This is a genomic window from Mesorhizobium sp. LjNodule214 (assembly GCF_964252735.1).
Lineage (GTDB): Bacteria > Pseudomonadota > Alphaproteobacteria > Rhizobiales > Rhizobiaceae > Mesorhizobium.
Map to the genome: position 1 here is coordinate 2,415,782 of NZ_CAXUPE020000001.1, position 224,790 is coordinate 2,640,571.

Annotated in this window: 210 protein-coding genes, 1 pseudogene and 1 riboswitch (2 of these 212 only partly in view); of the genes and pseudogenes, 112 read left to right on the plus strand and 99 right to left on the minus strand. The window is 64.4% G+C overall.

Features of this window, described 5'->3' with window-relative positions; translation table 11 throughout:
* The 3 genes in view from ACSQ3Z_RS11265 to ACSQ3Z_RS11275 are tightly spaced (at most 3 nt apart) and all read right to left on the minus strand, a layout consistent with a single transcriptional unit that may run on beyond the window.
* Positions 1-437 carry the 5' portion of a carbohydrate ABC transporter permease gene (locus ACSQ3Z_RS11265; RefSeq protein ID WP_436171340.1) on the minus strand. It extends 400 nt beyond the left edge of the window, so the window shows 437 of its 837 coding nt (coding positions 1-437); its start codon is at positions 435-437; the stop codon falls past the left edge of the window.
* Entirely contained in the window at positions 434-1,363 is a 930-nt protein-coding gene (locus tag ACSQ3Z_RS11270; protein WP_436171341.1) for a carbohydrate ABC transporter permease, read from the minus strand. Before ACSQ3Z_RS11270 ends, ACSQ3Z_RS11265 begins: the two co-directional genes overlap by 4 nt.
* A gap of 3 nt (positions 1,364-1,366) precedes the next feature.
* The gene (locus ACSQ3Z_RS11275) at positions 1,367-2,728 is read right to left on the minus strand and encodes an ABC transporter substrate-binding protein (RefSeq protein ID WP_436171342.1); all 1,362 of its coding nucleotides are present in this window, start codon (positions 2,726-2,728) and stop codon (positions 1,367-1,369) included.
* A 174-nt stretch (positions 2,729-2,902) separates the two neighbouring features.
* Here ACSQ3Z_RS11275 and ACSQ3Z_RS11280 point away from each other — a divergent pair, with 174 nt between their 5' ends.
* Together ACSQ3Z_RS11280 and ACSQ3Z_RS11285 are read left to right on the plus strand one after the other, a co-directional pair.
* The gene (locus ACSQ3Z_RS11280) at positions 2,903-4,051 is read left to right on the plus strand and encodes a Gfo/Idh/MocA family protein (protein ID WP_436171343.1); all 1,149 of its coding nucleotides are present in this window, start codon (positions 2,903-2,905) and stop codon (positions 4,049-4,051) included.
* 13 nt (positions 4,052-4,064) lie between these two features.
* A complete protein-coding gene (locus ACSQ3Z_RS11285) occupies positions 4,065-5,063 on the plus strand; it encodes an alpha/beta hydrolase (RefSeq protein ID WP_436171344.1) in 999 nt (332 codons plus the stop codon).
* Here ACSQ3Z_RS11285 and ACSQ3Z_RS11290 read toward each other — a convergent pair.
* Positions 5,044-6,066 carry a LacI family DNA-binding transcriptional regulator gene (locus ACSQ3Z_RS11290; RefSeq protein WP_436171345.1) on the minus strand — a complete coding sequence of 341 codons (1,023 nt, stop codon included), beginning with the start codon at positions 6,064-6,066 and terminating at the stop codon, positions 5,044-5,046. The genes ACSQ3Z_RS11285 and ACSQ3Z_RS11290 overlap by 20 nt on opposite strands.
* A 358-nt stretch (positions 6,067-6,424) precedes the next feature.
* On the opposite strand from ACSQ3Z_RS11290, the gene ACSQ3Z_RS11295 reads away from it, so the two are divergent.
* From ACSQ3Z_RS11295 to ACSQ3Z_RS11305, 3 genes are all read left to right on the plus strand, one after another.
* Positions 6,425-7,375, plus strand: a complete 951-nt coding sequence (locus ACSQ3Z_RS11295) for a sugar kinase (RefSeq protein ID WP_436171346.1) — start codon at positions 6,425-6,427, stop codon at positions 7,373-7,375.
* Positions 7,372-8,658: a D-tagatose-bisphosphate aldolase, class II, non-catalytic subunit gene (locus ACSQ3Z_RS11300; RefSeq protein ID WP_436171347.1), complete on the plus strand. Its 1,287-nt coding sequence runs from the start codon at positions 7,372-7,374 to the stop codon at positions 8,656-8,658. The genes ACSQ3Z_RS11295 and ACSQ3Z_RS11300 overlap by 4 nt, the downstream gene beginning before the upstream one ends.
* A gap of 87 nt (positions 8,659-8,745) precedes the next feature.
* The gene (locus ACSQ3Z_RS11305) at positions 8,746-9,234 is read left to right on the plus strand and encodes a nucleoside deaminase (protein ID WP_436171348.1); all 489 of its coding nucleotides are present in this window, start codon (positions 8,746-8,748) and stop codon (positions 9,232-9,234) included.
* Between the two features lie 126 nt (positions 9,235-9,360).
* Here the strand turns inward: ACSQ3Z_RS11305 and ACSQ3Z_RS11310 are convergent, their stop codons facing one another.
* Entirely contained in the window at positions 9,361-9,900 is a 540-nt protein-coding gene (locus ACSQ3Z_RS11310; protein ID WP_436171349.1) for an Lrp/AsnC family transcriptional regulator, read from the minus strand.
* Positions 9,901-9,948: 48 nt separating this feature from the next.
* Between ACSQ3Z_RS11310 and ACSQ3Z_RS11315 the strand changes: the two genes are divergently transcribed.
* Both ACSQ3Z_RS11315 and ACSQ3Z_RS11320 read left to right on the plus strand, forming a co-directional pair.
* Positions 9,949-11,139: an MFS transporter gene (locus ACSQ3Z_RS11315; RefSeq protein ID WP_436171350.1), complete on the plus strand. Its 1,191-nt coding sequence runs from the start codon at positions 9,949-9,951 to the stop codon at positions 11,137-11,139.
* 173 nt (positions 11,140-11,312) lie between these two features.
* Positions 11,313-11,738, plus strand: a complete 426-nt coding sequence (locus ACSQ3Z_RS11320) for a GNAT family N-acetyltransferase (protein ID WP_436171351.1) — start codon at positions 11,313-11,315, stop codon at positions 11,736-11,738.
* On the opposite strand, the gene ACSQ3Z_RS11325 is transcribed toward ACSQ3Z_RS11320, so the two are convergent.
* Entirely contained in the window at positions 11,735-12,850 is a 1,116-nt protein-coding gene (locus ACSQ3Z_RS11325; RefSeq protein ID WP_436171352.1) for an anhydro-N-acetylmuramic acid kinase, read from the minus strand. The two genes, ACSQ3Z_RS11320 and ACSQ3Z_RS11325, sit on opposite strands and share 4 nt — an antisense overlap.
* A 259-nt stretch (positions 12,851-13,109) precedes the next feature.
* Between ACSQ3Z_RS11325 and ACSQ3Z_RS11330 the strand changes: the two genes are divergently transcribed.
* The 6 genes and pseudogenes from ACSQ3Z_RS11330 (at position 13,110) to ACSQ3Z_RS11355 (ending at position 17,889) form a co-directional block, all read left to right on the plus strand.
* Positions 13,110-13,799: an SDR family NAD(P)-dependent oxidoreductase gene (locus ACSQ3Z_RS11330; protein WP_436171353.1), complete on the plus strand. Its 690-nt coding sequence runs from the start codon at positions 13,110-13,112 to the stop codon at positions 13,797-13,799.
* A gap of 18 nt (positions 13,800-13,817) precedes the next feature.
* Positions 13,818-14,009, plus strand: a complete 192-nt coding sequence (locus ACSQ3Z_RS11335) for a hypothetical protein (protein ID WP_436171354.1) — start codon at positions 13,818-13,820, stop codon at positions 14,007-14,009.
* A 24-nt stretch (positions 14,010-14,033) separates the two neighbouring features.
* A complete protein-coding gene (locus ACSQ3Z_RS11340) occupies positions 14,034-14,888 on the plus strand; it encodes a MetQ/NlpA family lipoprotein (protein ID WP_436171355.1) in 855 nt (284 codons plus the stop codon).
* A gap of 83 nt (positions 14,889-14,971) precedes the next feature.
* The gene (locus ACSQ3Z_RS11345; protein WP_436171356.1) at positions 14,972-16,057 is read left to right on the plus strand and encodes a methionine ABC transporter ATP-binding protein; all 1,086 of its coding nucleotides are present in this window, start codon (positions 14,972-14,974) and stop codon (positions 16,055-16,057) included.
* Positions 16,038-16,694 (plus strand): methionine ABC transporter permease, encoded by a 657-nt coding sequence (locus tag ACSQ3Z_RS11350; protein WP_436171357.1) that lies wholly within the window; start codon positions 16,038-16,040, stop codon positions 16,692-16,694. Before ACSQ3Z_RS11345 ends, ACSQ3Z_RS11350 begins: the two co-directional genes overlap by 20 nt.
* 175 nt (positions 16,695-16,869) lie before the next feature.
* Positions 16,870-17,889: pseudogene (locus ACSQ3Z_RS11355) on the plus strand (isopenicillin N synthase family dioxygenase).
* A gap of 327 nt (positions 17,890-18,216) precedes the next feature.
* Here the strand turns inward: ACSQ3Z_RS11355 and hpaH are convergent.
* Genes hpaH through ACSQ3Z_RS11380 form a run of 5 tightly spaced genes read right to left on the minus strand, consistent with a single transcriptional unit; the run spans position 18,217 to position 22,858 of the window.
* On the minus strand, positions 18,217-19,020 hold the full coding sequence (gene hpaH / locus ACSQ3Z_RS11360) for a 2-oxo-hept-4-ene-1,7-dioate hydratase (RefSeq protein ID WP_436171358.1): 804 nt from the start codon (positions 19,018-19,020) through the stop codon (positions 18,217-18,219).
* On the minus strand, positions 19,020-19,889 hold the full coding sequence (locus tag ACSQ3Z_RS11365) for a fumarylacetoacetate hydrolase family protein (protein WP_436171359.1): 870 nt from the start codon (positions 19,887-19,889) through the stop codon (positions 19,020-19,022). The genes hpaH and ACSQ3Z_RS11365 overlap by 1 nt, the downstream gene beginning before the upstream one ends.
* Before the next feature lie 25 nt (positions 19,890-19,914).
* Positions 19,915-20,895, minus strand: coding sequence for a 3,4-dihydroxyphenylacetate 2,3-dioxygenase (hpaD, locus tag ACSQ3Z_RS11370; protein WP_436171360.1), 981 nt, complete (start codon positions 20,893-20,895; stop codon positions 19,915-19,917).
* Between the two features lie 16 nt (positions 20,896-20,911).
* Positions 20,912-22,429 carry a 5-carboxymethyl-2-hydroxymuconate semialdehyde dehydrogenase gene (gene hpaE / locus ACSQ3Z_RS11375; protein ID WP_436171361.1) on the minus strand — a complete coding sequence of 506 codons (1,518 nt, stop codon included), beginning with the start codon at positions 22,427-22,429 and terminating at the stop codon, positions 20,912-20,914.
* 42 nt (positions 22,430-22,471) lie between these two features.
* A complete protein-coding gene (locus tag ACSQ3Z_RS11380) occupies positions 22,472-22,858 on the minus strand; it encodes a 5-carboxymethyl-2-hydroxymuconate Delta-isomerase (protein ID WP_436171362.1) in 387 nt (128 codons plus the stop codon).
* A 239-nt stretch (positions 22,859-23,097) separates the two neighbouring features.
* On the opposite strand from ACSQ3Z_RS11380, the gene hpaR reads away from it, so the two are divergent.
* A complete protein-coding gene (gene hpaR, locus ACSQ3Z_RS11385; protein ID WP_436171900.1) occupies positions 23,098-23,502 on the plus strand; it encodes a homoprotocatechuate degradation operon regulator HpaR in 405 nt (134 codons plus the stop codon).
* Positions 23,503-23,556: 54 nt separating this feature from the next.
* On the opposite strand, the gene ACSQ3Z_RS11390 is transcribed toward hpaR, so the two are convergent.
* Positions 23,557-24,066 carry a flavin reductase gene (locus ACSQ3Z_RS11390; protein WP_436171363.1) on the minus strand — a complete coding sequence of 170 codons (510 nt, stop codon included), beginning with the start codon at positions 24,064-24,066 and terminating at the stop codon, positions 23,557-23,559.
* 11 nt (positions 24,067-24,077) lie between these two features.
* On the minus strand, positions 24,078-25,622 hold the full coding sequence (locus ACSQ3Z_RS11395) for a 4-hydroxyphenylacetate 3-hydroxylase N-terminal domain-containing protein (RefSeq protein WP_436171901.1): 1,545 nt from the start codon (positions 25,620-25,622) through the stop codon (positions 24,078-24,080).
* 92 nt (positions 25,623-25,714) lie between these two features.
* On the opposite strand from ACSQ3Z_RS11395, the gene ACSQ3Z_RS11400 reads away from it, so the two are divergent.
* On the plus strand, positions 25,715-26,584 hold the full coding sequence (locus ACSQ3Z_RS11400; RefSeq protein ID WP_436171364.1) for a helix-turn-helix domain-containing protein: 870 nt from the start codon (positions 25,715-25,717) through the stop codon (positions 26,582-26,584).
* 140 nt (positions 26,585-26,724) lie between these two features.
* Here the strand turns inward: ACSQ3Z_RS11400 and ACSQ3Z_RS11405 are convergent, their stop codons facing one another.
* Genes ACSQ3Z_RS11405 through ACSQ3Z_RS11420 form a run of 4 tightly spaced genes read right to left on the minus strand, consistent with a single transcriptional unit; the run spans position 26,725 to position 30,839 of the window.
* The gene (locus tag ACSQ3Z_RS11405) at positions 26,725-28,077 is read right to left on the minus strand and encodes an aminotransferase class III-fold pyridoxal phosphate-dependent enzyme (protein ID WP_436171365.1); all 1,353 of its coding nucleotides are present in this window, start codon (positions 28,075-28,077) and stop codon (positions 26,725-26,727) included.
* Positions 28,078-28,103: 26 nt separating this feature from the next.
* A complete protein-coding gene (locus ACSQ3Z_RS11410) occupies positions 28,104-28,766 on the minus strand; it encodes an HAD-IA family hydrolase (protein ID WP_436171366.1) in 663 nt (220 codons plus the stop codon).
* On the minus strand, positions 28,763-30,025 hold the full coding sequence (locus ACSQ3Z_RS11415; protein WP_436171367.1) for a Tm-1-like ATP-binding domain-containing protein: 1,263 nt from the start codon (positions 30,023-30,025) through the stop codon (positions 28,763-28,765). The genes ACSQ3Z_RS11410 and ACSQ3Z_RS11415 overlap by 4 nt, the downstream gene beginning before the upstream one ends.
* Positions 30,026-30,065: 40 nt before the next feature.
* Positions 30,066-30,839: an IclR family transcriptional regulator gene (locus ACSQ3Z_RS11420; RefSeq protein WP_436171368.1), complete on the minus strand. Its 774-nt coding sequence runs from the start codon at positions 30,837-30,839 to the stop codon at positions 30,066-30,068.
* A gap of 178 nt (positions 30,840-31,017) precedes the next feature.
* Here ACSQ3Z_RS11420 and ACSQ3Z_RS11425 point away from each other — a divergent pair, with 178 nt between their 5' ends.
* The 16 genes from ACSQ3Z_RS11425 (at position 31,018) to ACSQ3Z_RS11500 (ending at position 51,133) form a co-directional block, all read left to right on the plus strand.
* Positions 31,018-32,463 carry an APC family permease gene (locus tag ACSQ3Z_RS11425; protein ID WP_436171369.1) on the plus strand — a complete coding sequence of 482 codons (1,446 nt, stop codon included), beginning with the start codon at positions 31,018-31,020 and terminating at the stop codon, positions 32,461-32,463.
* A 57-nt stretch (positions 32,464-32,520) separates the two neighbouring features.
* On the plus strand, positions 32,521-33,714 hold the full coding sequence (locus tag ACSQ3Z_RS11430) for a cytochrome P450 (protein WP_436171370.1): 1,194 nt from the start codon (positions 32,521-32,523) through the stop codon (positions 33,712-33,714).
* The gene (locus tag ACSQ3Z_RS11435; RefSeq protein WP_436171371.1) at positions 33,711-35,198 is read left to right on the plus strand and encodes an aldehyde dehydrogenase; all 1,488 of its coding nucleotides are present in this window, start codon (positions 33,711-33,713) and stop codon (positions 35,196-35,198) included. The genes ACSQ3Z_RS11430 and ACSQ3Z_RS11435 overlap by 4 nt, the downstream gene beginning before the upstream one ends.
* A gap of 162 nt (positions 35,199-35,360) precedes the next feature.
* Complete coding sequence (locus tag ACSQ3Z_RS11440; RefSeq protein WP_436171372.1) at positions 35,361-36,755, plus strand: transaminase; 1,395 nt, start codon at positions 35,361-35,363, stop codon at positions 36,753-36,755.
* A 3-nt stretch (positions 36,756-36,758) separates the two neighbouring features.
* Positions 36,759-36,947 (plus strand): hypothetical protein, encoded by a 189-nt coding sequence (locus ACSQ3Z_RS11445; protein WP_436171373.1) that lies wholly within the window; start codon positions 36,759-36,761, stop codon positions 36,945-36,947.
* Positions 36,948-37,061: 114 nt separating this feature from the next.
* Positions 37,062-38,105 carry a substrate-binding domain-containing protein gene (locus tag ACSQ3Z_RS11450; protein WP_436171374.1) on the plus strand — a complete coding sequence of 348 codons (1,044 nt, stop codon included), beginning with the start codon at positions 37,062-37,064 and terminating at the stop codon, positions 38,103-38,105.
* A 37-nt stretch (positions 38,106-38,142) separates the two neighbouring features.
* Positions 38,143-39,414, plus strand: coding sequence for an ABC transporter substrate-binding protein (locus ACSQ3Z_RS11455; RefSeq protein ID WP_436171375.1), 1,272 nt, complete (start codon positions 38,143-38,145; stop codon positions 39,412-39,414).
* 85 nt (positions 39,415-39,499) lie between these two features.
* Positions 39,500-40,345 (plus strand): carbohydrate ABC transporter permease, encoded by an 846-nt coding sequence (locus tag ACSQ3Z_RS11460; protein ID WP_436171376.1) that lies wholly within the window; start codon positions 39,500-39,502, stop codon positions 40,343-40,345.
* A complete protein-coding gene (locus ACSQ3Z_RS11465) occupies positions 40,342-41,187 on the plus strand; it encodes a carbohydrate ABC transporter permease (RefSeq protein WP_436171377.1) in 846 nt (281 codons plus the stop codon). Before ACSQ3Z_RS11460 ends, ACSQ3Z_RS11465 begins: the two co-directional genes overlap by 4 nt.
* Positions 41,188-41,208: 21 nt before the next feature.
* On the plus strand, positions 41,209-42,249 hold the full coding sequence (locus ACSQ3Z_RS11470) for an ABC transporter ATP-binding protein (protein ID WP_436171378.1): 1,041 nt from the start codon (positions 41,209-41,211) through the stop codon (positions 42,247-42,249).
* A gap of 22 nt (positions 42,250-42,271) precedes the next feature.
* Positions 42,272-43,552, plus strand: a complete 1,281-nt coding sequence (locus tag ACSQ3Z_RS11475; protein ID WP_436171379.1) for an amylo-alpha-1,6-glucosidase — start codon at positions 42,272-42,274, stop codon at positions 43,550-43,552.
* Between the two features lie 176 nt (positions 43,553-43,728).
* Positions 43,729-45,114 carry an SWIM zinc finger family protein gene (locus tag ACSQ3Z_RS11480; RefSeq protein WP_436171380.1) on the plus strand — a complete coding sequence of 462 codons (1,386 nt, stop codon included), beginning with the start codon at positions 43,729-43,731 and terminating at the stop codon, positions 45,112-45,114.
* 285 nt (positions 45,115-45,399) lie between these two features.
* The gene (locus tag ACSQ3Z_RS11485; RefSeq protein WP_436171381.1) at positions 45,400-46,539 is read left to right on the plus strand and encodes a DUF5691 domain-containing protein; all 1,140 of its coding nucleotides are present in this window, start codon (positions 45,400-45,402) and stop codon (positions 46,537-46,539) included.
* 19 nt (positions 46,540-46,558) lie between these two features.
* Positions 46,559-47,638, plus strand: coding sequence for an ATP-binding protein (locus tag ACSQ3Z_RS11490; RefSeq protein WP_436171382.1), 1,080 nt, complete (start codon positions 46,559-46,561; stop codon positions 47,636-47,638).
* Between the two features lie 5 nt (positions 47,639-47,643).
* The gene (locus tag ACSQ3Z_RS11495; protein ID WP_436171383.1) at positions 47,644-49,899 is read left to right on the plus strand and encodes a DUF5682 family protein; all 2,256 of its coding nucleotides are present in this window, start codon (positions 47,644-47,646) and stop codon (positions 49,897-49,899) included.
* Positions 49,892-51,133 carry a VWA domain-containing protein gene (locus ACSQ3Z_RS11500; protein WP_436171384.1) on the plus strand — a complete coding sequence of 414 codons (1,242 nt, stop codon included), beginning with the start codon at positions 49,892-49,894 and terminating at the stop codon, positions 51,131-51,133. Before ACSQ3Z_RS11495 ends, ACSQ3Z_RS11500 begins: the two co-directional genes overlap by 8 nt.
* Before the next feature lie 25 nt (positions 51,134-51,158).
* On the opposite strand, the gene ACSQ3Z_RS11505 is transcribed toward ACSQ3Z_RS11500, so the two are convergent.
* Positions 51,159-51,884, minus strand: coding sequence for an MgtC/SapB family protein (locus ACSQ3Z_RS11505; protein ID WP_436171385.1), 726 nt, complete (start codon positions 51,882-51,884; stop codon positions 51,159-51,161).
* Between the two features lie 196 nt (positions 51,885-52,080).
* Between ACSQ3Z_RS11505 and ACSQ3Z_RS11510 the strand changes: the two genes are divergently transcribed.
* The 11 genes from ACSQ3Z_RS11510 (at position 52,081) to ACSQ3Z_RS11560 (ending at position 65,005) form a co-directional block, all read left to right on the plus strand.
* Positions 52,081-53,055: a sugar-binding transcriptional regulator gene (locus ACSQ3Z_RS11510; protein WP_436171386.1), complete on the plus strand. Its 975-nt coding sequence runs from the start codon at positions 52,081-52,083 to the stop codon at positions 53,053-53,055.
* 45 nt (positions 53,056-53,100) lie between these two features.
* On the plus strand, positions 53,101-54,546 hold the full coding sequence (locus ACSQ3Z_RS11515; RefSeq protein ID WP_436171387.1) for an ABC transporter substrate-binding protein: 1,446 nt from the start codon (positions 53,101-53,103) through the stop codon (positions 54,544-54,546).
* Between the two features lie 155 nt (positions 54,547-54,701).
* Complete coding sequence (locus tag ACSQ3Z_RS11520; protein ID WP_436171388.1) at positions 54,702-55,625, plus strand: carbohydrate ABC transporter permease; 924 nt, start codon at positions 54,702-54,704, stop codon at positions 55,623-55,625.
* 9 nt (positions 55,626-55,634) lie between these two features.
* Positions 55,635-56,492 (plus strand): carbohydrate ABC transporter permease, encoded by an 858-nt coding sequence (locus ACSQ3Z_RS11525; protein ID WP_120014111.1) that lies wholly within the window; start codon positions 55,635-55,637, stop codon positions 56,490-56,492.
* Positions 56,493-56,497: 5 nt separating this feature from the next.
* Positions 56,498-57,616, plus strand: coding sequence for an ABC transporter ATP-binding protein (locus ACSQ3Z_RS11530; protein ID WP_436171389.1), 1,119 nt, complete (start codon positions 56,498-56,500; stop codon positions 57,614-57,616).
* On the plus strand, positions 57,613-58,737 hold the full coding sequence (locus ACSQ3Z_RS11535; RefSeq protein ID WP_436171390.1) for an ABC transporter ATP-binding protein: 1,125 nt from the start codon (positions 57,613-57,615) through the stop codon (positions 58,735-58,737). Before ACSQ3Z_RS11530 ends, ACSQ3Z_RS11535 begins: the two co-directional genes overlap by 4 nt.
* The gene (locus tag ACSQ3Z_RS11540) at positions 58,737-60,293 is read left to right on the plus strand and encodes an FGGY-family carbohydrate kinase (RefSeq protein ID WP_436171391.1); all 1,557 of its coding nucleotides are present in this window, start codon (positions 58,737-58,739) and stop codon (positions 60,291-60,293) included. The genes ACSQ3Z_RS11535 and ACSQ3Z_RS11540 overlap by 1 nt, the downstream gene beginning before the upstream one ends.
* 10 nt (positions 60,294-60,303) lie before the next feature.
* Positions 60,304-61,344: a 2-hydroxyacid dehydrogenase gene (locus ACSQ3Z_RS11545; RefSeq protein WP_436171392.1), complete on the plus strand. Its 1,041-nt coding sequence runs from the start codon at positions 60,304-60,306 to the stop codon at positions 61,342-61,344.
* 45 nt (positions 61,345-61,389) lie between these two features.
* The gene (locus tag ACSQ3Z_RS11550) at positions 61,390-62,907 is read left to right on the plus strand and encodes a glycerol-3-phosphate dehydrogenase (RefSeq protein ID WP_436171393.1); all 1,518 of its coding nucleotides are present in this window, start codon (positions 61,390-61,392) and stop codon (positions 62,905-62,907) included.
* Positions 62,907-63,980, plus strand: coding sequence for a class II aldolase/adducin family protein (locus ACSQ3Z_RS11555; protein WP_436171394.1), 1,074 nt, complete (start codon positions 62,907-62,909; stop codon positions 63,978-63,980). Before ACSQ3Z_RS11550 ends, ACSQ3Z_RS11555 begins: the two co-directional genes overlap by 1 nt.
* A gap of 83 nt (positions 63,981-64,063) precedes the next feature.
* Positions 64,064-65,005, plus strand: coding sequence for a sugar phosphate isomerase/epimerase family protein (locus tag ACSQ3Z_RS11560; protein WP_436171395.1), 942 nt, complete (start codon positions 64,064-64,066; stop codon positions 65,003-65,005).
* Positions 65,006-65,073: 68 nt separating this feature from the next.
* Here the strand turns inward: ACSQ3Z_RS11560 and fba are convergent, their stop codons facing one another.
* Positions 65,074-66,138, minus strand: a complete 1,065-nt coding sequence (fba, locus tag ACSQ3Z_RS11565; RefSeq protein ID WP_436171396.1) for a class II fructose-bisphosphate aldolase — start codon at positions 66,136-66,138, stop codon at positions 65,074-65,076.
* A gap of 272 nt (positions 66,139-66,410) precedes the next feature.
* On the opposite strand from fba, the gene ACSQ3Z_RS11570 reads away from it, so the two are divergent.
* From ACSQ3Z_RS11570 to derI, 3 genes are all read left to right on the plus strand, one after another.
* The gene (locus tag ACSQ3Z_RS11570; protein ID WP_436171397.1) at positions 66,411-67,181 is read left to right on the plus strand and encodes a DeoR/GlpR family DNA-binding transcription regulator; all 771 of its coding nucleotides are present in this window, start codon (positions 66,411-66,413) and stop codon (positions 67,179-67,181) included.
* A 76-nt stretch (positions 67,182-67,257) separates the two neighbouring features.
* Entirely contained in the window at positions 67,258-68,016 is a 759-nt protein-coding gene (locus ACSQ3Z_RS11575) for a triose-phosphate isomerase (RefSeq protein WP_436171398.1), read from the plus strand.
* A gap of 26 nt (positions 68,017-68,042) precedes the next feature.
* Positions 68,043-68,486 carry a D-erythrulose-4-phosphate isomerase gene (gene derI, locus ACSQ3Z_RS11580; RefSeq protein WP_006201963.1) on the plus strand — a complete coding sequence of 148 codons (444 nt, stop codon included), beginning with the start codon at positions 68,043-68,045 and terminating at the stop codon, positions 68,484-68,486.
* Positions 68,487-68,686: 200 nt separating this feature from the next.
* On the opposite strand, the gene dhaL is transcribed toward derI, so the two are convergent.
* The 5 genes from dhaL to mtnK form a co-directional block, all read right to left on the minus strand.
* Positions 68,687-69,325 (minus strand): dihydroxyacetone kinase subunit DhaL, encoded by a 639-nt coding sequence (dhaL, locus tag ACSQ3Z_RS11585; protein WP_436171399.1) that lies wholly within the window; start codon positions 69,323-69,325, stop codon positions 68,687-68,689.
* A gap of 8 nt (positions 69,326-69,333) precedes the next feature.
* A complete protein-coding gene (locus tag ACSQ3Z_RS11590; protein WP_436171400.1) occupies positions 69,334-70,347 on the minus strand; it encodes a dihydroxyacetone kinase subunit DhaK in 1,014 nt (337 codons plus the stop codon).
* Positions 70,348-70,415: 68 nt separating this feature from the next.
* Positions 70,416-70,889, minus strand: a complete 474-nt coding sequence (locus ACSQ3Z_RS11595; RefSeq protein ID WP_436171401.1) for a 6,7-dimethyl-8-ribityllumazine synthase — start codon at positions 70,887-70,889, stop codon at positions 70,416-70,418.
* Positions 70,890-70,964: 75 nt separating this feature from the next.
* Positions 70,965-71,111, minus strand: a riboswitch (FMN riboswitch).
* 79 nt (positions 71,112-71,190) lie between these two features.
* Positions 71,191-72,285 carry an S-methyl-5-thioribose-1-phosphate isomerase gene (mtnA, locus tag ACSQ3Z_RS11600; RefSeq protein ID WP_436171402.1) on the minus strand — a complete coding sequence of 365 codons (1,095 nt, stop codon included), beginning with the start codon at positions 72,283-72,285 and terminating at the stop codon, positions 71,191-71,193.
* A complete protein-coding gene (gene mtnK / locus ACSQ3Z_RS11605) occupies positions 72,282-73,553 on the minus strand; it encodes an S-methyl-5-thioribose kinase (protein WP_436171403.1) in 1,272 nt (423 codons plus the stop codon). The genes mtnA and mtnK overlap by 4 nt, the downstream gene beginning before the upstream one ends.
* A 136-nt stretch (positions 73,554-73,689) precedes the next feature.
* Here mtnK and ACSQ3Z_RS11610 point away from each other — a divergent pair, with 136 nt between their 5' ends.
* The 3 genes from ACSQ3Z_RS11610 (at position 73,690) to ACSQ3Z_RS11620 (ending at position 77,364) form a co-directional block, all read left to right on the plus strand.
* Positions 73,690-75,201, plus strand: a complete 1,512-nt coding sequence (locus ACSQ3Z_RS11610) for a sugar ABC transporter ATP-binding protein (protein ID WP_436171404.1) — start codon at positions 73,690-73,692, stop codon at positions 75,199-75,201.
* Between the two features lie 66 nt (positions 75,202-75,267).
* Positions 75,268-76,263 (plus strand): ABC transporter permease, encoded by a 996-nt coding sequence (locus tag ACSQ3Z_RS11615; protein WP_436171405.1) that lies wholly within the window; start codon positions 75,268-75,270, stop codon positions 76,261-76,263.
* A gap of 48 nt (positions 76,264-76,311) precedes the next feature.
* A complete protein-coding gene (locus tag ACSQ3Z_RS11620) occupies positions 76,312-77,364 on the plus strand; it encodes a substrate-binding domain-containing protein (protein WP_436171406.1) in 1,053 nt (350 codons plus the stop codon).
* 70 nt (positions 77,365-77,434) lie between these two features.
* On the opposite strand, the gene ACSQ3Z_RS11625 is transcribed toward ACSQ3Z_RS11620, so the two are convergent.
* From ACSQ3Z_RS11625 to ACSQ3Z_RS11635, 3 genes are all read right to left on the minus strand, one after another.
* Positions 77,435-78,505 carry a D-alanine--D-alanine ligase family protein gene (locus tag ACSQ3Z_RS11625; RefSeq protein WP_436171407.1) on the minus strand — a complete coding sequence of 357 codons (1,071 nt, stop codon included), beginning with the start codon at positions 78,503-78,505 and terminating at the stop codon, positions 77,435-77,437.
* Between the two features lie 238 nt (positions 78,506-78,743).
* Entirely contained in the window at positions 78,744-80,798 is a 2,055-nt protein-coding gene (locus ACSQ3Z_RS11630; protein WP_436171408.1) for a bifunctional aldolase/short-chain dehydrogenase, read from the minus strand.
* A gap of 93 nt (positions 80,799-80,891) precedes the next feature.
* Positions 80,892-81,857, minus strand: a complete 966-nt coding sequence (locus ACSQ3Z_RS11635) for a sugar-binding transcriptional regulator (RefSeq protein ID WP_436171409.1) — start codon at positions 81,855-81,857, stop codon at positions 80,892-80,894.
* Positions 81,858-82,045: 188 nt separating this feature from the next.
* Between ACSQ3Z_RS11635 and ACSQ3Z_RS11640 the strand changes: the two genes are divergently transcribed.
* From ACSQ3Z_RS11640 to ACSQ3Z_RS11660, 5 genes are all read left to right on the plus strand, one after another.
* A complete protein-coding gene (locus tag ACSQ3Z_RS11640) occupies positions 82,046-83,686 on the plus strand; it encodes an acyl-CoA synthetase (RefSeq protein WP_436171410.1) in 1,641 nt (546 codons plus the stop codon).
* A gap of 201 nt (positions 83,687-83,887) precedes the next feature.
* Positions 83,888-84,496, plus strand: coding sequence for a TetR family transcriptional regulator (locus ACSQ3Z_RS11645; RefSeq protein WP_436171411.1), 609 nt, complete (start codon positions 83,888-83,890; stop codon positions 84,494-84,496).
* Positions 84,497-84,571: 75 nt separating this feature from the next.
* Positions 84,572-85,708, plus strand: a complete 1,137-nt coding sequence (locus ACSQ3Z_RS11650; RefSeq protein ID WP_436171412.1) for an efflux RND transporter periplasmic adaptor subunit — start codon at positions 84,572-84,574, stop codon at positions 85,706-85,708.
* 255 nt (positions 85,709-85,963) lie between these two features.
* A complete protein-coding gene (locus ACSQ3Z_RS11655) occupies positions 85,964-89,107 on the plus strand; it encodes an efflux RND transporter permease subunit (RefSeq protein ID WP_436171413.1) in 3,144 nt (1,047 codons plus the stop codon).
* Complete coding sequence (locus ACSQ3Z_RS11660; protein WP_436171414.1) at positions 89,104-89,283, plus strand: hypothetical protein; 180 nt, start codon at positions 89,104-89,106, stop codon at positions 89,281-89,283. The genes ACSQ3Z_RS11655 and ACSQ3Z_RS11660 overlap by 4 nt, the downstream gene beginning before the upstream one ends.
* 12 nt (positions 89,284-89,295) lie before the next feature.
* Here ACSQ3Z_RS11660 and ACSQ3Z_RS11665 read toward each other — a convergent pair whose 3' ends face one another.
* The 17 genes from ACSQ3Z_RS11665 to ACSQ3Z_RS11745 form a co-directional block, all read right to left on the minus strand.
* Entirely contained in the window at positions 89,296-91,008 is a 1,713-nt protein-coding gene (locus tag ACSQ3Z_RS11665; protein ID WP_436171415.1) for an APC family permease, read from the minus strand.
* 326 nt (positions 91,009-91,334) lie between these two features.
* Positions 91,335-91,595, minus strand: a complete 261-nt coding sequence (locus ACSQ3Z_RS11670) for a hypothetical protein (RefSeq protein WP_436171416.1) — start codon at positions 91,593-91,595, stop codon at positions 91,335-91,337.
* A gap of 134 nt (positions 91,596-91,729) precedes the next feature.
* Entirely contained in the window at positions 91,730-94,099 is a 2,370-nt protein-coding gene (locus ACSQ3Z_RS11675; RefSeq protein WP_436171417.1) for a DUF1989 domain-containing protein, read from the minus strand.
* Between the two features lie 154 nt (positions 94,100-94,253).
* Positions 94,254-94,880, minus strand: coding sequence for a sarcosine oxidase subunit gamma (locus ACSQ3Z_RS11680; RefSeq protein WP_436171418.1), 627 nt, complete (start codon positions 94,878-94,880; stop codon positions 94,254-94,256).
* Positions 94,873-97,857 carry a sarcosine oxidase subunit alpha gene (locus ACSQ3Z_RS11685; RefSeq protein ID WP_436171419.1) on the minus strand — a complete coding sequence of 995 codons (2,985 nt, stop codon included), beginning with the start codon at positions 97,855-97,857 and terminating at the stop codon, positions 94,873-94,875. Before ACSQ3Z_RS11685 ends, ACSQ3Z_RS11680 begins: the two co-directional genes overlap by 8 nt.
* Complete coding sequence (locus ACSQ3Z_RS11690; RefSeq protein WP_436171420.1) at positions 97,857-98,132, minus strand: sarcosine oxidase subunit delta; 276 nt, start codon at positions 98,130-98,132, stop codon at positions 97,857-97,859. Before ACSQ3Z_RS11690 ends, ACSQ3Z_RS11685 begins: the two co-directional genes overlap by 1 nt.
* 16 nt (positions 98,133-98,148) lie before the next feature.
* Entirely contained in the window at positions 98,149-99,402 is a 1,254-nt protein-coding gene (locus ACSQ3Z_RS11695; protein WP_436171421.1) for a sarcosine oxidase subunit beta family protein, read from the minus strand.
* A 36-nt stretch (positions 99,403-99,438) separates the two neighbouring features.
* Positions 99,439-100,746, minus strand: coding sequence for a type III glutamate--ammonia ligase (gene glnT, locus ACSQ3Z_RS11700; RefSeq protein ID WP_436171422.1), 1,308 nt, complete (start codon positions 100,744-100,746; stop codon positions 99,439-99,441).
* A 35-nt stretch (positions 100,747-100,781) separates the two neighbouring features.
* A complete protein-coding gene (locus ACSQ3Z_RS11705; protein ID WP_436171423.1) occupies positions 100,782-102,110 on the minus strand; it encodes an FMN-binding glutamate synthase family protein in 1,329 nt (442 codons plus the stop codon).
* 6 nt (positions 102,111-102,116) lie between these two features.
* The gene (locus ACSQ3Z_RS11710; RefSeq protein WP_436171424.1) at positions 102,117-102,848 is read right to left on the minus strand and encodes a protein GlxC; all 732 of its coding nucleotides are present in this window, start codon (positions 102,846-102,848) and stop codon (positions 102,117-102,119) included.
* A 4-nt stretch (positions 102,849-102,852) separates the two neighbouring features.
* Positions 102,853-103,749: a class II glutamine amidotransferase gene (locus tag ACSQ3Z_RS11715; RefSeq protein WP_436171425.1), complete on the minus strand. Its 897-nt coding sequence runs from the start codon at positions 103,747-103,749 to the stop codon at positions 102,853-102,855.
* Between the two features lie 84 nt (positions 103,750-103,833).
* On the minus strand, positions 103,834-104,163 hold the full coding sequence (locus tag ACSQ3Z_RS11720; RefSeq protein WP_436171426.1) for a hypothetical protein: 330 nt from the start codon (positions 104,161-104,163) through the stop codon (positions 103,834-103,836).
* Positions 104,160-104,849: a hypothetical protein gene (locus tag ACSQ3Z_RS11725; RefSeq protein WP_436171427.1), complete on the minus strand. Its 690-nt coding sequence runs from the start codon at positions 104,847-104,849 to the stop codon at positions 104,160-104,162. The genes ACSQ3Z_RS11720 and ACSQ3Z_RS11725 overlap by 4 nt, the downstream gene beginning before the upstream one ends.
* 51 nt (positions 104,850-104,900) lie before the next feature.
* Positions 104,901-106,304: an APC family permease gene (locus tag ACSQ3Z_RS11730; RefSeq protein ID WP_436171428.1), complete on the minus strand. Its 1,404-nt coding sequence runs from the start codon at positions 106,302-106,304 to the stop codon at positions 104,901-104,903.
* Positions 106,305-106,320: 16 nt separating this feature from the next.
* Entirely contained in the window at positions 106,321-106,482 is a 162-nt protein-coding gene (locus ACSQ3Z_RS11735) for a hypothetical protein (protein WP_006204489.1), read from the minus strand.
* A 16-nt stretch (positions 106,483-106,498) separates the two neighbouring features.
* Positions 106,499-106,876, minus strand: a complete 378-nt coding sequence (locus tag ACSQ3Z_RS11740) for a hypothetical protein (RefSeq protein ID WP_006204490.1) — start codon at positions 106,874-106,876, stop codon at positions 106,499-106,501.
* Positions 106,877-106,888: 12 nt separating this feature from the next.
* Positions 106,889-107,176: a hypothetical protein gene (locus ACSQ3Z_RS11745; RefSeq protein WP_436171429.1), complete on the minus strand. Its 288-nt coding sequence runs from the start codon at positions 107,174-107,176 to the stop codon at positions 106,889-106,891.
* A gap of 284 nt (positions 107,177-107,460) precedes the next feature.
* Between ACSQ3Z_RS11745 and ACSQ3Z_RS11750 the strand changes: the two genes are divergently transcribed.
* The 4 genes from ACSQ3Z_RS11750 to ACSQ3Z_RS11765 all read left to right on the plus strand — a co-directional run bounded on the left by ACSQ3Z_RS11750 (position 107,461) and on the right by ACSQ3Z_RS11765 (position 111,346).
* The gene (locus ACSQ3Z_RS11750) at positions 107,461-108,594 is read left to right on the plus strand and encodes an aminomethyltransferase family protein (protein WP_436171430.1); all 1,134 of its coding nucleotides are present in this window, start codon (positions 107,461-107,463) and stop codon (positions 108,592-108,594) included.
* A 40-nt stretch (positions 108,595-108,634) separates the two neighbouring features.
* Positions 108,635-109,231 carry a dimethylamine monooxygenase subunit DmmA family protein gene (locus ACSQ3Z_RS11755; RefSeq protein ID WP_436171431.1) on the plus strand — a complete coding sequence of 199 codons (597 nt, stop codon included), beginning with the start codon at positions 108,635-108,637 and terminating at the stop codon, positions 109,229-109,231.
* Entirely contained in the window at positions 109,228-110,193 is a 966-nt protein-coding gene (locus tag ACSQ3Z_RS11760; protein WP_436171432.1) for a PDR/VanB family oxidoreductase, read from the plus strand. The genes ACSQ3Z_RS11755 and ACSQ3Z_RS11760 overlap by 4 nt, the downstream gene beginning before the upstream one ends.
* Before the next feature lie 112 nt (positions 110,194-110,305).
* Positions 110,306-111,346, plus strand: a complete 1,041-nt coding sequence (locus tag ACSQ3Z_RS11765) for a heme-dependent oxidative N-demethylase family protein (RefSeq protein ID WP_436171433.1) — start codon at positions 110,306-110,308, stop codon at positions 111,344-111,346.
* Between the two features lie 162 nt (positions 111,347-111,508).
* Here the strand turns inward: ACSQ3Z_RS11765 and ACSQ3Z_RS11770 are convergent, their stop codons facing one another.
* Positions 111,509-112,234, minus strand: a complete 726-nt coding sequence (locus ACSQ3Z_RS11770) for a helix-turn-helix domain-containing protein (protein WP_436171434.1) — start codon at positions 112,232-112,234, stop codon at positions 111,509-111,511.
* Between the two features lie 261 nt (positions 112,235-112,495).
* Here ACSQ3Z_RS11770 and ACSQ3Z_RS11775 point away from each other — a divergent pair, with 261 nt between their 5' ends.
* On the plus strand, positions 112,496-113,854 hold the full coding sequence (locus ACSQ3Z_RS11775) for an NAD(P)-binding domain-containing protein (protein ID WP_436171435.1): 1,359 nt from the start codon (positions 112,496-112,498) through the stop codon (positions 113,852-113,854).
* A 15-nt stretch (positions 113,855-113,869) separates the two neighbouring features.
* Here ACSQ3Z_RS11775 and ACSQ3Z_RS11780 read toward each other — a convergent pair whose 3' ends face one another.
* The 9 genes from ACSQ3Z_RS11780 to ACSQ3Z_RS11820 all read right to left on the minus strand — a co-directional run bounded on the left by ACSQ3Z_RS11780 (position 113,870) and on the right by ACSQ3Z_RS11820 (position 124,100).
* Entirely contained in the window at positions 113,870-115,849 is a 1,980-nt protein-coding gene (locus ACSQ3Z_RS11780; RefSeq protein ID WP_436171436.1) for an ABC transporter permease, read from the minus strand.
* Positions 115,846-116,925, minus strand: coding sequence for a quaternary amine ABC transporter ATP-binding protein (locus ACSQ3Z_RS11785; protein WP_436171437.1), 1,080 nt, complete (start codon positions 116,923-116,925; stop codon positions 115,846-115,848). Before ACSQ3Z_RS11785 ends, ACSQ3Z_RS11780 begins: the two co-directional genes overlap by 4 nt.
* A gap of 77 nt (positions 116,926-117,002) precedes the next feature.
* Entirely contained in the window at positions 117,003-117,977 is a 975-nt protein-coding gene (locus ACSQ3Z_RS11790; RefSeq protein ID WP_436171438.1) for an ABC transporter substrate-binding protein, read from the minus strand.
* A 396-nt stretch (positions 117,978-118,373) separates the two neighbouring features.
* Complete coding sequence (locus tag ACSQ3Z_RS11795) at positions 118,374-118,619, minus strand: hypothetical protein (protein ID WP_436171439.1); 246 nt, start codon at positions 118,617-118,619, stop codon at positions 118,374-118,376.
* A 163-nt stretch (positions 118,620-118,782) separates the two neighbouring features.
* A complete protein-coding gene (locus tag ACSQ3Z_RS11800) occupies positions 118,783-119,568 on the minus strand; it encodes a glucose 1-dehydrogenase (RefSeq protein WP_436171440.1) in 786 nt (261 codons plus the stop codon).
* An 8-nt stretch (positions 119,569-119,576) separates the two neighbouring features.
* Positions 119,577-120,341 (minus strand): SDR family oxidoreductase, encoded by a 765-nt coding sequence (locus tag ACSQ3Z_RS11805; protein WP_436171441.1) that lies wholly within the window; start codon positions 120,339-120,341, stop codon positions 119,577-119,579.
* Positions 120,342-120,469: 128 nt separating this feature from the next.
* Positions 120,470-121,978, minus strand: coding sequence for a sugar ABC transporter ATP-binding protein (locus ACSQ3Z_RS11810; protein ID WP_436171442.1), 1,509 nt, complete (start codon positions 121,976-121,978; stop codon positions 120,470-120,472).
* Between the two features lie 65 nt (positions 121,979-122,043).
* The gene (locus tag ACSQ3Z_RS11815; protein ID WP_436171443.1) at positions 122,044-122,982 is read right to left on the minus strand and encodes a sugar ABC transporter substrate-binding protein; all 939 of its coding nucleotides are present in this window, start codon (positions 122,980-122,982) and stop codon (positions 122,044-122,046) included.
* Positions 122,983-123,116: 134 nt separating this feature from the next.
* Positions 123,117-124,100 (minus strand): ABC transporter permease, encoded by a 984-nt coding sequence (locus ACSQ3Z_RS11820; RefSeq protein ID WP_436171902.1) that lies wholly within the window; start codon positions 124,098-124,100, stop codon positions 123,117-123,119.
* Between the two features lie 239 nt (positions 124,101-124,339).
* Between ACSQ3Z_RS11820 and ACSQ3Z_RS11825 the strand changes: the two genes are divergently transcribed.
* Positions 124,340-125,302 carry a sugar-binding transcriptional regulator gene (locus tag ACSQ3Z_RS11825; RefSeq protein ID WP_436171444.1) on the plus strand — a complete coding sequence of 321 codons (963 nt, stop codon included), beginning with the start codon at positions 124,340-124,342 and terminating at the stop codon, positions 125,300-125,302.
* A gap of 24 nt (positions 125,303-125,326) precedes the next feature.
* On the opposite strand, the gene ACSQ3Z_RS11830 is transcribed toward ACSQ3Z_RS11825, so the two are convergent.
* The 5 genes from ACSQ3Z_RS11830 to ACSQ3Z_RS11850 all read right to left on the minus strand — a co-directional run bounded on the left by ACSQ3Z_RS11830 (position 125,327) and on the right by ACSQ3Z_RS11850 (position 131,658).
* Complete coding sequence (locus ACSQ3Z_RS11830) at positions 125,327-125,929, minus strand: hypothetical protein (protein WP_436171445.1); 603 nt, start codon at positions 125,927-125,929, stop codon at positions 125,327-125,329.
* Positions 125,930-126,024: 95 nt separating this feature from the next.
* A complete protein-coding gene (locus ACSQ3Z_RS11835; protein ID WP_436171446.1) occupies positions 126,025-127,518 on the minus strand; it encodes a xylulokinase in 1,494 nt (497 codons plus the stop codon).
* A 21-nt stretch (positions 127,519-127,539) separates the two neighbouring features.
* On the minus strand, positions 127,540-128,862 hold the full coding sequence (locus ACSQ3Z_RS11840; RefSeq protein ID WP_436171447.1) for an NAD(P)H-dependent oxidoreductase: 1,323 nt from the start codon (positions 128,860-128,862) through the stop codon (positions 127,540-127,542).
* A 247-nt stretch (positions 128,863-129,109) separates the two neighbouring features.
* Positions 129,110-130,000, minus strand: coding sequence for a DUF427 domain-containing protein (locus ACSQ3Z_RS11845; RefSeq protein ID WP_436171448.1), 891 nt, complete (start codon positions 129,998-130,000; stop codon positions 129,110-129,112).
* A 2-nt stretch (positions 130,001-130,002) separates the two neighbouring features.
* The gene (locus tag ACSQ3Z_RS11850) at positions 130,003-131,658 is read right to left on the minus strand and encodes an ABC transporter substrate-binding protein (protein WP_436171449.1); all 1,656 of its coding nucleotides are present in this window, start codon (positions 131,656-131,658) and stop codon (positions 130,003-130,005) included.
* Positions 131,659-131,771: 113 nt separating this feature from the next.
* Between ACSQ3Z_RS11850 and ACSQ3Z_RS11855 the strand changes: the two genes are divergently transcribed.
* Positions 131,772-132,668 (plus strand): LysR family transcriptional regulator, encoded by an 897-nt coding sequence (locus ACSQ3Z_RS11855; protein ID WP_436171450.1) that lies wholly within the window; start codon positions 131,772-131,774, stop codon positions 132,666-132,668.
* Positions 132,669-132,686: 18 nt separating this feature from the next.
* Here the strand turns inward: ACSQ3Z_RS11855 and ACSQ3Z_RS11860 are convergent, their stop codons facing one another.
* The 9 genes from ACSQ3Z_RS11860 to ACSQ3Z_RS11900 all read right to left on the minus strand — a co-directional run bounded on the left by ACSQ3Z_RS11860 (position 132,687) and on the right by ACSQ3Z_RS11900 (position 144,869).
* Positions 132,687-134,717 carry a dipeptide ABC transporter ATP-binding protein gene (locus tag ACSQ3Z_RS11860; RefSeq protein WP_436171451.1) on the minus strand — a complete coding sequence of 677 codons (2,031 nt, stop codon included), beginning with the start codon at positions 134,715-134,717 and terminating at the stop codon, positions 132,687-132,689.
* Positions 134,710-135,594: an ABC transporter permease gene (locus ACSQ3Z_RS11865; RefSeq protein WP_436171452.1), complete on the minus strand. Its 885-nt coding sequence runs from the start codon at positions 135,592-135,594 to the stop codon at positions 134,710-134,712. The genes ACSQ3Z_RS11860 and ACSQ3Z_RS11865 overlap by 8 nt, the downstream gene beginning before the upstream one ends.
* Positions 135,591-136,544, minus strand: a complete 954-nt coding sequence (locus tag ACSQ3Z_RS11870; RefSeq protein ID WP_436171903.1) for an ABC transporter permease — start codon at positions 136,542-136,544, stop codon at positions 135,591-135,593. The genes ACSQ3Z_RS11865 and ACSQ3Z_RS11870 overlap by 4 nt, the downstream gene beginning before the upstream one ends.
* Before the next feature lie 11 nt (positions 136,545-136,555).
* Positions 136,556-138,898, minus strand: a complete 2,343-nt coding sequence (locus tag ACSQ3Z_RS11875; protein ID WP_436171453.1) for a molybdopterin guanine dinucleotide-containing S/N-oxide reductase — start codon at positions 138,896-138,898, stop codon at positions 136,556-136,558.
* 133 nt (positions 138,899-139,031) lie between these two features.
* Positions 139,032-140,696 (minus strand): ABC transporter substrate-binding protein, encoded by a 1,665-nt coding sequence (locus ACSQ3Z_RS11880; RefSeq protein WP_436171454.1) that lies wholly within the window; start codon positions 140,694-140,696, stop codon positions 139,032-139,034.
* Between the two features lie 268 nt (positions 140,697-140,964).
* A complete protein-coding gene (locus ACSQ3Z_RS11885; RefSeq protein ID WP_436171455.1) occupies positions 140,965-142,149 on the minus strand; it encodes a mandelate racemase/muconate lactonizing enzyme family protein in 1,185 nt (394 codons plus the stop codon).
* Between the two features lies 1 nt (position 142,150).
* Positions 142,151-143,254 (minus strand): mandelate racemase/muconate lactonizing enzyme family protein, encoded by a 1,104-nt coding sequence (locus ACSQ3Z_RS11890; protein ID WP_436171456.1) that lies wholly within the window; start codon positions 143,252-143,254, stop codon positions 142,151-142,153.
* Positions 143,255-143,288: 34 nt separating this feature from the next.
* Positions 143,289-143,981 carry a GntR family transcriptional regulator gene (locus ACSQ3Z_RS11895; RefSeq protein ID WP_436171457.1) on the minus strand — a complete coding sequence of 231 codons (693 nt, stop codon included), beginning with the start codon at positions 143,979-143,981 and terminating at the stop codon, positions 143,289-143,291.
* 99 nt (positions 143,982-144,080) lie between these two features.
* Entirely contained in the window at positions 144,081-144,869 is a 789-nt protein-coding gene (locus ACSQ3Z_RS11900) for a HalD/BesD family halogenase (RefSeq protein ID WP_436171458.1), read from the minus strand.
* Positions 144,870-144,973: 104 nt separating this feature from the next.
* On the opposite strand from ACSQ3Z_RS11900, the gene ACSQ3Z_RS11905 reads away from it, so the two are divergent.
* Positions 144,974-145,882 (plus strand): LysR substrate-binding domain-containing protein, encoded by a 909-nt coding sequence (locus ACSQ3Z_RS11905; RefSeq protein ID WP_436171459.1) that lies wholly within the window; start codon positions 144,974-144,976, stop codon positions 145,880-145,882.
* A 38-nt stretch (positions 145,883-145,920) separates the two neighbouring features.
* On the opposite strand, the gene ACSQ3Z_RS11910 is transcribed toward ACSQ3Z_RS11905, so the two are convergent.
* The 3 genes from ACSQ3Z_RS11910 to ACSQ3Z_RS11920 are packed head-to-tail and all read right to left on the minus strand — an operon-like array spanning position 145,921 to position 150,505.
* Positions 145,921-147,072, minus strand: a complete 1,152-nt coding sequence (locus tag ACSQ3Z_RS11910; protein ID WP_436171460.1) for an efflux RND transporter periplasmic adaptor subunit — start codon at positions 147,070-147,072, stop codon at positions 145,921-145,923.
* Positions 147,073-147,089: 17 nt separating this feature from the next.
* Entirely contained in the window at positions 147,090-150,260 is a 3,171-nt protein-coding gene (locus tag ACSQ3Z_RS11915; protein ID WP_436171461.1) for an efflux RND transporter permease subunit, read from the minus strand.
* On the minus strand, positions 150,254-150,505 hold the full coding sequence (locus tag ACSQ3Z_RS11920; protein ID WP_436171462.1) for a hypothetical protein: 252 nt from the start codon (positions 150,503-150,505) through the stop codon (positions 150,254-150,256). Before ACSQ3Z_RS11920 ends, ACSQ3Z_RS11915 begins: the two co-directional genes overlap by 7 nt.
* 246 nt (positions 150,506-150,751) lie before the next feature.
* Here ACSQ3Z_RS11920 and ACSQ3Z_RS11925 point away from each other — a divergent pair, with 246 nt between their 5' ends.
* Entirely contained in the window at positions 150,752-151,333 is a 582-nt protein-coding gene (locus ACSQ3Z_RS11925) for a TetR/AcrR family transcriptional regulator (protein ID WP_436171463.1), read from the plus strand.
* Between the two features lie 312 nt (positions 151,334-151,645).
* On the opposite strand, the gene ACSQ3Z_RS11930 is transcribed toward ACSQ3Z_RS11925, so the two are convergent.
* From ACSQ3Z_RS11930 to ACSQ3Z_RS11950, 5 genes are all read right to left on the minus strand, one after another.
* Complete coding sequence (locus ACSQ3Z_RS11930) at positions 151,646-152,668, minus strand: LacI family DNA-binding transcriptional regulator (RefSeq protein WP_436171464.1); 1,023 nt, start codon at positions 152,666-152,668, stop codon at positions 151,646-151,648.
* A gap of 55 nt (positions 152,669-152,723) precedes the next feature.
* Positions 152,724-153,518 carry an ATP-binding cassette domain-containing protein gene (locus ACSQ3Z_RS11935; protein WP_436171465.1) on the minus strand — a complete coding sequence of 265 codons (795 nt, stop codon included), beginning with the start codon at positions 153,516-153,518 and terminating at the stop codon, positions 152,724-152,726.
* Between the two features lie 3 nt (positions 153,519-153,521).
* On the minus strand, positions 153,522-154,508 hold the full coding sequence (locus ACSQ3Z_RS11940) for an ABC transporter permease (RefSeq protein ID WP_436171466.1): 987 nt from the start codon (positions 154,506-154,508) through the stop codon (positions 153,522-153,524).
* Positions 154,509-154,625: 117 nt separating this feature from the next.
* Positions 154,626-155,558, minus strand: coding sequence for a substrate-binding domain-containing protein (locus tag ACSQ3Z_RS11945; protein WP_436171467.1), 933 nt, complete (start codon positions 155,556-155,558; stop codon positions 154,626-154,628).
* A gap of 315 nt (positions 155,559-155,873) precedes the next feature.
* Entirely contained in the window at positions 155,874-157,031 is a 1,158-nt protein-coding gene (locus ACSQ3Z_RS11950; RefSeq protein ID WP_436171468.1) for a fumarylacetoacetate hydrolase family protein, read from the minus strand.
* A 243-nt stretch (positions 157,032-157,274) separates the two neighbouring features.
* Between ACSQ3Z_RS11950 and ACSQ3Z_RS11955 the strand changes: the two genes are divergently transcribed.
* The 7 genes from ACSQ3Z_RS11955 (at position 157,275) to ACSQ3Z_RS11985 (ending at position 164,914) form a co-directional block, all read left to right on the plus strand.
* Entirely contained in the window at positions 157,275-158,558 is a 1,284-nt protein-coding gene (locus tag ACSQ3Z_RS11955) for an NAD(P)/FAD-dependent oxidoreductase (RefSeq protein ID WP_436171469.1), read from the plus strand.
* A gap of 86 nt (positions 158,559-158,644) precedes the next feature.
* Positions 158,645-159,532, plus strand: a complete 888-nt coding sequence (locus ACSQ3Z_RS11960) for an ABC transporter permease (RefSeq protein ID WP_436171470.1) — start codon at positions 158,645-158,647, stop codon at positions 159,530-159,532.
* The gene (locus ACSQ3Z_RS11965) at positions 159,529-160,362 is read left to right on the plus strand and encodes an ABC transporter permease (protein WP_436171471.1); all 834 of its coding nucleotides are present in this window, start codon (positions 159,529-159,531) and stop codon (positions 160,360-160,362) included. The genes ACSQ3Z_RS11960 and ACSQ3Z_RS11965 overlap by 4 nt, the downstream gene beginning before the upstream one ends.
* A gap of 27 nt (positions 160,363-160,389) precedes the next feature.
* On the plus strand, positions 160,390-161,460 hold the full coding sequence (locus tag ACSQ3Z_RS11970) for an ABC transporter substrate-binding protein (protein ID WP_436171472.1): 1,071 nt from the start codon (positions 160,390-160,392) through the stop codon (positions 161,458-161,460).
* A gap of 308 nt (positions 161,461-161,768) precedes the next feature.
* Positions 161,769-162,377 (plus strand): cupin domain-containing protein, encoded by a 609-nt coding sequence (locus ACSQ3Z_RS11975; RefSeq protein ID WP_436171473.1) that lies wholly within the window; start codon positions 161,769-161,771, stop codon positions 162,375-162,377.
* A complete protein-coding gene (locus tag ACSQ3Z_RS11980; protein ID WP_436171474.1) occupies positions 162,367-163,452 on the plus strand; it encodes an ABC transporter ATP-binding protein in 1,086 nt (361 codons plus the stop codon). Before ACSQ3Z_RS11975 ends, ACSQ3Z_RS11980 begins: the two co-directional genes overlap by 11 nt.
* A gap of 34 nt (positions 163,453-163,486) precedes the next feature.
* A complete protein-coding gene (locus ACSQ3Z_RS11985) occupies positions 163,487-164,914 on the plus strand; it encodes an aldehyde dehydrogenase family protein (protein ID WP_436171475.1) in 1,428 nt (475 codons plus the stop codon).
* Positions 164,915-164,964: 50 nt separating this feature from the next.
* Here ACSQ3Z_RS11985 and ACSQ3Z_RS11990 read toward each other — a convergent pair whose 3' ends face one another.
* The gene (locus ACSQ3Z_RS11990; protein WP_436171476.1) at positions 164,965-165,666 is read right to left on the minus strand and encodes a GntR family transcriptional regulator; all 702 of its coding nucleotides are present in this window, start codon (positions 165,664-165,666) and stop codon (positions 164,965-164,967) included.
* 218 nt (positions 165,667-165,884) lie between these two features.
* On the opposite strand from ACSQ3Z_RS11990, the gene ACSQ3Z_RS11995 reads away from it, so the two are divergent.
* The 8 genes from ACSQ3Z_RS11995 to ACSQ3Z_RS12030 all read left to right on the plus strand — a co-directional run bounded on the left by ACSQ3Z_RS11995 (position 165,885) and on the right by ACSQ3Z_RS12030 (position 174,964).
* Complete coding sequence (locus ACSQ3Z_RS11995; protein ID WP_436171477.1) at positions 165,885-166,925, plus strand: ABC transporter substrate-binding protein; 1,041 nt, start codon at positions 165,885-165,887, stop codon at positions 166,923-166,925.
* Positions 166,926-167,012: 87 nt separating this feature from the next.
* Positions 167,013-168,095 (plus strand): ABC transporter ATP-binding protein, encoded by a 1,083-nt coding sequence (locus ACSQ3Z_RS12000; protein ID WP_436171904.1) that lies wholly within the window; start codon positions 167,013-167,015, stop codon positions 168,093-168,095.
* A complete protein-coding gene (locus tag ACSQ3Z_RS12005; RefSeq protein ID WP_436171478.1) occupies positions 168,095-169,024 on the plus strand; it encodes an ABC transporter permease in 930 nt (309 codons plus the stop codon). Before ACSQ3Z_RS12000 ends, ACSQ3Z_RS12005 begins: the two co-directional genes overlap by 1 nt.
* Entirely contained in the window at positions 169,021-169,821 is an 801-nt protein-coding gene (locus ACSQ3Z_RS12010) for an ABC transporter permease (RefSeq protein WP_436171479.1), read from the plus strand. Before ACSQ3Z_RS12005 ends, ACSQ3Z_RS12010 begins: the two co-directional genes overlap by 4 nt.
* Before the next feature lie 19 nt (positions 169,822-169,840).
* A complete protein-coding gene (gene ggt, locus ACSQ3Z_RS12015; protein WP_436171480.1) occupies positions 169,841-171,427 on the plus strand; it encodes a gamma-glutamyltransferase in 1,587 nt (528 codons plus the stop codon).
* Positions 171,428-171,504: 77 nt separating this feature from the next.
* Positions 171,505-173,034, plus strand: a complete 1,530-nt coding sequence (locus ACSQ3Z_RS12020; RefSeq protein WP_436171481.1) for an acyl--CoA ligase — start codon at positions 171,505-171,507, stop codon at positions 173,032-173,034.
* Entirely contained in the window at positions 173,034-174,017 is a 984-nt protein-coding gene (locus ACSQ3Z_RS12025) for a 2-dehydropantoate 2-reductase (protein ID WP_436171482.1), read from the plus strand. Before ACSQ3Z_RS12020 ends, ACSQ3Z_RS12025 begins: the two co-directional genes overlap by 1 nt.
* 593 nt (positions 174,018-174,610) lie before the next feature.
* Entirely contained in the window at positions 174,611-174,964 is a 354-nt protein-coding gene (locus tag ACSQ3Z_RS12030; RefSeq protein ID WP_436171483.1) for a SnoaL-like domain-containing protein, read from the plus strand.
* An 81-nt stretch (positions 174,965-175,045) separates the two neighbouring features.
* Here ACSQ3Z_RS12030 and ACSQ3Z_RS12035 read toward each other — a convergent pair whose 3' ends face one another.
* On the minus strand, positions 175,046-175,525 hold the full coding sequence (locus tag ACSQ3Z_RS12035; RefSeq protein ID WP_436171484.1) for an SRPBCC family protein: 480 nt from the start codon (positions 175,523-175,525) through the stop codon (positions 175,046-175,048).
* Complete coding sequence (locus tag ACSQ3Z_RS12040) at positions 175,522-175,875, minus strand: ArsR/SmtB family transcription factor (protein WP_436171485.1); 354 nt, start codon at positions 175,873-175,875, stop codon at positions 175,522-175,524. Before ACSQ3Z_RS12040 ends, ACSQ3Z_RS12035 begins: the two co-directional genes overlap by 4 nt.
* A 176-nt stretch (positions 175,876-176,051) precedes the next feature.
* On the opposite strand from ACSQ3Z_RS12040, the gene ACSQ3Z_RS12045 reads away from it, so the two are divergent.
* Positions 176,052-176,405, plus strand: a complete 354-nt coding sequence (locus ACSQ3Z_RS12045) for an ArsC family reductase (RefSeq protein WP_436171486.1) — start codon at positions 176,052-176,054, stop codon at positions 176,403-176,405.
* 71 nt (positions 176,406-176,476) lie between these two features.
* Here ACSQ3Z_RS12045 and ACSQ3Z_RS12050 read toward each other — a convergent pair whose 3' ends face one another.
* The 3 genes from ACSQ3Z_RS12050 to ACSQ3Z_RS12060 form a co-directional block, all read right to left on the minus strand.
* A complete protein-coding gene (locus tag ACSQ3Z_RS12050; protein WP_436171487.1) occupies positions 176,477-176,830 on the minus strand; it encodes a DUF488 domain-containing protein in 354 nt (117 codons plus the stop codon).
* A 22-nt stretch (positions 176,831-176,852) separates the two neighbouring features.
* Positions 176,853-178,109, minus strand: a complete 1,257-nt coding sequence (locus ACSQ3Z_RS12055) for an aminopeptidase (RefSeq protein ID WP_436171488.1) — start codon at positions 178,107-178,109, stop codon at positions 176,853-176,855.
* 84 nt (positions 178,110-178,193) lie between these two features.
* Positions 178,194-179,108: a LysR substrate-binding domain-containing protein gene (locus ACSQ3Z_RS12060; RefSeq protein WP_436171489.1), complete on the minus strand. Its 915-nt coding sequence runs from the start codon at positions 179,106-179,108 to the stop codon at positions 178,194-178,196.
* Positions 179,109-179,206: 98 nt separating this feature from the next.
* On the opposite strand from ACSQ3Z_RS12060, the gene ACSQ3Z_RS12065 reads away from it, so the two are divergent.
* The 3 genes from ACSQ3Z_RS12065 (at position 179,207) to sbmA (ending at position 182,078) form a co-directional block, all read left to right on the plus strand.
* Positions 179,207-179,410 carry a hypothetical protein gene (locus tag ACSQ3Z_RS12065; RefSeq protein WP_436171490.1) on the plus strand — a complete coding sequence of 68 codons (204 nt, stop codon included), beginning with the start codon at positions 179,207-179,209 and terminating at the stop codon, positions 179,408-179,410.
* Positions 179,411-179,532: 122 nt separating this feature from the next.
* The gene (locus ACSQ3Z_RS12070; protein WP_436171491.1) at positions 179,533-180,693 is read left to right on the plus strand and encodes a YbfB/YjiJ family MFS transporter; all 1,161 of its coding nucleotides are present in this window, start codon (positions 179,533-179,535) and stop codon (positions 180,691-180,693) included.
* Between the two features lie 122 nt (positions 180,694-180,815).
* The gene (gene sbmA, locus ACSQ3Z_RS12075) at positions 180,816-182,078 is read left to right on the plus strand and encodes a peptide antibiotic transporter SbmA (protein ID WP_436171492.1); all 1,263 of its coding nucleotides are present in this window, start codon (positions 180,816-180,818) and stop codon (positions 182,076-182,078) included.
* 22 nt (positions 182,079-182,100) lie between these two features.
* On the opposite strand, the gene ACSQ3Z_RS12080 is transcribed toward sbmA, so the two are convergent.
* Complete coding sequence (locus tag ACSQ3Z_RS12080; RefSeq protein WP_436171493.1) at positions 182,101-183,108, minus strand: polysaccharide deacetylase family protein; 1,008 nt, start codon at positions 183,106-183,108, stop codon at positions 182,101-182,103.
* A 203-nt stretch (positions 183,109-183,311) separates the two neighbouring features.
* Here ACSQ3Z_RS12080 and ACSQ3Z_RS12085 point away from each other — a divergent pair, with 203 nt between their 5' ends.
* From ACSQ3Z_RS12085 to ACSQ3Z_RS12125, 9 genes are all read left to right on the plus strand, one after another.
* Complete coding sequence (locus ACSQ3Z_RS12085) at positions 183,312-183,977, plus strand: tetratricopeptide repeat protein (protein WP_436171905.1); 666 nt, start codon at positions 183,312-183,314, stop codon at positions 183,975-183,977.
* 164 nt (positions 183,978-184,141) lie between these two features.
* Entirely contained in the window at positions 184,142-185,569 is a 1,428-nt protein-coding gene (der, locus tag ACSQ3Z_RS12090) for a ribosome biogenesis GTPase Der (protein ID WP_436171494.1), read from the plus strand.
* A 71-nt stretch (positions 185,570-185,640) separates the two neighbouring features.
* Entirely contained in the window at positions 185,641-186,063 is a 423-nt protein-coding gene (locus ACSQ3Z_RS12095; RefSeq protein WP_436171495.1) for a hypothetical protein, read from the plus strand.
* Between the two features lie 142 nt (positions 186,064-186,205).
* Positions 186,206-187,390 (plus strand): cell wall hydrolase, encoded by a 1,185-nt coding sequence (locus tag ACSQ3Z_RS12100; protein ID WP_436171496.1) that lies wholly within the window; start codon positions 186,206-186,208, stop codon positions 187,388-187,390.
* A 267-nt stretch (positions 187,391-187,657) separates the two neighbouring features.
* Entirely contained in the window at positions 187,658-188,056 is a 399-nt protein-coding gene (locus tag ACSQ3Z_RS12105) for an AtpZ/AtpI family protein (RefSeq protein WP_436171497.1), read from the plus strand.
* A 67-nt stretch (positions 188,057-188,123) separates the two neighbouring features.
* Positions 188,124-188,882 carry a F0F1 ATP synthase subunit A gene (locus tag ACSQ3Z_RS12110; RefSeq protein ID WP_436171498.1) on the plus strand — a complete coding sequence of 253 codons (759 nt, stop codon included), beginning with the start codon at positions 188,124-188,126 and terminating at the stop codon, positions 188,880-188,882.
* 65 nt (positions 188,883-188,947) lie between these two features.
* Positions 188,948-189,172, plus strand: coding sequence for a F0F1 ATP synthase subunit C (locus ACSQ3Z_RS12115; RefSeq protein ID WP_006206606.1), 225 nt, complete (start codon positions 188,948-188,950; stop codon positions 189,170-189,172).
* Positions 189,173-189,238: 66 nt separating this feature from the next.
* On the plus strand, positions 189,239-189,835 hold the full coding sequence (locus ACSQ3Z_RS12120) for a F0F1 ATP synthase subunit B (RefSeq protein WP_436171499.1): 597 nt from the start codon (positions 189,239-189,241) through the stop codon (positions 189,833-189,835).
* 10 nt (positions 189,836-189,845) lie between these two features.
* Positions 189,846-190,337, plus strand: coding sequence for a F0F1 ATP synthase subunit B (locus tag ACSQ3Z_RS12125; RefSeq protein ID WP_436171500.1), 492 nt, complete (start codon positions 189,846-189,848; stop codon positions 190,335-190,337).
* A 278-nt stretch (positions 190,338-190,615) separates the two neighbouring features.
* Here ACSQ3Z_RS12125 and ACSQ3Z_RS12130 read toward each other — a convergent pair whose 3' ends face one another.
* Together ACSQ3Z_RS12130 and ACSQ3Z_RS12135 are read right to left on the minus strand one after the other, a co-directional pair.
* Positions 190,616-191,311 carry a ribonuclease HII gene (locus ACSQ3Z_RS12130; protein ID WP_436171501.1) on the minus strand — a complete coding sequence of 232 codons (696 nt, stop codon included), beginning with the start codon at positions 191,309-191,311 and terminating at the stop codon, positions 190,616-190,618.
* 158 nt (positions 191,312-191,469) lie between these two features.
* The gene (locus ACSQ3Z_RS12135) at positions 191,470-192,624 is read right to left on the minus strand and encodes a PA0069 family radical SAM protein (protein ID WP_436171502.1); all 1,155 of its coding nucleotides are present in this window, start codon (positions 192,622-192,624) and stop codon (positions 191,470-191,472) included.
* A 150-nt stretch (positions 192,625-192,774) separates the two neighbouring features.
* Here ACSQ3Z_RS12135 and ACSQ3Z_RS12140 point away from each other — a divergent pair, with 150 nt between their 5' ends.
* The gene (locus tag ACSQ3Z_RS12140; protein WP_436171503.1) at positions 192,775-193,278 is read left to right on the plus strand and encodes a glycosyltransferase family 2 protein; all 504 of its coding nucleotides are present in this window, start codon (positions 192,775-192,777) and stop codon (positions 193,276-193,278) included.
* Positions 193,279-193,486: 208 nt separating this feature from the next.
* The gene (locus ACSQ3Z_RS12145; RefSeq protein WP_436171504.1) at positions 193,487-194,458 is read left to right on the plus strand and encodes a hypothetical protein; all 972 of its coding nucleotides are present in this window, start codon (positions 193,487-193,489) and stop codon (positions 194,456-194,458) included.
* On the opposite strand, the gene ACSQ3Z_RS12150 is transcribed toward ACSQ3Z_RS12145, so the two are convergent.
* The 7 genes from ACSQ3Z_RS12150 to ACSQ3Z_RS12180 all read right to left on the minus strand — a co-directional run bounded on the left by ACSQ3Z_RS12150 (position 194,448) and on the right by ACSQ3Z_RS12180 (position 198,759).
* Positions 194,448-194,876, minus strand: coding sequence for a GFA family protein (locus ACSQ3Z_RS12150; RefSeq protein ID WP_436171505.1), 429 nt, complete (start codon positions 194,874-194,876; stop codon positions 194,448-194,450). The genes ACSQ3Z_RS12145 and ACSQ3Z_RS12150 overlap by 11 nt on opposite strands.
* A 140-nt stretch (positions 194,877-195,016) precedes the next feature.
* Complete coding sequence (gene moaB, locus ACSQ3Z_RS12155) at positions 195,017-195,559, minus strand: molybdenum cofactor biosynthesis protein B (protein WP_436171506.1); 543 nt, start codon at positions 195,557-195,559, stop codon at positions 195,017-195,019.
* Complete coding sequence (locus ACSQ3Z_RS12160; protein ID WP_436171507.1) at positions 195,546-196,442, minus strand: 4-(cytidine 5'-diphospho)-2-C-methyl-D-erythritol kinase; 897 nt, start codon at positions 196,440-196,442, stop codon at positions 195,546-195,548. The genes moaB and ACSQ3Z_RS12160 overlap by 14 nt, the downstream gene beginning before the upstream one ends.
* Positions 196,443-196,467: 25 nt before the next feature.
* The gene (locus tag ACSQ3Z_RS12165) at positions 196,468-196,653 is read right to left on the minus strand and encodes a hypothetical protein (RefSeq protein ID WP_006201979.1); all 186 of its coding nucleotides are present in this window, start codon (positions 196,651-196,653) and stop codon (positions 196,468-196,470) included.
* An 83-nt stretch (positions 196,654-196,736) separates the two neighbouring features.
* Positions 196,737-197,600, minus strand: a complete 864-nt coding sequence (locus ACSQ3Z_RS12170) for a S49 family peptidase (RefSeq protein ID WP_436171508.1) — start codon at positions 197,598-197,600, stop codon at positions 196,737-196,739.
* Between the two features lie 134 nt (positions 197,601-197,734).
* On the minus strand, positions 197,735-198,535 hold the full coding sequence (locus ACSQ3Z_RS12175) for a tRNA1(Val) (adenine(37)-N6)-methyltransferase (RefSeq protein WP_436171509.1): 801 nt from the start codon (positions 198,533-198,535) through the stop codon (positions 197,735-197,737).
* On the minus strand, positions 198,535-198,759 hold the full coding sequence (locus ACSQ3Z_RS12180) for a DUF2007 domain-containing protein (RefSeq protein WP_436171510.1): 225 nt from the start codon (positions 198,757-198,759) through the stop codon (positions 198,535-198,537). Before ACSQ3Z_RS12180 ends, ACSQ3Z_RS12175 begins: the two co-directional genes overlap by 1 nt.
* Positions 198,760-198,919: 160 nt before the next feature.
* Here ACSQ3Z_RS12180 and ACSQ3Z_RS12185 point away from each other — a divergent pair, with 160 nt between their 5' ends.
* The 8 genes from ACSQ3Z_RS12185 to ACSQ3Z_RS12220 all read left to right on the plus strand — a co-directional run bounded on the left by ACSQ3Z_RS12185 (position 198,920) and on the right by ACSQ3Z_RS12220 (position 208,345).
* Positions 198,920-199,936, plus strand: a complete 1,017-nt coding sequence (locus ACSQ3Z_RS12185; protein ID WP_006201983.1) for a polyprenyl synthetase family protein — start codon at positions 198,920-198,922, stop codon at positions 199,934-199,936.
* A 71-nt stretch (positions 199,937-200,007) separates the two neighbouring features.
* Positions 200,008-200,676 (plus strand): GntR family transcriptional regulator, encoded by a 669-nt coding sequence (locus ACSQ3Z_RS12190; protein WP_436171511.1) that lies wholly within the window; start codon positions 200,008-200,010, stop codon positions 200,674-200,676.
* 182 nt (positions 200,677-200,858) lie between these two features.
* Positions 200,859-201,458 (plus strand): biotin transporter BioY, encoded by a 600-nt coding sequence (locus ACSQ3Z_RS12195; protein ID WP_436171512.1) that lies wholly within the window; start codon positions 200,859-200,861, stop codon positions 201,456-201,458.
* Positions 201,459-201,464: 6 nt separating this feature from the next.
* A complete protein-coding gene (locus ACSQ3Z_RS12200) occupies positions 201,465-201,881 on the plus strand; it encodes a DUF1284 domain-containing protein (protein WP_436171513.1) in 417 nt (138 codons plus the stop codon).
* Between the two features lie 179 nt (positions 201,882-202,060).
* Entirely contained in the window at positions 202,061-203,836 is a 1,776-nt protein-coding gene (locus ACSQ3Z_RS12205) for a tetratricopeptide repeat protein (RefSeq protein ID WP_436171514.1), read from the plus strand.
* Positions 203,837-204,115: 279 nt separating this feature from the next.
* On the plus strand, positions 204,116-205,090 hold the full coding sequence (locus tag ACSQ3Z_RS12210; protein ID WP_436171515.1) for a glycine--tRNA ligase subunit alpha: 975 nt from the start codon (positions 204,116-204,118) through the stop codon (positions 205,088-205,090).
* A 397-nt stretch (positions 205,091-205,487) separates the two neighbouring features.
* A complete protein-coding gene (glyS, locus tag ACSQ3Z_RS12215) occupies positions 205,488-207,866 on the plus strand; it encodes a glycine--tRNA ligase subunit beta (protein ID WP_436171516.1) in 2,379 nt (792 codons plus the stop codon).
* A gap of 179 nt (positions 207,867-208,045) precedes the next feature.
* Entirely contained in the window at positions 208,046-208,345 is a 300-nt protein-coding gene (locus ACSQ3Z_RS12220) for an ATPase (RefSeq protein ID WP_436171517.1), read from the plus strand.
* A gap of 180 nt (positions 208,346-208,525) precedes the next feature.
* Here ACSQ3Z_RS12220 and ACSQ3Z_RS12225 read toward each other — a convergent pair whose 3' ends face one another.
* Both ACSQ3Z_RS12225 and ACSQ3Z_RS12230 read right to left on the minus strand, forming a co-directional pair.
* Positions 208,526-208,915, minus strand: coding sequence for a hypothetical protein (locus tag ACSQ3Z_RS12225; RefSeq protein ID WP_436171518.1), 390 nt, complete (start codon positions 208,913-208,915; stop codon positions 208,526-208,528).
* A gap of 137 nt (positions 208,916-209,052) precedes the next feature.
* Complete coding sequence (locus ACSQ3Z_RS12230) at positions 209,053-209,517, minus strand: hypothetical protein (RefSeq protein WP_436171519.1); 465 nt, start codon at positions 209,515-209,517, stop codon at positions 209,053-209,055.
* Between the two features lie 171 nt (positions 209,518-209,688).
* On the opposite strand from ACSQ3Z_RS12230, the gene ACSQ3Z_RS12235 reads away from it, so the two are divergent.
* The 3 genes from ACSQ3Z_RS12235 (at position 209,689) to ACSQ3Z_RS12245 (ending at position 212,854) form a co-directional block, all read left to right on the plus strand.
* Complete coding sequence (locus tag ACSQ3Z_RS12235) at positions 209,689-210,654, plus strand: L-threonylcarbamoyladenylate synthase (RefSeq protein WP_436171520.1); 966 nt, start codon at positions 209,689-209,691, stop codon at positions 210,652-210,654.
* A gap of 18 nt (positions 210,655-210,672) precedes the next feature.
* Positions 210,673-212,103: an FAD-binding oxidoreductase gene (locus ACSQ3Z_RS12240; RefSeq protein ID WP_436171521.1), complete on the plus strand. Its 1,431-nt coding sequence runs from the start codon at positions 210,673-210,675 to the stop codon at positions 212,101-212,103.
* A 184-nt stretch (positions 212,104-212,287) separates the two neighbouring features.
* Positions 212,288-212,854, plus strand: coding sequence for a DUF6101 family protein (locus ACSQ3Z_RS12245; protein ID WP_436171522.1), 567 nt, complete (start codon positions 212,288-212,290; stop codon positions 212,852-212,854).
* A gap of 41 nt (positions 212,855-212,895) precedes the next feature.
* Here the strand turns inward: ACSQ3Z_RS12245 and ubiA are convergent, their stop codons facing one another.
* Together ubiA and ACSQ3Z_RS12255 are read right to left on the minus strand one after the other, a co-directional pair.
* Positions 212,896-213,879 carry a 4-hydroxybenzoate octaprenyltransferase gene (ubiA, locus tag ACSQ3Z_RS12250; RefSeq protein WP_436171523.1) on the minus strand — a complete coding sequence of 328 codons (984 nt, stop codon included), beginning with the start codon at positions 213,877-213,879 and terminating at the stop codon, positions 212,896-212,898.
* A gap of 51 nt (positions 213,880-213,930) precedes the next feature.
* The gene (locus ACSQ3Z_RS12255; RefSeq protein ID WP_436171524.1) at positions 213,931-214,842 is read right to left on the minus strand and encodes a LysR family transcriptional regulator; all 912 of its coding nucleotides are present in this window, start codon (positions 214,840-214,842) and stop codon (positions 213,931-213,933) included.
* A 90-nt stretch (positions 214,843-214,932) separates the two neighbouring features.
* Between ACSQ3Z_RS12255 and ACSQ3Z_RS12260 the strand changes: the two genes are divergently transcribed.
* Together ACSQ3Z_RS12260 and purD are read left to right on the plus strand one after the other, a co-directional pair.
* Positions 214,933-215,727, plus strand: coding sequence for a phytanoyl-CoA dioxygenase family protein (locus tag ACSQ3Z_RS12260; RefSeq protein WP_436171525.1), 795 nt, complete (start codon positions 214,933-214,935; stop codon positions 215,725-215,727).
* Positions 215,728-215,889: 162 nt separating this feature from the next.
* Positions 215,890-217,173 (plus strand): phosphoribosylamine--glycine ligase, encoded by a 1,284-nt coding sequence (purD, locus tag ACSQ3Z_RS12265; RefSeq protein WP_436171526.1) that lies wholly within the window; start codon positions 215,890-215,892, stop codon positions 217,171-217,173.
* Between the two features lie 25 nt (positions 217,174-217,198).
* Here the strand turns inward: purD and ACSQ3Z_RS12270 are convergent, their stop codons facing one another.
* Together ACSQ3Z_RS12270 and ACSQ3Z_RS12275 are read right to left on the minus strand one after the other, a co-directional pair.
* The gene (locus ACSQ3Z_RS12270) at positions 217,199-218,314 is read right to left on the minus strand and encodes a glycoside hydrolase family 25 protein (protein WP_436171906.1); all 1,116 of its coding nucleotides are present in this window, start codon (positions 218,312-218,314) and stop codon (positions 217,199-217,201) included.
* 123 nt (positions 218,315-218,437) lie between these two features.
* Positions 218,438-218,674, minus strand: coding sequence for a hypothetical protein (locus ACSQ3Z_RS12275; RefSeq protein ID WP_436171527.1), 237 nt, complete (start codon positions 218,672-218,674; stop codon positions 218,438-218,440).
* Positions 218,675-218,870: 196 nt separating this feature from the next.
* Between ACSQ3Z_RS12275 and ACSQ3Z_RS12280 the strand changes: the two genes are divergently transcribed.
* From ACSQ3Z_RS12280 to ACSQ3Z_RS12310, 7 genes are all read left to right on the plus strand, one after another.
* Positions 218,871-220,640, plus strand: coding sequence for an acyl-CoA dehydrogenase (locus tag ACSQ3Z_RS12280; protein ID WP_436171528.1), 1,770 nt, complete (start codon positions 218,871-218,873; stop codon positions 220,638-220,640).
* A 33-nt stretch (positions 220,641-220,673) separates the two neighbouring features.
* A complete protein-coding gene (locus ACSQ3Z_RS12285) occupies positions 220,674-221,429 on the plus strand; it encodes a crotonase/enoyl-CoA hydratase family protein (RefSeq protein ID WP_436171529.1) in 756 nt (251 codons plus the stop codon).
* A gap of 241 nt (positions 221,430-221,670) precedes the next feature.
* Positions 221,671-222,771 (plus strand): hypothetical protein, encoded by a 1,101-nt coding sequence (locus tag ACSQ3Z_RS12290; protein WP_436171530.1) that lies wholly within the window; start codon positions 221,671-221,673, stop codon positions 222,769-222,771.
* Positions 222,746-222,982, plus strand: coding sequence for a hypothetical protein (locus ACSQ3Z_RS12295; RefSeq protein WP_436171531.1), 237 nt, complete (start codon positions 222,746-222,748; stop codon positions 222,980-222,982). Before ACSQ3Z_RS12290 ends, ACSQ3Z_RS12295 begins: the two co-directional genes overlap by 26 nt.
* The gene (locus ACSQ3Z_RS12300; protein ID WP_436171532.1) at positions 222,975-223,568 is read left to right on the plus strand and encodes a hypothetical protein; all 594 of its coding nucleotides are present in this window, start codon (positions 222,975-222,977) and stop codon (positions 223,566-223,568) included. The genes ACSQ3Z_RS12295 and ACSQ3Z_RS12300 overlap by 8 nt, the downstream gene beginning before the upstream one ends.
* A complete protein-coding gene (locus tag ACSQ3Z_RS12305; protein ID WP_436171533.1) occupies positions 223,565-224,143 on the plus strand; it encodes a hypothetical protein in 579 nt (192 codons plus the stop codon). Before ACSQ3Z_RS12300 ends, ACSQ3Z_RS12305 begins: the two co-directional genes overlap by 4 nt.
* Positions 224,144-224,157: 14 nt before the next feature.
* The gene (locus tag ACSQ3Z_RS12310; RefSeq protein ID WP_436171534.1) at positions 224,158-224,730 is read left to right on the plus strand and encodes a hypothetical protein; all 573 of its coding nucleotides are present in this window, start codon (positions 224,158-224,160) and stop codon (positions 224,728-224,730) included.
* Between the two features lie 3 nt (positions 224,731-224,733).
* Here the strand turns inward: ACSQ3Z_RS12310 and pdxH are convergent, their stop codons facing one another.
* Positions 224,734-224,790: the 3' portion of a pyridoxamine 5'-phosphate oxidase gene (gene pdxH, locus ACSQ3Z_RS12315; RefSeq protein ID WP_436171535.1), read on the minus strand. The gene runs 573 nt beyond the window's last position; 57 of the gene's 630 nt are visible here — the last part of the coding sequence; its start codon lies beyond the right edge, outside the window; its stop codon occupies positions 224,734-224,736.

Sequence of the window (224,790 nt, forward strand, 5' to 3'; positions counted from 1 at the left end):
GTGATGATCAGCGCCATGTAGGTGTCGAGCAGGCCGAGATTGGTCGCCACCAGATAGAGCGGCCCGACCAGCGCGATCTGCGGGAACATCGACACCGACAGGATGACCATCAGGATGCCGAAGCGGCCCTTGACGTTGAGCCTGGAGAGCGCGAAGGCGGCGAGCGAGCCGACGACCAGGCACAGCAAAGTCGTTGCCAGCGACACCACCAGCGAATTCCAGACATAGCGGTGCAGCTGCTTCTCGACGAAGGCGTTGTAATAGTGCTCGAGCGTGAAGGGATGCGGGATCAGCGAAGGAGAGCCCGAGGTCAGCGCCTTGTCGAGCTGGAACGAGGTCGAGAACTGCCAGATGAACGGGCCGCCCGACCAGACCAGGATCAGCAAGGCGCCGAGATAGATGGCGAAGCTCTGCAGCGGCGAGCGCGTCTCGTTCATTGCGCCCTCCTGATCTGCCGCATCAGGTAGAGGCAGAAGGCGAGCGCGATGAGGCCTTCGGTGACGAACATCGCCGTCGAGACGGCCGAGCCGTAGCCGAACTGCAGCGTCGAGAACAGCACCTTGTAGGAGAGCGTCGACAGCGTCTCGGTGGAATCGGCGGGGCCGCCGCCGGTCAGCACATAGACCAGGTCGAAGACGCGGAAGGCGTCGAGCGCGCGAAACAGGCCGGCGATCAGCAAGGTCGGCATCAAGAGCGGCAGGCGGATATGCCAGAAGGTGACCCAGCCCTTGGCGCCGTCCATGCGCGCCGCCTCGATCAGCGAATTGGGGATCGTCTGCAGGCCGGTCAAAAGCAGCAGCGCCATGAATGGCGTCGTCTTCCAGACATCGGCGATGATGATGGTGGTCATCGCCGTGTCGGGCGAGCCGTACCAGTTGATGTTCTGGTCGATCAGGCCTGCGTGCAAAAGGATGTAGTTGATGATGCCGTTCTGGCCGTCGAACAGCCAGCCGAACATCTTGGAAGTGACGACGGTGGGCATCGCCCACGGCACCAGCATGGCGGCACGCACCAGGCCGCGCCCCTTGAACGCCTCGCAGAGGATCAGCGCCATGCCGAGCCCGATCACCGTCTCCAGCGTCGTCGACGCCGCGGTGAACCACATCGTGTGCCACCAGGCGTTCCAGAACTGCGCGTCGCCCCATAGCTGCACGTAATTGGCGAAGCCGGAAAAATCCTGCTCCTGGGTGATCAGCGAAGTGTTGGTGAGCGAGAGATAGAGACCGTTGAGGATCGGATAGAAGGAAACCGACGCCAGCGACACGAAGGCCGGCGTCAGCAGGAGCAGGGCCCAGATCGGCCTCGGAAGCGCCTTGCCAAGCCGCGGCCGGCCAGCGCCAGTGACAGTGGCGGCCGCGGTCATTGGTTAGCCGACGATCTGGTTGATTTGCCCGGCGAGCGCGTCCATCTCGGCCTGGACGTTGCCGGAGACCAGCGCCTTGGAGATGCCGGACTGCAGAGCCAGCGTCACCTTGGCGTATTCCGGCGTGATCGGCCGAGCCGTGGCGCCGGTGAACACTTTCTCCAGACTTGCCATGAAGGGCTGTTCCTTCTTGATCTGCGCATCCTGGAACAGCGCCGGGCGCGTCGGCGCCAGACCGAAGTTCAGCGCGATGCGATGCTGCGTCTCGGTCGACGACAGCCAGGTCAACAGTTCGATCGCGGCTTCACGCTGCTTCGAATTGGCGTTGACGCCGAGCTGGTAGCCGCCGAGGCAGGCCGAACTCTTGCCGCCCGGGAAGGACGGCAGCGGCGCGACGCCAACCTTGTCGACCACCTGGGAGGCCTTGGCGTCCTGCGCGATCGGATAGACATAGGACCAGTTGCGCATGAACATCGCCTTGCCCGAGGTGAAGGGCTGGCGCGACGGCTCCTCGTCCCAGGACAGCACGTCCTGCGGGCTGATCTTGTTCGTGGCGATGGTGTCGTGCAGGAACTGGATGGCTGCCACGGCTTCCTTCTGGTTGATCAGCGACGACTTGCCGTCGGGTGCCAGGATCGCGCCATTGTTCGAGGTGATGATCTCGACCGCGTCGCAAACCAGAACCTCGGCCTGCTTGCCTTGCCAGAGATAGCCGAAATCGACATCGCCGGCCTTCTGCGCCGCGGCGGCGATGGTCGCCATGTCGGCCCAGTTGTCCGGCACCTTGCCGCCATGCTTCTCCAGCACGTCCTTGCGGTAATAGAACATGCCCGAATCCATGAACCAGGGCAGGGCGGTCAGCTTGCCGCCATAGGTACAGGCGTTGAGTGTGCCGGTGAAGTACTCGCTGCGCTTGTCTGCCGGTAAGTACTCGTCCAGCGGCAAGGCCCAGCCGGCGGCGGCAAAGCCGGCGATCCAGATCACGTCCTGGCTGAACACGTCGGGCGTGCCGGTGCGGCGGGCGAGCTGCTGCACCAGGCCCTGATAGACCTCAGTCGAGGAGCTTGGCGGCGGCAGTTCGATATTCTTGACCAGGACGCGGTCCTGCGATTCGTTGAATACCTTGATCAGGTCGCCGAAGGTCTCCTTACCGAAGAAGGCAGCGCTGGCAAAGCTGATTTCGGCGCGCGACTGGGCGCGAGCCCGGCGAACGCCGAGGCCGGTGCCGAGCGCCGCCGCGCCCAGCAGCCCGGCGGCGCCGATGAGAAATTGCCGGCGGTCGGCGATCGTGACGTGCCCAACGGGCATCGTGACGTGAGCCACAGGCTTGGAACCGGCGGTCGGCCGTTTTTTCATGTCAGTCATTTTCTCCTCCGTGGGGCTGGCAGCCTCCCGATGTCGCGCCAGCATTTTCGCATGTTCTATAAAAATTTTACGCGCGTCAATATTTAAAATGTTGTATAGCGGCTTTCGCCTATGATCCGTTGCCGGCGCAACGGTTCAGCGAGACCATTGCCGCATTGGGAGGTACGATCGAAAATGCACGGAAAATCAAAGACGAAGCTCGGCATCGGTGTGATCGGCTGCGGCAACATATCGATGACCTATCTACGCAATGCGGCTCTGTTCGGCGGGGTCGAGTTGCGCGCCTGTGCCGACATTTCGGCCGACATGGCCGCGCTCCGCGCCAAGGAATATGGCATCCGCGCGCTTGGCGTCGATGCGCTGCTGGCCGATCCGGACATCGACCTTGTGCTGAATCTGACGATACCGGCGGCGCATTTCGACATTTCGCTTTCGGCGCTTTCGGCGGGCAAACATGTCTTCACCGAAAAACCGCTGGCGACCTCGGCGGCCGACGGCCGCCGCCTTGTCGCCGAGGCGGCGAAGCGCGGACTGCTGCTCGGCTCGGCGCCGGACACGTTCCTCGGCGCAGCTGGACGCCGCGCCCGCCGCCTGATGGATGAGGGCGCCATCGGCCGTGCCGTCACCGGCACCGCCTTCATGATGGGGCGCGGCATGGAGCACTGGCATCCCAATCCGCAATTCTATTACCAGCCGGGCGGCGGCCCGGTGTTCGACATGGGGCCTTACTACCTGACCATGCTGGTCAATTTGCTCGGACCGGTCGAGCGCGTCATGGCGATGGCAACGCGCGGCCAGGAGGAGCGGCTGATCACCGCCGAAGGTCCCTACAAGAACACCAGCTTCAAGGTTGGCACGCCGACCAACATCCTGTCGCTGCTCGAGTTCCGCTCCGGCGCCACCGTCACCTTCGGCGCCTCCTGGGACGTGTTCAAGCACTCCAACCACCCGATCGAACTGCACGGCACCGAGGGCTCGCTGAGATTGCCCGATCCCGATACGTTCGGCGGCACCGTCTCGCTCTCGGAACGCGGCGCCGACTGGGCCGATTTCGCCAGCGAGGCCGAACTCTACGGCGCGCGCAACTGGCCCTATGCCGCACCCGATCGCGCCAACTACCGCATGCTCGGCGTCGCCGATCTTGTGCGCGCTCTGACCAGTGGACGCAAGCCGCGCGCCTCGGGCGAGCTTGCGCTGCATGTGCTGGAGATCATGGAAGCCATCCTGGCTTCGGGAGAGAGCCAGGGATCGGTTGCCGTCGTCGGCACCGTCGATCAGCCGCCACTGCTTGGCGAGGACGAGGCGGCGAGTCTGCTTGCCTGACGCGGAGGTTCGAATGACATCGATCCTCTCGGCGACGCCGTCCCTGTCCGCGCTCGACCCGGAAGCCCGGCATGTGCTCGACCTCGGCCGGCAGGCCGACACCCCGCCATTCGAGGCCGGCACGCCGGAACAGGCGCGCCGCGCCTATGATGAAGGTTTTCCGGATCTGCAGGGCGAGCGCGAACCCGTCGCCTCGGTCCGCGAGCGCACCATCGCCGGACCCGGCGGCCCGTTGACGCTGAGGATCTATCGCGGGCAGGGTGCGGCTGATGCAGGCGCCCCGGCGCTGCTCTACCTGCATGGCGGCGGCTGGGTGATCGGCAATCTCGACTCCCATGACGAGATCTGCCGCTGGTTCGCCAACATGGCGGGCTGCGTCGTCGTCTCGCCCGCCTACCGGCTGGCGCCGGAGCACAAGTTTCCGGCGGCGATCGAAGACTGCTGTGCCGTGCTCTCTTTCATGCAAGAAGCGGCCGGCGATCTCGGCATCGATGCACGGCGCATCGCCGTCGCCGGCGACAGCGCCGGCGGCAACCTCGCCACCGTGCTCAGCCTGCGCGCGCGGGGTGATCGCATCCCGTTGACGGCGCAGCTGCTGTTCTATCCCAACACCGACGCCGCGCAGGCGGCCGACGGCTATCGCCGCTTCGGCGACGGCTTTGGCCTCACCGCGGCAACCATGGCCTGGTTCCGCGATCACTATGTCCGCGACGCTGGCGATATCGACGACTGGCGCGCCTCGCCGCTCAAAGCCGAAAGCCTCGCGGACGCTGCCCCTGCCTTTGTCGCTCTCGCCGGTCACGACATCCTCGCCGACGAAGGCGAATCCTATGCCAGGCGTCTCGAACAGGACGGCGTGCCGGTCGTGCTGCGCCGCTGGCCGGGACAGATCCACGGCTTCGTCTCGATGGGCCGTCATGGCCCGGCGGCGCGGCTGGCTGTCGAGGCGGCGGTCGCCGCCTGGCGCGGCTTCGATCCGGCTTTCGAGAAATCTATGCCGACTGACGCATGACCAGCGTCGCGTCGAGGCTGACCTTGGGCGCGACCGCCGTGTCGTCCTCGTTGAGCAACGCGAGCAGCGTCTCGACGCTGCGCCCGGCCATGGCGGCAAAATCCTGCGCCATGGTGGTGAGGCCGGGACATGTGTAGCGGCTCAGCGGATGATCGTCATGGGCCGCGACGCGCAGGTCGCAATCGCCCTTGCGGCCGACCTTGAGGCCGCGCGCGTAAGCCGCCGCCATCACGCCAAAAGCGAGACGGTCATTGTTGCACAGGATGGTCTTGCCGGGCAGGCCGCCATTGGCGAGCATCTTTTCCGTCTGCTCGTAGCCGATGCGCTCGAAATCCCATGTGTAGTCGTCGGTGTTGCCGATGACGACGGGCTCATGGCCGAGCCGCTTCATCGAGCCGACATAGCTCTCCAGCCGTTCCGGCGAGTTGTGGTTGACATGCGGGATGTCGAAATAGACCGGGGCGTCGCCGGACCGGCACAGGTATTCAACGATAGTCGAGATGCTCTGGGCATTGTTGTTGCCGACGAACGGCGTTCCGCCTTCGAGATAGGTATCGAAATAGACGACGGGTATCGCCTGCGTCAGCTTCTCCAGCGTGCGGCGGTCCGAGCGCAGGCCGAGCGGCGCGATCAGCGCACCGGAGACTTTCAGCGACAGGATGGTTCGCGTCGCCTCCACTTCGAGTTCGCGCGAGCCGTGCGAGGAGATGACGATCGGCCAGTAGCCCTCGTCGCGCAGCCGAAGCTCGATGCGGCTGACCATCTCCGAATAGAAGGGATCGGCCACCGTCGGCACCATGATGCCGATGCTGCGGGTCCGCTTGCGGTTGAGGTTGCGGGCAAACAAATTGGGCTGGTAGTCGGACGAGCGCAGCGCCTCTTCGATGCGCTTGCGCGTCGCCGGCTTGACGCTGGTCGGATCGTCGAAAAATTTCGACAAGGTCGGCCTGGAGACACCGCAGGAGCGGGCGAAATCCTCCATCGTCTTGTGCGTCATCGCCATCGATACCCTCGCGTTCCGGACATCCAATCCTTGGCTGTTCCCTAGAGCAATTCCAGGAAAAGTGCGTAGCGGTTTTCCATCCGGAATTGCGTCAAAACAAAAGGATAGAGCGGTTCCTGCGTTTCCGTGAAACGGTGAGCCGCCCTAGCGCTGCCCGGCACCTACATACGGTGCGCCGGCGCGCAACCGCAAGGTGAAATTTTACAGACAAATTCAACAGTTGCCATACGTAAATTTATTAATTGACGCGAAAAAGCGCTAGCCGTATTCACTTTGGAGTCTATTGGCGCGGGCCACTAGGCTTGCCGTGCATCCGAGTCAGAGGCCTGGGGCGAAACGCCGGGAGGAATTCCGCGAGATGAAGAAGCTGGTCTCAGCCGGCGAAATCCTGGTCGAGATCATGGCCGAGCGCATCGGCCAGAGCTTTCTCGAGCCCGGTCCGCTGCTCGGTCCCTATCCGTCCGGCGCGCCCGCCATCTTCATCGGCCAGGCCGCGGCGCTCGGCCAGCCCGCCGGCCTGATCGGCGCCGTCGGCGAGGACGATTTCGGCCAGTTGAACATCGAGCGGCTGCGGACCCTGGGCGCCGACGTGTCGGCGATCGCGGTCCACAAGGGCCATGCGACGGGCACCGCCTTCGTCACCTACCGGGCCGATGGCAGCCGGCACTTTGTCTTCAACATCCGCAACAGTGCCGCCGGCCTGGTCGGGATCGATGCTGCCGCGCAGAGCATGCTGGCCGGCACCGACCACGTCCATGTCATGGGCTCGTCGCTGTTCTCCGACCGCGCCACCGAGGTCGCGCTGTCGGCGATCCAGACGGTCAAGGCCAAGGGCGGAACCGTCTCCTTCGACCCCAACATCCGCCGCGAGATCATGCAGGCCGCCGGCATGCGCGAGGCGCTCGACCAGGTGCTCAAGCAGACCGATGTCTTCCTGCCGAGCGGCAACGAGCTGTTCCTGTTTTCATCGGCCGGCGACGAAAAGGGCGCGGTCGATGAACTCGTGCAGCGCGGCGTGTCCTGCATCGTCCTCAAGAAGGGCGCTGACGGCGCCGCCTACCACGACCGTCACGGCATGATCGCCTTGCCGGGCTTTGCCGTCGACGAGGTCGATCCGACCGGCGCCGGCGACTGCTTCGGCGCCGCCTTCGTCTCGTTCTGGCTGCGCGGCGCGGCACCGGCCGAGGCGCTCAGGATCGCCAATGCCTGCGGCGCGCTCGCCGTCACCCGCAAGGGGCCGATGGAAGGCATTTTTCCGCTGGCCGAGGTTGAGGCTTTCGCAACCACCGCCGGGAGAAGCAAGCCATGAGCGCCGCGACGCAGAGATTTGCCAGCATCGCGGTGAAGCGCACCGCGGGCGAGAAGGGCGGCATCGCCTCGATCTGTTCGGCGCATCCGCTGGTGATCGAGGCCACACTGCGCCACGGCGCGGCGCGCGGCTCCGACGTGCTGATCGAGGCGACCTGCAACCAGGTCAACCACGAAGGCGGCTACACCGGCATGACGCCGGCCGGCTTCCGCGCATTCGTCGAGGGCCATGCACAAAAGGCCGGCTTTCCGCTCGATCGCCTGATCCTCGGTGGCGATCATCTCGGGCCCAACCCGTGGAAGCATCTTCCTGCCACCGAAGCGATGGCGAAGGCGAAGGCGATGATCGACGCGTATGCCGGCGCCGGCTTCACCAAGCTGCATCTCGACACCAGCATGGCCTGCGCCGACGATCCCACCGCTCTCGCCGACGAGACCATCGCTGCCCGCGCCGCCGAGCTTGCGGCCGTCGCCGAAGCGGCGGTCGAGCGCATTGGCGGCGAGAGGCCGGTCTACATCATCGGCACTGAGGTACCGGTGCCGGGCGGCGCGCTCGAAGCGCTCGACCATATGCATGTGACCGAACCCGATGACGCCTTGCGCACCGTCGAGATCCACCGCCAGGCATTTTCGCGCGCCGGCCTCGACGCAGCCTTTGCCCGCGCGGTCGGCGTCGTCGTCCAGCCCGGCGTCGAATTCGGCAATGCCGAGATCATCGCCTATGCGCCGGAGAAGGCGACGGAGCTGGTCGCCGTGCTCGGGCGCATGCCGCAATTCGTCTTCGAGGCGCATTCGACCGACTACCAGGCGGACGAGGCGCTTGCAGCGCTGGTGCGCGACGGCTTCGCCATCCTCAAGGTCGGGCCCTGGCTGACCTTCGCGCTGCGCGAGGCGCTGTACGGGCTGAGCCATATCGCCGACGTGCTCGCGCCGGACCCCTCGCGCGAAAACCTGCCGGCGGCGATGGAACGCATCATGCTGGCCTCACCCGACAATTGGCGCAAATACTATCCGGGCATGCCGGACACGCAGCGCATCGAGCGGCATTTCTCCTTCAGCGACCGCATCCGCTATTACTGGCCGGCGCCGGACGCGCAGCGCGCGACACAGACGCTGCTCGAGGCGCTGGATGACCGCGAGATCCCCCGTACCTTGATCGGCCAATACCTCGGACAGCTCGATGCGGCGGTTGCGGCCGGCCGGGTCAAGCCCACGGCGCATGAGCTGCTGATCGGCAGCATCACCCGCGTTCTCGATATCTATGCCGGCGCGACCAGGCAGTAGCGGCCTTACCGCCCGTTCCAGCTGCCGAATTGAGTCGGCGGATTGTTCGGCACTATGGTATCAAGCGGCACTGCCGGAGGATCTCCGATGCCACAACGCCCCTATGATGAGCGCCTGCTCCGCCAGGCATTCGAAGTCGCGCGCAAGGCCCGCGATGCTGGCGAACATCCCTTTGGTTCGCTCCTCGCTGACAAAGACGGCAATGTGTTGCGCGAGCAACTCAACGGTTACAAATCCGGCGGGGGCGACCGCACCGCTCATGCCGAAAGTCTGCTGGCCCGGTGGGCGGGGATGAATTTCAGCCTCGAAGAGCTGGCCTCTTGCACACTCTACACTTCGGCCGAACCTTGCGCGATGTGCTCCGGGACAATCTATTGGGCGGGCATCGGACGGGTCGTCTTTGGCCAGAGTGAACATGACCTCAAGGGGTTGACGGGTGCACACGACGAGAATCCCACACTCGACTTGCCCTGCACGATCGTCTTCGAAGCTGGGCAGCGTCCGACTGAAGTCGTCGGCCCGCTGCTTGCCGATGAAGCGGCGCAACTCCAGGCCGATTTCTGGAAAGACAAGTAGCTCAATACCCGCGCGCGCGGGAAACGAGTGAGTGCTAGAGCAATTCCAGGAAAAGTGTGCAACGGTTTTCCGTCCGGAATTGCGTAAAAACAAAGAGTTAGAGTGGTTCAGCGTCGCTGAACCACTCTAGTACAGCGGCTGGGCCATGTGCCTTGGCGTCGGCCATTCGGTTGTGATGCCCGGCTGAACAGGCCGCTCGAGATAGGTCGACAGCACGACATAGCTTCGCGTCGAGGTCACGCCGGGTGTCTCGTAGAGGCGCGACAGCAGGCCTTCGAGCGCCCTTGTGTCCTCGGTGCGGACCTTGAGCAGCATGCAGGTGTCGCCGGCGACGGAATGGATCTCCTCGACTTCCGGATATTCGGAAACCGCCATCAATTCCGGCGTCTTGCCCCAGCCCTTGGTGTCGATATGCACGAAGGCGAGCAGCGGCTTCTTCACCGCCTTGGGATCGATGATCGCCGCGGTGCTGCGGATGGCGCCGCTGCGGCGCAGGCGCTTCACCCGTTCGTGCGCAGCAGGTGGCGAAAGGCCGACACGATCGCCGAGATCGGCGTAGCTGATCGTCGCGTCGTCGACCAGAACGCCTAATATCTTTCGGTCCGTCGCATCGACGTCCCGGGCCGCCGGCCGGTTCCGCGGAATGCCATCTGTTTCTTCATCCATATGGAAATTCCTTGTTGATGCTGAATTTCATACGGTCATTATGGTCGTATGTCGAACAGCGATCAATCAGCAATTTTCGTGGCGGCGCCCCGGCCTCCGATTCCGGGGATCGCCTATCTGCTCACCGGATGCATCGCCGTCATCGGCTCGAACTCGCTCGTCCTCGGCCCGATTGCGCCGGCCGTGGCGGTGTCGTTCGGAGCAAGCGTGCCGGGGGTCATGATCGCGTCCGCCGCCTTCGGGCTCGGCACCTCGGCGAGCGCCCTGTTCCTGGCACGCTATATCGATCGCATCGGCGCGCGACGCATGCTGCAGGGGGCGCTGCTGCTGCTGGCGATCGGCCTGGTCGCCAGCGCATTGGCGCCGACGGTGACGGCGCTGGTCGCCGCCCAGCTTGTCGCCGGCATAGCCGCCGGCATTGCCATGCCGGCCATCTACGCCAGCTCGGCGGCGATCGCGCCGCCCGGCCGCGAGAGCGGCACGATCGGCGTCGTGCTGACCGGCTGGACGCTCTCCATGGTCGCCGGCGTCTCGCTGTCGGCCGTGCTTGCCGATCTCGTGCATTGGCGCGCCGTCTTTGGCACGGTCGCGGTGCTTGCCGCCATTGCTCTGGCCGGTCTGACGCTGACGTCGCTCAGCGACACCAGGAAAAGCGGTCCGGCGCCGACGCCGCTCGGCGCCTTGGCCGTTCCCGGCATCGTGCCGCTGCTCATCGCCTGCGCTGCCTTCATGACCGCTTTCTATGGCGTCTATGGCTACCTCGGCGATCACCTTCACAGCGGGTTGGGGCGGCCGGTCAGTGCCAATGGCTGGGCGGCACTTGCCTATGGTGCCGGCTTCGGCGCGGCCGCACTTCTCGACGGTGTCATCGACCGCCTCGGCGCGCGCCGCGTCATGCCGTTCGCCTATCTGCTGGTCGCGGTCGTCTATGTCGCGATCGCCGCGGCAAGCGGCAGCTTCGGGCTGACGCTGGCGATGGTGGCGGCCTGGGGCCTTGCCAACCATTTCGGCCTGAACGTGCTGGTGATGCGGCTCACCGCGCTCGATCCGTCGCGGCGCGGCACCATCATGGGCCTGAACAGCGCGGTGACCTATTTCGCCGTCTTTGTCGGCACCACTGGCTTCGGTCCGCTTTACACCGGCTTCGGCTTTGCCGCATCGGCGATTGTCGCCGCGCTGCTGATGCTGGTCGCCGCCTCGGCGGCGGCGTGGCGTTCGCCATCGCCCATCCGGGCGTAAGCGGGCTGCCGCAAGGCTTGCGTCCTTGCCCCGTCCATGGATAAGGCTTGGCCGACAACCGAGCCAGAGCAATTCCAGGAAAAGTGTGAAACGGTTTTCCGTCCGGAATTGCGTCAAAACAAAGAGAGAGCGGTTCTGCGTTTCCGCGAAACGGTGAACCGCTCGAGCCCGCCATGAAGACGACGCTTGAGACCACCGCCGATCCCTTGCCGGAAGAGCTCGCCTTTCTGGGCGAGCGGCTGACGGCCTTCAACGACAGCGATGTCGGCGCTTCCAGGCGCAAGGCGCTCGCCGTCTTCGTGCGCGACGAAGGCGGCAAGGTCGTCGCCGGCATCTCGGGCTATACCGCCTGGGGCTGGCTTTTCGTGCAATGGCTGTGGGTCGACGAAAGGCTGCGCGGCCAGCACATGGCCGGCCACATGCTGGAGGCTGCCGAGCGTGAAGCGATCGTGCGCGGCTGTCACGGCGCCTGGATCGACACCTTCAATCCGAAAGCAGCCAAGGCCTATGAGCGCCAAGGCTACCAGCCGTTCGGCACACTGCCCGACTTTCCCATCGGCCGCAGCCGCATCTTCCTGCAGAAGAAGCTGGCTGGCTAACCCGCCAGCCGTCCGCCACGCATCGGCTGCGGCACGCCGGTCGTGCTCGGAAAACTGATCGGCAGGCCGCGCAGCACGCGCACCGCGAGGAAAGCAAAACACTCGGCTTCGACCGCGTCGCCCTTCCAGCCCAGAGTTTCGGCCTGCACGGCTTCGACGCCGGCGCGGCTGGCGAGCATCGCCATCATCGTCGGGTTGTGGCGGCCACCGCCGCTGACCACCAGTCTCTTTGGCCGATGCGGCAAAAGATCGAGCGCCTTGCCGACGGCGGCGGCGGTGAAGGCCGTCAGCGTTGCCGCGCCATCCTCGGCGTTGAGCCCGTCGGCTATCGCCGCACCGAAGTCGAAACGGTCGAGCGATTTCGGATAGGGCTTGGTCAAATAGGGGTGCTCAAGCAGCTTGGCCAGCCGCGCTTCGTCCACCGTGCCGGCGCGGGCCAGGGCGCCGTCGCGGTCCATGTCGCCGAGCCCCTTCGCCTTGATGAAGTCGTTGAGCGGCGCGTTGGCCGGGCCGGTGTCGAAGGCCACGACATTGTCCTTGCCGTCCCACCAGGTGATGTTGGCGACGCCGCCGAGATTGAGCACCGCCATGTCGCCGCTGGCATCCGCCGCGCGCAGCAGTGCGGTGTGATAGGCGGCCGCCAGTGGCGCGCCTTGCCCGCCGGCACGCACATCGGCAGAACGGAAATCATAGGCGACCTTGGTCCCCAGGATCGAATGCATGAGCCCACCGTCACCAAGCTGGCGGGTGTCACCGAGCCGGCCGGGTTGCGGGGCGCGATGCAGCACGGTCTGGCCGTGGAAGCCGACCACGCCGATATCGGCCATGGTCAGGCCGTAGCTTTCGACCAGGTTTTTCACCGCCGCCGATTGCGCCCGCGTCAGCGCCTCCTCCGCCTCGCGGAAGATCGCCGGTTCCGGCCCGGTGAAATTCCACACCCGCGCCTGGCGCAGCGTCTCCTCCAGCAAGGTGCGGATCGACGCGGGGTAGGGCGCCAGCCGGTAGGTGCCGAAATCGGCGATCCGCTCGCCGTCGGTCTTGATCAGCGCGACGTCGATATTGCCGTCAAGCACGGTGCCGGTCATCAGGCCGACGGCCCAGATTGGTTGCATGGTTCGAACTCCGTTGGCGAGATCGCCGCAGTCGAGAAGACGTGTCGGATGCTTCCGGCTGGCGGGCAAGGTCCAGCGTCGTCTTTGTCGAAGTCAATCCACAGCCCGTTGCCGGTGGAACCGGTATTTTGGTTTCTGCGACTGTCTGGCTCAACAACGGCAGCAACGCCATCTCTTGCCTGTCGCCTGCGAAGGCGCGACCCTGCGAGCAGCGTCTGGCGAAATGCTTCCGCCGGAAGCTACCAAGGAGGAAAAAATCATGGCATCCGATGTCGCAGTGATAGCAGGCGCAGGACAGGGCTTGAGCGCTTCGCTCGCGCGTCTTCTCGCCAAAGAGGGTTTTCTCGTCGTTCTGGCCGCCCGTAACACCCACAAGCTCGCCCCGCTGATCGACGAGACCGGAGCACTGGCCGTCGAAACCGACGTTGCCGATCCGGCCTCCGTCGCAAGCCTGTTCGAGACCGCCGACACGGCCGGCGCGCTAGCGCTTGCGGTGTTCAACGCCAGCGGGCGCACGCGCGGACCGATCGCTGAGCTCGATCCCGACGCCGTCAAACAGGCACTGCTGGTCGGCGCCTATGGCGGCTTCCTGGTTGGCCAGCAGGCGGCGCGCCGGCTGCTGGCGCGCGGCTCCGGCTCGATCCTGTTCACCGGCGCCACCGCCAGCCTCAAGGGATTTCCGGGCTCGGCGGGCTTTGCCATGCCGAAGTTCGGCCTGCGCGGGCTGGCGCAGTCCATGGCCCGCGAACTGGCACCGAAGAACATCCATGTCGCGCATTTCATCATCGACGGTCAGATCGAACCGCCGGGACAGGCCGACGAGCCCGACCGGCCGGATCGCCGGCTGTCGCCGGACGCCATCGCCGAGGCCTATCTCGCGACCCACCGCCAGCACCGCAGCGCCTGGAGTTTTGAAGTCGAACTGCGGCCCTGGGTCGAGACGTTCTGATCTTAGGCCAAAGCCGGTATGGCGATTCTGCACAGCGCCTGTCACTCGCCGCCTGCATTGTGCCACACACTGGCAGGCGTGCTCGCTGTCGCAAAATCTTTGAGAGAATATTCCCTGCTTCGCGTTGAAGAAGAAAAGCGGTTCTTTGATCGGAAGCGCAGCATTGCCGATCCTGTCATCAAGGCTTCGCATCCCGCCTGGCCGATATGACTTCAGCATTGCAAGGAACGCATCATGTCCGAACGCGGAAACGCCTTTAAGCCTTTCGTTTCAACATCTGTCACCAGGCGCGCAGGTCTTGCCGCGCTTCTGGCTTCGGCGCTTGCCATTGTTGCCTTGGCCGCGCCGACACTGTCCTTCGCCGAGGACAAGAAGGCGATCAAGGTCGGCATCATCAGCGGCGAGGACGAGGATGTCTGGCGCGTCGTCGTGGCCCAGGCCGCCGAAAAAGGCCTGACGATCGAGACCGTCGTCTTCAACGACTACACCCAGCCCAACGAGGCGCTGGAGCGCGGCGAGATCGACGCCAATGCCTTCCAGCACAAGCCCTATCTCGACAACCAGATCAAAACGCAGGGCTATCACATCGTCCCGGTCGGCTACACCGGCGTCTGGCCGATCGGCCTCTATTCCAAGAAATACGCCAAGGTCGCCGACCTGCCCGAGGGCGCCGTCATCGGCCTGCCCAACGACCCATCGAATGAAGGCAGGGCGCTGCGCGTGCTGCAGAACGAAGGCGTCCTCAAGCTGAAGGACGGCACCGGCATCCTGGCGACCACCGCCGACATCGCCGAGAACCCGAAGAAGGTCGTCATCAAGGAACTCGATGCCGGCATTGTCGGGCGCTCGGTCGAGGATCTCGACGCCGCCGTGGTCAACACCGACTGGGCGCTGAAAAGCGGCCTCGGCCCCGACAACCGCATCGCCCAGGAGCCGGTGGCCGACAATCCCTACCGCAACTTCATCGCGGTCAAGGCCGGCAATGAGAACGAGCCCTGGGTGAAGACGCTGGTCGCTGCCTACCAGAACGAGACGGTCAAGGCTGAGTTCGACAAGGTCTACAAGGGCACCGGGATCAGCGCCTATTGATCAGCGCATGGCTTGCAGAAACAGGCGGTCCGCCCCGGAGCGGGCCGCCATCGCATTTGCGGAACACTGAGACGGAAACAGAGATGAACCAGCATGTCACAGCTGAAGTGGCGGATCGGGCCTATTCCACAGCTTCGGAAGATGTCGTCCGTCTCACCGACCTGAAGCGGCGCTTCGGCGCAACGCCGGCGCTCGACGGCGTCTCGCTGACGGTGCGCAAGGGCGAGATCCTCGGCATCATCGGCCGCAGCGGCGCCGGCAAGTCGACGCTCATCCGTTGCCTAAACGGGCTGGAGCGGCCGGATTCCGGCGAGGTGTTCGTCGAGGGCCGCGAGATCAGCCGGCTCGGCGAGCGCGAGCTGCAGCCGCTGCGGCGGCGCATCGGCATGATCTTCCAACACTTCAACCTTCTGTCGGCCAAGACCGTCGAGGACAATGTGACGCTGCCGCTGAAGATCGAAGGTCGGCCCAGGGCGGAGCGGCTGGCGCGCGCGGCCGAGTTGCTTGACCTCGTCGGCCTGTCGGAGAAGGCGAAGGCCTATCCGGCCTCGCTGTCGGGTGGCCAGAAGCAGCGTGTCGGCATAGCCAGGGCACTCGCCGCGCGCCCGGCGCTGCTGCTGTCCGACGAGGCGACCTCGGCGCTGGACCCGGAGACGACGCGCTCCATCCTGGCCCTGCTCAAGGATATCAACCGCCAGCTCGGCCTGACGATCCTGCTGATCACTCATGAGATGGAGGTGATCCGTTCGATCGCCGACCGCGTGGCAGTGATCGACGCCGGGCGCATCGTCGAGCAAGGCCCGGTCTGGTCGGTCTTTGCCGACCCGCGTTCGGAAATCACCAAAAGCCTGCTCGGCGGCATCCGTCCGCAACTGCCGGACGAGATCGCCAGTCGGCTTGTGCCGGGAACCGGTGCGGAGACGATCCTCAGGATCGACATCGCCGGCGAGGCCGCGCGAGCCCCGCTGCTATCGGACCTTGCCGCAGCCCTGCCGGGTCCGTTCCGCCTCGTCCATGGCGGCATCGACCATGTCCAGCAGCAGCCCGTCGGCACGCTGTTCCTGGCGGTGGCAGGCAACGACGAAAGTCATCTGTCGGAAGTGATCGCGTTCCTGAAAGCCCGGCAGGGGCGGGTGGAGGTGCTTGGCCATGTCGCCGGTTCTGTTTGAGCTTCTCATTCGTTCGATCTGGGAGACGGTCCTGATGACCGGGGCGTCCGGCCTCATCTCGCTGGTCTTCGGCCTGCCGCTCGGCCTGGCGCTGGTCACCACCGATCGCGGCGGCATCGCCGAAAGCCTGTGGGTGAACCGCGCGCTCGGTGCCATCATCAACGGCTTCCGCTCAGTGCCCTTCATCATCCTTCTGGTGGCGCTGATCCCGGTGACGCGGCTGATCGTCGGCACCTCGATCGGCACCTGGGCGGCCATCGTGCCGCTGTCGATCGCCGCCACGCCCTACTATGCCCGCATCGCCGAAGTGTCGCTGCGCGAGGTCGATCACGGGCTGATCGAGGCGGCACGCGCCATGGGCGGCAACCGCTGGACGATCATCCGCGAGGTGCTGGTGCCGGAGGCGCTGCCCGGCATCGTCGCCGGATTCACGGTGACGCTGGTGACGCTGATCGGCGCTTCTGCCATGGCCGGTGCCATCGGCGCCGGCGGGCTGGGCGACCTTGCCATCCGCTATGGCTACCAGCGCTTCGAGACCAGTGTCATGGTCGCGGTCGTCATCGTGCTCATCATCCTGGTCTGCGGCATCCAGTGGGTCGGGGACCGGCTGGTCGCCAAGCTGGACCACCGCGCATGACCGCCGGACGCGAGCAGGTTGGGTATCCGTTCGGACGTTCTTTGCCCGCCGGCGGCAAAATGCAGGCCGACGTTCTCCCATCGGCGTCGAGTTTGGATCGTCCGTCGCTTGGATCGCAGAGGCCTGCATGCCACCGTGGCGGTCAGGCGCAACGCCCCGTAGAAGGAGCCTGACCATGCCCAGAATCGTCCCTGTGCTCGATCTCGACCGTCTCGAACAGGGTGCATCGGAGCGCCGGACCTTTCTGTTCGACCTGCGCACGGCGGCGCGGGATGTCGGTTTCTTCTATCTCAGGGGCCACGGCATTTCGGCTTCGGAGATCACCGACGTGCTCGATGCATCGCGCCGCTTCTTTGCCTTGCCGGGGGCCGACAAGCTGGCCATCGAAATGGTCAGATCCTCACAATTCAGAGGCTATACGCGCGCCGGCGGCGAGTTGACCAAGGGCAAGGCCGACTGGCGCGAGCAGCTCGACATCGGCGTCGAGCGCCCGACCATCCCGCAAGGTCCTGGCGTTCCCGCCTGGACGCGGCTGCAGGGACCGAACCAATGGCCGGCTGCGCTGCCGGAGCTGAAGCCGGCGCTGCTGGCATGGCAGGCGAGGGCGACCGAGGTGGCGATCCGCCTTTTGAAGGCCTTTGCGCTGTCGCTCGACCAGGCCGAGGACGCTTTCGATCCGATCTACCGCGACGAACCCAACCACCGCATGAAGATCGTGCGCTATCCCGGCCGTGACGCGACCGGCGACGACCAGGGCGTCGGCGCGCACAAGGACGGCGGCTTCCTAACCCTGCTGCTGCAGGACGAGACCAAGGGGCTGTAGGTCGAATATGACGGCAGCTGGGTCAATGTCGATCCGATCCGGCAGACGCTGGTGGTCAACATCGGCGAGCTGCTCGAACTGGCCTCGAACGGTTATCTCCGGGCGACCGTCCACCGCGTCGTAACGCCGCCGCCCGGTGTCGAGCGGATTTCCGTTCCGTTCTTCTTCAGCGCCCGTCTCGATGCGACGATCCCGCTACTCAACCTGCCCGAGGAACTGGCCGCGGAAGCGCGCGGGCCGGCCAGCGATCCCGACAATCCGCTGTTTCGCGATGTCGGAACCAATGTGCTGAAAAGCCGGCTGCGCTCGCATCCCGATGTGGCGAAGCGGCACTATGCCGACCTGCTGGAAACAGCTGCTGCGGCCGGCTGACGGCTGCAACCGCAATGGAGCCGAATTTTTCGCCATCGGCTCGTTTTTTGGAATTTTGTTCGTCGCAAATGCGCCTGGGCAAGCCCACATAAGACGCATCGTTCGGCGGTTTCCTCCCATTCCCCGAACGGTGTTCCCCTCTGAAGGTTTGACCTTCATTTTTGGCCGGGCCGCTTTCGCGCCCGGCCTTTTTCTTTTGAGCAATTCCAGGAAAAGTGTGCAGCGGTTTTCCGTCCGGAATTGCGTCAAAACAAAAGAGCAATTCCAGGAAAAGTGTGCAGCGGTTTTCCGTCCGGAATTGCGTCAAAGCAAGAGGGGCCGCGCCGATCAGGCGAAGGAAAGATTGATCGTTCCGAACGGACCGAAGTCGGCGAGGATCCTGTCGCCATGGCGCGCTTCCACCGGACGCACGAACGATCCCGACAGCACCACCTGCCCGGCCGAAATCTGCATGCCGTATTGGTGCAACCGGTTGGCCAGCCAGGCGATGCCCTTGGCCGGATGGTCGAGCACGCCGGCGCCGAGGCCCGTCTCCTCGACCTCGCCATTGCGCGACAGGATGGCGCCGATCCAGCGCAGATCGGCCTCGCGCGGACCGGCCGCGCGGCCGCCGATGACGATGCCGGCATTGGCGGCATTGTCGGAGATCGTGTCGAAGAAGGTCCTGATCTTGCCGGTTTCCTTGTTCATGCGCTCGATACGGGTGTCGAGGATCTCCAGCGCCGGCGTGATGTAATCGGTGGCGTCCAGCACGTGGTCGATCGACACGTCCGGGCCTGAGACCGGCGCCTTCATGACGAAGGCAATCTCGGCCTCGATGCGCGGCTGGATGAAACGGCCGGCGGGAACGGTGCCGCCATCGTCGAAGAACATGTCGTCGAACAGAATGCCGGAATCGGGAATGTCGATGTTGAGCGCAGACTGCATGGCCTTCGAGGTCAGGCCGATTTTCCAGCCCTTGATCGTCAGGCCTGACGCGATCTTCCGCTTTACCAGGGCTGACTGCACAAGATAGGCGTCGTCCATCGTCGCCTCGGGAAAGTCGAGGCTGAGCAACCTGACCTGGCGCCGGTCGCGCTCGGCCTCGAACAGCCTTGCGGCGGCGTCTTCGACCTGGTCAGGCGTCATCATCAGGCCCTCTCGTCGACGACGCCGTTGCGGAGCAGGCCGATGCCGTCCGCTTCGACCTCGATGACGTCGCCTGGCTTCAGCCAGATCGGTGGCTCGAAACGGGCGCCGGCGCCGGTCGGCGTCCCGGTGACGATGATGTCGCCGGGGACCAGCGTGGTGAAGGTCGAGACGTAGTTGATGATCTTGCGGAAGGAAAAGATCATGCGGCTGGTGCGGTCCTGCTGCCGGACCTGGCCATTGACACGCGTGGTGAGTGCGATGTCGGCGATCTGCGCCTCGTCGGTGAACGGCACCAGCCACGGACCGATCGCACCGGTGCGGTCGAAATTCTTGCCCTGGGTGACGTTGAACTTGGCGTGGCGCACCCAGTCGCGGATTGTGCCTTCGTTGCAGAGCGAAAGTGCCGCGATATGGCCGAGCGCATCGGCTTCGGCAATGCGCCGGCCGGCCTTGCCGATGACGATGACGATCTCGCCCTCATAGTCGAGCTGCGGCGATTCCGGCGGCCGCACCAGCGGCGCGCCATGGCCGACGAAGGAACGCGGGAAGCGGATGAACAGCGACGGGTTCGAGGGTGCGGCCTGCCCGTCCTTGTACTCCTCGTTGCGGTCGGGAAAATTGACGCCGACGCAGATGATCTTTTCCGGCGAGGGGACCGGGATTTCGTAGGCAATGGCGTCGAGCGGGAAATCAGCGGCGAAGGCGTCGGCCTCCTCGGCCAGGCGCTGCAAGGCGCCGGCCTCGATGACTTCGCGCAATGTCGGCCATTGTGCGTGGCGTGACGAGAGGTCGACGACGCCTTTGTCGGTGATCGCGCCATAGCGTGCCTTGCCGCCGACGGTGAAGGTGGCGAGCCGTGGCGTGCTCATGGGTTCCCCCTGCGGTTAGCCATCGTCACGGCGCCACGATCGGCGAGGCCGCCAGGTCGGACTTGCGTGGTTCGACGCCGGCAAAGGTGCTGCCTTCCTCGAACCAGCTCTTCGGTGCCGGCGCGCCCCATAGCGTCTGGCGCTGCGGATCCTTGAGGTCCCATTTGATTGGCTCGAGATCGGGATCGACCGTCTGGTAGTCCGAGCAGTAGATCTCGATGCGGTGGTTGTCGGGGTCGCGGATGTAAAGGAAGAAGGCGTTGGAGATGCCGTGCCGGCCGGGGCCGCGCTCGATGTTCGGCAGCCAGCCGGTGGTGGCCATCAGATCGAGCAGGTCGATGATGTTGAGCGGCGTCGGCACCCAGAAGGCGACATGGTGCAGGCGCGGGCCGATGCCGTTGGTGAAGGCGATGTCGTGGACGCCGCCCTTGCGGTGCGTCCAGGCGGCCCACAGCCTTCCGGTCTCGGCGTCCTCGGTGTACTCGGTCACGCGAAAACCGAGCTCGTTGTAGAACGCCACCGATTCATCGACGTTGGGCGAGAAACAGTTGAAGTGGTCGATGCGCAGCGGCTTGACGCCCTTGTACAGCGCATATTTCTGATGGATCGGCGGCAGCCGCTCCATCTTCGAATAGAATTCGAGCGGAATGCCGTGCGGGTCGCGCGTGCGGAATGTGCGCGACTGATAGGGCCGCTCGACCCATTCCACCGGCAGGCCCTTGTTTTTGAAGAAGTGCTCGGCCTTGTCGAGGTCCTCGTCGGAGAACAGCTTGAAGCCGAGGTCGCGGGCTTCCGCTGTCGCGCCTTTCCGCAGCACGATGCAGTGGTGGCCGCGTTCTTCCATCGCGCGCAGATAGATGGCGTCCCTGGTTTCGTCCGTCACCTGCAGGCCGAGCGTATCGACATAGAAGGCGCGGGATTTTGCAAGGTCGGTGACGGCGAGCTCGACATGGCTCAGCCGCACGATATTGAACGCCGGGTAGAGATTGGGTGTGGGCAAGGGCATCTTTTAGGGTCTCCGGTCAGCCGCCGAGCTTCTGGATCGAGTGCGGCGCCGTGGCGAACGCGATGTTCTTGGTTTCCATGTAGAAGTCGAACGACCAGTCGCCGCCGTCGCGACCGATGCCCGAGCTCTTGACGCCGCCGAACGGCGTCGGCAGGTGGCGCACATTCTCGGAATTCACCCAGATCATGCCGGCGTCGAGCGCATCGGTGAAGCGGAAGGCGCGGGTGACGTCGGAGGTCCAGAGATAGCCGGTCAGGCCGTACTGCGTGTCGTTGGCTAAAGCCAGCGCCTCGGCCTCGTCCTTGAACGAGATCGCGGTCAGCACCGGCCCGAAGATTTCTTCCTGGGCGATGCGCATCTTGTTGGTGGCGCCGATGAACAACGTCGGGCTGACATAGCAGCCGCCGCCCGGACCGGCGAACTTGGTGCCGCCGGCTGCGACAACGGCACCTTCCGACTTGCCGATCTCGATATAGGACAGCACCTTTTCCTCGTGCACCGGATGGATCAGCGGGCCGACCACGGTTTCGGGATCGAGCGGATGGCCGATCCTGATGCGCTTGGCCTTCTCCGCCACCAACGCGGTGAACTTGTCGTAGACGCCTTCCTCGACCAGCAGGCGTGACGACGAGGTGCAGCGCTCGCCGTTCAACGAATAGATCATGAAAACGGCGGCGTCGGCCGCGCGCTCCAGATCGGCATCGGCGAAGACGATCACCGGGTTCTTGCCGCCGAGCTCAAAATGCACGCGCTTCAGCGTGTCCGCGCCTTGCTTCATGATCATCGAGCCGGTGCGGCTTTCGCCGACGAAGCCGATCGCCTTGATATCAGGATGTTCGGTCAGCGCCCTGCCGGCGTCCTCGCCGAAACCGTTGACGAGGTTCCACACGCCCTTCGGCAAGCCGGCCTCCTCGGCGATCTCGACCAGCAGCCGCGCCGTCAGCGGCGACAGTTCCGCCGGCTTGTGGACGATGGTGCAGCCGGCGGCGAGCGCCGGCGCGATCTTCCAGGTCGACAGCATGAACGGCGTGTTCCACGGCGTGATGACGCCAACCGGGCCGATCGGCACGCGCGTTGTCATGTTGACCTGGTTCGGCGCGCGGATCGTGCGGCCATCGCGGGCCTCCGGCGCGCGGTCGGCGTAGAAGCGGAAATTTTCCGCGCCGCGCAGGGCCGCCTTGGCCATGAACTTCAGCGACTGTCCGGTGTCCATGCATTCGACGAAGGCGATTTCTTCCGCGCGCGCGACGATGGCGTCGGCGATCCTGTGCAGCAGCTTCTTGCGGGCATCGCCGGAGATCGCCGCCCAGTCGCGGAAAGCCGCCTTGGCCGCCTTGGCGGCGCGGTCGATGTCTTCAGCCTTGCCACGCGCCACCCTGGCGAGCGGCTTCAGGTCGATCGGCGAGATCGTTTCATAGGTCGAGCCTTCGGCGGCTTCGACAGCCTCGCCGCCGATCTGGTTGAGCACGCCCGTGCTTCTGAAGCGCTCGAGATAGGCTTCGGCCTTCCGCAGATTGTCGTCCAATGCCGCCATGGGTCTTTCCTGTTCTCTGCCGCCTGCTCACTTGCCGCCCAGTTACTTGCCACGTAGCCGCGGGTGGATGGCGTTCTTCTTCCAGTTCAGTTCGGCGTCGATCTCGCGGATCTCCAGGGAGAGCGCGAAATGCGGCGTTGTGAACAGCGATGCGAGATGCTCCGAGACGGCGGCGAAGATCGCCTCGCCGGTGCGCTTCTTTTCCTCGGCGCTGCGGCCCTTGCCGATGCGGAAGTTCATGTCGATGAAGCCGTTCTCCGGCAGACGGTCGGCGATCGCATAGGCTTCGGCGCGGAAGGCGCGCACCCTGACCGCGCCCGGCTCGAACAGGCCGGTCTCGAGGATGGTGCGCGACACCAGCGCGCAAAGCGCGCCCATGTCGACTTTGGCGTCGAGATTCGCGGAATATTCAATCGCCATGTGCGGCAAGGGTTTCCTCCGCCGGCGTCGCCGGTCTTTTGTAATTAACATGTGAATTACATCTTGGCGATCGAATGTCAAGCGCCGTTCTTTGTCAGGACCCACGCCCCGGTGTCGGGATTGCCGCCCCCGGCAAAATCGCGGATATAGCTGCGATCCGCGTCTCATTCGCATTGCGAGTCGGAACTGGAACTGGAATTTCAGGAGACCTGACCTTGCTACCGCCCAGCACCCGCCGCTCCTTGCCGATGGCTCTTCTGCGCGCCCGCGAAGTGATCATGGCGCATTTCCGGCCGATGCTTGCCCGCCACGACATCACCGAACAGCAATGGCGCGTGCTGCGCGTTCTTGCCGAGGCCGGGCCGCTGGAAGCGACCGAACTCGCCAACCGCGCCTCGATCCTGCCGCCAAGCCTCACCCGCATCATCAAGGCGATGGAAGAGCGGCAGTTCATCTCCCGCAACAAGGTCAAGGACGACGGCCGCCGGGCGCTCCTCGCCATCAGCCCGGCCGGCCTTGCGCTGATCGAAGACCTGTCTCCCGAACGCATCGCCATCTACGACGCGATCGAAAAGCGCTATGGGGCCGAACAGCACGAGCGCCTGCTCGACCTGCTCGAAAGCCTGATCCAGTCGGAGACGCTACCCGATTAGCGCTGGCCGGCCCGTCGCAGGCTCCGGGCGTTCATCCGCTGCGCGGACCGCTCCTCACCCCCCAAAACTGCCCAGCGCGCTCGGCTGCATGTAGTTGCGCCCGACATAGAGCAGCGCCGCCTCGTCGCTGCCGTGGCGGATGTCGACGACGCGGCCGAACATCACATTGTGCGTGCCGACCCGGTTCACCTCGCCGATCTCGCAATCGAAGCTGACGATGGCGTCGAGCAGCGCCGGCATGCCGGAGGGCATCGTCTGCCAGCGCGCGGAACCATAGCGCTCGGCCATGTCGCGGATCGCACCGGCGAACTTCGCCGCCAGGTGCATATGGGCCTGCGTCAGCACGTTGACGCAGAAGCGCCGGTTGGCAAGGAACAGTCCGGCCTGCGCCGAGCGTTCGTTCATGCAGATGAGCAGCGTCGGCGGATCGTCGGAAACGCTGCACATGGCGGTAGCGGTGAAGCCGCCGCGGCCTGCCGGACCGTCCGTGGTGACGATGTTGACCGGCGCGCAGACCCGCGCCATGGCATCGCGGAATTCCAGTCTCGAGACCTGCGCCTCCATGGCCGGCCTCCTCAGATTGCGCCGGCCGGCAGCGGCGGTAGCCAGGTGTCGCCGGTCCAGCCCTTTTCGTCGTAATCGGCCATGCAGGTGTCGACCAGCTCTTCCATCGCCTTCAGACGGCCGCTGCGCTCGGCGCCCTTCAGCACCTGCAGCCGCACCTCTTCCGGCGCGCCGGCATAGTTGAGCTCGTAGAGCGCATGGCGGCCGCCGAACTCGGTGCCGGTCGCATCCCACAAAAGCTTCATGATCTTGATGCGCTCGACATGGCCCATGTCGTTCGAGCCGCGCACATATTGGGCAAGGTACTTGTTGATCTCGGGATTGTCGAAATCCTTTGCCGAGGACGGCAAATAGATCAGCCCCGAGGCGATCACCCGGCGCACCGTGTCGATGACGCGCGGATAGGCTTCCGACATGAAGGTGCGGTAAGCGAGCGCCGCTTCCAGATTGGGCAGCACCGCACCGCTCGCCCACGGGATCGGGTTGTGCGCCATGGCGTTGGAAAAGCTCCAGAACATGTGGCGCAGCGCGATCACTTCGCCGAGTGCCGCCTGGTTGCCGCGGAAGGCGTCGCCGCCGGTGGCGCGCAGCGCCTTGGCGAGCAGGCCGGCGAGGAAGTCGAGCTTGACGGCAAAGCGCGTGCAGCCCTGGAAGCAGTAGCCGTGCATGAAGCCCGACGCCGGATGGAAGGACAGGATTTTTTGCGCATCGCGCAGCACCAGCACGTCCTCCCAGGGGACGAAGACATTGTCCAGCACCAGGATCGCATCGTTCTCATCGAAGCGTGACGACAGCGGGTAGTCGAAGGGCTGGCCGACCGTGTTGGCGGTCTGCTCGTAGGAGACGCGGCAGAACATCTTTATCCCCGGCGCGTTCATCGGCACGATGAACATCACCGACAGCGATGGATCCTCGGTGACCGTCGCCGAGCTCTGCGCCAGGAAATTGTAGTGGGTCAGCGCCGACGAAGTCGCCACCACCTTGGCGCCGGACACCCATATGCCGGCATCGCTCTCCTTGGTGATGTGCACGAACACGTCCTTGACGGCCTCGGCCGGCTTGTGGCGGTCGATCGGCGGGTTGACTATGGCGTGGTTCATGAACAGGGCGGCTTCCTGGGCCCGTTTGTGCCAGGCAAGCGCATTATCCTTGAACGGGCCGTACCACTCGGCATTGGCGCCGAGCGTGTTCATCAGCGCTGCCTTGTAGTCGGGCGTGCGCCCCATCCAGCCGTAGGACATGCGCGACCAGTCGGCGATCGCCGTCTGCTGCTGGGCGAGCTCGGCGGCGGAATGGGCGACGCGGAAATATTTGTGCGTGTAGCCCCCAGAGCCGGTGTCGGTCGGCGAGGTCAGCACCGCCTGCCGCGCCGGGTCGTGCAAGGCATCGTAGAGCCGGGCGAGCGAACGGGCGGAGTTGCGCATCGCCGGATGCGTGGTGACGTCGGCCACGCGCTCGCCATTGATGTAGACCTCGCGCCCGTCGCGCAGGCTGTCGAGATATTCGGCGCCTGTGAACGGCCGTTTCGTGTCGGCCCGGAAATCTTCCGATCGCATCATGATCCTCCCTTGATCGTCCAACAGTAGCCCGACGCGATGTAATGGTTTATGGACGAAAGACCAAAACCACTTGGACTTTTTCCGGCACCATGAGCCAGGCCAGCATCCCCGAATTCTTCGTCTATGGCGAGCCCGCGCGGGCGCTTGATGTCGGCTTCCTGCATGTCGAGACTGTCCTTGCTCGCGCAGCCGTTCATCGCGGCCAAGTGCTGGCGCACAAGCATCCGCAGATGGCGCAGATCACTTACTGGACCGGCGGCAGCGGCACCTACAGGATCGAGGACAAGACCTGGAGTTTCTCGGCGCCGACGGTGAGCTTCATGCCGAGCGGCGTGGTGCACGGCTTCAGCATCGAACCGGGCACCGATGCCATCGTCGTTTCGGTCGCCGATGAAGCACTTGCCTCGATCGCCGAGCAGTCCGCGCTGCCGCTCGACCAGCCGGTCTTCGTCACCGGGCGCGGTGAGACGGCACTGTGGGAGAGGTTGGGCGATACGGTCAGGATGATCCAGGCGGAATATGCCGACAGGTTGCCCGGCATGGACAAAATCCTGCCGCCGCTGATCGCCGTGGCGCTGTCGGGTATCGCCCGTCTTGATGCGGAATCGCATGCCGTCACCCTGCCGGCTACGGTGGCGCTGGGCGGGCGGCTGAGAAGGCTGATCGACCGGCACTTTCGCGACGACTGGCCGGTCGAGCGCTATGTCGCCGCACTCGGCACCACGCGCCATCTGCTCGACAGAGCGGCGCGCCAGGTGCTGGGGGCGGGCGTGCGCCAGGCGATCGGCGAACGGCGGCTGGTCGAGGCCAAGCGGCTGCTCTTGTTCACCGTGCGCCCGGTCGAGGACATCGCCTACGAGACCGGCTTCAACGACCCCGCCTATTTCTCGCGCTTTTTCCGCCAGGCAGTCGGCCTGTCGCCGGCGGCGTGGCGGCGGGAAAGAGTGAGTAGTAAGTAGTAAATAGTAAGTAGTGAACAGTGAATAACGAGAGAATGACCAAGCGCCCAGAGCTGGAGTTCATTTCTACTACTCACTACTCACTACTCACTACTCACTACTCACTACTCACTACTCACTACTCACTACTCACTACTCACTTACGCCGCAGCAGCCAGTCCCGCATCCAACGCCTCCGCGATCTTCGCCACGTCGGCCGCCGAGATTACCAGCGGTGGCGACAGGATGACCGTGTTACCCGAGACGCGCAGCATGACGCCGGCCTGGTAGGCAGCTTCGGCGACGGCAGCCAGGGTCTTCTTGTCGGCCGGCTTCTTGGCGGCGCGGTCCGAGACCAGCTCGAGCGCCGCCATCAGGCCCTGGTAGCGCACGTCGCCGACCAGCGCGTGCTTGGCCTTCAGCGCCTCCAGCGCCTTGCCGAGCTCGATACCGCGCGCCGCCGCATTTTCGTTGACGGCCAGCCGCTTGGTCTCGGCCAGTGCGGCCAGCCCGGCCGCGCAGCCGACCGGATGGCCGGAATAGGTGTAACCGTGGCCGATGGCGCCGAAGCTGGTCTTGTCGGCTTCGAAGACCTCGGCGACCTTGGCGCCGATCAGCGTGGCACCGAGCGGGAAATAGCCCGACGTGATCGCCTTGGCGATGGTCATGAAATCGGGCTTGACGCCCGACAGACGCGAGCCCGACCAGGCGCCGGTGCGCCCGAAGCCGGTCACCACCTCGTCGGCAATGAGCAATATGTCGTGGCGGTCGCAGATGGCGCGCACCAGCGGCATGAAGCTCTCATGCGGAACGATGACGCCGCCGGCCCCGAGCACCGGTTCCATGATGAAGGCGGCGATGGTGTCGGCGCCCTGGAAGGCAATCTCCTCCTCGATCGCCCGCGCGCAGAGTCTTGCCAGCTTCGCCGGGTCGGTCTCGTCGAACGGGTTGCGGTAGGTCCACGGCGCCGGCGTGTGGAAAACGCCCGGCAGCAGCGGCTCGTAGTTGCGACGGAAATTGGCATTGCCGTTGACCGAGGCGCCGCCGAAATGCGTACCGTGATAGCCCTTCTTCAGCGCCAGGAATTTCGTCCGGTCACCCTGGCCGCGGATCTTCCAGTATTGCCTTGAAAGCCGCAGCGCCGTTTCCACCGAATCCGATCCGCCCGAGGTGAAGAAGGCCCGCACCATGCCCTCCGGCGCGAACCAGTCGCAGAGCTCGTAGGCAAGCTCGATCGACGGTCCGGTCGAGGTGCCGCGAAAACCGGAATAATAGGGCAGGGCGTCGAGCTGCGCGGCCATCGCCTTCTTGATCGGATCGCAGCTGTAGCCGAGGTTGACGTTCCATAAGCCGCCGACCGCGTCGAGCACGGTGCGGCCATCGACGTCGGTCACCGACACGCCGTCGCCCTTCATGATGATTTTCGGCGGCGTCGCGCGCATCTCGGCCGGATGCGCCATCGGGTGCCAGATCGGCTTGGCGTTGTTCTCGGTGAGGAAGTTGATGTCGCGCATCGGTGGAAACTCCGTTTCTTGAATTGTCAGGCTGCAAGGCCAAAATGGCCGAGCGCCTCGGCATAGCTTCGCGCCGGCTCGGCGACGTCGAAATGCACCGTCAGCATTCCGGCTGCGACCGCGCCGTCGACATTGCGCTTCTGGTCGTCGACGAAGACGCAAGCGCTGGCCGGCAGATGCAGCGCTTCGCTCACCATCGCATAGGCGCGCGGATCCGGCTTGAGGATGTGGGTGTAGGTGGCGTCGGCTATTGTCTCGAACAGCGACAAGAGCGGCAGGCGCTCGCGGAAGCTGCTGCCGTAGAACAGGTCGAGTTCGTTGGAGAGGATGGCGAGCCTGATGCCGGCTTCATGCGCAGTCCGGATCGCTCGTTCCGCCTCCGGCCGCACCACCGCTTGCGGATCTGCGCCGCGCGCCCGCTGCACGAAGGTCGACATGTCGTCCCAGTCTTCGCCGACCATCCGGCCGACCTCGCGCGTGCGCGTCTTCCAGTAGTCGCGTTCGCTGATCTCGTCGGCCTGCATGGCGCGCCACAAAGGGTCGGATGCAGGTTCGAACGGCCCGCGCCAGTCGAGCGTGCCGGGGGCCAGCCCCAACGCGCGTTCGGTCAGCGCGTGCGTTTCGAACAGCGTGCGGGTGACGACACCGCCGAAATCGAGCACCAGCGCCTGTGGATTCGGCCCGCTCATGCGGCTTGCTCTCCTGCCGGCGCGCCCGGCGGAATGATGCCATCGGCGACCCAGCGGTCGAAGATCTCCAGCGCCTTGGCGCTGAAGGCGGCGTCGTTGATATGCCCCGCGATCTCATGCAGTTCGGCATTCGCAGGCACGCTGGCGCGCATCTCGTCGACGAACGCCGTCAGCGCGTCCGGCTCGTACAGCGGCTCGCCCTGCTGGTCCCATTGCTGGATGCCGCCCGCCGGCAGGATGAAGGCGGTCGGCCCGGTTGCGGCGGCGAGCTTCTCGCCGATGGCGCGCGCGATCTCCTGGCGCGTCGCGCCGTCGGAGGTCACCGAGGCGAGCAGCCGGTTATGGGCGTGGTAGGGGCGCTCGATGAAGCGGGTTGGTACCGCTTGCCATGTCGGAAAATCCACCATGTCGACGGCGCCCGGTGCTACGATCTGCGGGATGCCTTGCCGCCCGGCGTTCTCCAGCCGGTCGGCGCCTGAACTCACCACCGAGCCGGCGAGATGATTGGCGAGTTCTTGCAGGCTGAAATCCATCACGGCGACGAAGCCGCGCTGCGCGGCGATCGCTTCCAGCGCCCGTCCGCCCATGCCGGTGGTGTGGAAGACGATCACCTCATAGCCGCGCTTTTCCAGCTCCGGCTTGAGCGTCACCATATAGTGCAGGCAGCTCTTGCCGAGCGAGCTCATGCCGATCCGCGGCCTGGCCTGGTCCGGCTCGACGACGGCCCGAGCCGCGCCGACCACCGCGCCGCTGGCCTGCGACAGCACCGCCTTGCAGGCGCTGTTGAGGCCATAAAGCCCACCCGCCCACAGGATCATCATCAAATCGGTCGCGATCCGCTGCGGCGGCAGCAGATGCGAATAGGCAATGGTCGAGACGACGAATTTCGGCACGCCGAGCGGCAGCGCCAGGGCGACGTCGAGCGCAAGGTCGGTGCCCATCGAACCACCGAGCGCGATGAAGCCGTCGATTTCGCCCTTGTCGTGAAGCGCGCGCGCAAGCCGCGAGGCGCCGAGCGCCATCAGCGTCATCGCCGAATTCTCGTCGCCGCTGGCGATGATCGCCGCGATCGTCGTGTCTGCCGCTTTGGCCACGGCATGCTTGTCGTGCTCCGGCCGGTAGGGCGGATCGCCGAGCACGCTGACATCCATCATCACGGCGACACCGCCGACAGCCTCGATGCGCTCACGCATGAACAAGAGCTCGTCGGCCTTGGTGTCGCCGGTGCCGATAACCAGGATTCGGCGTTTGTCCTCCAACGTCAGTCTCCTCGCTGAATGATCATAATGGGCGCCTGCGTCATGATGCGCGCCTGCGGTCCGGCAGGCTACGCCGTCCGACAAGCCGCTCGCCGATGCTGCGCGCCGCGTCCGCGACGCTTGCGCCGTAACGTGCGATATCGCCCTCCAGAACGCGCACCTGCGGCGCGGCAATGGCAATGGTGCCGATGGCGAAACCGTCGGCGCCGAGGATCGGCGCGGCGACGCTCTGCACGCCTTCCTCGAAACCCTGCGAGCCAATCGAATGGCCGCGCGCACGCGCCGCTGCAACCTGTTCGGCCAGCGCGGCAGCACCGGACACGGTGAACGGCGTGAAGGCCGGCAGCGGGCCCGCGAGAATGGTGTCGCGGATGCGGTCTTCGGTAAAGGCCAGGAAGGCAATGCCCGAGGCGGTCGCGTGCATCGGCAGGAATTCGCCGAGCGCCACGCTGACGCGGTTGGCCTTGGCCGATTCGACGACATGGACGGTGATCAGGCCGCGCTTGGAATATTCCGACAGATGCACCGTTTCGCCAGTCTCGGTGGCCAGCGCCTCGACCAGCGGCGCTGCCGTCCGCAGGAACGGAACCTGCGCCTCGCGCATCAGTGCCAGCCGACCGAGACCGGCGCCGAGCCGGTAGCGGCGCGTGCCTTCGTCCTGCTCGACCAGCCCATGTTCCATAAGCGAGAGCAGCAGCCGGCGTGTTGTCGCCTTGTCGAAGCCGGCATGCCGGGCGAGGTCGGCCAGCGCCAGTTCGGGCTCGCCGCGACCGAGCATTTCCAGCAGGGAAATGGCCTTGGCCACCGTGCTCATCTGGTTTCCGAACCTCCCATAGATACTTAACGTGCGAATTAACTTGACAGGAAGCGCCTTCCTTTGCAAGTCTATATTCGAAATGCCGTTGCAAATAGTGAAATGAACATCGGGCCCGCCAGAAGGCCTCGGCATCTCAGGGACACTTGGTTTCCGCAGCGCGGAATTGGAGGGTAAGATGACGACAATTGTAGCCGGCGAAGCAAACCGGCTGAGGAAGAACAGCCTTGGCGTTGGCGCCATCACCTTCATGGTGATCTCGGCCGCGGCGCCTCTGACGGCCGTTGCCGGCGGCACGCCGCTCGGCATGTTGATGGGCAACGGCGCCGGTTTTGCCGGCACCTATCTCATCGTGACGCTGCTGCTGCTTTTGTTCGCGGTCGGCTATGTCGCCATGTCGCGCCATGTTGGCAATGCAGGCGCCTTCTATGCCTACGCCGCGCGCGGCCTTGGCGGTCTCGCCGGCGGCGCCACCGCGCTGATTGCCATCCTGTCCTACAATGCCATGCAGATCGGCGTCATGGGCCTTCTCGGTGCCGCGACCGCCGGACTGTTCGCCGGCTGGGGCATCAACCTGCCCTGGTGGGTCTGGAGCTTCATCGCCATCGCCATCGTCGCCGTGCTCGGCTACCGGCAGGTCGACCTGTCGGCCAAGATCCTGACCGTGCTGGTGCTCGCCGAATATGTGGTGGTGCTGATCCTCGACCTGGCGATCCTCAAGACCGGCGGCGACAGCGGACTGTCGGCCGCGCCCTTCAGCTGGAGCCAGATCACCAGCGGTGCGCCGGCGATCGCCATCCTGTTCTGCTTTGCCGCCTTCATCGGCTTCGAGGCGACCACGATCTATGCCGAAGAGGCACGTGACCCCAAGGTCACCATTCCGCGGGCGACCTATTTCTCCGTCGTCCTGATCGGCGTTTTCTACATGGTCACCGCATGGCTGATGGCCGTCGGCGCCGGCGTCGACAAGCTGCTGCCTGATCTGCAGGGGCTTCAGGATCCGACCACCTTCCTGTTCGGCCTGTCCGACCGCTATGCCGGAACGATGCTCTCGCACGCCATGAGCATCCTGTTCGTGTCGAGCCTGTTCGCCGGCGTGCTGGCGTTCCACAATGCGGTCGCCCGCTACATCTATGTTTCCGGCCGCGAGAAACTCCTGCCGCAGACGATCGGCGTGACGCATTCGACGCACCAGAGCCCGCATGTCGCTTCGGTCATCCAGAGCGTGCTTGCGGCTGTCGTCGTCGGGCTCTTCGCCGTGCTTGGCCTCGATCCGGTGCTGGCGCTGTTTTCGTGGCTGACCAATGTCGCCACGCTCGGCGTCATCGTGATGATGGCGGTCGCCTCGCTCGCCGTGGTGATGTTCTTCCGGGCCAATCCGTCCAGCCAGGAAAACGCGCTGAAAACCACCATCCTGCCGGGGCTGACCTTCATCGCCTTCGTCATCATCATCTACCTGATCGTCATCAATTTCGGCAGCCTGTCCGGCGCGGGCGGCTTCCTCGGCGTCTTCCTGCCGGCGCTGGTGCTGATCGCGGCCGTAGTCGGCCTTGTGCTGGCCAGCGCCTTGAAGAGCCGTGACCCGGTTGCCTTCGCTGGGCTTGGACAGCCTTTGAAGGACTGAAACAAACAGGGCGGCGCATGACGCCGCCCCGTCTTCACCGCAAGGGGAGTAGCGGCGTTGAGCTTTGCCGAGAGCATCACCGTTGAGGCGCTGGAAGCAGATCCGTATCCGATCTATGCCGAACTGAGGCGCAGCGCGCCCGTCGCTTTCGTGCCGGCGGTCAACCTCTGGTTCGTCACCCGCTGGAAAGACGTCGAGACCGTCGCCAAGTCGCCGGACATCTTCTCCGCCGTCGTCGGGACATCTCCGGTCGAGCGCTCGTTCGGCAAGCCGACCATCCTGACGACCGACGGCGATGTTCACAGGGATCTGCGCCAGGGCGTCGACCCTAAATACCGGCCGCGCACCGTCGCTTCCTATGCCGGCGACCTGGTGCGCTCGATCGCCCAACCCTATCTCGACCGGATCGCCGAACAGGGCTCGGCCGAACTGATGGCCAACTATTTCGAACCGGTCTCGACGCTCAGCCTGGCGCGCTCGCTTGGCCTGACCGACATCGACATGCCGACCTTGCGGCGCTGGTTCTATGGCCTTGCCCAGGGCGCCATCAATTTCGAGAACGATCCGAAGCGGCAGGACATCGCCGATGCGATCAGCGCCGAGGTCGGTGCCGCCATCCTGCCGACACTGGAAAGGCTAGTCCGCGAGCCCGACGACTCCGCCCTGTCGCACATGCTGCATGATGGAATGCCGGCGGGCAAAACGCGTCCGATCGACTTCCTGATGCCGAGCATCAAGGTGATCCTGCTTGGCGGCATGCAGGAACCCGGTCATGGCGCGGGCTCCATCCTCGCCGGCCTGCTTTCGCATCCCGAGCAATTGCGGCAGGTCCTCGACGATCCGGAGACCCTGGTGCCAAAGGCCGTCGACGAAGGCTTGCGCTGGGTCGCGCCGATCGGCACGCAGACGCGCCAGACGACGCGCGCGGTCGAGGTCGGCGGTGTAACCATTCCTTCCGGCGCGCCGGTCGCAGCACTTGTCTCTTCGGCAAGCCGCGACGAAAGCCGTTTCTCCGATCCCGACCGTTTCGACATCCATCGCGACGAGGGCAACCACGCCGCCTTCGGTTTTGGCCATCATTTCTGTTCGGGCCGGTTTTTCGCGCGCGAGCAGATGTGCCTTGCGGTAAGGCTTTTGCTCGAGCGCTTCACGGACCTGCGGCTGGTGCCGGGCAAGGAACCGGTCTTCCGCGGCTGGGAGTTCCGGGCGCCAACCACACTGCATGTTTCCCTGGGAGTCAGTCACCAATGATCAACCAGAATGCCATCGACACGCTGCGCAAAGTCGAGATCGGCGCGCGAGGCCTGTTCATCGATGGCGCCCGGACCGAAGGCATGAGCGGTGCGACGCTGCCGGTAACGTCGCCGATCGACGGCCGTCCGTTCGCCAGCATCGCCGACGGCAATGCCGCCGACATCGATCGTGCCGTGACGTCGGCGCGCAAGGCGTTCGAGAAAGGTTCGTGGTCGCGCTCCGCCCCGGCCTTTCGCAAGAAGGTGCTGACCAAGTTCGCGGAGCTTGTCGAGAAGCATGTCGACGAACTCGCCGTGCTCGGCGTGCGCGACAATGGCACCGAGATCGGCATGGCCTACAAGGCCGAGCCGCTGTCGGCCGCCGGCACCATCCGCTACTACGCCGAGGCGATCGACAAGGTCTATGGCGAGATCGCGCCGACGGTCGACAACGTGCTTGGCCTGATCCACAAGGAGCCGCTTGGCGTCGTCGGCGTCATCGTGCCCTGGAATTTCCCGCTGATGATCGGCGCCTGGAAGATCGCGCCGGCGCTTGCCGCCGGCAACTCCATCGTCGTCAAGCCGCCGGAGATCGCTTCGCTGACGCTTCTGCGGCTGGCTGAACTCGCCGCCGAGGCCGGGCTTCCCGCCGGCGTGCTCAACGTCGTCACCGGGCGCGGCGCGGTCGCCGGCGAGGCGCTCGGCCTGCACATGGATGTCGACGCCATCGCCTTCACCGGCTCTGGCGTGGTCGGCCGGCGGCTGCTCGAATACGCGGCTCGCTCCAATCTGAAGCGCGTCTTCCTCGAACTCGGCGGCAAGTCGCCCAACATCGTCTTTGCCGACGCGCCGGACCTGAAGCAGGCGGCGACCGTGTCGGCCAACGGCATCTTCCGCAATTCCGGACAAGTCTGCGTCGCCGGCTCGCGTCTGCTCGTCCAGTCGTCGATCTACGACCGCTTCATGGACGAGCTGCTCAAGGCGGCCACCCGGCTGAAGGTCGGCGACCCGCTCGATCTGGCGAGCGACATCGGCGCGGTGTCGAGCGCCGAGCAGCTCGACAAGAATCTCGGCTTCGTCGCCAGGGCGGCGGAGGAGGGCGCCCGCCTCGTCACCGGCGGCGAACGCATCCTCACCGAGACCGGCGGCAGCTACATGGCGCCGACCATATTCGAGAACGTGACTCAAGACATGCAACTCGCTCGCGAGGAAGTGTTCGGGCCGGTGCTCGGCGTCATGCGCTTCGACACCGAGGAAGAGGCGGTGAGCCTCGCAAATTCCACCGTCTATGGCCTCGCCTCGGCAGTATGGACGTCGAACCTGTCGACCGCGCATCGCATGGTCCGCGCCATCAATGCCGGCGTCGTCCACGTCAACACCTATGGCGGCGCCGACATCACCGTGCCGCTCGGCGGCGTCAAGCAGTCCGGCTTCGGCCGCGACAAGTCGCTGCACGCGCTGGACAAATACACCGATCTGAAGACCGCCTGGATCGCGCTCTAGAGCAATTCCAGGAAAAGTGCGTAGCGGTTTTCCGTCCGGAATTGCGTGAAAACAAATACTTAGAGCGGGGCAGCGTTTCTATCAAAAGCCGAACCGCTCTAGAGCGCTTTCGATAACCAGCTCGCGTCATGAAACGATGGCGCACAAAGGGAGATTTGCGCCATGATGGCTGCCAGCAAAAATGATTTGCATTCAGCGACAATCGGCGACCTGCTCGACCGCGAGCAGCAGCGTTTTCGCCAGACGCATCCGCGCTCGGCGGCGGCCTGGGAGGAGGGCAAGCAGCATTTCCTCTATGGCGGGCCCTCGCACTGGATGCGGCGCTGGGCCGGCGGCTTTCCGGTCTATGCCGCCGAGGCGAAGGGCGCCCACATCAGGGACATCGATGGCCACGACTATGTCGACTTCGCTCTTGGCGACACTGGCGGCATGTGCGGCCACGCGCCGGAGGCGGTGACACGTGCCGCGGTGCGCCAATTGCAGAACGGCGCGACGATGATGCTGCCCACCGAGGACAGCCTGTGGGTCGGCGCCGAATTGCAGCGGCGCTTCGGCCTGCCCTACTGGACATTGACCACCTCGGCCACTGACGCCAATCGCGGCGCCATCCGCATCGCCCGCATGATCACCGGCCGCGACAAGGTGTTGGTCTTCTCCGGCTGCTACCATGGCGGCGTCGAAGAGGCGCATGTCGAAATCCGCGACGGCCGCGTTGGCCTGCGCAACATGATCCATCCCAATGGCGTCGACCATTCGGCCGTCTCAAAAGTGGTCGAGTTCAACGATGTCGGCGCGCTGGAACAGGCACTGTCGGCGGGCGACGTCGCCTGCGTGCTGACCGAGCCGCTGATGACCAATTTCGGCATGATCCCGGTCGCCGACGGTTTTCACACCGCCCTGCGCGAGATCACCCGCCGTACCGGCACGGTGCTGGTCATCGACGAGACGCACACCATCTCCGGCGGACCCGGCGGCTATTCGTCCGAGCATGGGCTGGAGCCGGACATTCTCGTTGCCGGCAAGGCCATTGCCGGCGGCATCCCCGCCGGCATCTTCGGCGTTTCGCGGGAGATCGCCGAGCGATTGTGGACGATCGTGCCGATGGTCAATCCGCGCGTGCGCCAGTCGGCGCATCTCGGCATCGGCGGCACGCTGGCCGGCAACGCGCTCACCGTCGCCACCATGCGCGCGGTGCTGGAAGAGGTGCTGACCCCAGCCAATTTCGAGATCATGATCGCCAATGCCTCGCGGCTGGCCGAGGCCGCGCGGAAGGTCATCGCCGCGAATGGTCTGCCTTGGCACGTGACGCAGATCGGCGCCCGCGCCGAGATCATGTTAATGCCCAATCCGCCGCGGAATGGCGCCGATGTCATCGCCAGCCGGCGCGGCGATCTCGAGACGCTGCTGCACGCCTTCTACATGAACGAGGGCATATTGGTGACGCCCTTCCACACCATGTTCCTGATGTGCCCGGCCACCACCGAGGCCGATGTCGACCGCCACACCGAAGTGTTCGCGCGCTTCGTCGAACTCGTGCGTGGCGCGGGTGTCATCTGAGCGATGGCGAACCCGTTCGACCTCAAGGGCAAGGTAGCACTGGTGACCGGTGGCGGACGCGGCATTGGTGCTGCCATCGTCACCCGCTTCGCCGAAGCCGGCGCCTCGGTTGGATTGCACCGGCTTTATCTCGGCGGGGCAGGGGCCGCCGTCCAGGCGGGCCCGAAGCCGAGCATCACAACACCAAGCTGAGAACCGACCGGTCCGGCAGTCTCGTCGCCGACCTCGTTGCGTCAAATTTAAAACGTTTGCAATTTCGCAAAACCGCATTACAAACGTTTCAAACAGTTCGTTCGGGAGGAGCGATTGCCAGCCCGTGTCATCACGCTGAAGGAGCTTGCGGCGAGCCTTGACCTGTCGATCACGACGGTCTCGCGGGCGCTTGCCGGCCATCAGCAGATCGCCCTGAAGACGCGCGAGCGCGTCGCGTTAGCCGCGCGCCATGCGGGCTATGTTCCCAACACCGCAGCGCGCACGCTGGTGTCCGGCCGCAGCGGCTTCGTCGGCCTGGTGCTGCCGATCCGTGGTCCCAACCTTGTCGATTCCTTCCTCGGCGAGTTCGTCACCGGGCTTGGCGAGGGACTGGTGTCGCACGGCGCCGACCTCATCCTCGCCACTGCCGCGGAAGGCCAGTCGGAACTGTCGGTGCTGCGCCATGTCGTCGAATCCGGGCGCGCCGACGGCGTCGTCGTCACCCGCATCGCCGAGGTCGATGAGCGGCTAGCCTATCTGCGCCAGCGCGGCTTCCCCTTCGTCGCCCATGGCCGGCTGCTCGACAGCGACTTTGCCTACAACTGGCTCGACACCGACGGCGCGCACGCCTTCGGCGAAGCCTTCGACATGCTCTACGATCTCGGCCATCGGCATTTCGGCCTGGTGACGATTTCAGAGCCGATGACCTTCCGGCATTTGCGGCAGGACGGGCTTGCCGCGGCCATTGCTCGCCGCGGCGACCCGTCGGTGCGGCTCGATGTGGCGACCGCGCCGCGCTTCGATCGCGGCGCCCGCATCCAGGCCGTCAACAAGATGTTGCACGGGCCTGAGCGGCCGACGGCTATTGTCGCCCTGTTCGACGAACTGGCGCTGACGGTGATGGAGGAGGCTGCCCGCGCCGGCCTCACCGTGCCGCGCGATCTCTCCGTCATCGGTTTCGACAATGTCGTCGCTTCGGCCTATGCGCCGCCAGGCCTCACCACCTTCGATGCCTCGATCCGTCAGTGTGCGCGCGAGATCGCCGACATGCTGCTCACCATCATCGCCGACAGGCCGGCTGAACCGCTGACACGATTGATCCGGCCGACGCTGGTTCCTCGGGCTAGCCATGGACCCGCACCACTGACAAGAAGCTGACGCCGCAAATGACGGCGCCTATCCAGGGAGGATGAGCATGATCAATGCATTGAAAACACTGGCAGGCGCAATGCTGGCGCTGTCGCTTGCCGGCGCCGCTGCGCACGCCCAGCAGGTGCTGTTCTGGTCGACACAGGCGCGCCCGGTCGAGGAAACGCAGAAGATGCGCGACGCGGTGCTGAATGGCTTCGACGGCCCCGTCGACTATCAGGTCGCCGAGGACGGCCCCTGGCTCACCCGTCTGCAGGCCGAACTTCAGGCAGGCTCCGGCACGATCGGCCTGCTCGGCGGCCTGCATGGCGACTTCTCCACTGTCGGCGCCAACCTTGTCGACCTGTCCGGCGTCGATGTCGGCGGGGTCAAGGTCAACGAGGCCTACAGGAAGCTCGGCATGCTCGGCACCGGCGAGCAGAAATACATGCCCTGGATGCAGGCCACCTACCTGATGGCGGCGAACAAGCAGGCGCTGCAATATCTGCCGCAAGGCGTCGATCTCAACACCATCACCTACGACCAGCTGATCGAATGGTCGAGGAATATCGCCGAAAAGACCGGCTCGCCGAAATTCGGCTTTCCGGCCGGTCCCAAGGGACTGAAGCACCGCTTCTTCGAAGGCTTCCTCTACCCGTCCTACACCGGTTCGATGGTGACCAAGTTCCGCTCGGCCGAGGCTGAGACTGCCTGGAACAAGTTCAAGGAACTTTGGCAGTACACCAACCCGAACTCGACCAACTACGCCTTCATGCAGGAGCCACTGCTTTCAGGTGAGGTCTGGGTCGCGTTCGACCATGTCGCGCGGCTCGCCGATGCCTTCAACCAGAAGCCCGACGAGTTCGTCGCCTTCCCGGCCCCGGCTGGTCCCGCCGGCCGCGGCTTCATGCCGGTGGTCGCCGGCGTCGCCATTCCGAAGACCTCGCCTGACATGGACAAGGCCAAGGCACTGGTCGCCTATATGCTGAAGCCGGAAACCCAGATCGCGACGCTGAAGGCGACCAATTTCTTCCCCGTCGTCGACGTCAAGCTGCCCGACGACATGCCGGCCTCGGTGAAAGCCTTCGGCCCGGCCATCGCCACCATGGCCGGCGCTCCCGATGCGCTGCCGGCGCTGCTGCCGATGGGGCTCGGCGATCTCGGTGGCAAGTTCAACCAGATCTACACCGACAGCTTCGAGCGCATCGTGCTTGGCGGCGAGGACGTGCATGGCGTGCTCGAAGAGCAGGCGGCCGCGCTCAAGGCGATCATCGACCAGGCCAAAGCGCCGTGCTGGGCGCCCGACAAGCCGTCCGAAGGCGCTTGCCCGGTCGAATAAGCATCAACCGACCCTCCCAAGGGGCGCCCGGAGCTTGTTGCACTCCGGGCGCCCAGATCGCAGCACCATCGCAAAGGACACCACCATGCACGGCAAGGCTTTGCCCTATCTGCTGCTGATGCCGGCGACGCTGTTCCTGTGCGTGTTCTTCCTCTACCCGTTCGCGCTGGTTGCCTTCGAGGCGGTGACCCGCGACGGCGCCTTCACCCTCGACAATTTCCGCACCATGGCCGGCAGCTGGAAATTCCCTGTCACCGTCCGCAATACGCTGCTGCTTGCGGCGATCGTCGTGCCGATCCAACTGGTCATGGCGCTGCTGATGGCTTCAGTGGTGTCGCGGCTTGAGACGGGTCGCAGTGCCGCGCTTTACATCTTTGCCATTCCGCTCGGCATTTCCGATCTCGCCGCCGGCCTGATCTGGCTTGCCATCTTCGACCAGTCCGGCTTCCTCAACACGCTGCTCTCCGGCCTCGGCATCGTTGACCGGCCGATCATGTTCCTCGGTTATCAGAGCAAGCTGACGATCTTCATCGCCGTAGCGCTGGCCGAGATCTGGCGCGCCACCGCCATCATGATGGTCATCCTCGTCGCCGGCATGGGCTTGATTCCGAAAGAGTATTACGAGGCGGCCGAAGTGTTTGGCGCCGGCCCTTGGAAGCGCTTCGTGCGCATCACGCTGCCGTTGCTTCGCCCCAGCCTGCAGACGGCGATCATCCTGCGCGTCATCCTTGCCTTCGAGGTTTTTGCCGTGGTCGCCGCCCTTGGCGGCACCAATTTGCCGGTGCTGATGGGCGAAACCTACAACTGGCAATTCACGCTGCAGGATCGCAATGTCGCGGCCGCCTCGGCGCTGCTCATCCTCGCCATCTCGATCGGCTTCACGCTGTTCTTCCTCAAGGTGCTGCGTGTGCCCAAAGAGGCGCGCATATGAGCGCCGATGCCGAAGCGCCGATCGCTACGGCCGCCGATGCGCGCAAGGCCGGCGGCTGGCTGCTCGTCGCCACCGCCATCCTGCTCAGCGTCTGGGTGCTGCTGCCGATCTATCTCCTGATCGTCAACGCGCTGTCGTCGCCGGAACAGGTCACCGCTTTCCCCAAGCGCTTCTTCCCGTCCTTCGATGTTGGCAGTCTTTCGTTCTTCATCAATTTCGCCGGTGTCGCCAGGGCGCTGTGGAATTCTGTCCTCGTCGCCGCGCTGACGATGATCCTGTCGATCGGCTTCGGCGCGCCGGCCGGCTATGCGCTGTCGCGCTTCGATTTTCCGGGCAAGGGCACGTTCCGTTTCCTGGTGCTGATGACGCGCGCCTTCCCGCTGCCGCTGCTGGCCCTGCCGCTGGCGGTGATGTTCATCCGCACCGGTCTCGACGACACCGCAATCGGCCTGGCGCTGGTGCACACCACGCTGGCGCTGCCCTTTGCGGTGCTGATCACCTTCTCGCTGTTTTCGGGCATACCGGTCGAACTCGAGGAAGCCGCCTGGACGCTCGGCTGCACACGGCTGCAGGCCTTTCGCAAGGTCATCCTGCCGCTGGCGCTGCCCGGCATCGCCGCTTCGGCGGTATTCGCCTTCACCATCTCCTGGAACGAGGTGTTCGCCGCCGCCGTGCTCACCATCGAGAACCGTACGCTGACCGCCTTCCTCCTGCAGAGCCTCGGCGAGTCGCCGCTGTATCTCAAATTCGCCGGCGGCGCCGCGTTGGTCGTCCCGGCGCTGATCTTCATCTTCGCCGTCAGGAAATATCTGTTCGCCATGTGGGGGATCGCCAACCGATGACGCGAGACACGGAGACGGCTCATGGCTGAAATCGCCATCAAGGGAGTGGCCAAGCGCTTCGGCGGCTTCACCGCGCTGCATCAGGTCGACCTCACCATCGCCGACCAGGAATTCATGGTGCTGCTCGGCGCTTCGGGCTGCGGCAAGACCACACTGCTCAGGATCGTCGCCGGGCTGGAGATGCCGAGCCAGGGCGAGGTCTGGATCGGCGGCCGTCGCGTCGACAACCTGCCGCCGCGCGAGCGCGGCATTGCGATGGTGTTCCAGAACTATGCCGTCTTCCCGCATCTGACCGTGTTCGAGAACATCGCCTTCGGCCTGCGCATGAAGAAGCTGCAGCAGCAGGACGTCGAGCGTCGCGTCAACCGCACCGCCGAGCTCATGCACATCGAGCAACTGCTGAAGCGCTATTCGGGCCAGCTGTCAGGCGGCCAGCGCCAGCGTGTCGCCGTCGCCCGCGCGCTCGCCATGGAGCCCGACGTCATCCTGATGGACGAGCCGCTGTCCAACCTCGACGCGCTGCTGCGACTGGAGATGCGCGCCGAACTCAAGGGCGTGCTCGCCGCGTCGAAGACCACCACGATCTACGTCACCCACGACCAGGTCGAGGCGATGAGCCTCGCCGACCGCATCGCCGTCATGCATCAGGGCCGCATCGTCCAGGCGGCTTCGCCGGTCGAGGTCTATCGCAACCCGGCCGCCCGCTTTGTCGGCTCCTTCATCGGCAATCCGCCGATGAATTTCATTCCCGCGACGAAGGCTGCGAATGGCAACTGGTCCGTCGCCGGACTGACGCTGCCCGGCCCGAAATCGGACAGGCAGAAGATCGAATTCGCCATCCGCCCGGAAGACGTCGACGCCGGCAGTGAAGGCCTGCAGGCCACCGTGCGCGTCATCGAGCCGCTCGGGCCACACACGCTGGTGACTTGCGATGTCGAGGGCGGCCTGTTCCGCGCCATCCTGGAATCGAACGCCAGTGTCCAGGTCGGCGATCATCTGCGCCTCGCGCCCAAACCCGACCGCATCCGCTGGTTCGATCCCGAAACCACCAATGCCCTTTGATCCAGAAAGAACGAACGCTTCAATGACTTCTCTTGCCGTCGACGAAACCATCGCCCGCGCCGTCGAGGTGCTGAAGGAGAACGACCACGGCGCCTACACCATCCCGACCAAGGGTCTCTATCCGTTCCAGTGGAATTGGGATTCCTGCCTTACCGCGCTTGGCCTCGCCCACTACGACGAGGCGCGCGCCTGGACCGAGATCGAGACCTTGTTCGCGCACCAGTGGCCCGACGGCATGGTGCCGCATATCGTCTTCCACGTCTGGAGCGACGGCTATTTCCCCGGACCCGAAATTTGGCAAACCGGGCGTCCGACGGCCACCTCCGGCATCACCCAGCCGGCCGTCGCCGGCTTTGCCGTGCGCCGCCTGTTCGACCGCGCCAAAGACAAGAAACTGGCGGCCGAACGCGCCGGCGCGCTGCTGCCCAAGATCGATGCCTGGCACCGTTGGTTCTATGAGAGCCGCGACCCCAGGGGCGAGGGGTTGGTCGCCATCATCCACCCCTGGGAGTCCGGCCGCGACAACTCCATCGACTGGGACGATGCCTTCGAGCGCGTGCCGACCGAAGGCGTCGAGCCCTACACCCGCCGCGACATCCTGCATGCCGACCCGGCGCATCGGCCGACGCAAGAGCAGTATGATCGCTACATCTGGTTGGTGCAGCATTTTCGCGGGCTTGGATGGGACAATGCCCGGCTTCACGATGCCTCGCCCTTCCAGGTCGTCGATCCCGGCTTCAACGCCATCTTGATCCGCGCCTCGTCCGACCTTGCCGATCTCGCCGAGGCTCTTGGTGAAAAAGAGATCGCCAGCGCCAACCGTGCCCGCGTCGAAAAGGGCCTGGCGGCGATGGAGCAGCTGTGGAGCGAGGCGCACGGCCAGTATCTCTGCCTCGACCGCACCACCGGCAAGCTGGTAGACAGCGCCTCCGTCGGCGGCATCCTGCCGGCCTTCGCGGCCATCCCACAGGCGCGTGCCGCGACGCTCGCCGCCACTGTCGAGCGCCTCGCCGGCAAGGCGCGTCATGTCGTGCCCTCGCACGATCCAGACGATCCGCGCTTCGACGCCAAGCGCTACTGGCGCGGCCCGGTCTGGCTGGTGGTCAACTACATGATCGCCGACGGACTTGCCGCCGTCGGCCATGGCGCGGTTGCCCGGCGCATCACGCAGTCGAGCCTCGATTTGATCACCGAGAGCGGCTTTGCCGAATATTACGACCCGCTCACCGGCGAGCCGCTCGGCGGCGGCCGTTTCACTTGGACGGCGGCGATGGTGATCGAGTTCTTGAAGGGCAGAGGCTGACGCCTCTTATTCGCTTCGCGCGACCCTTCGCGTAGGCTGCCGGTGGGTGCTAGATCGATAAGCTGGGCAGGGCTCGCTTTCCCACATCCGCGCTACAATAATTCTTCACAAACGGCTACCTATACTGGCGACGACGTTTGGTTCGGGGTCACGAGGGGCGCGGCTTGGAATTCGACTTGAAAACCATAGAGGCGCTTGCTCCCGACCAGGCGTCGCTCAGCGCCGCCTCCAAGCTGACCAAGCGATCGAACTGGCCGCGCCTTGAAAGGAATGAGCAGCAGGCCCTGATCTGGGGCGAATGCCAGGGCTCCGGCTCCAACCCTTATCGCGTGGTGGTCGATACCGGCGATCACGGCTACAAATGCACCTGCCCATCGCGAAAGTTTCCCTGCAAACACACGCTGGCCTTGATGTGGATCGCCGCCACCGCACCAGCCAGTTTTGCGGCTGCTGACTCGACGCCGGAATGGGTGAATGATTGGCTTGGCCGGCGCCGGAAGACGACGCCACAGGCGGCGGGGCCAGTGCCCGGCGCGGCACCCAAGAGCATCGACGAGGCTCTGCAGCCGGATGAGGGTGCCGTCGTCGAGGACGCCGCGGCGGTCGAACGGCGCGAGGCGGCGCAGCGCAAGCGGGCGCAAGATACACGCTCCGCGGTGTCGGCGGCGCTCGATGAACTCGACCAATGGATCGCCGACCAGTTGCGGCTTGGACTGTCCGGATTTGTCGACGCCAGCAGCGAGCGCTGCCGCCGCATTGCCGCACGGCTCGTCGATCTGAAAGCAGCCGCGCTTGCCGGGCGCATCGACGAGATACCGTCGCGCTTGATGGCGCTGCGCAGCGAGGAAAGACCGGACGCGGCGATCCGCGAACTCGGCAAGCTGGTGCTGCTGGCCAAGGCCTGGCGATCGGAGCCTGACGATCCTGAACTGAGGCGGCTCGTATCGACGTCCGAAACCCGTGAACAGGTCCTGGCCAATCCCGACGCCAGGCAGGTGGAAAGCCACTGGGAGGTTCTCGGCGAGAAGATCGAAACCCGTCGCGACGGTCTCGTCAGCCATTCGACCTGGTTGCTCGACCTGAAGAGCGCCACGCCGCAATTTGCCCTGCTGCTCGATTATTTTCCGGCTTCGGCCGGGCGCCGATCCAACGCCTTCGCCCCAGGCGACCGCTTCAATGCCCGGCTGGTGTATTATCCATCGCGCGCACCGCTCCGCGCGCTGGTGGCGGAGCGCGTCGGCGACGTCTCTTCCGGGGCGGCGTGGCCTGATTTCGGCGCGTTGAAAGACCCGCTCGCGGCGCGTGCATCCCAGCAAGATGGCGCGCCATGGCTGACCGACAGTCCTCTCATCCTGCCGCCGGGCGCGATCTCGCTCGACGACCGCGGCACCGCCTGGTGGCAGGCAGCCGATGATCCGCATGGGATCGCCTTGCCGATCGCAGGTGCTGTCGACCAAACCTTGCTCGGCATCGACCTTGCTGCCGCCGCAGCGCTGTGGAATGGCGCCAGGCTTGACCTTCTGGCGGCGCAGAGCAGCTTCGGAAGGCTCGATCTGTCGTGAACGAGCTCGAGCAGACAGGCCTGGCGGCAATGCGCGACTGCTGGATCACCGGCGGACCGACATTCGACCTCGCACCAGCCGCGTGGAAGGAGATCGCTGGCACCGCAGGCCCCGACGAACGGGAACGCCGGCTGCTGGCGATCGCCGCGCAGGCCCTCGACATCGGCTTGCGGCCTGCGGCGCCGAAGGTTTTGACGCGTCGTCCGCCGCTGCCGGCGCTTGCCCTGCCCATGCTGCCGGAGCGACTGCGGCCGCTCTTGCGAGCCGCCCGACGCGAGGCGCAAGGTGCGTGTGGTGACGCTGGTCGCCAGCCGCGGCTTCGTGATCCATCCAATGGACTGGATGCCCTCGGACCAGAACAGCCCGGACGTCTACGCCCCCTGGATCGACTGGCAAGCCGGCATCGAAGGGCAGGCGCATGCCCCGCGCGAGAAACTGACGGCGGAAAACTGGGATGACTTCTATCCCGCAGCGCGCCGTATTGCGCTGGCCGACATGCGCCGCAGCGAACCGACTGCTGCTCGCATGCTGATCGAGACCAAGGCGCCGGGTGAATCGGCGGACGTCAGGCTTGCGCTCATCGAACTCATGCGCTTCGGTCTCACCCTCGAGGATGCGCCTTTCCTGAAGAGCCTTTCCGCCGACCGTTCCGGCAAGGTGCGCGAACTGGCTGGGCGGCTGCTGGCAAGGTTGGGTGAGCACGGTCGTACGGGCGACGGCGGTAGCACGGATGATCCTGTTGCCGAACTCGCCGCTTTCATCAGCGAAGGCAAATCCGGCTTCATCCGCCGCCGCACCACCTACACGCCGGTAAAACTCAAATCCCCGGCGCAGGAACAGCGTCGCGCCGAATTGTTCGAAACCTGCAACCTGGTCGACCTCGCCGCACGGTTCGGCGCCACCGAACCCGAATTCATCGGCGCCTGGCAGTTCGGCGCCGACAACAATGCCGACATCCTGATCGCACGAATGGTCGCCGCCTCAGGCAGCGATGCCGCGGTGACGCAGATGGCGGATACGCTTGTCGCCGATGGCGGCAAACCGGCGCTGTTCGTGGTGCACCTGACACCGCGCCTGGACAGCCGCAGAAAGCGCGTGTTCATCCGCTCGATCCTCAAGGAAACGAATTACCTTGGCGTGATCAGTCTGGCGGAAGGCATCGACGCCGGCTGGCTGGGATGGGATGACCTGACAAACGGGCAAGTGCTTCCGGCGTTGCGTTCAGTCATCGGCGGAAACGACGACGTCATGCGCCGCGGCCTCGACGATATCCTCGAAACGATCGGCTTCCTCGCCACCACCCCCACGGCGGCGAGGTTGATCGACGAGGTCGTCGCAGCCGGCATGCCGCCCGCGGCTCCGTCACTCACTCTCCTGCGCCTCAACGCCGCGTTGGCCGAACAATCGTCTGGAACCGACACATGACAATCCGGAGAACAGCACAATGAACGCAGCCATCCGTCTCCCGGTCGAGCAGGCCTATGCCAGTGAATTGCAAGCGCTGGCGCGCGGCGACGACAAGCAAAAGCCCGCCGGCTGGAGCCTCTCGCCAAAGGCCGTCCTGACCTATCTGCTGGGCGGCAAGGCCAGCGACGGCACCTTGATAACCCCGAAATATGTCGGCCGCCGTCGGCTGATGGAAACTGCTGTGGCGACTTTGGCCACCGACCGTGCGCTGCTTTTGCTCGGCGTTCCCGGCACCGCCAAATCCTGGGTCTCGGAACATCTCGCCGCGGCCATCATGGGCGACTCGACGCTGATCGTGCAGTGCACGGCCGGAACCGACGAGAACCAGATCCGCTATGGCTGGAACTATGCCCAGCTTCTGGCGAAAGGCCCGAGCCAGGAAGCGCTGGTGCCGACGCCGCTCTATCGCGCCATGCAGGACGGCAAGCTGTGCCGCCTCGAAGAACTGACGCGCATGGGCTCGGATGTACAGGACACGCTGATCACCGTGCTTTCCGAAAAGATGATGCCGATCCCGGAACTGAACACGTCGATCTACGCCCAGCGCGGCTTCAACATCATCGCCACGGCAAACAACCGCGACAAGGGCGTCAACGAGCTGTCCTCGGCGCTGAAGCGGCGCTTCAATGTCGTGGTGCTGCCGCTGCCCGAGGACATGGCGGAGGAGGTCTCGATCGTCTCCAAACGCGTCGGCGAGATGGCAGGCGGCCTCGACCTGCCGGTGCCGAAGAATGTCGCCGAAGAGATCGCCCGCGTGCTGACCATCTTCCGCGAATTGCGCTCTGGCTCGACCGCCGACGGCAAGGTGACGCTGAAGACACCTTCGGGCTCGCTGTCGACGGCCGAGGCCATCGCCACCATGGTTGGCGGTCTCAGCCAGGCGGCCTGGTTCGATGGCGGCAAGCTCGGCGCCGAAGGTCTCGCCGCCAGCCTTGTCGGCGCGATCGTCAAGGATCCGGTGCAGGACAAGGCCGTGCTGGAAGAATATCTGGAAACGGTGCTCAAGAAGCGGCCTGACTATGCCGGGTACTATACGGCGCTGAACGCGGCGATCTGACACCGATGAAGCACAGCGACATCGCCTATTTCGGCATACGTCATCATGGGCCCGGCTCCGCCGAAAGCCTGGTGAAGGCGCTGCAGGAATTGCGGCCCGTCGCCGTTCTGATCGAAGGGCCGAGCGACGCCTCGGCGCTGTTGCCATTGCTGGCCCGCCCGGAAATGCAGCCGCCGGTGGCATTGCTGTGCTACCCGGAGGATGACCCGGCCTCGACCAGCTTCTGGCCGTTTGCCGAATTCTCTCCCGAATATCAGGCGGTCCTCTGGGCGGTCGGCAACAAGGCGGTGTTGCGCTTCATCGACCTGCCGTCGTCGGCGCGGTCGCCCGCCGAGGCGATCGATGGTGCGGAGAACATCGACGCTGCCGAAGCCAGCGAAGCCGGCGCTGATGAGGATGCCGCCCCGCATCGCCGTGATCCGATCGGCACTTTGGCGCATGCCGCCGGCTACGAGGATGGCGAAAGCTGGTGGTCGGATATCGTCGAACAGAACCCCGAGCCCGGCCCCATTTTCGCGGCCATCGCCGATGCGATGACGACGCTGCGCGAAGGTGAAGGGTCGATCGCCCGGTTCGAAGCCAGGCGCGAAGCGCATATGCGGCTCGAAATCACCGCTGCGCGAAAGGAATTCGATGGACCGATAGCGGTGGTCTGCGGCGCATGGCACGTGCCGGCGCTCCAGGCGGCACACGTCCAGAAAACCGATCAGGCGCTGCTCAAGGGCATTGCCCGGCGCAAAAGCTCGATGACCTGGGCGCCGTGGACAGGGCCGCGTCTGGCGTCGGGCCTTGGCTATGGCGCGGGTGTCGTGGCCCCGGGCTGGTGCAAGCACCTTTGGCGCACGCGCGGCCGCCATGACGGGGCAACCCTGTGGCTGGCAATGATTGCGGCAGTGCTGCGCAAGAAGGGGCATCTGATCTCGACCGCTTCGCTGATCGAGGCGGAGCGGCTTGCCCGTACGCTCGCCGCCATTCGCGAGCGGCCGAAACCCGGGTTCGAGGAATTGCGCGACGCTTCGGTCGCCGCTTTGTTCAACGGCGAAGCGCTGCTGTGGGCGCTGGTCGAGGCTGAGCTGCTTCTGGGTGCGGACGTCGGTGAAATTCCGCCCGACACGCCGCTGGCGCCCTTGATCGAGGACCTGCAGCGCAACCAGAAGGCGGCGCGGCTGAAGCCCGAGGCGCTGGAGCGCGAACTGTCGGTCGACCTGCGCAGCGAAAGCGGGCTTTTCCGTTCGACATTGCTGCACCGGTTGAGCGTGCTCGGTGTGCATTGGGGCAAGTTGACGGACGCCGGTCGTAGCCGCGGCACTTTTCGTGAGCGCTGGACGCTGGCCTGGGAGCCGGAGTATGCCGTTCGGCTGGTCGAGAACCTTGTCTACGGCCCGACCATCGAAAAGGCCGCCAATGGCCGGCTGATCCAGATGATCGGCGCGGCGGCAACCCTCGACACACTTGCCGCCCTGGTGCAGAGCGCGATCACGGCCGACCTGTCGGAAGCCTCGAGCGCTGGCCTCGTGGCGCTGGAGGCACGCGCGGCGCACAGCAGCGAATGCCTGGAAATCCTGGCGTCGGTGCCGCCGCTTGCCGACATCATCCGCTATGGCGAAGCGCGCAAGACGGAGACGCACCGCCTGTCCGGCCTCATGGAGCGGCTGATCATCGAAGCAGCGATCGCGCTGCCCTACGCCGTGCGCGACCTCGATCAGCAGGCTGCCGCGGGACTGGTCGGCGCCATGCGCAAGGCCGATGAAGCGATCAGGCTTGTCGAACCCGGGGACGATGTGCTGAGCGGATGGCGCGACGGGCTGGCTGCCGTGCTGGACGGGCCGCGATCGACGGCGCTGCTGGCCGGATGTGCCGCGCACCTTCTCTACGAGGCGGGCCAGCTGTCCGCCGAAGCTGCTGCCGGACTGCTCGGGCGCCGCCTGTCGCCCGGAACGCCGGTCACCGAGGCGGCAGGGTTCTTCGAGGGCTTCTTCAGCACCGCCGGCCAACGGCTCATCTATGACGAGGGTCTGCGCGGCGCGGTCGATGCGTGGCTGAAGTCGCTCGACGAAGAGGCTTTCATCGCGCATCTGCCATTGCTGCGCCGCGTCTTTTCCAATCTGGACAGCATGGAGCGCCGGCGGTTGATCGAAGCGGTTCTTGGCCGCGCGGCGCGCCTGCCGGCTGGCCTGACGCCGGCGCCGGACGGTGGCGAGGCCTGGCGCCGGCACCTGGAACGGCTTGGACCATTGCTCATGGGAGGTGGCAATGGATGACGAGGCCGAAATGAACGAGCCCGGCGCGCTCACGCCCGACGGCGAGAGGGAGCGTCGCTGGCGCCTGGCGATCGGCGCCGCCGACGAAACATCGCCGGCCCTTTCCGAAGACGACAAGCGGCTCTCGGCCGCGCTCGACGCCCTCTATGGCGATGGCGCCGGCGATGCTGCCGCCGATCCGCGCAAGCGGCGCGGCGGGCTCGGCCGGTCGGCGCCGCGCGTCGCGCAATGGATGGGCGACATCCGCTCCTTCTTTCCGGCACAGGTCGTGCAGATCGTCCAGAAGGATGCGTTCGAACGGCTGAACCTGAAGCAGATGCTGATGGAGCCGGAATTCCTCAAGGCGATCGAGGCCGACGTCAATCTGGTTGCCGACCTGATATCGCTTCGCTCGGTGATGCCGTCCAAGACCAAGGACATCGCCCGCACCATCATAGCCGACATCGTCGCCAAGCTGATGCAACGGCTCGAACAGAAGACCGCTGAAGCGATACGCGGTGCGCTCGACCGCTCGAGACGCACCAACCGCCCGCGCCAGCGCGATATCGACTGGCCGCGCACCATCTCGGCGAACCTTCGCCACTACCAGCCCGAACACAAAACCATCGTGCCGGAAAAGCTGGTCGGTTTCATGCGCAAGCAGCGCCGGCTGGTCGACCTCGACGAGGTCGTGCTGTGTGTCGACCAGTCCGGTTCGATGGCAAGCTCGGTGATCTACGCTTCGATCTTCGCGGCGGTAATGGCCTCGCTGCCGGTGGTGCGCACCAAACTCGTCTGCTTCGACACCGCGATTGTCGATCTCACCGAGGACCTCAACGATCCCGTCGAAGTGCTGTTCGGCGTGCAGCTTGGCGGCGGTACCGACATCAACCAGGCGGTCGCCTATTGCGCCGAGCGCATCGAGCGTCCGACCAAGTCCCATTTCGTGCTGATCACCGACCTCTATGAAGGCGGCAACGGCCAGGAATTGTTGCGCCGGCTGGCATCGCTGGTCCGGTCCGGCGTCAATGTCGTCGTGCTTCTGGCGCTCACCGATCAGGGCCGCCCAGGCTATGACCCGGCCATGGCCGGTTCGGTCGCAGCACTTGGGGTTCCGGTTTTCGCCTGCACGCCGGACCTGTTTCCAGACATGATGGCGGCGGCACTGCGGCGGGAGGATATCGGCGCCTGGGCCGCGGGGGCCGATATCAAGGTCGTTCGCGCCGACACCGAAGCGCCGAAGCCAGGCGACTGAGCTTCGTCGGCGGTCCCGGCACCGCTCAAGACGTCTTCTCGCCGACCAGTTCAAAGCGCTCGACCTCGCAGTGCTGGCCGACCACCGCCAGCACGTCCGTCGAGGGTTCGATCGCATCGGGCTGTTTCCATTCGAGGTTGAAGGAAAACACGAAGCGGTCGCGGCCGGCGTCATGCTCCATGCCGACAAAGCGCGCGTCGTAGCCGAGCGGCCGCACCATCTCCTGGAGGTCGGGCGGCAACCCCTTCGCCCAGGACACCGACAGGATCGCATGATGATCGCGCGGGATCCGGAGGTCGACCCATCTCAAGGCCTGAAGCGTCACCAGGGTCAGCAGCGTCGCGATCCCGGCAAGGCCGAATTGGCCACCGCCAAACGCCAGTCCGATCATGGTCATGATCCACATCGTGGCGGCCGTGGTGACGCCGGTCACGAGCTCGCCGCGCCGAAGGATGGCGCCGCCGCCGATGAAGCCGACGCCGGTCAGCACGCCGAGCGGAAATCGCAGCACGTCCATGCGGCCGAAGGAATCCGTTTCCTTGCCCGCTATGTCGAGCAGGATGTTGGCCTGGATCATGGCGATGGCAGCCGCAAGGCCAACCAGGATGGTCGTTCGAAGCCCGGCGGTGCGGCCGCGCGACTCCCTGTTCAAGCCAATGAGAACGCCTGCCAGCAGCGTCAGCAGAAGCCGCGCGGCGAGGTCGGGCCAGGTCGGATGAAGCGGCATCTCGCAGCAAAACGGCTCGAACATCGTTCCACCATGGCGGCCTGAGCGCGCCGCGGCCTCGCATACATCGCGTCCCCACCGACCTTCAACATCGCTGGGGCAGTGATGGTTCCCCTTCGCCGACGCCACTCCTTTGCGCGATTTGAACACGCGGCGCTTGACTCCGGCAAAGCCTTGTGAAAAATTTTGCAGCAACTGATAAAAATATCAAAGGGTGGAAATGGTTGGGTTCGGCAACGGCTTGCTGCGCGACGATGAGACCAGCATGGCGACCCGCGCCGCCTGGCTCCACTATGCCGGCGGCCTGACCCAGTCAGAGGTCGCCAAGCGGCTTGGCCTGACCAGCCTCAAGGCGCATCGCCTGATCACCAAGGCCAACCAGGAAGGGCTGGTCAAAGTCTATATCGACGGCGAAGTCTCCGAATGCGTCGCGCTCGAGGACCAACTCTCCGGCCGCTACGGGCTCGACTATTGCGAGGTGGTGCCGGACTTCGATTCCGAAGACCTGCCGCTCAAGGCGCTGGGCATTGCCGGCGCGCAGTTCCTCAAGCGCGAGATCGAGCGTGGCGAGGGCACGCTGATCGGTATCGGCCACGGCCGCACGCTCGCCGCCTGCGTCGAATATTTGCCGCGCATATCGGCCGACGGGATCCGCTTCGTCTCGCTGCTCGGCGGCCTGACGCGAAAATTCTCGGCCAACCCGCATGACGTCATCCATCGCCTCGCCGAACGCACCGGCGCCGAAGCCTATGTCATGCCGGTGCCGATGTTCGCCAACACCGCCGAGGACCGCACGGTGCTGCTCGGCCAGAAGGGCATCAGCGAGGTCTTCGATCTCGCGAGGTCGGCGGACCTTTTGATCGCCGGCATCGGCACCGCCGAGCGCGAAGCTTCGCTCGTTGCCACCGGCATGATCGAGAAGGGCGAGATGGAGGAGACCCGCGACAACGGCGCCGTCGGCGAACTTCTCGGCCATTTCTTCGACGCGGCCGGGAAGCCGGTGGCGACGACGGTGTCCAGCCGGGCGCTGGCGCTGGCCCGCGAAGACATCGCCAATCGCAGGATTGTCGCCGTCGCCGGCGGCAAGGTGAAGGTTCGTGCCATCAAGTCAGTGCTGGAGGGCCGCTATCTGAAGGGCCTGATAACCGACGAGCGGACGGCGCGATCGCTCGTGGAACAGACGCCGGTCGGGTAGCCGGCAATTCTTTGGTTGAAACTACCCTGTGGAGGAGAAGAGAAGATGTATGAGAAAGAGAAAGACCTGATCGACGCGTTCATGCGCGGACAAGTCGATCGCCGCGGCCTGATCAGGGGTCTCGGCGCACTTGGCCTTGCCGCCGGAACGGCCGGCACGCTGCTCAACTTCGGACAGACCCGTGCGCTCGCCGCCGACTTCGACTGGCAGGCGCACAAGGGCAAGACCATCAAGCTCTTGCTCAACAAGCACCCCTATGCCGATGCGATGATCGCCAACCTCGAGAACTTCAAGCAGCTAACCGGCATGAACGTCGTCTATGACGTGTTCCCGGAAGACGTCTATTTCGACAAGGTCACGGCAGCACTTTCGGCAAGCTCGCCGGAATACGATGCCTTCATGACCGGTGCCTACATGACTTGGACCTACGGCCCGGCCGGCTGGATCACCGACCTCAACGAATGGATCGAGGATCCGGCCAAGACCAATCCGAACTATGCCTGGGATGACTTCCTGCCCGGCGTCAGGAATTCCTGCGCCTGGAACGGCAAGCCGGGCGGCGAACTGGGTTCCGAAGACGCCAAGCAGTGGTGCATTCCGTGGGGCTTCGAGCAGAACAACATCACCTACAACCATGGCATGTTCGAGAAGGCTGGCGTCAAGGTGCCCGGCAACATGGACGAGCTGGTTGCCGCGGCGGCCAAGCTCACCAAGGATGTCGGTGGTGGCGTCTACGGCATCGGCGTGCGCGGCTCGCGCTCCTGGGCGACGATCCACCCGGGCTTCCTGTCGGCCTACGCCAATTTCGACCAGAAGGACCTGACCGTGTCGGCCGACGGCAAACTGTCGGCCGCCATGAACACCGCCGAATCCAAGGCCTTCCACAAGCAGTGGGTGCAGATGATCCAGGAGAGCGGTCCGAAGGACTGGTCGACCTACACCTGGTACCAGGTCGGCACCGATCTCGGCGCCGGCGCCTCGGCGATGATCTTCGACGCCGACATCCTCGGCTACTTCATGAATGGCGGCGACAACAAGATGGCCGGCAAGCTCGCCTTCGCCGGCTTCAAGGCCAATCCGGCCGCCAAGGCGCCGACCCCGAACATCTGGATCTGGTCGCTGTCGATGTCCAACTTCTCCAAGGACAAGGACGCCACCTGGTACTTCATGCAGTGGGCCTCCGGACCCGAGCATGCGCTGTTCGGCGCCACCAAGATGGACTTCGTCAATCCGGTTCGGCAGTCGGTCTGGAAGGACGATGTGTTCCGCGAGAAGCTGAACAAGAGCTATCCGGGCTATGTCGAGATGTTCGACGCTTCGGCACCGGGCGCCAGCATCAAGTTCACGGCGCAGCCACTGTTCTTCGACCTCACCACCGAATGGGCGGCGACGCTGCAGAAGATGGTGGCCAAGGAGGTGCCGATCGACGAAGGTCTCGACAAGCTGGCCGAGAGCATCAATGGTCAGCTCAAGGAAGCTGGCCTCGGCTAAATCGCGCGGCGTCTGGCCCGTTCCGGCGGGCCAGTTCGACCACGCAGTTCTAGGTTTGCGACGCGGTGCCTGATGGCACCGCCAATTCGCCCGACCGGCCGCCTGGCTCCCTGGGCGGCCGGCAGGGCGAAGCAACAGGAATGATGGAGCAGCAGATGACTGCGGCGACAGTGCAGAGGGTCAGACCCTCCGGTTTCAGGATCAGCAAGCGGGTGCTGCCCTATCTCCTCAGCCTGCCGGCCCTGCTGGTCTGCATCGGCATCCTGATCCCGTTCCTGACCTCGGTGGTCTATTCGTTCCAGCGCTACCGGCTGAGCCAGCCCTGGGCGCGCCAGTTCAACTGGGGCGACAACTACATCTCCTTCTTCACCGACCCGAAGTTCTGGAACACGCTGCAGGTGTCGCTGCTTTATGCCGGCATCACAGTCGTGCTCGAACTGCTGCTCGGCCTCGCCATCGCCATGCTGCTGCAGAAGCGCTCGACGCTGAACAATTTTATCTCGATCATGCTTTTGATGCCGCTGATGACGGCACCGGCGCTGGCCGCGCTGATGTGGAAGCTGATGACCAATCCGGGCTTCGGCGTGCTGAGCTATCTCGCGAGCCTCATCGGGCTGCAGGATTTCCGCTGGGCCTCCTCGCCGTCGACGGCGCTTTTGACCGTCGTGCTGGTCGATATCTGGGTCTACACGCCTTTCATCATGATCCTGCTGCTGGCCGGCCTGCGCAGCCTGCCGACGCAGCCCTTCGAGGCGGCCGCGCTTGACGGCGTGCCGAGGAGCTTCGTCTTCTTCCGCATCACCCTGCCGATGCTGATGCCCTACATCCTGACCGCGACGCTGTTTCGCCTGCTCGATTCCATCCAGCAATTCGACATCATCTATGCGATGACTCAAGGCGGGCCCGGCGACACGCTGACCGTGTTCCAGGTCGAGGCCTATCTCAACTTCTTCCAGTCGACCAATGTCGGCCGCTCGGCGGCGCTGATGATCATCCTGTGGGCGATCACCTATTTCCTGTCGAACATCTTCATCAAGAACTGGCTGCGGCTGCGCGAACGCGCCCGCGGGCAGGCATAGGAGGCCGGGATGGAACACACCTCGCTTCTCGAACGCATCCTGCGCGGCATAGCCCTCACGCTGGTCGTCATCTTCTTCATGTTCCCGATCGTCTGGATCTTCATGATGTCGTTCCAGACCAACGAGACCATCCTGCGCATTCCGCCGCAGCTGGTCTTCGAGCCGACGCTGGCCAATTACACCGCTCTGATCACCGGCAAGCTGACGACGGTGTCCGGCACGCTCGACATCGCCTTCATGCGCAACCTCTGGAATTCGGTGTTCCTGTCGGTCACGTCGGTTGCCGTCGCGCTGCTGCTCGGCGTTCCCGCAGCCTACGCCTTTGCCCGCCACAAGTTCCGCGGCTCGGAGGACATTGCCTTCACGCTGCTCTCGTTCCGCTTCGCGCCGGCGCTGCTGGTGCTGTTGCCGCTCACCCTCTATTTCCAGAAGCTCGGGCTCGCCAACACCTATTTCGGCCTGATCTGGGTCTACCAGTTGATCTGCCTGCCGCTGATCCTGTGGATCGTGCGCGGCTATTTCGAGGACATTCCGGCCGACATCGAATACGCCTATCGCATCGGCGGTCATTCCTGGTTCGCCACCTTTCGCAAGATCGCGCTGCCGCTCGCCGGCCCAGGTATCGCTGCCGCCGGCCTGCTCGCCTTCATCTTCGCCTGGAACAATTTCGTCTTCGCGCTGGTGCTGGCTTCCGCCGACAAGCAGCCAGTGACCGTCGGCGCGCTTGCCTTCATCACCTCGTCCGGCATCCAGTATGGCCAGATCTCGGCCGCGATCGTGCTGTCGATCACGCCGACGCTGGCGCTTGCTCTCTACGCCCAGCGCTATCTCGTCGAAGGCCTGTCGCTCGGCGCGGTGAAAGGATAGGTCCGATGGCAAGCCTCGAACTGAAGAAAATCGTCAAGCGCTACAAGAGCCAGACTGTGCTGGACGATCTGTCGCTGACCGTCGCCGATGGCGAGACGCTGGTCCTGTTCGGGCCCTCCGGCGCCGGCAAGACGGTGCTGCTGCGCCTCGTCGCCGGCGTCATCGATCCCGATGAGGGCAAGATCCTCATCGGCGGCGAGGACATGACCGACGTCGATGCCGAGTTCCGCGGCGTCGGCATGGCGTTCCAGAATTTCGCGCTGTTCCCGCATATGACCGCCTTCGACAACATCGCGACGCCGCTCGAAGCCAGGCGCTCGTCGCAGGGCGCGATCAAGGCCGGCGTCGAAAGCGTCGCCAAGCTGCTCAAGATCGACCATGTGCTGAGCCACAAGCCGCGCGCCTTGTCCAACGGCCAGAAGCAGCGCACGGCACTTGCCCGCGCTTTGGTCGGCTCGCCGCCGCTGCTGCTGCTCGATGACCCCTTGCGCAACGTCGATGCCAAATTGCGCTTCGAGATGCGGCTCGAACTGCCGAGGCTGCTGCACGATCGTGGCGCGACCGTCATCTACGTCACACAGGACTACAAGGAGGCGATGGCGCTCGGCAACCGCATCGCCGTCATGTCGCAAGGCGTCATCCGGCAGCTCGGCACGCCCGAGCAGATCTATCGCGAGCCGGCCAATATCGAGATCGCCAGGCTGTTCGGCGACCCGACCATCAATTTGCTCGACGTCAAGCCGGCGCGTGACGCCAAGGGCATCTATGTCGGCCTGTCGAACGTCCAGGTCCATGTCGCCGGCGCCTTTGAGGCGGCGGTCGGCCGCGACTGCGTCATCGGGCTCAGGCCCGAGGCACTGAGCTTCGTCGGCGAAGGCACGCCCGGCGCTTTCCCCGTGACGGTCGAGGCCGAGACGCCGCTCAACGAAAAGATCGTCACGCTGGTGCGCACCGTGCGCGGCCGCGAAATCCTGGTCTCGCGTCCGGCCGGAACCCCGGGCCAGGCCGAAGGCAAGGCGCACATCGCCGTCGACAGCAAAAGCGCGCTCTTGTTCGATCATGCGAGCGGCGAGCGCATCGGCGCGAACAAGGTCGTCAATTTGCGCAGCGGAGAAGCGGCATGAGCGCCAGCGCAATCACCATTTCCGGCGTCGACAAGTTCTATGGTCCGATCGACCGTGGCGTGCACGCGGTCAAGAACCTGACGATGGAGATCGCCAAGGGCGAGATCGTGGCGCTGCTCGGCTCCTCCGGCTGCGGCAAGACCTCGACACTGCGCATGATCGCCGGCTTCGAGGAGGTCTCGCGCGGCGCGATCTCGGTTGGCGGCCGCAAGGTGCACACGCTGGCGCCGGTCAAGCGCAATGTGGCGATGGCCTTCGAGGGCTATTCGCTCTATCCGCCGCTCACCGTGCGCGAGAACATGGCTTTCGCCCTGAAGGCGGCAAGGCTGCCGAAGAGCGAGGTCGACGCCAAGGTTGCCAGCATCGCCAAGCTGCTCGAGATCGAGGACATCCTCGAGCGCTATCCGAGCTCCATCTCCGGCGGCCAGCAGCAGCGCGCCAGCCTCGGCCGGGCGCTGATCCGCAATGCCGACCTGCATCTGCTCGACGAGCCGATGGGCCAGCTCGAGCCGCAACTGCGCGCCGTGCTGCGCGGCCGCATCAAGCACTTCATCAAGGAGCGCGGCCTGACCGCGATCCTGGTCACCCACGACCAGACCGAGGCCAATGCGCTGGCCGACCGCATCGCCGTGATGGAAGGCGGCGTGCTGCAGCAGTTCGATACGCCCGACATGATCAAGCAGCGGCCGGCCAATCTGTTCACCGGCACTTTCGTCGGCGAGCCGCCGATGAACGTCTTCGAGGCCTATGTCGGCAATGCCGCCGGCAAGATCAGTCTGAGGCTGCCCGACGGGCTGTCGCTTGACTACGACAAGGACGCCTTCAGCGCCCCGGTCCGCGACCAGTTGCTCAATCGCGAGCGCGTGGTGATCGGCGTCAGGCCCTATGCGGTGCGTCGCTCGAAGGAGGGCGTGCCGGCCACCGTTTCTGCAAACCAGTGGCTCGGCGACCAGACGCATATCGCCGCCGATTTCGCCGGCGGTTCATTGGTGCTGGTCGAGCACGACCGCACCCGCCTGGAGTTGGGCGCGCCGATCAATGTCAGCATCGACCCGAAGAACCTGCATGTCTTCGACCAGGCGAGCGGCAATGCGATTTCGCACGGGATGGAGCTTGCCTGATGCGGGATGTGCTGATCGGCATCGACGCCGGCACGTCTGTCATCAAGTCCGTCGCCTTCGACACGGCGGGCCGGCAGATCGCGGCCGCGGCGCTGCCGAACAAATACGAGACCCTGCCCGGCGGCGGCGCCGAACAGGATCTGGCGCGCACGTGGGCCGATACGGCGACGACGTTGCGCCAGCTTGCCGACAAGGTGCCTGACCTCGCCAGCCGCGTCATCGCCATCGCGGTAACCGGGCAGGGCGACGGCACCTGGCTGATCGACGCCGACGGCGAGCCGGTCGCCAAGGGTTGGCTGTGGCTCGACGCGCGCTCGGCTGCGGTGGTCGAGGAGATCCGCGCCCGGCCCGAGGACCGGCTGCGCTTCGAAAAGACCGGCAGTGGCCTTGCCGCCTGCCAGCAGGGATCGCAGTTCGCGTTCATCAAGCGCAACATGCCGGCCATGCTCGCGAGCGCCGCGACGGCGTTCCACTGCAAGGACTGGCTCTATTTCCGGCTGACCGGCGAGCGCGCCACCGATCCGTCGGAAGGGACCTTCACCTTCGGCGACTTCCGCACCCGTGATTACTCCGACGATGTGCTCGACGTGCTCGGCGTCGCCGATCTCCGGCATCTCCTGCCGCCGATCGTTGATGGCACCAGGCAAAGCGCTGCACTGTCCAGGGCGGCCGCCGATGTCACCGGCCTGCTCGCCGGCACGCCGGTCGTGCTCGCCTATGTCGACGTCGTCTGCACGGCGCTTGGCGCCGGCCTGTTCGATCGCCAGCGCAAGCCCGGCTGCACAATCATCGGCTCGACCGGCATGCATATGCGGCTGGCCGAGACCCCCGACGAGGTTCAGCTGAATGAGGCCGCGACCGGCTACACCATGGCGATGCCGGCGCCTGGCGTGTTCGCGCAACTCCAGTCGAACATGGCGGCGACGCTCAACATCGACTGGGTGCTCGGCCTCGCCTCCGGCATCCTCGCTTCGCAAGGGATTTCGCGCTCGAATGGCGAGATGATCGCGCTTGTCGACCAGTGGATAGCATCGTCGAAGCCGGCGTCGCTGATCTACCAGCCCTACGTGTCGGAGGCCGGCGAGCGCGGGCCTTTCGTCGATGCCAATGCCAGGGCAGGCTTCGTCGGCATTTCCTCGCGCCACGGCTATGCCGACATGGTGCGCGCCGTCTTCGAGGGCCTGGCCTTCGCGGCGCGCGATTGCTACGCCGCCATGGGCCCGTTGCCCAGGGAAATCCGCCTCACCGGCGGCGCCGCCCGCAGCCCGGCTCTGCGCAAGATCCTCGGTGCGGCGGTCGGCGCCGACATCCGCACCAGCGAGCGCGAGGAGGCGGGCGCGGCGGGTGCCGCCATGATCGCGGCGGTGTGCGTCGGCCAATACGCATCGATGGACGATTGTGTTGCCGAATGGGTCACGCCTTTGCTCGGTGCGGCCGAGCCGAGCGACCAAAAGCTTGCCGCCATCTACGAGGCGATGGCCCCGTCCTACACATTGGCGCATGAGGCGCTGCGTCCGGTCTGGCGGTCGATGGCCGCCGCCCAGAAGGCAAATTGAGAAGTCGAGCATGCAGAAGAAAATAGCGATCATCGGCGACCGTTTCATGCTTCCGGACGTGTTCCGGTCGGAGATCGAAAAGGCCTGCGGCAACAGCCTCGACATCCGCACGCTCGAGGCCGCATGGCCCGACGAACCGATGGAGTTCGGCAATCCGGCTCTCGGCCTCGACAAGGTCAAGGAGTATTTCGGCGATCCGGACGAGGTAGTCGATTTCATCGGCGACGCCGAGATTTTTGTCACCCAGCTCTCGCCGCTCTCCGATGCCATGATGCGGCGCCTACCTGGGCTCAAGCTGGTCGCGGTGTCGCGCGGCGGCCCTATCAACATCGACATGGCGGCTGCCAAAACGCACGGCATCACCGTCGTCAACGTGCCGGGACGCAATGCCAGCGCAGTGGCCGAGTTCACCATCGGCGCCATCCTTGCCGAGACGCGGCTGATCCGCGTCGGGCACGAAGCCTTGCGCAAGGGCGAATGGCGCGGCGATCTCTACCGTGCAGACCGCACCGGCCGCGAGCTTAGCGAAATGACTGTCGGCGTCATCGGCTACGGCAATATCGGCACCCGGCTGGTGCGTCTGCTGCGCGCCTTCGGCTGCCGCATCCTGGTCTCCGATCCCTATGTGCAGCTGAGCGCCGACGACCGCAATGCCGGCGTCGAGCTGGTCGCGCTGGACGATCTTCTCGCCCGCTCCGACGTGGTCACATTGCATTCAAGGGTGACGGCGGAAACCCGCGGGCTGATCAACAAGGACACCATCGCCAGCATGAAGCCCGGCGTGATCTTCATCAACACCGCGCGCGGCCCGCTGGTCGATTATGACGCGCTCTACGATGCGCTGGTCTCCGGCCACGTCGCCAGCGCCATGCTGGAGACCTTCGCGGTCGAGCCGGTGCCTTCCGATTGGCCGCTGCTGCAACTGCCCAACGTCACGCTGACGCCGCACATCGCCGGCGCCTCGGTGCGTACTGTCACCTACGCCGCCGAGCAGGCGGCCGAGGAGGTGCGTCGCTTCATCGCCGGTCTGCCGCCGGTCAATCCGTGCTAAGGCCGCCGCCATGAAACGGACAGTCTGCAGCGAAGGTCTGGCGCGATGAGCGGCGAGAGCGAAATCGTCGACCTCTTCGTCATCGGCGGTGGCATCAATGGCGCCGGCATCGCGCGCGACGCCGCCGGCCGCGGCCTGTCCGTGATCCTGTGCGAGAAGGACGATCTGGCCGAAGGCACCAGCTCGCGTTCGGGCAAGCTCGTCCATGGCGGGCTGCGCTATCTCGAATATTACGAGTTCCGCCTGGTGCGCGAGGCGTTGATCGAGCGCGAGGTGCTGCTGGAATCCGCACCGCACATCATCTGGCCGATGCGTTTCGTGCTGCCGCACAGCCCCGACGACAGGCCTGCCTGGTTGGTACGGCTCGGCCTGTTCCTCTACGACCATCTCGGCGGCCGCAAGCGGCTGCCGGCCACCCGCACGCTGAACCTGCGCACCGCGCCCGAAGGCGCGCCGATCAAGGACGCCTTCAGGCGCGGCTTCGAATATTCCGACTGCTGGGTCGACGACGCCCGCCTTGTGATCATCAACGCGCTCGACGCCGCCGAGCGGGGCGCGAAGGTTTTCACCCGCACCGCTTGCACCGCTGCCCGCCGCGAGAACGGCATGTGGTCGGTGGAAATGCGCGACGGCAGGACCGGCGTGAAAACCACGGTCAGGGCGCGGGCGCTGATCAACGCCGCCGGTCCCTGGGTCAACGACATCGTCAACCGCGTCGCCGGCCAGAATTCCAAGCGCAATGTGCGCCTGGTCAAGGGCAGCCACATCGTCGTGCCGAAATTCTGGGAAGGGCGTCAGGCCTATCTCGTCCAGAACAACGACAAGCGCGTCATCTTCATCAACCCCTACCAGAACGACCTGGCTCTGATCGGCACCACCGACATACCCTATGAAGGGCGACCGGAGGACGTAACGGCGGAGGAGAGCGAGGTCGACTACCTGATCAAGGTCGTCAACCGCTACTTCAAGCGCGGCCTTGCGCGCAACGATGTCGTCTACTCGTTCTCCGGCGTCAGGCCGCTTTACGACGACAACGCCGACAATCCGAGCGCAGTGACCCGCGACTACATCTTCGAGCTCGATGCATCGGACGGGCAGGCGCCGCTGCTCTCCGTCTTCGGCGGCAAGATCACCACTTTTCGCAAACTCGCCGAACACGCGCTGGATCGTGTCGCGCCCTTCTTCCCAAGGATGGGCAAGGGCTGGACGGCGAAAGCGCATCTGCCGGGCGGCGACATCGCCAATGCCGACTTCGAGCAGTTCCTCGGCGATCTCGCTCGCGACTATCCCTGGATGCCGGCCTCGCTGGTCAAGCACTATGGCCGGCTCTACGGTACGCGCACCCGTGCGCTGGTCGGCGCCGCCGGCTCGCTCGCCGAACTGGGGCGGCGCTTCGGCAAGGATTTCTTCGAGCGCGAAGCCAGCTTTCTCTTCGCCCACGAATGGGCGCTGACGGCAGCCGACATTCTGGACCGGCGCACCAAGCACGGCCTGCATCTCAGCACCGCTGAGAGAGCCTCCTTCGAGGACTGGTGCGCAAACCGATTGGCGAAGGCCGGCTGATGGCTGCACGGATTGATCACGATGTCGCCGAGTTGGAGGCACTGCGCGTGCTGTCGGCCAGCGTCGGTTCCGATCCCTTGCTGGTCCAGGGTGCCGGCGGCAACACCTCTCTCAAAGAGGCCGGCCTGCTGTGGATCAAGGCCTCCGGCACCTGGCTGATGAATGCTGCCACCACCGACATCATGGTGCCGGTTGCGCTGGCGCCCTTGCTCGATGCCGTTGCGCGCAAGGATCCGGCGGCCGAGAAGGCCGCTGGATTCACGCTTGCCGACCTCAACCCGCACCAGCTGCGGCCTTCGATCGAGACCACGGTGCATGCCTTGCTGCCGCAGAAGATCGTCGTCCACGTTCATTGCGTCGAGACGATCGCGATTGCTGTGCAAGCCAATGCAGAAGCCCTGTTGGAAGAGCGTCTGCGTGGCCTCGACTGGGCCTTCGTGCCCTATCGCCGGCCGGGACTGCCGCTGGCGCAAGGGATCGCGGAGCGGCTGCAGCCTCGCACCAACGTGTTGGTGCTTGGCAATCACGGGCTGGTCGTCGCCGCCGACACGGTTGCCGAGGCAAATCTGTTGCTACGGCGGGTGACCGGCCTGCTCGCGCGAACGCCGCGCGCGGCACTACCGCCCGATGTCGACGCACTGATCAGGCTCGCCATGGGCAGCGGCTACCGGCTTCCCGTTGCGGTCGAGGCGCATGCCGCCGCCACCGATCTCGCCAGTTGCCGCATCGCGGCCTCCGGCAGCCTCTATCCGGACCATGTGATCTTCCTCGGCGCCGGATCGGTGATCGCCGGTCCGAACGAGAATGCCGGCGCCGTGGTGGCCAGGATAACGGCCGCCGGGCAGCCGGCTCCAGGCTCCATCCTTTTTCCCGGCAAGGGCATCCTGATGCGCCGGGACGCCAATGCCGGGGCCGAGGCGATGGCGCGCTGCCTCGCCGATGTTGCGGCGCGCATCGATCCCACGGCGCGCGTCAACTATCTGAGCCTCGAGCAGAATGCCGAATTGCTGAACTGGGACGCCGAGAAATACCGCCAGGAGCTCAACCGGCGCAACGCCGCCACGCTGCAATGACGGCGCTCGGCCTCGATGGTGGCGGTCTGGAGGATCGTGCCGTCGGGTGCGATGCCCGGCAGGCCTGAACAGGAGTTTCGATCTTGGCCTTTACGCTGTCCCTCAACACCAACCCGCTGGTCAATCGCTTCGCTGATCCGGACGATCTGATCGACGCGATCGCCTACGATATCGGCATCAGGGACGTTCAGCTCACGCATGAATTCGTCAATCCCGGCTGGCCGCCGGCGACGATCGCCAAGTTCGTGCGACTGTTCCGTTCGGCGCTCGACCGGACGGGCGTGCGCATCACATCTGGCATGACCGGTCCCTATGGCCGGCTCAATCATTTCGGCCATCCCGACGCCGATGTGCGCCGCTACTATGTCGACTGGTTCAAGACCTTCGCCGATATTTCGGTCGAACTCGGCGCCGGCGGCATCGGCACGCAGTTCGCCATCTTCACCCACCAGGATTATGACGATCCCGAGCGTCGCGCGCAGCTGATCGACATCGCGCTCGAATGCTGGCGCGAGGTTGCCGAGCATGCCAAGGCGGCCGGGCTGACCTACCTGTTCTGGGAGCCGATGTCGGTCGGCCGCGAATTCGGCCACACCATCGAGAGTTGCCGCACCCTGCATGAGGAGATCGAGGCAGCCGGCATGGCCATTCCGCTGCAGATGATGGTCGATATCGACCATGGCGACGTGACTTCGAGCAATCCGGCCGACATCGACCCCTATGCCTGGGCCGAGGCCTTTCCGCTGCAATCGCCGATCATCCACATCAAGCAGTCGTCGATGAACAAGGGCGGCCACTGGCCCTTCACAGCCGCCTACAACAAGGACGGCCGCATCACACCGGAGAAATTCCTGGAGACGGTGCGGCGCGGCGGCGGCACCGACAATGAGATCTGTCTGGAACTGTCGTTCCGCGAGCGCGAGCCGGTCGACCACCAGGTCGTCGCGATGATCCGTGAATCGGTCGACTACTGGGCGCCGTTCATCGATGCCGGCAGGGCGGACCTGTCGCCGCGGGCAAAATGAAAGGGCGGGAGCCGATGTGGCTCCCGCCCTTTCGACCGGGTGGTCCCGGTTAGATAGAGCAGCCGAACTCAGCCGAACTTGGGGTCGAGGCTGCCCGACTTGTAGCGCTTGGCCATTTCGGCGACCGGCAGCGGCTTGATCTTCTGCGCATTGCCGGCGGTGCCGAACTGCTCGAAGCGCTCCTTGCACAGCTTCCTCATCGCCGCCATTGCCGGCGTCAGATATTTGCGCGGATCGAATTCCGAGGGGTTCTCGGTCAGCACCTTGCGGATGGCGCCGGTCAGCGCCATGCGGTTGTCGGTGTCGATGTTGATCTTGCGCACGCCATGCTTGATGCCGCGCTGGATCTCCTCGACCGGCACGCCCCAGGTCGGCTTCATCTGGCCGCCGTATTTGTTGATGATCTCCTGCAGGTCTTCGGGCACCGAGGATGAGCCGTGCATGACCAGATGCATGTTGGGCAGGCGGCGGTGGATCTCCTCGATCACGTTCATCGCCAGCACCGCGCCGTCCGGCTTGCGGCTGAACTTGTAGGCGCCGTGGCTGGTGCCCATGGCAACCGCCAGCGCATCGACATGGGTGTCCTTGACGAACTCCACCGCCTGTTCCGGATCGGTCAACAGCTGGTCGTGGCTGACGGTGCCTTCGACACCGTGGCCGTCCTCCTGTTCGCCGCCGCCCATTTCCAGCGAGCCGAGCACGCCGATCTCGCCTTCCACCGACACGCCGCCCCAATGCGCCATGTCGACGACGCGGCGGGTGATGCCGGAATTATAGCCATAGTCGGCCGGCGTCTTGCCGTCTTCCTTCAGCGAGCCGTCCATCATGACCGAGGTGAAGCCGTACTGGATCGCGGTGACGCAGGTGGCTTCGTTGTTGCCGTGGTCGAGATGCATGCAGACCGGGATGTCGGGGTGGATTTCAACCAGCGCGTCGATCAGCTTGGCCAGCACGACGTCATTGGCATAGGCGCGCGCGCCGCGGCTTGCCTGCAGGATGACCGGCGACTTGGTCTCCTCGGCGGCCTCCATGATGGCAAGGCCCTGTTCCATGTTGTTCATGTTGAAGGCCGGCACGCCATAGCCGTGTTCGGCGGCATGGTCGAGCAATTGTCTCAGTGTGATGCGAGCCACCCAATAGTCTCCCGTGTCTGGTTTCGAACCGTGTCTGTTGGCTGGCCGATCGTCGTCCAGCCCGTTGATGCTTCTGGCCGGATTTCCGCCGGACCGCAACCTGTGGACCGCGCGTCCGAAGCAATTCTTGTTACAGGATCGCAATCACAGGCGGATCGATATCCCAGAGAAATATAACATTATCACAAAAATTTTGGTGCAAACGCGCTTTTCCGGCGTTATATATCGGATCGTGGTTCAACGCGCAGCTTGTTGCGCGAGAAAGCGCCGGAATGAAGAGCGACGGCCGCCGCCAGGGCATCATGGATTTTCTGATGGACGCCGGCACGGCGTCGGTCGACGACCTTGCCTCGCGCTTCGGCGTATCGAAGATGACCGTCCATCGCGACCTCGACGAACTCGAGGAAAGCGGCTTCCTGCGCAAGGTGCGCGGCGGCGCTTCGATCCAGCCGAGCGGCCTGTTCGAGAGCGATTTCCGCTACCGGCAAAAGCAGGCGGCTGAGGAAAAACAGCGCCTGGCGGCTGCCGCGGTAGCGATGATCGAGCCGGGCCAGACTGTGATCATCGATGACGGCTCGACGGCGGGCGGCATTGCCGGTCGCCTCGCTGATTTTCGCCCGCTGACGGTGATCTCCAACAATCTGGCCGTCATCCAGGAGCTGGCTGGCGTCGGCGGCATCACGCTGATCGCGCTCGGCGGCCAGTACAGCAAGAAGTTCCATGGCTTCTTCGGCCTGCTGACCGAGGACATGCTGAAATCGCTGCGCGCCGATGTCGCCTTCCTGTCTTCGTCCGCCATCCACGGTGCGTCGGCTTTTCACCAGGACCAGGAAGTGGTGCAGACCAAGCGGACGATGATGGCTGTCGCGGCGCGCAAATATCTGCTGGTCGATCACGGCAAGTTCGGCCGCACCGCGCTGCATTTCCTCACCGATCTCAGGGCATTCGATACCGTCTTCACGGGTCGCGAGCTGGAACCGCAGGTGCGCGAAGCGCTGGATGGGGCCGGCGTTTCGCTGACGGTGGTTGGCAACAAGGACTAGAGCAATTCCAGGAAAAGTGTGAAGCGGTTTTCCGTCCGGAATTGCGTCAAAACAGAGAGATCAAGGAGCAGTACGCGTGGTCTACTGGGTCGGTACAAGCTGGAAGATGAACAAGACGCTCGCCGAGGCGCTCGATTTCGCCAAGGCGTTGGCCGCGTTCGTGCCGGGTTTCGACGAGCGCATCCAGCCTTTCGTCATTCCGCCGTTCACGGCGGTGCGCGAGGTCAAGGCGGCATTGTCGTCGACGCGCATCAAGGTCGGCGCCCAGAACATGCATTGGGCCGATGCCGGCGCCTGGACGGGCGAGATCTCGCCGGTGATGCTGACCGATTGCGGGCTCGATCTGGTCGAACTCGGCCACAGCGAACGGCGTGAGCATTTCGGTGAGACCGACCATGCTGTCGGTCTGAAGACGGCGGCTGCCGTGAAGCACGATTTGATTCCGCTGATCTGCGTCGGCGAAACGCTTGCCGAACGCGAGAGCGGGCGCGCCGATGCGGTGTTGACCGCGCAGGTGCAAGGCGCGCTGCAATTCCTCGAGGGCGAGGCGAAGGGCGCAACAATCCTGTTCGCCTACGAGCCGGTCTGGGCGATCGGCGACAAGGGCATTCCGGCCAGCTCAGACTATGCCGACAGGCAGCAGGCGCTGATCAAGCAGGTTGCCGGCAGCCTTTTGCCCTCCGTGCCGCCGGTGCTCTATGGCGGTAGCGTCAATCCGCAAAATGCCGCCGAGCTGATCGGCCAGCCGCATGTCGACGGCCTGTTCATCGGCCGCTCGGCCTGGCAGGCGGACGGCTACATCGACATCCTCCAACGCGCGTCAGCAGCGATCTGAATCCATCGAATAGGAAAGGACAAGAAATGAAAATAGCCATTGGAGCCGACAGCGCCGGCAAGCCGCTGCTCGACGTCATCGCCGCCCACCTCGCCACCAAATCCGGCCTGACGGTCAGCGATCTCAGCCAGGCTGGCTACTATGCCGACCTGTCGCAGAAGCTCGCGCAGACGATCGTCGACGGCGAGAACGACCGTGGCATCCTGTTTTGCGGCACCGGCATTGGCGTTTCGATTTCGGCCAACAAGGTGCCGGGCATTCGTGCCGCACTCACCCACGATACCTATTCGGCCGAGCGCGCGGCGAAATCCAACAACGCCCAGATCATCACCATGGGCGCCCGCGTCATCGGTCCGGAACTGGCCAAGGCAATTGTCGATACCTGGCTGGCCTCGGAGTTCGACGAGAAGGGCCCGTCGGCCGGCAACGTCCAGGCGATCAATCGCCTGGACGACGCGAAACAGGCTTAGAGCAATTCCAGGAAAAGTGCGTAGCGGTTTTCCGTCCGGAATTGCGTAAAAACAAATACTTAGAGCGGATCTGCGATTCAATCAAAAGCAGAACCGCTCTAGAGCAATTCCAGGAAAAGTGCGTAGCGGTTTTCCGTCCGGAATTGCGTAAAAACAAATACTTAGAGCGGGTCGGTGGTTCTTTCAAAAGCCGAACCGCTCTAGGTCAGGCTGTTTCGCATCGCGCCGATGACGGTCACGGCCGACGCCGCGCCCGGATCGATGTGTCCGAGCGAGCGCTCGCCGAGCCGCGAGGAGCGGCCCTTGGCGGCGATCATGTCCTTGGTCGCTTCCGCACCACGCTCGGCCGCGGCCAGTGCGGTATCAAGGCTTTCTGCCAGGGTCTTGCCGGCGGCATGCGCGGCGGCCGCCGCTTCGGCCGCCGGCTGCCAGGCGTCGATCATCGTCTTTTCGCCGATCTCGGCCTTGCCGCGATCCTGGATGCCTTGCGCCATCGCCTGGAACAGGGCGATGAAGTCGATACTCTCCAGCGCCGCCTTGCCCTTGACGGCGGCGGCAGCGCGCATGAATGCCGTCGCGTAGAGCGGGCCCGAGGAGGCGCCGACGGCATTGAGGAACGATTTTGCCGCCGTGTTCAGCAGCGCCGTCGGCTCGGTCGCCGCAAGGTCGAGCGCGGCCAGCGCATCGCGTACCGCATTGAACCCAAGCTCCATGGCAATGCCGTGGTCGGCGTCGCCGATGACGCCGTCGAGCTGGCAGAGCCGGTCCTTGTCGGCCTCGATCGCCACCGCGATGGCGTCGAACATGTGCTTCAGCCGGGCCGTGTCTATGGCTGTCATGGTCTGCCTCAGCCGGCGCGGAACATGGCGCAGTCGCAAGGGTGGTCGAGCATCGTCTGCAACTCGTCGTCGAGATGCTCCAGGGTCACCGAGGCGCCTGCCATTTCGAGCGAGGTGCAGTAATTGCCGACCCAGGTCGCATGCACAGAGACGCCGATGTCGTCGAGCCTCTGCTTGACCCGCCGGTTCATGATGTAGAGTTCCATCAGCGGCGTCGAGCCGAGCGAGTTGACGAGCACGGCGACCTTGTCGCCGCGCGACGGCGCCATCTCGGCAAGGATCCTGTCCAGCATCTCGTCGGTGATCTCGTCGGCCGTCCTAAGCTTGCCGCGCGCAATGCCCGGCTCGCCATGGATGCCCATGCCGATCTCCATCTCGTCGGCGCCGATCTCGAAATTCGGCCGCCGGGTCTGCGGCAGCGAGCAGGGCGACAGCGCCACACCCATGGTGAAGGTGTGGTCGTTGGCCTTCCTGGCGATACGCTCGCATTCGTCGAAGGAAAGCATGCGGTCGCAAGCCGCGCCCGCTGCCTTGAAGATGAAGAAATTGCCGGCGACGCCGCGCCGTTTGCCCCGCTGGTCGCGCGGCGCCGAGGCGACGTCGTCGGTGGTCAGCACGGTGCGCACCTCGATGTCGTCCATCGCCGCCATCTCGGCGGCCATGTCGAAATTCATCACGTCGCCGGCATAGTTGCCATACATGAACAGCACGCCGGCGCTGCCGCTGACCGCCTTGGCGCATTCGACGATCGGGTCCGGCGGCGGCGAGGCAAAGACGTTGCCTATGGCCGCGGCATCCGCCAGCCCCTTGCCGACGAAGCCGAGAAAGGTCGGCTCGTGGCCCGAGCCGCCGCCGATGACGAGGCCGACCTTGCCGGGACGTGGACCGTCACGGGCGATGATCGAGCGCGGGCTGCCGTCCACGCTCAGGAGGTGGCGAGGATGCGCGGCGAGGATCCCTTCGAGCATCTCGTCGACGGAGCGGTTGCCGTCATTGATGATCTTCTTGGTCTGCACCGGCATCCTCCCGACTTTCGGTATTCTCCCAGGTATTACCGGGCGTTGCCGGGATTTCCACCCGGCAGGGGACCTTATGCCGCGATCTGTTCTCGCGCGGCGAGAATCTCGACGCAGGCCTTGGCCGCCTCCTTACCCTTCACTTGAAAATGCTCGAAGAAGAAGCGGTGATGCTCGGCGCTGTCGTGATAATTGTGCGGCGTCAGCACCGCCGAGAGCACCGGCACGCCGCTCGCCAGCTGCACGTTCATCATGCCGTCGATGACGGCGCCGGCGACGAAATCATGCCGGTAGATGCCGCCATTGACGACGAAGGCGGCGCCGAGGATCGCGGCGTAACGGCCGATCTCCGCTAGCGTCTTGGCGTGCAGCGGGATTTCATAGGCGCCCGGCACGTCGAAAACATCGACGGCAAAGCGGCCACCGCCGAGAACGGCAAGCTCGGCCTCGAAGGCGTGCACGCACTGGTCGACGATGTCGGCATGCCAGCGCGCGCGAATGACGGCAACGCGAATGATTTCGTAGTCTTTTGGGGAATGCTGATTCATGGGTCCATCCTTCCGTTTCGAACCAGAATCAGGACGCACGATACGGAATCCGAACCGCGCAAGCGGCCGTCTTCCGTTCGTTCTCTTCCATCCGGACTGTGACCGTCGGCTCCGGAATCACACCGGATCTGCTGACCTTCCCGGCTAAGCGGAAAGCGCTCGCGGGCTTGGGTCGAAACCCTTACCGCCGGTGGGGACTTTCACCCCGCCCTGAGAACATTGACGGCGTTTGTATGGAAGGGCAGTGCGTTGCTGTCAATTGCCGACACGTGTTGGAACAACAATCCGTTCCATCTGCCAATCAGCCGCGCTCGGGGAACATCGTCTTCAGGCCTTCGCGAGAGGCCTTGGCGATGCCGCGTTCGGTGATCAGGCCGGTGACCAGCCGTGCCGGCGTCACGTCGAAGGCGGGGTTCGCCGCCGGCGTCGCTTCCGGCGACACGCGCACCTGGGCGATATCGCCGGCCGCGGTCTTGCCCCAGACGAGTGAAACCTCGTCGCCGGAGCGTTCCTCGATCGGGATTTCGGCCAGACCGTCGCCGACCGTCCAGTCGATGGTGGGCGAGGGCAGCGCGACATAGAACGGCACGTCGTTGTCGGCGGCAGCGAGCGCCTTGAGATAGGTGCCGATCTTGTTGCAGACGTCACCACTAGCAGTCGTGCGGTCGGTGCCGACGATGACCATGTCGATCTGGCCGCGCTGCATCAGATGGCCGCCGGCATTGTCGACGATCAGCGTGTGCGGCACGCCGTGGCCGGCCATCTCCCAGGCGGTCAGCTGGGCGCCCTGGTTGCGCGGCCGCGTTTCGTCGACATAGACGTGGACGGGAATGCCGGCCTCGGTCGCCAGATAGATCGGCGCGGTGGCTGTGCCGTAATCGACCGTCGCCAGCCAGCCGGCATTGCAATGGGTCAGGATGTTGACGGTTTCCCCCGGCTGCTTGCGCGCCGCGATCGCCTTGATGATCTCAAGCCCGTTCTCGCCGATGGCGCGATTCAGACCGACATCCTCGTCGGCGATCTCTGCCGCGCGGCGGTAGGCAGCCTCGGCTCGTTGTTCAACCGGTAGTGGCTTGAGGAAGCGCCGCATCTCGTCCAGCGCCCAGCGCAGGTTGATCGCCGTCGGGCGTGTCTCGTGCAAGATCTCCCAGACGGCGTCGAGGGCCGCATCCGACGGGTCCTCAGTCATCTGGATGGCGACGCCATAGGCGGCGGTGACGCCGATCAGCGGCGCGCCACGCACCCACATGTCGCGGATGGCGGTGGCGATGCCGGCAACCGTACCGATCGTCTCGACGCGGAAATCATGCGGCAGCCAGCGCTGGTCGATGATCTCGACCGACCGCTTGTCGTCGCTCAGCCAGATGGTGCGATAGTGGCGCTCGCCGACGTTCAAATCCTGCTCTCCTGTTCGATCAGCGCGGCCAGAGTGTTGACCTCGTCGATGCTGTGGATCTGGCGCCGGTTGACAGCGAGGTGGCGGCCGAACTTCAGCGCCTTTGCCTCACATCTGGCGCGCATGTCTTCGTCGGCAATGGTCTCGAAATCGGCATTGTGGGCGAGGCCGAGGATGCGCCGGTGAACCTCGATGCCGGCGAAACCCAGAAGGTCGGTCCAGATCGAATGCAGCACATGATCGAGCGCCTGTTCTGCGCCGAGCAGGTCACCCTGATCCTCGAACAGGCTCTTCTGGTAGAGCATGCCGGCGCGCTCGGTCCGCCATAGATGCGAGAACTCGGTGCGGAACACTGCCCACGTCTCTGCGGTGACTTCGAGCAGATAGGCACGCATGGCGTCGCGCTTGCCGTTCTGCTCATGGCCGCGCTGCGAAAAGAAGGACATCCAGAAATTGGCAAGCAGCATACCGACGTCGAAGGCCATCGGGCCGTAGAAGGCGAACTCCGGATCGATCATCCGGGTTTCCTGGTCGGTGACCATGATCGAGCCGGAATGCAAATCGCCATGCAGCAGCGTCTCGGCGTTGGCGGCAAAGAGATGCTTCAGCCGCTGCGCCTCGACCTTGAGGTCGCGGTCGGCGCGCAACTCGGCCACCAGGCTGTCGAGCTGCGGGCTGGTGTGCCGATTCATCCTGGCGTCGAAATAGGGGTCGGAGAACACCAGGTTCTCGGTGATGTCGCAAAGCTCGACATTGTCGGCGAACAGCGCCAGATCCCCCTTGCGATCCTTGGTCACCATCGAGAGGTCGGAGCCGCGGAACAGGGTTCGCGCCATGAACAGGCCGATGTCCCGAGCGATGTTCGGCAATTGCCGGCCTTCGATCAGCGCCCGCCGCAAGATGATGTGCGGCGACAGATACTCCATGATGATCAGCGCCTGGCCTTCGTCGAAATGATAGATCGCGGGAACCGAGCCCGGTGCGCGCGCTTCCTGCCGGGTCAGCGCATGATATTCGAAGAAGGAGCGCTTCAGCGGCAGCGGCCAGCTGTCGCCGACCAGCCGGACATAGGGCAGGGCCTGCTTGACGACGGCCGCCCCAGTGATGCCCTCGACGATGAACACCAGGTTCAGATTGCCGTCGCCGACCTCGCGCACCTTCCAGCTTTCGGCGTCCTTGCCGATCCGAGCGCACAACGCTTCGTTTATACCAAGGCGCGCCGGCAGCGTTTCGACCGACAATGCTTCGAACGGCAGTTTCTGCGTCATCGTCATCCTCCCGCATATGCGCTCCGAACATAACGGAGGCATGGCGGCGGGGCCAAGCTAGGTAGCGCTCTGGCAATTGTCAATCGTGTTGACAATTGCCGGTACAGCCCATAGCGTCACGGTCAGGGAGGAACGAATGGGCAATGGTGCCGTGTTCCGTGTGGACGGCCTGAGGAAATCCTTTGGCCAGAACGAGGTGCTTGGCGGCATCTCGGTCGAGCTGCATGCGGGCGAGGTCACCGTGCTGATGGGCGCCAACGGCGCCGGCAAATCCACCCTGGTCAAGATCATCAGTGGCGTCTACGAGCGCGGCGCCGGCACGATGAGCCTCGCTGGTGAGGACTTCGCGCCGAAGACTCCGGCAGAGGCGATCCGCGCCGGCGTCGTCACCGTGCATCAGAACATCAATGACGGCGTCGTCGCCGACCTCGACGTCGCCACCAATCTGACGCTGGACCGGCTGAGCGGCAGCGGGGTACCGACATTCTTCAATCCAGCCCGCGTGCGCCGCGAGGCCAAGGCCGTCGCCGATCGCATGGGTCTGGCGATCGACCTCAGGGCCAGGATCAGCGACCTTTCACTGGCCGACCGCCAGATGGTGGCCATTGCCCGCGCCATGGCGCACCGGCCGAAGGTGCTGATCCTCGACGAGCCGACTTCCTCACTGTCCAGCGTCGAGGCCGACCGGCTGTTCGCGCTGATCGACCGGCTGCGCGAACAGGGCGTCGCGATCCTCTACATCTCGCACCGCATGTCGGACATCCGCAGGCTGGCCGACCGCATCATCTCGATGCGCGACGGCGTGGTCAGCGGCGTGTTCGACCGGAAGCCGCTCGACTATGAGGGCGCCGTCAACGCCATGCTCGGGCGCAAGATCCATCTCGACCGCGTCGTCGCCCGCAATTCGGCGCATGCCGTTCTGACGGTCGAAGGCTTGCGCCTTGCGCCAGGCGCGCGGCCGATCTCGCTGATGCTCGGCGCCGGCGAGGTCGTCGCCGTCACCGGCCTCGTCGGCGTCGGCAAGACGGCGCTGGCCGAAACACTCTTTGGCGTGCGCAAGCCGCTGGCCGGCACCATGACCATGGACGGCAAGCCCTACGCGCCTCGATCGGCGGGCGAAGCGATCGCGGCCGGCGTGTTCCTTGTTGCCAAGGACCGCGGCGAAAACGGCATCGTCGGCGGCTTCAACATTCAGGAAAACATCAGCCTGCCGTTCCACAAGCGCATGTCGCGTTTCGGTGTTCTCAAGCGTCGCATCGAGCGCGCCACCGCCCGCCGGCAGATCCAGGATCTGGGCATCGTCTGCCGCTCCGAGAAGGACGAGATGTCGGCCCTTTCCGGCGGCAACCAGCAGAAGGTGATGGTCGCGCGCTGGATGGCGCAGGACGCAAAACTGTTCATCCTCGACGAGCCGTTCCAGGGCGTCGACATTTCGGCCAGGCGCGATATCGCCGCCAAGCTCAGGGCAAGCGCCGACGGTCGTGCCACGCTGCTCTTCGTCACCGAACTCGACGAGGCGCTGGAGACGGCGGACCGCATCCTGGTGATGTCGGAGCAGACGATCGTCGGCGAGCACCGGAATGCCGACATCGACCTCGAGCGGCTGCTGGCTGAAGTGGCGGGCGGCCCGCTGCACAGTGCGGCATGAACCAACGACATGGAACGGAGCAGGTATGAGTTGGGCTAAGACGACAGCAGCGCGCCGGAGCGCCGAATGATGCTGCGCGACCATGCCATCCGCTATGGCTTCCTCATTCTTCTGTTCGGGTTGATCGCCTATTTCGCCGTCGCCGCCGACGGTTTCGTCTCGCCGCAAAGTGCGGTCTTCATCTTCCAGTCCGTCGCCATCACCGGCGTGCTGGCGCTCGGCGTCACCGCGACGCTCGTTGTCGGCGGCTTCGACCTGTCGATCGGCTCGGTCGCCACCAGCGCCATGATGGCGGCCTCCTACGTGATGGTGGTGCTGGAACAGAACGCCGTCGTCGCGGTCATCGCCTGCCTGCTGATCGGCGTTCTCGTCGGCCTCATCAATGGCTGGCTGATCGTCTATATGCGCGTGCCGGATCTGCTGGCGACGCTTGGCATGATGTTCCTGTTGGTCGGCCTGCAGCGCATCCCGACCGAAGGCCGCTCGATCGCCACCGGCATGACCATGCCCGACGGCTCGGTCGCCAATGGCAAGTTCGGCGATGCGTTCCTGGCGCTCGGCCGCCACCGCTTCGACTTCTTCATCCCGAACCTCATTCCGGTATCGGTCGTCGTCCTGCTCGTACTCGCCGTGCTGATCTGGTTCTTCCTCGAATACACCCGCTTCGGTCGCATGATGTATGCGGTCGGCAGCAACGAGCGGGCCGCCGAACTCGCCGGCGCGCCTGTCAAGGCATACAAAATCTGGGCCTATGTCATTTCTGGAGTTTTTGCCTCGATCGGCGGGATTTTGCTCGCTGCACGACTTGGACGCGGCGACATCGCCTCGGGTAATAATCTGCTGCTCGACGCGGTGGCGGCAGCACTCATCGGTTACGCGGTCCTCGGGGCCGCCAAGCCCAACGCCTTCGGCACCGCCGTAGGTGCTGTGTTCGTCGGCGTGCTGCTGCAGGGCCTGACGATGATGAACGCGCCTTACTACACGCAGGATTTCGTCAAGGGCGTGGTTCTCGTCGTTGCCCTTGTCTTCACCTTCGCCCTTTCCGGCAGGGGCAAGAGATAGGGTTTCGACCGGGGCAGATTTTTGGGTTCAACAAATGGAGGAAACAACGTGACGATCACAAGAAGACTTCTAGGAAAGCTGGCGCTCGGGTTTGCCGGCGCCACGATGCTGATGCAGGCGCCGGCTCTTGCCGCGGACAAGCCGGCGCCGTTCGACAAGCCCGGCGTCAAGATCGCGCTGGTGCGCTATCTCTCTACCGGCGACTTTTTCCAGGCCTATCTGTCCGGCGTCGAGGCACAGTCGAAGGCGCTCGGCGTCGACCTTCGCGTGCTCGACAGCCGCCAGGATGCGGCCCTTCAGGCCGACATGGTCGACCAGGCCATCGCGCTCGGCGTCCAGGGCATCATCATCCAGCACGGGCTGACGGAATCGATGAAGGACGCCGCCCAGCGCGCCGTCGACGCCGGCATCAAGGTCGTCGCCTTCGACGTCAATGTCGAAAATCCCAAGATCCCGCAGATCGAACAGTCCGACCGCGACCTCGCGCGGCTGGCGCTCGAACAGGCGGTCAAGGACAATGGCGAGAGCTGGAAGGCCGGTTATGTCTATGTCGCCGGCATCGCACCGCTCGACCGCCGCAACGAGACCTGGGTCGACGTCAAGAAGAAGTTTTCCGGCATCAACGAAGTCGCGATGTTCGGCACGCTCGACAACCCGATCGCCAATTCGGTCGCCAACCAGGCGCGCTCGGTGCTGTCGGCTCACCCGGATATCAAGGTGATGTTCGCGCCCTACGACGAGTTCGCCAAGGGCGTGAAGATCGCCGTCGACGAGGCCGGCATGAACAAGGACATCAAGATCTATTCGGCCGACATCTCGACCTCCGACATTGCTGCCATGCGCGAGGCTGACAGCGCCTGGGCGGCCACCGCCGCCACCAACCCGGCCGTCGTCGGCCAGGTCTCGGTGCGCGCACTGGCGCAGCTTCTGGCCGGTGAAGACCCCGGCCACAACGTCATCGTGCCGCCGACGCTGATCACCCAGAAGGATCTGATCGACAAGGACATCAAGAACATGGAGGACCTGTCGGCGAAGCTGCCGCAGTTCGCCCATGCCGATGTCGCCATGCCGGCTTGGATGCCGAACCCGAACGCCAAGTAATTCCTGGCCCTTCGGCAGAGGAAGAGCGGCTCGCGGGCCGCTCTTTTTGTTTGCAGCCGCAGCTTCGTCTTCAGCCGGATCGGCCGGCCCGCGCCAGCCCATACGCCACCAGCCGGTCGATGACTTCCGCATAGCTGACGCCGCTTGCCGCCATCGCCTTGGCATACATGCTGATGTCGGTGAAGCCGGGAATGGTGTTGAGCTCGTTGATGACGAAATCCATGTCCGGCGTGACGAAGAAATCGACGCGGGCCATGCCGTCGCAGCCGACCGCGCGGAACGCCTTTGCCGCCGTCTCGCGGATCCTGTCTTCGATCTCCGGTGGCAGCTCGGCAGGCACCTTCAGCGCCGCCCCGTCCTTGTCGATGTATTTGGCATCGTAGCTGTAGAAGCCGTGGCTTTCGGCCGGCACGATTTCGCCGGGGCGGGAGACGAACAGGCCGCCTTCCGTGTCCTCCAGCACGCTGCATTCGATTTCGCGGCCGCGGATGAACTCTTCGGCCAGAAGCTTGCGGTCGTGCTGAAAACCTTCGGCGAGCGCCCCGGCGAATTCCTGGCTGGCCGAGACTTTTCTGACGCCGACCGACGAGCCTTGCCGCGCCGGCTTGATGAACAGCGGCAGGCCGAGTTCGGCTTCCAGCGCGGCGAGCGAAGGTGCGGCACCCTCATCGATCGTCACCGAGCGCGCGACGGGTAGCCCGGCTGCCTTCAGCAGCCGCTTGGCGATGTCCTTGTCGAGCGCGGTCGCGGAACCAAGGATGCCGCAGCCGGCGAGCGGCACGCGCGCCACCTCGGCCAGCCCCTGCATGGCGCCGTCCTCGCCATGCAGGCCGTGCAGCACGGGAAACATTATGTCGATGACAGGCAGGTCGTGAGGCACGCCACCGGCGGGGATCGCCAGCATCCGCCCATGCCCGCCCGGCACCAGGCAGAGCTCCGTACCGACAGACGGTGTCGCTAGCGTGCCTTCTTCGAAACTGCTCAGCAGCCATTGCCCGTCGCGGGTGACGAAGATGGGAACGGCATCGTATTTCGCCGGCTCCAGCGCGCGCATAACGTTGGTCGCCGAAAGCACGGAGACATCGTGCTCGGCCGAGCGTCCGCCAAACAGCACAGCGATACGCAATCTTTTCGCAACCATGAACGTCTCCAAAAGGGTCTGGGGTTGAAGGCTGAACAATCGGCGGCGGTGCCGCGATTGGTGAAAAAAGCGATCGATGTTGCAAGCGGCATCATTGCGGAGGTCCCAGCCGCCAGGAACGGTCCGAAACGGGGTTTTTGATGGCCCGACAGCGACGATTCCAAGACAGCCCTGATTCGAGCGCAAAAAGAAAAGCGGCCCGCAGGCCGCTCTTCGCCGTTCCGGTATTTTCTTGCCGCTACCGCATCGCCGCGGCGATGTTGCCGCCATCCACCGTCGTCACGTCGGCGGTGGTGCGCTCGGCCAGCGCCTGGTGCAGGAAGGCCTGGGCGACGTCCTCGGCCGTCACCTCTTGCCCCAGCAGGTTGCCGGACATGTATTCCTTCTCCGACACGCCGCGCGCGCCCGAGCGGCTGGCGATCATGGCGTCAGTCAACAGCCCCGAGCGGATGCGGTCGGCATTGACCGCGTTGGAGCGGATGCCTTGGGCGCCGTAGTCGAGTGCGTATTGCCTGGACAGGAAGAGCGTCGCCGCCTTGGGGATGCCATAGGCGCCGAACTTCGGCCCCGGATTGACCGCCTGCTTGGAGGTATTGAACAGGAGCACGCCGCCGGTGCCCTGTTCCAGCATGATGCGCACGGCGTTCTGCGCCGCCGACTGGTGGGCGAAGAAATTGAGCTCGAAACTCTTGCGCAGCAGGGCGTCGTCGAGCTCGCCGATCCGGCCCTCCCAGGCAGCGCCGGCATTGGAGACCAATATGTCGAGGCCGCCGAAGACGGCGACCGCTCTGTCGAAGACGGCGCGCAGCTCGGCCGCATTGGTGATGTCGGCGCCGACGCCGATCGAGCCGTTGCCGGCTTTCTTGGCCGCTTCCGCAGCCTTCGCCGGATCGAGATCGACGATGACGGCGTGGGCGCCATTGTCGGCGAACAGCTTGGCCGTCGCAGCGCCAATCGCGCCGGCGCCGCCGGTGACCAGCAGCACCTGGCCGGTCAGCGGCTTCGGCTTGTTCGAGGCAAGCTTGGCCTGCTCCAGCGACCAGTATTCGAGCGGGAACAAATCGGCCTTGGACAGCGGGTGGAAATGGCCGACGGCTTCGGCGCCGCGCACCGCTTCGATCCACATCTCGCCGACATCCGAGGCGATCCTGGCGTCCTTCAGCGTGCGGCCGTGGCCGAACATGCCGAGGCCGGGCACCAGCGTCAGGCGCGGCATCGGATCGAGCATGGTGCGCTTGACGTCGTCGAGCGCGTCATTGGTCTCGAAATAGGCGCGATAATCCTTGGCGAAGGTCTCGACGTGACTCTTGATGACGGCCTTGTAGTCGCCGATCTTGCGGGCGTCCGGCGCCGGCACCGCCATTGGTCCGGTCTTGATCCGGATCGACAGATCCGGCGTCGACACGCCGCGGCCGGCATAGTCGGCGATCTTGGCCGAGTTGATGAAATCGACGATCGCATCCGAGGTGCGGAAGTCGCTGATCATGCGGTCGAAGCGACCTTCGCCGCGCGCCACTGCCACCGCGCCGCGCAGCATCGGCGCGATGTCCTGCGGCTTCGCCAGCTTCGCCGGCAGCGCGGCCTTTTCGCTATGCGGCTTGCCGTTCTTCGCCACGAAGTCTTCGGCGACATTCACATAATGGATCATCCGGTCGTAGGCCTGCCTGGCGTCGTCGCCGAAGGTGAAGATGCCATGCTTGTCGAGGATCAGGCCCTCGACGCTCGGGTCGGCGTCGAAGACGTCGCCCGCCGCCTTTGCCAGGTCGAATCCCGGCATGATGTAAGGCACGTAGCCCATCTTCTCGCCGAACACCTTCCGCACCAGCGGCTCGCTGTCTTCCTGGTCGACGATGGCGAGGATGGCGGTGGAGTGCGTGTGGTCGACGAATTTGTGCGGCAGGAAGGCGTGCAGCAGCGTCTCGACCGACGGGTTTGGTGAGGCGGGGTCGATGAGGTTTGCCCGCTGCAGCGCGACCATGGCCTCGTCGCCGAGTTTGTTCAGCGCGCGCGCCTTGATGAGCGCGCCCATCTTGACCGCCGGCAGGCCCTGCGGCTCGATGACGGCCATGTCCCAGCCGCTGCCCTTGACGCAGAGCACATCCCACTCGTCGCCGACCAGATCGGTGGCCCTGGTCTTGCAGGAGGTATTGCCGCCGCCATGCAGCACAAGGCGCGGCTCGCCGCCGAGCAGCCGCGTCGTGTAGACGCGCAGCGCCAGATCGCGGCTGACGCCCTTCTTCGCATAGTCGGCAACCATCTTTTCGGCGTCGCCGTCATTCCACAAATTCTTCATTTCGCTTCGTCCGCTTTGCTGTGTTTGGTTGCTGTGAACAGGAATGCCGCGACGCTTTGATGACAATGCGCCGGCGGCAAGGATTGTGTCTGTCTAGGAGGCCTTTTCGGTCGCCGCTCCCGCGTGCTCCAGCAGCCGCTTCGCCATGCGCGCGCCGACCACCAGATGTGTGCACAGCCCACCGGCGAGGGCAGCGAGCAGCGGTTCGAACTTGCTGTCCTCCTGCACCACCATCAGGCGTTTTTCGATCTGGCGCAGCGACGACAGCGCCGCCGAGATGACGCGGCGATTGTAGCTGCAGTCGAGCGCCTTGCCGGCGGCATCGATGATCTGGCCGGCGATGACGCCGGCGGCACCGGCCTCGCGCAGTAAAGCCATCTCTCCGGCGCTCAGCGCGCCGCATTTGACGACATGGCTGTCGGCATCGACGGTGCCGACCGAATAGAGCGCAAGATCGCAGTCGCTTATCCCGGACAATTGCTCGCGGATCACCGGCTCGGCGCGCAAGCCATGTGCCAGCGCTTCCGTCGTCAGCACCAGCGGCGCGTAGAAATTCAGTCCCTTGGCGTTGAGCCGGCGCGCGATTTCCATCGTGCACTGGTCCGGCCGGTAAGAATAGGGCGCGCCGAGATTGCCGCAGAGTTGCACCACGGTGACGTCCTGCAGATCGGCATAGGACATGATGTCGGCGATGGTATAGATGGTTCGGCCCCAGGCGACGCCGATGCGGTCGCCCTTCTTCACCAGTTCGAGAAAGACGCTCGCCGCCAGCACCGCGATGTCGGTCGACGGATCGATTACATAGTCGTTTTCCGGCGCGATCCAGACCGCGTCGAGGCTCAAGGCGTCTTCGAGCCGGCGCGCCATGACATCGTCGGTGAAGAGCTGGGTCGAGGTCGAGATGTTGACGATGCCGGTCTCGCGCGCCTTGCGCAGATACATGGCGACCGAAGCGCGCGAAATGTTGAGCTGGCTGGCTACCTGATCCTGTCGCAGGCCATGGGCGTAGTAGAGCCAGGCGGCCTTGTGGATAAGCTGTTCTGCCGGTCGGATCGCCATGCCATCTCCTCAGCTGACATTATTCACGGCTCTCGACAAAAGTCAAATTGAGCGAGGTATGCAATACCCTTTCGCTCGCTGAATCTGGATCATCATTGTGCCAAATGCACCTTGTCGTGGCATCGTTGGTGGTGACGCGGCGCGAGGCCTGTGATTAGAAGTTGATATTCGACATTGCGGAGGACGGGATGGGCAATCCCTACGAACAGGATCTCGACAGGAACGCCGCCAATCACCAGCCGCTGACGCCGCTCACCTATCTGGAGCGCGCGGCCAGGACCTATCCCGACCATATCGCCATCATCCATGGCAGCCAGCGCATCGCCTATCGCGATTTCTGGCGGCGTTCGCTGAAGCTCGCCTCGGCGCTCTCGAAGCGCGGCATCGGCAAGGGCGATACCGTGACCGTGATGCTCTCCAACACGCCGCCGATGCTGGAGGCGCATTTCGGCGTGCCGATGACCAAAGCGGTGCTGCATTCGCTCAATACCCGCCTCGATGCGGCAGTAATTGCCTTCCAGCTCGACCATGCCGAGACGAAAGTCCTCATCGTCGACCGCGAATTTTCCGGCGTCCTCAAGGAGGCTCTGGCGCAGGCCAAGGCCAGGCCACTGGTCATCGACTATGACGATCCGGATTACGCCGCTGATGCGCCCTATCCGAAGGGCGAGCGGATCGGCACGCTCGACTACGAGGAGTTCGTCGCCGGCGGCGACGAGGATTTTGGCTGGTCGATGCCCGACGACGAATGGGACGCCATCTCGCTCAACTACACCTCGGGCACGACCGGCAACCCGAAGGGCGTCGTCTACCATCATCGCGGCGCGGCCTTGATGGCCTACACCAACACCATCCACGCCGGCATGGCCAAGCACGCGGTCTATCTGTGGACGCTGCCGATGTTCCACTGCAATGGCTGGTGCTTTCCCTGGACGCTCGCCGTCCAGGCCGGCACCCACGTCTGTCTGCGCTGGGTGCGGCCGAAGCCGATCTACGATGCGATTGCCGACCATGGCGTGACCCATCTCTGCGGCGCGCCGATCGTCATGTCGGTGCTGATCAACGCCAGCGACGAGGACAAGCGGCAATTCCCGCAGACGGTCACCTTCAACACCGCTGCCGCACCGCCGCCGGAGGCCGTGTTGTCGGGCATGGCCGATGCCGGCTTTGCCGTCACCCATCTCTACGGCCTGACCGAGACCTACGGTCCGGCGGTCGTCAACGAATGGCACAATGAGTGGGATGGGCTGGAGAAGGGCCCGAGGACGGCGAAGAAGGCGAGGCAGGGCGTGCGCTATGCAGCGCTCGAGGGCCTGACCGTGATGAACCCCGAGACGATGACGGAAACGCCGGCCGACGGCGAGACCATCGGCGAGGTCATGTTCCGCGGCAACATCGTCATGAAGGGCTATCTGAAGAACCGCAAGGCAACCGACGAGGCCTTCGACGGTGGCTGGTTCCACTCCGGCGACCTCGGTGTCATGCACCCCGACGGTTACATCCAGCTCAAGGATCGTTCGAAAGACATCATCATTTCCGGCGGCGAGAACATCTCGTCGATCGAGGTCGAGGACGCGCTCTACAAGCATCCCGCCGTCGCCTCCTGCGGCGTCGTCGCCCGGGCAGACGACAAATGGGGCGAGGTGCCGGTCGCCTATGTCGAACTGAAGCCCGGCAGGACGGCGACCGAGGCCGAGATCATCGAGCACTGCCGCGCGCTGCTTGCCCGCTTCAAGGTGCCGAAGGCGGTGATCTTCGCCGAGATTCCCAAGACATCGACCGGGAAGATCCAGAAGTTTCGGCTGCGCGAGATGGCGAAGGCAGGGTGAGCGGCCTTTACGCTCTTTCGCTCTGTCCTCGATAGGTTTGCCCCCGGCGTCCGGGACGAAGCGCCTGGCGGGCCGGCCGCTCTGACTGTCACCATCTGTCACCAATTATACGCGTACGTCGAATCCGCGTTGACATCTCACGAATTTCGATTTATGACTGACGAAAATTGAAATTCGTCACTCGTAATTTGACAGAGAGCCATGCCCGAGATCGCAAACATCGTGGCCGACCCGACCCGCCAGGAGAATGTCACCCGCATTCTCGACTGCGCCGAACGCCTGTTCCGCCACTATGGCTACGGCAAGACCAATGTCGCCGACATTGCGCGCGAGCTCGGCATGTCGCCGGCCAACATCTACCGCTTCTTCGCCACCAAGGTCGAAATCCACCAGGCCGTCTGCGGCCGTATGCTCGGCGCCAGCTACAAGATGGCCTACGAGATTTCCCGCCTGCCGATCAGCGCCGAGGAGCGGCTGCGGCGCTACGTGCACGCGCAGTACAAGATGACGATGGAAGTCATGCTCGACGACCAGAAGGTGCATGAGATGGTCATCGTTGCCCTCGAGCGTGATTGGGGCGTCATCGACAAGCATGTCGACAGCATCCACGATCTGTTCGCCGAGGTGATCCGCGACGGCATCGAAGCCGGCGAGTTCGCCGAGCAGGATCCGGTGATCGCGTCGCGCTGCTTCGGCGCCGCCACCGTCATCCTGTGCCATCCGCAGATGGTGGCGCAATGCCTTGCCAAGACCAACCGGGCGATGCCCGACGACCTCATCGATTACGCGATCAAGGCCTTGAAGAAATAACCGCCGCCCGCCGGGCGCCGGAAGACGGTTCATCTCCAGTTTGGGAGTACTAAGGTGTCTTTGTCCAATTCCATCATGAGCAGGCTTCCAGCAGTCGGTCCGGCCGTGCTCGTCGTCGCGGTGCTCGGGCTTGCCGGCTGCAGCCAAGAAAAGGCCGAAGTCAAGGATATCATCCGGCCGGTCAAGGTGGTCGAGATCGGTCAGGCGCAAACCACCCGCGAGCTCGACTATTCCGGCTCGGTGCGCGCCCGCACCGAGATGAACCTCGGCTTCCGTGTCGCCGGCAAGGTTACCGAGCGGCTCGTCGACATCGGCCAGCATGTGACTTCGGGCGATGTGCTGGCCCGCATCGACCCCTCTGACTACGACTTGTCGGTCAAGAGTGCGGCGGCGAGCCTCGATGCCGCCGAACGGCAGGTCGAGACGGTCGATCTGACCAAGAAGCGCGCCGAGCAGCTCTACGCCAAGAACGTCGCGTCCAAGTCGCAGCTTGAGCAGGCGACACTGACCTACAACCAGGCGGTGGCGACGCGCGATGCCGCCCGCTCGACCCTTGCCCAGGCCCGAAACCAGGTCGGTTACACCGATCTCAAGGCAAGCCAGGACGGCATCGTCACCGCCGTCACCGCCGATGTCGGCCAGGTGGTCGGCGCCGGCACGCCGGTCATGACGGTCGCCGTCGACGGTGAGAAGGAAGTGCTGATCGCCGTTCCGGAAATGGATATCGCTGAATTCAAGCCGGGCAAGGACGTCAAGGCGAGCTTCTGGTCGGACGATGCGCTGACGCTTGCCGGCAAGGTCCGCGAGGTTGCCGGCAGTGCCGATCCGCAGTCGCGCACCTTTGCCGTCCGCGTCTCGCTGCCCAACGATCCGCGCGTGCTGCTTGGCATGACCGCCAATATCGAGGCCTCGGTGGCGAGCCGGCAGCAGATGGTGTCGGTCCCGCTCAGCGCGCTCGCCGAGAAGGACGGCCAGAAGATCGTCTGGACCGTCGACCGTAACAGCGAGACGGTGCATCCGCGCCCGGTCAAGGTCGGCGACTTCACCGCCGACGGCGTCAATGTCGCCGACGGGCTGAAGCAGGGCGACGTGGTGGTTGCCGCCGGCACACAGTTCATGACCGAAAATCTGAAGGTCAAGCCCTCCGGCGATGCAGCGCAGCAGGCCGCATCGGCGGAGAATGATGGCGAGACCACCAGCAGCCTGCGCTGAAGCCCAGGCAAAATGAAAACCCACTTGTCATCACCTTAGGCGAAAGCCGCGGGGTCTAGTGGGTCACGGTTTCCGGGCGGCGAGTGCCCGATTGTCGAGACGTCAGGTCGATGTAACCCCCACATCCGTCCTCGCGTCCCACCGCGACGAGTGTCTCTCCGCTCGGAAAGCCTCGTCGCCCGGAAGCCAGCATCGGAAATTCCGTGAGCATGCCGCGCGCATGCGCCGACAATCAATTGGATTGGACTGACGCCGATGACCACCGACACGAATGAAAAAAAACCGTTCAATCTCTCGCGCTGGGCGATCGGACACCCGAGCATCGCGCGCTTCCTGTTTGGCCTGATCATCATCGCCGGCGCGCTCGGCCTGATGCGCATGGGCCAGAAGGAAGATCCGGATTTCACCTTCCGCGTCATGGTCGTGCAGGCGGTCTGGCCAGGCTCCTCGATCAAGGAGATGGAGGACCAGGTCGTCAACAAGATCGAGCGCAAGCTGCAGGAAACGCCGCATCTCGATTTCGTGCGTTCCTACACCCGCGCCGGCAGCGCCATCATCACCGTCCAGATCAAGGGCGACACCAACGCCGACCAGGTGAAGGATGCCTTCTACCAGGTGCGCAAGAAGGTCGGCGATATCGCCGGCGACCTGCCGCAAGGCTTGCTCGGTCCCTATTTCAACGACGAGTTCGGCGACACCTTCATCACGCTGCATTCGATCAGCGGCGACGGCTACAGCTATCCCGAGCTGAAGAAATTCGCCACCCAGGCGCGCGACATGCTGCTGACGACGCCCGGCGTCGAGAAGGCGGTCATCATCGGCGACCAGCCCGAGAAGATCTATATCGACGTCTCGTCCAAGGCGCTCGCCGAGCGCGGCCTGACGCTCACCGACCTGCAGAACGCCATCAAGGGCCAGAACAGTGTCGATCCGTCGGGTTCGGTCGACACCGGCCTGCGTTCGGTGCGCATCTCGGTCGAGGGCGATGTGACCAAGGCGGCCGACATCCGCGAGCTTCGCCTGCGCGCCGGCAACCAGGTGACGCGGCTGGGCGATATCGCCACCGTGACCTCGGGTCTCGAGGATCCCTACCAGCGCAAGTATCGCTTCAATGGCCACGAGAGCGTCCAGGTCGGCGTCGTCATGGCCAAGGGCTTCAACGTCAAGGACGTCGGCAAGGACGTCGAGGCGACCTATCAGCGTTTCGAGGAAGCTCTGCCCTATGGCGTTGCGGTCGACCAGATTTCCGACCAGCCCGAGGTCGTCAAGGATGCCGTCAACGAATTCATGGAGGCGCTCGGCGAGGCGCTGCTGATCGTGCTCGTCGTCTCGTTCCTTTCGATCGGCTGGCGTTCCGGTCTGGTGATCGCCATCGCCATTCCGCTGGTGCTCGCCGCCACTTTCGCCATCATGTACGAGATCGGCATCGACCTGCAGCGCATCTCGCTCGGCGCGCTGATCATCGCGCTCGGCCTGTTGGTCGACGACGCCATGATCGTCGTCGAGATGATGGAACGAAAGCTCGAGGAAGGGCTGGTCAAGATCGAGGCGGCGAGCTTCGCCTACTCCTCGACGGCCTTCCCGATGCTGACCGGCACGCTGATCACCACCGCCGGCTTCATCCCGGTCGGCTTCGCCGCCTCGACGGCCGGCGAATATGTGCGCACGCTGTTCTACGTCGTCGGCATCGCGCTGGTCGTGTCCTGGTTCGTGGCGGTCTATTTCACGCCATGGCTCGGCCACATGATCCTGAAGCAGCGCAAGCATGCCGGCAATCATCACGATGCCTTCGACACCAGCTTCTATCGCCGGCTGCGCGCCACTGTCGGCTGGGCCGTGCGCCATCGCATCATCGTCCTGGTGATGACCCTGGTCACCTTCGGTACCAGCCTGTGGGCGTTCCAGTTCATCCCGCAGAACTTCTTCCCGCAGTCGTCGCGTCCGGAAATCCTCGTCGATCTCTGGCTGCCGGAAGGCACCAGCATCAAGGAGGTCGAGACGCAGGCCAAGGCGCTCGAAGCCAAGATGATGGGCGATCAGGACAAGCGTTTCATCGCCACCTATATCGGCGAGGGCGCGCCGCGCTTCTTCCTGCCGCTCGACCAGCAGCTCAGGAATCCGAACTTCGCCCAGCTCCTGGTGATGGCCAAGGACGAACCGGCCCGCGAACGGCTGATCGTCAAGCTGCGCACCATCCTGGCGCAGGATTTCCCCTCGATCCGTTCCAAGGTCGACCGCCTGTTCCTCGGCCCGCCGACCGGCTGGCCGGTGCAGATGCGCGTCATGGGTCCGGACCGCCAGGAGGTGCGCCGCATCGCCGACGAGGTGAAGGCCAAGTTCCAGGCCAATCCGCTGCTCGGCGCCGTTCACGACGACTGGCTGGAACCGGTGCCGGCGATGAAGCTGGTCATCGACCAGGATCGCGCCCGTGCACTCGGCGTCAGCTCGCAGCGCATCCGCCAGATGCTGCAGGCAACCATGTCCGGCGCGCCGCTCGACGATTTCCGCGACGGCGAGGAGACGGTCTCCATTGTCGCCCGTGAGCCGGAGGCGAGCCGCAAGCTGCTGTCCTCGGTCGACTCGGTCTATATCCCGACCGACTTCGGCGGCTTCGTGCCGCTGTCGCAGGTGGCCAAGGTCGTTCCGGTGCTCGAGCAGGGCGTCGAATGGCGGCGCGACCGCTTGCCGACAATCAGCGTGCGCGGCACGCTGCCGGATGGCGTGCAGTCCAACGATGTCGTCACCAAGATGTACAACGACATCAAGGGTCTGCGCGACGGCCTCGCGCCCGGCTACAAGATCGAGATCCAGGGCGGTGCCGAGGATTCCGCCGAAAGCCAGGCCTCGATTGCCGCCAAGGCGCCGATCATGCTGGCCGTCATCGTCGTGCTCTTGATGATCCAGCTGCAGCATTTCGGCAAGGCGATGCTGGTGCTGGCGACCGGCCCGCTCGGCATCATCGGTGCGGCGGCCGCGCTTCTGATCAGCGGCGCACCGTTCGGCTTCGTCGCCATCCTCGGCGTGATCGCGCTGCTCGGCATCATCATGCGCAACTCGATCATCCTGGTCGATCAGATCGACCAGGACATAGCCAGGGGCATGGAACGCTCGGAGGCCATCATCGGCTCGGCTGTACGCCGTTTCCGGCCGATCGTGCTGACGGCGATGACGGCGGTGCTGGCGCTGATCCCGATCTCGCGCGCCGTGTTCTGGGGGCCGCTCGCCTACGCGATGATGGGCGGTATCCTCGTCGCCACCGTTCTCACCATCCTCGTGCTTCCGGCAGGCTATGCCTTGTTCTTCGGCCGCGAGCCAAAGAAGCGCGGAGCCGAGGAGCAACCGGCCGACGCCGTGCCGGAGAACACCGAACAGCCGCAGCTGGCGCTGGCGGCGGAATGAAAAATGCCGGCCGGTCGATGTCTCGACCGGCCGGCAATCTCTTTGGGTCAATCAGGCGCTTTGATCTGCGCCCGATCCTTGCAGAGCAATTCCAGGAAAAGTGTGAAGCGGTTTTCCGTCCGGAATTGCGTCAAAACAAAAAGATAGAGCGGTTCTGCGTTTCCGTGAAACGATGAACCGCTCTGAGGTCAGATGACGAACAGCCAGTTGGCCAGCAGCATCACCACCACGCCGGCGACCAGCGTCAGATAGGGCAGCATTCCCGCCTTCTTGACCTTGAGATCGGCTGACGACATGCCGAGATCGGCCAGCATGTGGTCCGGGAACTTGCCGCCATCCTGGATGTAGTGGCGGAAGCAGAACACCGGGATGATCAGCGCCGCGGTGATCAGGCCGGCCCACAGCGCCATCGGGTTCCACACCTTGGCGCCGGCGCCCATGAAGACCGCGTTGACATAGGCGAAGATCGCCCCGACGCCGAGCAGCCAGCTCGGTGCCTTCCAAGGCCGTGCGATATGGCCGTTGTCGATGCGGTGGATCCAGCCGGCATTGAGGTTGAGGAAGTTGAAGATGATGTAGCCGCAGTTCGACACGGCGAGGATGAAGAAGAAGCTCGTCGCGTCGGCCGAGGCGATGGCCAGCACGATCAGGTTGAAGATCAGGTCGGTCCACATCGCCCGCGTCGGCGCGCCGTGTTCGTTGACATGGCTGAGATAGCGCGGCAGCCAGCCGTCGACCGAGCCCTGGTAGAGCGTGCGCGAGGAGCCGGCCATCGCCGTCATGATGCAGAGCACCAGCGCCAGGATCATCAGCATCACCAAGAGGCTGTGGATCAGATTGCCGCCGCCGACCATGCCGGCCAGCGCATCGGCAACGCCCGAGCCGTCGACGATCGGCGTCGCCAGCATGCCGTTCAAGCCAAGCACGCCCTGGAAGGTGAAGGGCACCAGGATGAACAAAAGCATGCACAGCAGGCCGGAATAGAAGATTGCCTTGAACGTGTCGGTGCCGGGGTTCTTGAACTCCGACGTGTAGCAGACGGCGGTCTCAAAACCGTAGGTCGACCACGCGGCGATGAACATGCCGCCAAGCACCAGCGTCCAGCCGGCGATGTTCCACGCGCCGGGCTCGGGGGCGTAGGCGGCGGCTAGAGGCACCAACGGCGAGAAATTCGCCCAGTTGATCTGGCCGGTGAAGATCGGCACCACGCCGACGATCAACATCGGGATGATGACCAGCAGGCCGATATATTTCTGCACATTGGCCGTGCCGAGAATGCCGCGATGCTGGATCGAGAAGATGATCAGCATCAGCACCGCGCCGATGAAGAAGGTTGAGTTGAAGGTGAAGGAGACCGGACCCAGCGTGTGGCTCCACAGCGACCACGTGCGGATGACGGGCGTTGCGGCCGCGGTCACCGCGGTGATCGCGTCGGCGGGAGCCGTTCCGGCATGGGCCGCGATATAGGCGATGACCTCCGGCGAGGTCTCGCTGAACACCGGCAGCGGCGCCAGCGCGTTGAGGATATAGGCGGCGGCGATCGAGCAGCCGAGCGACAGCACCGGCGACCAGGCGAACCAGTTGCACCACACAGACAACGGCGCGATGAACTTGGAGTAGCGCAGCCAGGCGGTGGCGCCATAGATCGAGGCGCCGCCGGACTTGTTCGGGAACAGGCCGGCGATTTCGGCATAGGTGAAGGACTGCAGGAAGCCCATGATCATGGACACTGTCCAGATCGCGAAGGCCAGCGTTCCGGTCGTGCCGGCTATGCCGCCGATCGAAAACAGGACGAGGGCTGGAACGCCGCTTGCCACCCAGAAGGCGCCGCGCCAGTCGATGTTCCGGTGCAGCTGCCCTTCGGCAGGCTGCACCAGGGCAGTGGTGGTTACCGTGCTCATGTGTCTGTGTTCCTCTTTTGGTTGTCCCCGCCGGCGACGCCTCGGCTTCGCGAAGCTTCCCCCGACACAATATCGACGACTGTCGGTGTTTCCACTCAGTCGTATTTTTTTCTTAACAGTGAAGATTGATCCGGCGCGCTTTCACGTCAAGCGTTTTGTGGCGCTGTGCACATCACGCTTGCGAAACGCCGGCTTTCGCGGCGCTGCCGGGTGGTCTGAAACGAAAAAACCCGCCAAAGGCGGGTCGCGGCGCAAATCAGCACCATGGCCAAAACAATACCATAACTGCCGTCATTTGTCGAGCAATATGGCTTGGCGGTAGTGGGTCAGTTTGAAATCTGTCTCGCCTGAACGTGGCTTAATAGCCAGACTACATATCGTTCCACATCAAGCCTGCGAGCGGTTCCAAGTACACTTGCCCAGGTATCCTGAGGACTGGCGCCAGACGCGATCATGGCCGGTGCGTTGTGAAATGCGTCAGCGAGCATCCGTGCTGTGGATATTTCATCGGCCGCGCGAATTTCGACGAGAACGATGCCAAGAGCCATCAGAATATTTTCGTTCGTGATGGGTTTAGGATCAATCAATTGAGACGCCTTTCTTCCGGTACGGGCCGCGCACTATTGGCTTCTCGGCTTCCTTGGCTTGGATCAACGCAACGATGTCAGCAATCTCCCAAAGCTTGCCAAACTGACCCACTACCGGCTTGGTTGCAATGCTGTCAGGAGCGCGGTTTGGTCTTCTGCGGGTCGTAATGGGCGAAGGCGACGACGCGCGCCGGCAGCCGCTTGGCATGGCCGTCGAGCTTGCCGATCTCGACCTCGGTGCCGATGGCCGAATGCGTGACGTCGAGCCGCGCCAGCGCAATGGTCTTGTTCAGCACCGGCGAGCGCATGCCCGAAGTGACGACGCCGATCTGGGCGCGGCCGACATGGACGCAGTCGCCATGGCCGACAGCGACATTGGCGTCGATGTCGAGGCCAATCAGTTTCGTCTGCGGGTGCTCCTTGCGGCGGATCAGCGCCTCGCGGCCGATGAAATCGTCGGTCTTCGTCTTCAACGGCACGGTGAAGCCGATGCCGGCCTCGAAAGGATCGGTCTGGTCGGAGAACTCATAGCCGGCGAAGATCAGCCCGGCCTCGATGCGCACCATGTCGAGCGCCTGCAGGCCCATCGGCTTCAGCCCGTGCGGCTGGCCGGTCTCCCAGATCGCGTCGAACACTTTTTCGGCGTCGCGTGGATGACACCAGATCTCGTAGCCGAGCTCACCGGTGTAGCCGGTGCGCGAGACGACGACCGGGATGCCGTTGCCGCCGCCGATGCGCGCGACGGCGAAACGGAACCATTCCAATTCGTCGATCGAGGGCTGCAGCGGCGAGGTCCAGATGACTTCTCTCAGGATGTCGCGGCTCTTCGGCCCTTGCACGGCGATGTTGTGCATCTGGTCCGTGGAGGATCGCACCAGCACGTTGAGGCCGAGTTTCTTGGCGGTCTCGCGCAGCCACTCGCCGGAAAGATCGTCCCCGCCGACCCAGCGGAAATTGTCCTTGCCGAGCCGAAGCAGCGTGCCGTCGTCGATCATGCCGCCATGCTCGTAGCACATGGCCGAATAGACGACCTGGCCGACGCCGAGTTTTTTCACGTCGCGGGTCAGCGTGTATTGCAGCACCGCTTCCGAATCCGGGCCGGTGACCTCGAACTTGCGCAGCGGCGAGAGGTCCATGATCACGGCGTCCTGCCGGCAGGCCCAATATTCGGCGATCGGCCCTTCCTTGGCGAAGGAATTGGCCAGCCAGTAGCCCCTGTACTCGACGAAGTCGCGCGTGTGTTTGGCAAAGCTCGAATGAAAGGATGTCTCGCGGGTCATTTTCGGTTCCGAATCGGGCGTCATGCGTCTGGCGATCGCTCGCGAGAATTTGTGCTGGCCGGAATAGGTCCGCACATGGATGTCGGTCAGGTTCCAGCCATTGGCCGGCGTTGTATCGTCTGGGCAGGCCGAGGACACGCAGACGATGTCGGTGAGCGCCCTGAGCAGCACATAGTCGCCCGGCCGCGACCACGGCTCGTCCGACACCATCACGCCATGCGCGTCGATCGCCGTGTTGAAGAAGAAGTTGATCGCCATCCAGCCCGCGCGGGGATTTACGCCTTTGTCCGAGAGCGCGCGATTAAAGTTCTCGGAGCAGTTGGTGTGGCCGGGATAGCCGATGTCGTCATAATATTTGGCCGCACACGCGAGCGCGAAGGCGTCGTGTCGACCGCACGTGTCCTGCACCACCTCGACCAGCGGCTCCATATCCTGATCGTAATATTTCGAGTGCAGGCCGGGCATCGGATAGCTCGCGCCCATCAGCGTGCGCGTCGTCGTCACGTCGAGTGGATGATCGCGCCCCTTGTCCAGCTTGCGCGCTGAAAAGCACTGGAAGTCGGTGCATTGCCGGCCGTCGACATCGATGATCTGCAGGTAGTCGCCCGCCTTGACGAAGTAGGATTCCGCGGTTGCCGAATGGACGCGCAGGTCGAGCACCGGATCGGCGAGCGGGTCGCCGAGCTGAGACTTCGCCGCCGGGCGGATGGTGGCGCGGCGGACGATGACGCTGAGCGGTGTCGCCGTGTCGTGGCCGTCGACCAGCATCGGACCGGCGGGCGCGGCGATCAGCATCGCGCCGTCGCGTGCGACGGCAAAACCCTGTTCGGTGCTGGCGGGCGTCGTGCCGCCGAACACACGCACCGCCTTCGCCTGATCGAGCTGCACCTGGCGGCGCTCGAGGCCACGGCGCACGGCCGAAAGGCTATCGTCGCCGTCGACAAGCAGCGCCTTGATGCCGGCGGCATTGCTGTTGGATTTTTCGCCGAGAATAGCGGGATCGGTGGTGCCAGACTTGTCCCAGGCCAGAAGCTCGCAGGCCTGGCCGCCCTCGACATTGCGAACCGTGATCGTATCGCCGGCCTCGACCTCGATCAGCACCGCGCCATTACCCCGGATCGTATAGCGCTCCATGCCGGGCGGCAGCGCGATCTGGCCGGGCCGGAGAATCAGGCTCGGCCGGGGCGGTCCGGCTGTTACGGCAGGGTAGGGCGACTGGCTCATCTCAGCCTTGCGGTTCGAGAAACAAGTTTGCCTGTGTGTGAAATTATTTTAGCAGCAAGAATAGCAGTGCTTACCAGTTTGGCAAGGCGGAACGCCCAGGTGCGGCTCTCCCTTCTCCCACACAATGGGAGAAGGGAATGAGGCGCGCACAGCGCTACGCCAGCATCTCGGAATGCCTGATCGCGACGCCGTATTCCGCAGCCGCATCGAGCATCGTGTGCCACAGGCTTTCGGCGAAAGTCGCGAACACCAGGACATTGAACACGGCCTGCCCATCCGGGCCGTCGGCGCCACGCCAGAGCGTGACGCTGGTGTGATCCATCGAAGTTGCCGCAGCAGTTCCGATCGGGAATGCATCGGGATGAAGATCGATCGACGACAACTTGGCGAGCATCGTGCGCGCCTTGGCGCCCGAGACACTGATCAGGACGCGTGCATGCGACTGGTCGGACAGCGAAGCCGAAGACGCAAAGACCTGACCGAGAGGACCCATCGCATGCTTGCCGTTTCTCGACAGCACGAGGAACTGGTCAGGCCCCGACCAGATGAGAGTTGCGTCCACCGCGCCAACCACCTTGGGTGTGTCCGGGGCAGGGACACCAAAACGGGCCTTCGCAGCCTCGGCCATGTCAGTCGCCTTGCCGCGCCGCGCCATTCCCTGGATCAGGTCGAAGTTGCGGATTTCGGTCAGCGACACGCCAGCGTCGCCATGCACGCCATACGGTCCTGCGACGAGCGCACGCTCAAGCGGGCTGCGGGCTTCCCAGGAAAACTCAGCCACGCTGGCGCCCTCCATCCGGATCATAGAAGACGGGATTGCAGAGCTCGACATCGTAGTCCTCGCCGCGCAGCGGATCATGCGCATGGACGATCTCGCCAATGCGTTCGCGCCCGCGCTCGACCAGCCCGAGCCCGATCCACTGGTCGAGCGTCGGCGAGAAGCAGACCGAGGTGACATAGCCCTGGTCGTTGTCTGGCCCGGGCGTCTGGCCCTTCGGAATGACATGCGCGCCCGAGCGCAGCCGGCGCGCCTTGTCCGTCGGCTTGATGCCGACCACGACCTGCCGGTCCGGCGCGATCAGCGCCTCGCGCCCAGCCATGACACGGCCAATGAAATCTTTCTTGGTCGACATCATCTTGCCGAGGCCGAGATCGGCTGCCGTGGTGGTGCCGTTCAGTTCCGGCCCGGCGACATGGCCCTTTTCGACGCGCATGACGCCGAGCGCCTCGGTGCCGTAGGGCGTCACGCCGAACTGTTTGCCGGCAATCATCAGGTTGCGCACCAGCGCCTCGCCATGGCGGGCCGGCACGGAAATCTCGAACGCCATCTCGCCGGAGAAGGAGATGCGGAACAGCCGCGCCCTGATGCCGCCGCGCAACGCGACCTCGCGTGCGCCCATGAACGGAAAACCTTCGTTGGACAGGTCCTCCGCCGGATCGACGATTTCCTTGAGCAGGTCCCGAGTTTTCGGTCCGGCGATGGAAAATTGCGCCCACTGGTCGGAGACCGAGGTCAGCTGCACGTCGAGTTCCGGAAACAGCACCTGGCGGCAGAATTCGAGGTGCTGCATCACCAGCCCTGCCTTGGCAGTGGTGGTGGTCAGGAAATAATGGTCCTCGGCCAGCCGCGAGGTGGTGCCGTCGTCATAGACGATACCGTCCTCGCGCAGCATCAGCCCGTAGCGCGCCTTGCCGACGGCGAGATTGGAGAAGGTGTTGATGTAGACGCGGTCGAGGAAGGTGCCGGCATCGGCACCGTGCACGTCGATCTTGCCGAGCGTCGAGACATCGCAAAAGCCGACGCCGCCGCGCACTGCCTTGACCTCGCGGGTCACCGATTCCAGCCAGTCCTTTTCGCCGGCGCGCGGATACCATTGCGCCCGCTTCCACAGGCCGGTGTCGACGAACACAGCGCCCTGTTCGGCCGCCCAGTGATGCGACGGCGTCAGCCGCGTCGCGTGGAAAGTCTCGTCGCGATGATGGCCGGCGAAGGCGCCGATGGCGACCGGAACATAGGGCGGCCGGTAGATCGTCGTGCCGGTTTCGGGAATGGATTTGCCGCTGACAGCCGCCATGATGGCGAGGCCGGCGATGTTCGAGGTCTTGCCCTGGTCGGTCGCCATGCCGAGCGTTGTGTAGCGCTTCAGGTGCTCGACCGATTCGAAACCTTCGCGCTGCGCCAGCTCGACGTCGGAAGCGGTGACATCGTGCTGGTAATCGACAAAGGCTTTGCCCTTGCCGGCGACGTGCCAGAGCGGGGTCAGCGAGAACGCCTCGTCGTTGGCGACAGGCTCTGTGCCTGTGTTCCCGCTGTGCCCGGCATCACCGGCCGCTGCCGCACCGGCGGCAAAGCCTTGGCTAAGGCAGGCGCCGAGCCCGAAGGAGCCATTGGCGGCACCAACGGCAACCATGCCCGGAGGGGCGCTGTCCGGCACGAAAGCAGCGATGCCGTCCTGCCATTTCGGCCGGCCGCGTTGATAGGACGTCAGCCCGACGGCAGGGTTCCAGCCACCGGAGACGGCAAGCCCATCGGCCTCGACCTCGGCACGCGCGCCGCCGGTCAGCGACACCGAGATCTTCCGGACACCATCCTTGCCGCCATCCACGCCGCTGACGGAGCCGTGCAGCACAGTGAAGCCGTTTTTGGAGGCCAGCGAGCGGTGAGTTGGCGAGACATCCGGTCGCGCATCGACGACAGCTGCAATCTGCAATCCGGCGCCGAGAGCCGTCTCAACAGTGCGCCAGCCATCCTCATTGTTGGTGAACAGCGCGATACGCCTTCCCGGCGTCGCCGCATAGCGCGTGACATAGCTTCGCATCGCGGAAGCCATCATCACGCCGGGCGTGTCGTTGCCGGCAAACACGATCGGCCGTTCGATCGCTCCGGCCGCGACGACGCAGCGCTTGGCCACGATCCGCCACAGCCGCTGCCGCACCTGATGCTCAGGCGGTGAGGGCAGATGGTCGTTGACCCGCTCGATCGCGCCATAGGTGCCGCCGTCATAGACGCCGAACAGCGTCGTGCGGGTCATGATGCGGACGTCGCGCATCGAGCCAAGTTCGGCAAGCGCCTGCGAGATCCATTCGGCCGCCGGCAAACCGTCGATCGTGCCGCCATCTGACAAGAGACGGCCGCCAAGCGCAAAGTCCTCCTCGCAGAGGATGACGCGTGCGCCGCTGCGACCAGCCGCAAGGGCTGCGGCGAGGCCGGCGGGGCCGGAGCCGACGATCAGCACATCGCAATGCGCCCAGGCCTTGTCGTAATGGTCAGGGTCGGCAACGCCGGCGGCGCGGCCGAGACCGGCGGCGCGGCGGATCGCCGGCTCGTAGATCGCCTCCCAGAACTTCGCCGGCCACATGAAGGTCTTGTAGTAGAAGCCGGCGACGAAGATCGGCGCGAACAGCTGGTTGACCGCCATGAAATCGTGGCGCAGCGACGGCCAACGGTTCTGGCTGGCGGCTTCGAGGCCTTCATAGAGCTCGGCTGTGGTCGCCTTGGTATTCGGCTCACGCCTTGCGCCCGTGCGCAGCTCGACCAGCGCATTGGGCTCTTCCGAGCCGGCGGTGAGGATGCCGCGCGGCCGATGGTATTTGAACGACCGGCCGACCAGCTTGACGCCGTTGGCGATCAGTGCCGAGGCGAGCGTATCGCCCTGGAAGCCGACGAAGGTCTTACCGTCGAAACGGAAGCTCAGCGGCGCCGAGCGGTCGATCAGTCCACCGTTGCTCAGCCGATGCGTCTGCGGGCTGCCGACCATCACGCACCAACCTTGGCGGCGCCAGCACCCGCTGCCGGCTCGACCGCCGAAATCTCATGCGTGATTGTGTTGCGGGTGACCTTCAGCCAGGCCCGGCAGCCACTGCCATGATACCAGTGCTCGCTCATCACGCCTGCAACATTGTCGCGCAGATAGACGTAGTCGAAGACGGCGTCTTCGCCGGCATCCGCCACGGGCCGGGCCGGCTTGGCGTCGCCCAGATAGGTGAACTCGCCGAGTTCGCGTTCGCCGCAGAAGGGACAGACAATACGCATGCTCTCTCAGCCGCCTTCAGTGCAGGTTCGGTTGGGCGCCCTGGCCCTTTTCATCAATCATCGCGCCGCGCTGGAAGCGGTCGAGGCGGAATTTTTCGGCCTCCTGGTGCGGCGTGTCGCGTGCCAGAAGATGGGCAAAGACCAAGCCGGAGCCGGGAGTCGCCTTGAAGCCGCCATAGCACCAGCCGGCGTTGATATAGAGCCCGTCGACCGGGCTCTTGTCGATGATCGGCGAGCCGTCCATCGACATGTCCATGATGCCGCCCCATTGGCGCAAGAGCCGCACGCGGCCGATCATCGGCATCAGCGCCATGCCGCCCTCGCAGACGTCTTCCATCACAGGCAGATTGCCGCGCTGGGCATAGGAATTGTAGCCGTCGATGTCGCCGCCGAAGACCAGCCCGCCCTTGTCGGACTGGCTGACGTAAAAGTGCCCGGCGCCGAAGGTCATGACGCCGGGCAGCAGCGGCTTGATCGCCTCGGAGACGAAGGCCTGCAGCACATGGCTCTCGATCGGCAGGCGCAGCCCGGCCATCGCGGCAACCCGCGAGGAAGAACCGGCCACCGCCATGCCGACCTTGCCGGCACCGATCTTGCCACGCGAGGTCTCGACACCGGTCACCTTGCCATTGGCGTCGCGCGAAAAGCCGGTGACCTCGCAATTCTGGATGATGTCGACGCCGAGCGCGCTTGCGGCATGCGCATAGCCCCAGACCACGGCGTCATGCCGCGCCGTGCCGCCGCGCCGCTGCAGCAGCCCGCCTTGCACGGGAAAGCGCGCATTGTCGAAGTTCAGGAACGGCATCATCTTCCTGACCGCGGCGAGGTCGAGCAGTTCGGCATCGATGCCGTTGATGCGCATCGTGTTGCCGCGCCGCGCATAGGCGTCGCGCTGGGCGTCGGAATGATAGAGGTTGATGACGCCGCGCTGGCTGACCATCGTGTTGTAGTTGAGGTCCTGCTCCATCCGCTCCCACAGCTTCATCGACAATTCGTAGAAGCCGGTATTGCCGGGCAGCCCGTAATTGGAGCGGATGATGGTGGTGTTGCGGCCGGCATTGCCGGAGCCGATCCAGCCTTTTTCGAGCACGGCTACATTCCTGATGCCGAACTCGCTGGCGAGGAACCAGGCGGTGGCCAGGCCGTGGCCGCCGCCGCCGATGATCACCACGTCGTAGCGATCCTTCGGGCTGGCGTCGCGCCAGGTGCGCTGCCAGTTCTTGTGGCCGGAAAGAGCGGCGCGGGCGAGCGAGAAGATCGAATATTTCATTGCGTCATTCCGAGGCCGCTCGCACCGCAGGGACTGCTAAATGTCCAGCGTGTGGTCGCGCTCCCACTGCGTGAAGTGGGAAGCATAGGAATTCCATTCCTGGTGCTTCAGCTTTAGATAGGCCGACGAGAATTCCTCACCCAGCGCCGCCTTGAGCGATTTGTCCTTGTCGAACTCGCGCAGCGCGTCGAGCAGGTTGAGTGGCAGCTTCGGCGCGCCCTTAACCGTGTGGCCGAACTGGTACATGTCGATGTCGTAGCGCTTGCCGGGGTCGGCCTTCGAGCGGATGCCGTCGAGGCCGGCGGCGATGATGACGGCCTGCAGCAGGTAAGGGTTGGCCGCACCGTCGGGCAGGCGCAACTCGAAGCGGCCGGGGCCGGGCACGCGCACCATGTGGGTGCGGTTGTTGCCGGTCCAGGTCACCGTGTTCGGCGCCCAGGTCGCGCCCGAAATGGTGCGCGGCGCGTTGATGCGCTTGTAGGAGTTGACCGTCGGGTTGGTGATCGCGGCAAGTGCCGAGGCGTGCTTCATGATGCCGCCGAGGAAGTTCTTGCCCTTGGCCGACAGGCCGAGCTCCATCGCATTGTCGGCGAAGACATTGGTCTTGCCGGCCTTGTCCCATACCGAGATATGGGCATGGCAGCCATTGCCGGTCAGGCCCTGGAAGGGTTTTGGCATGAAGGTGGCGCGCAGCCCGTGCTTTTCCGCCACGGACCTGACCATGAACTTGAAGAAGGAGTGCTTGTCGGCGGTCGCCAGCGCGTCATCGAAGGCCCAGTTCATCTCGAACTGGCCGTTGGCGTCCTCGTGGTCGTTCTGGTAGGGACCCCAGCCGAGCGACAGCATATGGTCGCAGATCTCGGCGATCACATCGTAGCGGCGCATCACCGCCTGCTGATCGTAGCAAGGCTTCGACGCGGTGTCGTACTGGTCGGAGATGACGCTGCCGTCCGGCGAGATCAGGAAGAACTCGGCCTCGACGCCGGTCTTGACATGCATGCCATCGCCGGCCGCTTCCGCAATCAGCCGCCTCAGCGTGTTGCGTGGCGTCTGGTCGACCTCCTTGTCGTCCATGATGCAGTTTGCGGCAACCCAGGCCACCTCCGGTTTCCACGGCAGCTGGATGACCGAATCCGGATCCGGCACCGCCAGCATGTCGGGGTGCGCCGGCGTCAGGTCGAGCCAGGTGGCGAAGCCGGCGAAGCCCGCACCATCCTTCTGCATGTCGGCGATGGCTTGCGCCGGCACCAGCTTGGCACGCTGCCCACCGAACAGGTCGGTGTAGGAAATCATGAAATATTTGACGCCGTGCTTCTTGGCGAATGCGGCGAGATCGTTCCCCATTATAGTTCCTCGCTTATGGTATTTTTGGATGGTGTCTAGAAGCCGTTCTTCCCCGGTATCCAGTTGGTGCCGGCGAGCGGCACGCCGGCCATGGCGGCGGCTTCGATGGTGAGCGCGACGAGATCCTCGGGCTCGAGATTGTGCAGGCTGCTCTTGCCGCACGCGCGGGCAATCGTCTGCGCCTCCAGCGTCATCACCTTCAGATAGTTCGCCAGACGCCGGCCGGCGGCGATCGGATCGACCCGCTTCATCAGTTCGGGGTCCTGCGTGGTGATGCCGGCCGGGTCGCGTCCCTCGTGCCAGTCGTCATAGGCGCCGGCTGTGGTGCCGAGCTCGTTGTAGTCGGCCTCCCAGCGCGGATCGTTGTCGCCGAGCGCGACCAGCGCCGCCGTGCCGATCGAGACAGCGTCGACGCCAAGCGCCAGCGCCTTGGCGACGTCGGCGCCGTTGCGGATGCCGCCGGAGACGATCAACTGCACCTTGCGGTGCATGCCGAGATCCTGCAGCGCCTGCACTGCCGGCCTGATGCAGGCAAGTGTCGGCTGGCCGACATTCTCGATGAACACTTCCTGGGTGGCTGCCGTGCCGCCCTGCATGCCGTCGACGACGACGACATCGGCGCCGGCCTTCACCGCAAGCGCGGTGTCGTAATAGGGGCGGGCGCCGCCAACCTTGACGTAGATCGGCTTTTCCCAGTCGGTGATCTCGCGCAGCTCGAGGATCTTGATCTCGAGATCGTCCGGTCCGGTCCAGTCGGGATGGCGCGAGGCCGAGCGCTGGTCGATGCCTTTCGGCAGCGTGCGCATCTCGGCGACGCGATCGGAGATCTTCTGTCCCAGCAGCATGCCGCCGCCGCCGGGCTTGGCGCCCTGGCCGACGACGACTTCAATCGCATCCGCCCGGCGCAGGTCGCGCGGGTTCATGCCATAGCGTGACGGCAAATATTGATAGACCAGTTGCTTCGAATGGCCGCGCTCTTCCTCGGTCATGCCGCCGTCGCCGGTGGTCGTCGAGGTGCCGGAGAGCGTAGCACCTCGGCCGAGCGCTTCCTTGGCAGGACCGGACAGCGAGCCGAAGCTCATACCGGCAATGGTGATCGGGATCTTCAGCTCGATCGGCTTCTTGGCATGGCGCGAGCCGAGCACCACGCTGGTGTCGCAGCGCTCGCGATAGCCTTCCAGCGGATAGCGCGAGATCGACGCGCCGAGGAACAGAAGGTCGTCGAAATGCGGCAGCTTGCGCTTGGCGCCGGCGCCACGGATGTCATAGATGCCGGTCGCCGCGGCGCGGCGGATTTCAGAAAGCGTGTAGTCGTCGAAGGTCGCGGATTTGCGCGGCGTCGTCGGCGGGTTGCGATAGGTCATCTTGCCTCAATATGCGTCGGCGTTGTCGATATTGAAATTGTAGAGCGTGCGCGCCGAGCCGTAGCGCTTGAATTCCGACGGCTTGACGCCGGTCACGCCGGCACGGTCGAGCAGGCCCTGCAGCAGCTCCAGATGCTCGGGCCGCATCTCCTTGGCGATGCAATCGGCGCCAAGGCTCTCGACCTTGCCGCGCACGAACAGCCGCGCCTCGTAGATGGAATCGCCGAGCGCATCGCCGGCATCGCCCAGCACCACCAGGTTGCCCGACTGCGCCATGAAGGCCGACATGTGGCCGATATTGCCATGCACGACGATGTCGATGCCCTTCATCGAGATGCCGCAGCGCGACGACGCATTGCCTTCGATAACCAGCAGCCCGCCGCGGCCGGTGGCACCGGCATACTGGCTGGCGTCGCCTTTGATGGTGATCGAGCCCGACATCATGTTTTCGCCGACGCCGGGTCCGGCCGAACCGTGCACCGTTATCGCGCCGCCGGCATTCATGCCGCCGCAATAATAGCCGACGCTGCCGCGCACATCGATGGCGACAGGCTGGTCGACGCCGACGGCGACCGAATGGCTGCCTTTCGGGTTGAGCACCTCCCAGGCCGTCTCGTTCGAGCCAGGGGCGAGCTGGTGGAGCGCCTGGTTGAGTTCGCGCAGCGACAGTTCGGCGAGGTCGAAGACCCTCGCATGGCTTTGGTCGCGTGTTGCCTTGGACACGTTGATTGCCGGCATCAGCTCAATGCTCCCAGAAATAGACGGTTGCGGGCTCCGGTTCCCAGACCCTCGCATTGTCTATGCCGGGCAGTTTGGTGAGCGCACGATATTCCGAGCCGAAGGCGACATACTGGTCGGTCTCGGCCATCACGGCGGGCTTGCAGGCGATCGGGTCGCGCACCACGCCGAAACCGTTCTTGGTGCCGACGACGAAGGTGAAGAAGCCGTCGAGGTCGGAGAGCGTGCCTTCCAGCGCCTCGCCGAGATTCTTGCCATGCGCCATCTTGGACGAGAGATAGGCGGCTGCCACCTCGGTGTCGTTCTCTGTCTCGAATTTCATGCCGTCGCGGATCAGTTCGCGGCGGACATTGTTGTGATTGGACAGCGAGCCATTGTGCACCAGGCACTGGTCGGCGCCGGTCGAGAACGGATGCGCGCCCATCGTCGTCACCGCCGATTCCGTCGCCATGCGGGTATGGCCGATGCCGTGCGTGCCGGTCATCGAGCGCACGTCGAAACGCTCGACAACAGCTTCCGGCAGGCCGACTTCCTTGTAGATCTCGACCACGTCGCCGGCGCCCATGATGCGGACGTCGGGGCGCAGCGCCTGGATGGTCTCGCGCGCCTCGTCGATCTTGGCGGGCGTGGTCCTGATGACGGCGTGCGTCGATTTCACCGCGATGCTCACCGGCGCGCCGATGGCCTTGGCGACTTCGGCGTCGAGGCCGCGGAAGTCGCGCTCGGGCTTGGCCGACTGGATGGTGATCTTGGCCTCGTTGCCGGACGGCGCGCCATAGATGGCGATGCCGGCGCTGTCGGGACCGCGGTCGCTGAGCGAGATCAGCATCTCCGACAGCATCGCGCCGAGCTTCGGCTCCAGCGCTTTGTCCTTAAGGAAAAGTCCGACGATTCCGCACATGTCAGCCTCCGACGTTTGCAGCTAGAAGATGATGTACCGAATGAGTTCTCGAAATTCAATCATATGAAAAAAATTTTCCTCTAGTTACGTATGCGGCTCAATGCCGCTCTGCGCATCATCGCCGTCACGGCGGGCACTGTGAAGCCATTGCGCATAGCGGATGCGCGCCAACTTGTAGGCATCCAGGATCGACAGCGCGTAGATGAGGAAGCCGCCGGCATGGCGGCCGATGAAGCTGGCGTCGGGTGGTGCAATCTTGGTCGTCACCCAGGCCAGGATGACCATGAAGAACAGGAACTGCAGGCCGCGCACCGGCACGCCCAGAATGACATGACCGCTTGCCGGCAAAACGACCGCCGCGCCGAGCACGAGATAGGGGCTCGTTGGTGCAGGGGAGGTGGTCGAGCTGGTCATGCGGCCTGCCGTTCACTCTGGTTGATGGCGTCCCGAAGTGCCGACGCAGATGATAGCAGTCTGGCGATCAGATCAGGATCAATGCCGGTCGCGTCGAACTCGGCCTGCCGGAACACGCCGTAGCGCGCCCGCTCGGCCTCGGCCAGTAGCCAGACGATGCGCACACCCTTCGGCGTGATCAGCAGTTCCTTGGCGCGCCCCTCGGCGAAGATTTCGAGATGGCCGGCGATGATGTCCTGCGGGAAACGCACGCCCTTACGGTCCGTGCGCAGCACCGCCTCGGCCGGAAATTCGGCGGTCTTCGGCAGCGTATGGTCGAGATGATCGAAATTGGAGAATGTTGTCGGCGAACCCGGCCGCATCATCATGTCGAAGGTGCCGGGCACCGCCACCGGTTCGGTGACCGAGATACTGAGCCAGCGCGCCGGGAGTTTCCGTGTCGCCAGCGTGTCGACGATGGTGCGGATTTGCACCCGCCGGCCGTTCCACGAGCCGGCCCAGGTGGCGACTCCAACTGTGCCGTCCGCGACGTCGACGGCATCGGTGACGATTGTGCGGATGCTGGCCGTGTCGGCGGCAAGTGCTGCCGAGGCCCTGTTGCGGCTGGCGCGCGCAAGCCAGGCGATGTGAACAACGAGGGCCAGGGCCAGCGCCCCGGCGAGCCATGCTGACGTCACTTCAGACATCCCGTCATGCAACGGCTCGCCCTGCCTTGGGGCGAGCCTGTCCTGTCTCGATCAATAGCCCTGCGGCTTCGGCCACGGCATGGTGAACTGGTCGCCGCGGCGCACGAATTTGTAGCGGTAGAAGTGGAACCACAGCGAGATCAGGAAGTAGAAGGCGACCATGGCGATCAGCTGCGAGCCGAAGCCGAGGAAGATCGCAAAGAACGTCACCACGCACAGGCAAAACAGCACGATCGCCGGCAGTGGATGGAAGGGGTGCGTGTAGCCGCGGCGGATCGAGCCGAGCGGCCACTTCTTCCTGAACATCATGATGTTGATGCTCATGAAAGTGTATTGCAGCACACCCGACAGGATCGAGAAGGTGATCGCCTGGTTGAGGTCGGCGATGAAGGCGAAGGCCAGCGCGATCGGCAGCAGGAACAGGATCGAGCGGTAGGGCGTGCGGTATCTCGGGTGCACCGCCGAGAACCAGCTCGGCAGGTAGCGGTCGCGGCCGAGCGAGAACCAGGCGCGCGCTGCATCGTTGATGCAGCCATTGGCGGAGGCAAGTGCGGCCAGCAGCGTCGCGATGAACAGCAGGTTCTCGAGCAGCGGGCTGCCGGTCAGCTTGCCCGCGTCCCAAAGCGGATAATAGGTGATGCCGAGATATTCCCACGGCATCATCGAGGCGCAGATATACCAGGTCATGGCGGCGGCGATCAAAAGCGTGATCATGCCGGCCATCGTGCCGTAGGGCAGCGAGCGCGCCGGCGAGCGCACTTCCTCTGCGGCCTGTGTCGTGCCCTCGATGCCGAGATAGTACCAGATGCCGAACTGGAAGGCGGCGATGACGCCGATCCAGCCATAGGGCAGCGCATTGCCGGGCGTGACCAGTTCGTTGAGCTTCAGCACCGCCCCTTGAGTCCACGGGCTGACCGAAAAGAACAGGATGACGATCGAGATATAGGCGATTGCCGTGATGATGAAGTTGACGTTCAGCGTCATCAGCACGCCGCGGTAATTCAGCCACGCCAGCACCACGATGGTGGCGGCAATGAAGGAATTGTGGGTCAATCCCTCGACGCCCGCCTTGGCGACGATCGTGTCGCCGAGCAGGATGGCGTCCGAGACTTCCAGCATCGTATAGGCGAATACCAGGAACAGCGCGACGTTGAAGGCCATCAGCGGCCCGACAATGTGTTTGGCCTGCGCATACTGGCCGCCGGCGGCAGCCACCGTCGATGTCACCTCGGAATCGATCATGGCGACCGAGGTGTAGAGCAGCCCGACGATCCAGCAGACGATCAGCGCTGCCAGCGCACCGCCCTTGTCCGCCGAGAAATTCCAGCCGGTGAACTCGCCGACCAGAACGATGCCGACACCGAGAGCCCAGACATGGGCCGGGCCGAGCACCCTGAGCAGCGAGACCCTGCCTCCGTGGATTGCCGTTTCCGCCGTTTCAACCGCGACCGTCATCGTTCAATCCTCACACTCAGATCCGGTGTTTTTCGGAGACGGCTTCAAGCTCGCCTTCGCGCGACGAGGTCAGCACATCCTCGGAGAAGGTCGTGTCGACCTTGAACCAGTCGTAGAGCATCCACAGCGCGAGCACGATCGAGATGCCCCAGCATGCATAAGAGAGTGCCATCCACATGAGCGTGCTTCCCCGGTTATTTGTCGTCGAACTTTTCGTTGATGACGTCGCGGTATTCGCGGTCGGATGCGCGGAACAGGAAGACGAAATAGCCTATCAGGACGGCCGCCATGATGATCAGCGTCGGCCAGTCGATGATGTAGTGGAAGCGGTTCTGGATGATGTCGTGCGCGGTTTCCGGCGTATAGCCGAGCTTTTCCCAGATCGAGGCCATGGTCGGGTTCTGGCCCAACGCTTCCCAGGTCTTGGCGTCGAGCGCGTCAATGGATTTTGCCGCGCCCGCCAGGCCGAGCTTGAGCGGCAGCCATAGCGCCACGAAGATGGCGACCACCACCACGACGATATCGAAAACCTGTCCGGCCTTGCTTTGCTCCGGCGGTCTATAACGGGACATCTCTTCTACCCCTCAGGACTTGCGGTTGCGGTACGCGTCGGCGTTCTTGATATCGAGCCCGTAGATGAAGTCCTTGTCTTCCTTGTAGTGGTTGACCATCGCCAGGATGGCCGCCGTGTTGAAGATCAGCACCGCGGCGGCGGCGACCGCGACGACGAGCTTGATCCCGCCGTGGGGGATGTATGGCCATGTCATCACGAGGACGAAGAGGATCGTCGCCCACAGGCAGACGATCAGAAGCATGGAACCACGCACGTCGGAACGATACAGCGCTTCGATGCGCTGCTGCAGGTCGGACATCGGTTTCTCCCCTTTTTCAACGCCGGCTTCCGAATCGGCCGCGCGCCTTCCTCTTTCAAGAGAGTGAAATTTTTTTCATAAGTTCAGTCCGATTTGCCGAATTGTCAAGACGGTTTTACGTTTGGTTAACCGCTAGTTTGGTGCCCCGAATTTTGCCTGACAATGAAATTATTTGCTTGCGGGTATTGCAGGTCTCCGGCGTTTGCGATCAATATTCGGCCAAAGCTCCGGCCGCCGTGCACGGAGCAGGGAACATCAGTGATTATTGAACGGAGGACGAGCGGATGACGGCATCCTGGAGATTTTCGACCTTGGCGGACCGCCATCGCGCGCTCGGCTCGAAGCTCGAGGACTGGAGCGGCATGGGCACCGCCTGGACCTACGACAAGGACGCCGACGAGGAATACGTCGCCATCCGCACCAAGGCCGGGCTGATGGATGTCTCCGGCCTGAAGAAGGTTCACATCACCGGCCCGCACGCCGCGCATCTGATCGACCTGGCGACGACGCGCGATGTCGAAAAGATCTATCCCGGCAAGTCGGCCTATGCCTGCATGCTGAACGAGGCGGGAAAATTCACCGACGACTGCATCATCTACCGCATCAGCCCGAATAGCTGGATGGTCGTGCACGGCTCTGGCACCGGCCATGAGGAACTGCAGCGCGCTTCAGTTGGGCGTGACGTGTCGCTGCGCTTCGACGATAACCTGCACGATCTCTCGCTGCAGGGTCCAACCGCCGTCGACTACCTGGCCAAGCACGTGCCGGGCATTCGCGACCTCAATTATTTCCACCACATGCAGACGCAGCTGTTCGGCCTTCCGGTGATGATTTCGCGCACCGGCTACACCGGCGAGCGCGGCTACGAGATCTTCTGCCGCGGCCAGGATGCCGGCACGATCTGGGACAGGATCCTCGACGAGGGCAAGGGCGCCGGCATCATTCCCTGCCGCTTCACCACGCTCGACATGCTGCGCGTCGAAAGTTATTTGCTCTTCTACCCCTACGATAATTCCCAAAAGTATCCGTTCGACAATGAAGGCCCTGGCGACACGTTGTGGGAACTCGGCCTCGACTTCACCGTCAGCCCCGGCAAGACCGGCTTCCGCGGTGCCGAGGAGCACTACCGCCTGAAGGGCAAGGAGCGCTTCAAGATCTACGGCGTTCTGCTCGACGGCAAAGAGCCGGCCGACGAGGGCGCGCCGGTCTACCGCGACGGCAAGAAGGTTGGCGTGGTGACCTGCGCCATGTATTCTCCGCTGGTCAAGAAATCGATGGGCATTGCCAGGCTCGACGTGGATTGCGCCGTCAAGGACACCACGCTCGAGATCCGCAACAAGAGCGGCTCGATCAAGGCCACAGCGCAGCCGCTGCCGTTCGACGATCCCAAGAAGACCAAACGCACCGCCAAAGGCTGAGGCATAATCAACAGCGAGGGGTTCGAGGCATAAAGACAGAATGGCAGCCAAAAGCATCATCAGCCGGCCGGTTTACGGAACCCTGTCTCCCCAGCCCGGCAAGCACCATCTTTTCGTGGCGGATGCGGAAGGCGCGCTCGCGATAACTGGGATGGCCAAGAACGCTCCGGCCGGGTTTTTCGACGGAGCGGAAATCGTCTTCATTCCTGGCCCCGACGGCAAGCATATCGGCGCCCTCGAAGCGCTGAAGCCGGCGCAATTCCATCTGGCACCGTCCTTCGCCAGCCTGCTGCCGCGCCTGAAGCAGACGCTGACCAATGCGCATATGGGCCTGCGCCTCTATCTCTCCGGCACCGAAGGCCTGATCGGCCAGGCCATGCAGGTGGCGCTGGAGGCCGGCATCGACCACACCTCGATGCAGACAGAGCATCGCGGCTCGTTGGCGCGGCGCATGCAATGCGTGCACTGCAAGGGCATCACCGAGAATGTGACGACACAGCCGGCGACCTGTTCGCATTGCGGCCTGCTGCTTCTGGTGCGCGACCACTATTCCAGGCGCCTCGCCGCCTTCCAGGGCGTTTGCATCAACGCCGAGGACCGCAGCGAGATTCCTCCGATGGAGGAGATTTTTCGATGAGCACGGGAACAACGAAACTCGATGTCGTGGTCAGCGACGTCGTCCCGGTCAACGAACTGGTCACCCGTTTTCATTTCCGCCGGCGCGACGGCGAGCTGCTGCCGACCTTTTCCGGCGGCGCCCATGTCGTGGTCGAGATGCGCGACGGCGAGCGCACCAGGCTCAATCCCTATTCGCTGATGGGCTCGCCGCTCAATACCAGCGAATACACCATCTCGGTGCGCCGCGACGATGTCGGGCGCGGCGGCTCGCTGTTCATGCACCGGAGCGTCAAGCCCGGCCTGGAGATGGTGATCAGCTATCCGGTCAATCTGTTCTCGCTCGATCTGCGCGCCAGGAAACATCTGATGCTGGCCGGCGGCATCGGCATCACGCCGTTCATGGCGCAGACCTCGCAACTGGCGGGGTCGGGCGGCAATTTCGAGCTGCACTACACCTGCCGCACCGCCTCGCTCGGCACTTACGCCGATGTGCTTCAGCAGCGCTACGACCGCAGGGTCAGGCTCTACCACGACGATCGTGACGAGCGCATCGAACTCGACCGGCTCCTGTCGTCGCAACCGCTCGGCACGCACCTCTATGTCTGCGGCCCGGCCGGCATGATCAACTGGGTGCGCGACCGCGCGGCCGCCCTTGGCTGGCCTGCGGAAACCGTGCATTTCGAGCATTTCGCGGCCCCGCAGCCAGGCGCTCCGTTCGACGTGACGCTGGCCGTCACCGGCAAGACCATTCGCGTCGGTTCGCAGCAGAGCCTGCTCGAAGCCATCGAGGCGGCCGGCGTCGATCCGCCCTATCTCTGCCGCGGCGGCGTCTGTGGCCAGTGCGAGACCAACGTCGTCTCCCATGACGGCAAGTTCATCCACAACGATCACTGGCTGAGCGAGGAAGACCACCGCTCCGGCTGCAAGATCATGCCGTGCGTGTCGCGCTTCGAGGGCAAATCGCTGGTGCTGGAGCGGTAGAGCATTTTGCAGCCAAGCGGATACACTTGGCGTCGCAGAAATGCGGCTAAAACAAAGAGATAGAGCGGGATGTCGCGTTCAACCCGAACGCATCCCGCTCTAGGAGGAAATCATGGGCATCACCTTTCGCAAGGAAACCTTCCGCGACGACTTCACCTTCAAGAACAGCCCGGAGCACATCAGGCGCTTTCCGTTCCCGTTCCACGAAGACAGCTACATGTATGCGGTCAACATCGAGCCGCATGTTCTTGGCCCCAAGGGAAGCGTGCTCGAAAACCTGATCGACGTCGACGAGCACTATGTCGCCGAGATGCAGGACCGCGCTCTGGTGCTGGCCGAAGACCCGCTGCGCTGCCAGTCGCTGCCGCAAATGACGCTGGCCGGCTGGGACCTGCTCGAATTGCTGATGGAACAGCAGGCGCTCGGCTATCCCGAGCATTTCACGCTGACTCGCGACGGCGACCGCTGGCGCTGGATCAACCGGCCGCTCGGCATCGACGACACCTTCACCTTCGGCGACACCTCGACGCTGCCCTATGGGCCGATGGAATACATCACCCGGCAGAGCCAGGGCGATTTCTGCATCCTCGACCAGCGCGACGGCAATCTGTGGATGGATGCCGGCATGGTCACCACCCAGGCCGACTGGTCGCTCGATTTCGACATCGGCATGAACTTCTTCGAATGGCACGCGCCGGTGCCGCTGGCGCATGAGAAGGGCATTTTCATCCGGGCGCTGAAATTCCTCACCAACATCCAGCAAGGCAAGCCGGCACGGCGCCTGAACTGGACGATGACCATCAATCCGCGCCTCGACACCAGCCCGGAAAATTATCACAAATGGGGACCGGACCGGACCACTGTGACGCCCGAGAATGTCGGCGACAAGGTGCATCTGCGCGTCGAACTGCAGAGCTTCTGGCGGCTGCCGCGCTCGAACGGCATCGTCTTCCCGATCCGCTGCTACCTGATCAAGATGGACGAGCTGGTCACCCAGCCGAAATGGGCACGCCGCCTGCACCGCGTCATCCGCGACCTGCCGGAAGAACTCGCCACCTACAAGGGCCTGACGCGTTATCGGCCGACGCTGGTTGAATGGCTGTCGAAGCTCGATGACGGCAGCCCGACGTCACCGGGGTTCGGGCCGGATTGAGTTTTTCCTGCTAAGTTGGCGCTGCCCCTCACCCTTACCCTCTCCCCGTAAGAACGGGGAGAGGGGGGCGCCAGCGTTGGAGCTTCTCCCTTCTCCCCGTTCTTTACGGGGAGAAGGTGCCGGCAGGCGGATGAGGGGCGGCACAAGCGTTCGGAAGATGCCTCAACCCGCGCTGCTCTGCGGATAGCAGATGATCGAGAGGTAGCGCATCGGCAGCCGCGTCAACTGTTCGGGTCCGTGCGGAGCGTCGGCGTCGAAGAACAGGCTGTCGCCGGGCTTCATCGGGTAGAGATTGCTGCCGTGCCTGTAAACGACCTCGCCCTCCAGCATATAGAGGAATTCCATGCCTTCGTGCTGGAAGGTCGGGAACACGTCGGAATCCTCGGTCAGCGTGATCAGATAGGGCTCGACCACCACGCCGCTGGTGTTGGAACCGATATGGCCGAGCAGATTGTACTGGTGGCCGGCGCGCGTGCCGCGGCGCTCGACGTCGAGGCCTTCACCGGCCTTGACGAAGACGGCGCTGCGCTCCTCCTCGAAGCGGCGGAAGAAGGCGGTGACGGGAACGCCGAGCGCCCTGGACAGCGCCTGCAGCGTCGTCAGCGACGGCGAGGTGATGCCGTTCTCGATCTTCGACAGCATGCCCAGCGAAATGTCGGTGGCAACGGCGAGGTCGGCGACGGTGATGCCGAGCTTCTTGCGGAACGCCCGCACCTCGCGGCCGATCGCCACTTCCAGCACCTTTTCGCGCGTGTCGCGAATGGCGTGCGGATTCTGGGTCAGCGGCGTGCGGATCGCCCTCCCGTCGCCGGCCTTCGGCAGCGGCTTGGTTGCCGCGACACGCGGCTTGGGATCGCCAGACCTGGGGTGCAAAGTCTTTTTCGCCATGTCGCCCCCTCGCGCTTTGCGGATTTATTTTCACCCAAGGTGAACATATTCGCTGCCGATACAGAAGAGCAACCACCACGGCAAGCCATCCACGGCCGAATTGTGCTTTCCCGGCCTGCCGCTCGCCGGTGGCTTTTTCACCCGAAGTTGCCTGTGCGAAACGCGCTTTCCGCACAACGCCTGTTGACAGCACCGAAGGGCCAATTACTGTCCTGTGAGTGAAATTTGTTTCGTTAGGGAAATGAGATCGGGAGGCTCGCCATGAAAAGTCGCGTTGCCGTTATCGGAGCCGGACCCTCCGGCCTGGCGCAGCTCAGGGCCTTCAAGTCGGCCGCCGACAAGGGCGCCGAGATTCCGGAAGTCGTCTGCTTCGAAAAGCAGTCCGACTGGGGCGGCCTGTGGAACTACACCTGGCGCACCGGCCTCGACGAGCATGGCGACCCGGTGCACGGCTCGATGTATCGCTACCTCTGGTCGAACGGCCCGAAGGAATGCCTCGAATTCGCCGACTACACCTTCGAGGAGCATTTCGGCCGGCCGATCGGCTCCTACCCGCCGCGCGCCGTTTTGTGGGACTACATCAAGGGCCGCGTCGAAAAGTCAGGCCTGCGCCAATGGGTGCGCTTCAACAGCCCGGTGCGCATGGTCACCTTCTCGGACGAGACGAAAAAATTCACCGTCACCGCGCATGACCGCACCAACGACATCACCTACTCGGAAGAGTTCGACAATGTCGTCGTCGCCTCAGGGCACTTCTCCGTCCCCAACGTTCCCTATTTCGAAGGCTTCTCCACCTTCAACGGGCGCATCCTGCACAGCCACGATTTCCGCGACGCGATGGAGTTCAAGGGCAAGGACATCCTGATCATCGGCCGTTCCTATTCGGCCGAGGACATCGGTTCGCAATGCTACAAATACGGCGCCAAATCGATCACCTCCAGCTACCGCTCGAAGCCGATGGGTTTCAAATGGCCGGAGAACTGGAAGGAAGTGCCGCTGCTGCAGAAGGTCGTCGGCAAGACGGCCCACTTCAAGGACGGCACCACCAAGGACGTCGACGCCATCATCCTGTGCACCGGCTACCTGCATTCCTTCCCCTTCCTCACCGACGATCTGAAGCTCAAGACCGCCAACCGCATGTGGCCGGACGGCATCTACGAAGGCGTCGTCTGGGAGAAGAACCCGAAGCTGTCCTATATCGGCATGCAGGACCAGTTCTACACCTTCAACATGTTCGACGCGCAGGCCTGGTTCGCGCGCGACGTGATCATGGGCCGCATCAAACTGCCATCGGCCGAGGCGATGGCGGCACATGGCGCGAAATGGCGCGCTCGCGAGGAAACGCTGGAAGACGCCGAGCAGATGATCTGGTTCCAGGGCGACTACACCAAGGAGCTGATGGACCAGACCGACTATCCCGGCTTCGACGTCGAGGCGGTCAACAAGACCTTCATGGAGTGGGAGCACCACAAGGGCGAGGACATCATGAGCTTCCGCGACCACGCCTATCGCTCCCTGATGACCGGCACCATGGCGCCGCTGCACCATACGCCCTGGCTGCAGGCGCTGGACGACTCCATGGAATCGTATCTGGAAGTGAAAGGCGTGGCGGCGGAATAGCCGTCGCGCCTGAAACTATCCCAGCCTCGCCCTGGCTTTCGCCGTCCAGGCGCTGAACAGCCGGTCGGCGACGATGCCGATGAAGGCGATGGCCAGCCCGGCGACGATGCCGCGGCCGGAATCGGCCTTGGACAGCGCGATGAACACTTCCTGGCCGAGATCGCGCGTGCCGACCATGGCGCAGATGATGATCATCGCCAGCGCCATCAGGATGGTCTGGTTGACCCCGAGCATGATCTCGGGCAGCGCCAGCGGAAATTGCACGCGAAGGAAGGTCTGTCGCGGGGTGCAGCCGGAGACCTTGGCCGCCTCGATCAGCGCTGGCTGCACCTGCCTTATGCCGTGATTGGTGTAGCGGATCGCCGGCACCACGGCGAAGGCGACGGTGGCGATCATCGCAGTGACGTCGCCGACACGGAACAGCATCACCACCGGAATGATGAAGCAGAATGACGGCAGCACCTGCAGCGTGTCGATGATCGGTGTCACGATCTTCTCGAAACGGTCGCTGCGTGACGCCATCAGCCCGATCGGAATGCCGATCAGGCACGAGATGAAGGCGGAGATGCCGCAGAGATAGACCGTCGCCATGGTCTTTTCCCACAGCCCGGTGATGGCGCAGAAGGCGGTCAGCGCGGCGACCAGGAAGGCGAGGCGCAAGCCGGAAAGCTGATAGCCGGCCAGACCGAGCAGGAACACAGCGCCCAGCCACGGAAACCCTTCGCAGAAGGCGCGCACCGGGTTCAGCACGTTGAGGATCAGCGCGACGCGAAACGCTTCGATCGTGTCGAAGAAGTTGATCGTCACCCAACTCACCGCTGCCTTCCACTGCGGCGCGGTGGTGAAAGTGATCGCCTTCGGCACCGCGACGAATGCCGGGACAAACACACTGAGCAACGTGGTGGCAGCAAGGATGGCGACGGCCAGCGTCAGATTGGGGTAGCGGCGCCAGAAGACCGGGCTCGCCGCCTGATACGTCTGGCCCTGCGCATGGTTGTGGGCGATCGCTTGGCTCAGCCGGTCGAGCGCGATGGCTAAAGCCACGATAGCAAGGCCCGCTTCCATCGCCTCGCCGACCTTCAGCGCACGCAATGCCAGGAGCACGTCGTAGCCGAGGCCGCCGGCGCCGATCATCGAGGCAATGATGACCATGTTGAGTGCCAGCATGATCACCTGGTTGACGCCGACCATCAGCGTCGGCCGTGCCGAGGGCAGCAGCACACGCCACAGTTTCTGCCGTGCCGTGCAGCCCGCCATCTCACTGAAATCGTCGATCTCCGACGGCACCCGCGCCAGCCCCAGCATCGTTGCCCGCACCATCGGCGGCGTGGCGAAGATTGCGGTGGCGATCATCGCCGAAACCGGGCTGTTGCCGAACAGAAGCAGCATCGGGATCAAATAGGCAAAGGTCGGGATCGTCTGCATCAGGTCGAGGGCGGGGGAGATGATGAGTCTTTCCGCCCATGGCTTGCGCCAGGCCCAGATGCCGACGAACAACCCGGTGACGATGCAGAACGGCACCGCGATCGAGATTAGCCCGAGCGTCAGCATGGCGCTGGTCCATTGGCCGAATAGCGCGATGTAGGCAAAGCAACCGCCGACCAGCACGCCAAGCTTCCAGCCGCCGGCGGCGCGCCCTGCGAGGAAGGCGGCAGCGCACACGCCGACCCAGGACAAGCGCGGCAGAACATAGGCGTCGGCGCCGTGGCCGATCTTGAAATTCTTGGCCAGAAGATTGAGCGCGAAATCGAGCGGCACGTCGAGCACGGCGGTGATCGAGCGCGTCAGCCACGAGAAGTTCGATTTCATCCAGCGCATCAGCGCGCTGACCCAGTCGGCGACGGGGACTACCGCCTCGGTCGGATAGTTGACGGCCCAGGGCAGGCTCTCCTGCAGCACGAACACGACCAGCACGGCGGCAAGCGCGAGCGCCCAGATCGCCAGCCACCGCTGAACCGGCGGCCTCGCTGCGCTGGCGCTTGCCGTCACCGTCATGCGCTGGCGCTCTTGTGCTCGATGCCGGCCAGCAGGTCGATCACCGCTTGCGGCGTCACTTCGCCGATCGGCTTGCCGCTGCCGTTGACCACGGCGAACGGCTTTCCGGCGGAAACGATGCTGGCCGAGAAACTCGAGATCTTGGCATCCGGCGCCACGGTGCCGCCATGCTCCGAGCCGTCGCAGGCGCGCATCAGGCTTCGAGCCGAGATCACCTTGGCGCGGTCGACGTCACGCGTGAATTCGGCGACATAGTCGGTCGCCGGATTGACCACCAGCCCTTCCGGCGTGCCGATCTGGATGACCTCGCCGTCTTTCATGATGGCGATGCGGTCGGCCAGCCTGATCGCCTCGTCGAAATCATGGGTGATGAAGACGATGGTCTTGTGCAGCATGGTCTGCAGCCGCATCAGCTCGTCCTGCATCTCACGGCGGATCAGCGGGTCGAGCGCCGAGAACGGCTCGTCGAGGAACCAGATTTCTGGCTTGGTCGCCAGGCTGCGGGCGATGCCGACACGCTGCTGCTGGCCGCCGGAAAGCTCGCGTGGATAGAAATGCTCGCGGCCGCGCAAGCCGACAAGCTCGATGACCTCCCGCGCCCGTTTCTCTCGCGTCGCCCGGTCCTGACCCTGGATGCTCAACGGGAAGGCGATGTTGTCGAGCACGTTGAGATGCGGCAGCAGCGCGAAATTCTGGAACACCATGCCCATGCGGTGGCGCCTGAGTTCGATCAGCGCCACATCGGAAATCTTGAGCAGGTCCTTGCCCTCGAATTCGACCTTGCCATGGGTTGGCTCGACCAGCCTCGACATGCAGCGCACCAGCGTCGACTTGCCCGACCCCGAAAGCCCCATGATGATGAAGATCTCGCCCTGGCGGATTTCGAGGTCGACGGCGCGCACCGCGCCGACCAGTCCGGCCGCGGCAATATCGGCAGGGCTGGCCTTGCCGTCGCGCTGACGGATGAAATCGGCCGCGTTCGCCCCGAACAGTTTCCAGACATTGCGGCAGGCAAGTTTTATCGGACGGGCATCCTTGCCCGCTGTCTTCAAGGCCTGTTCAGTCGCTTCCGTCATTCGATCGACCTTCTGGAGTATCAAAGATCGAGGCCCGGCCGATCAACAGCCGGGTCTCACTTTTCCAGTCGGAACAATCACTGCGCCCAGGCTTTCCAGTCGGCTTCGTGGGCGGCGATCCAGGCGGCGGCGACCTCTTCCGGGGTCTTGCCGTTCAGATCGATGTCGCCGCTGATCTTGTTGAGCTCGTCGGTGTCGATCGTGTAGGCCTTCGCCACCTTGTAGGCGACCGGCCATTTGTCCTTCATGCCGGCCCAGGAATACTTCCAGATCTCGCCATGCGGCTTGCCGCAGTCATATTTGGCGTCGGGGTTGGAACCCCATTTCGGGTCGCTGTAGCACTCCGGCGTATGCTCGGGGAATTGCACCCATTCGCCCTTGTATTTGGCTGGCGCCCAATGCGGCGAATAGATCCACAGCATGATCGGCGCCTTGCGCTGATAGGCCGAGTCCAGCTCGGCGAACATCGCCGCATCGGTGCCGGCATGGATGACGGTGAACGGCAGCTTCAGCGCCTCGACGCGTTCGTCGTCAAAGCCTTCCCAGGTCACCGGACCGCCGACATAGCGCCCCTTCGGCGTCGTCTCGGCCGTCGAGAAGGCTTCGGCGCATTTCGGGTCCTTCAGCGCTTCCCAGTTCGGCAGGCCGGGGCACTTCTCCTTCATGTATTCGGGAAACCACCACTCTTCCTTGGCCTTCGGTCCGAGCGCGCCGAGGCGTTCGGTCTGGCCGGTGGCGTCGGAGGCCTTCATGGCTTCGCCGGCGGTCGTGTCCCAGAATTCCAGGCCGACATCGAGGTCGCCATTGGTCAGGCCGGTGGTCAGGCTGGAGAGGTAGTCGGCTGTCGGATATTCCACCGTATAGCCGAGTTTTTCGAGGATGCCGCCAAGGATCTTGGCGTTCAAATTGACGCTGGTCCAGTCGAACAGCGCGATCTTGATCGGGTCGTTGGATTCCGGCGCCGCTGCATGGGCCGGTGGTGTCAGCGCGCTTGCCGCGGCAAGCGCAAGTGCTCCCATTGAGAATTTCGAAATCACGCTGCGAAGTAACATGCTCGTTCTCCTGTCAAGCCGTGTGGAAATTGTCGCTCGTTCCCGTCTTCTCGTTTTTTGATTTCATTGTGTTGGCAAAAGCGGCAGGCGCGCAAGGCACCGATGCATCGATTGTCGTGCAGGCGCGGGGGACTGGTGAAAAATTCGATTTCGGAGGATGCCGAGGGGACACCGTCATGGCTGCTGGCGGGCTGCTGCCGAAGCAGTCATCAGCGGGTCTATCGCTGCTCCCGCGGCGCTCCGAAACGTCCCAACCATCGAGGTGGTCCCACAATCCCCGGCCACCAGCCGCAAGCTGTCCGGCTTGCCGCAACCGTTTCATGGGATGAAATTATATATACCAACGTTCATGCCGCGCAACGCATAAAGCCCATCGGTAGTGTCTCAGTTGGAAATTCACTGACCCAAGTCTGTGCCGCCGTCCGGGGATCTGCTCGCTAGGACCTCATCCGTCAGAAGCCTCGCAAGATGGTCGCGGCTCATGCCCAACGTTTGCTTGAGAAACAATAGGAATACGCGCGCCCTGTCTGTTGACAGGCCGCTCGCCTCTGCCTGGGCGATTACCTCCTGCTGATGCTCTATCCGCTGTTCAAGCTCGCGGATGTGCTGCTCGACCCTGGCGATGTCGTCCTCGATGCGCATGCCACGATGATGGCGGCAGAGATAAACAAAAGCTAGGGGTGCGGTTGACGACCCGTCAAATTTCAAACTGGGACACTATCAGCCTCCGGCTTGCGCATTTCGGCATCGTCGAGCAGCCGGTCCTGGCTTACCGGCCGGCGGTGCCCAAGCACGATCAGGCTGCTCACGACATGATCAGGCCGCCATCGACATTGATGGTCTGGCCGGTGATGTAGGTCGCATCGTCGCTGGCCAGAAAGCTGACCAGGCCGGACACGTCCTCGCCGCTGCCGGCGCGGCCCATCGGGATGTTCCTGACCCATTCGGCCATCAGCTCACCCGGCTTGTAGTCGCCCATCAGTTTACCCCAGGCAGCATCGTTATAGGCCCACATGTCGGTGTCGATGATGCCGGGGCAGATGGCGTTGACGGTGATCTTCTCCTTGGCCACTTCCTTGGCCAGACTCTGGGTGATGCCGACGACGCCGAATTTCGACGCCGCATAGTGCGGCGTGTAGATAAAACCCTGCCGCGCCTGGCCGGAGGCGGTGTTGATCAGCCGGCCGCCGTCGCCATGTTTGCGGATGCGCGCGATCGCCTCCTGGCAGCACAGGAACACGCCCTTGGTGTTCACCGCCATCACCTTGTCCCACTCGGCTTCGGTCATGGCTTCGATCCGCGCGATGGTGATGACGCCGGCATTCTGCACCGAGATGTCGACTCGGCCGAATTGCTGCTCGGCGAGATCGTAGAGCGCGGCGACCTCGTCCTTCCTGGTCACGTCCATCCGCATCGAGGCGACCTTCGCGCCCGCCGCCTTCAGGCTGGCGGCGACCTCGTCGACGCGCGGGTCGATGGCGCTGACGACGACCGCCGCACCTTCCGCCGCAAAGCGCTTTGCCATTGCAGCACCGATGCCTCCGCTGGCGCCCGTGATGACCGCGGTCTTTCCTTCAAAACGCTTCTGCATTTTTTCTCCTACCAGCAGACGAATCCGCCATCGACGATCAGGTCGATGCCAGTGACGAAACTCGAAGCGCGGCTGGCCAGGAACACGGTCGGGCCGACCATCTCCTCCGGTGTCGCCATGCGTCCCATCGGCGTGTCGCGCTCGAAGATCTTGACCTGGTCGGCGACCTCCGGCCGCTTGTTCATCGGCGTCAGCGTGTAACCGGGGCTGACGACGTTGACGCGCAGGCCGCGATCCGCCCATTCCATGGCGAGGCTTTTCGACATGTGGATGACGGCGGCCTTCGAGGAATTGTAGTGCGCCTGCGTCAGGCCGCGATTGACGATCGAGCCCGACATCGAGGCGATGTTGATGATCGAGCCCTTGCGCCGCTTGAGCATGGCGCGCGCTTCGGCCTGACAGGAGAGAAAGACGCCGCTGACATTGACGTCGTAGATCTTCTGCCATGTCTCCAGTGGCAGCGTCTCGGCCGGTTCTGCTCCGGCGATGCCGGCATTGTTGACGGCGATGGTCAGTGCCCCGAGTTCGTTTTCGGTACGCTCGACCGCTGCCGCAAGGTCGTCTTCCGAGGTCACCGTGCCGGTCAGCACCAGCGCCTTGCGGCCGAGTGCGGTGATCCTTTGCGCGGTTTCGTCCAGCCCACCCTTGGAGGTATGACCGAAACAGGCGACATCGGCACCGGCTTCGGCGAGGCCGATGGCGATCGCTTGCCCAATGCCGCTGCCGGCGCCGGTCACCAGCGCCACGTCGCCCTTAAGATCGAACAATGTCATCGTCGGTTCCTCTCCTCCAACCGCCGGAATTCCTCAAAGTGGCGGGGCGCCAGTCTTGCTGGCGCCCCGCGCGGTCCGGTGCCTGGGAGGGTATCACCTGCTGCGCTTTGTTCCGATTCCTTGCTTTTCTAGCTCGTCGCGAGCTCCATCACCGCGACATTACTGGCATCATTGCGATCGAGGATGCCGCGCTGGCGGCCTCGGCTCAGCACAAGCACCCGATGCGACAGGCCGAGCACCTCCTCGAGGTCGGAGCTCACCACCACCACCGCCATGCCCGAGCGGGCGAGGTCGGCGATGACGTCGTAGATTGCCGCGCGCGCGCCGACATCGATGCCGCGCGTCGGCTCGTCGAGGATGAACACCTTGGGCGGCCGCGACACCCATTTGGCGATGATCACCTTCTGCTGGTTGCCACCGGAAAGTTTTGAGACCGCCTGGTTCGGCCGGCCTTTGACGCCGAGCCTGGAGATGCCGGCCTCGGCGAATTTCTGCACCGCCTTCGGGAAGACCCAACCCTTCGGCGCAACATGGTCGAAATTGCCGAATGCCAGGTTCTCGCCGATGGTCTGGTCGAGCACCACGCCTTGCGCCTTGCGGTCCTCGGGCACCAGCACGACGCCGGCCTTGATCGCCGCTGCCGGGCCGCTGAGATGCACCGGCTTGCCGGCGACGCGCACCGATCCCGACGAGATCGGATCGGCGCCGGCGATCGCCCGCACCAGCTCTGTGCGCCCGGCGCCGATCAGCCCGGCAATGCCGAGGATTTCGCCGGATTTCACCGAGAAGCTGACATCGTTGAAACTGCGCTCCGGTGACGACAAGTTCTCGACCTCGAGCAGCGTGTCCGAGCCCGGCGGCGACAGCTTTGGGAACATCCGCTCGACGCTGCGGCCGACCATCTGCTCAACCACGGTGCGTACCGGAATGTCGGCGCGCTCGTGGCGGGCAACGATGCGCCCGTCGCGCATCACCACCACGCGGTCGGCAATCTGAGCGATCTCGTCGAGACGATGGCTGATATAGATGAAGGACATGCCGTCGGCCTTGAGCTTTCTGATCTGCTGGAACAGCAGCTCCGTCTCCTCGCCGCCGAGTGCTGCCGTCGGTTCGTCGAAGATCAAAAGCTCGGCGTTCAGCGTCAGCGCCTTGGCGATCTCGACCTGCTGCTGGGCGGCGATGCGCAGCGTGCGCACCTTGCGCTCCGGCGAGACGTCGAGGCCGAGCCGCTTCAATTGCGCCGAGGCCTTTGCGTTCATGGTCGCGCGGTCGATGCGGCCGCCGCGCATCGGCAGGCGCCCGACATAGACATTCTCCGCCACCGAAAGGTCGGGCAGCAGCTTCAGTTCCTGGTGGATCATGCCGACGCCGGCCTCGATGGCGGCGGCGGGGTTGGCGGGGGAATAGGGCTTCCCCCGCCAGATGATGGAGCCGGCATCGGACTTGGTCGCGCCGGCGATGATGTTCGAGACAGTCGACTTGCCGGCGCCGTTCTCGCCGAGCAGCGCCACGACCTCGCCCGGCCGCACCTCGAAGCTCGCATCGGCCAGGACCTGGACCGGTCCGTAGCTCTTGCAGAGGCCGTTGACGAAGAGCCCGTTGTGCGGGCTTTCGCTTGGGCGGGGATCAGGCGACATCGTTGCGCTCATAAACTCTCAGACAAGCCAACTCTCAACATGCCAACTCTCGAACAAGCCAGGTCTCAAGGGTGCTTGGCGATGAACTGCTCGACATTGTCCTTGGTGGTCAGCGTCGCGTCCTGCAGCTGTTCGGCGGGAATTGTCTCGCCGGCCACCAGCTTGATCGCCGCATCGACGGCGAGCCGGCCCATGCCTTGCGTCTGCTGAGTCGCGGTGACGTCGAAGACACCGTCCTTCAGCGCCTTCAGCGCCGCCACGTCGCCGTCGAAGCCGGCAACCCAGACCTTGTGACCGGGATTGGCGACCTTGACCGCCTGCGCGGCACCCAGGGCCAGCGCATCGGCCTGGCCGATGACGATCGACACGTCGGGATGCGACTGCAGCAGATCCTGGGTCAGCTTGAAGCCTTCGTCCTGGTGCCAGCCTTCGCTCCACAGTTCGCCGACCACCTTGATATCGGGGTAGCCCTTGAGTGCTTCACCGCAGCCTTTCGAGCGGTCGACTTCCGGCGTCGTGCCCTTCTGGCCGTGGATGATGATCAGCTCACCTTTGCCGCCAGCCTGCTTGGCAATGTAGTCGCACACCGCCTGGGCCGAGGCGACGCTGTTGGTGGCGATGAACGTGTCGCCCGGCGCGCCATCGGCGTTGCGGTCGACATTGACCACCGGGATGCCGGCGGCCTTCGCCGTCTTGGTCGGTACGGTGGCGGCGGTGGCGCCGGCCGGGATGTAGATCAGCGCGTCGATGTTCTGCGTGATCAGGTCCTGCACCTGGCTGACCTGCGTTGCCGAATCGCCCTTGGCGTCGACGGTAACGACTTCGATGCCCTTGTCCTTGCCGTAGGCTTCGACGGACTGCTTGATCTGATTGAAGAAGTCGGCCTGCAGATTGGCCACGGCGAGGCCGAGCTTCTTGGCCTCCTTGGCCGAAGCCATGTCGGTGAGGCCGAGCAGCGGAATGACGGCCGCGGCAGCAAGCAAGAGTGAACGTTTGGTCAGCATGGTTTTCCTCCGTTGATATATTCAATCTGTCCCGCCTGCGCACCTCAGCGCCCCTTGGCCGAACATTCCCAGTTTCGGATCGACCGATCCGTTTCCGCCCGGATGCCGGGCGAATTCCTATTGAGCCCCATTCTTCATTGCGCTCGCCGTCGCCAGGTGTCGGTGGCGACCGCCAGCGCGATCACCACGCCGATCACCACCTGCTGGATGAAGGGCGAGACGCCGAGCAGGTTGAGCCCGTTGCGCAGCACGCCGATGATGAGCACGCCGACGGCGGTGCCGCCGATCGAGCCGACGCCGCCTGAGAGGCTGGCGCCGCCGATCACCACAGCCGCGATCGTGTCCAGCTCGTAGCCAAGGCCCGAGCTCGGCTGCACGGAATCGAGCCGCGCCGCGAGCACGATGCCGGCGAGACCAGCCAGCACGCCGCAGATCGCATAGACCCAGTTGGTCAGCGACTTGACCGGAATGCCCGACAGCCGCGCCACCTCGGCGCTGCCGCCGATCGCATAGAGGCTGCGGCCGGTAGCGCGGTAGTTGAGGAAGATGGCGAAGACGATCGCCAGCACGATCATCAGCCCGACGGTGACTGACAGGAAGCCGAAATGGCGGATGATCGACAGGTTGGTGAACCAGTCGGAAAAGCCGACGATCTGTGAGCCGTCGGTGATCATGTTGGCGAGGCCGCGCGCCACCGACATCATCGCCAGCGTGGCAATGAAGGGCGGCAGCTTCGTCACAGTCACCAGCAGACCCGAGACCAGGCCGCACAGGCCGGCGACGACAAGTGCCGCGGCGATGCCCGCCGGCAGGCCGAGATTGAGATAGTCGGGATGGGCGACGAAGCCCATGACCATCGAAGCCAGCGCCAGCACCGAGCCGACGGAGAGGTCGATGCCGCCGATCAGGATGACCAGCGTCATGCCGATCGCCATGATGCCGAGCACGGTGATCTGGTCGAGCACGTTGAGGATGTTGCGCACCGTCAGGAACGTGTCGGTGGTCAGCGTCAGCGCCAGGCACAGCAGCACCAGGCCGATCAGCGGTCCCATGGTTCCGGCAAACAGCGCCGAAAGCTTGGCGCCCGTCGCGGCCTGCGCACCGGTCCCGGCTTTCAAATCGCTCGCATCGTTGCTCACAGCCACTTCGTCTCCTCCGTCGGGGAACCGGCGATGCGTCGCCGGCTGCCCTTGTTCACCAGGCACCTCCCTGTGAACAATTTATCTTTGATATGCAATTTTGTTCAGCTAAACTGTTCATCAGAAAATTGTCAAGTGCCGTCGCGCCATTCGGCGGCGGGTTTGCGTGGCAATGCGGTTTGCCTTACGGGAAGGTTTGCTGCGGGAGGGCAAGAAAGATGGCGGTGATCGAGAACGAGAGGGCCTCGCGCTTTCCGGACGCCGAACTGAAGGCGCGCGCGGCCTGGCACTATTATGTCGAGGGCCTGACGCAGGAGCGGATCTCCGAGATCCTCGGCATCGGCCGCATCAAGGTGCATCGCATCCTCTCCGCCGCTCGCGAGGAGGGCGTCGTCCAGTTCCGCATCCGCGACAGCGTCGTCGAATGCGTGCAGCTCGAGGAGAGCCTGAAGCAGCGTTTCGGCCTCAGCCAGGCCGTGGTCGTGCCCTCGGCCGCCGACCGCAGCAATGCGCCGCTGATGATCGGCCACGCCGCCGCTACCTATCTGGCCGACAATGTGAACATTGGCGATGTCATTGCGCTCGGTTGGGGCCGCACACTGAAATTCGCCATCAAAGAACTGCCCAGGCGACCGATCGCCAGGACCACGGTGGTCTCGATGCTTGGCGGCCTCACCCACGCCCAGCCGCTGAACCCCACCGAAAGCGCCTGGGAGTTCGCCGAAAAGATCGGCGCCGAATGTTTCCTGCTGCCGGTGCCGGTCTATGCCGACAGGCCGGAGCAGCGCGACGCTTTCATGAGCCAGCGCAGCGTCCAGGATGTTGTCTTCCGGGCGCGCCGCGCCAACATCGCCGTGCTCAGCGTCGGCTCGTTCTCAAATGACAGTCCGATCGCCAATTACGGCTTCATCAAGCCGAGCGAGCTCGAGGAACTGCAGGCGGCCGGCGCCGTCGGCGATATTCTTTGTCATTTCATCGACGCCGAGGGCCGCCCGGTCGACCATGAGGTCAACCGCAGGGTCTGCGCTTATCCGCTGCAGGAGCTGTCGGACATACCGAACATCATCCTGGTCTCGGGCGGGCAGGAAAAGGTGGCCATCATGCGTGCAGCGCTCGCCAACACCAAGATATCGGTGCTGATCACCGACGAGGACGCGGCCAAGGGCCTGCTTGGTCGCTGAGGTCTGGGGCTCAGCCGGGGTGTTTCAAAACTCGCAGGGTTTGGGGCGGCTGGCGTCCGACCAGTCCGCGAGATCGATGGGCGCGAACGTTCCTTCGACCGGCTTGCCGTCATCGAGATCCTGCGAGGCGATACCCTTGCCGGTGAGAAAATTAATGTCGCAACCGCCAAGGGTCGTCTCGACCGTGCCATCGGATTTCTGGACGTTCCAGTCCCAATCGCGGCTGTAGCCAGCGACCAGGAATTTGCCCTGGCGATAGACGATCGTCAGCGTCGCTTCCCAGGATTTGTTGGCGCCGCAGCCGAAGCAGGAGGTGATGACAAGCGATCCCTTGCCCTTGCTTTCGAGCGCCAGAATCCGGTCCTCCGTAAGCGCCTTCTTGATGAAATCAGGCTGGCGTGAAGGGTCGAGCTTTCCCTCACCGGCAGCCAGAAAGATCGAGAGCTCCGCTTGCCCATTGTCGGCATCCTGCGCGATCACGGCCCGATCCATTCGGCCGTCAGAGTCGATGTCGAGCGCGACCTCGAATGGCGGTTCGGTAGGCTCGTTCTGCGCGAGCGCGGACATCGGGATTGGGGCAAAGGCGACAATCCAGGGCAGGGCCGCGAGATGAAATGCTGTCTTCATGGCAACAAATCTAGCATTGGCCGGACAAGACGCAAAAGCGGCTGCGCGGGCGGACAGAATGCCAGACGTTTCAGGGCGTCGAACTGCCGTCGACTTTACGCCGAAGCGTTGGCGAGCCGTGCGTGGATGTCACGCGTCGCGTGATAGAGGTCGCGGTAGATCGCTTTGCGGACGCGATAGCCCGGGACCAGTTCGTCGACGGGGTCGACATGCCTGGTCGGCGGCGCCGTCATCGCCTCGGCCGCCGCCTCGGGCGAGGCGAACCATCCAACGGCTGAGGCAGCCAGCATCGCAGCGCCAAGGGCCGCAGCCTCGTTGACCGGCGACACCGAGAGCGGCCGCTCGAGCACGCTGGCCATGATCCGCATCAGCAGCGCCGAATTGGTGCCGCCGCCGGCCGCGATCATCGCCGCCGGCTTGCCGCCGGTCTGGCTTTCCATTGCCTCGCTGGCGATGGCCTGCTCGAAGGCAATGCCTTCGAGGGTCGCGCGGAAGAGATGCTCCGGCCGGTGGTCAAGCGACAGGCCGACAATGGCGCCACGCGCGGCGCCATCCCAATAGGGGCTCATCACGCCGGCCCAATAGGGCATGACCAGCAGGCCGTCACTGCCGGCGGCAACGTCCACCGCCGCCTTCTCCAGCGTTGCGGCCGAGGCCGACCCTGTGGTGCGCACGATCCAGTCGACCAGTTGCATGCCCGAGCGCAGCACCGTCTCCAGCATGAAGCCGGAGCCGGTCGGCGAGACCAGGGTGCGAAACGCGTCCGACGTGGTGACGGCACCGGAATGGCAGCCGCTGACGACACCCGAGCCGAGCGACAGATAGCTCTTGCCGGCATTGTAGACACCCATGCCGAGACCCATCGCCTGGCCGTCGCCGGCGCCGGCGACGATCGGCGTGCCGGCCTTGAGGCCGGTGAGCCGCGCGACGTTTTCGGCAAGGCCGCCGCAGATTTCTCCAGGCCCGACCAACTCCGGCAACTGATCCGGCCGCAGCCCGGCGGCAGCGACAAGCCTGGGGTGCCAGGCGCCTGTCGCGACGTTGAGCAGCCCGAGCGGATCAGCACTTGCCGTGCTGGTGGCCAGCCGGCCTGTCAGCCGGTGCACGAAGAAGCCATGCACATCGACCAGCGCGGTCGCCTTGGCGAGCGCCTGCGGCTGGTGTTCGGCCAGCCAGGCGACGGCGTAGAGCGCCGGCGTCGGATCCGGTGGCTTGCCGCTCCAGTCGCGGATCGCCTCGCGGCCGAGTTCGGCCGAGAGCCGCGCCACTTGCGGGCGGGCACGCTCGTCCAGCCACAATATGGCCGGGATGAGCGGCTTGCCGGCGCCGTCGATCAGCGTGAAGGTCTCGCGCTGATGGGCGATCGAAATCGCCGCCACGCGCCCAGCGCCGACCTTGCTGGCAACCTGTTTCAGCGCGCCGACAAGTGCCGTCCACCAGTGCTCGGAATCCTGCTCGAAATGGCCGGGCCTAGGATTGGAAAGCGGATAGGTCTCGCGCGCCTGGAACAGCTCCGCGCCGTCACGCGTGAAGGCGATCGCCTTCACGGCCGTCGTCGAGGCGTCGATCCCGATTACGACATCGTCCATCAGGCGAATATCCGGCAGAGGTCAGGCGGCGTTGGTAACGAACCGTCCGTCCGACTGGTCGAGACGACGGCGAATCTGGGTTATCACCATCGAATCGTCGGGTACACAATTTTCATAGGTCAGGAAATCGCCCGTCTTGACCGGCTTCACCACCTTGGCGCGTTCGGCGAGGCCGAGCGGCAGCGCGCCCTTGGCGCGTGCGCCCTCCCAGGTCATGGCGAAGCCGCGATAATCGTTCTCGCCGATCATGCCGAGCGACTGGCCGGTGCCGAGGTCGCTCTTGGCCACCGCCACCGCTTCGGCCACCGGATGGTCGAGCGGCTCCATGTCGGCGCGCTTGTAGACCACGGCGCGCGCCGCAGACAGCGGCACTTCCAGGCTTGTCAAATGATAGGGGCGGAAGATCGTGAAATACGGACCCTTGCCGACCTTGAGGTCGACCATGCGCTCCAGCACGCGCGGATGCTTCGTCTCGATGATGCAGAAGACACCGGGCGCTACGCCCTTGCCGATCGAATAGTCGACCACGCCTTTACTATGCAGCACGCCGCCATCCTCGCGCGGGCAGAGCACGCTGGCCAGCTCCTCAAGCGTCGCCGTCGGGCCGTGCATGCCCGGCACGTCAGGCACCAGACCCGTGGCGTTGGCGATCGCCACCATCTCGATCGCCGTCTTCGAGCCGTCGACGAATTCGACCAGCATGCGCGCATTCATGTTGCGCTCGCTGGCTTCCTTCTCGTAGTCGGCGGGCATCGCGTCGATCTTCAGAGGATTGTTCTTGCCCTTGCCGGCGGCGATGATGTTGAAGCCGAGGCTTTTGGCAAAGCCGATGATCTCCAGCGTGCAGGCGGGCTCGTCGCCGGCCGCGCCGGTATAGACGACGCCGGCCTTGCGCGCTTCTTCCTTCAGGAAACGCCCGATGGTGATGTCCGCCTCGACATTCAGCATCACGATATGCTTGCCGTTCTTCATCACTTCGAGCGCGAACAGCGTGCCGATATTGGGATTGCCGGTGGCGTCGATGATGACGTCGATGCGGCCGGCGGCGGCCAGCGCATGCAGATCCTCGGTCACGGCGATCTTGCCGGCCTCGATGGCGCGGTCGATGGCCGCAGCGTTGGGCGCCTGGACGATGTCGGAACGGTCATGGCCAGCGAGCAATGCCGCATCGATCGCCGCCTGCGGCCGGACCTCGGAAATGGCGCCGATGCGCATGCCCGGCATCAGCGCGACCTGGACGACGATGTCGGTGCCCATCTGCCCGGCGCCGGCCAGCCCGATGGTGATCGGCCCCTGCTTTTCAGCGCGCTGCAGAAGTTCCGCTGCGAATTGCGGATGGGACATGTCGCTTCCTCCAGTTCCTGACGCGCCGCTGCGTCGCAATCATCTTTTGAACATTCCTATTTCCATTTGAAAAATATTTCAACCGACAAATGGGGTAATGCTGCGGGATTCAAAATCGCCGAACGAACGGCTCGCGGCGGGACAACCTTTTGATGCTGGCAGGACAGAGGGGGGCGCGAAGGATCGCTACGGCGGTTACTTCGCACCGCTGCTTCGCTGCAGAATGACGGCGGGAGAGAGGTGCAGCTCAGAAATAGCCGTCCGATGCCGCCGTCGCCTCTTTCGGGATCTCCACCCCATCGACCAGGATCTTGTCGACCATTTCGTGGTGGAAGCAGACCAGTCCCTTGATGCGCTCGGCTTCATGCACCGGCTCGGGATAGTACCAGACGAGGTTCTCGTGGCGCTTGGTGCTCGTCGTCACGTGGTAGTAGTTGGAAATGCCCTTATAGGGGCAGCGCGAGATGTAGCGGCTGGGCGCGAACATATCGAGCCTGGTGTCCGAGATCGGCAAATAGTGGCGCACCGGATGGCCGGTTTCGAACAGGAAGACGCCACGGCGTGAATCCGCCACCTGCTCGCCGTCGAGGATGACCTGCACACGCCGCGACGACGGCAGGCAGTCGACCCGGCGGAACGGGTCGCGGGCATGGACGAAGATCTCCTCGTCCTCTTCGAACCAGTGGCCCATCTTGCTCCAGGTGAACGACATGTAATCCGATATCGGCGGGCAGCCCTTGACCGGGTCGAGATAGCGCCAGGCGCCATCCTCGACCAGCGTGATGCCGGTGTTGAGGGAATAGTGGGTGGCGACGCCCTTGAACGGGTCCTCCGTCGTCGTCTTGCTCGGCAGCAGGAACTCCTCGCGCACGTCGCCGATCGGGAAGTAATAGACCGGCAGATGATCGGATTCGTAGAACACCAGTGCCCTGGTCGTGTCGGCCACGGTCATCGATCCGACCTGCACCCGCAGCCGCTTCGGCGACGGCATGGTGAAGGCGACATAGCCCGGTTCGAACTCGTACTGGACGATATTGTCGAGCAGGGGGAAGTGCGGCCCGCGACCGCGCAAATGGGGCTTACGAATGGTGGTCTCCCGCTTCTTCTCTTTCGTGACGTGGCGTTGGTGCGCGGTCATGATCAGCCTATGGACACACGGTCGAGCAGCAGGCCGGCGGCGATCGGCGGCAGGCCGCTGACATTCTTGCGCACCGGCACCAAAAGGTCCGGGAAATAGCTGAAGATGACCGGCGTCTCTTCGAGCAGCAGTTTCTGGATGTCGGAGGCGGCCTTGCGCTGCGCGTCGAGGTCGAGCGCCTTGAGATAGCCGGCGACGAGCCCGTCATAGGCCGTGTTCTTGAAATGCGCCGCGTTCCACGGACCGTCGCTGACCAGCGGGCTTTTCAGGAAGACGTTCGGCACGCTGCGGTGCGCGTAGTCGGTGATGCCGAGCGGGCTGTCCAGCCAGTCCGACTGGCCGAACACCGCCTTGCCGTAATATTTGTCCTGGTCCTCGATGTTGAGCGATAGGCGGGCGCCGACTTCCTTGGCGAAGTTCTGGAACAACTGCGCGTAGCCCGGAATGTCGGAATAGCGCAGCGTCGTCAGCGTGATGTCGAAGCCGCTGCCAAGGCCCGCGGCCTCCATGAGCTGCTTGGCCTTGGCGATGTCCTGCGTGCGCTGCGGGATCGATTTGTCGGTGGCCGGGAAAGCCGGCGCGAACGGGCTGTCATTACCGGTCGCCGCCATGCCGCGGCACAGCCCGTCCACCAGCTTGGAACGGTCGATGCACAAGGCCAGCGCCTGGCGCACGCGTTTGTCGGTGAAGGGCGCCATGTCGCAGCGCATATGCAGCTGGCGGTGCGCGGTCGAGGCGACGCGCAGCACGGTGATATCCGGGCTGTTCAGCACGACCTGGCTGACATCGAGCGGCACCGCGTCGAGCAAATCCACTTCGCCCGCCTGCAGCGCCAGGATGCGCGGCTGCACGTCGCCGTAGAATTTGAATTCGAGCCGGTCCGGCAGCGCCTTCTCGCCCCAATAGTCGGGGTTGCGCACAAAGGTCGCGCCGACCTTCGGTGTGTAGGTCTCCAACCGGAACGGCCCGGTTCCTTCAAAAGTCTTTTCGTAATCGCCCTTGTAGCTCGCCGGCAGGATGACGGCGTTGTAATTGTCGATCGACACCGAATAGGGAAAACTGCCGTTCGGCGCGTCGAGATGGAAGGCGACGGTGTGGTCGTCGACCTTCTGCGTGCCGCCCTTCGACAACAGACCCTTGAACACCGACAGCGCGTTGGACGAGCCGCTCGGATCGGCGAGCCTGTCGAAGGTCGCCACGACATCGTCGGCCTTGAAGTCCTCGCCATTGTGGAACTTGACACCCTTGCGCAGCTTGAAGGTCCAGACGCTGCCGTCCTCGTTCGGCGCCCAGCTCTCCGCCAGCACCGGCTTCAATGTGAGGTCCGGCTGGGTGATGCAGAGGAATTCGGCCGTCTGGAAAACCAGCTGATAGCTGCCGCTGTCGTAATAGGTGACGGGATCGATGGCGCCGCCGGGCGTGGCTATGCCGGCACGCACGGTTCCGCCCGACTTGCCCTCTGCACGCGCCTGCGGCGCGCCAAGACCAACCGCCGAGGCGATGCCGCCGAGGAAGGGCAGCGACAGGCCGAGCACGCTGCCATGCCTGAGGAATTCGCGCCGGCCGATCCTGCCTGCAAGCAACTCGTCGATAGCGGAATTTTCGATTTCGGTGAGATTCCGCCGGGCGGTATCGATCATCCTGAAATGCTTTGGCATGGCGGCATTCCTTGCTTATCGTGGGGGCTCGGCCATCTAGTTCACTGTTGATCCCACCCGGAAAGCGATATTTTTGATGGGGGTCATCGAAATCTTCGATGCAAGGTGGAGCCATGGACACAGAAAATCTGCGCAGTTTTCTCGAGGTTGCCGCGCATGGCAGCTTCACCGTCGCAGCGAGCCGGCTGAACCTCGCGCAGTCCACCGTCAGCGCCCGGATCAGGGGTCTTGAGGAGCAATTGGGCCGCAAGCTCTTCGTCCGCGACCGCGATGGCATCACGCTGACGCCTGCCGGCCGGCAGTTCCTGCCGCACGCATCCTCCATCACCCGCACCTGGGAGCAATCGCGGCAGGACATCGCCGTTCCCGATGGCTACGAGACGCTGCTGCGGCTAACCGCGCCCGCCTATCTCTGGGACCGCATCACTTCGCCCTGGATCGCCTGGATGCGCGAAAGGCGCCCGAACGTCGCGCTCAGGCTCGAAGGCAGTTTCCCGGACCTGGCGATCGACCAGATGGCCGAAGGCCTGCTCGACATCTGCATCCTCTATCTGCCGCGGCCGCATCCCGGCATCGTCTATGAGACGCTGGCGGTCGACCAGGTGGTGCTGGTCCAGCACACGGCGCAGACCGGTTCGTGGACCGAAAACTACATTCTCATGGATTGGGGGCTCGAGTTCCGCGTCGAGCACGACCGCGCCTTCGCCGGCCTGGTCAAGCCGGCGATCTCGGCCGGGCTGGTCTTCATCGGGCTGCAGCACGTGCTGTCGCAGCAGGCGGCCGCCTATCTGCCGCTCAGCGCGGTGAGCGGCCATATCGAGCGTGGCGAACTGAGGCGCATCGAGGGCGCGCCGGTGTTCCAACGGCCGATCTATCTCGCCTATCCGTCGAATCCGGCCTCGTCGGACACGCTGAATGTCGCGCTGGAGGGATTGCGCAATCTTGCGCGGGACTGGACGACGGGCGAGGGCTTTGCCGAAGGCGACCGCGCCTTCAGCATGGCGGATTGAACAAGGCCGGATCGGCGGTCAGGCCGGCTCGGCCTGGACCGCTTTCTGCTTCTGCAGCCGTGCCAGTTCCGGGTAGGGAATATGGCAGCGGATCGAGTGGCCGGGCTGCGCCTCGATGAGTGGCGGCTCCTGCGTCTCGCAGATCGCGCCGATCTTGCGCGGGCAGCGCGTCTGGAACACGCAGCCCGGCGGCGGATGGGTGGCGCTCGGGATCTCACCGTCGAGACGGATGCGCGACGTCTCGGCCTGATCGAGCTTCGGCACCGCCGACAGCAGCGCCTCCGTATAGGGGTGGTGCGGGCCGGAAAACACTGCTTCGGATGGCCCCAGCTCCATGATCCTGCCGAGATAGAGCACGGCAATCTGGTCGGAGAGATACCGCACCACGCCGAGATCGTGCGAGATGAAGATGTAGCTGACATCTTCCTTCGACTGCAGGTCGGCGAGCAGATTGAGGATCGCCGCCTGCACCGACACGTCGAGCGCCGAGGTTGGCTCGTCGCAGACGACGATGCGCGGCTCGCCGGCGAAGGCGCGCGCGATGGCAACACGCTGCTTCAGCCCGCCCGAGAGCTGGCGCGGCTTGACGGCGAGATGCCGATCGGTAAGCCGCACCGAACGGACGAGTTCGTCGAGGCGGGCCTGGAGTGCGGCGCCGCGGAGCCCGGCCAGCCGCTTCAGCGCCCGGCTGATCAGATGGCGGATCGAGTGCGAGCGGTTGAGCGCCGAATCCGGATTCTGGAAGACGATCTGCATCGCCTTGATCTGGTCGTCGGTCCGGCTGTCCAGCCGCGGCGCCAGCGCCTTGCCCTCGAGCCTGATCGAGCCGCCTTCGTCCGGCGGCACCAGCCCGAGCAACAGCCTGGCGAAGGTGGTCTTGCCGCTGCCGGATTCGCCGACCAGGCCCAGCGTTTCGCCGGGCCTCAGGCTGACGGAAACATCCTTCACTGCCCGCAGCGCATGGCCGTGGCTGGCATAGGTCTTGTTCAATCCCTCGACATGGAGGACCGGTTCCGATTTGACCTTTGGTGCGGCTGCCACATCGCTCGGCGTCGCGCGCGGCAGCGCCTGCGCCTGCTCGTGGTAGTGGCAGCGCGACAGCCGGCCCCCCAGATCGTAGAGCGGTGGCAATTCGCTGCGGCAGCGATCGGTGGCTAGAGCGCAGCGGTCGGCGAAGGCGCAGCCCTTGATCTCCGCACCGATGCCGGGCAGGAAGCCGGGGATGGTGTCGAGGCGGCCCTGGTCCTTGCGCTGGCCGCCGCGCGGCAGGCAGCGCAGCAGCGCCACCGTATAGGGATGGCGCGGATCGTTGAACACGTCTTGCGTCGAGCCTTCCTCGACCAGCATGCCGGCATAGAGCACGCCGACCCGGTCGCACATTTTGGCGACGACCGCGAGATTATGGCTGATGAACAGGATCGAGGCCGACAGTTCCTGCCTGAGCAGCGCGATCAGGTCGAGCACTTCGGCTTCCACCGTCGCGTCGAGACCGGTCGTCGGCTCGTCGAGGATCAGCATGGTCGGATCGTTGGCCAAAGCCATGGCAATCGCTACGCGCTGCTGCATGCCGCCAGAAAGCTGGTGCGGATAGCGTTGCATGACGCTTGCCGGGTCGGAGATGCGCACGCGGTTCAGCATGGCGATCGCCCGCTCGGTGGCCGCGCCTCCGGTGACGCCGCCAAGCTCGAAGATCTCGGTCAGTTGGCGGCCGATGCGCAGCGACGGGTTCAGCGCCTTGCCGGGGTCCTGATAGACCATCGACACGCTTTCCGCGCGGGCGCGTCGCAGCGCCTCGCCGTCGAGCTTCATCACGTCTTGGCCGTCGAGCAAGATCGCGCCGCCGGTGATCGACCCGTTGCGCGGCAAATAGCGCACCACGGACAACGCCACGGTGGATTTGCCGCAGCCGGATTCGCCGACCAGCCCATAGGCCTCGCCCTGGCCGATGGCGAGGTTGAGGTTGCGCAGCACCGCCCGGTTGCGGCCGGCGACACGGTAGGCGACCGAGAGGTCGGAGAGTTCGAGCGCGTTGGCTGCTGTCTCAGTCATTGAACGCTCCGTGGACACCGTCCGCCGCGAGGTTGACGCCGATCACCAGCGAGGCGATGGCCAGAGCGTCGAACAGCACCGTCCACCAGAAGCCGCCGCCGATCATGCCGTAATTGCTGGAGATCGAGAGCCCCCAGTCGGGCGAGGGCGGCTGGATGCCGAAGCCCATGAAGGAGAGCGTGGCGACAGCGAAGATCGCATAGCCGAGCCGCACCGTCGTCTCGACCAGGATCGGCGGGATGACATTGGGCAGGATCTCGACGAACATCGTATGGAAAGCGCTCTCGTGCCTGAGCTGCGCGGCGGCGACATAGTCGAGCTCGCGTTCGGCAAGCACCGCCGAGCGCACCGTGCGCGCAATGATCGGCGCGAAGCTGAGGCCGATGACGACGATGACCGTTGTCTTGGAGGTGCCGAGCGCGACGATGGCGAGCAGCGCCACGATCACCACCGGGATCGCCATGAAGGCTTCGAGGATGCGGCTGATGATGTCGTCGACGATGCCGCGGAAATAACCGGTGAACAGGCCGAGCGCGGTGCCGGCCACGGTCGCCAGCAAGGTGGCCAAGGGCGCCACGGTGAGGATGTCGCGCGAGCCGACGATGACGCGCGAGAACACGTCGCGGCCGATCTGGTCGGTGCCGAACCAGTGCTCGGCCGAAGGCGGCGCCAGCGCGTTGATGATGTCGTCGGCTAGCGGGTCGTAAGGCACGAAATGCTCGCCGAACAGCGCGCAGGCGATCCAGAACAGCACGATGCAGAGGCCGGTGAGGAAGGTGCCCGACCGCAGCAGGGAGAAAAAGACCTCCGCCGTCGGACCGCGTCGCCCTGCATTGTCGAGCGCGGGACTGGTGGCGGGGCTGTCGGTGGCGCTCATTGGTCTGTCCCCAGCCGGATCCGTGGATTGAGCACGGAATAGAGGAAGTCGGCGGCCAAAGTGGCCACCGCATAGACGATGCCGATGGTCAGGATGCCGGCTTCGAGGATCGGAAAATCCTTGCCGCGCGCCGCGGTGAAGATCAGCGAGCCGATGCCCTGGTAGCGGAACAGCGTCTCGATGACGACAAGGCCGCCGATGAGATAGCCGGTTTGCGTTGCGATGACGGTGATGGTCGGCAGCAGCGCATTGCGCAGCACATGCCGCCAGATCACTGTTCGCCACGGCAGCCCCTTGAGCACGGCGGTGCGGGTGTAGTCGGAATCGAGCGCCTCGATCATGCCGGAACGCGCCATGCGCGCGATATAGCCGAACAGCACCAGGAACAGCGGCAGCGAAGGCAGGATCAGATAGTAGAGCTGGGTGAAGAAGCCGGCGTCGCGCGGCCATGCGGCGGAGATCGGCAGCCAGCGCAGCCAGACGCCGAAGATCAGGATGAGGATGATGCCGGTGACGAATTCGGGCAGCACCGTCACCGACAGGCCGCCGAGGCTGATGATGCGGTCCAGTGGCCGGTTCAGGTTGAGCGCGGCGATGACGCCGCCGAGAATGCCGATCGGCACCACCAGCACGAAGGCAACTGCCGCCAGCTTCATCGAATTACCGAGCGCATCGATGACGAAGGGCGCTACCGGCGAGCGGAAGATATAGGAGGTGCCCATGTCGCCCTGGAGGAAATTCCAGATCCAGCTCGCATATTGGGTGAGCAGCGGACGATCGACGCCCAGCGTGTGATTGAGCGTGTCGACGGCGCGCTGGTCGGCAAACGGCCCCAAAATGGCGCGACCGACATTGCCGGGCAGCACCTGGCCACCGAGAAACACCATGACGCTGAGCAGGAACAGCGTGACGAGCGACAGAGCCAGGCGCCGGACGAGGAAGGAGAGAATGGCATCGACTCCTATGAAAGGCCGGCCGCGCCGGGGACGTCGGACAAATTCAGTATGACAGGCGGCTCGAACGCCGTCACCGGCGGAACGACGCCAACAAATCGTGACACCTGGACCAGCGTCGAATTGCAGGTCGGCGACTGGGCAAGGCGCGACGTGCCCCGATCCGCCGTCAGCACATTCGGATTGCCGTGCTTTTCCAGGCTGGGCGATTGCCCGGGTTCGGCGGGGTCGAACCATGCGCCGGTCGGCAGCTGCACGACGCCGGGGATCACGCCATCGGTCAGGATTGCCCCGGCCAGGCACGATCCGCGATCATTGAAGACGACGACGATCTCTCTGTCGAGAATGCCGCGCGCGCTGGCGTCGGTTCGGTTGATCCACAGCGGAGCGCGGCCCGACACCTTGCCGGCGCGGCTGACCGAGCCGTGGTCGTATTGGCTGTGCAGCTTGTCGGCCGGTTGCGGCGACAACAGGTGCAGCGGGAACCGCTCTGCAACGCGGCTGCCAAGCCATTCCCGCGGCTCGCGCCACACCGCATGGCCGGGACAGTCTTCATAGCCGAAGCCATCGATCGTTGCGGAATAGAGCTCGATGCGCCCTGACGGCGTCGCCAGCCGGTGGCGCTCGGGGTCGGAGCGGAACGGCCCCAGGAACGTCTGCGAGGTGATCCGGCGGGTGAGTTCGGCGTGTCCGTCCTGCCAGAAACGCTCGAAAGGCGGCATGTCGATGCCGGCGGCGCTCGCATTCTCCCTGGCCTGACCGTAGAGCAGGCGGATCCACGCTTCGGCATCGCGCCCTTCGGTGAAGGCTTCGCGCACGCCGAGCCGCGTCGCCAGATCGGCAAAAATCCGATAGTCGTCGCGCGCCTCCTCCACCGGATCGATGGCCTGCTTCATGGCGACCATCAGGTTTTCGCGGTTCGAAAAGGCGAGATCGTTCCTTTCCAGCGGCGTGGTGACCGGCAGCACGATGTCGGCATGGCGCGCCGTGGCCGTCCAGAAAGGCTCGTGGACGATGATCGTCTCGGGTCGTTGCCAGGCCTCGACGAGGCGGTTCAGGTTCTGATGGTGGTGGAACGGATTGCCACCGGCCCAGTAGACGAGCCTGACATCGGGATAGGTCAGCTCGGCGCCGTTGAACGCGAACGATCCACCGGGATCGAGCAGCATGTCGGCCACACGCGCCACGGGTATGAAATCCGGCACGCCATTACGGCCTTGCGGCACGGACGGCCAGCGAAAGCCGAGCTCCGGCCGTCCGGCGCCGTTCGTCGATGAATAGCCGAAACCGAAGCCGCCGCCGGGCAACCCGATCTGGCCGAGCAGCGCGGCAAGCGTGATCGCCGCCCAGTAAGGCTGCTCGCCATGGTCGGCGCGCTGCAGCGACCAGCTGACCATCAGCATGGTGCGCCTGGCGGCCATCTCCCTGGCCAGGGCGACGATTCTATCCGTGGCCATGCCGCTCAGCGCCGCCGCCCATGCCGGATCCTTCGGCTGGCCATCGCTTTCGCCCATGACATAGGCCCGCACGATTTCGAAGCCGGTGCAGTAGCGTGCCAGGAAGGCTTCGTCGTGACGGCCCTCGCTGATCAGGACATGGCACAGCGCCAGCATGACCGCGGTATCGCTGTTCGGCCGAAGCGGCAGCCATTCGCTGTCGACACCGTGCGGCGCGTCGTCGCGCACGGGCGAGACATTGATGAGCCTGGCACCGTTGCCGACGGCCTTTTGCAGGGCCGCCGAGGCTTCGTGGCGCGCCGCGCCGCCGCCCTGGATCTGCGCGTTGCGCCAGGGCAGGCCGCCGAAGGCGACGATCAGCTCGCTGTGCCGCTCGATCCCGTCCCAGGTGGAATGATTGCCGGTCAGGCCGTCGGTCCCGCCGAGCACATGCGGCAGGATGATCTCGGCCGCGCCATAGGAGTAGCTGAGGACCGAGCTTGTGTAGCCGCCGATCGTGTTGAGGAAGCGGTGGACCTGGCTTTGGGCATGGTGGAACCGCCCGGCGCTCGCCCATCCGTAGGAGCCGGCATAGATCGCGGCGTTGCCATGCGCGGTGCGGACCCGATCAAGCTCGGCCGCGACGATGTCGAGCGCCTTCTCCCAGGGCACTTCGACAAAAGCTTCGCCGCCCCGCCGGCCACGTGCCACCGATCTGTCCCCTTCGAGCCAGCCGCGCCTGATGGCGGGTCGTGCAACACGCATGTTTCCCTGCGCGGCGCCGAGCATGGACTTGCCGATCGGCGACGGATCGGGATCGCCGCTCCACGGTTCGACACCGACGAGCCTGCCATTCTCGGTCCTGACCTCGTATGTCCCCCAATGCATGGTGGTGAGCAGGGTTTTGGACTCCATGGGACGCGTCAATGCTGGATCATCCCGCTATGGCCAATGCCGGGCAAGGCGCCCGTGCGCCCTGTCCCTGGTCTCCAGGGTGCCAGCCCCTGGCATGGGGCTGGCGGGTCGCGGGATCGGCTCTTCCTCCCCCTCAGGCCTTCGCTGCCTTGTCGAGGAAGAGCTGCGACATCGCGGTCGGCTGCACACCGGTCACGCCTTTCGCCGTTGCCGTCAGATAGTCGTAGAAATAGCCGAAGATGACGGGCGTTTCCTCAAGCAACAGCTTCTGGATCTTGCCGGCCGAGGCCTTCTGCGCCTCGAGGTCGAGCGCCGCGATATAGCTGGTCGCCAGCGTGTCGTAGTCCTTGTTCTTGAAGTGCGCCGCGTTCCAGGTGCCGTCGCTCTTCAGCGGTGCCGCAAGATAGACGTTGGGCACGCCGCGGTGGCCGTAGTCGGTGATGCCCATCACTGAATCCAGCCAGTTCGATTTGCCGAACACCGCATCGCCATAATAGGCGCCCTGGTCGAGGATGTTGAGCTCGAGCTCAATGCCGATCTCCTTGACCCAGTTCTGGATGAGCTGGGCATATTCGGGGATTTCCAGGTAGCGCTCGGTGGTCAGCGTCACCTTGAAGCCCTTGCCGGCGCCTGCCGCTTCCATCAGCTGCTTGGCCTGGGCGATGTCCTGCTCGCGTTGCGGTACGCTCGGGTCGGTCGAGGGATAGGCAGAGGCGAACGGGCTGTCGTTGCCCTCCAGGGCGCGGCCCTTCATCAGGCCGGCGGCCAGCTTCTTGCGGTCGAGGCTGAGCGCGATGGCGCGGCGCACGCGCGGATCCTTGAACGGATCGGAATCGCAGCGCAGGTGCAGCTGCTGGTGCGCCACCGATTTCAGGCTGATGATGTCGACATTCGGATCGTTAAGCAGGCCGACGCCGGCCAGCACCGGCATCTGGTTGATGATGTCGACCTGGCCGCCCTGCAGTGCCAGGATCTGCGGCTGCATGTCGGCGAAGAAGGTGAACTCGGTGCGCTCCGGCAGCGCCTTCGTCCCCCAATAATCCTCGTTGCGCACGAAGGAGGCGCCGACCTTGGGCGTGTACTTCTCGATCTTGAACGGACCGGTGCCGTCGAAGCTCTTTTCGTAGTCGCCCTTGTAGCTCGCCGGAATGATGACGGCGTTGTAATTGTCCGACGACACCATGTAGGGGAAGTTGCCGTTCGGCGCGTCGAGGTGGAATTCCACCGTGTAGTCGTCGACCTTCTTGGTCGCGCCCTTCTGCAATATGCCGCTGAACACCGACAACGCATTGGACGAATTGGCCGGGTCGGCGAGGCGGTCGATGCTGGCCACCACGTCGTCGGCCTTCATCTCGCCGCCGCTGTGGAACTTGACGCCCTTGCGCAACTTGAAGGTCCACACCGTGCCGGTGTCGTTCGGCTTCCAGCTTTCCGCCAGCGCCGGCTGCAGCACCAGGTCGGGACCGTCGATGCACAGGAACTCGGCGACCTGCTGCATCACCAGCAGGCCGCCGGCATCGGCAATGGTCACCGGATCGATCGCCGCGGCGGGCACGCTGCTCGCCACGCGGATGGTGGCGCCGGGCGCGCCTGCTGCGCGGGCGAGCGAGGGCATGGCACTGAAGCCGGCGGCTGTGCCGATGCCACCCAGCAGCGGCAGCGACAGGCCGAGCAGGCTGCCGTGGCGGATGAAGTCGCGGCGGCTGACCCGGCCGTCGACCAGCCCGTCGATGAGATGGTTTTCGAGCGGCGAGCGCGTGCGCCGGATGAGGTCGAGAAGGCGATAATTCTTGCTCATGGGATTTACCCTTTCCCCTATTTCTTGTGATTGACGAATGTTCTTGTGATTGACGAATTCCGTGGATGTTCTCCATATCCCGGCCGCCAACGAGGTCTCTTGACCGGGATTCTAGCATGCGGTCTTGCCCGGTCCATCCAGACCTTGCGAGGCAAGGGCCGGATCTTCGAGGCATTGCTTCCACCCGTCGTCCCGCGTTACGCGATCCTCGTCGCGGTTGCGGGCTTCTCTTGTTGTATCCGTCTCCTGTCGGTTCGTGTGATCACTCCTAGTTCAACGGCAGGCGCCGATAGGTGCCGGGCTTTGCCGGGTCGTGATACTTGTTGCACGGCCCGTTCTCGACGAAGTCGCGATGGCAGGCGGCAAGGTTCTCGCGCGACAGCGTGATGCCAAGGCCGTGGCCTTCGGGCACGCGCACGACATTATTCTTCGGCGCAAACGGCCCTTCCTCGATCACGTCGATCGGCCACATGCGAAACAGCGACTGGTTGGGCTCACGGATCCAGCCGAGGGCCGAGCACAGATGCAGATAGCAGGCGCTGCCGATGCCGCTGTCGCCGCTGTAGCACCAGAAATCGATGCCGGAATGCTCGCAGGCGCCGACGAAGCGCAGCATGCGGCCGATGCCGCCATGCGCGGTCGGATTGCCGACGAAGGCGTCCGGCACCCTGATCTCCATCGCGCGGGCAATGTCGATATTGTGGGTCGAGAACGGGATCGAGCAATGGCGGCGCAATTCGCGCATCTCCTCGATGGTCGCCACCGGATCTTCCCAGTTGCGCACGCCGAGCTCTTCCAGCGGCCGCGCCAGCCGCCTGGCGGTCGCCAGCGAATAGGCCTGGTTCGAATCGATGCGGATCATCACATCGTCGCCGAGCTTTTTGCGGATCAGCTCGACCATTCGGAGCGAGATTTTCGGATCCTGCGTCGAGAACTTGCCTTCGAAGAAGGTCGTGCCGTGGGTTTCGTGCAGCTCGACGCAATAGTCGGCGACTTCCTCCGGCGTTTTCTCGCCCTTCACCTTGGGACCGTCGCCGCGCAACGAGAAATAGTCGGTGAACGGGATGTCCTTGCGCACGGCGCCACCGAGCAATTGATAGAGCGGCTGCTTCCACGCTTTGCCGCGCAGGTCCCAGAGCGCCATTTCGACGGCGCCGAAGGCCATGATGCGGCTCCGGTCGTTGATCGACTGCACACCGGTCCAGTAGGGCAGGCAGGCTTCTTCCACGCCGGCGATATCGAAAGCGTCGCGGCCGGCGAGCCGCGGCGCCAGGATGTCGTTGATGATCGCCGCGGCGGCCGGCGTCGGCGCCTCGCCGAGGCCGACAAGCCCGTCCTCGGTCTCGACCTCGACGATGGTCGGCGAGAAGCCGTCGAGTTCGCCGAACACCCAGGCATAAGGCGCTTCGAGCCGCAGATTGATCGGCGTCGCCCTGATGCCCCGGATCTTCATCTCAGCCGATCTCGAAGAAGGGCTTGCCGAGCAGGTCAGGCACGACATCGATGCCGAGGCCCGGTCCGTCAGGAATGCCCATGCGGCTGCCGGTCACCGGTGGCATGTTGGAGGCCGTGCGCACCGTGACCCATTCGTGGAAGGCGATGGCATGCAACCGACGTTCCTCTGGCGTCGACAGCGACAGATGCGCCATCGCGGCAGTGTCGATCTCGGCGCCGCCAGTATCCTCGACGGTGATCATGAAGCCGAGATCGACGGCGAGGTCGCGGATCTGGCGGGTCTTGGTCACGCCGCCGAGACGCGAGATCTTCAGCGTCAGCCCATCGGCGGCACCCTTGCGGTGGATGTCGAGCATGTCGTCCAGCGAGGCGACGGATTCGTCGAGCACCATCGGCTTGTCCAGCGAACGGCGCACCGACATGTTCTCGTCGATCGTCGTGCAGGGCTGCTCGAACGTGTAGTCGATGGCGCGCGTCGCGTCGGCGAACTGGCGCGCCTGGTAGGGCGTCCAGCCGGCATTGGCGTCGCAGAAGATGACGGTGCCTTTCGGCACCGCGGCGGCGACAGCAGTCACGCGCTCGATGTCGTCGCGGACATTGCCACCGACCTTGACCTGCAGCCGGTGGAATCCCTGGCCGACGATGCGCTTGGCAAGTGCGGCCATTTGATCGACCGTGCCGTGCGTGACCACCTTGTAAAGCTCCGCCGTCTCGCTCTCGCGGCCGCCGAGCAGCGTCACCAGCGGCACGTCGGCGGCGCGCGCGGCGAGATCCCAGCAAGCCATGTCCAGAGCCGACTTGATGTAGGGATGGCCCTTGAACACCGTGTCCATCAGCCGGCCGATGCCGGCTAGGCCGCGCGGGTCCTGGCCGATCAGATGCGGCGCGATTTCGACGACGCCGGCACGGGTGCCGGCCGGGAAGGCGGGCGAATAGAAATTGCCGAGCGGAGCCATTTCGCCCCAGCCGGTCACCCCGCTGTCGGAGGTGATGGCGACGATCACCGCGTCGAACGCGTCAGCGACGCGCCCCTTCGACATGCGGTAGGGCCCATCCACGAAGGGCTGCACGACATGATAGGCTTTTATGGTCTTGATCTTCACGTTGTTGTCCGTTGTCAGCAAAGTTCGGGATTGGTCAGGCGCCCTTCGACGCACGCTTTTCGAGGCTGCGCGCGTAGGAAAGAAGCTCTTCGAAATCGAGGTCGATATGTTCACGGGCATGGCGCTGGGCGGCACGCATGTCCTTGCCCTTCAGGAGCTGCACATAGGTCTCGTGGACGTCCTCTGATGGCACCGGTTCGTTGCGGGCTCGCTGGTGGAGGGCGAAATACATCTGCAGCCGGCTTGTAAGCCGCTGCCAGGTTTCCAGCAGCACCGAATTGTCGGCCCATTCGTAGATCAGGCCGTGCAGCTGCAGCGCCGTTTCGATCTGGCGGGTTGTGTCGAGATCGCGGGTCGCCTGCTTCACTGCTTCGTGGCGCCGGTCGATCTCGTCGAAGAAGCGCTGGTCGCGCAGCTTCCAGGCGCGCTCGATGGCGAGTTCGTCCATCACCTTGTTGAACGAATAGGCGTCGTCGATGTCCTTGGCGGTCACATTGATCACGAATGTGCCGGCATAGGGGATGCTGGTCAGGATGCCCTCCTGCACCAGCTCGCGCATCGCCTCGCGCAGCGGCGCGCGGCTCACCCGCATCTGCTCTGAAATCCGGAGTTCGTTGAGCTTTTGTCCCGGTTCCAGCTGACCGGTCAGGATCGCCCGCCTGAGCAGCGCCACGATCTCGGCCCTGCGGGTCGTATCCGCGATCGGACTGAAGTCCAGCTTGGCCATGCGCTCACTCCGGGGAGAACCGGATGCAAGACAAGCAGATTGTCGACAATCTAGCAATAGCGAGTTTTTCAGCTGCCCGCTTTTTTGATCGGCGGTGCGTCAGGCTGCTCTGCCATAGAAACCAATCCGCTCCTCCTCGCTGAACATCACGCCTGGCTTCTCGTAGTAGGAAAACACCGCGATCATCCGTTCGCGCTCGCCCTCGACGGTGGTAACGCGGTGCGCCGTGTTCTTGCCGCGAAAGACGTTCAGCGTGCCCGCCTTCATGCGCAGGATCTTTGCTTCGGGGTCGCGCCCTTCGAGCAGCTTTGCGACGCCGTCATAGTTCGGATTGTCGTCCGACCGGAGATCGGTGCGGTATTCGAGGTCGCCGCCGCGCTCGGCGGCCTGCAGCAGAAGCGTGGTGGTGAACTCCGAGCGGTCGAAATGCCAGTTGAGCGCCTCGCCGGCGCGGTAGGCCATGACATTGGTGCGGGCGAGGGGGTCCTGCATGACATGCAATCGAGGCTTGCCCATCGCCGCCGCCAGGAAGCGCAGCAACGGTTCGTACTCATAGATGGCAAGCACGGTGCTGCCGGGGATCTGGTCGGCACAGACCGTGTGGCTGATGGTCTCGACCTTGCGCAGCGCCGGATGGTCGGGGGCAAGTTCGGGAATCGATGGCTTGAAGTAGATGTTGTGCATCCGCTTGTGAACATGCGAGCGCGCGTCCATCACCGGCTGGATTTCCCGCACCGCTTTTTCGGCGACGCCGGGGCGCAGAAGACCCTCAAGATTGAACATGCCGTCGGCCTCAAGTGCGGCGACGGACTGAGCCAGAAGAAGCTTCCATTCGGGGCTGCCTTCGCGGTCGAGCGGATAGCGGTCGAGGTCGAGAATGTCTTTCATCGTCATAGGCTCCGAGGTTTCGGAAACAGAAGACGGCAAAAAAAACTTTCTCTCAACACGGAAAATTATTAGGGTTTCGAAAGAAAAGCTTATTGAGGATGAGCATGGACAGGCTACCGCCACTGAACGCCATCAAGGCGTTCGAAGTCGCCGCGCGGGCCGGCAGTTTTACGCTGGCCGCCACCGAGCTCGGCGTCTCCTCGGCCGCGGTCAGCCAGCAGATACGCAATCTCGAGAGCTGGTTCGGCAAGCAGCTGTTCGTGCGCAGCGGCAACCGTATCGCGCTGACCGATGCCGGCCATGCCATCTACCCGCAGGCGTCGCGCGCCCTTGGCGACATCGCCGCGATCGGCCGGCGCATGCTGGAAGGCGGCTTGAAGACGCGTCTTGTCGTCAGCGTGCCGTTTTCTCTGGCCGAACTGTGGCTGGCGCCGAAACTGGCCGTGCTTCTGGAAAGCTTTCCACAAATGGCGATCGACGTTCGGGTCGAGGATGATCCTGTCGACATTGCGCGCCAGAGTATCGACCTGCGCATCAGCTACGGCGACTATCACTATCCCGGCTTGAAGCTCGTCCGCCTGGTCCACGACGATGTGCTGCCCGTCTGCGCGCCGGACGTCTGGCGCCGCCACGGCAATGGCGGGTCCGGCCTCGAGGGCGTGCACGACAGCATGTTCATCCACACCAACTGGGGGCCGAACTATGCCACGCATCCGAGCTGGGCAGACTGGTTCGCGGCTGCAGGACAAAACCGTTCGCCGGATCCCTCGCAAGGACGGCGCGTCGGGCTGTCCAGCCTGGCGATCGCCTCGGCCCGGCTCGGCCTCGGCATCGCGCTCGGACAGCGGGTGTTGGCCCGCGCCGATCTGGAAGCCGGCCGCCTGATCGCGCTATCACCGGTCTCGGTGCGGCTTGGCCATCCCTATTGCGCCTTCATGCTTCCGGCGAAGGCCGAGCGTGCCGACGTCGCCGGTCTGGTCGAACTGCTCAGCAAAACGGCGCCCTCGGCTTGAGGCCGGGGGCGCCGTTGGACCGGGCCTGACGGGGGTTGTCAGGTGGCCGGTTTCTGGGGCAGCGGCGACACCGGCATTCCGGGTCCGATCTTCTGCAGGTTGCCGGTGATCACCTGGTCGCCTTCGGCAATGCCGCTCGAGATGGCGATCAGATCGCCATTGACCGGCCCGAGCGAAACCATGCGCTGGTCGACCGTATTGCCCTTGCCGAGGACATAGAGGTATTTGCCGAGCTGGCTGGAGCCCAGCGCCACCTGCGGCACCATCAGCGCGTCGGGCTGCTCCTTGATGTGCAGCCGCACCCGGACATACTGGCCGGGCAGCAGCGCGAACTTCGCATTGCCGATCGTCGCGCGTGCCGTGATGGTGCCGGTCGAGTGGTCGACCGTATTGTCGATGAAGGTGAGCTGACCTTTCTGGCTCGATTCCGTCTCGCCGGGAAGCAGGATATCGACATCGATCGGGCCTGCCGCCTTGGCCTGCTCGATCTGCACCAGATCCGTCTCGCTCGGATTGAAGGTGACGTAGATCGGATCGAGCTGCACCAGCGTGTTGAGCACCGTGCCGGCGACGCTGACCAGCGTGCCGACCGAGGCCTGGTCGCGGCCGATGCGGCCGGGGAACGGCGCCTTGATCTCGGCATAGCTCAAATTGAGCTCCGCCGTCCGCACCGCGGCCTGGCTGACCGCCAGCGAGGCTTCGGCTTCGCGCAACGTGCTGGTGCGCTGGTCGAAACTGTCCTTGGCAAGATAGCCGCTTTTGGCGAGTTCGGTGCCGCGGCCGAGATTGGAGCGCGCATAGTCGAGCGTTGCCGTGTCGCGCTGCACCTGCGCCTTCGCCTGGTCGAGAGCCGCCTGGAAATCCTCCGGAGCTATTCTGTAGAGCAGGTCGCCCTGCTTGACGTCGCTGCCGTCGGCGGCAGCCTGCTCCTGCAGATAGCCCGGCACGCGCGCCTGCAGCGTGATGCTGCGGATCGGCTCGGTGCGCGCGGCATAGTCGAGATAGATCGGGATGGTCTTGCGGACCACGCCGACCACCGGCACCGGCATGACGAACGCGGCCGGAGCCGGAGCCGCCCCGGCGGTGCCGGCATTGACGCCGAGATTGCCCATGTCGAGCAGATGCACGCTCGCCACCGAGATCGCGCCCAGCGCGACGGCGGTTCCCAAAGCTACTTTCCATTTACGCATGATTGATGTCTCCAATCCTATTCGGCCGCTTCGGCCAATCGCGCGAGAGCCGGTTCAGTCGTTGGTTCAGTATGTTCGGCATCGCTGCGCTCGCGACGCTCGCGCAGCTGTTCGATCACCGCATAGAAGACCGGCACGAACACCAGCGACAGCACCGTCGCCGCCACCATGCCGCCAAAGACGGTGGTGCCGATCGACTGCCGGCTGGCGGCACCAGCACCCGTGGCGAACATCAGCGGCAGCACGCCGAGGATGAAGGCGAAGGCCGTCATCAGGATCGGCCGCAGCCTGAGCCGTGCCGCTTCCATCGCCGCATCGACGATGCTGAGGCCTTCCTCGCGCCGTCGCCGGGCGAACTCGACGATCAGGATGGCGTTCTTCGCCGCCAGGCCGATCAGCATGACGAAGCCGATCTGCGAGTAGACGTCGATCTGCATGCCGCGCAGCAGCAGCACCGCGAAAGCGCCGAAGAGGGCGAGCGGCACCGCCAGCAGCACCATGAACGGCATCGCCCAGCTTTCGTACTGCGCCGCCAGGATCAGGAACACGAACACCATGGCCAGGCCGAAGACGACGGACGCGATCGACCCGGCCTTCAGTTCCTGGAAGGTGATGCCGGTCCATTCATAGCCGAAATCCCTCGGCAGCGCCGTGGCCGCGGCGCGTTCCATCGCCGCCACCGCCTGTCCGGACGAGAAGCCGGGCGCCGCACCGCCATTGATCAGGGCCGACGCGTTGTTGTTGTAGTGCGGCACGGTTTCGGGGCCGACGATCGGCACCAGCTTGCCCAGCGTGCTCAGCGGCACCATGCCGCCGGACGCGTTGCGCACATAGAGCCTGGAAATGTCGGCCGCCCCGGCGCGCGCGTCCTTGTCGGCCTGGATCGTCACCCGGAAGGTGCGGCCGAACAGGTTGAAGTCGTTCACGTAGAGCGAGCCGAGATAGATCTGCAGCGTGTTGAACACGTCCGGCAGGCTGAGGCCCAAAAGCTTCGCCTTGGCGCGGTCGAGGTCGTAGTTGAACTGCGGCGTCGAAGTCGAGAACGACGAGAACAATTGCTGCGGGTTGAGCTCGGGCTGCTTGCGCGCCTCGGCGATCACGGCTTGCGTGGCGTCGTTGAGCGCCGCACTGCCGCGGCCGGTCAGATCCTCGACCTGGAACTCGAAGCCGCCTGTGGTGCCGAGGCCCGGGATCGAGGGCGGATCGAAGCTCAGCGCAAAGGCCTCCGGGATCTGCAGCAGCTTGTTGCGCACTTCGGCGACGAGCTTGGAGGCGCTCTGGTCGGGGCCGCGCTCATCCCATGGCTTCAGGATGGCGAACTCCACCGCCGAGTTCGACTGCGCCGCACTGGTCAGGAAATTGAGGCCGCTGATCGAGCCGACGATGTCGACGCCAGGCGTCGATTGCAGGATGTCGCGCGCCTTCTGCGCCACAGCGTCGGTGCGCTCCAGCGAGGCGCCGTCGGGCAGCTGGATGACGACGAAGAAATAGCCCTGGTCCTCGACCGGCAGGAAGGTCGAGGGCAGCTTCTGCCAGACGAAGTAGGTCGCCACCAGGCCTGCCGCGAACACGCCGAGCATGATCCAGCGCAGCCGGATCAGGATGCGCACGCCATTGGCATAGGCATGCGACAGCTTCTCGAAGCCGGCATTGAACCAGCGGAACAGGAAGAACTGCGTTTCGCCGCGATGGCGCAGGAAGGCGGCTGATAGCGCCGGACTGAGCGTCAGCGAATTGAAGGCGGAGATGCCGACGGAAATCGCCACGGTCAGCGCGAACTGGTTGTAGAGCCGCCCGGAGACGCCGGGGATGAAGGCGACCGGCACGAACACCGCCATCAGCACGGCGGTGGTGGCGATGATCGGACCCGTCACTTCGGCCATCGCCGCGCGCGTCGCGGCAAGCGGCTTGAGGCCGGCCTCTAATTGTCGCTCGACATTCTCGACCACGACGATGGCGTCATCGACGACGAGGCCAATCGCCAGCACCATGCCGAGCAGGGAGAGCATGTTGAGCGAGAAGCCGAGCATGTACATGACGGCCAAAGTCGCCACCAGCGACACCGGAATGGCGATGGTCGGGATGATCGTCGTGCGCCAGCTCTGCAGGAAGATGAACACCACCGCGACGACCAGCACCAGTGCCTCGCCAAGCGTGATCAGCACGTCATGCATCGAGGCCGAGACGAAGCGTGTCGTATCGTAATGCATGGCGTAGCTGACGCCCTTCGGGAAGCGCGCCGACAGTTCCTGCATCTTGTCCTTGACCCGCTGCTGCAGGTCGAGCGCATTGGAGCCCGGCATCTGGTAGACGGCGAGCACCACGGTCGGGTCCTTGCCGAAGAAGGCCGACGAGGAATATTGCAGCGCGCCGAGCTCGATGCGGGCGACGTCCTTCAGCCGCACCAGCGAGCCGGTGGCGGAATTGGCGCGCACGACGATGTCGCCGAATTCCTTCGGGTCGCTCAGCCGCCCGACCGCGTTGACCTGCATTTCGAAGGCGGTGCCGGCAGGCGCCGGCGACTGGCCGATCTTGCCGGCCGCCACCTGGACGTTCTGTTCGGAAATCGCGTTCTGCACGTCGACGGCGGTGATACCGAGATTGGCGAGCTTGTCGGGATCGAGCCAGACACGCATCGAATAGCGCCGCTCGCCGAAGATCTGCACGTCGCCGACGCCGGGCAGACGCTTCAGCGGGTCGACCACCTGCAGATAGGCGAGGTTGCTCAGCGCCACCGGATCGACGGAGCCGTCGGGCGAGGTGAGGTCGACGATCAGCACGAAATTCGGGTTCTGCTTCTTGATCGTCACGCCGCCCTGGTTGACGATCGCCGGCAGCGAGGACGCCGCCTGCGACACCCGGTTCTGGACGTCGACGGCCGCCGTGCTCAGCGGATAGCCGACATCGAAGGTGATGGTGATGGTCGAGGAGCCATCATTGGAGCTCGACGACGACATGTAGGTCATGCCCTGGACGCCGTTGATCTGCTGCTCGAGCGGCGTCGTGACGGTGTCGGCCACCACCTGCGCGCTGGCGCCTGGATACTGGGCGCTGACCACGACCTGCGGCGGCGTGATGTCGGGGAACTGCGAGACCGGTAGGAGGAAATAACAAATCGCCCCGGCGAGCACCATGATGATGGCGATCGCCGACGCGAAGATCGGGCGGTGGATGAAATAGTTCACCATGACACGCAGGCCTCGTTGAATGCTTTGGCTTCGCCAAGCGCGTTGGCGATTCTGGACAGCTGCCGGCTGCGCGCCGAGTCTTCCAGAAAACGCGGCGGCGCCTTGCGAGCTGGCGCCTGCGCGGCCGCCAGCGAACGCAGCGTCGCCTCGAAGGCGCGCGGATCGACGCGGTCCGCCTTCATCACCAGCCGGATCATCGGATCCCGGATGGCTTCATCGATCGTCAAATCCTTGCGCTGCGACATAGGAGCGGCTCCTGGCTGGCGATTCGCATCGGATGATCGCGAACCGTTTTTCTCGTTCTCACCGGCCGAAGCCGCGTGACAGGCAGTGTTCTTGCCCTATTTCGTCCCGGTAGGGCTCAACGGCGATACCTGTCGTTGACGGGAGGCAAGATGGGTGTTACCAGTAAGTAACATTCGTCACGTTACAGACCGGTAACACCCTAGTCAAGAGGTGCGCCGAATTTTTAGGGAGACAAGGAGACTTCGATGGCAGACGGCACTACGGAACGCGTTCGGCCCCGGGATCGGATCCTGGAGACGGCGCAGGACATGTTTCACAAACATGGCATCAAGGGCGTCGGCGTCGATGCCATCACCGAGGCCGCCGGCACCAACAAGATGACGCTCTACCGTCATTTCGAGTCCAAGGACGACCTGATCATCGAGTGCCTTCGCGCCACAGCATGCAAGGCCGGTGCAATATGGGACGCGTTCGAGGCCGAGTATCCCGGCGACAAGCTCGCGCAACTGCATGCCTGGGTTCGCAAGGCCGCCGATATGCTCAATGCCGACAGCCGCGGATGCGACATGGCCAATGCCGCCATCGAGCTCAGCGAGACCGACCATCCGGCGCGGCGCGTCATCAAGGAACTGAAAGAGGCCCAGCGCGATCGCCTAGTGTCGCTTTGTCGTGACGCCGGCGTCGGTCAGGCCGAGCTTCTCGCCGACACGCTGTCGCTGCTCCTCGAAGGCGCGCGCGTCTCGATGCAGAGCGTCGGCGCCGAAGGCCCGAGCGCCCAGTTCGTGCGGATGGCGGAAGGCCTGATCGCGTCGTTCCGGGCGCGGTAACGGCAGCCGGCGCCGCCGATTCTGCCTTCCCGGCGCGGGGAGGTGTCTCAAAATTTCAGGCCAGAATAAAAAAGCCCGCTGCCGGGAGGAGGTGGCAGCGGGCTCGATTTCGAATGAGGCGCGGGAGGAGGTGCGCCGCATTCAGCGTCGGCATCGCATCTGGGAGGAGTAGATGGCCGACACCCAGATATCTACCGATTGCTTAATGATTCGGCAACCATAAAAGTTGCATAGCAGGTGTGCAGAATTGTCGCATCACGCACCAATCGTCCTACAAATCCGGACAAAGCGACCTTGCCGCGACGCGCTAACCTATTGAACCGGCATGTTTTCCTTGAAGATCAGGCGCGGCTCGATAAATTTTTTCGTCAGGTAAGGCGCCGAAGACGCGATCGAGCCGAGCAGGCGGATGACCGACTGTTCGGCGATCAGCCGCGCATTCTGGTCGATGACGACGTCGGCGATGTCGTCGACCAGATAGCCGCGCGTTTCCCTGGTCAGGTCGTGGCAGATGAACACCGGCTTCTTCTTCGGCCTTGCCTCCAGCAGCGCCTTGGCCACGCCCGAGCGACCGGCACCGACGCAATAGATGCCGAGCAATTCCGGTTCGTTGTGCAGCGCCTTCATCGTCGCGGTGTAGCTCACCTCCGGCTCGTCATTGATCTCGACCGCGCTTGAAACAGTGAGGTTGGGGAATTCCTCGCCGAGCACCGAGCGAAAACCCATCTCGCGCTCCTCATGGCCGCGATAGGAGCGCGAGCCGACGACCATCGCGAGATGTCCGGTGCGGCCGCCGAGGAACCGTCCCATCAGAAGCGCCGCCGTGCGCCCGGCCACCCGGTTGTCGATCCCGACATAGGCCGAGCGTGGCGCCGCCGGAACGTCCGATACCAGCGTGACCAGACGGATGCCGGCCTCGACCACTTCGCGCAAGATGTTGCGCGTTCTCGGATGATCGACGGCGATGACGCCGACGCCGTTTGCCTTGAGCGACAGGTTCTCGACGGCGCTCTGCAGCGCGCCGGGCGCGATACCGGCGAGGCTGTGGATGCGGCAGGAAGCGACCAGCGGCAGGCGCGCCGCATAGTCCTCGATATGTTTGGCGAGATCGATCATGAAGGCGTTCGAGCCGATCGGCAGGAAGAACTCCAGATGCGCCGGCTTCGACGGCAGCGCCACCTGGTCGACCACGGGCAGATAGCCGAGCTGCCTGGCAGCTTCCATCACACGCTGCCGGTTGGCGGCACTTGCACCCGCCCGGTTGTTCAGCACCCGGTCGACCGTCGCGGTCGACAGCCCGCAGTTCCTGGCGATATCGGCAACGGTGGCTTTCATTGTCACAGTCATAGGAGCTGGTGCGATCCTGTGCCAGACAGCGAATGGGTGGTGCTCAGCTTGGCCGTTGCGTGTCCTCGGCGAGAGCCGCGCGGATTTCCTTGTCGGACATGCCGGTGATGATCCGCTCGACCTCGGCGACATTGGTCTTCTTCGGGTCGATGTCGTCGGCCACCACCTTGCCCATGCGCATGACGACGATGCGGTCGACCACCTGGAAGACGTGATGGATGTTGTGGGCGATGAAGATGCAGGAGTGGCCGGAATCGCGGGCGCTGCGCACGAAGCTCAACACGCCTTGCGTTTCGGCGACGCCGAGATTGTTGGTCGGTTCGTCGAGGATGATGAGGTCGCTGTCGAAATGCATGGCGCGCGCGATCGCCACCGCTTGCCGCTCGCCGCCGGACAGCGAGCCGATCGGCGTCGTCGGCGGGATGTTCTTCGAAATACCGACCTGTTTGAGCAGGTCTCGGGCAACCACGTTCATGGCTACCTGGTCCATGCGGTTGAGGAAGCGCGGCGGCTTGATCGGCTCGCGCCCGAGGAACAGGTTGCGGGCGATCGAAAGCTGCGTGACCAGTGCTGAATCCTGGTAGATCGTCTCGATACCGTGGGCGATGGCGTCGCTGGTGCTGCGCAAATTGACCTTCTTGCCGCGGATGAAGATGTCGCCGCTGGTCAGCGGCACCGCGCCCGACAGCACCTTGATCAGCGTCGACTTGCCGGCGCCGTTGTCGCCGAGCAGCCCGACGATCTCCTGTTCGTTGACGTGGAAATTGGCGTCCACCAGCGCCTGCACGCGCCCGTAGGACTTGCGGATGTTCGTCATGCGGATGAGCGGTTCAGCCATGGTTCACGTCCCTGCCTGATGCCGGCGTTCCAGCCACGAGTGGAGCGCCATCATGCCGAGGATGATGGCGCCGATGAAGATGTTGTAAGCGAGCCCCGGCACGCCGATCAGCACGATGCCGTTGCGCATCACGCGCAGGATCAGGATGCCGAGCACGGTGCCGATAATGGTGCCGCGTCCGCCGGTCAGCGCCGTGCCGCCGATCACCACCATGGCGATGACCTCGAGCTCGTAGCCGGTGCCGCTGTTGGGGTTGGCCGCCGAGGTGCGCAGCGAGGAGATGACGCCGGCGAGCGAAGCCATCAGCGACGACAGCACGAACAGGCCGATCTTGACGCCATTGACGTTGACGCCGCGGGCGCGCGCCGCGTTGGGGTTACCGCCGGACGCCTGGATCCAGTTGCCGATGCGGCTCTGCGTCAGCACGTAGCCCAGCGCGATCGCCGCGGCGATGAACCAGAACAGCGACATGTAGACACGAAACGGACCGATGAAGAAATCGCCGACCAGCGCTTCCGCCAGCCAGCTGCCTTCGGCGCTCCAGGTGCGTTGCGGGAATCCGTCGGTGACGAACAAAGCCGTGCCGCGCACCACCAGCAGCATGCCGAGCGTCACCAGGAAGGACGGGATCTTGAGCTGCGTCACGAACCAGCCATTGACCAGGCCGATGAAGGCGGCAACCACAAGTGCGAGGACGAGCCCCATCTCCAGCGAGGTGACGCCGCTGTTGAACAGCGTCCACATCAGCACCGGCGAGAAGCCGAACAGCGATCCGACCGAGAGGTCGAATTCGCCCGATGTCATCAAAAGCGTCATCGCCAGCGCGATCAGGCCGAGCTCGACGGTGAAGGCCAGTATGTTGGAAATGTTCTGCGGCGACAGGAAGTCGGGATTGATGCCCCAGAAGACGACGAGTTCGATGACGAGCAGGACGAATGGCCCGAATTCCGGCCTGCCGATCAGGCTTTGGATGAGGGAACGATTTTCCACGAGCGACCCGCGACATGAATGGAATGGGCTGAGACCTGCACCGCATCGGGTGAAGCTCGGCGAAAGGGACGGGACAGCCGCGACCGCCGATGCGGTCGCGGCTGTTCGGTCATGGGGTTATTTGCCGGACAGGATCTTGTCGTACACTTCGGCGGTGTCCTTCTCGTAGAGCGCGCCGGTGATGACGTTGAAGCCCGGAGGAATGCCGGCGGCGGCCATGTTGGCGAGCGAAAGCGCCACATAGCTTGTCGCCTGCGGGTCCTGCCACTGCGCGGCATTGACATAGCCGTTCAGCACTTCCTGGGTGGTGTCGAGCGAGTTGCCCCAGCCGACGACCGGGATTTCGCCCGGCTTGACGCCGACCTGGTCGAACACCCGCTTGATCGAGCCGGTGACCAGGTCGCCGAGGCCGATGATCGCCTTGACCTTGGCCTTGTTGGCGGTGAGATAATCGACCATGCGGTTGATCACTTCGGCCTGGTCGAGCGTCGCTTCGGTGATTTCATAGGTGATGCCGAGCGGCTCGAACACGCTCTTGATGCCTTCCTCTTCCTGCACGCCATAGGTGGCGCCGGGGACTTCGACGGGCATCCAGACGAAATCGCCCTTCTTCACCAGGCCCTTGTCGACCAGATACTGCGCCCAGTGCTTGCCGAAGGTGACATTGTCGCCACCGACATAGGCATTGAAGTTGGCCTTCGGGTCGGGCGTGTTGAAGTTGATGATCGGGATGTTGGCGGCGCGCGCTTCCTTGACGATCTCGACAAGGCTGCCCGGATCGGGGCTGGTGGTGACGACGCCATCGGCCTTGGCCGAAATGGCGGCGCGCACCGCTTCTTGCTGGGATGCCACGTCGCCATTGTGGAACGAGGTGTTGACGGTGTTGCCGGTGTCGGTCGCCCATTGCTTGGCGCCGGCGAGGAAGTAGGTCCAGACCGGGTCGGCCGGGCCGCCATGCGAAATCCAGTAGAACGTCTTGGCCTGTGCCGCCGCCGGAATGGCAAGCGCCATGATCAAGCCAAGCACGAGCAGTCTTAGCCTCGTCAGCATTTGATTTCCTCCCATGTTGAAAACGACCTCCCCGTCAGGTGCGATGCGGCCCAAAGATCGCATCTCCTGCCAGCGCCGACCGGGTGCTCTCAGCGCATTCCCTTTTTCGGCCACTGGCAAGCCTCCACCCGCCAATGGACGTTGGCGCACGGCACAGCGCCATCAGCAATCCCATCAGATTGCATCAGCTGGGGCGATATTTCCCGGGCAACCGGAGCTTCATCGGCACGGACTGTCATCCTCGCCCACCGAAGCGTCCGGGCATTCAACAATGAAAGGGGCGAGATGCTCCCGGTCGCAGGCGAGGCGGGCCGGCTAGATCAAACCGGCCTTGGCGAGGTCGCGCATCAAATGGCTGGCGCCATAGGTCCAGTGCGGACAGTCGGGCGACAGCCGGACACGGTTGACCAGCGCGCCGAATTTCTCCGACGAGATGGTGACGATGTCGCCAACCTTGTGGGTAAAACCCTTGCCCTTCTCGCCGCGATCCTTCGACGGCACGAACATGGTGCCGAGATAGAGCGCCAGCCCATCCGGGTACTGGTGGTGCGGCCCCATCGCGGCCTTGACCAGTTCCTCCGGCGAGCGGCTGATCTCGGCCATCGAGCTGGCGCCCTCCAGAGAAAACCCGTCCTCGCCCTCGACCTTCAGGCGCACGATGGCCTGCTTCACGTCATCGATGGAGAAGGTGTCGTCGAACAGCCGGATGAACGGGCCGAGCGAGGCCGAGGCGTTGTTGTCCTTGGCCTTGCCGAGCAACAGCGCCGAGCGTCCCTCGACGTCGCGCAGATTGACGTCGTTGCCGATCGTGGCGCCGACGATCTTGCCGCTGCTGGCGGCGATCATGGCGATCTCCGGCTCCGGATTGTTCCAGGTCGACACCGGATGCAAGCCGACATCGGCGCCGAAACCGACCGAAGCCATCGGCTGGCACTTGGTGAAGATCTCGGCATCCGGGCCGATGCCCACTTCCAGATATTGCGACCAGGCGCCGCGCGAAATCAGCTTGGCCTTGATCTCCATCGCTTCGGGCGAGCCGGGCTTCAGCTTCGACAGGTCGTGGCCGATCAGCCCGGCAATGTCGGCGCGGATGGCATCGGCTTTCTCCGCCGAGCCGCGCGCCTGCTCCTCGATGACGCGTTCGAGCAGGCTGACGACGAAGGTGACGCCCGACGCCTTGACCGCCTGCAGGTCGACCGGGGAGAGCAGGTAGGGTTTTTGCGCGTCCCGCGTGCTCTCGAAACTGTTGGCGGCGATCGTATCGAGCGAGCCGATCGGCTTGCCCTTGGCGGCGCGAACATGGCCGGCCGGATCCGCCATTTCGCAGACGTCGCGAACGGTTGGCGCCGTGCTCGAGGTGATGTCGAAGACCGTGCCGTCGCGCACCGTGACCACCAGCGGATAGGACGCTTCGCCCGTCCTGGCACGGCCGATGAAGAGGCCGTCGGCGGGCAGGCGGCTTGGATTGGTCATGTCAGCGGTTCTCCCCAGTCTGGTTACGGCGATCTGCCCTGGCCGAACGATCGAAAAGGCCGGGCCGATCGGCGCGGCACTTTCGTCGGATTCCGGTCAAAGGTCTATCCCGTTCGTGATGCGGTTTTCGACGGGGTCGGCCGGCAAATTGCCCACATGCGTCGCAACAAGATCGAAACGCTCTTTCAAATTTGTGAAATCGACAATAGGATTTTCACGCACAATCAACGCCCAGGGTGATCCTTGTCCGCACCGTTTTCCGATCCGATCTGGCAAAAGCCCAAAGCGGTAACCGCATTCCCGTCACTTTTCCCGGCCGGCAGCCCTGTCGATGTCGTCATCGTCGGCGGCGGCATCATGGGTCTGTCGACGGCCTTGCACGCGGCGCGCCTCGGTCTTTCCGTTCAGGTGCTGGAGGCCGGCGCGATCGGGGAGGGCGCGTCGGGTCTGAATGGCGGCCAGGTCATCCCCGGCCTCAAGTATGATCCGGAATGGCTCGTCGAGCATTTCGGCCCCGGGCGCGGTGCGGCCCTGGTCAATTTTGCGGCCGCGACGGCTGATGCAGTGTTCAACCTGATCCGCGACGAGAAGCTGGCGGTGCCGTTCACGCGCAATGGCTGGATTCAGGCCGCGCACACCGAGACCGCGCTGAAGGCGGCAGCGAACCGCGACCGGCAGTGGCGGGCGCGCGGCGCCGATGTCCAGCTTCTGAGCCAGATCGAAATCGCGGCGATGACCGGTGCGCAATGCTATCTCGGAGGTTGGCTCGACCGCCGTGCCGGCGTCATCGATCCGCTTGCCTATACGTCGGAACTGGCGCGCATCGCCACGGCCGCCGGCGCCAGGATCGCCGAGCGCCAGAAGGTGGTGAAACTCACGAAGGAAGCCGGGCTTTGGCGCGTCTCGACCGCAAACGGCACCGAATTGCGGACGAAGGCGGTCGTTCTGGCAACCAACGCCTATACCGGCGGGCTGCTTCCCGGCCTGGCCCAGACCATCGTGCCGCTGCATTCCTTCCAGATCGCGACGGCGCCGCTGTCGTCCAACCTCGCAGCCACCATCCTGCCGGAGGGGCAGGCGGTGTCGGACTCGCGCCGCATCCTCGTCTACTACCGCAAGAGTGCCGACGGCCGGCTGGTCTTGGGCGGTCGCGGCCGCATGGCGCTGCCGACGAGTGAGGGTGACTGGGCGCATCTCGAGCGGGCGTTGCGGCGGCTCTATCCGGCGCTGTCGGGCATCGCCATCGAGAAGCGCTGGTTCGGCCGCGTGGCGATGACGCCGGACCATCTGCCGCATGTCCACGAGCCGGAGCCGGGCCTGCTCGCCGTGGTCGGCTGCCAGGGCCGCGGCGTCGGCCTGATGACCGCGCTTGGCGGGCGCATGGCGAGCTATCTTGCGAACGGCGATATCAACCAGTTGCCATTCCCGCTGTCACCGATTCGGCCGATTCCGTTCCACGCTTTCCGCCAGATTGGCGTCGCCGCGACGATCGCATGGTACCGGATGCTGGACGCCTTCGAACGCTGATTCTGACGGCCAACACTGAATCAGCTTGACAGTTTCATGAATATGAAAAAAGTTAAGCCGATTTCATAATTCTGTTGGGCAGTTCGATGTCGACCATCGCAGCAGGGCAGTCGCTGCCGGAATCCCGGTCTTCGCCGGCTTTCCGCTTCGCGATGTTGCTGCCGGGCGGGCTGGTCACCTTCTTACTGATCCTGTTTGCCCTCGGCCTCGTCCTCTTCCTCGCCTTCCGCGGCAATGACGGCTCGTTGCTCGGAGCCGGCCTGACCATCGCGAACTTCGCCACCGTAGCGTCCGATCCGCTCTACTGGACGGTGACGCTGCGCTCGCTGGCAATCGCCGGCCTGGTGACGCTTGCCACGGTGGTGACCGCCTATCCGGTCGCCTATTATCTCGCCTTCCATGCCGGGCGGCGGCGCGGCCTGCTGCTGTTCCTGGTGACGCTGCCGTTCTGGACCAGCTATCTGCTGCGCGTCTTCGCCTGGAAGATCGTGCTCGCCTATAATGGCGTGCTGAACTCGGCGCTGATCGAAAGCGGCATCTGGTCGGAGCCGACGCTGGCCTTCCTCAACACGCCGGCCGCGGTCGTCGTCACGCTTGCGCACGCCTACGCGCCCTTTGCCATCCTGCCCATCTATGTGGCACTGGACACCATTCCGAAATCGCTGCTCGAAGCCGCATCGGATCTTGGCGCCAGACCCTTCACCTCTTTCCGCCGCGTCGTGCTGCCGAACTCGATGCCGGGCGTGCTGGCGGCAGCCCTCGTCGTCTTCGTGCCGACGGTCGGCGACTATGTCACGCCGGCCATGGTCGGCGGCCCGACCAGCACCATGATCGGCTCGCTGATCCAGTCCGAGTTCGGCAAGGCCAATGACTGGCCGTTCGGCGCCGCCCTTTCGGTCTGCGTCATGCTGGTCATCCTCTGCGTGGTCCTGGTCGCGCGCGGCGCCGACCGCAGATTTGGCAGCCGCACATGAGCACGACGCGCACCGAGGCCAATGCAGGCGGCCGCTGGCTCGGCGCCTATGTGCTTGCCTATCTGGTCTTCCTCTATCTGCCGATCCTGCTGATCCCGCTGTTTTCCTTCAACGATTCGGTCCAGGCGGCGTTTCCGCTGCAAGGCTTCACGCTGCAGTGGTACGCGACGCTCTACGGCAATCCGGCACTGTCGGGCGCGCTCGCCAACAGCCTCGTCATCGCGGCGATAGCCGCTTCCGGCGCCACGCTCTGCGGCATCACCGTGTCCTACATGGACCTCTACGGTCGCTCGCCGCTGGCCGCCACCATCAGCGCCATCGCCCGGCTGCCGATTCTCATTCCCGGCGTCATCGTCGGCATATCGCTGCTGATCCTGGTCAACCTCGTCGGCTTCGGCCCGTCGCGCATCGCCATCGTGCTCGGCCACATACTGGTGGCGCTGCCGACGACCGTGGTCGTGATGCGCAGCCGCTTCGCCGCCATCCCCAAAACCATCCGCGAGGCAGCACTCGATCTCGGCGCCTCCGACTGGACGACGTTCCGGCGCGTCATGCTGCCGCTCAGCCTGCCGGCGGTGCTGTCGGCCTTCATGCTGGCTTTCCTGACGTCCTTCGACGAGTTCATCGTCGTTTTCTTCCTCGCCGGCACCGAGCCTACGCTGCCGCTCTACATCTGGAGCCAGCTGCGCTTTCCGCGGTCGCTGCCGACCGTCATGGCGCTGGGCACGGCGATCCTGGTCGTGTCCTTCGTCATCGCTGCCCTCGCCGAAATTTTGCGCCACCGCGGGCTCGGTACGGCCCGCCGGACAGCCGCCGCCAATCCAGCCTGACCCATAACAACGAAGAGGAGAACGAAAATGGCATTCCACCTGAAATCGCTCGCCGGACACAAGGCCCGCGCCGGCCTTGCCGCACTCGCATTGGCGCTTTCGTCGACCGTCGCGTTGGCTGCCGACAAGCTGCAATACTTCACCTGGTCGGGCTATGAACTGCCCGAATTCAACAAGAGCTTCCTTGCAGCGCATCCCGATGGCGTCGAGGCCTCGATCTTCGGCGATGACGATGACGCTTTCACCAAGGTCAAGGCCGGCTTCCGTCCGGACATCGCGCATCCCTGCTACGACAAGGTGGCGCGCTGGAACAAGGAAGGCCTGCTGCAGCCGATCGACACCAAGCGCATCAAGAACTGGGATTCGATCTTCCCGGTGTTCAAGAACCTGCCCGATTTGCAGGCCGGCGACGGCAAGGTCTGGATGGTGCCATGGGACTGGGGCAACACCTCGATCCTCTACCGCACCGACCTGGTGAAGAACCCGGAAGCCAGTTGGAATCTGCTGTGGGACAAGCAGTATGCCGGCCGCATGGCGACGATCGACGCCGTGCATGACACGCCTGTCGTGGCGGCACTTCTCGCCGGCGTCAATCCGTTCGACATGACGCCGGAGCAAATGGACAAGGTGGCGGAGAAGTTGCGCGAGCAGCGCCCGCTGCTTTCCAACTACACCACCGACATGACCTCGGTGGAGCAGGCGCTGGCCAGCGGTCAGCTGGTCGCCGCCATGACCTGGAACGCGTCGGCGACCTCGCTGAAGAAGCAGGGCGTGCCGGTCGAGTTCATGAAGCCGAAGGAAGGCATGCTGACCTGGTCCTGCGGCTTCGTCATGCTGAAGGACGCCAAGAACGTCGACCTCGCCTATGACTTCATCAACAGCCGGCTGGAGACGGATTCGGGCAAATACCTGATCCAGGCCTATGGCTATGGCAGCTCGACCAGCACGGCCTTCGCCGCCGTGCCGAAGGAGGAGCTGGACAAACTGCAGCTGCCGTCCGACCCGGAGGTGATGCTGAAGACCACCGTCTTCACCGGGCCAATGAAACAGAATGACGACCTCGCCAAGATGTTCGAGAAGGTGAAGGCGGGCGGTTGAACTGCAGCTCCAACCGAATTGGAGACGACTAATTGTTGAAGTCTGCGCCGCCCCTCATCCGCCTGCCGGCACCTTCTCCCCGTATAGTGACGGGGAGAAGAGGGCTGATCGCGACTGCGGCGCTCTTCTGCGACGCCGGTGATTGGCGAAACCGTTTGATGACAGCGCCCCTCTCCCCGTCACTATACGGGGAGAGGATGCCGGCAGGCAGGTGAGGGGCGGCGCCGACGCCAGGTAAAGTGCGAATCCAACCCCGATGCCGGCCTTTGTCGGGCGCCGGCCGTAAATACCGCAACGAGGACGAACGGATGGACATGCTGGACGAGGCGGCCGACAGGCCGAAGGACGATGCCGATGTGCGGGTCGGCCGGCGCGTGCGGGCGCTGAGGCTCGAGCGCAACCTGTCTCTGGCCGAGCTTGCCGCCAAGGCCGGTGTGTCGATCGGCGCGCTCAGCCAGATCGAGCGCGGCATGTCCTCACTCAGGGTCAAGGTGATCTGGCCGCTCGCCGCCGCTTTGGACATCGAGCCGTCGGCGCTGATCGCCGACGGCAACGATGCGGTCAACGATCTCTATTGCGTGCGCGCCGGCAGCCGGCGGCAGATCCCGGTCAAGTCGGAAGGCATCGCCAAGGCGCTGCTGTCGCCGCCGGCCGCCACGCTGACCGGCATGCTGGTGAGCGTCGAGGCCGGCGGTGGTACCGCCGAGGCCTATGCCCATGCCGGCCACGAGTTCGGCTATGTCCTGTCGGGCGAGGTCGAGCTGGTGGTGGATTCGACCACCTACGGGCTGAAGGCCGGCGACAGTTTTGCGTTCAAGAGCACGCTTCTGCACGCCTTTCGCAATCCGGGTGCCGAGCGCTGCCAGATCCTCTGGGTTAACACGACAAAACCGTCCGAGGTTCGCGATGGCGCCTGATCCACTCGTCCGGCTGGATGCGGTTTCGAAGATTTTCCCCGGCGGCATCGTCGGGCTGGATACCGTCGACCTGGATATCGCCCGCGGCGAGTTCCTGACCTTGCTTGGGCCCTCCGGCTGCGGCAAGACCACCAGCCTCAGGGTGATCGCCGGTTTCGAGAGCCCGTCGAGCGGCAAGGTGCTGCTCGAAGGTCGCGACATCACCGCGCTCCGGCCGTTCGACCGCCCGGTCAACACCGTGTTCCAGGACTACGCGCTGTTTCCACACATGAACGTCGCCGAAAATGTCGGCTTCGGCCTGTCGTTGCGCAAGCTGTCCGGAACCGAACAGGCCAAGCGCGTCGGAGAAGCGCTCGACATGGTCGGCCTCGCCGACAAGATCGGCGCCCGGGTCTCCGAACTGTCGGGCGGCCAGCGCCAGCGCGTTGCACTCGCTCGCGCCATTGTCTGCGAGCCGCGCGTGCTTTTGCTCGACGAGCCGCTGTCGGCGCTCGACGCGCATCTGCGCGAGCAGATGCAGGTCGAACTGAAGCGCCTTCAGTCAAGGCTCGGCACCACCTTCGTCATGGTCACCCACGACCAGACCGAGGCGCTGTCGATCTCCGATCGCATCGTCGTCATGAACAAGGGCCGCATCGAGCAGATCGCGCCGCCGGCGACGCTCTACGACCGGCCCGCCACCAAATTCGTCGCCAGCTTCATCGGCACCATGAACCTGTTGCAGTCGCGCTTTGTCGGCCGCGACGGCGACCGTCTGCGTTTCACCGCAGGCGCCTTGCCGCTGGAGGCCGTGTCGGAAACCGGCGAGGCACCGGGCGAAGGTTCTGTGCGCACCATCGGCGTGCGTCCGGAGGATCTGCTGGTGGCAACCGAAGCAGCCTCCGGCACCGCGCCGGCGCGGGTCAACAGCATCGTCTTCCACGGCCGCACCTTGCGTCTGCATGCCGAACTGGGGCAGGGGATGCCGGTGGTGATCGATGCGCCGCGTCGGGCCGAGGGTTTTCAATTCAGCGTCGGCGACGTGGCGCACATCAGCCTGCGCCGTGGCGCCAACTGCCCTATGCTCTCCAGCTAATCTTCTCGCCATTTCCAGATAACGGAGCCCTACCATGAGCAATCACCTGAACTTTTTCATCGACGGCAAATGGGTGGCACCGGTCGTGCCGGCGACGCTGGACGTGATCGACCCGTCGACCGAGGAGGCCTACACCAAGATTTCCGTCGGCTCCAAGGCCGATGTCGACAAAGCGGTCGCTGCGGCCAAGGCGGCCTTCCCGTCCTTCTCGCAGACCAGCAAGGCCGAACGCCTGAAGCTTCTGAAGCGCATCCTCGAAGTCTACAACGAGCGCTACGAGGACATCGCCCAGGCCGTCAGCCAGGAAATGGGTGCACCGATCACCTGGGCGCGCGAGGCGCAGGCCTGGGCCGGCAGGGCGCATATGGAAGCCACCATCAAGGCGCTGGAGGATTACGATTTCTCGGAGAAGCGCGGCGGCACCATGGTGGTCAAAGAGCCGATCGGCGTCTGCGCGCTGATCACGCCATGGAACTGGCCGCTCAACCAGATCGTCTGCAAGGTGGCGCCGGCCATCGCCGCCGGCTGCACCGTGGTGCTGAAGCCGTCCGAGATCGCGCCGATCAGCGGCATCGTCTTCTCGGAAGTGATGGAAGCCGCGGGCACGCCGAAGGGCGTCTACAACATGATCAACGGCACCGGCCCGGATGTCGGCCAGGTCATGACCGGCCATCTGGATGTCGACATGGTCTCCTTCACCGGCTCGACCCGGGCCGGCATCATCGTCGCCAAGACGGCGGCCGAGACGGTCAAGCGCGTCGCGCAGGAGCTTGGCGGCAAGTCGGCCAACATCGTGCTGCCGGATGCCGACTTCGAGGCCGCCGTGCGCCAGGGCGTCAACGCCTGTTTTGGCAACAGCGGCCAGTCCTGCGATGCGCCGACGCGCATGCTGGTGCCGGCCGGCCGCCACGACGAGGCGCTGGCCATCGCCAAGCTGGCAGCCGAAGCCCACACGGTCGGCGATCCGCGCTCGGAAGAGACCAAGCTCGGACCGGTCGTCTCCAACATCCAGTTCGACAAGATCCAGCGGCTGATCGAGGCCGGCATCAAGGAAGGCGCGACGCTCGTCACCGGCGGTCCCGGTCGGCCCGAGCATCTCAACCGCGGCTACTATGTGCGTCCGACCGTGTTCGGCCACGTCACGCCGGGCATGACCGTCGAGAAGGAAGAGATTTTTGGGCCGGTGCTGTCGGTCATTTCCTACAATGACGAGGACGAGGCGGTGAAGATCGCCAACGACACCGTCTACGGGCTCGCCGCCTATGTGCAGTCGCAGGATATCGAGCGTGCGCGCAAAGTGGCCGCACGCCTGCGTGCCGGCCAGGTGTCGATCAACTATCCGGAGTGGGATACGTTCGCGCCCTTCGGCGGCTACAAGCAGTCGGGCAACGGCCGCGAGTATGCCGACTGGGCCATCCACGACTTCCTCGAGGTCAAGGGCATCATCGGCTACGGCGTCTGAGGCTGACCAACTGGCTCTCCCGGCGCACGCGATGCGCCGGGAAGCAACCTTCATGAGGCCTTGGCGAAAAACCCCTGATAGTCTGATTTGGCCTGCAGCAGGCGCAGGATGTTTTCGCGCGACCCACGCACATGTGCGCGGGCGCGATCGCCTGCCAGCGCAACGTCCCCCGCGCAGATCGCATCGACGATGCCGGTATGCTCCTCGCGGGTGAGCTGCCACTCGTCGAGCCACAAAAGCTCCGTCCATACATATTGCTGGCATTTGTCGAGGATGCCGCACACCATACCGTGCAGCATCTCGTTGCCGCCGATCTCGGCGATGACGCGATGCAGGTCGATGCCGACCTGCAGCTCCTCGAATTGCTCCCTGGTGCTGCGGTCGGGGATCGCCGCCAGCCGCTCGCATTCGGCCAGCATGTCGCGCAGCCGCGCCTTGTCGGCCGCGGTCGCGTTGGCGGCGGCGAGTTCTGTTGCGCGGCCATCCAGCATTTCGCGAATGTCGAAAGCTTCGCGGAACATGGTGAGGTTGAATTCCGTCACCACATAGCCTTGGCGCGGCCGGCCGATCACCAGCCCGTCGCGCTCGAGCCGGTTGAAGGCTTCGCGCACTGGGGTGCGGCTGACGTTCAGGCGCGCCGCCATGTCGTTCTCCGTCACTCGGGCGCCGGGCGGAATCTGCCCAGTGATGATCAACGCCTTCAGTGACTCGAAGACCGAGTCGCGCAACGTGTTCTTCCTCTCCTTGCTCAAGCGTCCCGCCTCCAACGGTCTGTCATGGATTCGCAATCTAGAGCCTTTTAGCAGACGTTTCGAGAAGGTCTAAAAGCTCTGAACTGACGCCCCCATTTTCTGCCGCGAAAAAACGCATGCCTGTGTTGACATCGGCCTTCGGCGGGCTACACTCGAAATTGTATACAAATTCGCATACCAAATCAACGATAATGGGAACACCGGTTGGAGAAGCGAAAATGACCAAGATCTCTTGCATTCACAGCCTGGCGCTCGCGGGGCTGCTGGCGTCGGCGCCCGTTCCGGCATTGGCCGCCGATACGATCACCGTCGCCTCATGGGGCGGCACCTATCAGGAGGCGCAGACCAAGGCCTTCTTCAAGCCGACGGCTGAAGCACTCGGCATCACCATCAAGGAAGACACCACCAACGGCCTTGACGATGTTCGCCTGCAGGTCACCGGCAATGCCGTCAAATGGGACATCACCGAACTCGGCGCCGACGAATGCGCGCGCGGCTCCAAGGAGGGCCTGTTCGAGAAGCTCGACTACAACGTCATCGACAAGAGCGGCATCAACCCGAAGCTCGTTCATGACGACTGGGTCGGCATCTCCTACACCTCCGTCGTGCTGATCTATCGGACCGACGTTTTCGGCGACAAGGGACCGAAGACCTGGGCCGATTTCTGGAACGTCGAGAAGTTCCCGGGCCGCCGCGCGCTGAGCGGCGCCCAGGCGACCGAGACCCTGAGCGTTGCCGCGCTCGCCGAGGGAATTCCGATCGACAAGGTCTATCCGGTCGACATCGACGGCGCGCTCAAATCCGTCGACAAGATCCGTGGCCATGTCGATGCCTGGTGGACCTCCGGCGCGCAGGCCATGCAGTTGGTCAAGGACGGCGAAGTCGACATGGCGAGCATCTGGAACGGTCGTGCCGGCACCTTGAAGAAGGAAGGCGCGCCGGTCAGCTTCTCCTTCGACCAGGGCGTTCTCACCGCCGACTGCATGGTCATCCCAAAAGGCTCGAAGAACAAGGACATCGCCATGAAGGCGCTGGCCAAATTCGTCAGCCCTGACCTCCAGGCCAATCTGCCGCTCTATGTCGACAACGGGCCGGCCAACGAGAAGGCTTTCGAGACCGGCAAGATCCCGCCGGAGCGGATCAAGGACATCAATTCATCGCCCGAGAACGTCAAGAAGCAGGTCCTGCAGGATCCCGAATTCTGGCGCGACACGCTGGTCGAGGCGACGGAGAAGTTCAACAATCTGGTCCAGCAGTAGACAGGCAGCCTGATGGAACGGAGCGGCGCCGAGGCGCTGCTCCATTCCGTCTGCGCCATCAATGATCCGGAGCCCAGGGAGATGCTTTTGTCCATTGCGCCGTCCGCGCTTCCCATCGGCATCAGCGGCATCGAAAAACGGTTCGGCGCCGTCTCAGTGCTGCGCGACCTGTCGCTCGATGTCGCCGCCGGTGAATTCCTGACGCTGCTCGGTCCTTCCGGCTCGGGAAAGACGACGCTGCTGATGATCCTGGCCGGCTTCGTCAGGGCGAATTCCGGAAGCATCAAGGTCGGCGGCGCGGAGATCATCACCACGCCGCCGCACAGGCGCAACATCGGCATGGTGTTCCAGAACTACGCGCTGTTCCCGCATATGAACGTCTTCCACAACATCGCCTTTCCGCTGAAGCAGCGCCGCGTGTCCGCTGCCGACATGGCTGAGCGTGTCGAAAAGGCGCTGGATCTCGTGCAGCTGAAAGGTCTGGGCGAGCGCCGCGTTGACCAGCTTTCGGGCGGTCAACGCCAGCGTGTGGCACTCGCCCGCGCCATCGTCTTCGAGCCGCGCATCGTGCTGATGGACGAGCCCCTGTCGGCGCTCGACAAAGGGCTGCGCGAGCATATGCAGATCGAGTTGCGCAACCTGCACCGCCGGCTCGGCATGACCACCGTCTATGTCACGCATGACCAGCGTGAGGCGATCACCATGTCGGATCGTATTGCGGTCATGAATGCCGGGCGCATCGAGCAGATCGACCGCCCCGAAGTGCTCTACGCCAGGCCGCAGACCCGGTTCGTCGCCGGCTTCATCGGCGACTCCAACTTCATTCCGGTCGAATGCCGCAATGGCAGCGTCTGGTACGAGGACAGGAAGATCCGCATGGCGGCAGCCGCGCCGTCCTCCGGCAGTCACCTGATGGTGGTGCGACCGGAAAAGCTGCGCCTGGTCGCCGACGCCGAACCGGAGGGCAGCGTCAATGTGATCCCGGCGACGGTCGGAGACGTCATCTATCAGGGCGACAGTTTCGTCTGCTACGCGGTGTTGCGCGATGGCCGCCAGGTGACGCTGCGCGACTATTGCCGCAGCGACGTGCTGGCGAAGCTGCCAAGGCCCGGCGAGCCGGTCGATCTCGGCATCGACGCCGATGACGTAGTGCTGGTGGCGGCAGACTGATGAACACGCAATCCGCACGCCTTCACGACGCCAGTGCCGGCAGCTTGGTCGGGACGCTCAACGCCGATGCTCTGCGTGCCGATGCGCGCCGGGAATCGTACGGGCTGCTGGCGCTGTTGTCGCCCGGCCTGCTGCTCGTCTTCACCGTCATCATCATCCCGATCGGCTGGCTTTTCTGGCTGTCGCTGTTCGATGAAAGCGGGGCGCTCAGCGCCGCCAACTATGCGCGCTTCTTCGAGCAGGCCTCCTACATCAGGACCTTCATCACCACCTTCAAGGTCGCCTTCGTCGTTACGGGTGCTTGCGTGCTGCTGGGCTATCCGCTGGCCTACATGCTGTCGCAACTGCCGCGACGGGCGGCGTCGATCTGCCTGATCTTCGTCCTCCTGCCGTTCTGGACCTCGGTGCTGGTGCGCACCTATGCCTGGCTGGTCATCCTGCAGCGCAAGGGCCTGATCAACAGCTGGCTGATCGACCTCGGCGTCATCAGCCAGCCGCTGCCGCTCGCCAACAATTTTGCCGGCGTCGTCATCGGCATGACGCACATCATGCTGCCGTTCCTGGTGCTGCCGCTCTATGCCTCAATGAAGACCATCGACACCGACTGCCTGCGCGCTGGCATGAATCTGGGCGCCAGCCCGGCCGCCACTTTCCGCCAGATATTCTTTCCGCTGTCGCTTCCCGGCCTCGCCTCCGGCGTGGTCATCGTCTTCGTGCTCTGCCTCGGCTTCTTCGTCATGCCGGCGCTGATGGGCGGCGGCAAGGTCATCATGTGGGCGATGCGCATGGAGCAGACCACCAGCCTCTATTCCAACTGGGGTGCGGGTGCCGCGCTCGGCGTCGTGCTGCTGGCCGTCACCCTGGCGCTGCTCGGCCTCTTCCAGCGGCTGCTCGGCGCGCGCGCCACCGGCGTGTGGAGCTCGCGATGAGCGCGCAAACCAGCCTGCCCATCTCGCACCGGCAACGCCTCTGGCTCTATGCGCTCGGCGGCCTTGTGTTGCTGTTTCTGATCGCGCCGTCGGTCATCATCGTCATCATGTCCTTTTCCAGTTCGACGCTGTTGCAATTCCCGCCTGAGCAATGGTCGCTGCGCTGGTATGAGAGCTATTTCGGCTCGGTGGAATGGCGCGATGCCACCATCGTCTCGGTCAAGGTCGCGGTCATGACGATGATCGTGGCGACGCCGCTCGGGACCGCCGCCGCCTACGCCATCAACATTGGCACGCTGCGAATGACAGGCGCCATCAACGCGCTGCTGACCGCTTCGCTGATCATTCCGGTGATCCTCATCGGCATCGGCACCTTCTTCCTCTACGCGCGCATCGGCCTCAACAACACACTGACCGGCCTCGTCATCGCGCATACGGTGCAGGCTCTGCCGCTGGTGGTGCTGACCGTGCTTTCCGGCTTGAGGTCCTACGACATGAACCAGGAGAAGGTGGCGCGCAGCCTTGGCGCCAACCGGCTCTCGGCCTTTCGCCAGGTGACGATGCCGCAGATACGCTTCTCGATCGTGTCGGGCGCGCTGTTTGCCTTCATCACCTCCTTCGACGAAGTGGTGGTGTCGCTGTTCATTTCGGGCGGCGAGACCACGACGCTGACGCGCCGCATGTTCAATGCGCTGCGCGACCAGATCGATCCGACCATCGCCGCCATTTCGACTTGCCTGATCGTGCTATCGATCGTTTTGTCGTCCGCCGCGCAGATTTTCGGCCGCGGGCGTTAAGCAGGGATGTCCACAAAGCATGCGTGATTTCCAGTTTCCAGGCCGCTCGCCGGTCCGTGCCACCGAGGCGATGGCCGCAACCTCGCATCCGCTCGCGACGCTTGCCGCCATCGACATGCTGCGCTCCGGCGGCAACGCCATGGACGCGGCCGTCTGCGCCGCCGCCGTCCAGGCGGTGGTCGAGCCGCAGTCGACCGGCATCGGCGGCGACTGTTTTGTCCTCTATTGCCCGAAAGGCCAGGGCGAGGTGCTGGCCTTCAACGGTTCCGGTCGGGCGCCTGCCGCAGCGACGGTCGACTGGTATTTGGAGAACGGCTTCAGCGAGTTGCCGAAGCAAGGTCCGCACGCAGTCACCGTGCCGGGCGCCGTCGACGCCTGGTGCCGGCTCTTGGAGGACCATGGCCGCAAGGGCATCGGCGACGCGTTGGCGCCCGCCATCCACTATGCCAAAAACGGCTATGTCGTGCACGACCGCGTCGCCTTCGACTGGGAGGATCCGGAGACCGATCTATCGCTCGACGAGGCGGCGGCACGCATCTTCCTGCCCGGCGGCAAGCCGCCCAAGCCGGGCGACGTCCACCGCCAGCCGGAGCTCGCCGAAACGTTGCGCATCATCGCCAAGACCGGTCGCGCCGGTTTCTACGAAGGCGCCACGGCCGAGGACATTGTCGGCCGGCTGCGCCAGTTGGGCGGTCTGCATACGCTCGATGACTTCGCCGCGACAAAGGGCGACTACACGACGCCGGTCGGCACCTCCTATGGCGGCTATGGCATCCATCAGATGCCGCCGAACAATCAGGGGCTGACGGCGCTGCTGATGCTGAATGTGCTCTCCGGCTTCGAGTTCGGCGCGCTCGACCCCAACGGCGCCGAGCGCCTGCATCTGGAGATCGAGGCGGGGCGGCTGGCCTACAGGGATCGCGACAATCTGCTTGCCGACCAGGACCATGTCGCGGTGCCGGTGAAGGAGCTTCTGTCCGCCACCTATGCCGACAGGCTGCGCGCCGCGATCGACCGCGAGCGCGCGATGACGCATCTGCCGCGCCTCGATTTGCCGGGCAGTGACACGGTTTACATCTCCGTCGTCGATCGCGATCTGAATGCGGTGAGCTTCATCAACTCGACCTATTATTCCTTCGGCAGCGGCGTGGTCAGCCCGAAGACCGGCATCGTGCTGCAGAACCGCGGCTGCAGCTTCCGGCTCGATCCGAACCACCCCAATTGCATCGCGCCCGGCAAGCGGCCGATGCACACGATCATGCCAGGCATGATGACGAGGAACGGGCGCGCGGTGATGCCGTTCGGTGTCATGGGCGGCGGCTACCAGCCCTTCGGCCATGTCCATCTCCTCACCAACATGGTCGATTTCGGCATGGACCCGCAGCAGGCGCTGGACGCGCCGCGCGTCTTCTACAACAAGGACGTCGTCGAGGCGGAGCGAAGCGTCCGCGCCGATGCGGTCGAGGGTCTGCGCAGCCGTGGCCATCAGGTGACGGAGCCCGATCACCCGCTGGGCGGCGGGCAGGCGGTGCTGATCGACTGGGAGAAGGGAACGCTGACCGGCGCGTCCGACCCGCGCAAGGATGGAATGGCGCTCGGATATTGATGGATTCTCCAGCCGCCTCACGAGAGTGTGCTGCCCTCCGGCTGGATTTTTGCAGGTTGGAAAGATAGTCGGTGACCATGACCAATAGAGCTGACGCAATAGACCTCGCCCACCACCTTGCCCCCGGCGCAGAGGATGCGCCGGCGATTTCGGCACCCGATCGGACAACCCTCACGCATGGCGGGTTGCGCCGCCTGATCCGCGAGACGGCGGCGCGGCTCAATGCGCTGGGTCTCGGCCGTGGTGATCGGGTGGCCATCGTCCTGCCCAACGGACCGGAAATGGCGACGGCCTTCGTCGCGGTGGCGTCCGCCGCTTCGACGGCGCCGCTCAACCCCGCCTACCGGGCCGACGAGCTCGATTTCTATCTCTCCGACATCGGCGCCAAGGCGATCCTGGTCGCCGAGGACGAAAACGGTCCGGCGGTCGGCGTTGCCGAGCGCCTTGGCATCCGCGTGCTGAGGCTCGTGGCGCAAAACGATGCTCCGGCCGGAAGCTTCAGCATCGAGGGCGAACCGGACGGTCCGTCTGTTTCGTCCGGGCTGGCGGAGGATGGCGACATCGCGCTGCTGCTGCACACCTCGGGCACCACCTCGCGCCCCAAGCTGGTGCCGCTCAGCCATGCCAACCTCGCCGCCTCGGCCGCCCATATCGGCGCAACGCTCGGCCTGACCGTCGGCGATCGCTGCCTCAACATCATGCCACTGTTCCACATCCACGGGCTGATCGCGGCGGTACTGTCCTCGCTCGCCGCCGGCGGCAGCGTCTTCTGCACGCCGGGCTTCAACGCTCTGCGCTTCTTCCATTGGCTGAACGAGGCGAGGCCGAACTGGTACACGGCGGTGCCCACCATGCATCAGGCGATCCTGCCGCGCGCCGCGCGCAATGCCGATGCACTGGCGGCGGCACCGCTGCGCTTCATCCGCTCGTCCTCGGCCTCGCTGCCGGCGCAGGTGATGGCCGAGCTCGAAGCGACCTTCGGCTGTCCGGTGATCGAATCCTACGGCATGACCGAGGCCGCGCATCAGATGGCGTCCAACCGCCTGCCGCCCGGCCAGCGCAAGCCGGGCAGCGTCGGCGCAGCCGCCGGGCCGGAGGTCGCGGTCATGGCTCTCGATGGGCGCTTGCTCGAAGCCGGCGAGACCGGCGAGATTGTCATTCGCGGCCCCAATGTCACGGCCGGATATGAGAAGAACCCGGACGCCAATGCCAGCGCCTTCGCCCATGGCTGGTTCCACACCGGCGACCAGGGCGTGCTCGATGAGGACGGCTATCTGCGCGTCACCGGCCGGCTGAAGGAGATCATCAACCGCGGTGGCGAAAAAATCTCGCCGCTCGAGGTTGACGGCGTGCTGATGGATCATCCGGCGGTGGCACAGGTCGTCACTTTCGCCATGCCGCATGACAAGCTCGGTGAAGAGGTTGCCGCCGCTGTCGTGCTGCGCGAAGGGTTGAGCGCCAGCGAGGCCGACATCCGTTCCTTTGCCGCGACGCGGCTTGCCGATTTCAAGGTGCCGCGCAAGGTTCTGATCCTGGACGAGATCCCCAAGGGCGCGACCGGCAAATTGCAGCGTATCGGCCTTGCGGCAAAACTCGGTCTCGGCTGATGCGCGTCACCGTTTTCGGCGCCGGTGCCATCGGCGGCTATCTCGCCGCCAAGCTGGCGCTTGCCGGCAAGGTCGATCTGTCGATCGTGGCGCGTGGCGCGCATCTCGATGCGATCAAGGCTGATGGCCTTCGGCTGATCGAGGACGGCCATGAATCGGTTGCCCCAGTCAGGGCGGCCGCGCGGGCCGAAGAACTCGGCGTGCAGGACTATGTCGTGCTGGCGCTGAAGGCGCATTCGGTTGGGCCGGCGCTCGACCAGATCGCGCCGCTGATTGGGCCGGACACCGCCGTCGTCACCATGCAGAACGGCGTGCCCTGGTGGTATTTCTACAAGGCTGGCGGCGCGCTCGAAGACACACGCATCCAGGCCGTAGATCCTGGCGGCACGATCTGGCAGCGTCTCGGGCCGGAGCGCGTCATCGGCTCGGTCGTCTATCCCGCCGCCGAGGTCGATGCGCCCGGACTGATCCGCCATGTCGAAGGCACGCGCTTCTCGCTCGGCGAGCCATCCGGCGAAAAGAGCGAGCGTGTCACACGGCTCGCCAGGGAATTGGTCGCTGCGGGCCTACAGGCGCCGGTTCGCGACGACATCCGCGGCGAGATCTGGGTGAAGCTCTGGGGCAATCTCTCCTTCAACCCGATCTCGGCGCTGACGGGCAGCACGCTCGCGGCAATCGTCGCCGACGAGGCGACGCGCGCGCTTGCCCGCGCCATGATGCTGGAAGCGCAGGCGATCGGCGAAAGCCTCGGCGTGCGCTTCCCTGTCGCGGTCGACCGGCGCATCAAGGGCGCCGGCGATGTCGGCGAGCACAAGACCTCGATGCTGCAGGATCTCGAGCGCGGTCGCCCGATGGAGATCGACGCGCTGGTCACGGCGGTGCAAGAGCTGGGACGGCTGATCGGCCAGCCGACGCCGACCATCGACAGCGTGCTGGCGCTGGTGCGCCGCCTCGCCATCGAGCGCGGGTGCTATCAGGCATAGTTCTCGGGCACAACTACGAACACGAAACCGGCTGGTGGGCGTGCTGGACGGAGGACAACGCGTTTCATGGCGCGGGCGGCCCACTCCACCTTCGTTCGCTTCTTGAAAAGTTCCGAGCGTGGGCTACGCAAAATTCACTAGGCGCTACCCAGCCGTAGGAATGGCCGGTGCAACGGGGGCTCCTTGGGGGCGCGCCGCACCGGCCACTGCGGGTGGTGGCAACCAATTCCCCGCGCTGATCAATCTATGAGCATATTAGAACGCGCTCAATTAAGACTGAGTGCCCTAGTTCGCCGGGCCTAAGGGCTCCACCGGACCTGTCCCATCGAATGAACGGTGCATCCTTGCCGATGATGTCTTTCACCGTCTTCAACAACGCCTCATGCAGGGTCCGCGTAGAGCGGTAGTGGTGGCAGGTAGGCGATATCAGCGGGACGATGGTTTGGCCCCTTTTTGAGCGTCTCAAACCATCGTCACATAATCCGCAGATAGTCCGTCCATCCTGACATGAGTTGTCAGCTATCGGCGGGCCTACGGTGGCAAGCCAGCAAGCGGTTCCCTACTTGGAAAGCGTCTGAACAGGAGGAACACATATGACCACCGCGGAAATTGCCAAGGATTTCACAGAGCTCCTCAAGCAAGGCAACAACGAAGCCGCTGCTGAGAAGTACAATGCCGACAACGTCGTTAGCTACGAAGCCATGGAAGGGCCGATGGCCGTCTGCGAAGGCAAGGACGCCGTCAAGCAGAAGGGCCAGTGGTGGCAAGAGAACCACGAGGTCCATGGCGGTTCGGTCGAGGGCCCCTATGTCAACGGCGACCAGTTCGCGGTCCGCTTCAAGTTTGACATAACGCCCAAGGCTACGGGCGAGCGCGTCACCATGGATGAGGTTGGTCTGTACACGGTCAAGAACGGCAAGATTACCGAAGAGCGCTTCTACTATTGAGGCCGCCGGCTTCCGGCTCACTTCGCCGCATGATTTAAAATTGGGCGGCCAGGACGATGCCCTGGCCGCCATGCGAGAAGCTCAAATCGTCTTCACATAGTCGGCAAGCTGGTCGGCCACCGTGCCCCAGCCGTCGAAGAATCCCATCTCTTCGTGGTTGTTGCGCGTCGCCTCGTCGCGATGGATGGCGGTCGCGGTGTAGCGCGTCGCCTGGCCTTCCGGCTGGAAGGAAATCACCGCGGTGATGAAGGGTTCTCCCGACGGCCGGTAACCCGGCAGCAGCGCATCGGTCCACACCAGCCGTTCGTTCGGCACGATTTCGAGATAGCAGCAATGGCGGTCGTTGACTTGCCTGCCATCCGGCGACTGCATGCGGGTCCTGAACAGCCCGCCCGGCCTGAGGTCGATTTCGCAGTCGGTAATGATCCATGGCTTCGGCGTGAACCATTGTTTGACATGCTCCGGCGTCGTCCAGGCGCGCCACAACAATTCGCGTGGGGCGTCGACGACCCGCTCCAGCATGAGGTCCAGTCTGGGGTCCGGCTTGAACGGATAGCTCACTTTTCTTTCTCCTTGAGGGTCATGACATAGGAGTCGAACTGGTCGAGGCGGCGCTCCCACAGCGCCCGCTGGTCGGCCAGCCAGTTTTCAGCCAGCTTGAGCGGTTCGGGCGAGAGCCGGTAGGTCCTGACGCGGCCGGCTTTTTCCGAGCGCACCAGCCCGCAGCCTTCCAGCACCTTGAGGTGCTCGATGAATGAGGGCAGTGCCATGTCGAAAGGCTCCGCCAGCTCGCTGACCGAGGCCGGGCACCGGTTCAGCCGCTCCACCACAAGACGGCGCGTCGGATCGGCGAGTGCGCGAAAAATGCCGTCGACCGGCGGCGGGCTGGGAGTTGCCGTCTGCAGGCTCATACCTCTTCCTTCCTGCGGATCGCGCACCACTACAGGCGCTTCGCAAGATACTTAGGAAAATTCCTTAGTATTGGCAAGGCAGAAATTCCCAGGTGCGGACAAGGCCATTGGCAAAGCAGGCAGGGCGAGCCTAGCTTGCCGTCAGATTCGCAAATCCATCGTTCCGAGGTTCCGTTTTGACGATCACCATGTATGGCATCACCAATTGCGACACGATCAAGAAGGCGCGCGTCTGGCTGGAAGGGAATGATGTAGCTTATCGTTTTCACGACTACAGGGCCGAGGGGCTGGACGCGGACCGGCTCAACGACTGGGCCGGCAAGGTCGGCTGGGAAGTCCTGCTCAACAAGGCGAGCACGACGTTTCGCGAACTGTCGGACAAGGAGAAGGGATCACTCGACGAGAAGAAGGCCAAGGCGCTGATGCTGGCCAAGCCGACGATGATCAAGCGGCCGGTGCTTGAGGTTGGCGACCGCATCCTGGTTGGGTTCAAGCCGGATGTTTATCAGGCGACGGTGGGAGCGCGGTAAAGCGACCCTCCTCCCGCCGCGATCCTTCGCGTCCCCCTCTGTCCCGCCCGCTTTTGAGAATTCCGGAGGCGTCAACCGCGACGTAGGTACCCCGCCAGCGCCACCGCATTGTTGTGAACCTCGTCATGCGCGCCGTAGAGCAGCGTCACCTTGCCTTCACGAAGCAAAGCGCGCAGTTCTCCAACTGCCTCGCCATTGCCATCAAGCTCGGCGCTATACCGCTTCTGAAACTCCGCCCAACGCTCGGGCTCGTGCCCAAACCATTTGCGCAGCTCGTCACTCGGCGCGACCTCCTTCAACCACAGCGTCAGCGCGACATCCTTTTTGCCGACGCCGCGCGGCCAGATGCGATCAACCAGCACCCGCTGCCCATCAGACTTCTCGGGCCCCTCGTAGACACGCTTCACCGCAACATCGAAGGCCATCAGCCCTCCGCAGTGCAATCCCTCAGGCCCATTCGCCCCTGCGCATCACCGGCACGCGGCTGCCGTCCTTGGCTACGCCGTCTATGTCGATCTTGTCCGAGCCGATCATCCAGTCGATGTGGATGAAACTCTTGTTGCCACCGCGCTGGGCGATCTCGTCCTGGCTGAGCGAGGCGCCGTCGACGAAGCACTTCGAATAGCATTGTCCGAGTGCGATATGGCAGGCGGCGTTCTCGTCGAACAGCGTGTTGAAGAACAACAGGCCGCTGGCCGAGATCGGCGAGGAATGCGGCACCAGCGCCACTTCGCCAAGACGGCGCGAGCCTTCGTCGGTGTCCAGCACCTTCTTCAGCACGTCTTCGCCCTTCGAAGCCTTGGCCTCGACGATCCTGCCTTCCTCGAAGCGCACCGATATCTCGTCGATCAGCGTGCCCTGGTAGGACAGCGGCTTGGTCGAGGAGACGTGGCCCGAGACGCGCCTTGCATGCGGCGTGGTGAACACCTCTTCGGTCGGGATGTTCGGGTTGCAGGTGACGCCGTTCTTGGCGGTCGACGCGCCGCCCATCCATTCATGGCCGTCGGCCAGTCCGACGGTGAGGTCAGTGCCCGGCCCGGTGAAATGCAGCGCATGGAAATTGTGGTCGTTCAACCATTCTGTGCGGCTGCGCAGAGCCGCATTGTGCGCCGTCCAGTTGCCGATCGGATCTTCCACGTCGACGCGCGAGGCGGCGAAGATGGCGTCGGCGAGTTTTGCCACCGCGACGTCGTCGGCGTCATCGGGAAACACCTGCTTGGCCCAGGCGAGATCGGGATAGGCGACGATGTTCCAGTTGATGTCGAAGCCGGTGATTTTTTCCAGCGCCGGCTGGTAGGCCATCGAATTCGCCTTATTGGCCCGCGCTACCTTCGAAGGATCCTGCGCCGAAAGCAGCGATGGGTCCTCGCCACGCACGGCGAGCCGCGCCGCATTGCCGGCGAAGGCCTTGGCCATGCCCTCATAGAGCCAGCCGGCGGCGCGGTCGAAGCCGGCGTCGGCGCCGTAGCGGAAGCGCGCCAGCGTGATCTCGTCGTCGTTGAAGATCGGCGTCACCAGCCCGGCGCCGGCCTTGTAGGCATGCTCGACGATGCGCCGCGTCAAGGGCAGGGCGGCGATCGACGAGGTCAGCACCAGGTCCTGCCCCGGCTGCAACTGCAGCCCGACCTTGATGGCGACCTCGGCCAGCCTGTCGAGCTTCACCGGGTCGATCGTTGCGGAAACGCCGCGCGAATGTGTGGTCATGATCCTGCCTGCCGTGATGTGGGGGTCTGATCCATACATAGACCGGTGCCGCTGTCCTTTCCACCGCATTGCGGTGGACCAGGGTCAGGCGGCGCTGTCGAGCGTCCGGAACTGCGCCATGGTCGCGTCGATCTCTTCGCGGATCCAGGCTTTGAAATCGCGCACCTTGCGGCTTTCGGCCTTGGTCGCCGAGGTCACCATCCAATAGCCCAGGCCGCTCTCGGCGCGCACGCCGAAGGGCGCCACCAGCCGGCCGTCGGTGAGAGCATCGGCCGTCAGCAATTGCCAGGCCAGCATCACGCCATGGCCGGCAATCGCCGATTCCAGGCAAAGCATTGGATCGGTGAAGCGCGCGCCCTTGAGGAAGGTGACAGGCTCGACGCCCGCCGCTTCGAACCAGCTGTCCCAACTGATCATCGACCGCTCGTCGGTGATCGCGCAGGTCTGCGCCAGATCCTCGATCGACCTGAGCTTGGCCGCAATCGACGGCGCGCAGACCGGGAAGACCTCCTGCGCCAGCAGCAGTTCCGAGCGAACGCCCGGCCATTTGCCGTCACCCATCCGGATGCCGATGTCGATGTCGGAATGGTCGAGATTGGCGATCCGACCCGAAGCGTCGATGCGCAGCAGCACGTTCGGATGCCGGGCAAAATGCCGCGACAGCCTGGGCAGCAGCCATTTCGAGGCAAAGGCTGGCGCGACCGACACCACCAGCGTGCATTGGTTGGCCTCGTCGGCCAGCGCCACGGCCTGCGCAAGCTCGCGAAAACCCGCACCCAGGCGGGCCGTGAAGACAGTTCCGAACTCCGTTGGAACCAGTCCGCCCGGCGTCCGTTCGAACAGCGCCTGGCCGAGCTGCTTTTCGGTGCGCTTGATCTGCTGGCTGACGGCGCTGACGGAAACATTGAGTTCGGCCGCCGCGACCGCCAGCGAGCCCAGCCGGGCAACGGTTTCCACGGCGCGCAGGCCGTTGAGGTGGACGCGGTTCAGCATAGCCATTTGAGTTTTTCTAAACTGATATGGCCGAAATCTCAATTGAAATACCGGGTGGAATGGCAGAGTTTATGGAGGCAAGCCAGACCTTGGAGGCAAAGACGATGAAGATTTTATCATTGCTAAAAGTCTTTTCCGTCTCCGGAGCAGGGCAAGACCCGCGCCATGACGAGATCGCCCGCTGGGTTATCGACCCACTGTCGCACCCGGTGCTCGACACCATGTCGGAGCGTGAACTGGGCGACATGCCGTTCCGCCTGACGGCGCGGCGCACTGCCTACGAGACGGTGACGGCAGGTTGCGGCTGAACCTTTCGTGGTGAATGCGTGGGCCAAACGGCTGGCGGCCGCTTGCCGATGGCAGTCTCCGGCCACGCTGGCCCAACCCAAGCGGATTGTTTCACCGGCGCGCGCATTTATTGTGCGCTGCAATGAAAGCTGCCTCGCCATCGCCGCTGCGCCTCGCCATCGCTGGCATGGTCGCCATGGCTGTCGCCATGGGCATCGGCCGTTTCGTCTACACGCCGATCCTGCCCGGCATGATGGAAGAGCTTGCCCTGACGCCGGCGGATGCCGGCTGGATCGCGTCCGCCAACTATCTCGGCTACCTCGTCGGCGCGCTGGCCGCAGCCGGCGGCTGGGCGCATGGGCGCGAGCGCCTGCTGATGCTGTCGAGCCTTGCCGCCAGCGCCGTGCTTGCCGGGCTGATGGGGTTCAGCGAAACCATGGCCGCTTTCCTTGTCATCCGCCTTCTTGCCGGCCTGGCCAGCGCCTTCGTCATGGTGTTCATGTCGAGGATCGTCTTCAGCCATCTCATCCGGGCCGACCGCAACGACCTGCAGGCGCTGCATTTCGGCGGCGTCGGCCTGGGCATCGCCGCCTCCTCGGCGCTGATGGCCGTTCTCGTCACCGACCATGCCGGCTGGGCGGCGGGCTGGCTGTGGTCGGCGGTGATTTCCGCTTGCGGCCTGGTGCTCGTCGCCTGGCTGGTCGGCTCCATCTCGACCGCCAACGGCATCGCTGGCCGCGAGCCGCCGCTGCCGAAGCACAGGCCGCTGCTGAAGATGATCGTTGCCTACGGCCTGTTCGGTTTCGGCTATGTGGTGACGGCGACGTTCCTGGTCGCCATCGTCCGCCAGGCCGGTAGCGGGCGCGTCTTCGAGGCAGCGGTCTGGATGGTCACCGGCCTTGCCGGTTTTCCTTCGCTGTGGCTCTGGCAGAGGGTCGCTGCAAAGGTCGGGCTCTACGCGGCCTACGCCTTGGCCTGCCTCATCGAGGTGGTCGGCGTCACCGCCAGTGTCGCCGTCGGCGGCCATGCCGGGCCACTACTGGCCGGCGTCCTGCTCGGCGGCACCTTCATCGCTCTCACCGCGCTCGGCCTGCAGACGGCAAGACAGCTGGTTCCGCAGGCGCCACGCCGTATCCTGGCGATGATGACGGCCGCCTTCGGTATTGGCCAGATCATCGGCCCGATCGCCGCCGGGCTGCTGGCCCAGGCGTCCGGCAATTACGTGCTCGCTTCGATCATGGCGGCCGTCATCCTTTTGGCGTCCGGTTTGATTGCGTGGTCGGCTGCGCCAAAATCGCCATGATTTGTGGGCTTGCTCGGTGCCGGGCATCGGGCACGGGCATTTTCTTTCCCTCTAATGTGTGAGCTTATGCCCGCCGAACAGCAACCTCGCTGATTTGCGATTCGACCGAGGAACCCGCCACAGTGTTCGTATCCTTTTTCCCGCAGCCGAAGCTCTTCTTCACCTCGGCCGTCCTATGGAGTGCGGTCATGGTGGCCATTTGGTTTCTGGGCGGTGAGCAACTTGGCGCTCTGATCGGATTGCCACCCGCCGCCGCGGACGCGCCACCGATCATCGGCGTCTCGGTCTTCTGGTCGCCGCCGTTCCTTTGGTTCTACATCTACTTTGCGCTTGGTGTGCTGCTCTTTTACATTTTCTGGCATTTGTATTCCCCGCACCAGTGGGATCGTTGGTCGATCCTAGGCAGTTCGCTGCTCCTGTTTACGACTTATTTTCAGGTGCAGGTGAGCGTCGCGATCAATGCCTGGTATGGGCCGTTTTGGGACCTCATACAGGGCATTGTCAGCAAAAGCGTAAAGGCGACAGAAAGCGACCTTTATGCGCAAATTGTAACTTTCCTAGGCATTGCCCTCGTGGCCGTCACGGTGCTGGTGTTGACCAACTTCTTCGTCAGCCACTGGGTGTTTAGGTGGCGCACCGCGATGAACAACTATTACATGTCGTATTGGCCCAGATTGCGTGAGATCGAGGGTGCAGCCCAGCGCGTGCAGGAAGACACGATGCGGTTCTCCCGGATCATGGAAGACCTCGGCACCAGCTTCGTTGATTCGATCATGACGTTGATTGCGTTCATGCCGATCTTGCTCGCTTACTCAAGCCACATCACGGAGCTGCCTTTTGTTGGCCATGTCCCGCAGCCTCTGGTTCTGGCGGCAATTTTTTGGGCAATATTCGGAACCGTCTGTATTTCTGCTGCCGGCATAAAGCTTCCTGGCTTGCAGTTTCGCAACCAGCGTGTCGAGGCTGCGTACCGAAAGGAACTCGTCTACGGCGAGGACGATCAATCCCGGGCGCAGCCACAAACAGTTTCAGAGTTGTTTAAAAACGTCCGAAGTAACTACTTCAGACTTTATTTCCACTATGTTTATTTTAACGTGGTTCGCTATCTTTATCTTCAGACAAACAATATATTTGCTCTTTTCTTGATGGTTCCTTCTATCATTGCTGGAGCTTTGACGCTGGGACTCATCAATCAGATCAATTCGGCTTTCAGCCAAGTGACCAACTCGTTCCAGTATCTCGTCAATTCCTGGTCCACGATCGTTGAACTTCTGTCGGTCCATAAACGTCTGCGTGCATTTGAGGCAACAATCTCAGGTGAACCGCTGCCTGACATTGACCAGCGCTATATCGAACGCCAGGTGCGGGAGCCGGACCCGGCCTGATAGTAGGGAGGATGTGGGCGGCTCAGCCGCCCACTGCTGCCTGTCTCTCGCCGGCGCGTTGCCGCGCGACATAGTCGCGAAAGCTGATGCATTCGACATCGGCCTTGACGCAGACTTCGCCGGCAAAGCGTTCCAGCGCGTTCCAGTAGGCGCCGTCATTCATCAGCGTGAAGTGGAAGCCGAGTTCCAACGGGATGCGCTTGCCCTGATATTGCCTGTCGAAGGCGGCGCGGAACGCTTGATAGGTGCGCTCAGTGAACTCGCCCGCCATGCTCGGCCGCTCGAAGCCGCCGGAATGGCGGACATAGAGATTGTAGTCCATGGCGATCACCGGTCTTGGCTTCGGGCCCTCCGGGATCTGCGGCAGTGAAAAGCGCGTGATGCCGTTGCTTGTCGGCGGCTGGGCCGGGCCTTTCGAGACGCCGCTGGCGTCGAACTGGAAGCCGGCCGCGGGCAGGGCCTCGTAAAGCGCCTTGTTCGCCGACAGATAGGGCGCGCGAAAGCCGACCACCGCATGCCGCGCGAAAGCGCGCCAGCCTGATGGCTCGGGCACAATGCCGTTGATCGAATAGGCATTCTCGAGGATGTGCTCGAACGAGCCGAACTCGGCGAGCCAGTCGGCCTTGCTCCAGCCCTTGCCGTCGAAATGACCGCAGCCATGGCTGCCTATGTCGTGGCCTTCCGAAGCGGCGAGCCGGATCTGCTCGAGCCGCTCGGCCACATCCTGCTTCGAGGCGGCAAAGCCGATATTCGATTTGCCGGCGCTCTTTCCGGGCGCGGTGTATTCCGTGCGCGTCTCCGGCGAGAGCAGGAAGACGCAGGACAGAAAATAGGTGAAATGGGCGCCGGTGCGCTCAGCCAGCGCCCGGCTGCGTTTCCATTGCGAAATGTCGCGGGCGCTGTCGAACGAGATGATGACGACCTGCTTCGGCTTTGCCGGCGCCAGTGCTGCCGGCGGATCGGCGAAAACCGTGCCGGCCGTTGCCAGCAAGGCGAGGGAAGACGCAACAACGCGGGACAGAGGAGGCATCGGCAAAGGTCTGGGTATCCGGAAGGTCGAGCACCGGCTAGCGGCGAAATGTGGCGCGGGTACGGTCACCCGCAGAGGTGCTCTTTGCCGCGCCTGGACCTCTATCCGCCGATTTTCCCGCCCAGCCCCTTCCATGCCGACAAAATTTCGCTAAAACGCGGGCTCAAGAAGCGCCCCCGGCCGGGGCAGCAATGGTTTTGATGATGTCGGACGACAGTTTTATCCGTGAAGTCAACGAAGAGATTCGTCGCGAAAAGGCGCATGCGCTGTGGGACCGCTTCGGCCCGGCCCTGCTTGTCCTTGCCATCCTGGTGGTGCTCGGCACCGCCGCCGTCGTCGGCTACCGCTATTGGGACGAGAGCCGCGCCAACCGTTCGGGCGATGCTTTCTCGCAGGCGCTGAAGCTCGCCAATGATGGCAAGAGCGACGAGGCGCTGGCTGCGCTCGATTCTCTGGAGAAGGACGGCTACGGCGCCTATCCGCTGCTTGCCCGCATGCGTGCCGCGACCGTCAAGGCCGACAAGGGCGATGTCGACGCCGCCGTCAAGGATTTCGACGACGTTGCCGCCGACACCGCCATTCCCTCGGGCATACGCGACATGGCCCGCCTCAGGGCGGCACTTTTGCTTGTCGACCACGGCTCCTTCGCCGACGTCTCCAGCCGCGTCGAGGCGCTGACATCTGACACCAACACGCTGCGCCACACCGCGCGCGAGGCGCTCGGCCTTGCCGCCTGGAAGGAAGGCAAGTCTCAGGACGCGCTGAAACTGTTCGACCAGATCGCCTCGGATGACGGCGCCCCGCGCAATGCGCGCCAGCGGGCGACGTTGATGTCCGAGCTGATCCGCGGGTCGGGCAGCGCGTCGTGATATAGCAACATGTGGCTAGATTGGATCGCTCTGCCAGGCTGGTTTGGGCCAAATCCTTCGGGCTTCAGCTCGGACGTAGCACCACTACGTCCGTCGCCAAATCCCTCGACCTTGTCCCAAACCATCTCCGGCAGAGCGATCCAATCTAGCCACATGTTGCTCTCATGAGCTTCAAAGTCGCCATCATCGGCCGGCCTAACGTCGGCAAATCGACTCTTTTCAATCGGCTGGTGGGAAAGAAGCTGGCGCTTGTCGACGACACGCCTGGCGTTACCCGCGATCGCCGTGTCCATGCGGCAAAGCTCTACGACCTGCATTTCGACGTCATCGACACTGCCGGTTTCGAGGATGCGGGCGCCTCGACGCTGCCGGGCCGCATGCGCGCGCAGACCGAGATCGCCATCCGCGAGGCCGATCTGATCTTCTTCACCATCGACGCCAAGTCCGGTCTGCTGCCTGACGACAGGACCTTCGCCGAAGTCGTGCGCAAATCCGGCAAGCCGGTCGTGCTGGTCGCCAACAAGGCCGAGGCGAAGGGCGCGCAGGGCGGCATGCTGGAAGCCTGGGAGCTTGGCCTGGGCGAGCCGATCCCGGTCTCGGCCGAGCATGGCCAGGGCATGCCCGATCTGCGCGACGCCGTGATCGCAGCCCTCGGCGAGGAGCGTGCTTTCGGCGAGGAAGAGGACGACGATGAGGAGGTGGCCGCCAGCGAAGTGCTGATCGGCGAGGACATTGCCGATCCGGACGCCGAGCCCGCCTATGACGACACCAAGCCGATGCGGATCGCTGTCGTCGGCCGCCCGAACGCCGGCAAGTCGACGCTGATCAACGCGCTGATCGGCGAGGAGCGGCTTTTGACCGGGCCGGAAGCCGGCATCACCCGCGATTCCATCTCCGTCGACTGGGACTGGCGCGGCCGCCGCCTGAAACTGTTCGACACCGCCGGCATGCGCCGCAAGGCCAGGATCCACGAAAAGCTGGAAGTGATGTCGGTGCAGGACGGCCTGCGTGCCATCCGTTTCGCCGAGATCGTTATCATCGTGCTCGACGCCACCATCCCTTTCGAGAAGCAGGATCTGCAGATCGCCGACCTGATCATCCGCGAAGGCCGCGCGCCGGTGATCGCCTTCAACAAATGGGACCTGATCGACAAGCCACAGGAACTCTTGGCGGAATTGCGCGAGAAGACCGAGCGGCTGCTGCCGCAGGCGCGCGGCATGCAGGCGGTGACCGTCTCGGCCGAGACCGGGCGCGGCCTCGACAAGCTGATGGATGCCGTCATCCGGACGCACAAGGTGTGGAACAGCCGCGTCTCGACCGGCAAGCTCAACCGCTGGCTGGAAGGCATCTTGGCGCATCATCCGCCGCCAGCCGTCGCCGGCCGCCGGCTGAAGATCAAGTATGTCACGCAGGCCAAGACCCGCCCGCCGGGCTTCGTCGTCTCCTGCTCGCGACCGGACGCGATGCCGCAATCCTACGTCCGCTACCTCTCGAACAGCCTGCGCGAAGCCTTCGACATGCCGGGCGTGCCGATCCGCATCGCCTTGCGCACCTCGGACAATCCCTTCGCCGGCAGGGCGAAGAAGCGCTGAGCCGTCGGCTCTCGGGGCATTGCTGCCTTAAGCCACGTTCCTCAGGCCTTCATCCGCCTCAGCACGGCGCCATGGTCCTGCGCGTCTGGAGCGGCCGCTTCACCGACCACCACCGCAACCGCCGCCCGTTCCTGCGGTTCTGCAGCGCCTTGAGCTCGCTTACCTTCGCCACCCTTGGCCTGCTGGTCCTGGCGGCAGCCGCCACCCCTGGCTGGCAGCCCGTGCTGATGCCGGCCGTCGCGGTGGTGCTGGTCGTTGCCGGCATCTCGGTTTCCGCCTGGCATGGTGTCGCCTATACCGAGCTCGCCACGCTTGCCGGCGCCAGCCGTGCCGGAACGGCGCTCGGCCTCGCCAACAGCTTCGTCTTCATCGCCTTCTTCCTGGTGCCGGCGGGCATTCCGGGATTGCTGCTGCTCTCGTCATGGGCGGGCGTATGGCTGGCGGCGGCCGCCTGCGCGCTGATCGCCCGGCCGATCTTTCTCCGGCCGGCCTGATTTCCCGCCTGGTTGAGGGGCGCTGGAAACGTCCCTTTTCGGATCAACATCAAAAAAACACGATCGAACCCGTTAACGCCCCATCAAGGTTAATGCATCATTTTGGCTCTCCAGAGGGTCAGTTGCGTTTCTGGAGAGTTCCGTGCATCGACGTGTCTTGAAACGGCTGGCCGCCGTCGCCGGTGAGAAAAAGCGTTCGTTCCTGTCTCCGCTGGTCATCGGTCTCGGCATCTGGGTCGGCTTTCCGACCGTCATTGCCTATCAGGACATGACCAGCCTGGTCTCCGGCCTGGAGAAGCCGAACGCCCGCTGGAACGCCTATGTCGAGAAATCCGTCGCCGGTTCTGTGCACGCCGCCGAAATGCCGTTCGTTGATTCCGTCTCCACCGGCTCGATCTCCGGGTCGGGCGTAAAGTTGCCCGGCATCGGCAGCGTATCGTTTCGCGGCAGGGGCAATGTGGCCGGCACGACGCCAGACGAGGATCGTATCGCGCGCGCCGACAAGAAGGGCCGCATCGTCCAGATCTCGCCGGTGGCGCCGCCGAAGAACTTCAACGCCGGCTCGATCTTCGAACGTACCTCCTCGCTGCTGCGCCCGAGCATGGACAGTGGCCTGAAGCTCGCCTTCGCCAAGCCCGGCATCAAGGGCAAGGAAATCCAGATCGCCCAGGCCTTCCACATCCGTGAGGACAAGAAGCCCGATCCCGGCGTTCCCGCCATGCTGGCGGCTCTCGTCAACAACGACAAACCGGACGTACTGGCCACCGCCTACGCGCAGGCCGAACCCGACTACGCCAAGGCCTCGCCCTTCGAGGCCTTGCTGCAGGACGAACAGCCGAACAACGGCCGCTTCATCCCGCCGATGAGCAAGGGCGATCATTCGTGGATCCAGAACCCGCTGCCGGCCAGCGTCTTTTCCAAGCCGGAGCAGGCATGCCTTGCCAACGGCATCTACTTCGAGGCGCGCGGCGAAACCGTACGCGGCCAGGCCGCCGTCGCCCAGGTCATCCTCAATCGCGTCCGCAACCCGGCCTATCCGAATTCGATCTGCGGCGTCGTCTACCAGAACGACCACTGGTACAATCGCTGCCAGTTCTCCTTCGCCTGCGACGGCCGCAAGAAGCGCATCAACAATCCTGTCGCCTACAAGACCGCCCAGGATGTCGCCATGGCCGTCACCGCCGGCAAGATCTTCATTCCGGAAGTCGGCTCCTCGACCCATTATTACGCCAACTATGTCCACCCGGGCTGGGCGCGCACGATGAAGAAGATGACCAAAATCGGCCTGCATATCTTCTATCGCACCTATGGCGGCGGCTGGAGCTGAGTATTCCCTGAACAGGCGTTCGCGGCGAGCCGGAGAGGCTTCAAGACCCGGCAGCCAAAGACCCGTCGCCGCAAGGATTCGGCAGGCACATGCCCGCAACTGCGGTGGGCACGATGTCGCACCTAAATAAGTGGTTGATTTAACTGGGAAAAATACATCACATTGAAGTTCGGCCCGTGGCTTGACGGGCGCGGACCCTCTAACTATGTTGCCGGCGACTTTGGTAGCGGACGGACGGCGACGATCTGACCGGGCAGGGGGGTTGCGATGGCCGAGAAAAACGGGCCAAACGGAACCGGAGAAACCGGCCGCGGCAAACAGCACGAAGCCGACATCCGCGACGACGATCTTGAGCGCCGCCGGCGCGATCTTGAAGCATCGCTTGCGACAAGACGGCCGGACCGGCTCGAGGGGAAAGACGACGCGAAAACGGGCAGCGTGGCCGGATACGGCCAGGCGCTCAAACTATCCAGCGAGTTCATCGCCGGCATAGTGGTGGGCGTCGGCCTTGGCTGGTTCTTGGACCGTCTGGCGGGTACATCGCCATGGGGTCTGATCGTCGGCCTGCTGCTGGGTTTTGGCGCCGGCGTGCTCAATGTCCTGCGCTCGGCGGGACTGGTGGCGGAATTCGGACAGCGCGACAAAACGCGCGATCCGAAAGACTAGGACGAGGCGCTGTCAAAGGCGCGAAACAGGACACTGAAGCCGCACGCGGCTTTGACGGGGATGTAAAGTGGCTGCTGACAAGGTCGATCCGATCCACCAGTTCCATATCGTCAAGCTGATTCCAATCAACATCGGCGGCTACGACCTTTCCTTCACCAATTCGGCGCTGTTCATGGTCGCGACGGTCGCCGTCGCATCGGCCTTTCTTTACCTTTCGACTTCGAGCCGCAGCCTGGTTCCCGGCCGTCTACAGTCGGTCTCGGAAATGGCCTACGAGTTCGTCTCGAACATGTTGCGGGATGCAGCCGGAACCCAAGGCATGAAGTTCTTCCCCTTCGTGTTTTCGCTGTTCATGTTCGTGCTGGTCGCCAACCTGCTCGGCCTGTTTCCTTATTTCTTCACCGTCACCAGCCACATCATCGTCACCTTTGGCCTCGCGGCGCTGGTGATCGGAACCGTCATCGTCTACGGCTTCATGAAGCACGGTCTGGGCTTCCTCAAGCTGTTCGTGCCGAAAGGCGTGCCCGTCGTGATGATGTTGCTTGTCGTTCCGATCGAGGTGATTTCCTTTGTCTCGCGCCCGGTCAGCCTATCGGTTCGTCTGTTCGCCAACATGCTTGCCGGTCACATCACCCTGAAGGTGTTCTCTGGGTTTGTCGTCAGCCTGAGCGCGCTCGGCGCGCTCGGCATTGCGGGCTCGATCCTGCCGCTGGCGATGGCGGTGGCGCTGACGGCTCTGGAACTGCTCGTGGCGCTCTTGCAGGCATATGTGTTCGCCGTGCTGACCTGCATGTACCTGAACGATGCGCTGCATCCTTCGCACTAGATAGAGTTTCCGGCATTGCCGCCGGATGGAAATGCAACGGAATTATAGATCCAAAGGAGTTTGAAATGGACGCAGAAGCAGCAAAGTACATCGGCGCTGGTATCGCTTGCCTGGGCATGGGCGGCGCGGGCATTGGCCTCGGCAACATCTTCGGCAGCTACCTGGCGGGCGCCCTGCGCAACCCGTCGGCCGCCGATGGCCAGTTCGGCCGCCTGATCTTCGGCTTCGCCGTGACCGAAGCTCTGGGCATCTTCTCCCTTCTCATCGCGCTTCTGGCCCTGTTCGGCTGAGCACTCGGGAAGATTGGGCAGGCCGGCCGCAATCCTGCGGTCAAGCCTGATATCAGGGGATAGCCCATGTTCGTGACATCTGCCTTTGCAGAAGAGTCAGCGCCGGCTGCCGAAGGCACTGCCGGTGCGGGAGCCGAAACGCATGCCGGCACCGCGGTGCCCGGAGAGGCGCACGGCACCTTCCCGCCATTCGATCCGGCGACGTTCCCGTCGCAGCTTCTGTGGCTGGCGATCACCTTCGGGCTGTTCTACCTGTTCCTGAAGCGGGTGGTGATGCCGCGCCTTGGCGGCATCATCGATGTCCGCAACGACCGCATCACGCAGGACCTCGACCACGCCGCCAAGCTGAAGGGCGAGGCCGACGCCGCCGTTGCCGCTTACGAGCAGGAACTGGCGGAAGCCAAGACCAAGGCCAACGTGATCGGCCAGCAGGCCAACGACGCCGCCAAGGCTGAGGCCGACACCGCCCGCAAGAAGGTCGAGGCCGCCCTCGACAAGAAGCTCGGCGAGGCCGAAGCCAGCATCGCTTCCATCAAGGCCAACGCCATGAAGGAAGTCGGCTCGATCGCCGAAGACACGGCTTCGGCCATCGTCGAGGCGCTTGTCGGCGGCAAGGCCAGCAAGGCCGAGATCGCGGCCGCGGTCAAATCCGTGGCCCGGTGAGGAGCGCATCATGGACGCCACATCTCTCGCGACACTCTGGGCCACGGTTGCCCTGATCATCTTCCTCGGCGTTGCCGTCTACATCAAGGTGCCGGGCCTGATCGCCAAGGCGCTTGACGCCCGCGCCGCCAAGATCAGCAATGAGCTCGAGGAAGCCCGCCGGTTGCGCGAAGAGGCCCAGCAGCTGCTTGGCCAGTATCAGAAGAAGCGCAAGGAAGCCGAGCAGGAGGCCGCCGACATCGTCGCCGCCGCCAAGCGCGAGGCCGACCTGCTTGCCGCCGAGGCGCACAAGAAGACCGAGGACTATGTCGCGCGCCGCACCGCGCTGGCCGAGCAGAAGATCGGCCAGGCCGAGCGCGAGGCAGTCGCCGAAGTGCGCGCCAGCGCCGTCGACATCGCCGTCGAGGCAGCACGTGCGCTGCTTGCCGGCAAGATCGACGCCAAGGCCGGCGCCGACCTGTTCAAGGCCTCGCTGCAGGACGTGAAGGCCAAGCTGAATTAGGCGATAGCGTTCACAGGACTATCGAAAGCCGCCCGGGCAACTTGGCGGCTTTTTGTTATGCGGGGATAATCTCCCCTCTCGAGGGGGGAGATGTCGCCGAAGGCGACAGAGGGGGTCGGTACGTCCTGGCGCGACGCCCTATGCGACGAAAGAAAAGGTTGGCGCTTCACGCGCGGCGACCCCCTCTGGCCTGCCGGCCCCCCTCAAGGGGCCTCAAGGGGGGGAGATTAGCTGTCGCCGCTGCTTCCGCCAATCTTCGTGGAATACCGCCCAACCGCTCAATCGAGCCCGGCCAGCCCCTCTTCTTCAGCCACCTCAGCGCCGCCCAACCTGAACGGCGCGAACGATACGCGGTGGAGCCGCGCCACCGGGCCGTGTGCTTCGATCGCCGTGCGATGGCGGGCCGTGGCATAGCCCATATGGACCTCGAAGCCGTAGCGGTCGTGGTGGTTGCCGCAGCCGCACATCATGCGGTCCCGCATCACCTTGGCGACGATCGAGGCGGCGGCGATCGACTGCGAGCGCTGGTCGCCCTTGATCAGCGCGCGCCCGGCGCAGGTGAGGCCCGGCGGCACGTCGCGGCCGTCGGCCAGTGCCAGCTTCGGCTGCACGGAAAGACCGGCGACCGCGCGGCGCATCGCCTCCAGGCTGGCCTTGAGGATATTGCTGCCGTCGATGCCTTCGGCGCTGATCGAGGCCATCGAGACGGCTACGGCGGATCCGAGAATCCTGGCGAACAGCGCCTCCCGCTGCAGGTGCGTCAGGCGCTTGGAATCGTCGAGCCCTTCCGGGATGTTGGCTGGATTGAGCACCACCGCCGCCGCGACGACCGGCCCGGCCAGCGGTCCGCGACCGGCCTCGTCCATCCCCGCCACCGGCCACAGGCCTTCGGCCATCGCCTTCGTCTCGAAGGAGAAATCGGGCTTCTCGACGATTTCGAAAAGAAGCGGAGAATCGGAACGCGCGCGAGCCATGTTGCGGCGAGGTTCGCATCGGCTCCGATTCTCCGCAAGTCCCTCCGGGTCGGGGTGGGGCGCCGGACCGGGAGGGCACCGTCTGCAGGCCGGGGGGACATGGCCGGACGGATTCTTTTCTCATGCACCGGCCGGCGAAGGCCGGTGCCAGATCTTCCTTAAAGCAGCGTCAACTGCTCCGTGGCATTGGCCGCGGCGACGAACTGGTCGATCCTGAGCGTCCGCCGCTCCGCGTTGAGGCCGAGCCGCTTGGCGGTGATCTCGAAGCGGCGGCCAATCTGCCAGGCATAGGGTCCGGCGCCCTTCATGCGCTTGCCCCATTCCGAATCGTAGTCCTTGCCGTCGCGCATCGAACGGATCAGCGACATCACGTGCCGGTAGCGGTCGGGATAGTGGCGCAGCAGCCAGTCCTTGAAGATCGGCGCCACCTCCAGCGGCAGGCGAAGGATGACATAGCCGGCCTCTCGCGCGCCGGCGGCGCGTGCCGAATCGAGGATGCGCTCCATCTCCGGATCGGTCAGGCCGGGTATGATCGGTGCGACCATGACGGAGGCCGGAATGCCGGCGTCCGAAAGCTGCCGGATCGCCTCGAGCCGTTTGGTCGGCGTCGACGCGCGTGGTTCCATGGTGCGCGCCAGCATGCGGTCGAGCGTCGTCACCGACAACGCCACCTTGGCCAGGCCCCGTTCGGCCATGCGCGACAGTATGTCGATGTCGCGCGTCACCAGCGCCGACTTGGTGACGATGCCGACCGGGTGGCCGCGGGCTTCCAGCACTTCGAGGATCTCGCGCATGATCCGGTACTGTTTCTCGATCGGCTGGTAGGGATCGGTGTTGGTGCCGATAGCGATGGTACGCGGCTGGTAGCCGGGCTTCGACAATTCCTTGTCGAGCATCCGTGCCGCGTCGGGCTTGGCGAACAGCTTCGATTCGAAATCCAGCCCCGGAGACAGGCCCATGAAGGCGTGCGTCGGCCTGGCGAAACAATAGACACAGCCATGCTCGCAGCCGCGGTATGGGTTGATCGAGCGGTCGAAGGAAATGTCGGGCGACTCGTTGCGGGTGATGATGGTGCGCGGCTTCTCGACCTGCACCTCGGTCTTGAAGGGCGGCAGTTCCTCCAGCGAGTTCCAGCCGTCATCGAAGACATGCCGGCTGACCGGCTCGAAGCGGCCGGACGGATTGATCCCGGCGGAGCGGCCGCGATTGCGGTCCGGCCGCACGCGCATGCCGCTCTGTTCGATCATTGCATTCGCCATCTCGGCTCTCCCGGCCCCGAAGGCTGCAATGTCGGCACGCACGATCTGTTCCATTTTCGCCCTCTCCCAGGGACTGTCGGCAGGCTGTCGAATCGCTCTGTTCATGAAACTATTCCTATTTTGCCGATGAGAACAAAGCAAGAACTTTTTATGCCGCGATGCAAAAACTGGCGCGGCCTGCGGCTTTCCGCTATTCGGCTAACCATGCTCAGCGTTCTCATCGAAACCATGAACGACGAAGAGGGCCTTGCCCGCACGCTCGCCTCGCTGATCGGCGGCGCGGTCGAGGGCGTGGTGCGCGATGTCATCGTCTGCGACAACGGCTCTACCGACCAGACGCACCGTGTCGCCGAGCATGCCGGCTGCCACTATGTCGCCGGCGGCATCGCGGCCGGTATCAGGCAAGCCAAGGGCGACTGGCTGCTGTTGCTGGAGCCCGGCGCGCGGCTTTCGGAAGGTTGGATAGACGAGCTTGTCGCCCACACCGCGAGGCAAACCATGCCGGCGCGGTTTGCACGGGCGCGTGGCAGCCGCACGCCGTTCCTGGCACGCGTCTTTTCGGGCAACCGGGCATTGGCCGAGGGGCTGGTGATCAGCAAACGCCAGGCCGCCGCCCTGTCGAAAGGCGCCCGCAGCGCCGAGGCCATTGCGCGCGGCCTTGCGACCAGGAGGCTCGACGCGGAGATCTGGGTCGCGCCGTCGAAGTGAGGCTCTTTTGCCCCGCCTTCGCGAACGGACGGAGCTTCACCCGTTCCACGGCCAAATGAATTTTATTGCAGTTGCGTTGTCTATTGTGCATTGCACAAAAGATGACGCGAGGGTAGCATTCCCTTACGCGGGACAATCGGGTTTGGGTAATGCCGGAGCGGTGAGCAACTGACGCTGCGTCGGCGCCGCATTCATACCCGAGGACCCGATGACCTTTACAAGCCCTGACAAATCCGGCGCCGCCAGCTTGGAGGCAATTGCGCGAAATGGCAGCATGTTGCGCCGCATGGCCGCACGCATCCCGACCTATCTGACCGACCTTCGCGAGAATCCCGCCTGGCTGCCGATGTTTGTTCTCGCCCGCACCATGCCGGGGCGGCGGCTGCACTGGCTTGGTGCCAAACAGGCCAAGCCGGCACGCAACGCAGGTACCATGTTTACCGGCGTCGACCGCGCCGCGGCCGTCGCAGCGCTCAAGTCGGACGGGCTGTTTTCAGGGCTGGTGCTGCCGCAGTCCATTCACGAGGAAATCGCCAACTTCGCCGAGCGCACGCCGTGCTTCGGCAATTTCGACCGTCGTCTCGAGTTCATGCCAGGCGAGCATGCCGAGGCCGAAAAGGGTTTTGGCCGCCCGTTGCTCAGCGGCCATTTTTTCGAACGCATCCTCGATTGCGATGCCGCGTTGGCCATTCAGCACGACCCGCTGCTGATTGATATCGCCGCGCACTATCTCGGCGGCCAGGCGAAATTGATCACGACGCGCGTCTGGTGGAGCTTTCCGACCGGTGCGGCCTCGGAGGCCGACAAGAACCTGGCGTCGCTCGGCAAATACCACTTCGACCTCGACGACTGGCGGATGCTGAAATTCTTCTTCTACCTCAAGCCCGTCGACGAGGGCACCGGTCCGCATGTCTATGTCCGCGGCAGCCACAAGCGCCGCGCCCTCAAGCATCAGCTGACGCTGCTCGTCGGCCATCCGGCGCAGGACGTGCTCGGCGTCTACGGCGACGACAGCCCGGTGACGCTGACCGGCGAAGCCGGCCTCGGCTTCGTCGAGGATCCGTTCGGCTTCCATATGGGCACCGTGCCGACGCGCACGCCGCGGCTGATGATGGAAGTCGGTTTCGGCGTCTCGGCGCCGTCGCGCCGTCGCTTCCACGGCGAGCCGGTCATCCGCTGAAACGCATCTCGACCGGCATCCAGCGCGAGCGCCGCCGGGCGAGGCGGCTCTCCCTGCTTTCGGTATCGAAATTCACGGCGACAGGCTCACGGCTGAATTGCATCCGGTCGTCCAGCGCATTGATGTTGGCGATAGCCCTTGCGCCTTCGCCATCTCCGGCGACAGCCGCGACATAGACGCCGCATTCCCGGCAGACCAGGTAATCAGCGGTCCGCAGTCCGAACTGGTATTTCCGCAGCCGCTCTTCGTCCTGCACCAGAATGATCAGCCTGCCGGCCGGATCGGCGGCAGCGCGCGATCCATGTCTGGTGCAGAACGAGCATTGGCAAGCGCGAACCTCGATTTGCGGCGGCTCGATCTCGGTTTCGAATGTCAGGTGTATATTGCCGCAATGGCAGCCGCCGGCATGTCGGTTCATCGCATGTCTCGCTCACGAAGATCGTGGCGCAGAATATTTTTCCAGCGTCCGGTTGGGAATGGCGCTTCGAAGGCGCAAACGCTGTTCTGCCTGGCAAAGCCAAAGTCGCTGCGGCGAAATGCCTGCGACCTGGCCGTTCGTCATCCACGCCTGAGATGCTCGTCCAGGCGCGGCATGATCTCGACGAAGTTGCAGGGCATGTGCCGGTAGTCGAGCTGCGGCTTCAATATGCCGTCCCAGGCGTCCTTGCAGGCGCCGGGTGATCCCGGCAGCACGAAGACGAAAGTGGCGTTGACGACGCCGCCGGTCGCCCGGCTCTGGATCGTCGAGGTGCCGATCTTGTCGTAGGAGATGCGGTGGAACACTTCGGAAAAGCCGTCCATGCGCTTTTCGAAGATCGGCTCCAGCGCCTCCGGCGTCACGTCGCGGCCGGTGAAGCCGGTGCCGCCGGTGGTGATGACGACATCGACGTCTTTGTCCTGCGACCAGCCAAGCACCTTGTCGCGGATCTTGTCGCGGTCGTCGGTGACGATATCGCGGGCGGCAAGGATGTGGCCGGCCTCGGCGATGCGGTCGGCCAGCGTCTGGCCGGACTTGTCGTCGGCAAGGCTGCGCGTGTCGGAAACGGTCAAAACCGCGATGCGCACGGGAATGAAGGGTCGGCTTTCGTCAATCCTGGCCATGCGCGTCAGCCTCCATATTTCGCGTCGCGGCGACGAACCAGTCGGGATGGCGGCTGCGTATGTCGAGTGCGGCGCGCTTGGCGACATTGCCGGTTTCGAACAGTCCGAAGCAAGTGGCGCCGGAGCCCGACATGCGGGCGAATCCCGCCCCGGCCTTGTTCAGCACCGACAATGCCTTGCCGATGGCCGGCTGGACGGCGCGGGCCGCCGGTTCGAGATCGTTGCGCGTGATTTCCAGCCAGCTGCGGATGCTGTGAAAGTCGATCATGCGCGGCAGCGGCGGCAGCACGTCATTGTCCCGGCTGGCGAGCGCGTTGAACACCTCGGCCGTGGAGACGGCGGTGCCGGGATTGACCAGTACCAGGCCGAGCGCCGGAAAATCCGGCACGCTCGACAGCTCGTCACCGATACCACGCGCGACCAGGGGTTTTGCCGCCAGGCACATGGGGATGTCGGCGCCAAGCGTAAGGCCGATGCGCGCCAGTTCGGCCTCATCGACATCCAGTGCCCAGGCATGGACGAGCCCGCGCAGCACCGCCGCCGCATCGCTCGATCCGCCGCCGACGCCGGAAGCGATCGGCAAGTTCTTTTCCAGCCTGATGGCGACAGGCGGCGTCCGCTGCAGGCCGGCTTCCCGCCGCAGTGCCTCGCGTGCCTTCACCACCAGATTGCTGTCGTCGAGCGGGACCGCGGACGCGTACTTGCCGGACACGGAAAAAAGATCGCTGTCGGCGCGCTCGATCTCGACCCTGTCGCCGAAGCGGGTGAAGACGGCGAGGCTCTCGATCAGGTGATAGCCGTCGGCGCGCCTGCCGGTGACATGCAGCGCCAGGTTGATCTTGGCGGGCGCAAGCCAGATCCGGGCCGGCGCCTCGGAGTTCAATGTGTCGGCTGCAAGGGAAATGCTGTCAGTCCTTGGCCAGGCGGTATTCGCCGGTCTTGGGATCCTTGACCAGCGTTCCCATCGTACCGTTGGCCGCCTGCTTTTCGGTGCGCCGGATCTTGGCCGTCACGCGTTCGGCTTCCCTGACGAAGGAGCGGTAGCCGACATAGGCAAGCACGCCAACGGCGACGAAGAAAATGATCTGCGGCATCTCAAAACTCCTCCCTCGAAAAGGCGGCGAAGGCGGCCGGTCGGGTCGGTCAAGCGGACATGCTAGACGTTTTCACCGTTTTTTCAAAGCCCGAAGCGCGCCCACAGCGCGCGCTCTTCCGCCGCATCGATGATGCCGCTGGCGGCAGCAGCGGCAATGTCGGGCGCCGAAAAGCCGCTGCGCGAGCCGAACAGGCCGAAGCGGCCGAACAGGCCGCGCGGCGCCGTGATCAGCTTGAGCTGTGTCTTCGGCCCAAAGCGGGTCTTGAGCACCGTGCGCATATCGCCCAGCGCGTCGACAAGGCCGAGCTCAAGACCCTTCTTTGCGGTCCAGAACAGGCCGGTGAACAGATCCGGGTCGTCCTTGAGCCTGGTGCCGCGCCGTTCCTTGACGAGGTCGATGAAGGTTTCGTGCACCTCCAGCTGCAGCGCTTTCAGCCGCTCGACGTCTTCCTTCTTCTCCGGCTTGAACGGGTCGAGCACCGCCTTGTTCTGGCCGGCTGTGTGCACGCGGCGCTCGACGCCGATCTTCTTCATCAGTTCGGGAAAGCCGAACGAGGCCGACACCACGCCGATCGAACCGACGATGGAGGAGGGATCGGCGAAGATCTCGTCGCCGGCCACCGCGATCATGTAGCCGCCCGATGCCGCCACGTCCTCGACGAAGACCAGCACCTTCTTGTCCTTCTCCACCGCCAGGTCGCGGATGCGCTTGAAGATCAACCGCGACTGCACCGGCGAGCCGCCAGGCGAATTGATCGAGATGGCGACGACTGGCGCATCGAAGGAAAACGCCTTTTCGATCAGGCCGGCCGTCGACGCCAGCGACAGGCTCGGCCGGAACTGGCCGCCGCCGGGCATGATGGTCCCCTGCAGCCGGATGACCGGAACGGTGACGACGCTGGAGCGCCAGGATTTCGGCAGCAGTCGGTTCAAAAGGCGTTTCACGAGGGGGTTGTCTCCGGTCAATGTGCAAAGAGCAATATGAGGTCAGGCAAATTTGTTTCTGGGACGGCGCGACGATCTTGCTCCGGGCATGTAGGGATTTTCCGGCCAACAGCAATGCTATGTGGCCGGCGGGATCAGTCGCCGAACAGCGACGCCAGTCCGTTGTTGATCATCTCGGTCCGCTCCGCTGGTCCGTTGCCCGATTCACCATGCAGCATCAGTGGCGGGCGGATCGACAGCTTTCCGCGCGCGCCGAGTGCCGCCCTGACGACGATGCGGATCGCCGCCGCCTCGGGGCGAGGGTGGACTGAGAGCATTTCGGCATCGCCGAAGCGGCCCTCGACCGCATCGAGAAGCGCGCCGAGTTGCTCTGGCCGGGCAATGACGGCGAGCCCGCCGCGCGGCCTCACGACCGCTGCTGCACTTCTGATCCAGCCTTCGAACAGCCCGTCCTCCATGACATGCGCCTGCTTGCGCAGCGGATCCGGCGTGGCGCGATCCTCGGCGGCGTTGAAGGGCGGGTTCATGATGACGAAATCGAAGGAATTGTCGGCAAGGCCGGCGTCGCCTCTCGCCTTGCCCGAAAGCGTGACATCGGCGGCCAGCACCGAGGCGCGATCGCCGAGATGGGCGTTGCCGGGATGGGCAAGCGTGGTCGCCGCGTATCCCGCCATTTCCTCGGAGCGTTCGACCAGCACGGCCCGGGCGGAAGCACAGCGCGACAGAACCGCGAGGCCCGCGGCTCCCGCGCCGGCGCCGAAGTCGGCGAGCCGGCCGGCAAAGGCCGACGGCACGGCGGCGGCCAGCATCATGGCGTCCATGCCGGCGCGGTGGCCGCCCGCGCGGGGCTGCACCAGCCAGAAGCGGCCGCGATGGAAGGCATCGACCGTGTGGGCCGGCGTGTCCGGAACAAGGGCGGCGGGTGAAGCGGACATTATTTTCGGCGGATCTCGTTGGCGATGCCGGCATCGGTCAGGATGCGCCGCGCCGCATCCGCCCTATCGGCGTCTACCATGACGCGTCGGGGCAAGATGCCGATCGAGCCGTCGAGCACGCTCATGTTCTGGTCGGCGACGAAACAGGCAATGCCGGCATCGCGCATCAGCGATTCGACAAAGGAGATAATCACGGCATCGTTGGTGCGGATAAGCTCTATCATCGGACGAAAATCGCAGGTTGCGGCGTTCCTGTAAACGTGGGCGGTCGCCTGCCAGTTGCAACCGCGCCAATTCGCCTCTTGCCGTGCCCGTGGGTGCCGCCCTAGAGTCCATCCGGGACAGGGTGCCGTCGTGCGCGTGGAATAGACGGGAGTGTTTGTGGTGGGTGTCGTTCTCAACATCGAAAACGGGAAGCGGGAAGCCGCCTCCATCAAGGACCTGATCGACCTGACGGCGGCCGATATGGGGCGCGTCAACGAACTCATCCTTTCGAAGGCGGGCTCCGACGTCGAGATGATCCCGGAGGTCGCCAACCATTTGATCTCGTCCGGCGGCAAGCGGCTGCGGCCGATGCTGACGCTCGCCGCCGCGCAGATGTTCGGCTATTCCGGCGAGGGCCACGTCAAGCTCGCCACCTCGGTCGAGTTCATGCACACCGCTACGCTTTTGCACGACGACGTCGTCGACGAGAGCGGCATGCGCCGCGGCAAGAAGACCGCCCGCATGATCTGGGGTAACCAGGCCAGTGTGCTGGTCGGCGATTTCCTGCTCGGCCAGGCTTTTCGCATGATGGTCGATGTCGGCTCGCTGGAAGCGCTCGACATCCTGTCGAGTGCGGCCTCGATCATCGCCGAGGGCGAGGTGATGCAGCTTGCCGCCGCAAAGAACCTCGAAACCACCGAGGACGAGCATTTCGCCGTCATCAAGGCCAAGACTGCTGCGCTGTTTTCGGCCGCCGCCGAAGTCGGCCCGGTCATCGCCCAGGCAACGCGCAACGACCGCGCGGCACTGCGTTCCTACGGCATGAATCTCGGCCTTGCCTTCCAGCTCATCGACGACGTGCTGGATTATGGCGGTTCCAGCAAGGAGCTGGGGAAAAATGTCGGCGACGATTTCCGCGAAGGCAAGGTGACGCTGCCGGTCATCCTCGCCTACCGGCGCGGCACCAAGGCCGAACGCACCTTCTGGAAGCGCGCTATCGAGGACAATGTCACCGACGATGCCGGATTGGAAAAGGCGATCGGCCTGATGACCCGCCATGGCGCCATCGCCGACACCATCGGCCGCGCCCGCCATTTCGGCGAGATCGCTCGCGACGCGCTGGCGCCGCTGGAGGCGACGCCGCAGAAATCGGCGCTGATCGACGTCATCGATTTCTGCATCAGCCGGGTGAACTGAAAGGCAACTTTGCCGCGAAATCCCGCTATGCCGTCTCGACAAGCCGTCGCGATACAAATTATCTATAAAGCATGGCAAGGACCGCAGACGACACCATCGCCGTCCGCATCAGCAAAGTGCTGGCGGACCGCATCATATCGGGCGCCATCGAACCGGGCGCCCGGCTGCGGCAGGACCATATCGCCGAGGAATTCCAGACCAGCCATGTCCCGGTGCGCGAAGCGTTCCGGCGTCTGGAGGCGCAAGGGCTGGCGATCGGCGAGCCGCGCCGTGGCGTGCGTGTCGCGTCTTTCGACCTTGGCGAGGTCAGGGAAGTCGCCGAAATGCGGGCGGCACTCGAAGTGCTGGCGCTGCGTCATGCCGCGCCGCACCTGACCGCAGCCATTCTCGATCTCGCCGAAGAAGCGACCAAGGCCGGCGACAAATCCCGCGACGTCCGCTCCTGGGAGGAAGCCAACCGCACCTTCCACCGGCTGATCCTTCAGCCATGCGGCATGCCGCGCCTTCTCGCCACCATCGACGATTTGCACGCGGCGAGCGCCCGCTTCCTGTTCGCGGCCTGGCGCTCGGAATGGGAAATCCGCACCGACCAGGATCACCGGGCGATCTTGAGCGCGCTCCGCCAAGGCAATGCCGAATCGGCCGCCGCCACCCTTGGCCGGCATGTGCAGTGGATCGGCCAGAAGCCGGTCAGGACGGCCTCCGGCAGGACCCGCGACGCCTTCGCCATCGTCGGCTAGGCCATTGGCGCGCAGCTGCTGCTGCCCCGCCGGCCCTTCCCAATGCATCGCGACGTTTTTGAAAACCGATGCCCGGAAGCATTTTTCCGGGCCAGGGCTTGCCATCACCGCGGAAATATGGATTCGATAATAGATCGAATACGAAAATTATCTATAATTTCAAATCAGCCAGGGAAACCGCCGTGACCGACATCGCTTTTTCGTCCTCAAAGCCGTCCTTCAGCCCGCTGCGCCTGCAAACCCGCTCGCTTGGCTGGCAGGCCGGCGCCATCGTCCTCGGGACGCTGTTTCTGGCGCTGTCGTCCTACATGGAAGTGCCGATGGTGCCGGTGCCGGTGACCATGCAGACCTTCGCCGTGACACTGATCGGCGCGCTTTATGGCTGGCGGCTTGGCGCCATCACCATCAGCGCCTGGCTGGTCGAGGGCGCCGTTGGCTTTCCGGTCTTGGCCGGCGGCGCTGCCGGCGTGCAGCATTTCCTCGGGCCGACGGGCGGCTATCTCTTCGCCTTTCCGCTCACCGGCGCACTGGTCGGCTGGCTGGCCGAACGCGGCTGGAACGGCAACCGGGTGATGCTGGCCTTCGCCGCGATGGTGCTCGGCAATCTCGCCTGCCTGGTTCTTGGCACGGCGTGGCTTGCCGTCATGATCGGCGCCGAACAGGCCATCACCTTCGGCTTCCTGCCCTTCATCGTCGGCGGCTTGCTGAAGTCGGCGCTCGGCGCCGCCACGCTGAAGCTGTTTTCCGGCAACAAGTCCGAGACCGCGAAAACCGCATCCTGAGAACCGATGACCGTCAGGCTGCGCTCCCATCATCTGCTTTGCGTGCTGACCTATGTCGGCAAGGGCTACAGCGCCGCCTTCATCGCCAACTATGACCGCATCGCCGAGCGTCTTCGCCGGGGCGAAGATGTCCTGATCGTCTCGGGTCCAGACGACATCTGCGCCCCGCTGCTCGGTGAGCCGGAGCCGCACTGCTTGCGCGAAAGTGCTGCCGAGCGGGACCTGCTGGCGGCGCGGGACGTGGAGCAATTGCTGGCCCGGCCGATCCGGGTCGGTGCCCGCTTCAGCCTCGACGCGGCAACCTTGGCCAGCATGCGCGCCGCCTTTTCAGCCGGCCTGACGCGCGAGGCCTGCCAGGGCTGCGAGTGGTCCGGCCTGTGCACCACTGTTGCCATCAACACCTATCGCGATACCAGGGTGTAGGGTCCGCCGCCGCAATCTGCTATAATCCGCCGTCGCCATGATTTGTTGATCGGGTGGCCTGATTGTGAATTCGGCCCGGATTGAAGCCTGACCCCAAAAAGGCCATGCTTTACCCGGAAAAGTGCGAGTCTATGGCGGTCCCACCGACTTGGGGATTGCGTCTGGCTGAAAGGGATACGATGCGGCAAGGACGTGCGCGCTGGCTCACAGGGCTGGCAATTGTGGCGGGCATGGCGATCTCGGCTCTGCCGTCGCATGCCAAGGAAACCACCGAGCCGGTCAAGATCACATCCTTCTCGGGAGCCTATCTCGCCGCGCGGATCGCCGAGGGCGACAACGACCTCGACAGCGCCATCGCCTATTACAAGCAGGCGCTTGCCTTCGCGCCCGGCGACACCGCGCTGCAGCAGAGCCTGATGCTGTCGCTGATTGCGCAAGGCCGCTTCGAGGAATCCCTGGTCTATGCCGACAAGCTCAAGGAAGTGCCCGATGTCGAGCGCTTCTCGCGGCTGGCGCTGGCCGTCGATTCTTTCCACAAGAAGGATTTCACCAAGGCGCAATACTGGCTCAAGCTGTCGCTCGAATCCGATCTAGACCGCCTGTTGTCCGGCGTCATGAGCGGCTGGGCCATGGAAGGCACTGGTGAAGCCAGTGACGCCATGGCGTTCATCGACAAGCTGCAGGGGCCGGACTGGTTCGGCCTGTTCAAATCCTACCATCGCGCTCTGATCGCCGATGCCGCGGGCCTGCCCGAAAAGGCCGATCAAATCTACGCCGCGACCTTGGCAGACACTGCCGCCGGTGGTGCGGCGCCCGAGACGTGGATGCGCAATGCACAGGCCTATGCCTCGTTCCTTTCCCGCAAGGGCGACAAGGCCAAGGCGCTTTCCGTGCTCGACCAGGCCGAGGCGTTTGCGCCGGGCAAGCTGGAAATCACCACGCTTCGCGACAGGATCAACAAGGGCGACAAGATCGAGGCTCTCGTCACCGGTCCGTCCGAGGGTGCCTCCGAGATCCTGCTTGATCTTGCCACCGCGCTCAACCGCGGCGGCGGCGAGCCGTTCGTCCGCCTCTATCTGCAATATGCGCTGGCGCTGAAGCCCAACAGCGATGCCGCCCTGGTGCAGCTCGCCGCCGTCGCCGAGCAGCTGAAGGACGGCGAGGGCGCGATCGCGCTCTATCGCCGTATTCCCGATTCTTCGCCGCTGAAGGAGCTTTCCGACCTGCAGCTCGGCCTCAACCTCGCCGATCTCGACCGCCATGAGGAGGCGATTGCCCACCTGAAGGCGTTCGTCGAAAAGCATCCAGAAGACATGCGTGCCTATCTGGCGCTTGGCGGCGTCTATTCCTCCAAGGACGATTTCCGTTCCGCCGCCAATCTCTACGACAAGGCGGTCGAGGTGCTGAAGACGCCGACCAGCGCCAACTGGAACATTTTCTACCAGCGCGGCATCGCCTATGAGCGGCTGAAGGAATGGCCGAAGGCGGAGCCGAATTTCCGCAAGGCGCTGGAACTGCTCCCGGACCAGCCGCAGGTTCTGAACTATCTCGGCTATTCCTGGGTCGACATGAACATGAACCTCAAGGAAGGCCTGGCGATGATCCAGAAGGCCGTCGATCTGCGGCCGAGCGACGGCTACATCGTCGATTCGCTGGGTTGGGCCTATTTCCGCCTTGGTCGGTTCGACGACGCCGTGCGTGAAATGGAGCGTGCCGTGTCGCTGAAGCCGGAGGATCCGGTGCTGAACGACCATCTCGGCGATGCCTACTGGCGCGTCGGCCGCAAGCTGGAAGCCACCTTCCAGTGGAACCAGGCGCGCGACCTGAAGCCGGACCCCGATGTGCTTGCCGCCGTGCAGCAGAAGCTGCTGAAAGGCCTGCCGCCGATCGAATCCAACACGGCGCAGGAGACCCCGAAGGTCAAGCCGGAGCCGACGCCGGCACCGAAGGGGTGAGGATCGCGATATTGTATGCAAAACGGGGCTCGCTGAGCCCCGTTTTCGTTTCAGAAAAGCTCGGGCCGCCGAGGTGCTTGCGCTGATCCCCCTCCTCCTTGAGGGGAGGGTGGCCAGACGAAGTCTGGTCGGGAGGGGTCGCTCGCGCAGTGCTCGACGCCTTGCTTGCGGTGCCTCCTGAGGGGACCCCCTCCGCCTGCTGCGCGGGCATCTCCCCCTCGAGGGGGGAGAGTGGGTGCGGCACCCCGCCTTGACGCTCGCCGGCCCGGCAACTAGGGAATGCTTCATTCCGCGCTTTCCGAGGCCGCCGTGACGATCGACATCCCAGCCCACATGCATCCCAGCCGCTCTTTCCAGGGGCTGATCCTGACCTTGCACAATTATTGGGCGGACTATGGTTGCGTCATCCTGCAGCCTTACGACATGGAAGTCGGCGCCGGCACCTTCCATCCGGCGACCACATTGCGTGCGCTGGGGCCAAAGCGCTGGAACGCCGCCTATGTGCAGCCCTCGCGCCGGCCCAAGGACGGCCGCTATGGCGAGAACCCGAACCGGCTGCAGCACTACTACCAGTACCAGGTGATCCTGAAGCCGAATCCGCCCAATCTGCAGGAGCTCTATCTCGGCTCGCTCAAGGCAATCGGCGTCGATCCGCTGCTGCACGATATCCGCTTCGTCGAGGACGATTGGGAAAGCCCGACACTAGGCGCCTGGGGCCTGGGCTGGGAGTGCTGGTGCGACGGCATGGAAGTCTCGCAGTTCACCTATTTCCAGCAGGTCTGCGGCATCGAATGCGCGCCGGTGGCGGGCGAACTCACCTACGGGCTGGAGCGGCTGGCCATGTATGTGCAGGGTGTCGACAATGTCTACGACCTCAACTTCAACGGCCGCGACGGGGCCGACAAGGTCACCTATGGCGATGTCTTCCTGCAGGCCGAGCAGGAATATTCGCGCCACAATTTCGAACATGCCAACACGGCGATGCTGCTGAGACACTTCGAAGACGCCGAGGCAGAGTGCAAGGCGCTGCTCGATGCCGGCGCGCCGGCGTCGAACGACAATCTGGCGATGCACCGCATGGTTTTGCCGGCCTACGACCAGTGCATCAAGGCCAGCCATGTCTTCAACCTGCTCGACGCGCGCGGCGTGATTTCCGTGACCGAGCGGCAGAGCTACATCCTGCGGGTGCGCAATCTGGCCAAGGCCTGCGGCGAGGCTTTCCTTCTGACACAGGCTGGCGGGCTGGCGGCCTGAGTTCAGACGCGCTTCATCAGTTCGAGAGACGCGTTGATCGGGGACAGGATCTGGCCACTCGGGCCTGCCATTGTCCGCAATGCCTGCCGAACGCCTGGCATCGAGAAGGCACCGTGAACCTGCGCGGCGAGGCAAGCGCTAAGTGCGAGGATCTGCAGTAGTCTTGATGCCGTTTTCATCGTCGTTCAGCCAATAGTTCCCTGCCTGAGCGTTGGTCGCTTCAGCGCTGTGTTTGGTTCATGGGAATTTCTGCCCTAAGGACGGCCGGGTTCCCGCTATCCCGACAACAGCCATGAAAATTCCGGAAATAGGTCGAACAGGCGATCGGCATGCAGGGTGACAGCGGCCGGCCGAGTTGCTATGCCCGCCCAGACCTGTTGCCGCGTGAGCCCTACCTATGCCTGACCTGCTTCTCGAACTTCGCTCCGAGGAAATCCCTGCCCGCATGCAGCGCAAGGCGGCGGGCGACCTCAGGAAGATGCTGACCGACGGTCTGGTCGAGGCGGGCCTCACCTATGAGGCGGCGCGCGAGTACTGGACGCCGCGGCGGCTGACGCTCGACATTCGCGGCCTGACGGCGCGCTCGAAGGACCTCCACGAAGAGATCAAGGGGCCCGCGACCTCGGCGCCGGAGCAGGCGGTGCAGGGTTTTCTGCGCAAGGCGGGCCTTACCTCGGTTGCCGAGGCCCATGTCCACTCCGACCCGAAGAAGGGCGATTTTTATGTCGCCCATATTTCGAAGCCGGGAAGGGCGGCGGAAGCCATCATCGCCGACCTGGTGCCGGGCATCATCCGTGGCTTCCCCTGGCCGAAATCGATGCGCTGGGGGCCGGCCTCGGCAAAGTCGGGCTCGTTGCGCTGGGTGCGGCCGCTGCAGTCGATCCTCTGCACCTTCGGCCCGGAGACCGAGGAGCCGGTGGTGGTCGATTTCGAGATCGACGGCATCCGCTCGGGCAACGTCACCTACGGCCACCGCTACCATGCGCCGGGCGAAATCACGGTGCGCCGCTTCGACGACTATGTGTCCAAGCTGGAGGCGGCCAAGGTCGTGCTCGACGCCGACCGCCGCAAGGAGATTATTCTTGCCGACGCCCGCAACCTCGCCTTCGCCAACGGCCTCGACCTGGTCGAGGACGAGGGACTGTTGGAGGAAGTGTCCGGCCTGGTTGAATGGCCGGTCGTGCTGATGGGCGAGTTCGAGCAGGACTTCCTCGCTATTCCCGCCGAGGTGATCCGGCTCACCATTCGCGCCAACCAGAAGTGCTTCGTCAGCCGGCCGCAGGGCGCCGTCGAGGATCTGTCCAACTGCTTCATCCTCACCGCCAACATCGAGGCGAAGGACGGAGGCAAGGAGATCGCCTACGGTAACGGCAAGGTGGTGCGCGCGCGCCTCTCCGATGCGCTGTATTTCTGGAAGACCGACCAGGGCGACCTGCCCGATCTCGACCAGCTCAAGGCATCGGCGGAGAACTTCGGGCTCGATCTCAAAAAGCCGCTCGACCAGCGCATGGCCCGCCTCGACCATCTCGGCGTCACTTTCCACGCCAAGCTCGGCACGCAGGGCGAGCGGGTGGAGCGGATCAGGAAGCTGGCCGAAGAGCTGGCGCCGATCGTTGGCGCCGATCCCGCGCTCGCTGCTCGCGCCGCGGTGCTGGCCAAGGCTGATCTGACCACCGAAGTGGTCGGCGAATTCCCGGAATTGCAGGGCGCCATGGGCCGCAAATACGCGCTGCTGCAGGGCGAGCATCCGTCGGTTGCCGCTGCCATCGAGGAACACTACAAGCCGCAAGGCCCGTCCGACCGCGTGCCGGCCGACTCTGTTTCGATTGCCGTGGCGCTCGCCGACAAGCTCGACACGCTGGTCGGCTTCTGGGCCATCGACGAAAAGCCGACGGGGTCGAAGGACCCTTATGCGCTGAGAAGAGCGGCCTTGGGATTGGTGAGGATCGTCCTCGAGAACAAGATCAAACTCTCCTTCAGCAAGGCCATTGCTGCGACGGTCGCGGCAGCACTTTTTGCCTATGAACGTTCGGGTGAAGGCGCCGAGAGTCTCGGCGTCGTGGCGATGCTGAATGCTCGAATTCAAGACTACCGGGGGGAAAGCCGTCTGCTGCCGGAAGCGGGTCTTGTCGCTGAGTTGGTGAAGCAAGGTCTCCAAAAGGCAATATCCGAAACCTCTGGCGCTGCTGACCCGGAGCGAGAGTTCTTCGACGGGCAGCGCATAATGGAACTGCAAGCCTCTTTGGCTCCGTTCACGGATGACCTCCTCGCCTTCTTCCACGACCGCCTGAAAGTCTACCTCCGCGATCAGGGCGCACGCCATGATCTGATCGACGCCGTCATCACGCCGCAGTCCGACGACCTCCTTCAGATCGTCCGCCGCGTCGAGGCGCTGGGTTCCTTCCTCGACAGCGAGAACGGCAAGAACCTGCTCGCCGGCACCAAGCGCGCGGCCAACATTCTGGCCGCCGAGGAGAAGAAGAAAACGGTGATCGCCGAGACTGTTGAGCCGGCGCTTTTTCGCGAGGATGCCGAGAAGGCGCTGTCTGGAGCGGTGAATCAGGCAGAGAAGGAAGCCGGCGAAGCGATTCAAGACGAAGACTTTTCCGCCGCCATGCTGGCGCTTAGCGTTTTGCGCGAACCGGTTGATACATTCTTTGAGCGTGTTCTCGTGAATGATGAGGACCAGGCCGTGCGCGCCAACCGCCTGGCACTGCTCGCCCGCATCCGCGCCGCCACCGGTAAGGTCGCGGACTTCTCCAGGATCGCCGGCTAAAGCATATCCCGAACCCTCGGTTCGGACAAAGATCACGCTCAAACGAAGCAACTGAAAAATTTGTACCGGCCGGCCATTCGAGCCGGCTTACAGTCATATGACGATGATCTCCCCGAGGCAAAACGGACATGTTCCCCCAACCCACGGAGTTTTCCATGAATTCCGCTCACGACATCGAAGTGACTGAAGAGACCCCGGCCGCCACCGAGGCGACTGAATCCGCCTCCGAAAACATCCTCGATCAGGCTGCCGCCGCCGCGGTCGAAGCCGCCGATCTGTCCGACGACGATGAGGAAGGCGACGACGAAGACGGCGAGGACGCCGACAAGCAAGCCGCCCTCTCGGACGACGACGAGGATGAAGACGGCGAGGACGACGAAGAAGACGACGAGGACGAAGACGAAGACAGCGTGAAGGCCGAAGGCGGCGACGCTGGCGAAGAGGACGACGAGGACGACGACAAGGAAGAGGCGGCCTGAGCCATTTCGTCAGGCCGAGTTGCGAAGAGGGCGGCGCTTGCGCCGCCCTCTCTGCGTCAGTCATCCAGATGCTGACGTCAGTCAGTCATCCAGATGCTGACGTCAGTCAGTCATCCAGATGCTGACGTCAGTCAGTCATCCAGATGCTGACGTCAGTCAGTCATCCAGATGCTGACTTGGTCAGTCTTCCAGGATGCTGACGCGCGCGCTGCGCGAATAGACGTCGACCTGGATCAGCGGCTCGCCATTGACGATGGCACGCCGTGTCGAGGAACTCATCGCACCGCCGCGCTCCAGCATGCGTTGCAGATCCGCGCGGTCGTCATTGCTCCTGAACCAGCCGTCGCCCTCGTCGTCGCTGTCGCGCCGGTGGAACTTGTGCCAGTTGGCGCGGTCCTGCCGCACCATCTGCGCGGCACTGTCCAGCGGGAAGCCATCGCTGGCGTGATGGTCGCGTTCGGAAATGCGCGCGACATAGGATCCGAGCATGTCGTCGGCCTTCGCCGCACTTGTGCCCAGCGCCGACGCCAGCAATAGCCCGGCGACGGCAAACGGTCTTGCCTTGTTCATGATGCCCCCTTTGAAAAACCCGATTTCTCCTACCGGAGCCGCTCGACCAAATTCGAGCGGGCCGTGGCAAGGAACTGGAGAAGAAAACCGCTCACCGGATGCTTGACCCGGACGACCGATCCGCCTGCGCCGGCAGCTTACATGGCTTTTCCGACAGGGGCTATCGGTGACGGCTGTGCTGCCTCGGGTTGTGGCGCGGGCTGTTGCTCGCCGTTCGAGGCGGTTGCCGTCGCCGGCTTGCCGTCGGCCGCGGCTGTGGTGTCTCCCGCTGCCGGTTCGGCGGCGGCAGTGGCCTTGGCCGGTGCGGCGGCGGGCGTTGCGAAGGCGCCGCCGACGATGCCGCCGCGAATGATCATCGGGCTCTGCATGTGCTTTTGTTCGGGCTTGTCGGGGATCGCCGCCACCTTCTCATCGGTGACGTCGGGCACAGCCTCACCCAGCGCCACGATCGATGGCGCCGAAGCGATCTTCATCGGCTCGGGCGCCCCGAGCTTGACGACGGAGGGCGTCGTGGTCGACGCGCCGAGGACGAGAATGGATGAGGCCTGCGCCCCGCCGGCCATTGCCGCCAGACTGATGCCAAGCATTGCAAGCATACGCATCGACACGATGAAAACTCCCCAAACCCTTGGAGCCGACATCCTATTCCCGGGGGATTGATGCCCGCTTGCACGAAAGCATAGCATTTTAGAGATTGATAATTCGCCAACGCCCGGACTTGCCCCGTGAACGCCGCCGTATTACGCAGCCCGGCATCTGTAGAGGTGACGAGATTGGCTGAGATACTTGCCGTCGGCGAGGCGATGGAGCGGGCGCTGGCGCTGCTTGAAGGCGGCGATGTCGTCGCCATCCCGACCGAGACCGTCTACGGGCTGGCCGCCGATGCGACCAACGGCATTGGCGTCGCGCGCATCTTCGAGGCCAAGGGCCGCCCGCGCTTCAACCCACTGATCGCCCATGTCGCTGATATCGCCATGGCCGAGCGCATTGCCGTCTTCGATCCGTTGTCGAGACGGTTGGCCGAGGCGTTCTGGCCGGGGCCGCTGACGCTGGTGTTGCCGCAGCGCACCGGCAACGGCATCCATCCGCTGGTCACGGCCGGGCTGGACACGATCGCGCTGCGCATGCCCAGGGGTTTTGGCGGCGAGCTGATCGCGCGACTTGGCCGCCCGCTGGCCGCGCCCAGCGCCAATTCCTCGGGCAAGATCAGCGCCACCACGGCACAGGCCGTGGCGGCCGACCTCGGCGCGAAGATCAGGCTGGTCGTCGATGGCGGCGCGACGCCGGTCGGGCTGGAATCGACCATCGTCAAGGTCGAGAGCGAAGGCTTGCGCCTGCTGAGACCAGGCGGCGTTGCCGCCGAGGAGATCGAGGCGGTGGCCGGCGTCAAGCTGCTGCGCGGAATGGCTGCCGGCATCGAGGCGCCCGGGATGCTCGCCTCGCATTATGCGCCAGGTGCCGCGGTGCGGCTCAACGCCGGGCAAGTTGCCGGTGGCGAAGCGCTGCTCGCCTTCGGCAAACGCCGCGCCGGCGGCTGGCAGGATGCCGCCGCCTTGCGCAACCTGTCCGAGAGCGGCGACCTGCGCGAAGCGGCCACCAACCTGTTTGCCCATCTGCAGGCGCTCGACCAGAGCGGTGCTGCGACGATTGCCGTCGAGCCGATCCCATTCGAAGGGCTGGGCGAGGCGATCAACGACCGGCTCTTTCGCGCCGCCGCCCCACGTGACAAGGCCGATTGAGCGCCATAGTTTCTGCCCATGAACGACGCCCCCTCCGATCTCGCTCCGGCCCTCATCGACCGCTTCGCCGCAATCGTTGGCGAAAAATACGCGCTGCGCGACCAGCACGACATCGCGCCCTACCTCACTGAGCGCCGCGGCCTGTGGCACGGCCGGACCGCGCTGGTGCTAAGGCCCGGCAGCGTCGAGGAGGTGAGCCACATCATGCGGCTGGCGACCGAGACCGGCACACCGGTCGTACCGCAGAGCGGCAACACCGGGCTGGTCGGCGCCCAGGTGCCGGATGCCTCCGGCCACGAGATACTGCTGTCCCTATCGCGGCTGAACCGCATCCGTGAGATCGACGTGCTGTCCAATACGGTGACTGTCGAGGCCGGCGTCATCCTGCAGACGCTGCAGGAGGCGGCCGACGCCGCCGGCCGGCTGTTTCCGCTGTCGCTCGCCGCGCAAGGCTCCTGCCAGATCGGCGGCAATCTTTCATCGAATGCCGGCGGCACCGGCGTGCTCGCCTATGGCAATGCGCGCGAGCTCTGCCTTGGTGTCGAAGTGGTGCTGCCGACCGGCGAGGTGTTCGACGATTTGCGCAAATTGAAGAAGGACAACACCGGCTACGATCTGAAGAACCTGTTTGTCGGTGCGGAGGGCACGCTCGGCGTCATCACCGCCGCGGTGCTGAAGCTTTTCCCCAAGCCGAAGGGCAGGGAAGTGGCCTTCGCCGGCCTGTCGTCGCCTGAGGCGGCGCTTTCCCTGTTCAGCCTGGCGATGGACCGGGCCGGTGCTTCGCTCACCGCTTTCGAACTGATCGCCAAAAGACCCTACGACTACACGCTGAAGCATGCGCAAGGCGTCACGCGGCCGCTGGCCGAAGACTGGCCTTGGTATGTACTGATGCAGGTGTCCTCGAGCCGTTCGGAAGAGGACGGCAGGGCGCTGATCGAGGAGGTGCTGTCGGCCGGGCTGGAGCAGGGCATCGTCGGCGACGCGGTGATCGCGGCAAGCCTGGCCCAGGGCGACGCCTTCTGGAATTTCCGCGAGGTGCTGCCCGAGTGCCAGAAGCCTGAGGGCGCCTCGATCAAGCACGACATTTCCGTGCCGATATCATCGATCCCCGAATTCATTGGCAAAGCCGCCAGCGCAGTCGCTTCGGTTAGCCCCGATGCGCGCGTCGTCTGCTTCGGCCACATGGGCGACGGCAACCTCCACTACAACATCTCCCGGCCGGAAGGCGGCGACGACGAGGCTTTCCTCGGCCTCTACCACACCATGAACAAGGCCGTGCACGATGTCGTGCGCTCCTTCCACGGCTCGATCTCGGCCGAGCATGGCATCGGCCAGCTGAAGCGGGATGAATTGATCGCGACGGCGCCGCCGATGGCGATCGATCTGATGCGTCGCGTCAAGGCTGCCTTCGATCCGGCCGGCATCATGAATCCCGGTAAGGTTATCTGATCCTTCCAACATGTTGTTGTTGGTTGCATTCCGATAACCATCGCCTGAGATCAGCAAAATTTAACCGACTTTCTTAAGCGCGGTGGTAAGAAGCCGGCGCTAATATTCCTGCACAAACGAGGTCGGAAAAACCGGCCCGGAGAGAACCGGAAAACGGCCCTCAGGAGTAACAGGAAGGCATTCGATGAACACTGGACTGAAGCCAGTCTGGGCCGGACGCAACATGCGTCTCGACCCATTCCGCCTGCCGCAGATGGTGAGCTATGCGACGCGCGACGACTATGGCGACGTTACCTTCACCATCGACCAGCGTGGCGCCGTCATTCGCCGCATGCTGGAGATGAGCGGCGTGCCGGCGATCATCGCGCTGCCCGCCAACGCGTTCCGCGGCGTCGCCGCCCGCGCGATGGAGGATCCGGATGGCAATGTCACGGTGACGCTTGAGCTCCTGCACAATGATCCAATGCTGTCGGTGCCGCTGCTGGTGGCCGACGATCTCGACGACGTCGCCGCCGACTGGCGTGCCTGGGCCGATGCCTACCGTCTGCCGATGCTGCTGATCGAGGCCGACGGCATCGCCCGAACGCTGGAGGAATCGCTCGGCGCCGCCATAAAGGCGCTGCCGCCGCAGGACCGTCGGAAGGGCCGCGTCTCGACCATGCGCCGCCCTCGCTTCCTGGCCCGCCGCCGGGCCGGCGATCTCGGCCTCAGGCTGGTCATCGACGGCCATGAGATTATTGCGCGCGAATAGAACGGGCCTTCCTTCTCCCACAAGGAGAAGGGAACGAGCCCCTACACCAGTGGCTTCAACGCCACCCAGAGCGAACCGCCGATCAGGCCGAGGAAGATCAGCCAGCCGACCTGGTTGTTCGACCTGAACAGCCGCAGGCATTGGTCAGGATTGTCGATGTCGAGGACGGCGATCTGCCGCGCCATATGCGCGCCGGCGGCGATCAGCCCGGCCAGCGCCGGCACCGGCGCCTGCGCCGAGGCGAAGGCGATGGCGAAGCAGATCAACGCCCCGCCATAGAGCCCGACCAGCCAGATCTTGGTGTTGTCGCCGAACAGCCGCGCGGTCGAGCGCACGCCGACGATGGCGTCGTCTTCCTTGTCCTGATGCGCATAGATCGTGTCATAGCCGATCACCCACAGAATCGAGCCGATATAGAGCATGATGGCGGGGCCATCGAGGTCGCCGAATTCGACCGCCCAGCCCATCAGCGCGCCCCAGGAAAAGGCGAGGCCAAGCACGAATTGCGGCCAGTTCGTGAAGCGCTTCATGAACGGATAGATGGCGATTACGGCGAGCGAGGCAATGCCGAGCGGAATGGCGAAGCTGTTGAACTGCAGGAGCACGACCAAGCCCACCAGCGCCTGGATGACCACGAACACCCAGGCCTGCTTGCGCGTCACCTTGCCTGCCGGCAGTGGACGCGACCGCGTGCGCTCGACCTGGTTGTCGATGTCCTCGTCGACAATGTCGTTATAGGTGCAGCCGGCGCCGCGCATGGCGATGGCGCCGATCAGGAACAGCAGCAGGTACCAGGGCGCCGGCAGCAGCGTCAGCAGCGGATCAGTGGGGCGCGGATAGGCGCTGGCGGCAAGGGCGGCAGACCACCAGCACGGCCACAGCAGCAATTGCCAGCCGATCGGCCGGTCCCAGCGAGCGAGCTGCGCGTAGGGCCAGAGCCAGCGCGGGAGCGCCCGGTAGGCCCAATGCCCGCTCGGCGCATCGGCGACACGACCCTGGGCTGCTTTCGACTGGATGGGTTCCATGCTGCTGGAGTGGCAGCCGCGGTGGGCGCCGTCAAGCGTCAGGCGAAGCCATCACCCGGTGAAAACATCGTGACCAAAGAACCATTCCTTCGCCACCTCGGTGAACGCCAGCGCCGCCTTCGACAGCCGCTGGCGCGTGTCATGGGCGAGGATGATGCGTTGCATGGGCAGTGGATCGGAGAGCGGCTTGCAGACCAGCGGCAGGCCGTCATAGCTCAGGTCGCCATGCGGCCTGGTGTAGCTGACGGCGACGCCGAAGCCGTTGGCCACCATGCTGCGCTGCAGTTCGAACGAACTTGTCGTCGAGTGCGCGACGGGCGACAGGCCGCGGCTGAGGAACAGGTCCAGCATATGCTGCCAGCTGTGCGGCTGGTCTGTGGTGATCAGCGGATGGGCGGCAAGGTCGGCGAGACTGACGGTCGCCTGGCTGGCCAGCGCATGGCTTTGCGGTAGAAGCGCGTGCGGCCGCAACTCGTGCAGCAAGACGCGGGCGAAATGCGCCGGAAGGCCGAGATCGTAGGTCAGGCCGAGATCGATGGCGGAATCACCGAGCCGCCGCCCGAGCGTCTCGAAGGTCTCCTCGCGGACAATGACGGTCACGGCGGGGCAGCGCTGCGAAAACGAGCGGATCAGGGCCGGCGCGAAATAGGGCGCCAGATCCTCGAAACAGCCGAGCACCAGCTCGCCTGCGACATCGGCGTCTCGCGTTCCGAGCCCCATCAGTTCGTCGGCCTCGGCGAGCACCTGCTTTGCCTTCGCCACCGCGCCACGGCCGAACGATGTCAGCGCAATGCCGCTGCCGCGCTGGCGCACGAACAGTTTCTGGCCGAGCGTCGCCTCGACATTGTCGATCGCCACCGAGATCGACGGCTGTGAGACATTGAGCATCCTGGCGGCCGCGGTGACGCTGCCGTGGCGCGCCACGGCGACGAGATAACGCAGCTGGGTGAGGGTCAGATTCATAGAGATAAACTATAAGCGAAATGAGAAGTTATTATTTTACGCGATGTTTGTTGACTGCGATAGTCGGTCATCAAGCTGAGGAGAAACGCGATGGCCGCCCAGAAAATCGATGCTGAGACAATCGCCGATTACCAGCGCGATGGCGCGGTCTGCATCCGCGGCGCCTTCAAGGACTGGGTCGAGACAATTGCCGACGGCATCGAGCGCAACATCCAGAACCGCAGCGCCACCGCCTCCGACATCGCCAATGGCCGCGGCAGCTTCTTCGACGACTACTGCAACTGGGAGCGCATTCCCGAATTCGTCGACGTGGTGCGGAACTCGCCCGCCGCCGAACTGGCGGCGGCTGTGATGCAATCGCGCAGCTCCCAGTTCTTCCACGACCACGTGCTGGTCAAGGAGCCGGGTACGCAGAAGCCGACGCCCTGGCACCAGGACATTCCCTACTATTTCGTCGACGGACAGCAGACAGTGAGCTTCTGGATCCCGATCGATCCGGTCAAGGAGGCGACCTTGCGGCTGATCGCCGGCTCGCACAAATGGGACAAGATGATCCTGCCGGTACGCTGGCTCGACGACAGCAATTTCTACGCCGGCGAGGGTGACTACCTGCCGGTGCCAGATCCCGACAAGGATTCCTCGATGAAGGTCCTCGAATGGGAGATGGAGCCGGGCGACGCCATCCTGTTCGACTTCAGGACCGCGCATGGCGCGCGCGGCAATTTGACTGCGGCCCGGCGCCGGGCGCTGTCGCTGCGCTGGGTCGGCGACGATGCGCGCTACGTCGAGCGTCCCGGTCGCACGTCTCCGCCCTATCCCGGCCACGACATGAAGCCCGGGCAGAAACTGCGCGAGGACTGGTTCCCGATCGTCTTCCAGAGCTGATCGGCCGGATCACCTTCGTCAGGTACGAACTTGCCGCATCGATCCCATCGGCGGGCAATGTTCCCGTGCGCAATTGCTGCCAAAGTGCCGAGACGCCTTGACCCGTCGCTCCGAGACCAATAGCGGGTTCTGGACGAGGACGATCGGCAGCAAGAGGTAGCCATGAATGTTCTTCTTCTCGGCTCGGGCGGCCGCGAACATGCGCTCGCCTGGAAGACTGCCGCCTCGCCGCTGCTGACAAAGCTCTACGCGTCGCCCGGCAATCCTGGCATTGGCCGTGAAGCCGAACTGGTCAAGCTCGACATTGCCGACCGCTCCGCTGTCGCCGCCTTCTGCCAGGAGAAAAAGATCGATCTGGTCGTGGTCGGGCCGGAGGGGCCGCTGGTGGCCGGCATTGCCGACGATTTGCGCGGCGAGGGCATCCGCGTCTTCGGCCCATCGAAGCGGGCGGCGCGGCTTGAAGGCTCGAAGGGTTTCACCAAGGATCTTTGCGCTAAATACAACATCCCGACCGCCGCCTATGGCCGCTTCGGCGATTTGGCTTCGGCGAAAGCCTATGTCGAGAAGATGGGCGCGCCGATCGTCATCAAGGCTGATGGGCTGGCTGCCGGCAAGGGCGTCACCGTGGCCATGACGCTGGAGGAGGCGCTCGCCGCGCTCGACGCCTGTTTCGACGGCTCCTTTGGCGCCGCCGGCGCCGAGGTCGTGGTCGAGGAGTTCCTCACCGGCGAGGAGGCAAGCTTCTTCTGCCTGTGCGACGGCACCACCGCGCTGCCCTTCGGCACCGCGCAGGACCACAAGCGCGTCGGCGAGGGCGATACCGGCCCGAACACAGGCGGCATGGGCGCCTATTCGCCGGCGCCGGTGATGACGCCTGACATGGTCGAGCGAACCATGCGCGAGATCATCGAGCCGACGATGCGCGGCATGGCCGAACTCGGCGCACCGTTTGCCGGCATTCTCTTTGCCGGGCTGATGATCACGGACAAGGGGCCGAAGCTGATCGAATACAACACCCGTTTCGGCGATCCGGAATGCCAGGTGCTGATGATGCGGCTGAAGGACGATCTGCTGGTGCTGCTCAACGCCGCCGTCGACGGCCAGCTTGCGCACAGCTCGGTGCGCTGGCGCGACGAGGCGGCGCTCACCGTGGTGATGGCGGCGAGGGGCTATCCTGGCACGCCGGAGAAAGGCTCGGTCATCCGCGGCATCGACGAAGCCGCCAGCGACGGCGCCCAGATCTTCCACGCCGGCACCGCCATCAATGGCGGCGCGCTCGTCGCCAATGGCGGTCGGGTGCTCAATGTCACGGCGACCGGCGCAACCGTCGGCGAAGCGCAGAAACGCGCCTACGCCGCGCTCGACCGCATCGACTGGCCGCAAGGTTTCTGCCGCCGCGACATTGGCTGGCAGGCAGTTGCGCGCGAGAAGGCCGGCGCCAGCTAGGTTCGGCACCCTGCGGGCGGAGCCTTCAACGCTGGCTGCGGTCGATTTCGGTCGAGGCGGTGCTGACAGGGTCGGCTGCGGCAAAGGCGGCCTCGAGCTGCGCGGTTGAACGCTGCTCTGTCCGCTTCCAGGCGACATACTCGGCAATGCCGAAGCGCGGACGCCGCGGCACCGTCTTCACCACCGGCATGCTGAAGCCGTCGCGGAACCTTTGCCAGCGCGCTCCGAGCACCGCGACCATTTCCTCGAATGTCGGCGGCGTCGCCACATCGGCGTAGGTGATGGTGAATTTGCCGGCGAGCCCGTCCGCGCGCGAGACCGGCACAGGGATCGAAGCGAGATAGTCCGTCGGCACATCGATCAGCCCGCCGAAGGCCCATTGCGTACGCAACTGGGCGGCGTTCGTGGGCGCGACATTGACGTCGATATCATTCGGCGTGCCCGCCACCCGGTAAGGGCAGCGGAAGCGCCCGCAATTGGCTTGCGCCGAGAACTGCCAGAGTGCGTAGCCCTGCCAGTTGCCCATCGGAAAATGCACGTCGATGTCGGGCTTGTAGCGCGCATACCAGAGCGGCAGCCGCGACAGGAGCCGGTATTGGTAGCGGTTGTCGGCGATGTGCTGGGCGGTCTTGCCGTTGGTGTAGAGCACCGGGAAGCGGCCGACGCGCCGATGCACCTGGCGCACGAATTCCTCGGCATCCTCCAGCGACATCCACTGCGTCGGGTCGTTGCCCTCGAGGTCGAGGGCCATCAGTTCGTCCGGCGCCGGCTCGGCGAAATCGATGAAATTGTTAGCCTGCTCGACCGGATTGCCGGGACGCGCAAGATGATAGGCGCCCCATTTCAGGCCGAGCGCCTTGGCCACCACCTTGCGCGTCTGGAACAGTTCGCGCGTCACCGCATGGCGCTTCCACAGCGCCTTGCAGAGCCGCACCTCCGTCTCGTCGCCCGAGCAGAAATAGGGCGGCGGCAGCCCGTCGGAGGCCTTGTTGATGAAGCCGACGATGCGCTTGTCGGTGGCAAGCTGTCCCCAGTCGATGGAATTGTATTCGTAGGCGTCGATCACCAGCGCCCGGTCGGCATTCTTCCACGGCTCGGAGAAATCCGAGGCCTTTGCTGCCGTGCCCAGCACCATCGCCATCGCGATAAGTGCCAGGCGGCGAAGAGGGCGCGCCAGCGTTTTCAATCAGGGTGTCCCCACTGACCAGGGATCGATCCTGAACCGCTATGGTTAAGGAAATGCTTTTGTAGCGGCAGCCGACTGTCAGCGGCGTATCAGCGGCTGCATCTCGAACGGGTCCGGCGCCGGCTCTTGCGGCAGCGTGCCCTCGGCCGCGCGCTTGCGATGGTGGGCGAGAGAGCATTGCGGCGAGCACAATATGCCGCGATCCGACCAGTAGGCTGCGCCGTTCTCCAGTCTGCCATGATGATACCAGAACCCCGCAGCCCGGTAGGGCAGCCCGCATTCGATGCAGCGGTAAGCGTCCGGTCTGGCAAGCATGGGTGTTTCCGTTCCGGTCTGTCGCCGGCCGAATGCCGGGCTGACCCCGATTCTAATACGCCCCGCCGCGATTGCAAAATCCGCGTGACAAAGTTTGACGTTTACGTAAAAAGAAGATGGGATCGAAGGGCGAATGGTTTTTGCGGCCGCGCCGGCCCTAGGGTCGGCTGGCGGAAGCTGAGGAGGAGAGAGCGGCATGTATCGGGCACCGGTCGAGGACATCGCCTTCACGCTGAAGCACGTGGCCGGCCTGAAGCCGGCGCTGGAAGCCGGCACGTTCGGCGATCTCGGCGAGGACCTTGTCGACGCCATCCTGGCCGAGGCCGGCCGCTTCGCCAGCGACGAAGTGGCGCCGCTCTACAAGATCGGCGACGAGCATGGCGCGGTGCTGAAGGACGCGGCCGTCACAACGCCGCCAGGTTGGAAGGACCTTTACCGGCGCTGGATCGACGGCGGCTGGAATGCGCTGTCCGGACCGGAAGAGTTCGGCGGCCAGGGCCTGCCGATCATGCTCGGCGTCGCCGCGCTCGAAATGTGGAACTCCGCCGCCATGGCCTTCGGCATCGGCCCGACGCTGACCATGGGCGCGGTCGAAGCGCTCGACAAGCACGCCTCCGAGGCGCTCAAGGCCAAATATCTGGCAAAGCTCGTCTCCGGCGAATGGATGGGCACGATGAACCTGACCGAGCCGCAGGCCGGTTCCGACCTCGCCGCCCTGCGCGCCCGTGCCGAGCCGGCCGGCGACGGCACCTACCGCATCTTCGGCCAGAAGATCTTCATCACCTATGGCGAGCACGATTTTACCGACAACATCATCCATCTGGTGCTGGCACGGCTGCCCGACGCGCCGGCCGGCACGCGCGGCATCTCGCTGTTCCTGGTACCGAAATTCCTGGTCGGTGACGATGGCGCGCTCGGCGCGCGCAACGACGTTTTCTGCTCGGGCCTCGAGCACAAGCTCGGCATCCATGCCTCGCCGACCTGCACCATGATCTATGGCGACGGTTTCGAGGGCGCCAAGCCCGGCGCCATCGGCTGGCTGATCGGCGAGGAGAACAAGGGCCTCGCCTGCATGTTCACCATGATGAACAATGCCCGGCTCTGCGTCGGCATGCAGGGCGTGGCGGTGGCCGAGACGGCGACGCAGAAGGCGATCGCCTATGCCAATGAGCGCCGCCAGGGCAGGGCATCCGATTTTGCTGGCGCGGGCATGGCGCCGATCGTCCATCACCCCGACGTGCAGCGCAATCTGTTGACCATGCAGGCGCTGACCCAGATCGCCCGAGCCATCAGCTACTCCTGCGCGCACGCTATCGACCGCGCCCGTGTCGCCGAGGGCGAGGCCGCCGCCAACTGGCGCGACCGCGCCAATCTGCTGACGCCGCTCGCCAAGGCCTTTTCCACCGATGTCGGCGTCGATGTCGCTTCGCTCGGTGTCCAGGTGCATGGCGGCATGGGCTTCATCGAGGAGACGGGCGCGGCAGCACTCTATCGCGACGCCCGCATCGCGCCGATCTACGAAGGCACCAACGGCATCCAGGCGATCGATCTGGTGGCGCGCAAGCTGCCGCTCGGCAGCGGCGAGCATGTGCATCGCTATATCGGCGAACTGAAGGCGGTAGCCGACGCGGTGCGTGTCTCCAACGTCGCAGGCTTTGGCCGCACCGCCGACAATCTCGACCAGGCGCTTGCCGATCTCGACGAGGCGACGCGCCTCCTGCAGAAGTTGCTGGCGGAAGGATGCTCGGACGAGGCATTGGCCGGCGCCACGCCCTATCTCCGGCTGATCTCGCTTGCCGCCGGCGGCGCCTATCTGGCGCAGGGCGGGCTTGCCGACCACGCCCGCGTCGCGCTCTGCCGCTTCTTTGCCGAAAACCTGCTTGCCGAGACGCGCGCGCTCAAGGAGCGCGTCATCGGCGGCGCCGAAAGCCTTGCCGCCGCCGGCAAGGCGCTGATTTCCGCCTGACTCTCTCAACGTGGCGTTCACAAGGAAAAGACCGTGACAGACCATATCCTCGTCGAGCGCCAGGGCGCCGTCCAGATCATCCGCATGAACCGTCCGGACAAGAAGAATGCCCTGACACGCGCCATGTATGCGACAATGTCGGCCGCTCTTGCCGAAGGCGATGCCGATCCGGCGGTTCGCGTGCACGTCTTTCTCGGCGTGCCCGGCGCCTTCTCCTCCGGCAACGATCTTGCCGACTTCATGGTCATCGCCACCGGCGGCGAGGGCGGGACGGAAGTCTGGGATTTCCTGATGGCCCTGGCCAAAGTGGAAAAGCCCATAGTGTCGGGCGTCGACGGCATAGCGGTCGGCATCGGCACGACGCTCAACTTGCATTGCGACCTGACCTTCGCCACCCCGCGCACCGTCTTCCGCACACCATTCGTCGATCTCGGCCTGGTGCCGGAGGCGGGGTCGAGCCTGCTTGCGCCTGAGGTCCTGGGACGCCAAGGCGCCTTCGCGCTGCTCGGCCTTGGCGAGGGCTTTTCGGCCGAGCGGGCGAAGGCCGCCGGCCTGATCTACGAGGTGGTCGAGGAGGGCGCACTGGAGGCCGCCGTGCTGCAAGCGGCAGGCCAGATCGCGGCCAAGCCACCGCAGGCGCTGAAGATCGCGCGCGACCTGATGCGCGGCTCTCGCGAAGACCTGGTCGCTCGTATCAAGGTGGAAAGCGAACACTTCCGCGACCGCCTGAAATCCGATGAGGCCCGCGCCGCTCTCACAGCCTTCATGATGCGCAAGAAGGCGGGCTGACCGAGCTATTACCGCGCGGCGCTCTGGCATCATGGCGGGCACGGCAGAGTTGCGCCTTGTCTGGGGAAACTCGCGCATGGCGTGATTTTGGCCTGTACATGCAACGCCTCGCGCCCTATCTGACGAGTGGGTGGTTGGGGTGTCCTGCGAGGTGGAGAGGACATGACCCAGGACGTTGCCATCAATGCGCGATCTGCCGAAAATGATTGCCGGCGCCCATTGACGCGTTGAACGCCTCGACATGCTTGCCGATGCCGTAAAGCCGCTCGGGCTGACGTTGAGGCTCTGGTGGCGCTTCTGGCCGCAATTGGTCGCCACCGTGCTGCTGGGCATTGTGTTTGGCGACCTGTTCATGCAGGTCGCCGCGCGTACCGCCTTTCTCAGCCATATGGCAGGGCTGGCGTTGCTGACGCTCGTCGCCTTGACGCAGCTCATCGTCACGGTCGCCATGTTCCAGACATTGCTGCCGGCGCTGCCCGCGACACGTGCCGCGCAACAGGCGGCACGCGATGAAAGCTCGGGCGAGGCGCGCGGCGGCGGCGCGCGGCTGGCACGCATGGTGACCGTCGCGCTGCTGCCCTTCTTCGCCTACTACGCCGCCTGGGGTTTTCTAGGCGATACGGTGCGGCAATATTCGCGCGTCACGCTCGACATGGCGCCGTTCGGTGAAAGCGCAGGCAACGTGCTCGATGTCCTCGATTCGCGATGGCTCGTCTTTTCCGTTGCGATCTCCTGGCTGATCCGGCGCTTCGCCACCACAATGCAGAAGCGCGGCGGGGCGCGGTCCTTCTGGCAGATCGTCGTGGTGATCTGCGAGACCAACTGGATCTTTATCGGTCTCTACGTGATCTCGCGCTGGAAGGACGAAATCCTCGGCTGGATCTCGAGCCGCAACATCTTTTCCGTCCTGCAGGCCACGGCGGACGGCATGGCCAGCCCAATCGCAAGCGCCTTCGCCAAACCAATGGTTCCCGTCGAGGTGACGTCGATCGACACGACGACCAAGCTCGTCGGCCTGTTCTTCTTCATGCTGCTGCCGGTGATCTGGCTGGTGCTGGCCGCGCTCATCTACGGCTACGATGTCCGCGACGACAAGGAGCTTGCACCAGCGCGTCGAACGTCTCGGCGAGCGTTACCGCGCCATCCCGAAATTCCTGCGCGACTTCGTCGAACACTTCATCTCCGGCTATCGCTCGCGCTACCTGCCGATCGCCAACGGCATGCGCATCACGCTGAGCTCCGGCGTCGTGCTCATCGTCACGCTGATCGTCGGTTTTCGCCTGATCGACTGGCTTGCGGCCTGGGCGTGGCTCGGCATGACGCGCCTCATTGGCCCGCATGATCTCGACACCTGGCAGGTTCTTTCCGAGGGCGTTTCGTTGCTGTTCGGCAGCCCGTTCCAGGACAGCTCGACCGGCATCCTCGTCGAGCCGCTTCGCATCTGCTTCCTCGCCGCGATCCTCGAAACGACATTCGCGCTGCCAAAACGCCAGACCGGTGATGGCGCGCAACCGTCCGATCCGAAGCGCAGGGTCGAGGCCGACAATGTTTGAGAACGCCAGTTCCCGCTTGAAAGCCTGGCTGGCGGCCGGCATCGGCACCGCGGCTGCGTTGGCGCTCGCCGGTGTGCTGGGCGCGTTCGGCGCGAGGCATGAGCCGATGCAGCTCTTGGCGCCGACCGGCCGGATCGAAACGGGCCAGTGGCTGCTGCGGCCGCTCCGGGCCTATACCGCCGAAGGCGAGAACCTCTACGGGGCGCCACTCAAGCCTGGTGCCAAGGCACTGGTCTTCGAGGTCGAAATGACGAACCGCACGGCGAAATCCAGCAAGGACTATTTCGATGTCCTGCAGGCGAGCCAGGCCACGGTCGATCCCTCGTCCAAGCCTTTCATAGTGCTGACGCGCGATTCCACGCTCTCGCCGGAATTGCACCCCGGCATGCCAGAGCGCATGGCCTATATCTGGGAGCTGCCGAGCGGGTCGGCTCCGCCGGCGAGCCTCGACCTGACGGTCATCCGCAAGACCTACAAGCAGCGCGACAACCTCTACGGCCTGCCAGGCTGGTTCAATCCGGCGCCGGCCGGCACGCTGACACTTCCCGTCGGCACCGGGACCGGCACGACGGACATCCAACGATGATGAGGAAGACAGCCAACATCGTCCTGCTGATCGTTGCGTTGGCGTCTTGCTACGGCCTGCAAATGTCGAAGCCGCATTACGCTGACCTGATCGGACCGATCCCCGCGCGTGGCAAGGCGGGTGAGACGATCGTTGGGCGCAACTTCGAGGTGCGTGCCGAAAAGGTAGCATTCGCCCGGAACCTCAAGGCGGATCGCTTCGGTGAGACCAAGGTCCTGACCACCGGTGGCGTCTGGGCCGTGGTGACGGTGGAGTTTACGGCGCGGGCGCAATCGACGTCCGTTGCGGTCGCTTCCTGGCGCGGGCCGACGGGTCTTGCCTATGACCAGACCGAGCGGATGTCCTTTGCCGACAGGCTTCTTCCCGTGTCCATCGACCCCGGCCTGCCGAAGAAGGCAAGGCTGGTCTTCGAGTTGCGGCCGGACGAGGCCAGCAACGCAACCTTGCTGATTTCGGAGAAGCTGATGTCGGCGCTCGATTCGCAGGCCGAGATATCGCTCGGGCCGGTCGCCACCGTATCCGACGGTCTGCCCGCCGGAACCGTCGACACGCTCGATCTGACGCAGCCGATCTGAATGACAGGCATCCGATGAAGGCAGAGCATCTGGTTGAGGAAGGTGGTGGGCGTGGCGAGTGGAAATGGCGGCGCCGCAGTCTTTGGGCGCTCCTCCTGCTCATTCCTTCGACCCTGGCCGTCGAGACCTATGACAGCGTCAAGGCGCTGCTGGCCGACAATGACCTGTTTGCGCGCCGCGTCGCCTGGGGCCAGAGCGTGCATTTCGGCGGCAGCGACTGGAAACTGACCGATCTGCGCGGTGCCTTCGGCATGGCGAGCCTGCCGCCGGATTCCGTGCCGGTCCTCGCCGACTTCTCGGTAAAGGTCGGCGATCCCAATCTGCAAAAACTCTGGCTTGGCTGCAAGGTCATGCTGATCGACGCAACGGGCCGGCGCTGGTCGCCGACATCGGCGGTGACGCTGAAGGCGCCGGGCGACGTGCAGACCTGCACGTCGGCGATCTTCTCCGGCGCCAGGACCGGCGATACGCTCAACCTGCGCGAGACCTTCCTGGTGCCGAAGGACGTGACGAAGACGATACGGCCGGCGGTCGGCCTCGCCACCGAGAGGCCGTATTTCCTGCTGTTCCAGCTGGAGCGCGATTGAAGGTCAGGGGTAAAGCCGCGTCTTGTCCCAGCCGCCCGCGGCATTGCGCGAAAACACGAG

Bases quoted from the DNA above. Each gene is read 5' to 3' on its own strand.
- ACSQ3Z_RS11270 (WP_436171341.1), bottom strand. From the start codon at position 1,363: ATGACCGCGGCCGCCACTGTCACTGGCGCTGGCCGGCCGCGGCTTGGC.
- ACSQ3Z_RS11275 (WP_436171342.1), bottom strand. From the start codon at position 2,728: ATGACTGACATGAAAAAACGGCCGACCGCCGGTTCCAAGCCTGTGGCT.
- ACSQ3Z_RS11280 (WP_436171343.1), top strand. From the start codon at position 2,903: ATGCACGGAAAATCAAAGACGAAGCTCGGCATCGGTGTGATCGGCTGC.
- ACSQ3Z_RS11285 (WP_436171344.1), top strand. From the start codon at position 4,065: ATGACATCGATCCTCTCGGCGACGCCGTCCCTGTCCGCGCTCGACCCG.
- ACSQ3Z_RS11290 (WP_436171345.1), bottom strand. From the start codon at position 6,066: ATGGCGATGACGCACAAGACGATGGAGGATTTCGCCCGCTCCTGCGGT.
- ACSQ3Z_RS11295 (WP_436171346.1), top strand. From the start codon at position 6,425: ATGAAGAAGCTGGTCTCAGCCGGCGAAATCCTGGTCGAGATCATGGCC.
- ACSQ3Z_RS11300 (WP_436171347.1), top strand. From the start codon at position 7,372: ATGAGCGCCGCGACGCAGAGATTTGCCAGCATCGCGGTGAAGCGCACC.
- ACSQ3Z_RS11305 (WP_436171348.1), top strand. From the start codon at position 8,746: ATGCCACAACGCCCCTATGATGAGCGCCTGCTCCGCCAGGCATTCGAA.
- ACSQ3Z_RS11310 (WP_436171349.1), bottom strand. From the start codon at position 9,900: ATGGATGAAGAAACAGATGGCATTCCGCGGAACCGGCCGGCGGCCCGG.
- ACSQ3Z_RS11315 (WP_436171350.1), top strand. From the start codon at position 9,949: ATGTCGAACAGCGATCAATCAGCAATTTTCGTGGCGGCGCCCCGGCCT.
- ACSQ3Z_RS11320 (WP_436171351.1), top strand. From the start codon at position 11,313: ATGAAGACGACGCTTGAGACCACCGCCGATCCCTTGCCGGAAGAGCTC.
- ACSQ3Z_RS11325 (WP_436171352.1), bottom strand. From the start codon at position 12,850: ATGCAACCAATCTGGGCCGTCGGCCTGATGACCGGCACCGTGCTTGAC.
- ACSQ3Z_RS11330 (WP_436171353.1), top strand. From the start codon at position 13,110: ATGGCATCCGATGTCGCAGTGATAGCAGGCGCAGGACAGGGCTTGAGC.
- ACSQ3Z_RS11335 (WP_436171354.1), top strand. From the start codon at position 13,818: ATGGCGATTCTGCACAGCGCCTGTCACTCGCCGCCTGCATTGTGCCAC.
- ACSQ3Z_RS11340 (WP_436171355.1), top strand. From the start codon at position 14,034: ATGTCCGAACGCGGAAACGCCTTTAAGCCTTTCGTTTCAACATCTGTC.
- ACSQ3Z_RS11345 (WP_436171356.1), top strand. From the start codon at position 14,972: ATGAACCAGCATGTCACAGCTGAAGTGGCGGATCGGGCCTATTCCACA.
- ACSQ3Z_RS11350 (WP_436171357.1), top strand. From the start codon at position 16,038: ATGTCGCCGGTTCTGTTTGAGCTTCTCATTCGTTCGATCTGGGAGACG.
- hpaH (WP_436171358.1), bottom strand. From the start codon at position 19,020: ATGATGACGCCTGACCAGGTCGAAGACGCCGCCGCAAGGCTGTTCGAG.
- ACSQ3Z_RS11365 (WP_436171359.1), bottom strand. From the start codon at position 19,889: ATGAGCACGCCACGGCTCGCCACCTTCACCGTCGGCGGCAAGGCACGC.
- hpaD (WP_436171360.1), bottom strand. From the start codon at position 20,895: ATGCCCTTGCCCACACCCAATCTCTACCCGGCGTTCAATATCGTGCGG.
- hpaE (WP_436171361.1), bottom strand. From the start codon at position 22,429: ATGGCGGCATTGGACGACAATCTGCGGAAGGCCGAAGCCTATCTCGAG.
- hpaR (WP_436171900.1), top strand. From the start codon at position 23,098: ATGGCTCTTCTGCGCGCCCGCGAAGTGATCATGGCGCATTTCCGGCCG.
- ACSQ3Z_RS11390 (WP_436171363.1), bottom strand. From the start codon at position 24,066: ATGGAGGCGCAGGTCTCGAGACTGGAATTCCGCGATGCCATGGCGCGG.
- ACSQ3Z_RS11395 (WP_436171901.1), bottom strand. From the start codon at position 25,622: ATGCGATCGGAAGATTTCCGGGCCGACACGAAACGGCCGTTCACAGGC.
- ACSQ3Z_RS11400 (WP_436171364.1), top strand. From the start codon at position 25,715: ATGAGCCAGGCCAGCATCCCCGAATTCTTCGTCTATGGCGAGCCCGCG.
- ACSQ3Z_RS11405 (WP_436171365.1), bottom strand. From the start codon at position 28,077: ATGCGCGACATCAACTTCCTCACCGAGAACAACGCCAAGCCGATCTGG.
- ACSQ3Z_RS11410 (WP_436171366.1), bottom strand. From the start codon at position 28,766: ATGAGCGGGCCGAATCCACAGGCGCTGGTGCTCGATTTCGGCGGTGTC.
- ACSQ3Z_RS11420 (WP_436171368.1), bottom strand. From the start codon at position 30,839: ATGAGCACGGTGGCCAAGGCCATTTCCCTGCTGGAAATGCTCGGTCGC.
- ACSQ3Z_RS11425 (WP_436171369.1), top strand. From the start codon at position 31,018: ATGACGACAATTGTAGCCGGCGAAGCAAACCGGCTGAGGAAGAACAGC.
- ACSQ3Z_RS11435 (WP_436171371.1), top strand. From the start codon at position 33,711: ATGATCAACCAGAATGCCATCGACACGCTGCGCAAAGTCGAGATCGGC.
- ACSQ3Z_RS11440 (WP_436171372.1), top strand. From the start codon at position 35,361: ATGATGGCTGCCAGCAAAAATGATTTGCATTCAGCGACAATCGGCGAC.
- ACSQ3Z_RS11445 (WP_436171373.1), top strand. From the start codon at position 36,759: ATGGCGAACCCGTTCGACCTCAAGGGCAAGGTAGCACTGGTGACCGGT.
- ACSQ3Z_RS11455 (WP_436171375.1), top strand. From the start codon at position 38,143: ATGATCAATGCATTGAAAACACTGGCAGGCGCAATGCTGGCGCTGTCG.
- ACSQ3Z_RS11460 (WP_436171376.1), top strand. From the start codon at position 39,500: ATGCACGGCAAGGCTTTGCCCTATCTGCTGCTGATGCCGGCGACGCTG.
- ACSQ3Z_RS11465 (WP_436171377.1), top strand. From the start codon at position 40,342: ATGAGCGCCGATGCCGAAGCGCCGATCGCTACGGCCGCCGATGCGCGC.
- ACSQ3Z_RS11470 (WP_436171378.1), top strand. From the start codon at position 41,209: ATGGCTGAAATCGCCATCAAGGGAGTGGCCAAGCGCTTCGGCGGCTTC.
- ACSQ3Z_RS11475 (WP_436171379.1), top strand. From the start codon at position 42,272: ATGACTTCTCTTGCCGTCGACGAAACCATCGCCCGCGCCGTCGAGGTG.
- ACSQ3Z_RS11490 (WP_436171382.1), top strand. From the start codon at position 46,559: ATGAACGCAGCCATCCGTCTCCCGGTCGAGCAGGCCTATGCCAGTGAA.
- ACSQ3Z_RS11495 (WP_436171383.1), top strand. From the start codon at position 47,644: ATGAAGCACAGCGACATCGCCTATTTCGGCATACGTCATCATGGGCCC.
- ACSQ3Z_RS11500 (WP_436171384.1), top strand. From the start codon at position 49,892: ATGGATGACGAGGCCGAAATGAACGAGCCCGGCGCGCTCACGCCCGAC.
- ACSQ3Z_RS11505 (WP_436171385.1), bottom strand. From the start codon at position 51,884: ATGTTCGAGCCGTTTTGCTGCGAGATGCCGCTTCATCCGACCTGGCCC.
- ACSQ3Z_RS11510 (WP_436171386.1), top strand. From the start codon at position 52,081: ATGGTTGGGTTCGGCAACGGCTTGCTGCGCGACGATGAGACCAGCATG.
- ACSQ3Z_RS11515 (WP_436171387.1), top strand. From the start codon at position 53,101: ATGTATGAGAAAGAGAAAGACCTGATCGACGCGTTCATGCGCGGACAA.
- ACSQ3Z_RS11520 (WP_436171388.1), top strand. From the start codon at position 54,702: ATGACTGCGGCGACAGTGCAGAGGGTCAGACCCTCCGGTTTCAGGATC.
- ACSQ3Z_RS11525 (WP_120014111.1), top strand. From the start codon at position 55,635: ATGGAACACACCTCGCTTCTCGAACGCATCCTGCGCGGCATAGCCCTC.
- ACSQ3Z_RS11530 (WP_436171389.1), top strand. From the start codon at position 56,498: ATGGCAAGCCTCGAACTGAAGAAAATCGTCAAGCGCTACAAGAGCCAG.
- ACSQ3Z_RS11535 (WP_436171390.1), top strand. From the start codon at position 57,613: ATGAGCGCCAGCGCAATCACCATTTCCGGCGTCGACAAGTTCTATGGT.
- ACSQ3Z_RS11540 (WP_436171391.1), top strand. From the start codon at position 58,737: ATGCGGGATGTGCTGATCGGCATCGACGCCGGCACGTCTGTCATCAAG.
- ACSQ3Z_RS11545 (WP_436171392.1), top strand. From the start codon at position 60,304: ATGCAGAAGAAAATAGCGATCATCGGCGACCGTTTCATGCTTCCGGAC.
- ACSQ3Z_RS11550 (WP_436171393.1), top strand. From the start codon at position 61,390: ATGAGCGGCGAGAGCGAAATCGTCGACCTCTTCGTCATCGGCGGTGGC.
- ACSQ3Z_RS11555 (WP_436171394.1), top strand. From the start codon at position 62,907: ATGGCTGCACGGATTGATCACGATGTCGCCGAGTTGGAGGCACTGCGC.
- ACSQ3Z_RS11570 (WP_436171397.1), top strand. From the start codon at position 66,411: ATGAAGAGCGACGGCCGCCGCCAGGGCATCATGGATTTTCTGATGGAC.
- derI (WP_006201963.1), top strand. From the start codon at position 68,043: ATGAAAATAGCCATTGGAGCCGACAGCGCCGGCAAGCCGCTGCTCGAC.
- dhaL (WP_436171399.1), bottom strand. From the start codon at position 69,325: ATGACAGCCATAGACACGGCCCGGCTGAAGCACATGTTCGACGCCATC.
- ACSQ3Z_RS11590 (WP_436171400.1), bottom strand. From the start codon at position 70,347: ATGCCGGTGCAGACCAAGAAGATCATCAATGACGGCAACCGCTCCGTC.
- ACSQ3Z_RS11595 (WP_436171401.1), bottom strand. From the start codon at position 70,889: ATGAATCAGCATTCCCCAAAAGACTACGAAATCATTCGCGTTGCCGTC.
- mtnK (WP_436171403.1), bottom strand. From the start codon at position 73,553: ATGACGCAGAAACTGCCGTTCGAAGCATTGTCGGTCGAAACGCTGCCG.
- ACSQ3Z_RS11610 (WP_436171404.1), top strand. From the start codon at position 73,690: ATGGGCAATGGTGCCGTGTTCCGTGTGGACGGCCTGAGGAAATCCTTT.
- ACSQ3Z_RS11615 (WP_436171405.1), top strand. From the start codon at position 75,268: ATGATGCTGCGCGACCATGCCATCCGCTATGGCTTCCTCATTCTTCTG.
- ACSQ3Z_RS11625 (WP_436171407.1), bottom strand. From the start codon at position 78,505: ATGGTTGCGAAAAGATTGCGTATCGCTGTGCTGTTTGGCGGACGCTCG.
- ACSQ3Z_RS11630 (WP_436171408.1), bottom strand. From the start codon at position 80,798: ATGAAGAATTTGTGGAATGACGGCGACGCCGAAAAGATGGTTGCCGAC.
- ACSQ3Z_RS11635 (WP_436171409.1), bottom strand. From the start codon at position 81,857: ATGGCGATCCGACCGGCAGAACAGCTTATCCACAAGGCCGCCTGGCTC.
- ACSQ3Z_RS11640 (WP_436171410.1), top strand. From the start codon at position 82,046: ATGGGCAATCCCTACGAACAGGATCTCGACAGGAACGCCGCCAATCAC.
- ACSQ3Z_RS11645 (WP_436171411.1), top strand. From the start codon at position 83,888: ATGCCCGAGATCGCAAACATCGTGGCCGACCCGACCCGCCAGGAGAAT.
- ACSQ3Z_RS11650 (WP_436171412.1), top strand. From the start codon at position 84,572: ATGAGCAGGCTTCCAGCAGTCGGTCCGGCCGTGCTCGTCGTCGCGGTG.
- ACSQ3Z_RS11655 (WP_436171413.1), top strand. From the start codon at position 85,964: ATGACCACCGACACGAATGAAAAAAAACCGTTCAATCTCTCGCGCTGG.
- ACSQ3Z_RS11660 (WP_436171414.1), top strand. From the start codon at position 89,104: ATGAAAAATGCCGGCCGGTCGATGTCTCGACCGGCCGGCAATCTCTTT.
- ACSQ3Z_RS11665 (WP_436171415.1), bottom strand. From the start codon at position 91,008: ATGAGCACGGTAACCACCACTGCCCTGGTGCAGCCTGCCGAAGGGCAG.
- ACSQ3Z_RS11675 (WP_436171417.1), bottom strand. From the start codon at position 94,099: ATGAGCCAGTCGCCCTACCCTGCCGTAACAGCCGGACCGCCCCGGCCG.
- ACSQ3Z_RS11685 (WP_436171419.1), bottom strand. From the start codon at position 97,857: ATGGTCGGCAGCCCGCAGACGCATCGGCTGAGCAACGGTGGACTGATC.
- ACSQ3Z_RS11690 (WP_436171420.1), bottom strand. From the start codon at position 98,132: ATGCGTATTGTCTGTCCCTTCTGCGGCGAACGCGAACTCGGCGAGTTC.
- ACSQ3Z_RS11695 (WP_436171421.1), bottom strand. From the start codon at position 99,402: ATGAAATATTCGATCTTCTCGCTCGCCCGCGCCGCTCTTTCCGGCCAC.
- glnT (WP_436171422.1), bottom strand. From the start codon at position 100,746: ATGGGGAACGATCTCGCCGCATTCGCCAAGAAGCACGGCGTCAAATAT.
- ACSQ3Z_RS11705 (WP_436171423.1), bottom strand. From the start codon at position 102,110: ATGACCTATCGCAACCCGCCGACGACGCCGCGCAAATCCGCGACCTTC.
- ACSQ3Z_RS11710 (WP_436171424.1), bottom strand. From the start codon at position 102,848: ATGCCGGCAATCAACGTGTCCAAGGCAACACGCGACCAAAGCCATGCG.
- ACSQ3Z_RS11715 (WP_436171425.1), bottom strand. From the start codon at position 103,749: ATGTGCGGAATCGTCGGACTTTTCCTTAAGGACAAAGCGCTGGAGCCG.
- ACSQ3Z_RS11720 (WP_436171426.1), bottom strand. From the start codon at position 104,163: ATGACCAGCTCGACCACCTCCCCTGCACCAACGAGCCCCTATCTCGTG.
- ACSQ3Z_RS11725 (WP_436171427.1), bottom strand. From the start codon at position 104,849: ATGTCTGAAGTGACGTCAGCATGGCTCGCCGGGGCGCTGGCCCTGGCC.
- ACSQ3Z_RS11730 (WP_436171428.1), bottom strand. From the start codon at position 106,304: ATGACGGTCGCGGTTGAAACGGCGGAAACGGCAATCCACGGAGGCAGG.
- ACSQ3Z_RS11735 (WP_006204489.1), bottom strand. From the start codon at position 106,482: ATGTGGATGGCACTCTCTTATGCATGCTGGGGCATCTCGATCGTGCTC.
- ACSQ3Z_RS11740 (WP_006204490.1), bottom strand. From the start codon at position 106,876: ATGTCCCGTTATAGACCGCCGGAGCAAAGCAAGGCCGGACAGGTTTTC.
- ACSQ3Z_RS11745 (WP_436171429.1), bottom strand. From the start codon at position 107,176: ATGTCCGACCTGCAGCAGCGCATCGAAGCGCTGTATCGTTCCGACGTG.
- ACSQ3Z_RS11750 (WP_436171430.1), top strand. From the start codon at position 107,461: ATGACGGCATCCTGGAGATTTTCGACCTTGGCGGACCGCCATCGCGCG.
- ACSQ3Z_RS11755 (WP_436171431.1), top strand. From the start codon at position 108,635: ATGGCAGCCAAAAGCATCATCAGCCGGCCGGTTTACGGAACCCTGTCT.
- ACSQ3Z_RS11760 (WP_436171432.1), top strand. From the start codon at position 109,228: ATGAGCACGGGAACAACGAAACTCGATGTCGTGGTCAGCGACGTCGTC.
- ACSQ3Z_RS11765 (WP_436171433.1), top strand. From the start codon at position 110,306: ATGGGCATCACCTTTCGCAAGGAAACCTTCCGCGACGACTTCACCTTC.
- ACSQ3Z_RS11770 (WP_436171434.1), bottom strand. From the start codon at position 112,234: ATGGCGAAAAAGACTTTGCACCCCAGGTCTGGCGATCCCAAGCCGCGT.
- ACSQ3Z_RS11775 (WP_436171435.1), top strand. From the start codon at position 112,496: ATGAAAAGTCGCGTTGCCGTTATCGGAGCCGGACCCTCCGGCCTGGCG.
- ACSQ3Z_RS11780 (WP_436171436.1), bottom strand. From the start codon at position 115,849: ATGACGGTGACGGCAAGCGCCAGCGCAGCGAGGCCGCCGGTTCAGCGG.
- ACSQ3Z_RS11785 (WP_436171437.1), bottom strand. From the start codon at position 116,925: ATGACGGAAGCGACTGAACAGGCCTTGAAGACAGCGGGCAAGGATGCC.
- ACSQ3Z_RS11790 (WP_436171438.1), bottom strand. From the start codon at position 117,977: ATGTTACTTCGCAGCGTGATTTCGAAATTCTCAATGGGAGCACTTGCG.
- ACSQ3Z_RS11795 (WP_436171439.1), bottom strand. From the start codon at position 118,619: ATGCGCATCGAGGACGACATCGCCAGGGTCGAGCAGCACATCCGCGAG.
- ACSQ3Z_RS11800 (WP_436171440.1), bottom strand. From the start codon at position 119,568: ATGCAGAAGCGTTTTGAAGGAAAGACCGCGGTCATCACGGGCGCCAGC.
- ACSQ3Z_RS11805 (WP_436171441.1), bottom strand. From the start codon at position 120,341: ATGACATTGTTCGATCTTAAGGGCGACGTGGCGCTGGTGACCGGCGCC.
- ACSQ3Z_RS11810 (WP_436171442.1), bottom strand. From the start codon at position 121,978: ATGTCGCCTGATCCCCGCCCAAGCGAAAGCCCGCACAACGGGCTCTTC.
- ACSQ3Z_RS11815 (WP_436171443.1), bottom strand. From the start codon at position 122,982: ATGCTGACCAAACGTTCACTCTTGCTTGCTGCCGCGGCCGTCATTCCG.
- ACSQ3Z_RS11825 (WP_436171444.1), top strand. From the start codon at position 124,340: ATGGCGGTGATCGAGAACGAGAGGGCCTCGCGCTTTCCGGACGCCGAA.
- ACSQ3Z_RS11830 (WP_436171445.1), bottom strand. From the start codon at position 125,929: ATGAAGACAGCATTTCATCTCGCGGCCCTGCCCTGGATTGTCGCCTTT.
- ACSQ3Z_RS11835 (WP_436171446.1), bottom strand. From the start codon at position 127,518: ATGGACGATGTCGTAATCGGGATCGACGCCTCGACGACGGCCGTGAAG.
- ACSQ3Z_RS11840 (WP_436171447.1), bottom strand. From the start codon at position 128,862: ATGTCCCATCCGCAATTCGCAGCGGAACTTCTGCAGCGCGCTGAAAAG.
- ACSQ3Z_RS11845 (WP_436171448.1), bottom strand. From the start codon at position 130,000: ATGACCGCGCACCAACGCCACGTCACGAAAGAGAAGAAGCGGGAGACC.
- ACSQ3Z_RS11850 (WP_436171449.1), bottom strand. From the start codon at position 131,658: ATGCCAAAGCATTTCAGGATGATCGATACCGCCCGGCGGAATCTCACC.
- ACSQ3Z_RS11855 (WP_436171450.1), top strand. From the start codon at position 131,772: ATGGACACAGAAAATCTGCGCAGTTTTCTCGAGGTTGCCGCGCATGGC.
- ACSQ3Z_RS11860 (WP_436171451.1), bottom strand. From the start codon at position 134,717: ATGACTGAGACAGCAGCCAACGCGCTCGAACTCTCCGACCTCTCGGTC.
- ACSQ3Z_RS11865 (WP_436171452.1), bottom strand. From the start codon at position 135,594: ATGAGCGCCACCGACAGCCCCGCCACCAGTCCCGCGCTCGACAATGCA.
- ACSQ3Z_RS11875 (WP_436171453.1), bottom strand. From the start codon at position 138,898: ATGGAGTCCAAAACCCTGCTCACCACCATGCATTGGGGGACATACGAG.
- ACSQ3Z_RS11880 (WP_436171454.1), bottom strand. From the start codon at position 140,696: ATGAGCAAGAATTATCGCCTTCTCGACCTCATCCGGCGCACGCGCTCG.
- ACSQ3Z_RS11885 (WP_436171455.1), bottom strand. From the start codon at position 142,149: ATGAAGATCCGGGGCATCAGGGCGACGCCGATCAATCTGCGGCTCGAA.
- ACSQ3Z_RS11895 (WP_436171457.1), bottom strand. From the start codon at position 143,981: ATGGCCAAGCTGGACTTCAGTCCGATCGCGGATACGACCCGCAGGGCC.
- ACSQ3Z_RS11900 (WP_436171458.1), bottom strand. From the start codon at position 144,869: ATGAAAGACATTCTCGACCTCGACCGCTATCCGCTCGACCGCGAAGGC.
- ACSQ3Z_RS11905 (WP_436171459.1), top strand. From the start codon at position 144,974: ATGGACAGGCTACCGCCACTGAACGCCATCAAGGCGTTCGAAGTCGCC.
- ACSQ3Z_RS11910 (WP_436171460.1), bottom strand. From the start codon at position 147,072: ATGCGTAAATGGAAAGTAGCTTTGGGAACCGCCGTCGCGCTGGGCGCG.
- ACSQ3Z_RS11915 (WP_436171461.1), bottom strand. From the start codon at position 150,260: ATGGTGAACTATTTCATCCACCGCCCGATCTTCGCGTCGGCGATCGCC.
- ACSQ3Z_RS11920 (WP_436171462.1), bottom strand. From the start codon at position 150,505: ATGTCGCAGCGCAAGGATTTGACGATCGATGAAGCCATCCGGGATCCG.
- ACSQ3Z_RS11925 (WP_436171463.1), top strand. From the start codon at position 150,752: ATGGCAGACGGCACTACGGAACGCGTTCGGCCCCGGGATCGGATCCTG.
- ACSQ3Z_RS11930 (WP_436171464.1), bottom strand. From the start codon at position 152,668: ATGAAAGCCACCGTTGCCGATATCGCCAGGAACTGCGGGCTGTCGACC.
- ACSQ3Z_RS11935 (WP_436171465.1), bottom strand. From the start codon at position 153,518: ATGGCTGAACCGCTCATCCGCATGACGAACATCCGCAAGTCCTACGGG.
- ACSQ3Z_RS11945 (WP_436171467.1), bottom strand. From the start codon at position 155,558: ATGCTGACGAGGCTAAGACTGCTCGTGCTTGGCTTGATCATGGCGCTT.
- ACSQ3Z_RS11950 (WP_436171468.1), bottom strand. From the start codon at position 157,031: ATGACCAATCCAAGCCGCCTGCCCGCCGACGGCCTCTTCATCGGCCGT.
- ACSQ3Z_RS11960 (WP_436171470.1), top strand. From the start codon at position 158,645: ATGTCGACCATCGCAGCAGGGCAGTCGCTGCCGGAATCCCGGTCTTCG.
- ACSQ3Z_RS11965 (WP_436171471.1), top strand. From the start codon at position 159,529: ATGAGCACGACGCGCACCGAGGCCAATGCAGGCGGCCGCTGGCTCGGC.
- ACSQ3Z_RS11970 (WP_436171472.1), top strand. From the start codon at position 160,390: ATGGCATTCCACCTGAAATCGCTCGCCGGACACAAGGCCCGCGCCGGC.
- ACSQ3Z_RS11975 (WP_436171473.1), top strand. From the start codon at position 161,769: ATGGACATGCTGGACGAGGCGGCCGACAGGCCGAAGGACGATGCCGAT.
- ACSQ3Z_RS11980 (WP_436171474.1), top strand. From the start codon at position 162,367: ATGGCGCCTGATCCACTCGTCCGGCTGGATGCGGTTTCGAAGATTTTC.
- ACSQ3Z_RS11985 (WP_436171475.1), top strand. From the start codon at position 163,487: ATGAGCAATCACCTGAACTTTTTCATCGACGGCAAATGGGTGGCACCG.
- ACSQ3Z_RS11995 (WP_436171477.1), top strand. From the start codon at position 165,885: ATGACCAAGATCTCTTGCATTCACAGCCTGGCGCTCGCGGGGCTGCTG.
- ACSQ3Z_RS12005 (WP_436171478.1), top strand. From the start codon at position 168,095: ATGAACACGCAATCCGCACGCCTTCACGACGCCAGTGCCGGCAGCTTG.
- ACSQ3Z_RS12010 (WP_436171479.1), top strand. From the start codon at position 169,021: ATGAGCGCGCAAACCAGCCTGCCCATCTCGCACCGGCAACGCCTCTGG.
- ggt (WP_436171480.1), top strand. From the start codon at position 169,841: ATGCGTGATTTCCAGTTTCCAGGCCGCTCGCCGGTCCGTGCCACCGAG.
- ACSQ3Z_RS12020 (WP_436171481.1), top strand. From the start codon at position 171,505: ATGACCAATAGAGCTGACGCAATAGACCTCGCCCACCACCTTGCCCCC.
- ACSQ3Z_RS12025 (WP_436171482.1), top strand. From the start codon at position 173,034: ATGCGCGTCACCGTTTTCGGCGCCGGTGCCATCGGCGGCTATCTCGCC.
- ACSQ3Z_RS12030 (WP_436171483.1), top strand. From the start codon at position 174,611: ATGACCACCGCGGAAATTGCCAAGGATTTCACAGAGCTCCTCAAGCAA.
- ACSQ3Z_RS12040 (WP_436171485.1), bottom strand. From the start codon at position 175,875: ATGAGCCTGCAGACGGCAACTCCCAGCCCGCCGCCGGTCGACGGCATT.
- ACSQ3Z_RS12050 (WP_436171487.1), bottom strand. From the start codon at position 176,830: ATGGCCTTCGATGTTGCGGTGAAGCGTGTCTACGAGGGGCCCGAGAAG.
- ACSQ3Z_RS12055 (WP_436171488.1), bottom strand. From the start codon at position 178,109: ATGACCACACATTCGCGCGGCGTTTCCGCAACGATCGACCCGGTGAAG.
- ACSQ3Z_RS12060 (WP_436171489.1), bottom strand. From the start codon at position 179,108: ATGGCTATGCTGAACCGCGTCCACCTCAACGGCCTGCGCGCCGTGGAA.
- ACSQ3Z_RS12065 (WP_436171490.1), top strand. From the start codon at position 179,207: ATGAAGATTTTATCATTGCTAAAAGTCTTTTCCGTCTCCGGAGCAGGG.
- ACSQ3Z_RS12070 (WP_436171491.1), top strand. From the start codon at position 179,533: ATGAAAGCTGCCTCGCCATCGCCGCTGCGCCTCGCCATCGCTGGCATG.
- ACSQ3Z_RS12080 (WP_436171493.1), bottom strand. From the start codon at position 183,108: ATGCCTCCTCTGTCCCGCGTTGTTGCGTCTTCCCTCGCCTTGCTGGCA.
- ACSQ3Z_RS12085 (WP_436171905.1), top strand. From the start codon at position 183,312: ATGTCGGACGACAGTTTTATCCGTGAAGTCAACGAAGAGATTCGTCGC.
- der (WP_436171494.1), top strand. From the start codon at position 184,142: ATGAGCTTCAAAGTCGCCATCATCGGCCGGCCTAACGTCGGCAAATCG.
- ACSQ3Z_RS12095 (WP_436171495.1), top strand. From the start codon at position 185,641: ATGGTCCTGCGCGTCTGGAGCGGCCGCTTCACCGACCACCACCGCAAC.
- ACSQ3Z_RS12105 (WP_436171497.1), top strand. From the start codon at position 187,658: ATGGCCGAGAAAAACGGGCCAAACGGAACCGGAGAAACCGGCCGCGGC.
- ACSQ3Z_RS12115 (WP_006206606.1), top strand. From the start codon at position 188,948: ATGGACGCAGAAGCAGCAAAGTACATCGGCGCTGGTATCGCTTGCCTG.
- ACSQ3Z_RS12120 (WP_436171499.1), top strand. From the start codon at position 189,239: ATGTTCGTGACATCTGCCTTTGCAGAAGAGTCAGCGCCGGCTGCCGAA.
- ACSQ3Z_RS12125 (WP_436171500.1), top strand. From the start codon at position 189,846: ATGGACGCCACATCTCTCGCGACACTCTGGGCCACGGTTGCCCTGATC.
- ACSQ3Z_RS12130 (WP_436171501.1), bottom strand. From the start codon at position 191,311: ATGGCTCGCGCGCGTTCCGATTCTCCGCTTCTTTTCGAAATCGTCGAG.
- ACSQ3Z_RS12135 (WP_436171502.1), bottom strand. From the start codon at position 192,624: ATGGAACAGATCGTGCGTGCCGACATTGCAGCCTTCGGGGCCGGGAGA.
- ACSQ3Z_RS12140 (WP_436171503.1), top strand. From the start codon at position 192,775: ATGCTCAGCGTTCTCATCGAAACCATGAACGACGAAGAGGGCCTTGCC.
- ACSQ3Z_RS12145 (WP_436171504.1), top strand. From the start codon at position 193,487: ATGACCTTTACAAGCCCTGACAAATCCGGCGCCGCCAGCTTGGAGGCA.
- ACSQ3Z_RS12150 (WP_436171505.1), bottom strand. From the start codon at position 194,876: ATGAACCGACATGCCGGCGGCTGCCATTGCGGCAATATACACCTGACA.
- moaB (WP_436171506.1), bottom strand. From the start codon at position 195,559: ATGGCCAGGATTGACGAAAGCCGACCCTTCATTCCCGTGCGCATCGCG.
- ACSQ3Z_RS12165 (WP_006201979.1), bottom strand. From the start codon at position 196,653: ATGCCGCAGATCATTTTCTTCGTCGCCGTTGGCGTGCTTGCCTATGTC.
- ACSQ3Z_RS12175 (WP_436171509.1), bottom strand. From the start codon at position 198,535: ATGTCCGCTTCACCCGCCGCCCTTGTTCCGGACACGCCGGCCCACACG.
- ACSQ3Z_RS12180 (WP_436171510.1), bottom strand. From the start codon at position 198,759: ATGATAGAGCTTATCCGCACCAACGATGCCGTGATTATCTCCTTTGTC.
- ACSQ3Z_RS12190 (WP_436171511.1), top strand. From the start codon at position 200,008: ATGGCAAGGACCGCAGACGACACCATCGCCGTCCGCATCAGCAAAGTG.
- ACSQ3Z_RS12200 (WP_436171513.1), top strand. From the start codon at position 201,465: ATGACCGTCAGGCTGCGCTCCCATCATCTGCTTTGCGTGCTGACCTAT.
- ACSQ3Z_RS12205 (WP_436171514.1), top strand. From the start codon at position 202,061: ATGCGGCAAGGACGTGCGCGCTGGCTCACAGGGCTGGCAATTGTGGCG.
- ACSQ3Z_RS12210 (WP_436171515.1), top strand. From the start codon at position 204,116: ATGCTTCATTCCGCGCTTTCCGAGGCCGCCGTGACGATCGACATCCCA.
- glyS (WP_436171516.1), top strand. From the start codon at position 205,488: ATGCCTGACCTGCTTCTCGAACTTCGCTCCGAGGAAATCCCTGCCCGC.
- ACSQ3Z_RS12225 (WP_436171518.1), bottom strand. From the start codon at position 208,915: ATGAACAAGGCAAGACCGTTTGCCGTCGCCGGGCTATTGCTGGCGTCG.
- ACSQ3Z_RS12230 (WP_436171519.1), bottom strand. From the start codon at position 209,517: ATGCGTATGCTTGCAATGCTTGGCATCAGTCTGGCGGCAATGGCCGGC.
- ACSQ3Z_RS12240 (WP_436171521.1), top strand. From the start codon at position 210,673: ATGAACGACGCCCCCTCCGATCTCGCTCCGGCCCTCATCGACCGCTTC.
- ACSQ3Z_RS12245 (WP_436171522.1), top strand. From the start codon at position 212,288: ATGAACACTGGACTGAAGCCAGTCTGGGCCGGACGCAACATGCGTCTC.
- ubiA (WP_436171523.1), bottom strand. From the start codon at position 213,879: ATGGAACCCATCCAGTCGAAAGCAGCCCAGGGTCGTGTCGCCGATGCG.
- ACSQ3Z_RS12255 (WP_436171524.1), bottom strand. From the start codon at position 214,842: ATGAATCTGACCCTCACCCAGCTGCGTTATCTCGTCGCCGTGGCGCGC.
- ACSQ3Z_RS12260 (WP_436171525.1), top strand. From the start codon at position 214,933: ATGGCCGCCCAGAAAATCGATGCTGAGACAATCGCCGATTACCAGCGC.
- purD (WP_436171526.1), top strand. From the start codon at position 215,890: ATGAATGTTCTTCTTCTCGGCTCGGGCGGCCGCGAACATGCGCTCGCC.
- ACSQ3Z_RS12270 (WP_436171906.1), bottom strand. From the start codon at position 218,314: ATGGCGATGGTGCTGGGCACGGCAGCAAAGGCCTCGGATTTCTCCGAG.
- ACSQ3Z_RS12275 (WP_436171527.1), bottom strand. From the start codon at position 218,674: ATGCTTGCCAGACCGGACGCTTACCGCTGCATCGAATGCGGGCTGCCC.
- ACSQ3Z_RS12280 (WP_436171528.1), top strand. From the start codon at position 218,871: ATGTATCGGGCACCGGTCGAGGACATCGCCTTCACGCTGAAGCACGTG.
- ACSQ3Z_RS12290 (WP_436171530.1), top strand. From the start codon at position 221,671: ATGCTTGCCGATGCCGTAAAGCCGCTCGGGCTGACGTTGAGGCTCTGG.
- ACSQ3Z_RS12295 (WP_436171531.1), top strand. From the start codon at position 222,746: ATGACGCGCCTCATTGGCCCGCATGATCTCGACACCTGGCAGGTTCTT.
- ACSQ3Z_RS12300 (WP_436171532.1), top strand. From the start codon at position 222,975: ATGTTTGAGAACGCCAGTTCCCGCTTGAAAGCCTGGCTGGCGGCCGGC.
- ACSQ3Z_RS12305 (WP_436171533.1), top strand. From the start codon at position 223,565: ATGATGAGGAAGACAGCCAACATCGTCCTGCTGATCGTTGCGTTGGCG.
- ACSQ3Z_RS12310 (WP_436171534.1), top strand. From the start codon at position 224,158: ATGAAGGCAGAGCATCTGGTTGAGGAAGGTGGTGGGCGTGGCGAGTGG.